Origin of the sequence: Staphylococcus nepalensis (genome assembly GCF_002442935.1) — a bacterium.
GTDB lineage: Bacteria > Bacillota > Bacilli > Staphylococcales > Staphylococcaceae > Staphylococcus > Staphylococcus nepalensis.
Window position 1 is genome coordinate 1787817 of the sequence record NZ_CP017466.1, and the last position, 230686, is coordinate 2018502.

Annotated in this window: 222 protein-coding genes, 1 tRNA gene, 7 pseudogenes and 1 riboswitch; of the genes and pseudogenes, 24 read left to right on the forward strand and 206 right to left on the reverse strand. The window is 33.3% G+C overall.

Annotated features, from left to right (window positions below; genetic code table 11):
• Positions 1-29 precede the first annotated feature (29 nt).
• The 14 genes from pgsA to rbfA all read right to left on the reverse strand — a co-directional run bounded on the left by pgsA (position 30) and on the right by rbfA (position 16045).
• Positions 30-608: a CDP-diacylglycerol--glycerol-3-phosphate 3-phosphatidyltransferase gene (gene pgsA, locus BJG89_RS08470; protein ID WP_096810038.1), complete on the reverse strand. Its 579-nt coding sequence runs from the start codon at positions 606-608 to the stop codon at positions 30-32.
• A gap of 48 nt (positions 609-656) precedes the next feature.
• Complete coding sequence (locus BJG89_RS08475) at positions 657-1049, reverse strand: helix-turn-helix domain-containing protein (RefSeq protein WP_096810040.1); 393 nt, start codon at positions 1047-1049, stop codon at positions 657-659.
• 30 nt (positions 1050-1079) lie between these two features.
• The gene (locus tag BJG89_RS08480; RefSeq protein ID WP_096810042.1) at positions 1080-1910 is read right to left on the reverse strand and encodes a DUF3388 domain-containing protein; all 831 of its coding nucleotides are present in this window, start codon (positions 1908-1910) and stop codon (positions 1080-1082) included.
• A 141-nt stretch (positions 1911-2051) separates the two neighbouring features.
• On the reverse strand, positions 2052-2756 hold the full coding sequence (gene ymfI, locus BJG89_RS08485) for an elongation factor P 5-aminopentanone reductase (RefSeq protein WP_096810044.1): 705 nt from the start codon (positions 2754-2756) through the stop codon (positions 2052-2054).
• Between the two features lie 3 nt (positions 2757-2759).
• Positions 2760-4046 (reverse strand): EF-P 5-aminopentanol modification-associated protein YfmH, encoded by a 1287-nt coding sequence (gene yfmH / locus BJG89_RS08490; RefSeq protein WP_096810046.1) that lies wholly within the window; start codon positions 4044-4046, stop codon positions 2760-2762.
• Entirely contained in the window at positions 4046-5335 is a 1290-nt protein-coding gene (gene yfmF / locus BJG89_RS08495) for an EF-P 5-aminopentanol modification-associated protein YfmF (RefSeq protein ID WP_096810048.1), read from the reverse strand. The genes yfmH and yfmF overlap by 1 nt, the downstream gene beginning before the upstream one ends.
• A gap of 10 nt (positions 5336-5345) precedes the next feature.
• The gene (locus BJG89_RS08500) at positions 5346-6059 is read right to left on the reverse strand and encodes a GntR family transcriptional regulator (RefSeq protein WP_096810050.1); all 714 of its coding nucleotides are present in this window, start codon (positions 6057-6059) and stop codon (positions 5346-5348) included.
• Between the two features lie 2 nt (positions 6060-6061).
• On the reverse strand, positions 6062-8509 hold the full coding sequence (locus BJG89_RS08505; RefSeq protein WP_371871913.1) for a DNA translocase FtsK: 2448 nt from the start codon (positions 8507-8509) through the stop codon (positions 6062-6064).
• Between the two features lie 485 nt (positions 8510-8994).
• Positions 8995-10668 carry a ribonuclease J2 gene (gene rnjB, locus BJG89_RS08510; RefSeq protein WP_096810051.1) on the reverse strand — a complete coding sequence of 558 codons (1674 nt, stop codon included), beginning with the start codon at positions 10666-10668 and terminating at the stop codon, positions 8995-8997.
• A 374-nt stretch (positions 10669-11042) separates the two neighbouring features.
• Positions 11043-13142: a polyribonucleotide nucleotidyltransferase gene (gene pnp / locus BJG89_RS08515; RefSeq protein WP_096810052.1), complete on the reverse strand. Its 2100-nt coding sequence runs from the start codon at positions 13140-13142 to the stop codon at positions 11043-11045.
• A 154-nt stretch (positions 13143-13296) separates the two neighbouring features.
• On the reverse strand, positions 13297-13566 hold the full coding sequence (rpsO, locus tag BJG89_RS08520) for a 30S ribosomal protein S15 (protein ID WP_096810053.1): 270 nt from the start codon (positions 13564-13566) through the stop codon (positions 13297-13299).
• Between the two features lie 105 nt (positions 13567-13671).
• Positions 13672-14643 carry a riboflavin biosynthesis protein RibF gene (gene ribF / locus BJG89_RS08525; protein WP_096810054.1) on the reverse strand — a complete coding sequence of 324 codons (972 nt, stop codon included), beginning with the start codon at positions 14641-14643 and terminating at the stop codon, positions 13672-13674.
• 13 nt (positions 14644-14656) lie between these two features.
• A complete protein-coding gene (gene truB, locus BJG89_RS08530) occupies positions 14657-15574 on the reverse strand; it encodes a tRNA pseudouridine(55) synthase TruB (protein WP_096810055.1) in 918 nt (305 codons plus the stop codon).
• 126 nt (positions 15575-15700) lie between these two features.
• Complete coding sequence (gene rbfA, locus BJG89_RS08535) at positions 15701-16045, reverse strand: 30S ribosome-binding factor RbfA (protein ID WP_096810056.1); 345 nt, start codon at positions 16043-16045, stop codon at positions 15701-15703.
• A gap of 672 nt (positions 16046-16717) precedes the next feature.
• Here rbfA and BJG89_RS08540 point away from each other — a divergent pair.
• Positions 16718-17590 carry an HTH domain-containing protein gene (locus BJG89_RS08540; RefSeq protein ID WP_096810057.1) on the forward strand — a complete coding sequence of 291 codons (873 nt, stop codon included), beginning with the start codon at positions 16718-16720 and terminating at the stop codon, positions 17588-17590.
• A gap of 73 nt (positions 17591-17663) precedes the next feature.
• Here BJG89_RS08540 and BJG89_RS08545 read toward each other — a convergent pair whose 3' ends face one another.
• The 26 genes from BJG89_RS08545 to ylqF all read right to left on the reverse strand — a co-directional run bounded on the left by BJG89_RS08545 (position 17664) and on the right by ylqF (position 49719).
• Positions 17664-18659 carry a hypothetical protein gene (locus tag BJG89_RS08545; protein ID WP_096810058.1) on the reverse strand — a complete coding sequence of 332 codons (996 nt, stop codon included), beginning with the start codon at positions 18657-18659 and terminating at the stop codon, positions 17664-17666.
• Between the two features lie 343 nt (positions 18660-19002).
• Complete coding sequence (gene infB, locus BJG89_RS08550; RefSeq protein ID WP_096810060.1) at positions 19003-21105, reverse strand: translation initiation factor IF-2; 2103 nt, start codon at positions 21103-21105, stop codon at positions 19003-19005.
• Positions 21106-21109: 4 nt separating this feature from the next.
• Positions 21110-21427, reverse strand: a complete 318-nt coding sequence (locus BJG89_RS08555) for a L7Ae/L30e/S12e/Gadd45 family ribosomal protein (RefSeq protein ID WP_096810062.1) — start codon at positions 21425-21427, stop codon at positions 21110-21112.
• Positions 21424-21708, reverse strand: coding sequence for an RNase P modulator RnpM (gene rnpM, locus BJG89_RS08560; protein ID WP_096810063.1), 285 nt, complete (start codon positions 21706-21708; stop codon positions 21424-21426). Before rnpM ends, BJG89_RS08555 begins: the two co-directional genes overlap by 4 nt.
• A 15-nt stretch (positions 21709-21723) precedes the next feature.
• Positions 21724-22944: a transcription termination factor NusA gene (gene nusA / locus BJG89_RS08565; protein ID WP_096810065.1), complete on the reverse strand. Its 1221-nt coding sequence runs from the start codon at positions 22942-22944 to the stop codon at positions 21724-21726.
• 23 nt (positions 22945-22967) lie between these two features.
• Positions 22968-23435, reverse strand: a complete 468-nt coding sequence (rimP, locus tag BJG89_RS08570; protein WP_096810067.1) for a ribosome maturation factor RimP — start codon at positions 23433-23435, stop codon at positions 22968-22970.
• A 211-nt stretch (positions 23436-23646) separates the two neighbouring features.
• Positions 23647-27957, reverse strand: coding sequence for a PolC-type DNA polymerase III (locus BJG89_RS08575; protein ID WP_096811222.1), 4311 nt, complete (start codon positions 27955-27957; stop codon positions 23647-23649).
• 425 nt (positions 27958-28382) lie between these two features.
• Positions 28383-30083 (reverse strand): proline--tRNA ligase, encoded by a 1701-nt coding sequence (locus BJG89_RS08580; RefSeq protein WP_096810069.1) that lies wholly within the window; start codon positions 30081-30083, stop codon positions 28383-28385.
• Positions 30084-30098: 15 nt separating this feature from the next.
• On the reverse strand, positions 30099-31385 hold the full coding sequence (gene rseP / locus BJG89_RS08585; RefSeq protein WP_096810071.1) for an RIP metalloprotease RseP: 1287 nt from the start codon (positions 31383-31385) through the stop codon (positions 30099-30101).
• A 302-nt stretch (positions 31386-31687) separates the two neighbouring features.
• Positions 31688-32464 (reverse strand): phosphatidate cytidylyltransferase, encoded by a 777-nt coding sequence (locus BJG89_RS08590; protein ID WP_096810073.1) that lies wholly within the window; start codon positions 32462-32464, stop codon positions 31688-31690.
• A gap of 17 nt (positions 32465-32481) precedes the next feature.
• On the reverse strand, positions 32482-33246 hold the full coding sequence (locus BJG89_RS08595) for an undecaprenyl pyrophosphate synthase (RefSeq protein ID WP_096810076.1): 765 nt from the start codon (positions 33244-33246) through the stop codon (positions 32482-32484).
• Between the two features lie 230 nt (positions 33247-33476).
• The gene (gene frr / locus BJG89_RS08600; protein ID WP_096810078.1) at positions 33477-34031 is read right to left on the reverse strand and encodes a ribosome recycling factor; all 555 of its coding nucleotides are present in this window, start codon (positions 34029-34031) and stop codon (positions 33477-33479) included.
• 17 nt (positions 34032-34048) lie between these two features.
• The gene (gene pyrH / locus BJG89_RS08605; protein ID WP_096810080.1) at positions 34049-34771 is read right to left on the reverse strand and encodes a UMP kinase; all 723 of its coding nucleotides are present in this window, start codon (positions 34769-34771) and stop codon (positions 34049-34051) included.
• A gap of 133 nt (positions 34772-34904) precedes the next feature.
• Complete coding sequence (tsf, locus tag BJG89_RS08610) at positions 34905-35783, reverse strand: translation elongation factor Ts (protein WP_096810082.1); 879 nt, start codon at positions 35781-35783, stop codon at positions 34905-34907.
• 93 nt (positions 35784-35876) lie between these two features.
• Entirely contained in the window at positions 35877-36668 is a 792-nt protein-coding gene (gene rpsB / locus BJG89_RS08615) for a 30S ribosomal protein S2 (RefSeq protein ID WP_096810084.1), read from the reverse strand.
• Between the two features lie 403 nt (positions 36669-37071).
• Positions 37072-37845, reverse strand: coding sequence for a GTP-sensing pleiotropic transcriptional regulator CodY (gene codY, locus BJG89_RS08620; RefSeq protein WP_096810087.1), 774 nt, complete (start codon positions 37843-37845; stop codon positions 37072-37074).
• A gap of 23 nt (positions 37846-37868) precedes the next feature.
• Entirely contained in the window at positions 37869-39278 is a 1410-nt protein-coding gene (hslU, locus tag BJG89_RS08625) for an ATP-dependent protease ATPase subunit HslU (protein WP_096810089.1), read from the reverse strand.
• A 121-nt stretch (positions 39279-39399) separates the two neighbouring features.
• The gene (gene hslV / locus BJG89_RS08630) at positions 39400-39942 is read right to left on the reverse strand and encodes an ATP-dependent protease subunit HslV (RefSeq protein WP_096810090.1); all 543 of its coding nucleotides are present in this window, start codon (positions 39940-39942) and stop codon (positions 39400-39402) included.
• A gap of 3 nt (positions 39943-39945) precedes the next feature.
• A complete protein-coding gene (gene xerC, locus BJG89_RS08635) occupies positions 39946-40836 on the reverse strand; it encodes a tyrosine recombinase XerC (RefSeq protein ID WP_096810092.1) in 891 nt (296 codons plus the stop codon).
• Between the two features lie 119 nt (positions 40837-40955).
• Positions 40956-42263: an FADH(2)-oxidizing methylenetetrahydrofolate--tRNA-(uracil(54)-C(5))-methyltransferase TrmFO gene (gene trmFO / locus BJG89_RS08640; protein ID WP_096810094.1), complete on the reverse strand. Its 1308-nt coding sequence runs from the start codon at positions 42261-42263 to the stop codon at positions 40956-40958.
• 155 nt (positions 42264-42418) lie between these two features.
• On the reverse strand, positions 42419-44485 hold the full coding sequence (topA, locus tag BJG89_RS08645) for a type I DNA topoisomerase (protein ID WP_096810096.1): 2067 nt from the start codon (positions 44483-44485) through the stop codon (positions 42419-42421).
• Positions 44486-44681: 196 nt separating this feature from the next.
• Positions 44682-45554 (reverse strand): DNA-processing protein DprA, encoded by an 873-nt coding sequence (gene dprA / locus BJG89_RS08650; protein WP_096810097.1) that lies wholly within the window; start codon positions 45552-45554, stop codon positions 44682-44684.
• Between the two features lie 320 nt (positions 45555-45874).
• The gene (gene sucD, locus BJG89_RS08655) at positions 45875-46783 is read right to left on the reverse strand and encodes a succinate--CoA ligase subunit alpha (protein WP_096810099.1); all 909 of its coding nucleotides are present in this window, start codon (positions 46781-46783) and stop codon (positions 45875-45877) included.
• Positions 46784-46804: 21 nt separating this feature from the next.
• Positions 46805-47971, reverse strand: a complete 1167-nt coding sequence (gene sucC / locus BJG89_RS08660; protein ID WP_096810101.1) for an ADP-forming succinate--CoA ligase subunit beta — start codon at positions 47969-47971, stop codon at positions 46805-46807.
• Positions 47972-48078: 107 nt separating this feature from the next.
• Positions 48079-48849 (reverse strand): ribonuclease HII, encoded by a 771-nt coding sequence (locus BJG89_RS08665; RefSeq protein ID WP_096810103.1) that lies wholly within the window; start codon positions 48847-48849, stop codon positions 48079-48081.
• Positions 48850-48858: 9 nt separating this feature from the next.
• On the reverse strand, positions 48859-49719 hold the full coding sequence (gene ylqF, locus BJG89_RS08670) for a ribosome biogenesis GTPase YlqF (protein ID WP_096810105.1): 861 nt from the start codon (positions 49717-49719) through the stop codon (positions 48859-48861).
• A 343-nt stretch (positions 49720-50062) separates the two neighbouring features.
• Here ylqF and BJG89_RS08675 point away from each other — a divergent pair, with 343 nt between their 5' ends.
• Both BJG89_RS08675 and BJG89_RS08680 read left to right on the forward strand, forming a co-directional pair.
• Positions 50063-52639, forward strand: coding sequence for a YfhO family protein (locus BJG89_RS08675; RefSeq protein ID WP_096810107.1), 2577 nt, complete (start codon positions 50063-50065; stop codon positions 52637-52639).
• 28 nt (positions 52640-52667) lie between these two features.
• A complete protein-coding gene (locus tag BJG89_RS08680) occupies positions 52668-55295 on the forward strand; it encodes a YfhO family protein (protein ID WP_096810109.1) in 2628 nt (875 codons plus the stop codon).
• A gap of 58 nt (positions 55296-55353) precedes the next feature.
• Here BJG89_RS08680 and rplS read toward each other — a convergent pair whose 3' ends face one another.
• The 4 genes from rplS to rpsP all read right to left on the reverse strand — a co-directional run bounded on the left by rplS (position 55354) and on the right by rpsP (position 57708).
• A complete protein-coding gene (gene rplS, locus BJG89_RS08685; RefSeq protein ID WP_019468465.1) occupies positions 55354-55704 on the reverse strand; it encodes a 50S ribosomal protein L19 in 351 nt (116 codons plus the stop codon).
• A 103-nt stretch (positions 55705-55807) separates the two neighbouring features.
• Positions 55808-56545: a tRNA (guanosine(37)-N1)-methyltransferase TrmD gene (gene trmD / locus BJG89_RS08690; protein WP_096810110.1), complete on the reverse strand. Its 738-nt coding sequence runs from the start codon at positions 56543-56545 to the stop codon at positions 55808-55810.
• Positions 56545-57051, reverse strand: a complete 507-nt coding sequence (rimM, locus tag BJG89_RS08695) for a ribosome maturation factor RimM (RefSeq protein ID WP_096810112.1) — start codon at positions 57049-57051, stop codon at positions 56545-56547. Before rimM ends, trmD begins: the two co-directional genes overlap by 1 nt.
• A 390-nt stretch (positions 57052-57441) precedes the next feature.
• A complete protein-coding gene (gene rpsP / locus BJG89_RS08700) occupies positions 57442-57708 on the reverse strand; it encodes a 30S ribosomal protein S16 (protein ID WP_096810115.1) in 267 nt (88 codons plus the stop codon).
• 200 nt (positions 57709-57908) lie between these two features.
• A riboswitch (TPP riboswitch) is annotated at positions 57909-58009 on the forward strand.
• A 107-nt stretch (positions 58010-58116) separates the two neighbouring features.
• On the opposite strand from rpsP, the gene BJG89_RS08705 reads away from it, so the two are divergent.
• From BJG89_RS08705 to BJG89_RS08715, 3 genes and pseudogenes are all read left to right on the forward strand, one after another.
• Positions 58117-58869, forward strand: a complete 753-nt coding sequence (locus tag BJG89_RS08705; RefSeq protein ID WP_096810116.1) for a 3-oxoacyl-ACP reductase — start codon at positions 58117-58119, stop codon at positions 58867-58869.
• 68 nt (positions 58870-58937) lie between these two features.
• Positions 58938-59667 (forward strand): annotated as a pseudogene (locus BJG89_RS08710) (LLM class flavin-dependent oxidoreductase); the annotation flags it as partial.
• A pseudogene (locus BJG89_RS08715) lies at positions 59665-60782 on the forward strand (transposase); the annotation flags it as partial. The pseudogenes BJG89_RS08710 and BJG89_RS08715, both read left to right, overlap by 3 nt.
• A 50-nt stretch (positions 60783-60832) precedes the next feature.
• Here BJG89_RS08715 and ffh read toward each other — a convergent pair.
• From ffh to fapR, 10 genes are all read right to left on the reverse strand, one after another.
• Positions 60833-62200: a signal recognition particle protein gene (ffh, locus tag BJG89_RS08720; protein WP_096810117.1), complete on the reverse strand. Its 1368-nt coding sequence runs from the start codon at positions 62198-62200 to the stop codon at positions 60833-60835.
• Between the two features lie 26 nt (positions 62201-62226).
• A complete protein-coding gene (locus BJG89_RS08725; protein ID WP_096810118.1) occupies positions 62227-62559 on the reverse strand; it encodes a putative DNA-binding protein in 333 nt (110 codons plus the stop codon).
• A complete protein-coding gene (ftsY, locus tag BJG89_RS08730) occupies positions 62546-63781 on the reverse strand; it encodes a signal recognition particle-docking protein FtsY (protein ID WP_096810120.1) in 1236 nt (411 codons plus the stop codon). The genes BJG89_RS08725 and ftsY overlap by 14 nt, the downstream gene beginning before the upstream one ends.
• The gene (gene smc, locus BJG89_RS08735) at positions 63778-67347 is read right to left on the reverse strand and encodes a chromosome segregation protein SMC (protein ID WP_096810121.1); all 3570 of its coding nucleotides are present in this window, start codon (positions 67345-67347) and stop codon (positions 63778-63780) included. Before smc ends, ftsY begins: the two co-directional genes overlap by 4 nt.
• Before the next feature lie 531 nt (positions 67348-67878).
• Complete coding sequence (gene rnc, locus BJG89_RS08740; protein WP_411756582.1) at positions 67879-68595, reverse strand: ribonuclease III; 717 nt, start codon at positions 68593-68595, stop codon at positions 67879-67881.
• Positions 68596-68905: 310 nt separating this feature from the next.
• Complete coding sequence (locus BJG89_RS08745; protein ID WP_019467939.1) at positions 68906-69139, reverse strand: acyl carrier protein; 234 nt, start codon at positions 69137-69139, stop codon at positions 68906-68908.
• A 240-nt stretch (positions 69140-69379) separates the two neighbouring features.
• Positions 69380-70117: a 3-oxoacyl-[acyl-carrier-protein] reductase gene (gene fabG, locus BJG89_RS08750; protein ID WP_096810124.1), complete on the reverse strand. Its 738-nt coding sequence runs from the start codon at positions 70115-70117 to the stop codon at positions 69380-69382.
• On the reverse strand, positions 70110-71036 hold the full coding sequence (gene fabD, locus BJG89_RS08755; protein ID WP_096810125.1) for an ACP S-malonyltransferase: 927 nt from the start codon (positions 71034-71036) through the stop codon (positions 70110-70112). The genes fabG and fabD overlap by 8 nt, the downstream gene beginning before the upstream one ends.
• Positions 71029-72015 (reverse strand): phosphate acyltransferase PlsX, encoded by a 987-nt coding sequence (plsX, locus tag BJG89_RS08760; RefSeq protein ID WP_096810126.1) that lies wholly within the window; start codon positions 72013-72015, stop codon positions 71029-71031. The genes fabD and plsX overlap by 8 nt, the downstream gene beginning before the upstream one ends.
• Positions 72008-72577 (reverse strand): transcription factor FapR, encoded by a 570-nt coding sequence (gene fapR / locus BJG89_RS08765; protein WP_096810127.1) that lies wholly within the window; start codon positions 72575-72577, stop codon positions 72008-72010. Before fapR ends, plsX begins: the two co-directional genes overlap by 8 nt.
• Before the next feature lie 300 nt (positions 72578-72877).
• Here fapR and BJG89_RS08770 point away from each other — a divergent pair, with 300 nt between their 5' ends.
• Entirely contained in the window at positions 72878-74437 is a 1560-nt protein-coding gene (locus BJG89_RS08770) for a M4 family metallopeptidase (RefSeq protein WP_096810128.1), read from the forward strand.
• A 103-nt stretch (positions 74438-74540) separates the two neighbouring features.
• On the opposite strand, the gene recG is transcribed toward BJG89_RS08770, so the two are convergent.
• From recG to BJG89_RS08800, 5 genes are all read right to left on the reverse strand, one after another.
• Positions 74541-76586: an ATP-dependent DNA helicase RecG gene (gene recG, locus BJG89_RS08775; protein ID WP_096810129.1), complete on the reverse strand. Its 2046-nt coding sequence runs from the start codon at positions 76584-76586 to the stop codon at positions 74541-74543.
• Between the two features lies 1 nt (position 76587).
• A complete protein-coding gene (sdaAA, locus tag BJG89_RS08780) occupies positions 76588-77457 on the reverse strand; it encodes an L-serine ammonia-lyase, iron-sulfur-dependent, subunit alpha (RefSeq protein WP_096810130.1) in 870 nt (289 codons plus the stop codon).
• Positions 77458-77470: 13 nt separating this feature from the next.
• Complete coding sequence (gene sdaAB / locus BJG89_RS08785) at positions 77471-78136, reverse strand: L-serine ammonia-lyase, iron-sulfur-dependent subunit beta (RefSeq protein ID WP_096810131.1); 666 nt, start codon at positions 78134-78136, stop codon at positions 77471-77473.
• A 366-nt stretch (positions 78137-78502) separates the two neighbouring features.
• Positions 78503-80161, reverse strand: a complete 1659-nt coding sequence (fakA, locus tag BJG89_RS08795) for a fatty acid kinase catalytic subunit FakA (protein WP_096810139.1) — start codon at positions 80159-80161, stop codon at positions 78503-78505.
• A gap of 14 nt (positions 80162-80175) precedes the next feature.
• Positions 80176-80547 (reverse strand): Asp23/Gls24 family envelope stress response protein, encoded by a 372-nt coding sequence (locus BJG89_RS08800; RefSeq protein WP_096810143.1) that lies wholly within the window; start codon positions 80545-80547, stop codon positions 80176-80178.
• A gap of 236 nt (positions 80548-80783) precedes the next feature.
• Here BJG89_RS08800 and rpmB point away from each other — a divergent pair, with 236 nt between their 5' ends.
• On the forward strand, positions 80784-80972 hold the full coding sequence (gene rpmB, locus BJG89_RS08805; protein WP_002483503.1) for a 50S ribosomal protein L28: 189 nt from the start codon (positions 80784-80786) through the stop codon (positions 80970-80972).
• A gap of 80 nt (positions 80973-81052) precedes the next feature.
• On the opposite strand, the gene BJG89_RS08810 is transcribed toward rpmB, so the two are convergent.
• The 71 genes from BJG89_RS08810 to BJG89_RS09150 all read right to left on the reverse strand — a co-directional run bounded on the left by BJG89_RS08810 (position 81053) and on the right by BJG89_RS09150 (position 138989).
• A complete protein-coding gene (locus BJG89_RS08810; protein ID WP_096810149.1) occupies positions 81053-81688 on the reverse strand; it encodes a thiamine diphosphokinase in 636 nt (211 codons plus the stop codon).
• A gap of 5 nt (positions 81689-81693) precedes the next feature.
• On the reverse strand, positions 81694-82338 hold the full coding sequence (gene rpe / locus BJG89_RS08815; protein ID WP_096810153.1) for a ribulose-phosphate 3-epimerase: 645 nt from the start codon (positions 82336-82338) through the stop codon (positions 81694-81696).
• Positions 82339-83214: a ribosome small subunit-dependent GTPase A gene (gene rsgA / locus BJG89_RS08820; RefSeq protein WP_096810160.1), complete on the reverse strand. Its 876-nt coding sequence runs from the start codon at positions 83212-83214 to the stop codon at positions 82339-82341.
• Between the two features lie 203 nt (positions 83215-83417).
• Positions 83418-85472 (reverse strand): Stk1 family PASTA domain-containing Ser/Thr kinase, encoded by a 2055-nt coding sequence (gene pknB, locus BJG89_RS08825; RefSeq protein ID WP_096810165.1) that lies wholly within the window; start codon positions 85470-85472, stop codon positions 83418-83420.
• The gene (locus tag BJG89_RS08830) at positions 85469-86212 is read right to left on the reverse strand and encodes a Stp1/IreP family PP2C-type Ser/Thr phosphatase (RefSeq protein ID WP_096810170.1); all 744 of its coding nucleotides are present in this window, start codon (positions 86210-86212) and stop codon (positions 85469-85471) included. Before BJG89_RS08830 ends, pknB begins: the two co-directional genes overlap by 4 nt.
• A gap of 4 nt (positions 86213-86216) precedes the next feature.
• The gene (gene rlmN, locus BJG89_RS08835; RefSeq protein WP_096810176.1) at positions 86217-87311 is read right to left on the reverse strand and encodes a dual-specificity RNA methyltransferase RlmN; all 1095 of its coding nucleotides are present in this window, start codon (positions 87309-87311) and stop codon (positions 86217-86219) included.
• 3 nt (positions 87312-87314) lie between these two features.
• The gene (gene rsmB / locus BJG89_RS08840; protein ID WP_229719049.1) at positions 87315-88622 is read right to left on the reverse strand and encodes a 16S rRNA (cytosine(967)-C(5))-methyltransferase RsmB; all 1308 of its coding nucleotides are present in this window, start codon (positions 88620-88622) and stop codon (positions 87315-87317) included.
• Between the two features lie 2 nt (positions 88623-88624).
• Entirely contained in the window at positions 88625-89557 is a 933-nt protein-coding gene (gene fmt, locus BJG89_RS08845) for a methionyl-tRNA formyltransferase (RefSeq protein ID WP_096810179.1), read from the reverse strand.
• Positions 89550-90038, reverse strand: coding sequence for a peptide deformylase (locus BJG89_RS08850; RefSeq protein ID WP_096810184.1), 489 nt, complete (start codon positions 90036-90038; stop codon positions 89550-89552). The genes fmt and BJG89_RS08850 overlap by 8 nt, the downstream gene beginning before the upstream one ends.
• 711 nt (positions 90039-90749) lie before the next feature.
• Entirely contained in the window at positions 90750-91439 is a 690-nt protein-coding gene (locus tag BJG89_RS08855) for a GNAT family N-acetyltransferase (RefSeq protein WP_096810190.1), read from the reverse strand.
• 221 nt (positions 91440-91660) lie between these two features.
• A complete protein-coding gene (locus tag BJG89_RS14475) occupies positions 91661-91804 on the reverse strand; it encodes a hypothetical protein (protein WP_157772548.1) in 144 nt (47 codons plus the stop codon).
• 164 nt (positions 91805-91968) lie between these two features.
• Complete coding sequence (locus BJG89_RS08860; protein ID WP_096810192.1) at positions 91969-93243, reverse strand: amidohydrolase; 1275 nt, start codon at positions 93241-93243, stop codon at positions 91969-91971.
• 12 nt (positions 93244-93255) lie between these two features.
• Positions 93256-94770, reverse strand: coding sequence for an AbgT family transporter (locus tag BJG89_RS08865; RefSeq protein WP_096810193.1), 1515 nt, complete (start codon positions 94768-94770; stop codon positions 93256-93258).
• Between the two features lie 61 nt (positions 94771-94831).
• Positions 94832-96274: a M20 family metallopeptidase gene (locus BJG89_RS08870; RefSeq protein WP_096810195.1), complete on the reverse strand. Its 1443-nt coding sequence runs from the start codon at positions 96272-96274 to the stop codon at positions 94832-94834.
• Between the two features lie 431 nt (positions 96275-96705).
• A complete protein-coding gene (locus BJG89_RS08875) occupies positions 96706-96903 on the reverse strand; it encodes a hypothetical protein (protein WP_096810197.1) in 198 nt (65 codons plus the stop codon).
• A 270-nt stretch (positions 96904-97173) separates the two neighbouring features.
• Positions 97174-97644 carry a GNAT family N-acetyltransferase gene (locus tag BJG89_RS08880; protein WP_096810200.1) on the reverse strand — a complete coding sequence of 157 codons (471 nt, stop codon included), beginning with the start codon at positions 97642-97644 and terminating at the stop codon, positions 97174-97176.
• 311 nt (positions 97645-97955) lie between these two features.
• Complete coding sequence (locus BJG89_RS08885; protein ID WP_096810201.1) at positions 97956-98147, reverse strand: hypothetical protein; 192 nt, start codon at positions 98145-98147, stop codon at positions 97956-97958.
• Positions 98148-98264: 117 nt separating this feature from the next.
• Positions 98265-98447, reverse strand: coding sequence for a CsbD family protein (locus BJG89_RS08890; protein WP_096810203.1), 183 nt, complete (start codon positions 98445-98447; stop codon positions 98265-98267).
• Between the two features lie 1294 nt (positions 98448-99741).
• On the reverse strand, positions 99742-100515 hold the full coding sequence (locus BJG89_RS08895) for an acetoin reductase (RefSeq protein WP_096811223.1): 774 nt from the start codon (positions 100513-100515) through the stop codon (positions 99742-99744).
• 741 nt (positions 100516-101256) lie between these two features.
• Complete coding sequence (locus BJG89_RS08900) at positions 101257-101508, reverse strand: hypothetical protein (RefSeq protein WP_096810205.1); 252 nt, start codon at positions 101506-101508, stop codon at positions 101257-101259.
• The gene (locus tag BJG89_RS08905; RefSeq protein ID WP_096810207.1) at positions 101480-101866 is read right to left on the reverse strand and encodes a hypothetical protein; all 387 of its coding nucleotides are present in this window, start codon (positions 101864-101866) and stop codon (positions 101480-101482) included. The genes BJG89_RS08900 and BJG89_RS08905 overlap by 29 nt, the downstream gene beginning before the upstream one ends.
• Positions 101867-101869: 3 nt before the next feature.
• The gene (locus tag BJG89_RS08910; protein ID WP_096810209.1) at positions 101870-102172 is read right to left on the reverse strand and encodes a hypothetical protein; all 303 of its coding nucleotides are present in this window, start codon (positions 102170-102172) and stop codon (positions 101870-101872) included.
• Between the two features lie 226 nt (positions 102173-102398).
• Complete coding sequence (locus tag BJG89_RS08915) at positions 102399-104009, reverse strand: BCCT family transporter (RefSeq protein WP_096810211.1); 1611 nt, start codon at positions 104007-104009, stop codon at positions 102399-102401.
• 960 nt (positions 104010-104969) lie between these two features.
• Positions 104970-106361, reverse strand: a complete 1392-nt coding sequence (locus BJG89_RS08920; protein WP_096810213.1) for an N-acetylmuramoyl-L-alanine amidase — start codon at positions 106359-106361, stop codon at positions 104970-104972.
• A gap of 11 nt (positions 106362-106372) precedes the next feature.
• Positions 106373-106684: a holin gene (locus tag BJG89_RS08925; protein WP_096810215.1), complete on the reverse strand. Its 312-nt coding sequence runs from the start codon at positions 106682-106684 to the stop codon at positions 106373-106375.
• 52 nt (positions 106685-106736) lie between these two features.
• A complete protein-coding gene (locus tag BJG89_RS08930) occupies positions 106737-107045 on the reverse strand; it encodes a DUF7365 family protein (RefSeq protein ID WP_157772549.1) in 309 nt (102 codons plus the stop codon).
• Between the two features lie 39 nt (positions 107046-107084).
• On the reverse strand, positions 107085-107498 hold the full coding sequence (locus BJG89_RS14810) for an XkdX family protein (RefSeq protein WP_232514168.1): 414 nt from the start codon (positions 107496-107498) through the stop codon (positions 107085-107087).
• A gap of 10 nt (positions 107499-107508) precedes the next feature.
• Positions 107509-108747 (reverse strand): BppU family phage baseplate upper protein, encoded by a 1239-nt coding sequence (locus BJG89_RS08940; protein ID WP_096810219.1) that lies wholly within the window; start codon positions 108745-108747, stop codon positions 107509-107511.
• A gap of 11 nt (positions 108748-108758) precedes the next feature.
• Positions 108759-110420 carry a phosphodiester glycosidase family protein gene (locus BJG89_RS08945; protein ID WP_096810222.1) on the reverse strand — a complete coding sequence of 554 codons (1662 nt, stop codon included), beginning with the start codon at positions 110418-110420 and terminating at the stop codon, positions 108759-108761.
• On the reverse strand, positions 110417-110779 hold the full coding sequence (locus BJG89_RS08950) for a hypothetical protein (RefSeq protein ID WP_096810223.1): 363 nt from the start codon (positions 110777-110779) through the stop codon (positions 110417-110419). The genes BJG89_RS08945 and BJG89_RS08950 overlap by 4 nt, the downstream gene beginning before the upstream one ends.
• Positions 110772-112361, reverse strand: coding sequence for a phage tail protein (locus BJG89_RS08955; protein WP_096810225.1), 1590 nt, complete (start codon positions 112359-112361; stop codon positions 110772-110774). Before BJG89_RS08955 ends, BJG89_RS08950 begins: the two co-directional genes overlap by 8 nt.
• A gap of 9 nt (positions 112362-112370) precedes the next feature.
• Positions 112371-113207 (reverse strand): phage tail domain-containing protein, encoded by an 837-nt coding sequence (locus BJG89_RS08960; protein WP_096810227.1) that lies wholly within the window; start codon positions 113205-113207, stop codon positions 112371-112373.
• A 2-nt stretch (positions 113208-113209) separates the two neighbouring features.
• Positions 113210-120190, reverse strand: coding sequence for a phage tail tape measure protein (locus BJG89_RS08965; protein WP_096810229.1), 6981 nt, complete (start codon positions 120188-120190; stop codon positions 113210-113212).
• Between the two features lie 22 nt (positions 120191-120212).
• Positions 120213-120377 carry a hypothetical protein gene (locus BJG89_RS14585; RefSeq protein ID WP_017722733.1) on the reverse strand — a complete coding sequence of 55 codons (165 nt, stop codon included), beginning with the start codon at positions 120375-120377 and terminating at the stop codon, positions 120213-120215.
• A 41-nt stretch (positions 120378-120418) separates the two neighbouring features.
• Positions 120419-120769, reverse strand: coding sequence for a phage tail assembly chaperone G (gene gpG / locus BJG89_RS08975; RefSeq protein WP_096810231.1), 351 nt, complete (start codon positions 120767-120769; stop codon positions 120419-120421).
• Positions 120770-120836: 67 nt separating this feature from the next.
• Positions 120837-121367: an Ig-like domain-containing protein gene (locus BJG89_RS08980; protein ID WP_096810232.1), complete on the reverse strand. Its 531-nt coding sequence runs from the start codon at positions 121365-121367 to the stop codon at positions 120837-120839.
• A 96-nt stretch (positions 121368-121463) separates the two neighbouring features.
• The gene (locus tag BJG89_RS08985; protein WP_096810234.1) at positions 121464-122093 is read right to left on the reverse strand and encodes a major tail protein; all 630 of its coding nucleotides are present in this window, start codon (positions 122091-122093) and stop codon (positions 121464-121466) included.
• Positions 122094-122125: 32 nt separating this feature from the next.
• Complete coding sequence (locus BJG89_RS08990) at positions 122126-122521, reverse strand: hypothetical protein (protein WP_065865682.1); 396 nt, start codon at positions 122519-122521, stop codon at positions 122126-122128.
• Positions 122518-122943: a hypothetical protein gene (locus BJG89_RS08995; RefSeq protein WP_046100246.1), complete on the reverse strand. Its 426-nt coding sequence runs from the start codon at positions 122941-122943 to the stop codon at positions 122518-122520. The genes BJG89_RS08990 and BJG89_RS08995 overlap by 4 nt, the downstream gene beginning before the upstream one ends.
• Entirely contained in the window at positions 122936-123091 is a 156-nt protein-coding gene (locus BJG89_RS14480; protein ID WP_157772550.1) for a hypothetical protein, read from the reverse strand. Before BJG89_RS14480 ends, BJG89_RS08995 begins: the two co-directional genes overlap by 8 nt.
• Entirely contained in the window at positions 123091-123270 is a 180-nt protein-coding gene (locus tag BJG89_RS09000) for a hypothetical protein (RefSeq protein WP_096810236.1), read from the reverse strand. The genes BJG89_RS14480 and BJG89_RS09000 overlap by 1 nt, the downstream gene beginning before the upstream one ends.
• A gap of 5 nt (positions 123271-123275) precedes the next feature.
• Positions 123276-123563, reverse strand: coding sequence for a head-tail connector protein (locus BJG89_RS09005; protein ID WP_046100244.1), 288 nt, complete (start codon positions 123561-123563; stop codon positions 123276-123278).
• Positions 123564-123635: 72 nt separating this feature from the next.
• Positions 123636-124802 carry a phage major capsid protein gene (locus tag BJG89_RS09010; protein ID WP_046100243.1) on the reverse strand — a complete coding sequence of 389 codons (1167 nt, stop codon included), beginning with the start codon at positions 124800-124802 and terminating at the stop codon, positions 123636-123638.
• Positions 124803-124814: 12 nt separating this feature from the next.
• Positions 124815-125582, reverse strand: coding sequence for a head maturation protease, ClpP-related (locus BJG89_RS09015; protein WP_046100242.1), 768 nt, complete (start codon positions 125580-125582; stop codon positions 124815-124817).
• Positions 125533-126804: a phage portal protein gene (locus tag BJG89_RS09020; RefSeq protein ID WP_096810238.1), complete on the reverse strand. Its 1272-nt coding sequence runs from the start codon at positions 126802-126804 to the stop codon at positions 125533-125535. The genes BJG89_RS09015 and BJG89_RS09020 overlap by 50 nt, the downstream gene beginning before the upstream one ends.
• Positions 126805-126807: 3 nt before the next feature.
• The gene (locus BJG89_RS09025; RefSeq protein ID WP_017722722.1) at positions 126808-128502 is read right to left on the reverse strand and encodes a terminase large subunit; all 1695 of its coding nucleotides are present in this window, start codon (positions 128500-128502) and stop codon (positions 126808-126810) included.
• Positions 128492-128800: a P27 family phage terminase small subunit gene (locus tag BJG89_RS09030; RefSeq protein ID WP_017722721.1), complete on the reverse strand. Its 309-nt coding sequence runs from the start codon at positions 128798-128800 to the stop codon at positions 128492-128494. Before BJG89_RS09030 ends, BJG89_RS09025 begins: the two co-directional genes overlap by 11 nt.
• Before the next feature lie 99 nt (positions 128801-128899).
• Positions 128900-129226 carry an HNH endonuclease gene (locus BJG89_RS09035; RefSeq protein ID WP_046100353.1) on the reverse strand — a complete coding sequence of 109 codons (327 nt, stop codon included), beginning with the start codon at positions 129224-129226 and terminating at the stop codon, positions 128900-128902.
• A gap of 557 nt (positions 129227-129783) precedes the next feature.
• Complete coding sequence (locus BJG89_RS09040) at positions 129784-130269, reverse strand: hypothetical protein (protein ID WP_096810240.1); 486 nt, start codon at positions 130267-130269, stop codon at positions 129784-129786.
• 321 nt (positions 130270-130590) lie between these two features.
• Positions 130591-130725, reverse strand: a complete 135-nt coding sequence (gene rinB, locus BJG89_RS09045; RefSeq protein ID WP_096810241.1) for a transcriptional activator RinB — start codon at positions 130723-130725, stop codon at positions 130591-130593.
• 233 nt (positions 130726-130958) lie between these two features.
• Positions 130959-131213 (reverse strand): DUF1381 domain-containing protein, encoded by a 255-nt coding sequence (locus BJG89_RS09055; protein ID WP_096810246.1) that lies wholly within the window; start codon positions 131211-131213, stop codon positions 130959-130961.
• Positions 131214-131447, reverse strand: a complete 234-nt coding sequence (locus BJG89_RS09060) for a hypothetical protein (RefSeq protein ID WP_096810248.1) — start codon at positions 131445-131447, stop codon at positions 131214-131216.
• A gap of 49 nt (positions 131448-131496) precedes the next feature.
• Positions 131497-131700 carry a hypothetical protein gene (locus tag BJG89_RS09065; RefSeq protein ID WP_096810249.1) on the reverse strand — a complete coding sequence of 68 codons (204 nt, stop codon included), beginning with the start codon at positions 131698-131700 and terminating at the stop codon, positions 131497-131499.
• Positions 131701-131736: 36 nt separating this feature from the next.
• Positions 131737-132213, reverse strand: a complete 477-nt coding sequence (locus tag BJG89_RS09070) for a dUTP diphosphatase (RefSeq protein ID WP_232514229.1) — start codon at positions 132211-132213, stop codon at positions 131737-131739.
• Positions 132214-132313: 100 nt separating this feature from the next.
• A complete protein-coding gene (locus BJG89_RS09075) occupies positions 132314-132544 on the reverse strand; it encodes a hypothetical protein (protein ID WP_096810254.1) in 231 nt (76 codons plus the stop codon).
• On the reverse strand, positions 132534-132677 hold the full coding sequence (locus BJG89_RS14485) for a hypothetical protein (protein ID WP_157772551.1): 144 nt from the start codon (positions 132675-132677) through the stop codon (positions 132534-132536). Before BJG89_RS14485 ends, BJG89_RS09075 begins: the two co-directional genes overlap by 11 nt.
• Positions 132678-132956, reverse strand: coding sequence for a hypothetical protein (locus tag BJG89_RS09080; RefSeq protein ID WP_096810256.1), 279 nt, complete (start codon positions 132954-132956; stop codon positions 132678-132680). It lies immediately after the preceding gene.
• A 6-nt stretch (positions 132957-132962) separates the two neighbouring features.
• Complete coding sequence (locus tag BJG89_RS09085; protein ID WP_096810259.1) at positions 132963-133343, reverse strand: YopX family protein; 381 nt, start codon at positions 133341-133343, stop codon at positions 132963-132965.
• A 92-nt stretch (positions 133344-133435) separates the two neighbouring features.
• Entirely contained in the window at positions 133436-133825 is a 390-nt protein-coding gene (locus BJG89_RS09090; RefSeq protein WP_096810261.1) for an SET domain-containing protein, read from the reverse strand.
• A complete protein-coding gene (locus BJG89_RS09095; RefSeq protein WP_096810263.1) occupies positions 133812-134018 on the reverse strand; it encodes a hypothetical protein in 207 nt (68 codons plus the stop codon). The genes BJG89_RS09090 and BJG89_RS09095 overlap by 14 nt, the downstream gene beginning before the upstream one ends.
• Entirely contained in the window at positions 134015-134320 is a 306-nt protein-coding gene (locus BJG89_RS09100) for a DUF1140 family protein (protein ID WP_046466073.1), read from the reverse strand. The genes BJG89_RS09095 and BJG89_RS09100 overlap by 4 nt, the downstream gene beginning before the upstream one ends.
• On the reverse strand, positions 134321-134863 hold the full coding sequence (locus BJG89_RS09105; RefSeq protein WP_232514169.1) for a DUF3310 domain-containing protein: 543 nt from the start codon (positions 134861-134863) through the stop codon (positions 134321-134323).
• The gene (locus BJG89_RS09110) at positions 134864-135211 is read right to left on the reverse strand and encodes an SA1788 family PVL leukocidin-associated protein (RefSeq protein ID WP_096810265.1); all 348 of its coding nucleotides are present in this window, start codon (positions 135209-135211) and stop codon (positions 134864-134866) included. It abuts the gene before it with no gap.
• 10 nt (positions 135212-135221) lie between these two features.
• Positions 135222-135419, reverse strand: a complete 198-nt coding sequence (locus tag BJG89_RS09115) for a hypothetical protein (RefSeq protein WP_096810267.1) — start codon at positions 135417-135419, stop codon at positions 135222-135224.
• A 4-nt stretch (positions 135420-135423) separates the two neighbouring features.
• Positions 135424-135828: a DUF1064 domain-containing protein gene (locus tag BJG89_RS09120; protein ID WP_096810269.1), complete on the reverse strand. Its 405-nt coding sequence runs from the start codon at positions 135826-135828 to the stop codon at positions 135424-135426.
• A gap of 11 nt (positions 135829-135839) precedes the next feature.
• Positions 135840-136052, reverse strand: a complete 213-nt coding sequence (locus BJG89_RS09125) for a hypothetical protein (protein WP_096810271.1) — start codon at positions 136050-136052, stop codon at positions 135840-135842.
• Positions 136053-136226 (reverse strand): hypothetical protein, encoded by a 174-nt coding sequence (locus tag BJG89_RS14590; protein ID WP_096810273.1) that lies wholly within the window; start codon positions 136224-136226, stop codon positions 136053-136055. It abuts the gene before it with no gap.
• Positions 136220-136993, reverse strand: a complete 774-nt coding sequence (locus BJG89_RS09135) for an ATP-binding protein (RefSeq protein WP_096810275.1) — start codon at positions 136991-136993, stop codon at positions 136220-136222. Before BJG89_RS09135 ends, BJG89_RS14590 begins: the two co-directional genes overlap by 7 nt.
• Positions 136994-137003: 10 nt before the next feature.
• Positions 137004-137759: a helix-turn-helix domain-containing protein gene (locus tag BJG89_RS09140; RefSeq protein ID WP_096810277.1), complete on the reverse strand. Its 756-nt coding sequence runs from the start codon at positions 137757-137759 to the stop codon at positions 137004-137006.
• Positions 137746-138423, reverse strand: a complete 678-nt coding sequence (locus BJG89_RS09145; RefSeq protein WP_096810279.1) for a putative HNHc nuclease — start codon at positions 138421-138423, stop codon at positions 137746-137748. The genes BJG89_RS09140 and BJG89_RS09145 overlap by 14 nt, the downstream gene beginning before the upstream one ends.
• A gap of 11 nt (positions 138424-138434) precedes the next feature.
• Complete coding sequence (locus BJG89_RS09150; protein ID WP_096810281.1) at positions 138435-138989, reverse strand: single-stranded DNA-binding protein; 555 nt, start codon at positions 138987-138989, stop codon at positions 138435-138437.
• Positions 138990-139066: 77 nt separating this feature from the next.
• Here BJG89_RS09150 and BJG89_RS14815 point away from each other — a divergent pair.
• Positions 139067-139447: pseudogene (locus BJG89_RS14815) on the forward strand (DUF2513 domain-containing protein).
• Here the strand turns inward: BJG89_RS14815 and BJG89_RS09165 are convergent.
• From BJG89_RS09165 to BJG89_RS09180, 5 genes are all read right to left on the reverse strand, one after another.
• On the reverse strand, positions 139434-139628 hold the full coding sequence (locus BJG89_RS09165; RefSeq protein WP_096810285.1) for a hypothetical protein: 195 nt from the start codon (positions 139626-139628) through the stop codon (positions 139434-139436). The pseudogene BJG89_RS14815 and the gene BJG89_RS09165 sit on opposite strands and share 14 nt — an antisense overlap.
• A 13-nt stretch (positions 139629-139641) precedes the next feature.
• On the reverse strand, positions 139642-140409 hold the full coding sequence (locus tag BJG89_RS09170; protein ID WP_096810287.1) for an ATP-binding protein: 768 nt from the start codon (positions 140407-140409) through the stop codon (positions 139642-139644).
• Positions 140402-140662 carry a DUF2483 family protein gene (locus tag BJG89_RS09175; RefSeq protein ID WP_096810289.1) on the reverse strand — a complete coding sequence of 87 codons (261 nt, stop codon included), beginning with the start codon at positions 140660-140662 and terminating at the stop codon, positions 140402-140404. The genes BJG89_RS09170 and BJG89_RS09175 overlap by 8 nt, the downstream gene beginning before the upstream one ends.
• A 61-nt stretch (positions 140663-140723) precedes the next feature.
• The gene (locus tag BJG89_RS14490; protein WP_157772552.1) at positions 140724-140900 is read right to left on the reverse strand and encodes a hypothetical protein; all 177 of its coding nucleotides are present in this window, start codon (positions 140898-140900) and stop codon (positions 140724-140726) included.
• Positions 140901-140912: 12 nt separating this feature from the next.
• On the reverse strand, positions 140913-141176 hold the full coding sequence (locus BJG89_RS09180) for a helix-turn-helix domain-containing protein (protein ID WP_096810291.1): 264 nt from the start codon (positions 141174-141176) through the stop codon (positions 140913-140915).
• 89 nt (positions 141177-141265) lie between these two features.
• Between BJG89_RS09180 and BJG89_RS09185 the strand changes: the two genes are divergently transcribed.
• A complete protein-coding gene (locus BJG89_RS09185; protein WP_096810293.1) occupies positions 141266-141577 on the forward strand; it encodes a hypothetical protein in 312 nt (103 codons plus the stop codon).
• Here BJG89_RS09185 and BJG89_RS09190 read toward each other — a convergent pair.
• The 3 genes from BJG89_RS09190 to BJG89_RS09200 are packed head-to-tail and all read right to left on the reverse strand — an operon-like array spanning position 141566 to position 142851.
• Positions 141566-141817, reverse strand: a complete 252-nt coding sequence (locus BJG89_RS09190) for a Thoeris anti-defense Tad2 family protein (protein ID WP_096810295.1) — start codon at positions 141815-141817, stop codon at positions 141566-141568. The two genes, BJG89_RS09185 and BJG89_RS09190, sit on opposite strands and share 12 nt — an antisense overlap.
• Before the next feature lie 11 nt (positions 141818-141828).
• Positions 141829-142590, reverse strand: coding sequence for a Rha family transcriptional regulator (locus BJG89_RS09195; protein WP_096810297.1), 762 nt, complete (start codon positions 142588-142590; stop codon positions 141829-141831).
• A gap of 12 nt (positions 142591-142602) precedes the next feature.
• Positions 142603-142851, reverse strand: a complete 249-nt coding sequence (locus BJG89_RS09200; RefSeq protein WP_096810299.1) for a DUF739 family protein — start codon at positions 142849-142851, stop codon at positions 142603-142605.
• Positions 142852-143015: 164 nt separating this feature from the next.
• Between BJG89_RS09200 and BJG89_RS09205 the strand changes: the two genes are divergently transcribed.
• The 5 genes and pseudogenes from BJG89_RS09205 (at position 143016) to BJG89_RS09225 (ending at position 148036) form a co-directional block, all read left to right on the forward strand.
• A complete protein-coding gene (locus BJG89_RS09205; RefSeq protein WP_096810301.1) occupies positions 143016-143762 on the forward strand; it encodes an XRE family transcriptional regulator in 747 nt (248 codons plus the stop codon).
• A gap of 277 nt (positions 143763-144039) precedes the next feature.
• Positions 144040-144819, forward strand: coding sequence for an Ltp family lipoprotein (locus tag BJG89_RS09210; protein ID WP_096810304.1), 780 nt, complete (start codon positions 144040-144042; stop codon positions 144817-144819).
• Between the two features lie 443 nt (positions 144820-145262).
• Positions 145263-145433, forward strand: coding sequence for a hypothetical protein (locus BJG89_RS14495; protein ID WP_157772553.1), 171 nt, complete (start codon positions 145263-145265; stop codon positions 145431-145433).
• Positions 145434-145615: 182 nt separating this feature from the next.
• Positions 145616-146563: a hypothetical protein gene (locus BJG89_RS09215; protein ID WP_096810306.1), complete on the forward strand. Its 948-nt coding sequence runs from the start codon at positions 145616-145618 to the stop codon at positions 146561-146563.
• Between the two features lie 268 nt (positions 146564-146831).
• Positions 146832-148036: pseudogene (locus tag BJG89_RS09225) on the forward strand (tyrosine-type recombinase/integrase).
• 89 nt (positions 148037-148125) lie between these two features.
• Here BJG89_RS09225 and priA read toward each other — a convergent pair.
• From priA to gmk, 4 genes are all read right to left on the reverse strand, one after another.
• Positions 148126-150534, reverse strand: a complete 2409-nt coding sequence (gene priA / locus BJG89_RS09230) for a primosomal protein N' (protein WP_096810308.1) — start codon at positions 150532-150534, stop codon at positions 148126-148128.
• Between the two features lies 1 nt (position 150535).
• On the reverse strand, positions 150536-151738 hold the full coding sequence (gene coaBC / locus BJG89_RS09235) for a bifunctional phosphopantothenoylcysteine decarboxylase/phosphopantothenate--cysteine ligase CoaBC (RefSeq protein ID WP_096810310.1): 1203 nt from the start codon (positions 151736-151738) through the stop codon (positions 150536-150538).
• A 386-nt stretch (positions 151739-152124) separates the two neighbouring features.
• Positions 152125-152325 (reverse strand): DNA-directed RNA polymerase subunit omega, encoded by a 201-nt coding sequence (rpoZ, locus tag BJG89_RS09240; protein ID WP_096810311.1) that lies wholly within the window; start codon positions 152323-152325, stop codon positions 152125-152127.
• Positions 152325-152948, reverse strand: a complete 624-nt coding sequence (gene gmk / locus BJG89_RS09245; protein WP_096810313.1) for a guanylate kinase — start codon at positions 152946-152948, stop codon at positions 152325-152327. The genes rpoZ and gmk overlap by 1 nt, the downstream gene beginning before the upstream one ends.
• 159 nt (positions 152949-153107) lie before the next feature.
• Here gmk and BJG89_RS09250 point away from each other — a divergent pair, with 159 nt between their 5' ends.
• Complete coding sequence (locus BJG89_RS09250; protein ID WP_096810315.1) at positions 153108-154808, forward strand: Rqc2 family fibronectin-binding protein; 1701 nt, start codon at positions 153108-153110, stop codon at positions 154806-154808.
• Between the two features lie 541 nt (positions 154809-155349).
• On the opposite strand, the gene BJG89_RS09255 is transcribed toward BJG89_RS09250, so the two are convergent.
• The 31 genes and pseudogenes from BJG89_RS09255 to bshC all read right to left on the reverse strand — a co-directional run bounded on the left by BJG89_RS09255 (position 155350) and on the right by bshC (position 190249).
• Positions 155350-155757, reverse strand: a complete 408-nt coding sequence (locus BJG89_RS09255) for a VOC family protein (RefSeq protein ID WP_096810316.1) — start codon at positions 155755-155757, stop codon at positions 155350-155352.
• A gap of 121 nt (positions 155758-155878) precedes the next feature.
• A complete protein-coding gene (locus BJG89_RS09260; RefSeq protein ID WP_096810317.1) occupies positions 155879-156733 on the reverse strand; it encodes a YitT family protein in 855 nt (284 codons plus the stop codon).
• 811 nt (positions 156734-157544) lie between these two features.
• Complete coding sequence (locus BJG89_RS09265) at positions 157545-157730, reverse strand: hypothetical protein (RefSeq protein WP_096810318.1); 186 nt, start codon at positions 157728-157730, stop codon at positions 157545-157547.
• Between the two features lie 22 nt (positions 157731-157752).
• Positions 157753-158364 (reverse strand): orotate phosphoribosyltransferase, encoded by a 612-nt coding sequence (gene pyrE, locus BJG89_RS09270; protein ID WP_096810319.1) that lies wholly within the window; start codon positions 158362-158364, stop codon positions 157753-157755.
• Positions 158357-159061 (reverse strand): orotidine-5'-phosphate decarboxylase, encoded by a 705-nt coding sequence (pyrF, locus tag BJG89_RS09275; RefSeq protein ID WP_096810320.1) that lies wholly within the window; start codon positions 159059-159061, stop codon positions 158357-158359. Before pyrF ends, pyrE begins: the two co-directional genes overlap by 8 nt.
• A gap of 101 nt (positions 159062-159162) precedes the next feature.
• The gene (gene carB, locus BJG89_RS09280; RefSeq protein ID WP_096810321.1) at positions 159163-162336 is read right to left on the reverse strand and encodes a carbamoyl-phosphate synthase large subunit; all 3174 of its coding nucleotides are present in this window, start codon (positions 162334-162336) and stop codon (positions 159163-159165) included.
• Positions 162329-163429 carry a carbamoyl phosphate synthase small subunit gene (locus tag BJG89_RS09285; protein ID WP_096810322.1) on the reverse strand — a complete coding sequence of 367 codons (1101 nt, stop codon included), beginning with the start codon at positions 163427-163429 and terminating at the stop codon, positions 162329-162331. Before BJG89_RS09285 ends, carB begins: the two co-directional genes overlap by 8 nt.
• A complete protein-coding gene (locus tag BJG89_RS09290; RefSeq protein WP_096810323.1) occupies positions 163429-164703 on the reverse strand; it encodes a dihydroorotase in 1275 nt (424 codons plus the stop codon). The genes BJG89_RS09285 and BJG89_RS09290 overlap by 1 nt, the downstream gene beginning before the upstream one ends.
• A complete protein-coding gene (locus BJG89_RS09295; protein ID WP_096810324.1) occupies positions 164687-165601 on the reverse strand; it encodes an aspartate carbamoyltransferase catalytic subunit in 915 nt (304 codons plus the stop codon). The genes BJG89_RS09290 and BJG89_RS09295 overlap by 17 nt, the downstream gene beginning before the upstream one ends.
• Before the next feature lie 31 nt (positions 165602-165632).
• Positions 165633-166940: a uracil-xanthine permease family protein gene (locus BJG89_RS09300; protein WP_096810325.1), complete on the reverse strand. Its 1308-nt coding sequence runs from the start codon at positions 166938-166940 to the stop codon at positions 165633-165635.
• 291 nt (positions 166941-167231) lie between these two features.
• Entirely contained in the window at positions 167232-167759 is a 528-nt protein-coding gene (gene pyrR / locus BJG89_RS09305; protein WP_096810326.1) for a bifunctional pyr operon transcriptional regulator/uracil phosphoribosyltransferase PyrR, read from the reverse strand.
• Between the two features lie 529 nt (positions 167760-168288).
• Positions 168289-169206: an RluA family pseudouridine synthase gene (locus BJG89_RS09310; RefSeq protein WP_096810327.1), complete on the reverse strand. Its 918-nt coding sequence runs from the start codon at positions 169204-169206 to the stop codon at positions 168289-168291.
• A 12-nt stretch (positions 169207-169218) separates the two neighbouring features.
• Positions 169219-169695: a signal peptidase II gene (gene lspA, locus BJG89_RS09315; RefSeq protein WP_096810328.1), complete on the reverse strand. Its 477-nt coding sequence runs from the start codon at positions 169693-169695 to the stop codon at positions 169219-169221.
• Positions 169696-169832: 137 nt separating this feature from the next.
• Complete coding sequence (locus BJG89_RS09320; RefSeq protein ID WP_096810329.1) at positions 169833-170627, reverse strand: VOC family protein; 795 nt, start codon at positions 170625-170627, stop codon at positions 169833-169835.
• Positions 170628-170961: 334 nt separating this feature from the next.
• On the reverse strand, positions 170962-173712 hold the full coding sequence (gene ileS, locus BJG89_RS09325) for an isoleucine--tRNA ligase (protein ID WP_096810330.1): 2751 nt from the start codon (positions 173710-173712) through the stop codon (positions 170962-170964).
• Between the two features lie 241 nt (positions 173713-173953).
• Entirely contained in the window at positions 173954-174583 is a 630-nt protein-coding gene (locus BJG89_RS09330; protein ID WP_096810331.1) for a DivIVA domain-containing protein, read from the reverse strand.
• 143 nt (positions 174584-174726) lie between these two features.
• On the reverse strand, positions 174727-175500 hold the full coding sequence (locus BJG89_RS09335) for a YlmH family RNA-binding protein (RefSeq protein WP_096810332.1): 774 nt from the start codon (positions 175498-175500) through the stop codon (positions 174727-174729).
• Positions 175501-175618: 118 nt separating this feature from the next.
• Positions 175619-175909, reverse strand: coding sequence for a YggT family protein (locus BJG89_RS09340; protein WP_096810333.1), 291 nt, complete (start codon positions 175907-175909; stop codon positions 175619-175621).
• A 12-nt stretch (positions 175910-175921) separates the two neighbouring features.
• Positions 175922-176515: a cell division protein SepF gene (locus BJG89_RS09345; RefSeq protein ID WP_096810334.1), complete on the reverse strand. Its 594-nt coding sequence runs from the start codon at positions 176513-176515 to the stop codon at positions 175922-175924.
• Between the two features lie 5 nt (positions 176516-176520).
• On the reverse strand, positions 176521-177195 hold the full coding sequence (locus BJG89_RS09350) for a YggS family pyridoxal phosphate-dependent enzyme (protein WP_096810335.1): 675 nt from the start codon (positions 177193-177195) through the stop codon (positions 176521-176523).
• A gap of 18 nt (positions 177196-177213) precedes the next feature.
• Complete coding sequence (gene pgeF, locus BJG89_RS09355; protein WP_096810336.1) at positions 177214-178002, reverse strand: peptidoglycan editing factor PgeF; 789 nt, start codon at positions 178000-178002, stop codon at positions 177214-177216.
• Between the two features lie 223 nt (positions 178003-178225).
• Positions 178226-179401, reverse strand: a complete 1176-nt coding sequence (ftsZ, locus tag BJG89_RS09360) for a cell division protein FtsZ (protein ID WP_096810337.1) — start codon at positions 179399-179401, stop codon at positions 178226-178228.
• 29 nt (positions 179402-179430) lie between these two features.
• A complete protein-coding gene (gene ftsA, locus BJG89_RS09365; RefSeq protein ID WP_096810338.1) occupies positions 179431-180837 on the reverse strand; it encodes a cell division protein FtsA in 1407 nt (468 codons plus the stop codon).
• A gap of 105 nt (positions 180838-180942) precedes the next feature.
• Positions 180943-181722, reverse strand: a pseudogene (locus BJG89_RS09370) (cell division protein FtsQ/DivIB); the annotation flags it as partial.
• 126 nt (positions 181723-181848) lie between these two features.
• Positions 181849-183198, reverse strand: a complete 1350-nt coding sequence (gene murD, locus BJG89_RS09375) for a UDP-N-acetylmuramoyl-L-alanine--D-glutamate ligase (RefSeq protein ID WP_096810340.1) — start codon at positions 183196-183198, stop codon at positions 181849-181851.
• A 1-nt stretch (position 183199) separates the two neighbouring features.
• Entirely contained in the window at positions 183200-184165 is a 966-nt protein-coding gene (gene mraY, locus BJG89_RS09380; RefSeq protein ID WP_096810341.1) for a phospho-N-acetylmuramoyl-pentapeptide-transferase, read from the reverse strand.
• A 206-nt stretch (positions 184166-184371) separates the two neighbouring features.
• Entirely contained in the window at positions 184372-186705 is a 2334-nt protein-coding gene (locus BJG89_RS09385) for a penicillin-binding protein (RefSeq protein ID WP_096810342.1), read from the reverse strand.
• Positions 186686-187090 carry a cell division protein FtsL gene (gene ftsL, locus BJG89_RS09390; protein WP_096810343.1) on the reverse strand — a complete coding sequence of 135 codons (405 nt, stop codon included), beginning with the start codon at positions 187088-187090 and terminating at the stop codon, positions 186686-186688. The genes BJG89_RS09385 and ftsL overlap by 20 nt, the downstream gene beginning before the upstream one ends.
• A gap of 14 nt (positions 187091-187104) precedes the next feature.
• On the reverse strand, positions 187105-188040 hold the full coding sequence (rsmH, locus tag BJG89_RS09395) for a 16S rRNA (cytosine(1402)-N(4))-methyltransferase RsmH (RefSeq protein WP_096810344.1): 936 nt from the start codon (positions 188038-188040) through the stop codon (positions 187105-187107).
• Positions 188041-188054: 14 nt separating this feature from the next.
• A complete protein-coding gene (mraZ, locus tag BJG89_RS09400) occupies positions 188055-188486 on the reverse strand; it encodes a division/cell wall cluster transcriptional repressor MraZ (protein ID WP_096810345.1) in 432 nt (143 codons plus the stop codon).
• A gap of 149 nt (positions 188487-188635) precedes the next feature.
• A complete protein-coding gene (gene bshC, locus BJG89_RS09405; protein WP_096810346.1) occupies positions 188636-190249 on the reverse strand; it encodes a bacillithiol biosynthesis cysteine-adding enzyme BshC in 1614 nt (537 codons plus the stop codon).
• Positions 190250-190533: 284 nt separating this feature from the next.
• On the opposite strand from bshC, the gene BJG89_RS09410 reads away from it, so the two are divergent.
• Entirely contained in the window at positions 190534-190974 is a 441-nt protein-coding gene (locus BJG89_RS09410; RefSeq protein ID WP_096810347.1) for an N-acetyltransferase, read from the forward strand.
• Positions 190975-191260: 286 nt separating this feature from the next.
• Here BJG89_RS09410 and BJG89_RS09415 read toward each other — a convergent pair whose 3' ends face one another.
• The 5 genes from BJG89_RS09415 to BJG89_RS09435 all read right to left on the reverse strand — a co-directional run bounded on the left by BJG89_RS09415 (position 191261) and on the right by BJG89_RS09435 (position 195939).
• The gene (locus tag BJG89_RS09415; RefSeq protein ID WP_096810348.1) at positions 191261-191947 is read right to left on the reverse strand and encodes a YjjG family noncanonical pyrimidine nucleotidase; all 687 of its coding nucleotides are present in this window, start codon (positions 191945-191947) and stop codon (positions 191261-191263) included.
• A gap of 159 nt (positions 191948-192106) precedes the next feature.
• Positions 192107-192241, reverse strand: coding sequence for a beta-class phenol-soluble modulin (locus tag BJG89_RS09420; protein WP_096810349.1), 135 nt, complete (start codon positions 192239-192241; stop codon positions 192107-192109).
• A 37-nt stretch (positions 192242-192278) separates the two neighbouring features.
• Positions 192279-192413: a beta-class phenol-soluble modulin gene (locus tag BJG89_RS09425; protein ID WP_096810350.1), complete on the reverse strand. Its 135-nt coding sequence runs from the start codon at positions 192411-192413 to the stop codon at positions 192279-192281.
• Between the two features lie 41 nt (positions 192414-192454).
• Positions 192455-192589: a beta-class phenol-soluble modulin gene (locus tag BJG89_RS09430; protein WP_096810351.1), complete on the reverse strand. Its 135-nt coding sequence runs from the start codon at positions 192587-192589 to the stop codon at positions 192455-192457.
• Positions 192590-194316: 1727 nt separating this feature from the next.
• A complete protein-coding gene (locus BJG89_RS09435; protein WP_096810352.1) occupies positions 194317-195939 on the reverse strand; it encodes a BCCT family transporter in 1623 nt (540 codons plus the stop codon).
• 271 nt (positions 195940-196210) lie between these two features.
• Here BJG89_RS09435 and BJG89_RS09440 point away from each other — a divergent pair, with 271 nt between their 5' ends.
• Both BJG89_RS09440 and BJG89_RS14820 read left to right on the forward strand, forming a co-directional pair.
• Positions 196211-196642 (forward strand): GNAT family N-acetyltransferase, encoded by a 432-nt coding sequence (locus tag BJG89_RS09440; RefSeq protein ID WP_108909411.1) that lies wholly within the window; start codon positions 196211-196213, stop codon positions 196640-196642.
• Between the two features lie 1229 nt (positions 196643-197871).
• Positions 197872-198039 (forward strand): annotated as a pseudogene (locus tag BJG89_RS14820) (transposase); the annotation flags it as partial.
• 228 nt (positions 198040-198267) lie between these two features.
• Here BJG89_RS14820 and BJG89_RS09445 read toward each other — a convergent pair.
• The 13 genes from BJG89_RS09445 to zapA all read right to left on the reverse strand — a co-directional run bounded on the left by BJG89_RS09445 (position 198268) and on the right by zapA (position 211694).
• Positions 198268-198341: transfer RNA gene (locus BJG89_RS09445), tRNA-Arg, on the reverse strand.
• Between the two features lie 239 nt (positions 198342-198580).
• Positions 198581-199090: a metallophosphoesterase family protein gene (locus BJG89_RS09450; protein ID WP_096810353.1), complete on the reverse strand. Its 510-nt coding sequence runs from the start codon at positions 199088-199090 to the stop codon at positions 198581-198583.
• Positions 199090-199671 (reverse strand): XTP/dITP diphosphatase, encoded by a 582-nt coding sequence (locus tag BJG89_RS09455; protein WP_096810354.1) that lies wholly within the window; start codon positions 199669-199671, stop codon positions 199090-199092. Before BJG89_RS09455 ends, BJG89_RS09450 begins: the two co-directional genes overlap by 1 nt.
• Positions 199672-199688: 17 nt before the next feature.
• Entirely contained in the window at positions 199689-200483 is a 795-nt protein-coding gene (gene racE / locus BJG89_RS09460) for a glutamate racemase (protein ID WP_096810355.1), read from the reverse strand.
• A 261-nt stretch (positions 200484-200744) separates the two neighbouring features.
• Positions 200745-201557: a succinate dehydrogenase iron-sulfur subunit gene (gene sdhB / locus BJG89_RS09465; RefSeq protein WP_096810356.1), complete on the reverse strand. Its 813-nt coding sequence runs from the start codon at positions 201555-201557 to the stop codon at positions 200745-200747.
• 2 nt (positions 201558-201559) lie between these two features.
• Positions 201560-203323: a succinate dehydrogenase flavoprotein subunit gene (gene sdhA / locus BJG89_RS09470; RefSeq protein WP_096810357.1), complete on the reverse strand. Its 1764-nt coding sequence runs from the start codon at positions 203321-203323 to the stop codon at positions 201560-201562.
• Positions 203324-203363: 40 nt separating this feature from the next.
• Positions 203364-203975 carry a succinate dehydrogenase cytochrome b558 subunit gene (locus tag BJG89_RS09475; protein WP_096810358.1) on the reverse strand — a complete coding sequence of 204 codons (612 nt, stop codon included), beginning with the start codon at positions 203973-203975 and terminating at the stop codon, positions 203364-203366.
• A gap of 337 nt (positions 203976-204312) precedes the next feature.
• Positions 204313-206097 carry an excinuclease ABC subunit UvrC gene (uvrC, locus tag BJG89_RS09480; RefSeq protein ID WP_096810359.1) on the reverse strand — a complete coding sequence of 595 codons (1785 nt, stop codon included), beginning with the start codon at positions 206095-206097 and terminating at the stop codon, positions 204313-204315.
• A 229-nt stretch (positions 206098-206326) separates the two neighbouring features.
• Complete coding sequence (gene trxA / locus BJG89_RS09485) at positions 206327-206641, reverse strand: thioredoxin (RefSeq protein WP_019469293.1); 315 nt, start codon at positions 206639-206641, stop codon at positions 206327-206329.
• Positions 206642-206723: 82 nt separating this feature from the next.
• Entirely contained in the window at positions 206724-209072 is a 2349-nt protein-coding gene (locus BJG89_RS09490; RefSeq protein ID WP_096810360.1) for an endonuclease MutS2, read from the reverse strand.
• Between the two features lie 9 nt (positions 209073-209081).
• Complete coding sequence (gene polX, locus BJG89_RS09495) at positions 209082-210794, reverse strand: DNA polymerase/3'-5' exonuclease PolX (RefSeq protein WP_096810361.1); 1713 nt, start codon at positions 210792-210794, stop codon at positions 209082-209084.
• Between the two features lie 112 nt (positions 210795-210906).
• Positions 210907-211428 (reverse strand): CvpA family protein, encoded by a 522-nt coding sequence (locus BJG89_RS09500; RefSeq protein ID WP_096810362.1) that lies wholly within the window; start codon positions 211426-211428, stop codon positions 210907-210909.
• Complete coding sequence (zapA, locus tag BJG89_RS09505) at positions 211428-211694, reverse strand: cell division protein ZapA (protein WP_096810363.1); 267 nt, start codon at positions 211692-211694, stop codon at positions 211428-211430. Before zapA ends, BJG89_RS09500 begins: the two co-directional genes overlap by 1 nt.
• Before the next feature lie 305 nt (positions 211695-211999).
• Here zapA and rnhC point away from each other — a divergent pair, with 305 nt between their 5' ends.
• On the forward strand, positions 212000-212938 hold the full coding sequence (rnhC, locus tag BJG89_RS09510; RefSeq protein ID WP_096810364.1) for a ribonuclease HIII: 939 nt from the start codon (positions 212000-212002) through the stop codon (positions 212936-212938).
• Between the two features lie 87 nt (positions 212939-213025).
• Here the strand turns inward: rnhC and pheT are convergent, their stop codons facing one another.
• From pheT to BJG89_RS09540, 6 genes are all read right to left on the reverse strand, one after another.
• Entirely contained in the window at positions 213026-215428 is a 2403-nt protein-coding gene (gene pheT, locus BJG89_RS09515) for a phenylalanine--tRNA ligase subunit beta (protein WP_096810365.1), read from the reverse strand.
• Positions 215428-216486 (reverse strand): phenylalanine--tRNA ligase subunit alpha, encoded by a 1059-nt coding sequence (pheS, locus tag BJG89_RS09520; RefSeq protein WP_096810366.1) that lies wholly within the window; start codon positions 216484-216486, stop codon positions 215428-215430. Before pheS ends, pheT begins: the two co-directional genes overlap by 1 nt.
• A 333-nt stretch (positions 216487-216819) precedes the next feature.
• On the reverse strand, positions 216820-217560 hold the full coding sequence (locus tag BJG89_RS09525) for a TrmH family RNA methyltransferase (RefSeq protein WP_096810367.1): 741 nt from the start codon (positions 217558-217560) through the stop codon (positions 216820-216822).
• A gap of 17 nt (positions 217561-217577) precedes the next feature.
• Complete coding sequence (locus BJG89_RS09530) at positions 217578-218555, reverse strand: M23 family metallopeptidase (RefSeq protein WP_096810368.1); 978 nt, start codon at positions 218553-218555, stop codon at positions 217578-217580.
• 126 nt (positions 218556-218681) lie between these two features.
• A complete protein-coding gene (gene rpmF / locus BJG89_RS09535) occupies positions 218682-218855 on the reverse strand; it encodes a 50S ribosomal protein L32 (protein WP_096810369.1) in 174 nt (57 codons plus the stop codon).
• Positions 218856-218935: 80 nt separating this feature from the next.
• Positions 218936-219472, reverse strand: a complete 537-nt coding sequence (locus tag BJG89_RS09540) for a YceD family protein (protein WP_096810370.1) — start codon at positions 219470-219472, stop codon at positions 218936-218938.
• A 126-nt stretch (positions 219473-219598) separates the two neighbouring features.
• Here BJG89_RS09540 and BJG89_RS09545 point away from each other — a divergent pair, with 126 nt between their 5' ends.
• Positions 219599-220732, forward strand: a complete 1134-nt coding sequence (locus BJG89_RS09545) for a nucleotidyltransferase (protein ID WP_096810371.1) — start codon at positions 219599-219601, stop codon at positions 220730-220732.
• A 256-nt stretch (positions 220733-220988) separates the two neighbouring features.
• Here the strand turns inward: BJG89_RS09545 and BJG89_RS09550 are convergent, their stop codons facing one another.
• The 3 genes from BJG89_RS09550 to rsmD all read right to left on the reverse strand — a co-directional run bounded on the left by BJG89_RS09550 (position 220989) and on the right by rsmD (position 222761).
• The gene (locus BJG89_RS09550) at positions 220989-221549 is read right to left on the reverse strand and encodes a MepB family protein (RefSeq protein WP_325051521.1); all 561 of its coding nucleotides are present in this window, start codon (positions 221547-221549) and stop codon (positions 220989-220991) included.
• Positions 221550-221731: 182 nt separating this feature from the next.
• Positions 221732-222217 (reverse strand): pantetheine-phosphate adenylyltransferase, encoded by a 486-nt coding sequence (gene coaD, locus BJG89_RS09555; protein WP_096810373.1) that lies wholly within the window; start codon positions 222215-222217, stop codon positions 221732-221734.
• Position 222218: 1 nt separating this feature from the next.
• Positions 222219-222761, reverse strand: coding sequence for a 16S rRNA (guanine(966)-N(2))-methyltransferase RsmD (gene rsmD / locus BJG89_RS09560; RefSeq protein WP_096810374.1), 543 nt, complete (start codon positions 222759-222761; stop codon positions 222219-222221).
• A gap of 67 nt (positions 222762-222828) precedes the next feature.
• On the opposite strand from rsmD, the gene BJG89_RS09565 reads away from it, so the two are divergent.
• A complete protein-coding gene (locus BJG89_RS09565) occupies positions 222829-223218 on the forward strand; it encodes a DUF7147 family protein (RefSeq protein ID WP_096810375.1) in 390 nt (129 codons plus the stop codon).
• Between the two features lie 93 nt (positions 223219-223311).
• Here BJG89_RS09565 and BJG89_RS09570 read toward each other — a convergent pair whose 3' ends face one another.
• Positions 223312-223563 (reverse strand): YlbG family protein, encoded by a 252-nt coding sequence (locus BJG89_RS09570; RefSeq protein WP_096810376.1) that lies wholly within the window; start codon positions 223561-223563, stop codon positions 223312-223314.
• Between the two features lie 128 nt (positions 223564-223691).
• Between BJG89_RS09570 and BJG89_RS09575 the strand changes: the two genes are divergently transcribed.
• Positions 223692-224609 (forward strand): lysophosphatidylglycerol phospholipase D, encoded by a 918-nt coding sequence (locus tag BJG89_RS09575; RefSeq protein WP_096810377.1) that lies wholly within the window; start codon positions 223692-223694, stop codon positions 224607-224609.
• Positions 224610-224688: 79 nt separating this feature from the next.
• Here the strand turns inward: BJG89_RS09575 and BJG89_RS09580 are convergent, their stop codons facing one another.
• The 4 genes from BJG89_RS09580 to cyoE form a co-directional block, all read right to left on the reverse strand.
• Positions 224689-225123: a YlbF/YmcA family competence regulator gene (locus BJG89_RS09580; protein ID WP_096810378.1), complete on the reverse strand. Its 435-nt coding sequence runs from the start codon at positions 225121-225123 to the stop codon at positions 224689-224691.
• Positions 225124-225134: 11 nt separating this feature from the next.
• Complete coding sequence (locus BJG89_RS09585; protein WP_096810379.1) at positions 225135-226184, reverse strand: CAP-associated domain-containing protein; 1050 nt, start codon at positions 226182-226184, stop codon at positions 225135-225137.
• A gap of 924 nt (positions 226185-227108) precedes the next feature.
• Entirely contained in the window at positions 227109-227570 is a 462-nt protein-coding gene (locus BJG89_RS09590) for a DUF420 domain-containing protein (RefSeq protein ID WP_096810380.1), read from the reverse strand.
• A 24-nt stretch (positions 227571-227594) separates the two neighbouring features.
• Positions 227595-228506 carry a heme o synthase gene (gene cyoE / locus BJG89_RS09595; RefSeq protein ID WP_096810381.1) on the reverse strand — a complete coding sequence of 304 codons (912 nt, stop codon included), beginning with the start codon at positions 228504-228506 and terminating at the stop codon, positions 227595-227597.
• Between the two features lie 286 nt (positions 228507-228792).
• Here cyoE and BJG89_RS09600 point away from each other — a divergent pair, with 286 nt between their 5' ends.
• Entirely contained in the window at positions 228793-229701 is a 909-nt protein-coding gene (locus BJG89_RS09600; protein WP_096810382.1) for a COX15/CtaA family protein, read from the forward strand.
• 252 nt (positions 229702-229953) lie between these two features.
• Here the strand turns inward: BJG89_RS09600 and BJG89_RS15050 are convergent.
• Positions 229954-230166 (reverse strand): annotated as a pseudogene (locus BJG89_RS15050) (IS5/IS1182 family transposase); the annotation flags it as partial.
• Positions 230167-230686 lie beyond the last annotated feature (520 nt).

Below are 230686 nucleotides of genomic sequence, written 5' to 3' on the forward strand. Positions count from 1 at the left end.
TTAAAATTCATTTTACAATTTAAATTACTTTATTTGGCTTTAAATACATCTCTACCTTTATAAAAATATTCAATCCCAGAAAGGATAGTGAAGAGCACACCAATGTATAACAGCACTTGTCCTATAGGGAAGCCAATCCAAGTGGCTAGTGGATCACCTAGCAAAATCCAAACAAGCGCTACCATTGTAACAGCTGTTTTTATTTTACCTAATTGCCCAGCTGCACTTACAAATCCTTGTTCAATTTGTAACAATCGTAAACCTGTTACTGCAAATTCGCGGGCAATAATGATAATAGCTACCCATGAATTTGTTAAGCCTATTTCTACAAGCGCAATAAGTGCGCTTGAGACTAATAACTTATCTGCTAAGGGGTCTAAAAATTTTCCCATATTTGTAACAAGCTGCCACTTTCTTGCTAAATAACCATCTGCAAAGTCACTTAATGACGCAATGATAAAGATAATACCACTAATTAACAATTCAATTCTTATTTCATATCCGCCAACAAATGTCACGTTACCAAAACCAAAATCTAATAACGCAAATAATAGAAATACTGGAATTAATATAACTCTAAAAACAGTTATCCAATTCGGTATATTCATATGTAGTGTCCTCATTTCTATATATAACTTAATACTGCGCTGCTGTTTTTACAAAAATAATACTGCTAATATCCATAGTATCGCAGTAATAATAATAACAAGACTTATAATAACTGCTAATTGTAAGGGTTCTTTATTTTTACTACGATACGTCGGCTGATTACCAGAAGAAAAAGCTTCCATCGTTTGTTTTAAATTATTGTCATGATTGGGAATTTCATCTCTGTGTGCATGAATAAGCTGTTCCGAATCAATATTCACAGCTTTTGCATATTTTCGTATGAATCCTTCAGCATAATCTGCATTTTTAAGTGAATCAAAATCATTATTTTCAATTAATGTTAATGTTTGGCGCTTTATTTCTGTTCGATTTTCTAATTCAGTTAACGTCATACCTAGTCTTTCACGACGCCCTTTTAAAGTTTGACCAACTAAACTCACGATGTTAGTCCTCCTCAGTATTATCCATCACTATTCAAAAAATCCAAAACCACCGCCAAAAACATCATCTCCGAAATCAAGGTTGTTTTTACTTTTTACAGTTTGTTTTTTCATTTCTTCATAATGGATTTCTTGATTTTTGTTTTCTCTTAATTCAATAATATAATCAAAATCGCTCATTTCATAATCACTAGTTTCTACAAATAAATCCGGGTGTTCTACTACTTTAATTGCCGGTAAACTCATCACTTCTTTAACTAACTCTTGATGTTTTTGGTTAGATTCTCTTCCTGTGACTGCACCATCAATGATATATACATGATCAGAGTCATATTCCCCTTTTATCAACGAGCTACGGACTGTTTGTTTAATTAAAGTGGAACTAATAAACAGCCAACGTTTGTGCGCACAAACACTACCTGCAACAATGGATTCTGTTTTACCAACTCTAGGCATACCTCTTATACCTATTAATTTATGCCCCTTTTCCTTAAATAGTTCTGCCATAAAATCTACTAATAAACCTAAATCTTCTCTTTCAAAACGAAACGTTTTTTTATCATCAGCATCTTGTTCTATGTATCTACCATGTCGTACTGCTAAACGGTCTCTCAATTCAGGCTTACGTAATTTAGTAATAGAGATATCATCAATTTCAGTAACAATATTTTCAAACCTGCTAACCTTTTCCAGATTATCAGATTTAATTAATAAACCTCTACGGCCTTCATCTATGCCATTAATCGTAACAATACTGATACCCATCATACCTAGCAAACTAGAAACATCACCTAATAAACCAGCTCTGTTCATTGTTATTTCATATTCTAGATACCATTCTTTTTTTGTAGCAACTGTCATGGAATACGCACCCCTTAGTTTATAAATAACAGCGATTGGTTTAAATTAATATCAATCAAGTTTATTACATTTAATGTATGATATTAATATTATATCATTGAATGTTTCATAGGTGGTTTATTTTTTCTATTATATTTAAATTTATAAATACCAAGCACCATTCACTTTTTGTACAGTGCCAGTAACGCTTTTAGCTAATGGATTACAAAGGTAACTACATGTATGTGCTACCTCTTCAGGTTGGATAAATCTTTGTTGAGGTAAATCTTGAGTTAACGTTTCAAGTTCGTCTTCTCCCCAAACTTTAAGCATATTACCACTTACAAAACCAGGCGCAACCGCATTCACAGTTATTGAAGTCATCGATAACTCTTGGCTTAACGCTTTTACAAAACCGATTTGAGCCGCTTTCATCGCTGAATATATTGTTTCCATGCTTGCACCTGTCTCTCCCCATATGGAGGAAATAACTATAATTCTACCATTGTGACTTTGTCTTAATTGATCTATAAAGTATCTACAAATCCTAATAAATTGTCGAACGTGTATTTGATAATGTTCGTCAATCATTGTATCTGTCATCTCTTGTAATTGGCCGTAAAGCGCAGTCCCACTTGCATATATAAGACAATCTAAGTTTTTAATAAAATTGAAATAGCTGTCAAAGTTAACTACTTGACGTAAATCACATTGTACAAATTGTACTGGGCTATATTCAAATTGGAATTTCAGTTGTTCAATATTTGCAGCGTTATAATGCACAATAACCTCATAACCATCCTCTAATAAACGATTAACAATCGCAGACCCTATCGATCCGGACCCACCTATGACTAATGCTTTCATTATTTATTTCATCTCCAAACGACTATCTACAACTTGAGATAAATTTAAGCATAATTTAGAAGTTTCATTTACGCTTTCTAATGTAATACTTTCGACGATATCTAATAAATCAAATAAACTAACGCCTTCAAAATAAAGTTTAGTATATTGATTAGCAATATATTCAGGAGAATTCAAACCGGATATAAACTCACCAATAAACTGCTTTTTCAATAAATTAAATGCTTCTTCATCTGTTAATTTGCCTTGTTTCTCTTCTAATTCATGCAATAATAATGCTTTTAATTTATCAGGATATTGGGTTGCGCTGGTGATTAACGAAAAACTGTATGTGGGTTCTAGTAAGAATTGATAACCGAATGTTTCGTCAATCAATTCGTCATTAAGTAAAGATTGATAAAAATCAGTTTCTTCACCAAAGAGCATTTCAAAGAATAAGCTCATTTCTAAATCTTTTTTAACAAACAGTTCGTCAGGCACATCCAATAACGGCTTGTTTTTAAAACCAAGCATGATTCTAGGTGATTGCAATTTCATCGTTTCAGATACTGCTGTTTCATTCACATTATCTTGTTCTATTAAAGGATCCCTTACTATTTGAGGCTGATTTATTTTATCTCTCTGCGCTTCGTGATCTACAACAACATTATAAATATGTTCCACATCAACATCACCTACCACAAATAAAACCATATTAGAAGGATGATAAAATGTTTCATAACATAAATACAAATCTTCTTTAGTTATCTCGTAAATGCTTTCTACACTGCCAGCAATATCAGTTCTAATCGGATGTGAATCATACATTGCTTTTAAAGTATTAAACATTAGTTTATAACCAGGTTGTTCTTGATACATTTTAATTTCTTCAGCAATAATACCTTTTTCTTTGTCTACTGTGTCTTTTGTAAAGTATGGGGTTTCAACCATTGTTAGTAAACGTTTAATATTACTTTCAATATGATCTGTCGCGCTAAATAAGTAACTTGTGCGGTCAAAACTAGTAAAAGCATTCACTTGGGCATTGTCTTCGGCAAAAGCTGTAAACAAGTCTTCTTCTTCATTTTCAAATAATTTATGTTCTAAGAAGTGCGCCACACCATCTGGGACTGTAACATAATCATCGCTTTCATGTGGCTTAAATTTGCGATCTAACGACCCAAATTGGGTGGTATAAGTAACAAATGTTTTCTGGAAATCTTTTTTAGGTATAATAAACATTTTCAAGCCATTATTTAACTCAGCTTCGTAGACTGTTTCATCGATTTGTTCATAATATGTACTTTGCATTAATCATTACCTCCTTTCGTTAACACATAGATTGTATTTAACTCTATATGTTTTGTTAAATCTATAATTTCTGCTTTAGTAACATTTTGAATACGTTTAATATAATCTGATTCTGACAAATCATTTTCTAGTAAAATATTATTATTCAATATTTCAATCATACGTTTAGGTCTGTCGTACGATTCTTGACGTTGTGACACAATGACCTTTTTAGCAAGTTCAAGTTTCTCTTCGTTAAATTGCCCTCGTTGAAATTTTTCAAATTCAGCAATAATTGTGTCTTTAGCCACCTCGTATTTATCAATAGAAACGCCACTAAGTACAAACATAAACCCGTTTTTTGCGTCAATTTGTGAATGTATAGAATAAGCTAAACTTTGCTTTTCACGTACTTCATTAAATAATACGGAAGATGGGTCGCCGCCAAACATTGTATTAAACACAACACTAGCAAAATACTGTCTGTCGCCAAATTGTACTGGTAGTTTAAACCCCATATTTAATTTAGCTTGGTCTACTTCATCTGTCTCAACAATTTCTTGCGGCACTTTATCCCTTTGTGGCACAGGCGTCGCATGTGATAATTTGAATTGGAAAGGTTTGATATCGAAATAAGATTTAATTTGTGATTTTACTTTTTGTTCTTCTACGTTACCAACAACATAAACAGCACAATAATCATTAAGTAACATAGATTGGTATGTATCGTATAAAGTTTCAGGTGTTATATCTGCTATGTATTCTACTTGCCCTGATGCAAGATGGCGATAAGGTTGCTCGTTAAACATAAGCTTTAAAAGATTTAAAAAAGATATTTGAGACTTATTATCTATCATTGCTTCTAATTTTTTAGTTAGCAACGCTTTTTCTTGAGCAACAAAATTATTATCAAAACTTTGGTTAGAAATTAACGGATTCCAAACAATTTCTTTTAACAAATTTAATCCCTTTTCAAATAATGGCGTTTGATCTGAAAGATAACGCTCGTTGACTAACTCTAATGTAATAGTGATTACATGTTTATCTTTGAATTTTGAGACAAAGCTATTAACATATGCGCCATATAATTCTGAGAGGTGACGATTAAAAGCCTTATCTGTTGGCCATTGTTGGGTAGCACGCACTAATAACTTACTTAGTATAGAGCGTGCTGTCATTGTTTTGCTATCTAATGGCGCCATAAATTTCAATGTAATCGTCGTTGTTTTGAATTTAGTAGTTGGTAGTACTTTAATATGCAAATCGTTTTGCTTTTGATTTATGTTCAAATTCTCATACCCCGCTTTCATAATTTTATTATTATATACTATTTCTAACCGTTTTAAACTTTACTAAACTACTTTTGAAATAATTAAAAGAATAAAGTATTGGTTGATCATCCATATCGTAGTGAATTAATTTCAAGAGCATAAGTCCCTCATGTGGTGAGGCGTCTAAAACATCTGAAATATGTGGTTCATAACTAATAGCTTCAATTTCTGTTTCCGCATATGCTACTTTTTTAGAAGCGTAAAATTCAATTGCATTTAATAAAGATTCATCACTATTTTGATATTGCGCACATGTTAAATCTGTCGCAGGCAGTTTATCTAAACAATAAACAACTGGCATTCGGTCAGCCATTCTAACGCGTTCAATGATTGTGACTTGTGCTTTGTCAGGTACATTTAACCTTTTTGCATCTAAAGATGTAGCTGGCTTTTCGTCTAAATTAAGATATTCTGTACTAGCACGATATCCTTGATTTTCAATCATCTTGCTAATACTTACTAACTCATCTAATGGGTAGAAGAATGGGTGTAGCGGTTTAACACTAGCCCCTTCTTCTAAATTATTTGATAATACTTGTTCGGTAATAAGTTCGTCGACTGCGTCATATACATCGTCTGTTTTCACATTTAACTTTCTTGCTATATATAGGTTGCTCGGCAAATGATCACCTGGTTTTAATGCGCCAGAATTTATTTCTTGAATCATCCATTCTTTTACTTTATAAACAGAAGTTAATTCCATATTTACACCTCATCACTATCTAAATCCACAAGTATTTGTCTAGGTTTACTCCCTTTTTGTGGTCCAATAATTTGATTATGTTCTAAATCATCCATCAATCTTGAAGCACGATTGTAACCTATTCTAAATTGTCTTTGTAGTAACGATGTACTTGCTTTTTGTTGTTCGATTACAAATAAATATGCTTCATCGTACAGTGCATCTTCACTCTTCATTTCAGACTTTTCAACTGGCGCATCTGGCTCCATTTCTTTCACATAATTTGCTTTTTGCTGCTCTACGACATAATTCACGATATCTTGAACTTCTTGGTCACTTAAAAATGCGCCTTGGACACGTGTTCTTGTCGAACCGCCATTAGCCACATATAACATATCACCTTTACCAAGTAATTTATCTGCACCGCCACTATCAATAATTGTTCTGGAATCCGTTTGAGAACTTACAGCAAATGCGATTCTCGATGGTATGTTATTTTTGATCAGACCGGTAATCACATCTACCGACGGGCGTTGTGTTGCAATAATCAAATGAATTCCTGCAGCACGTGCCATTTGAGTAATACGTTGTATTGCATTTTCCACTTCTTTACCTGCAACCATCATCAAATCAGCTAATTCATCTACTATGACTACAATATAAGGTAGTTCAGATTGTTTTTCATCTAATTCTTCATTTTGTTTTCTAATCGCTTCGTTATAACCTTCAATATTTCTTGTAGAAGAATGCTGAAATAAGTCATACCGTCTTTCCATTTCTGCTACTATTTTTTCTAAAGCTTGTGAAGCTTTATGAGGGTTAGTCACAACCGGTATGAGTAAGTGAGGAATGCCATTATATATGTTTAATTCCACCATTTTTGGATCAATTAACATAAGTTTAACCTCGTGTGGTTTAGCATTCAACAGAATGCTTGTGATGATACCATTAATACAAACGGATTTCCCGCTTCCTGTAGAACCTGCTACAAGTAAATGGGGCATTTTATTTAGCTCAACTGTAATAGGATCTCCTGAAATATCTCTACCTAACCCTACCTCTAATTTATTAGAAGCAGGGAATTTTTCATCTAAAACTTCTTTAAGTGAGACAAGCGATATCTTATCATTTGGAACTTCAATCCCTACCGCAGAACGACCTGGAATTGGAGCTTCTATACGTATGTCTTTGGCAGCTAAAGCTAAAGCAATATCGCTGTGCAAATTGACAATTTTACTCACTTTAACCCCTTGTGCAGGTTGTATTTCGTATTGCGTAACTGCAGGACCTATTTTGATTTGTGTGACTTTAGCATCTACACCAAAGTTTTTCAAAGTATTCTCTAGCAGTTGACCTTTCTTTTGTACTTCTGCTTTAGATGTTGTTTTTTGTTTAGCTGGTTGTTTTAACAAAGTTAATGGTGGAATCTTATAGGCTTCATTTTCAACTTCCCCTGCTTCAGATATAGAGTTTGAAGCGTCTTCGTCAAGCTGTGATTCTTCTTGATCTGATTCAATTGATGATGGCTTGGTTACGTTTTGACTTTGATGATCAATAGGCTTTTGAGCCACGTGATTATCTTGGTCGTACACACGCTTTATGCTCTTATTTTTTTGTGCTTGGTCTTGTTGTGTAGACTCATTTTCATTATCACTATGCCCATATATCGGAATGACTTGTTGTTCAGACGTAGCATTACTGATTTCAGGTAAATCACTCACATCTTTCACAGTATTTTGTGCTTGCATCTGTTTTTCTTGCTCAGCTTGTTTTTCTGCTTTTTTCTCAGCTTTAATACGTGCTTTAGCATCTTTTTTAATTTTATTTTCTTTACGGCGCTCTTTAAGCTGTTCAGAAGCATCTTGACTTTTAACTTTCATTTTTTCAAATGCCACTTTAGATACGTCTCTATGTCTATTTTTTGTTAATAAAATAAAACTAGAAACCATTAATAATAAAGTAACTATCATAACTCCAACAATAGAAATCAATGGTACAAGCAACGTTAATAAATAATGTCCTAGTAAGCCCCCGCCAAAATTAGGAAATATAGTTTGTTTATAAGCATTATAAACATAAGACAAAACTGGCTCTCTAAGTGATTGCGCTTTATGGCTAAAATAATACACTACTTGCGTAACAAGTAATAAGGCTATTTGCAAAACAAATGCACCTGTTGTCCGACGCGTTTTGGGCAACGCCTTGTAGTAAGTGATAAATACTGTAGCAATTAATATTAATATATATGTCAGATATCTACTTGTACCAAACAAATAATTAAAGAAACTATCTATCATTGTACCTATAATACCTAATTGGAAAATACCAAGAATGATAGCGATAAAAACTACAATTGCTATAATATATCTTAAAGGACTTTCGCCCTGTTTCTTTTTATTGTTTGTTGATTTTTTTCTAGTATTCGATGTTTTTTTCTTTGCTGTTGATCTCTTTTTGGTTTGTGCCAACATTCACACCTTCTTTTCAAATCTAATTTATATTTGTTTATAATTAAATCATTTTATGTATTGTAATCATAGAAACCAGACAGCAAACTCATTTTCAATAAAATTGATTTGTCCCTCTGGTAGTAATATCCAAGGAAAGCGCACACAAAATCGGGAACTTTTGCATAAAAACTATTAAACTTCATAGACAGATTAATAAACTAAAATACATGTATCCTGGTATTTTAAAGTATTTAACGCCCCTACATTTTCGCTTTAGCTATTTTTATTGGAACGAAATCACGCAGTCATTTTTAGAAACATATGATTACTGTTCTCTCATTTCATTACATACTTATAATAACATAAAAGAGGTAAGACATTATTCGCTCTAAGTCTATTTAAAGGTTGTATGTACATTATATCTAGATATAACATACATATAATCTACTTTTAAATATTTTTCCTTAAGCGTTTGTCTAAACCTCTTTGTTTTAGAATAGAAATTATTAAATTTCAGATATTACTGGGATAATCATTGGACGGCGTTTTGTATTTTCAAAAAGCAACTTGCTGATTTGGTCACGCATACTTTGTTTGATTTCTGACCATTCAATTCGTTTTTCTTGTAGGCCCAATTCAACAATTTCACGCACTTTCTCTTCTGCTTCACTTAATAAAGCTTCACTTTCTCTAACGTAGACAAAGCCTCGCGACTGAATTTCAGGCCCAGCAGCTATTCGACGATTTTTTGGATCTAAAGTTACAACTGCAATAAAGATGCCATCTTCTGCAAGTAAATGACGATCGCGTAATACAATATTACCTACATCACCTACGCCAATACCATCAATAAGCACATTCCCAGAGTTTACTTTTTCATTTAAAATCATTTCTTCCCCATCATAATTAACGACATCGCCTTTTTCAACTAGGAATATTTTTTCAGGTTGCACACCTGCTTCATTAGCCAACTTAGCATGCGCAATTTGCATTTTAAATTCTCCATTTACTGGGATGAAGTACTCTGGCTTCATGATATTTATCATCATTTTTAATTCTTCCATACACCCGTGACTAGAGGTATGGATTTTCTTGCTATTTGGAATGATTTCTGCGCCTGCTCTGACAAGTTCATTTAATGTATTACCTACAATAACTTCCATGTTAGCAGATGCAGTAATTGCTAAGAAGACGGAATCTCCCTCTTCTATATTCATGATTTTGTGTTTCTTTTGCGCCATTTGACTTAAAGCTTCAACTGGTTCTCCTTGCATACCGGTAGCGATAATAATAACTTCATTTTTAGGATAATTATCAACTTCATTAATTGGTATAAGTAAATCTTTAGATATATCGAAATAACCTAATTTTCTAGCAATATTAAATGAACTTTCTAATGAACGTCCTAAGAATGATACTTTTCTATTAAGTCTTTGTGCAATGTTTAAAACTTGTTGAATACGAATAAAGTTAGAAGCATAACATGAAACAATTAATCTACCTCTGACTTTTGTAAATGCATCATACATATGTGATTCAATCACGTTTTCTGGTGTATTATAGCCTGGTTTCTCAGCTTCTGTTGAGTCACTAATCAAAGCAAATACGCCATCTTCACCTATCTCCGTCATTTTTTTCAAATCAGGTGCATAATGTCCTTGTAAACTTTGGTCAAATTTAAATTCCCCTGTGTATACAATTGCACCGTATGATGTGTGTATACAAATGCCTAGGCTATCTGGGATGCTGTGTGTTGTATTAAAGAACGTGACATTCACGCCTTTAAAACGCATGATAGATTCATTATTAACTGTATAATATCTCACTTTTTTATTAATGTTACGGGCTTTCATATTTTCTTTAATTAATGCGATTGTTAACTTAGAACCATAAACTGGTGCGTCAACTTGTTCAAGCACATAAGTTACAGCCCCTATAGCATGCTCGTGCCCGTGCGTAAGAAAAATGCCTTTTAATCTATCCTTGTTTTCTATTACGTATTGAATATCAGGAATGACAATATCGACGCCCAGCATTTCATCTTCTGGGAACATCAATCCTGCATCTAACATAAACATTTCGTCGTCTACTTCAACGATATACATATTTTTCGCAATCTCTCCAACTCCTCCGAGCGGGATAATGCGAATATTTTTATTTTTTTTCTTAATTAAACTCAAAATGTTACCTCCTATTTAAATTACCCGTCCATATGTAAACTCATAGTTTATTATAAGTTAAAATAGGCCTTATGTACACTATTAAAGTAGCTACCCTATTTATCATAAATGATACAGGTTATTCGCTTTTATGATTGGGAAAGTAACTCACAATAACGCTAGATAGATTGGATTCAGTTTTTATGTAAATGATTTAGTATTTAAAACAGAATTGCATTACGGAATTGCATTGATAAAAAACACAACTGTAACTCATAAATAGTGGGAAATAAAAAAAGAAACCAGTTTTTCTGATTGGAACATTTTTACAATAGAATCTCGAAAATTCTATTGTAAGAAGTTCTCATCATTTTACTAGTCTCTACGCATACATGCTATTTAGATAACAATGCTTTATGTGAGGCATTTACTCTACCTTGTTTATCAATTTCTGTAACTTTAATTTTAAATGTGTCTCCTACTTTCAACACATCTTCTACTTTATTGATACGTTCATTCGCAATTTGAGAAATGTGTACAAGCGCATCTTTACCTGGGAATAGTTCAACGAAAGCACCATACTTTTCAATACGTTTTACTTTGCCATCGTATACTTCTCCCACTTCTGCTTCACGCGTAATTTCTTCAATGATACTGCGCGCTTTTTCAATTGCTTCTTTATCAACTGCACCAATAAATATTGTACCGTCTTGTTCAATATCTAATTTAACACCAGTTTCGTCAATAATTTCATTGATTTTTTTACCGCCAGGTCCAATAACATCTCTAATTTTTTCCGGTTTAATTGTCATTGTTACAACTTTTGGTGCGAAAGCACTTAATTCGCTACGTGGTGTATCAATCGTTTGAAGCATGTGATCTAATATATCTAGGCGACCTGCTCTAGCTTGCTCTAGCGCTTCTTTGATAATTTCTTTAGTTAACCCGTCAATTTTAATATCCATTTGAATAGCAGTAATACCTTCAGATGTACCTGCTACTTTAAAGTCCATATCGCCAAGCGCATCTTCCATACCTTGGATATCAGTCAATATAGTATAACTATCGTCTCGTGTAACTAATCCCATAGCGATACCAGCAACTGGTGCTTTAATTGGCACACCTGCATCCATTAACGCTAATGTTGAACCACAGATAGAAGCTTGAGAAGATGAACCATTTGATTCTAATACTTCACTTACAATTCTTACTGTATATGGAAAATCTTTAACATCTGGAATAATATGGCTTAACGCACGTTCTCCTAGTGCACCATGTCCAATTTCACGACGACCTGGTGAACGAACTGGACCTGTCTCGCCAACTGAGTAATTAGGGAAGTTGTAGTGATGCATAAAGCGTTTTTGCTCTTCTTCACCAAGTCCATCTAGGATTTGGTATTCACTCATTGAACCTAAAGTTAATACTGAAAGGGCTTGAGTTTGTCCTCTTGTAAACAACCCAGAACCATGTGTTCTTGGCAAAATACCAACTTCTGATTCTAAAGGCCGAATTTCGTCCGTTTTACGACCATCAGGTCTAATTTTCTCTTCTGCTATTAGACGTCTAACTTCTTCTTTAACTAAGTCATCTAAAATACTATAAACTTCTTTGATTAAATCTTCATTTTCGTCATCATTTTCATCAACGAATACTGCTGCAACTTTTTCCTTAAGTGCATCTAAATTGATATCACGTTGTTGTTTATCAAAAGTTAACACTGCATCTTTTAATCCATATGATGTTGTTAAATTCTTAACTTTTTCAACAAGTGTTTCGTCTTTTTCAACTGGAACAAACGCTTTTTTCTCTGGTTGAATATGATCAATAATTTCTTCTTGGAAGCTAACTAAACGCTGAATTTCTTGATGTCCAAAAAAGATAGCTTCAAGCATTTCATCTTCTGTGATTTCACTCGCACCAGCTTCTACCATATTTACAGCATCTTTATGACCTGCAACCTCTAAGTCAAGACGAGACACTTCTTTTTGTGCAACTGTAGGGTTAATCACGTATTCGCCATCAACGTAACCTACATTCACGCCTGCAATGGGCCCTTGGAAAGGAATATCAGAAACACTCAATGCCATTGATGAACCTATCATCGCTGCCATCTCAGGAGAACAATCTGGATCAGCGCTTAATACTGTATTCATAATTTGGACGTCATATCTATAACCTTTTGGGAAAAGCGGTCTGATTGGTCTATCAATCAAACGTGCTGTTAATGTAGCTTCGTCACTTGGACGTCCTTCACGTTTTTTAAAGCCACCTGGTATTTTACCTGCAGCATACATTTTTTCTTCATAGTTAACCATTAATGGGAAAAAGTCACCATCACGAGGTTCTTTTGAGGCGACAGCAGTTGATAACACGACTGTTTCACCATATCTAACAAGTACCGCACCGTTTGCTTGTTTTGCAAGCTGTCCCGTTTCAATCGTTAAAGATCTATTTGCCCATTCAGTTTTAAAAACTTTTTTCTCTTGAGACATTATGAATCTCCTCTCATTTATCTATTAGTCCTATCATATCATTTATCAATCATTATTTATATTAGTATATAACTTATTATATAGTTTCAAATATCAAATTATAAAAAAGGGAAAGACCCCAAAGGTTCTTTCCCCATTCATATACGTCTAAAGATTAACGACGAATACCTAATGATTTAATTAATTCACGGTAACGTTGAATATCTTTGCTACGTAAGTAGTTTAATAAGTGTCTACGACGACCTACCATTTTTAATAGTCCACGACGTGAATGGTGGTCTTTCGTATGTTCACGTAAGTGAGTGTTTAATGCAGTAATTTCTGCAGTTAACACAGCGATTTGTACTTCTGGAGAACCAGTGTCCGCTTCGTGTGTACGATATGCTTTAATTAATTCATTTTTACGTTCTTGTGAAATTGCCATAGTCAATTTCCTCCTTTTTATTTTTATGCGCCTTTATCTGAGCAGACCGTCGGAGTCTCGAACTGCCAAGGTAAAGGTGCCTTCAATGTGCGAAACACATTAGACTTAAATATTATATGATATTTCGTCGCCAAAATCAACAGAAAGTAAGTATTTCGCCTTTTCTTTATCTTTATTCATTTGTTCTACTAAAGGGTCAATACCATCAAATTTAACTTCTGGTCTTAAATAATGATGCCAATAAACAATGACGCGCTCACCATAAATATTTTCATGAAAATTAAACAAGTTAACTTCTATGACCACTTGAGCCTTAGAAGGGTCATGGAATGTTGGTTTCACACCAACATTTGCGACGCCACGATAAATTATTTCTTCAGCGCCTATTTTCATACTTACGGCATAGACGCCGTTTTTAGGTAACACGTAATCTCCACTGGGTTGTACATTTGCAGTTGGGAAACCAATTGTACGTCCGCGTTTCTCACCTTGTACAACTGTTCCTTTGATAAGATAGCGATAACCTAACTCATCATTTGCTTTTTGTAATTCTCCGCTTTTCAGCGCTTTTCTAATTTCAGTAGTAGATATTTTTTCTGATTTAATTTCTTGTTTACTCACGATAGTTGTATTAAATTCGGACATTTCACTTAATATGAGCATGTTACCTTTACCAAATTTACCAAAGGTGAAATCAAATCCTGCTATCACTTCTTTAACATGATTATTAATAATATAGTCTTGAATAAACTCTTCTGCGCTGACGTTTGCAAATTTAGAAGAAAAATTAATGACGATACAATAATCAATACCATAAGATTCTAAAATTTCTATTTTATCTTGAATAGGTGTTAAATAATCCGTTCGTTTAAGTTTAGGATTTAACACCACTGACGGATGGGGATCAAAAGTCATTACTGCTTTTTTTAAATCCGATTCTTGTGCTTTTTTTTCTAAAGTATCAAATACCTCTGCATGGCCTTTGTGCATGCCATCAAAGAAGCCAAAAGCCATTGCAACATCTTCTGAAATATATTGATCTTCTTGAATTGGATGAGTTACTTCAATTACTTTCATGCGTATTTCTCCTTTAGTTAAATACCTTCTTGGGTTTAATTTCATATGGTTTATCTGGATGTGGTGTATAAATGGCTAACGCCTTATTATCTTTCATGTCAAACATCACAACCACTGTATCAATTGGTTGCTCAAATTCATTTACATTAAATTTTTGACCGTTTAGAATCTGAAATTTTTGTTTTTCATTTGAAATGTCAATTCTTTTCAGACCTTTCAATCCATATTCTATAGGAAAAAGGCATGCTTGTAATGTTTCATGCTCATGTAGTGACTTGATGTCGTCGACCGCCAAACTTTCCTTAATATCAAAACCACCACTTTGTGTTCTAGTTAATTGAGACATGTGCGCCGGTAAGCCGAGTGCTTTCCCTATATCTGTTGCCAACGTTCTAATATAAGTTCCCTTTCCACATTCCACGTGGATATCAAATTGACAACCATGGTTTGTAAAACGTAAGTCAGATACCCGTTGAATATTATAAATTTTAACTTCTCTAGATGGTCTTTCTACTGTTTCATTATTTCTTGCATATTCATAAAGTTTTTTTCCCTTTACTTTTACTGAAGAATACATGGGCGGAATTTGAGTAATAATTCCTTTAAATTGATCTAAAGTATAATCCACTTGTTCAGATGACACCGCATTTTCCTTGATTATCTCTTTTTCTAAAATGTCACCAGTTTGGTCTTCTGTAGTGGTGCTGTACCCTAAATAGACAGTTGCAGCATAGTTTTTGCCCATTTCCATAATGTAGTCACTCACCTTAGTAGCTGACCCTATACAAATTGGCAACACGCCTGATACTTCTGGATCTAACGTACCAGTATGTCCTACTTTTTTTGTCTTCAAAATTTTTCTCAATTTAAATACAACATCGTGACTTGTTAAACCACGATCTTTGTAAACTGGCAATATACCATTATACATGCTTACGCCACCTTTAAACGTTCTTTTATATCATTCCTTATTTATATTAACACGTATTAACAAATAAATGGCCATAAAAAAGCTGAAACAACAACCTTAAAGGTTTCCTGTTTCAGCTTGCTTATATTAATCATTTTTGTGTAAATCTTGTATCATTCTTTCAATTTTATTTCCGTAATCGATTGATTCATCATACTCAAATTTGATTTCTGGAACAATTCTTAATCTCATTCTTGAACCAATTTCAGATTTTATAAAACCTTTTGCTTTTTCTAAACCTTTAAACGTATCTTCAATTTGTTTGTCATTTCCAAGTACAGTTAAATAAATTGTTGCAATAGATAAATCATTTGTTAATTGCACATCAGTAATGGTTAGAAAACCAATTCTTGGGTCTTTCACTTTATTGTTAACGATATCCATAACTTCTTGTTTCATTTGTTCGCCAACGCGTTCAGCTCTCATATTCATAAATTTCACCTCACATATATCATACTACATGTATACTTCCCTTACTAACAGATTATATGACAGTTTATTTCATACCGTCAAACAAATTTCATTCAATTTTTTATTCATGAAAATGACATAATGCCATAATTCCCTGTTCTATCCAAATATTTTATTTAATACATTTGTATAAGTGGCTAAAACAAAAACATATTTTTACTATTTTGTTAATCATAATCATTAAAGTATTCTAAAAACAGAATATTGCGATCTGAATCCATTGTATGACACATTAACTTAGGCTAGTTTTATAAAATGACAAAGCGTTTATGCCTCTCCCTGTAATTTAAGAATATGATATCAATTTATGCTTTATTTAAACTATATACTGTTAATGGTGTCAGTAATTTTAACATACTTCTTTATTACCTATCGGTTATTATACTTTATAACAACAGTTAGGCACAATTTATATTGCCAAACTGTATTTTAATGAAACATTATTACATTTTCAAGACAATACATATTTCTAAATCACTAATCAAGCACGTTATTTAAATTTTAAAATTTCTAAAATAATTATAATTATTTTTTATTCACTTAAAATTTTACACGTTATAGAAATGAAACATGTTATAATTTAAGCTAATTAGATATTTGACTGTCTATTAAATTAGTTAGGAGCGTGTATATTTGGATAAATCAGAGAGATTGCTTTATATTTATACTCGTTTGTTAAATGGAAAGAAATTGAGTAAAGAAGAACTAGCACAAAGCCTTAACGTTAACATTAGGTCAATACAAAGAGATTTCAGTGATATAAATAATTTTTTATACGAAGATCAAGAATGGGAAGGATTAAATGGCAGAATCGTTTACGAAAACAATATAGGTCGGCACCGTCTTAGAATTGACCGTTTTAAGTTTAAAAATCACAGAATCCTCAACTTACTGTTTAGAATGAAAAGTTTCACCCCTAATATTCATGAAGATACATATAATTTGATATTAGGATTAAATGCACATTCTAATTTAGCAGAAAAGCTACTGTCTAACACTTTATTAAATCAATTTCATATTAATCGTGAATTAACTGAATCAACCTTAATTTTGAAAATTCAACTCGCTATTGAAAATAATCAAATGATTTCAATCAACGATATAAATCACCAGACATTTAAAGTTATCCCAATCTATACACGATACTTCAATAAACATTTTTGGGTTACCTATTTATACAATGGCAACATCCACATCCATGATTTAACTTCCATCAATCACGTTTACCAGCATGACGAATCTTTTGATAATAGCGTTTTTATGAAAACCCCAACTGTCACTATAAACATTCACAATTCAATTTGGTCTGAAATAAAATCACAATTTATAATTATGACGGCAAATATAGACGACAATTATGTTAACGCTGAACTTATTATTTCAAAAAAAGAATGCTTCACCCTTGCACTTGAATTTCCTCAATTAATTACCTTATTAAAACCTTCGCAATATGTTGAAGACTTTAAAATTAAATTAAAATCGTTATTTAAAAACTATGATATCTAAAATAGCAAAAGGATGATTTTCATTTTTAAAAAACGAAAATCACCTTTTTCAAGTTGTACAAACTAATATTTAATCAATGAAGCAGTTCAGCTGGACGCTGAATCGCTTTTAGCTTTTGTATAAAATCAGAATTCCCTTGATCACGTTCTATTTTTTGTTGCTTATTCCAATTATAGTAATCCGTTTTACTCAATGTTTCTTTTTTTCTTAGCCGAGTAATATGTTCTTTATAACTTAACACATTGCAGACAGTAATATGCCTATTCTGTTTAGAAGAAAGTACGAATAAATTTTCTACAAGGTATTGATACAATTCGCTATCTGCGAAATTTTTAAATATGGATATAAACAATTCTTCTTCACTAACAATATAAATTCTTGGTTTTTCATCATTAATAATTTTTAACATAAGTTCAAAATTCATTTCTTGTGAGGGTAAATAATGGTTGGATGTTAAAAAATCTTTAGGTAATCCTGCTGTATGCCCTGTTTGATATGGGAAGAAATTCATTACCATTACTCTGTTAGGATTAATCCTAAATTGCTTTAGGATTGATCCATTGCTATATAAATATTTTTCAAACCAACAATGCCTATCCAAGTAGGGGAGAAATATTTTTTGACCATTCATTTTTAATTTACCTTGAATATCACTTAACACTCTGTTGCGATAACGTAATACTACTTCTACTGGTAAGTTCGGATCATTAATTTTAAAATCGTTTTCTGCTTGTTTTTTCAATATAACAATATCTGCTGATTCAGGATTACCAAAGTAAGGTCTAGCTATTGCAGGACTTATTTCTGCATTTTCTTGAACCACGCGTTGTCTGTTTTTATTAATTTTAACTTTTCCATTTGCGTAATCAACCATTTTTTTAAATCTTGGTATCTCACTGAAATTATCCCCAAAATGTTTTTTTAAATATGCTAAATCTTGTGGGTGCAAGAAAGCAGTTGTGTCATTATTTTTTACCATTTTATTTAAGGTATCTAAATCATAAATAGAGTTATATTGAGCCATGTATTCCTGCCAAAATTCATTGATTTCTTTTAAATATTCACTCATAACTTATAACCTCCTATTTATCTTAATTTTAATTAAGTACATAGACAACTAGTGTCTATGTTAAAGGTATTAAGCAATCTCACTATATTTTTTACACTCATTTACAATCATAAAAAGACGGGATTTAAATTTTAATTTTTGAACATTAAATTAGTGATTTGAGAAAATATTGAGTTAATCTCATTTTCAAAAACTGTATTATTAGCATATTATACCTCTTACCCACAAGATAACATATTCAACATAAAAAGACCGTAAGCTAATATAAATTTTTAGCTCACGGTAATTAATCATTTTATAATGAAACTTGTCTTAATTGATATAGCGTGTTTTTGTTTAATAATCATCTTTTAATTTCAACCATTTCAAAGGCTTCAATAATGTCGCCTTCTTTTAAGTCATTATATTTCTCAATTGTAATACCACATTCATAGCCTTGTGCTACTTCTTTAGCATCATCTTTGTAACGTTTTAATGTGTCAAGTTCGCCTTCAAATTGCACAATGCCATCACGAATAACACGTACGCCAGCGTTCCTAGTAATTTTACCATCTGTAACATAACTACCAGCAATGGTACCAACTTTTGATACTTTAAATGTTTGACGTACTTCCGCTTGTCCAATGATTTGCTCTTCGTATTCTGGGTCTAACAAGCCTTTCATTGCAGCTTCAATTTCTTCAATTACACTGTAAATTACACGATGTAATCTCATATCTACGCCTTCAGCTTCTGCTGCACGTTTTGCTCCAGAGTCAGGTCTCACATTAAAGCCGATAATAATACCGTTTGAAGCATTTGCTAATGTCACATCTGATTCGTTAATCGCACCAACTGCTGTGTGTATAATACGAACATTTACGCCCTCTACTTCAATTTTCATTAAGGACGCTGCAAGTGCTTCTACTGAACCTTGAACATCACCTTTAATAATTACGTTTAAATCTTTCATTTCGCCCTGTTTCATTTGCTCGAATAGGTTATCTAATGACACGCTCTTACTTTCTTGACGTTGTTGTAATACATTAGCTTCATGACGTGCTTCACCGATACGTCTTGCTTGTTTTTCGTCTTTAAATACAACAAAACGATCGCCTGCTTGAGGCACATCATGAATGCCTGTTATTTCAACCGGTGTAGAAGGGTTTGCTGATTTAATACGTTGCCCTAAATCGTTAACCATTGCACGGATTCTACCGTGAGTGTTACCAACAACTAATGCATCACCGACATGTAATGTACCATTTTGAACTAAAAGTGATGCAGAAGGTCCACGTGATTTATCTAATTCAGCTTCAATCACTGTTCCTACTGCTTTCTTACTTGGGTTAGCTTTTAATTCTTGCATTTCAGAAGTCAATACAATCATTTCTAGTAAATCTTCAATACCTTCACCACTTAATGCAGATAGTGGAACGAAAATTGTATCGCCGCCCCAATCTTCAGGTATTAAACCATACTCTGTTAATTCTTGCATAACACGGTCTGGGTTAGCAGTTGGTTTATCAACCTTATTAACCGCTACTATAGTTGGCACATTAGCTTCTTTAGCATGGTTAATGGCTTCGATTGTTTGTGGCATAACGCCGTCATCCGCCGCTACTACTAAAATTGTGATGTCTGTTACTTGTGCACCACGCGCACGCATCGTTGTAAAAGCTGCGTGTCCTGGTGTATCCAGGAATGTGATTTTCTTGCCATCATTTTCGATTTGATATGCACCAATGTGTTGAGTGATACCACCAGCTTCTGCTGCTGTTACCTTTGTATGACGAATAGAATCTAATAATGTTGTTTTACCGTGGTCAACGTGACCCATAATTGTAACAACTGCAGGTCTTTCTACTGCATCTTCGTCTTCTGTTTCGTCATCAAAGTAAATCGATAAATCTTCTTCATCGATTACAACTTCTTTTTCAATCTCTACACCATAATCACCAGCGATTAATTCCAAAGTTTCGTCATCTAATGATTGGTTAATATTTGCCATTATGCCTAATAAGAATAATTTTTTAATAATTTCTGATGAATCTACATTTATTTTTTCTGCAAGTTCTCCAACAGTTATACCTTCTTGATAAGTAATTTGTGAAGGTATTTCTTTTGGTTCTTCTTGTTTAGTTTGCTTATTCTTTTTATTATTTTTGTTGTTTTTATTATTCTTTTTATTGTTTTTATTATTTTGCTTTTGGTTATTACTAGTGTTGTCTTTTTTATTAGGTTTATTATTTGTCGTTTTTTGTTGGCTTTGACCTTGTTGTTGTGATTTCTCTGATTGTTTAGCTTGTTCAGGTTTATATACTTTATCTAATGCCTTAATTTGGTCGTCTTCTAACGTTTGCATGTGGCTCGTTACCTCAACGTCCATTTTCTTTAATTCATCTATAATATCTCTACTTTTTAATTTTAAATCTTTGGCGTATTCGTAAATTCTTTTTTTACTCATATAGTCACTCCTTACGATATTCATCAATCATTGACACTAGCTTTTTAGCAAAGCCTTGATCAGTGATTCCAATGTTTACTCGTTCTGCTTTACCTAAAGCTTGTCCTAATTCAGCTCTTGTTCCAAATATACGAAATGATATATGGTAACTTTCACATTTGTTCTGAAACATTTTTATTGTGTTTTCAGAAGCATCAGTTGCAATAATTACGAGCTTTAGTCTGTTTTTCTTTAAGTCATTTAAAATGACTGACTCACCTGTTTTAACTTTTCCAGCACGCATTGCTAAACCTAAAAAATTTACGATTTTCTCTAAGGTCATTTAGGTATCTCTTCACGATAAATAAGACGTATAATTTCTTTATACACTGGGTCTAATGTTTCAGCATCAACTTTAAAGTATTTTTCTAAAACACCTTGTTTTTGTGCTTCTTCTACTAATTTAACATCTTTTGATACATAAGCACCACGCCCTTGTTGTTTTCCAGTAGCATCAGCAAAAATTTTGCCTTCTTTATTAATAACAACTCGTATCATATCTTTTTTAGGATGCATTTCATTTGAAAGTATACATTTACGCATTGGAATCTTTTTCTTTTTCATAAAGCTCACTCCAAATTATTTTTCAGTGTCTTCTTCAGAAATTACATCAGCATCATCTTTTACTTCTGTTTCTGATTCAGCTGTTGTATCGAATGCTTCTGGATCAGCATTGTATGTTTTTAAATCATTATCTTCAGTTTCATCAGTGTTTTCGTTTTCCGCTATTTCTTCTGATTCCTCTGATGGATAAACACCTGCAGCTCTAGCGTCTGTTTCTGATTTAATATCAATTTTCCAACCAGTTAATTTAGCAGCTAAGCGCGCATTTTGGCCACGTTTGCCAATCGCTAATGATAACTGATAATCTGGCACAACTACAACAGTTGATTGATTTGCTTCATCAACAATAACTTGTAAAACTTGAGATGGACTTAACGCATTTTTCACGAATACTTTTGGATCTTCGTTCCATTGAACGATATCAATTTTTTCGCCACCGAGTTCTTCTACAACCGCTTCAACACGAGAACCTTTAGCACCTACACACGCACCCACAGCATCTATATCTGGGTTGTCAGAATGTACGCTGATTTTAGAACGATCGCCAGCCTCACGGGCAACAGATTTAACAATTACTGTGCCATCAAAAATTTCCGGGACTTCTTGTTCAAATAAGCGTTTTAATAATCCTGGATGACTGCGTGAAACATAAATTTGCGGCCCTTTTGTTGTTTGTTCTACTTTATTTACATATACTCTGATTCTTTCGTTAGGGATGTAACTATCATTAGGGCTTCTTTCAGCTTCAGACAATACTGCCTCTGTACGTCCTAAATTTACATAAACATAACGATGGTCAACTCTATCTATTAACCCATTAACAATATCGTCTTCTTTATCGATAAATTCATCGTATAATATTTCGCGCTCAGCGTCACGTAAACGTTGCATTACAGCTTGTTTAGCAGCTTGTGCACCTACGCGACCAAAATCATTAGGCGTTACATCTTCTTCATAAACATCGCCCACTTCATAAGCTGGATTTTTAACTAAAGCTGTGCTTAAGTCAATTTCTTCTCTATTATCCATCACTTCTTCTACAACTTGTTTACGCGCGATAACATGGAAAGTGCCTTCATCCATGTTTAATTCTACACGAACGCTTCTTGCACTATCGTAATTTTTTTTATAAGCAGTAATTAGTGCTGCTTCAATTGCATCAATTAAAACTTCTCTTGGAATCTTTTTTTCTTTTTCTAAATATTCTGTAGCTAATAATAATTCATTACTTGACACGGCTTATCATCCTCCTCATCACATTAAAGCATTACAGCATGACGTGCTTTAGCGATTTTATTTCTTGGAATTTCAACTTGCTTTGTTTTTGACTTTTCTTTAACTTCCATAGTAATCGTTTCACTTGTTACCTCTTTTAAAATACCTAACCACTCTTTCCCACCTTCAATTGGCGCATATAAAGAAACAAAAACGGGTTTTGAAACGGCATTTTGGAAATCTTTTTCTTTTTTTATAGGTCTTTCGGCACCTGGAGAAGCCACATCTAAGTAATACATTTCCTGAATAGGATCTTCTGCATCCATCATTTCACTGATTTTTTCAGATGCTAAGGCGCAATCATTTAAATCGACGCCACCTTCTTTATCAATAGATACTCTCAAGAAGCGATCCTTACCTTCTTTTGTGTATTCGACTTCTACTAATTCAAAATTTAAGTCGTCAAGGACGGGTTGAATGATTGATTCAACTTGCTCAGTTACTTTACTCATACTGACCTCCTTTTTTGGCAAATAGAAAAGAGCGGGTATAACGCCCACTCTTCCTGCCTGAGTCTAATTTTTTAAGCAACATTATTATACCATATGTTTATTTTCTATACAAACAACTATATCTTTTCACATATGGGATGATAGCTAAACATCACACGGCTTTCCTTTAAACTTGCATTTAATACTTAAATACCATTTATTACTTGCACTTTTACATATCAAATATAGATAATTGTGCTTTATCTGGTAAGTTTGGTAATGAACCTAGTTCATCTAAATATTCAATAACTTTTTGTGATAAACCAGCTTTTTTATTCAAATCTTCCTTAGATAAAAATGGACCTTCTTCACGTGCTTCAACAATTCTTTTCGCAACGTTTTCACCTAATCCAGGCACAGATATAAATGGTGGGATCAAACTATCATCTTCAATTATAAAATCAAACGCTTTACTTTTTTCTAAGCTGATTGGCTGCATACGGTAACCACGTTGAGCCATTTCATTCATGATTTCTAGTACAGTTAAAGTATCTTTTTCTTTTTTAGCTAAATCCATATAACGTGAATACATATCATTTACAGTGTTTCTGATGCCGTCTTTATCTTTAATCATTGATAATAAATCAAAATCAGATGCACGAACTGTAAAATAGCTAGCATAATAATAAAGTGGATAGTGCACTTTGAAATAAGCGATACGTACTGCCATTAGTACGTAAGCTGCAGCATGGGCTTTAGGGAACATGTATTTAATTTTTCTACATGAATCTAAATACCAATCTGGCACTTCATTCTCTACCATTGCTTCTACCATATCATCGGTAAGGCCTCTACCTTTACGAACAAACTCCATAGTCTTAAATGCTAATGAAGGCTCCAAGCCATTATACATTAAATAAACCATAATATCGTCACGACAACAAATTACACTCGATAAGTCACAAGTACCTGAACGAATTAAATCTTGCGCATTACCTAGCCACACATCTGTACCATGTGACAAACCAGAAATCCTAACTAATTCTGAAAAAGTCGTCGGTTTCGTATCTTCCAACATTTGTCGCACAAACCCTGTACCAAACTCAGGCACGCCAAAAGTGCCTGTTTTACATAAAATTTGTTCTGAGGTCACGCCTAATGGTTCTGGAGAACTAAAGATACCCATTGTTTCTTTATCATCAACAGGGATTGTTTTAGGATCGATACCAGATAAATCTTGTAACATACGAATCATCGTTGGGTCATCGTGACCTAAAATATCAAGTTTTAGGACATTATCATGTATTGAGTGGAAGTCAAAATGTGTTGTCATCCACGCAGATGATTGATCATCTGCTGGAAATTGAACGGGTGTAAAGTCGTAAATATCCATATAGTCTGGAACAACGATAATGCCCCCTGGATGCTGTCCAGTCGTACGTTTGACACCAGTACACCCTTTAACTAATCTATCTACTTCGGCTCCTCTTTTATGAATACCTTGGTCGTTTAAAAAGCCTTTTACAAAACCAAATGCTGTTTTTTCTGCCACTGTGCCTATCGTACCAGCACGGAAAACTTTATCTTCACCAAACAATATTTTTGTATAGTTATGCGCTTCAGGTTGATATTCACCACTAAAGTTTAAGTCAATATCAGGTACTTTATCACCTTTGAAGCCTAAGAATGTTTCGAATGGGATGTCTTGTCCTTCTTTAATTAAATCACAACCACATGTTCCACACTTTTTATCTGGTAAATCAAAACCAGAACCGACCGAACCATCATTGAAAAATTCACTTTGTTTACACTGTGGGCAAATATAGTGAGGCGGTAGTGGGTTAACTTCAGTAATTTCAGTCATCGTCGCTACAAAGCTTGAACCGACTGAACCACGGGAACCTACTAAATAACCATCGTCTAATGATTTTTTCACAAGTCTTTGTGATATTAAATAAATCACAGAGAAGCCATTCCCGATAATACTTTCTAATTCTTTTTCTAATCGGTCGATGACAATTTGAGGCAAGTCTTCACCGTATAAAGCTCTGGCGTTTGAATAACTCATCTCTCGAATTTCATCGTTGGCACCTTCCATACGTGGTGTATACAATTCATCTTTGATTGGCACAACACGTTCGATGCGGTCAGCTAACTCATTTGTATTTTTAATGACTAATTCATATGCTTTTTCTTCACCTAAGAAATGTAATTCATCTAACATTTCATCTGTGGTTCTAAAATGCGCCTCAGGTAATGTACTACGATTTAAAGGGTTACCAGGCTGGGATGCGATTAAAATTTTACGTGCAATAGCATCATGCTCATTTAAATAATGTGCATTACCCGTAGCAATCACCGGAATATTATTTGCGTCACCAGCTTGGATTAAACGGTCATATATTTCATGCAATGTTTTATTATCTCTAACCAGTTCTCTATCTATTAAGTCTTGGTACAATGCTGGTGGCTGAACTTCAATAAAATCATAATATTTAGCTATTCTCTCAACTTGTGACTGATCTTTTTGCATAACTGCGGTGAAAACTTCTCCTTCATCACATGCTGAGCCAACAAGAATACCTTCACGATACTCATCTAAAAGTGAACGTGGAATTCTTGGCGTTCTATAATAATATTTAACGAGCGATGCACTCACTATTTTAAATAAATTCTTGAGTCCCTGTTGGTTTTGAACGATAAGTGTTACATGGTTAGGGCGAGCTCGTTTATATGCATCTTCATTAGATAAAGAGGTGTTGATATCTTGATGATTAGAAACTTCTGCTTCTTCTAATTGTTTTAGCATTTTAATAAAAATGTAAGCTGTAGCTTCTGTATCATAAATCGCTCTATGGTGTTGTGTTAATTCTACACCATATTTTTTAGCTAAGAAGTTTAGGCCATGTTTACCATACTCTGTATTGATCGTTCTTGATAATTCCAACGTATCAATCACACCGTTAGTTGAGGCGCCTAGATCAGCTTTTTCATAACCTGTGTCGATAAAGCCCATATCAAATGAAGCATTATGGGCTACAAAGATGGCATCTCCAACCCATTCTTTAAATTCTGTGAGTACTGTTTCAATTTCAGGAGCATCTACTAACATATCATCAGAAATATGCGTTAAATTTTTAATTGTTTCAGATAATCGTTCATGTGGATTACTGAAACGTTCAAATTTATCAATGATTTCTCCCTCTTTCACTTTAACAGCTGCAAGTTCAATAATTTTATCGTATTGGTTAGATAAACCTGTTGTCTCAACGTCAAACACAACATATGTTGCAGTTTTTAAGTCTATATCCTGTGGCTTATAAGCGATAGGTACACCATCATCTACCAACATACCTTCCATGCCATAAATCATTTTAATACCATTTTTTTCTGCAGCAGCATGCGCATCTGGAAATGCTTGTACAACGTTATGATCAGTAACTGCTATAGCTTTATGACCCCATTTTGCAGCTTGATCTACATATGCACTTATATTAGGTATGCCGTCCATCTGGCTCATCGAAGAATGTAAATGGAATTCAACACGTTTTTCTTCAGCTTTATCTTGTTTAACTGCTTTCTTGATTTCTTCAATATCAGACATCATCATTACTAAGTCACGCACAAAAGAATCTTCTTCTATTCGACCTTGAGCGCGAACCCATTTACCTACACTTAAAGCTTTAAAATGCGCTAAATCGTCTTTGTTTTTTCTAGTAAACATTTTTAGCACTAAAGAATCTGTATAGTCTGTAACTTTCAACTCTACAATATGGCGTCCACTTTTTAGTTCTTTTAAGTTGATATCAAAGATAACACCTTCTACTGCAACTTTAAATTCTTCTTCTATGATGGATTCAATAGGTTTTACATTTTCTATTTGAATTGGTTTTCCAATTTGACATTTAGCGACAGTGCTTTCGTTATTATCTTGTTGTTTTGCTTTTTCAGCTTTCATTTTTTCTAATTTCTCTGTAGCTTCACGTGCGCTTTGCTCATCTTCTTGTTGAATATGAGCTTCGAGTGATGCTAAATCGTCACCGTTGGATGCATTATCTGTTTCAAATAATATTCTACTAATAGCAAATCCACATTGTTGAAAGGCTTTAATCAAACTGCCATTACAAGCTTTGTCAAAGTGATCACGTTCTATATCATTTTGACACATAACTTTGATGACATCTCCTGACATAATCAAACGTTTTTGTTTAAGTTGCCCTTTTACTTTTGGTGATAATTTAGTTTGATCAATACAGTGGCTAAAGTATTTCATTGCATATTCATCTTGATTCGCCTTATTCGTTATCGTGAAATTGCAATCTACTTTAGCTATTGTTTTAAATTCTTCAGTGATTGCATGTTTGAATAATAGATAATCTTCTATAGATAAAAAGTATGGAAATGTTATCTGAAATACCCAAGTTCGGTCGGTCGTTTTAACATCTACACGTGTTAATTCACTTTGTTCTAAAATTTCTGGGTCCAAATGGTCTGCAATTTTTATTTGGTCAGCTAGGATTTTAAATTTTTCCTGATTTGTCATTGACAAGACGATAACCACCTTACTAATAATTACACTACGTTTCCTGTTTTTAATATTCACTTTAAATATCAGCAAATATCGGCGTATGTATTTTTTACATTCTCTATAATATAACGGAAAAGATTGGATTTCTAATACTTAAACTTAAACTATATACCATTATAATAAATAATAACAAATGGGAGCGAGATTGAAATCAAAATTTCTAAATTGATTTCGTATTCCCGCCCCCCTGATTCGTTAGCCGTGTTCACAAATTTTTTGGCCAAAATTAACTTTAAATCAGTCAGTAATCACGTCATATTTTCATATATTTTTAATACATGAACGCCACGCCAGATATACTGGATGAATCATTGTTAGTTGTTTATTTATATGTCTATTTAGTGTAGTAACTTTTCCAATAAACATCATATATCTTTGTATTATAAATTCTTATATAATTCATTGACATAATGACTTAAATTATCTATTTGGACATCTTCACTTTCACCTGAATCCCGACGCTTAACTTCAACGACACCTTCAGCTGCGTTTTTACCGACAACTACTCGAATTGGTAAACCAATTAAATCTGCATCATTAAACTTAACACCTGCACGTTCTTTTCGGTCATCATAAAGCACATCATAATTCTCTTTTAATTGTGCGTACAATTGATCGCCTAATTCACGTTGCTCCTCTTTTTTAGGGTTGATTGTAATCAAATGTAAATCAAAAGGTGTCACAGATTTTGGCCAGATTATTCCATTGTCATCGTTATTTTGCTCTACAATAGCACTTAGCGTTCTAGAAATACCTACGCCATAACACCCCATTAATAATGGTTTGGCCTTGCCTTGGTTATCTAAAAATGTAGCGTTCATTGCTTCGGAATATTTAGTGCCAAGTTTAAATACTTGCCCAACTTCTATGCCTTCTGCAAAGTTAGCAACACCAGATCCGTCTGCTAGCTGTTCACCTTCTAAAATAAACCTAAAATCACCATAAGCATCTATTTCAAAATCGCGACCAACATTAGCGTTTAATAAATGGTAACCATCCTCATTTGCACCTACAACCATGTTATTTAAATCTTTTATAAAATGATCTGCATAGATTTTGATATCCTTGTCAAAAACTGGTCCAAGTGAACCTGGTGAAGCACCTAATAGATTTTTTATTTCATCTTCAGTAGCTAATTGAATATGATCTGTTTCAAAATATGCTTTTAATTTAACGTCATTAATTTCATGATGACCACGAACGAGTATCATAATAAATTCACCATCAACATTAAATACCATAGACTTGATAATCTCATCCAATGGTTTGTTTAAAAATGTGGCTAATTCTTGCGCAGTATGAACTTGAGGCGTTTCTATTTTTGTTAATTCAGCAATTTCAACATGTTTCTCATTTGGATGATAAATAACTTCTGCTTTTTCAATATTAGCAGCATAGTCACTATTTTCGCTGTATACGATTGTATCTTCACCAATTTCACTTAATGCCATAAACTCATGCGTATGGCTGCCACCAATTGCTCCAGAATCAGCAACCACCGGACGAGCGTTGATACCAACACGTTTAAATATACGCGCGTAAGCATTGTACATATCTTGATATGTTTCATCTAACGATGTCTCATCTGCATGAAATGAATAAGCGTCTTTCATGATAAATTCACGACCACGAAGTAAACCAAAACGTGGACGTTTTTCATCTCTATATTTAGATTGTATTTGGAATAATGTAAGTGGTAATTGTTTATATGATTTAAGTTCATCTCTTACAACAGAAGTCACAAGCTCTTCATGTGTTGGTCCAAGCGCGAATTCACGGCCATGACGATCTTGCAAACGCATTAATTCTGGGCCATATGCATCCCAACGACCTGATTCTTCCCATAGCTCTGCTTTTTGTAATGCTGGCATTAAAATTTCAACAGCATCGATGCGTTCCATTTCTTCTCTTACAATCGTTTCAATATGATTTAAAACCTTTGTAGCAAGTGGTAAATAACTATAAATTCCACTTGTGCTTTGTTTAATCAAACCTGCTTTTAACAGAAGTCGATGACTTAAAGCTTCAGCAGCAGCTGGTACTTCTTTCATCGTTGGTATAAATACTTTAGATTGTTTCATTTAAATGCTCTCCTTTTATAAGAAATAACGTTGAATATCATTCCATGTAACTAATACCATAACAATTAATACAAATACTGCACCTATAGCAATAATCGTAGTTTCAGCTTTTTTGTTAAGTGGTTTTCTGAAAATAGCTTCATAAATAACAAATAAGATACGACCGCCATCCAGTGCTGGAATTGGTAATAAGTTCATTAAACCTAAATTCACACTTAGTAATGCAGTCCAAGAAATTAAATTAATAATACCAGTCTTAACTACAGAGTCGACAGTGTGATAAATTCCAACTGGTCCATTGAGCATGTCGAAAGAGAATTGACCCGTAAAAATACTCGCAATCATACTTAAAATCGCAGTAAATATCAATTTTCCTGCTTCTAACGAACGCTCTACGCCCGACACAATCGGTTTAAATAACGTGTGTTCAGTTGTTGCAGTATAACCTAATAAATATTTGGTTTCTGAATGTGTTTTGGTAAGTTTTTGTTCTACCTTTTTAGGTTTCACTTGTAATGTTTCTGTTTTACCATCACGTTCTACTTTTATTTGCGTATTGTTGTTTTTTATCTGTGATACTGCATTATCAATATCAGATTTACTATCGATAGAATGATGATCGATTTTTACAATCTTGTCTCCCGATTGCAAACCTGCTTGAGCTGCTGGCGTATCTTTGGCTACTTCGTCAACTATATTCGTTGGCGTTCCTTGGTAATAAGCCAAGCCAATAAATAATACTAATGTAAGCAAGAAATTAAACAACGGACCCGCAAATAACGTCAAGAATTTTTGATAAGGTTTTTTGTGTGTAAATTGACGATTTCTTGGCGCAATTTGAATTAAGCTACCATTTTCTACAAAATAAGCTTTATTCGCTATATGGTAACGATGTCTTTCTTGATCATATGCCGTTACACCTTCAATAAATAAATCTTCTTTAAAATCACATTGTTTTACTTCAATTGCTTCGATTTGTTGAAATTTATGTTGGTCGTCTAGAATGATATGTGTAATCTCATCTTTATCATTTAGCTTTATTTTAACATGCATGCCCGGTTGAACGGGAGGTTCTTCCAATCCATCTCCTGCCATTCGTACGTAACCCCCAACAGGCAGCAAACGGATGGTATATAGCGTTTCATTTTTCCTGAAACTAAAAATTTTAGGCCCCATCCCAATTGCAAATTCTGGGCACATGATGCCAGCTCTTTTAGCAAAAAACATATGACCGTATTCATGAACTGTTACAAGAATACCGAAGACGATTATAAAAGAAATGATTGTCACTAGAAAACTCAAATTGATACACCTCATATTTTCCGAAAAATTGTTCCATTATTTGTAATTTATTATAATCTATAGAGCGATATATTACTTTTGATTATAAAATTATAACATAACAGTACTAACTGATACACATAACTTGAAACAGTATTAAGAAAATAATACTGCTTTTGTGACATAAATACTTTATATTATCTTTGTTTGTGAAAAGGAGTTAAAAAATCAAATCACTGATAATATAATCAGTATTTAATTTATTAACTCCTTGATTTTACGATTATACAATTTTAAAAGCACATCTTTTCTTGTAAAATCACTTAAATTAAGAAAATGTTTAAAAGTGGTAACACAAACATAAAACTATCGAAACGATCTAATATACCACCATGACCGGGTAAAATTCGGCCAGAATCTTTCACGCCAAAATGACGTTTAAAACCTGATTCTACTAAATCGCCTAACTGGCCAAACATGCTCAATACAACAGTACATAATAATAATAACCAAACCGTAATACCAAAATCCACAAAAATCATCATAATAAGTGGAACAATTAAACTACAAATAATGCCTCCTATAAAACCTTCAATGGTTTTATTAGGACTGATTACAGGCCATAATTTATGTTTGCCCATTAATCTACCGAAAATATAAGCACCAGTATCTGTAGACCAAACGATTAAGAAAGCTAATAGTATGTAATGTAATCCTTCAGATCTCGTTTCATAAAGATACATAAAGCCTATACCTACATAAGCGATAGACATAAGACAAAATGCGGCATCCATAAAGCTAAATCTATTCTTAGAAAGCACTGTATAACTTAATAAAATAAAACTCATTGCTATTAAAGATTTTAATTGAAAATCATTTACCCATGCTCCAGCTTCGTGTGGCAACATAATAATTAAAATACCTAATGCACTTATAATTCCTGGAATGGACAAAAACTTAATCATATTCATATTCAGCAATTCTTTAAGGCCAATAAACGCTAACAAATATGAAAACAACATTAAAATAAGGCCACCCTTTAACAATACAGGAAGAAAAACAATAAGTGCTATGATTGCTGTTAAAGTTCTAACTTTCATACTATTCTCCTAACCATTTATAATCCGCCAAAGCGTCTTTGCCGAGATTGATAAATTTTAATACAGTTTATTAATTCTTCTTTATCAAAATCTGGCCAAAATTTTTCATTGAAAATAAATTCACTGTAAGATACTTGCCAGATAAGAAAGTTACTAATTCGTTGTTCTCCTGAAGTTCTTATTAAAAGGTCTGGATCAGGATAACTATGTGTCATCAAATACTCGTTAATCATCTGTTCGGTTATTTGATCACTGGATGACCCCTCTGAAGATAATTTCTCATAAATTGATTTTACACTGTGAACAATTTCAGCACGTCCACCGTAATTAATTGCAAAAATTAATTTTAAACCAGTATTGGTTTTAGTCTTTTCTTTCGCTTTATCTATGGCCTCAAGCGTTGCTTTTGGCAATTCTTTTAAAAAACCAATTGTTTCAACTTTGACATTGTTTTCGATTAATTCTGGTAAAAACGTTTTTAAAAAGTTAACCGGTAAGTTCATGATATAATTGACTTCATTCTTAGGTCTCGTCCAATTTTCTGTTGAAAACGCGTAAAGTGTTAAGTACTTAATACCTAAATCACTAGCTTCTTTAGTTATTTTTTTAATTGTTTGCATACCTTGGTAATGGCCTTTGATTCTAGGCAATTTCCTTTGTTTAGCCCATCGACCATTACCGTCCATAATGATAGCAACATGGTTAGGTACATTATGTAAATCTATTTCACTATTAGATTCTATAGGCTGGTTTTTTTTCTTCTTGTTTAACTTTTTAAACATGGTATTTCCTCCGAGCGTTATCATCTCTGCTTATTATTAATAGGTTTTAAATGCAATTATCTACCATTTTATCATACTAGATAAGCGCAATGAATAAACAAATAAAAAAACTGTACCAAAGTCTGATTTGATACAGTTCAGATAAATTTATAATATGCTTCTTTTCAAATCTCAAGTATTAAAAAGTTTATGCCTACTGTTGATTTGAAGTCATATCATCATTACCATGTTTATACTGACATAATATCTTGTTCTTTTTCTTCTAATAATTTATCAATGTCTTTTATAGAATCGTCAGTTATTTTTTGAACTTCATTAGTTTGAGTTCTTAAGTCATCTTCAGTGATGTCACCGTTTTTTTCTTGCTTTTTAAGCTCATCATTTGAATCACGGCGCACATTCCTAACTGCAACTTTAGAATCTTCACCAATTTTTTTAACTTCTTTTACAAGTTCTTTACGGCGTTCTTCTGTTAAGGCAGGTATACTTATACGAATAATTTCGCCATCGTTGGATGGGTTGACGCCTAAGTTTGCTGCATTAATTGCTTTTTCAATATTACCAACAGATGATTTGTCATATGGAGAAATGACTAAAAGACGTGCTTCTGGCACACTGATACTAGCAAGTTGTTGAACTGGCGTAGGTGCACCATAATAATCTACTGTAACGCCATTTAGCAAGTTTGAATTTGCTCTACCCGCACTGATATTTGCTAGTTCTCTAGATAAACTGTCAATCGATTTTTTCATTTTTGTTTTCGTGTCATTAATTATGTCACTCATTTTCATACACCTCTAAATTATTTTGTAATTAATGTTCCTATTTTTTCACCCATAACAGCACGTTTAATATTACCTTCTTCTGTTATAGAAAATACATTTAATGGAATATTGTTATCCATACAGAACGAAGATGCTGTCGAGTCCATGACTTGTAAACCTTCTTGAAGCATTTGAATATGCGTTAAGTGTTCATATTTTACTGCGTTTTCGTCTACTTTAGGGTCTGCAGAATAAACGCCATCAACATTATTTTTACCCATTAAGATAACATCTGCTTCCACTTCAGCAGCACGTAAAGCAGCAGTAGTGTCAGTAGAGAAATATGGATTCCCTATTCCAGCTGCAAAAATGACAACCCGTTTTTTCTCTAGGTGTCTGATTGCGCGTCGACGAATGTATGGTTCTGCAACTTGTTTCATTTCGATGGATGTTAAAACACGTGTATCACAATCTAATTGCTCTAGGCTATCTTGTAGCGCTAAAGCATTCATAACAGTAGCCAACATGCCCATATAATCTGCAGTACCACGGTCCATACCGAGGTCACTACCCGTTTTACCTCTCCAAATATTACCTCCACCAACAATAACTGCAATCTCACAATCCATTTTTGCAACTTCAGCTACTTGTTGAGCAACACTTTTAATAATAATCGGGTTAATTCCAAATCCATCATCGCCTGCGAGCGCTTCACCACTTAATTTTAAAACGACACGTTTATATTTAGAAGTTTGAGCCATTGTCTTATCCTCTCTATTGTAAAAATATGTGTTTGATACAAGTAAAGAAGACACAGTAGGCCTTCCAATATAAAAGTAAATCTTTCATACGGCGCACAAAAGGTGTCTTCTTTCTTGTTCAAACTATGAAAAATTATTTCATTTGTCCTTTTACTTCGTCAGCAAAGTTTTCTTCACGTTTTTCCATACCTTCGCCTACTTCATAACGTACGAAGTCAACTAGTTTTCCACCTTTTGATTTCAAGAAAGCTTCAACTGTTTGGTCAGGATCTTTAACAAAGTTTTGGTCAACTGCACAAATTTCTTGTAAATATTTACGTAAACGGCCTTCAACCATTTTTTCAACAATTTTTTCTGGTTTACCTTCGTTTAATGCTTGTTGTTTTAAAACTTCTTTTTCATGAGCGATTTCATCTTCGTTAACTTGTTCTGATGAAACGTATTTAGGATTGATTGCAGCAATATGCATTGCAACATCTTTAGCAGCATCGCCATCCGTTGTACCTTCAACAACTGTTAACACGCCGATACGGCCACCCATGTGTAAATAAGAACCAAATGCATCATTGTCAGATTTTGTTCTCACAGCAAAACGACGGATACTTAATTTTTCACCGATTGTAGAGATTGCTTCTTTCATACGTTGGTCAACACTTTTACCGTCAGCTAATTCTGTTTCCAATAAAGCATCTACAGTTTCAACTTTAGTATCTAAAATTTGAATAGCAATTTCTTTGACTAACTCTTGGAAACCTTCGTTACGTGCTACGAAGTCAGTTTCAGAATTAATTTCTACAATTGCTGCTTCATTACCTCTTTCTTCAACGTGTACTAAACCTTCTGCCGCAATACGGTCAGCTTTTTTAGCTGCTTTTGCAATACCTTTTTCACGTAGGAAATCAATTGCTTTATCGATGTCACCGTCAGTTTCTGTTAACGCTTTTTTACAGTCCATCATGCCAGCGCCAGTTTTTTCACGTAATTCTTTTACAAGTTTAGCTGAAATTGCCATTTCGTATTCCTCCATTATTTAATAAATTTTATTATATTTATTTTAAAAAAAGGTGATAAGCTTAAATATCTTATCACCCATTTTACATTATTCTTAGTTTGATTCAACAGAAGTGTTTTCTTCAGTTGTTTCTGCTTCAGTAGCTTCTTCTTTTGATTCATTCAAATCAATATTTTGTTCTGCAGCTACTTCTTCATTTGATACACCTTGTTGACCTTCTAAGATTGCATCTGCCATTTTACCAGTTAATAATTTAACGGCACGGATAGCATCATCGTTTGCAGGGATAACATAATCGATTTCATCTGGATCACAGTTAGTATCCACAATACCAACGATTGGGATGTGTAATTTACGTGCTTCAGCAATTGCGTTGCGCTCTTTACGAGGGTCAACTACAAATAATGCTTGAGGCATAGATTTCATATCACGAATTCCGCCTAAGAATTTAATTAAACGGTCATATTCTTTTCTAAGTTCTACAACTTCTTTTTTAGGTAATACTTCGAATAAGCCATCTTCTTCCATTTTTTCAATTTCAGAAATACGATTAATACGTTTTGAAATTGTTTTATAGTTAGTTAAAATTCCACCTAACCATCTTTGGTTAACGTAGAATTGACCTGCACGTTCTGCTTCAGCTTTAACTGATTCTTGTGCTTGTTTTTTCGTACCAACGAATAAAACTTTTCCGCCATCTTCTGAAATTTGTTTCATGAAGTTGTACGCTTCTTCAACTTTTTTCACTGTTTTTTGTAAGTCGATAATATAGATACCATTTCTTTCAGTGAAAATGTATCTTTTCATTTTTGGGTTCCAACGGCGTGTTTGGTGACCGAAGTGAACGCCTGCTTCTAGTAATTGTTTCATTGAAATTACTGCCATAATTAAAATCCTCCTACTGGTTTTTTACCTCCACAAAAAGCTCATATAAACACGATAATTTAATATCGCACCCTTTATACTTCTGCTTTTCGTGTGCGTATTGGCTTTATAGCCGTGAATAAATATATCATACCTATACGTATAAAGCAATAGTTCAGTTTACAATTTCTCATTAATAAGCGGCTGAGCGGTTAGTTTATGTCTCAGCCACTTATTATGTTATGAATGAATGTCAAATAGACCTGATATGATGCTTACTCAACTCTTTGGGGGTAATTTTTAAAGACATCCTTTCTCGAAAAACTGACCCAAAAATGTCTCTTATACATAAACTTGGTTCATATCGCCTTTCAAGGAGCAAATTCAACATAAGCTTTGTCCCGAGCGCTCGCTTTGTGATGAATTATTTAATTCTTTCTAATTCATCTAAGAATTTTTCTTTTTTAACTTTAATGAATGTTCCTTTCATGCCTAATGAACGGGATTCAATAACGCCTGCACTTTCTAATTTACGCAAAGCATTTACAATAACAGAACGTGTAATCCCTACTCTGTCTGCTACTTTTGAAGCAATCAATAAACCTTCTTTACCGCCTAATTCTTCAAAAATGTGTTCAATTGCTTCGCTTTCTGAATAGGATAGTGAATTAATCGCCATATTTATTGCTGCTTTATCTCGCGCTTCTTGCTCAACTTCATTGTGTTTTTCACGTAATATTTCCATACCGATAACTGTAGCAGCGTATTCACCTAACACTAAGTCATTTTCAGAAAAATCATCTTGTACACGCCCAAGCACTAATGTCCCCAATCTTTCTCCACCACCTAATATTGGAAAGATTGTTGATTTACTATCTTTAAACACGTCTTTATTTTCAGGTGGGAATACTGATAAATCACTTTCTATGCCAATGTTAGATTGCGTTTCTTTTACATCCATCAATTTATCTGTATATTCAACAGGTATATGTCGGTTTTCTAACATTTGAATAATACGTTCATTTTTTAGAAGTTCATTTAAACTTGATCCTAAAATTTTCCCTTTTCTTGATACGATAAAAACATTCGTTACCGTTACGCTACTTATCGTTTGTGCTACGTCTTTAAAATCTACAGCAATACCTTTATGTTTTTGCAAAAGTGTATTTAATTCTCTAGTTTTCGATAATAAGCTCATATTCCTACTCCTTTTTATTTATATTATAAAATAAACGCACTTAAATCTTTGTTCGTTGAAATTGATTTCAACTTATCATCAACGTATTGAGGCGTGATATCAACTACTGCATGTGGCATACTTGGTGCTTCAAATGATAAATCTTCTAACATTTTTTCAAGTATTGTATGCAACCTACGTGCACCAATATTATCAGTATCTTGGTTAACTTGGAATGCAATTTCTGCTAAACGTTTAATTGCATCTTCTGTGAAATTAACCGTAACCTGTTCAGTTTGGAGCAATGCTTCATACTGTTTAACCAGTGATAGTTTAGGCTCTGTAAGGATTCTTACAAAGTCTTCTACAGAAAGACTTTCTAATTCAACACGAATTGGGAAACGGCCCTGTAATTCTGGAATTAAATCACTTGGTTTTGAGACATGGAAAGCCCCTGCACCAATGAATAGCATATGTTCAGTATTAACAGTACCATATTTAGTTTGGACCATGCTACCTTCAAGTATAGGTAAAATGTCTCTCTGTACACCTTGACGCGAAACATCTTGGCCTGAACTTTGATTATTAGTTGCGACTTTATCTATTTCGTCAATAAAGATAATTCCCATTTGTTCAGCTAATTCGATTGCTTCTTGGTTAGCAGTTTCTTGGTCGATAAGTTCATCCGCATATTCATCTGTCAATATATTACGTGCTGTTTTAACTGGAACTTCTCTTTCAACTTTTTTCTTAGGCATTAATTGGTTCATCATATCTTGCATTTGTTGATTTTGATTTGTTCCTAGCATACCTAAAGCGCCAGGGTCTTGTTCAACTTTTAACCTAACTTTCTCTTCTTCAAGCTCGCCATTTAATAATTGTTGTTTAATCTCAGAACGTTTTGTCTTGATTTCTTCAGTTGGAGTTTCTTCTTCTTCTTCATTATTTTGACCGAAATTGGGTATTGCTCCGCCAAAAAGAGATTCTAATGGATTACTACCATTGCTATTATTAGCCTTTTTCTTCATACTGGGAACTAAAAGTTTTACTAATTTTTCATTTGCTTTGGTTCTTGCTTCGTCTTTAACTAAAGCTTTTTTCTGATCTTTAACTAATCTGATAGCGATGTCAACTAAATCTCGAACCATGCTTTCCACATCACGGCCGACGTATCCTACTTCTGTAAACTTCGTGGCTTCAACTTTAATAAAAGGTGCGCCAACAACTTTAGCCATTCGTCTCGCAATCTCTGTTTTACCTACACCCGTTGGACCAATCATCAATATATTTTTAGGTGCAATTTCTTGTTTTGCTTCGTCTGACAATAAGCTTCGTCTATATCGATTTCTTAATGCTACTGCCACTTTGCGTTTTGCATCATCTTGACCGACAATGTATTCGTTAAGTTTTGAAACGATATCTTTTGGCGTTAATTTAATACCATTCGACTCCATAAGAAAAAAATACCTCCGTAACTATGAATTTCTCATTTTAAATTCCGTTATTTATTATACAATAATATTGTTGTTTACGCTCTTTTCTGCTTTATCACTTTTTACTTCAAAAATATTTTATTTAAAGTTCTTCCACGACAATTTGGTCATTAGTAAATACACATATGTCTGACGCAACTTTTAAACTTTCATAAGCCATTTCGCGTGCACTTAAATCAGTCGCGTGACGTTTTAATGCTCTACCAGCACTCAATGCGTAGTTACCGCCTGAACCAATTGCAATTAAATCATCATCTGGCGCAATAACTTCTCCAGTTCCACTAACAACAAGTATGGATTCTTTATCCATAACAATAAGCATCGCTTCTAGTTGTCTTAATTGCTTGTCGCCTCTCCATTCTTGTGCTAATTCAACTGCAGCTCTTTCTAAATTGCCGCTAAATTGTTGTAATTTTGTTTCGAATTTTTCAAATAATGTAAACGCGTCTGCAACACTACCTGCAAAGCCGGCTAATACTTTATCATTATATAAACGTCGCACTTTTCTAGCAGTTTGTTTCATAATTACTTGTTCTCCAAGCGTAACTTGACCATCACCAGCCATTGCTGAATGACCGTTATGTTGGACTGCAAAGATGGTCGTAGCATGAATAGATGTACTCATATACTAATTCTCCTTTTTTGCACGAGGATGTGCATTTAAATATACTTTTTTCAACTGTTCATTAGTAACATGTGTATAACGACCTGTAGTCGATAAATTAACATGGCCTAATAATGATTGCACGGTACGTAAATCCGCGCCTTGATTGAGCATATGTGTTGCAAATGTGTGTCTTAATTTATGTGGATGTATATCAGTCACGCCTGCTGTCCGTTTCACTACATCGTTCAACACATAACGAACGCCACGCTCAGTAATTGGCGCACCGTTCATATTGACTAGCAAATAATCGTGCTCATTCCCTTTTTTCGGGCTAAATGATTCTAAATAATGTTCAATACTTTGCTTACAAAACTCTCCAAATGGGATAAAACGTTCTTTGCCACCTTTACCTAAAACCTTAACACCTGGCAAGTTCATATCCAAATCTTGTTCTTTTATATTAACTAACTCTGAAACTCTAATGCCAGTTGCATATAAAAGTTCCAAAATCACACGATCTCTCAAACCTTTTTTTAGGTCTTTTTCTACTGTATGAAATAATGCTTCCATTTCTTCTTCATAGAAAAAATGTGGTAAATATTGTTCTTTCTTAGGATGTACTAATTGTATAAATGGATTTATGACGTTTTCGTCTTGAACCATCCAGTATTCGTAAAAACTTCTCAGCGTAGAAATTTTACGAGAAACTGATGTTCTTTTCAAGTTTTTTGAATATAAATAACTCAAGTAGTTTCTGGCATCTTTATATTCAAATGTTTTTAAGCTTAAATATTCTTGGTTTAAAAAGTCATTAAATTGCTCTAAATCATCATAGTATGATTTCAAAGTATGCTCTGAAAATTGACGTTCTACTTTAAGCATGTATAGATATGCTTGCTGGATTTCTTCCAATAAAAACCCCTCCATCAACATAAATTGTAGCATATCGATAGAGGGAACTGCGAAACATAACTATTAAATTGAGGAAAACTTTCTTAATTTTCTGAAACAACATAGATTAGTTATAAATTCTACAATGTTTGTTTATAATTATCTAAATATGTTAATGCTCTGTGAGCAAGTTGTTCATAACGGGCTTTTTTATCTTTAATTTTTTCGTCTAAAGATGGTAATAAACCAAAATTAGCATTCATTGGCTGGAAGTTTTTTTCGTTTTTCGCATGTGAAATATAATAAGCCATGCTGCCTAGCATCGTTTCTCTAGGAAAAATAACTTTCCCTTTATTTTCGATTTTATGAGCGACATTGATACCAGCGATTAAACCACTTGCAGCACTTTCTACGTAGCCTTCTACGCCAGTCATTTGACCAGCGAAATGAAGTTTTTCTCTTCCTTTTAATTCATAAGTTTCAGTTAAAACGTCTGGAGAATTGATAAAAGTATTTCTATGCATGACACCATATCTAACAATTTCAACATTTTCTAAGCCTGGGATTAGTTTGAGCACTTCTTTTTGAGCACCCCACTTCAAATGCGTTTGGAAACCTACTAAGTTATACAATGTTCCTGCTGCATCATCTTGCCGTAACTGCACAATTGCATACGGAAGTTCTCCAGTTCTAGGATTTTCCAACCCTACTGGTTTCATAGGTCCGAATAACAATGTTTTGCGCCCACGTGCTGCCATAACTTCAAAAGGCACACACCCTTCAAAATATTTTTCTTTTTCGAACTCATTTACTGGCGCTACTTCAGCTTCTAGCAATGCATCGTAGAATCGATTAAATTCATCTTCAGTCATTGGACAATTCAAATAAGCAGCTTCACCTTTATCATAACGAGATTTTAAATAAACTTTATCCATATCAATACTATCTTTTTCAACTATAGGCGCTGCTGCGTCATAAAAGTATAATTGGTCTTTACCAGTAACTTCTACAATTTCAGTCGCTAGTTGGTTAGTTGTTAATGGTCCAGTTGCAATAATAGTATAACCCTCTGGTATACTGTTTATTTCTTCATTGATTACAGTTATGTTAGGATGCTTTTTTAATGTGTCAGTAATGTAACCAGCAAAATCGTGTCGATCAACAGCTAACGCACCACCGGCTGGAACACGTGCTTTATCAGCTGCAGTAATGATGAGTGAACCCATGCGCCTCATTTCTTCTTTCAATACACCAACAGCATTAGTCAATGCGTTACCACGTAATGAATTAGAGCAGACTAGTTCGGCAAATTTATCTGTATGATGTGCTGGCGTTTGCTTCACCGGTCTCATTTCAATTAAATTCACCTTTATACCTCTTTGAGCTAATTGGTATGCCGCTTCTGAACCAGCTAGACCAGCCCCTATAACATTGACAATTTGAGACATTTATTTTCCCCCTATACACAAAAATAGCAACTACGATTTTTTATTATAATATTAATAACATACATCTACGTTATAAAATATGAATCGTAAGTTGCTAATAACTATTAAAAAATGAAATTGTTACACTTTTCTAATAATCAATTTATATATAATTGTTATTTTTGCTCTTCTTCTTTGTAATCACAATTTGAGCAAATAACCTGACTTTTACGCCCTTGTTTTTTTTCAACTAAGTAATGCTTACATTTTGGACAGTCACGGCCGATTGGTTTATCCCAAGTTACAAAGTCACATTCTGGATATTTAGAGCATCCGTAAAAAATACGATTCTTTTTAGATTTTCGTTCAACAACGTCGCCTTCTTTACATTTTGGGCATGTTACTCCGATTGTTTTAACGATAGCTTTTGTATTTCTACAATCAGGGAAATTGGAACATGCCATAAATTTTCCATATCGACCCATTTTTATAACCATAGGTGCACCACAAACTTCACAATCTTCACCGGCAGGTTCATCTTTAATTTCAATTTTTTCCATTTCTTCTTCTGCACGCTCTACATCTTGCTTAAAGCTGCTATAAAAATCAGAAATAACTTTCTTCCAAGCAATTTCTCCTTCGGCCACTTTATCTAATAGCGTTTCCATATTAACTGTAAAGTCTACATCGATAATTTCAGGGAAATATTCTTTAACTTGCTCATGTACAATTTCACCTAACTCAGTTGGTACAAAGCGTTTGCTTTCATTCTTAACATAATTTCTTTTTTGAATTGTATCAATAGTTGGTGCATAAGTAGATGGGCGACCGATTTTCATTTCTTCTAACGTTTTTACGAGTCTTGCTTCCGTATAACGTGGTGGGGGTTGAGTAAAATGTTGTGAAGGTTCAATTTGAGTTGCAGTTACCATTTCACCTTCATCGATATGAGGTAATTTATTTTCTTTACCTTCATCACTGTCATCTTTTGTCTCAACGTATAAAGTCATAAATCCTTTGAATTTAATTGTTTGGCCATTTGCACGGAATTTTAAATCGTTCTGTGTTAAATCTAATGCTACTGTGTCTAAAATAGCTGGAGCCATTTGACTTGCAACGAATCGCTCCCAAATAAGTTTATATAGTCTATGTTGATCTCTAGTCAAGTAACTTTTCATTTCATTAGGTGTACGTAAAGTACTTGATGGTCTAATAGCTTCGTGAGCATCTTGATCTCCTTGACCTTTGGCCTTGCGATTCGAAGTATAATTATCACCATAAGTTTCTTTAATATAATCCTTTGCTTCATTCTTAGCTTGATCAGAAATTCTTGTAGAATCCGTACGCATATATGTGATTAAACCAACCGTACCTTGTTTCTTCAAGTCAATACCTTCATACAGTTGTTGTGCAAGCATCATTGTTTTACGCGCTTTAAAGTTTAATTTTCTCGCCGCTTCTTGTTGCAGCGTCGAGGTCGTAAAAGGATTAGCAGGATAACGCGTCTTTTCTTTTTTAGTTACTTTCGTTACTTCAAATTGATCTCCATCTAACTGGGACGTTATTGTTTCAACATCGTTTTTGTTTGTTAATTTGTATGGTTTATTTTTGTAATGAAGGAATTTAGCATTGAATTTTGATTTTTTGTATCTAAATTCGCCCTCAATTTTCCAATATTCTTCTGGTTTGAAATTTCTAATTTCATTTTCTCTATCTATCACTAATCTCAAAGCGACTGATTGTACGCGACCAGCAGAAAGACCTTTTTTTACTTTTTTCCATAAAACAGGAGAAATATTATATCCAACTAAACGGTCTAATATTCTTCTTGCTTGTTGAGCATCAACAAGTTCCATCTCAATGCCTCTTGGATGTTTAAAACTTTCTTTCACAGCATCCTTTGTTATTTCATTAAATACTACTCTATTTTCAGTTGAATCTTCTAAGTCTAATATGTTTGCCAAATGCCAAGCAATTGCCTCACCTTCACGGTCAGGGTCACTTGCTAAGAATATTTTTTTAGCTTTCTTAGCATGTTTTTTTAATTCTTTAACAACAGGACCTTTGCCGCGTATAGTAATATATTTGGGTTCATAGTCATTTTCTACATCTACGCCCATTTGGCTTCTCGGCAAATCTCTTACATGCCCCATAGATGCGATAACTTTATATTTTTTACCTAAATATTTTTCAATGGTTTTAGCTTTTGCAGGCGATTCAACTATGACTAAATTTTCTGCCAAAGTAGTTACCCCCTTGCATTTCTAATTACAAAGATAAATGATAAACGGTCTATTTTGTTTTTGTCAATGTTTTTAATTTTAAATTTATTTAATCACAGGAATAATTAGGTTTAAAATTAAGAAAAGTCATCGTTTATTCACATGTTATCACTGGCTGTAAATTTGAGCTTTAACGCATGCAAATAACCACAGAGAATTAATGATAATCTTCTATGATATCTTTTGCAGATATTACGATTTTGGCGCCTTCTTGCGCACTAATTAAATTACCCATTGTCATTTTATTAAATATTGAACCTGATAAAACATACACTTCTCTATTTTGATCTAACGCACAATTTGTTGTTATAGATGTTCCACTATTGATTGTCGATTCTGTAATTAAAACACCTTTTGATAGACCACTAATAATTCTATTTCTTTCTGGAAAGTGATGTTTGAGTGGTTTTTGATATGGTAAGTATTCGCTAACGACTAATCCTTTTTGCTCCAGTTGCTTTCTGATAACGTATGTTGTCTTAGGATAATGGTTTAAGTGTCCAAATCCTAAAACTGCTATTGCAGGCATATGGTGCGCTAAAGCGTGTTGATGTGCTAATTTATCTGCGCCTTCTGCCAAGCCAGAAACAATTGTTAAATTTCTCTTTTTAAATGAAGGAAAAAGAATCCTTAAGGCCTCGTTTGTATAACTTGTAGCTTGCCTAGAACCAACAACCGCAAGACTTTGTTCATTTTGTGCCAATGATAGGTTTCCTTTATAAAAAAGTATAAAGGGAGGCTCAAATATTTCACGGAGTAAATTTGGATACGCAGTGTTTTTGATCCCGATGAATTTTACTTTCCACCTATCTAATTGTAATAAAATAGATTCGATATCATGCTTAATAAAATTATCATATATACTCATTTTTTTCGTTGATTTAATTTTAGTTAAATACGATTTCAACTTATACTGCTGTTCTCTCTTATTATAAGAGCCAAAATCACATTCATAATTAAATAATTGATGTATTTGTCTCGTTGTCATTCCTGCAAAGCGTAACTTTAAGTATAGATGATTAATGTCCATTTATCGCTCTCCTTTATAACCTTATTATAAAGTAAAACGGCATAAAAACGGGTTACAAATTAGATTCATTTAAACAAGAAATGTAATCTATTTTTAAAAAGTAATTTTATAATTAATCAAAACCATAACCCAAATGCCCAAATCAATCAATAAAATAGACCTATCCAAAATTAATTTCAGCTACAACGCATGCTGAATTATTTTTGGATAGGCCTATGTATTTTTTACACGTAAAAATAGGGTGAACAACCCCACTTGAAATAGCACAAACTCCAACATATGTTGGAATTTGTGCTGGTTTTAATTTGGTGCATTCATTATTACTGTTTGACAGTAAGTAACTGTTCATATATGCCTACTTCTTTAGCAGCTTCGATTAATGTTGTGCCAATTTCAGATGGTGTATCTGCAGTTTTCACGCCACAACTATTAAGCGTTTTGATTTTTTCTTCTGCAGTTCCTTTACCGCCTGAGACAATAGCACCTGCGTGGCCCATACGTTTTCCTGGAGGTGCAGTTTGACCACCTACGAAACCTACAACTGGTTTGTCCATATTATCTTTAATCCATTCAGCAGCTTCTTCTTCTGCTGTGCCACCAATTTCACCAATCATTACAACTGCTTTTGTTTCATCGTCTTCATTAAATTGCTTTAATACATCAATAAAATTCGTACCATTGACCGGGTCTCCGCCAATACCCACTGCTGTTGTTTGACCAATGCCTTCTTCTGTCAATTGGTGTACTGCTTCATAAGTCAATGTACCTGAGCGTGAAACTACGCCCACATGACCTTTTTTATGAATATAACCTGGCATGATACCAATTTTACATTCATCAGCAGTAATAACACCTGGACAGTTCGGCCCAATAACACGTGTTTTCTTACCTTCTGAATAACGTTTTACCTTAACCATATCAATTACTGGAATATGTTCAGTAATACAAATCGCTAAGTCTAATTCAGCTTCTATACATTCTAAAATAGCATCTGCTGCAAATGGCGCAGGTACATAGATTACCGAAACCGTTGCACCAGTTTCTTGTTTAGCTTCTTCAACTGTATTAAAAACAGGCACGCCTTCTACTACCTGTCCGCCTTTACCTGGAGTTACCCCTGCAACAATTTGTGTACCATATTCAAGCATTTGTTTTGTATGGAAAAGTGCAGTAGATCCTGTGATACCTTGTACAATTACTTTTGTATTTTTATCTATCATTACGCTCATCTTAGCGTTCCCATCCTTTCCTTACGCTTCTTTTACAAGTTTTACGATTTTTTGTGCGCCTTCTGCCATTGTTGCAGCTGGTTCAATTGCTAATCCAGATTCTTTAAGGATTTCTTTACCTCTTTCAACATTTGTACCTTCTAAACGTACAACAAGTGGTAGTGTAAGTTCTACTTCTTTAACTGCAGCAACAATGCCTTCTGCGATAATGTCACATTTCATTATGCCGCCGAAGATGTTTACAAAGATACCTTTTACATTTTTATCTCCTAAGATGATTTTAAATGCTTCAGTAACTTTTTCTTTAGTTGCGCCGCCCCCTACGTCAAGGAAGTTCGCTGGGTTTCCACCAAAGTGGTTGATTGTATCCATCGTTGCCATTGCTAAACCAGCACCATTCACCATACAACCAATGTCACCATCTAAAGCGATGTATGATAAATCATACTTAGAAGCTTCAATTTCTTTTGGATCTTCTTCTTCTAAATCGCGTAATTCTTGGATATCTTTATGTTTGAATAATGCATTATCATCAAAATTAAGTTTTGCGTCTAACGCAAGTACTTGACCGTCACCAGTTGTCACTAGTGGGTTAATTTCTACAATAGAACAATCTTTTTCTATAAATACATTATAAAGTGATACTAAAAATTTAGCTGCTTTATTGATGGATTCTTTAGGAATATTAATGTTGAAAGCAATTCTTCTTGCTTGATAAGGCGCTAAACCAACAACTGGATCAATCGTTTCTTTAAAGATTTTTTCAGGTGTCTCAGCAGCAACTTTTTCAATTTCAGTACCGCCTTCTTCTGAAGCCATCAATGTTACTCTGTCAGTTGCACGGTCAATTACAAATCCAACATAATATTCTTTTTGAATATCGCAGCCTTCTTCTATGTAAAGGCGTTTAATTTCTTTACCTTCTGGACCCGTTTGATGCGTCACTAAGGTTTTACCTAACAATTCCTTTGCATATGTTTCCACTTCAGAAAGTGATTTTGCAATTTTAACACCGCCTGCATTACCTCTACCCCCAGCGTGTATTTGTGCTTTTACAACATATACATTTGAATCTAATTCTTTTGCTTTTTCCACTGCTTCATCTGCAGTGAATGCTACGCGTCCTTCTGGGACAGCAACGCCCATTGAACGAAATATTGCTTTACCTTGATACTCGTGGATATTCATTCTCCATCCTCCTGTTTCTTAGGTTAAGTTCACCTTTAATTATAGGAAATGAAAGCGCTATTGTAAACTCATTTAAACTACTTATTTCAATTCTTTTAATTTTATGATTATTTATAAAGTGATTTAATTGGTTCAAAAGTTTTTCGGTGTTCATTTAAAATCCCATACTGCTTAATTCCATCTAAATGTTGTTGTGTTCCATATCCAACGTTTTTTTCAAAACCATATCCGGGGCTTTTTTGAGCAAGTTTAATCATGTAACGATCTCTATTCTCTTTAGCTAAAACACTTGCTGCAGCTATCGATACACTTTTAGCATCTCCTTTAATTAATGATGTCTGCGGTATATCAGTCTCTAATGTCATTGCATCAATAAGAAGATGCGTCGGTTTTACTGGTAGCCCGTCAATCGCCCGATTCATTGCTAATTTTGTAGCTTCATAAATATTAATTTGATCAATTTCTTCAACAGATGCATAACCAAAAGCATACGCGTACAAATCTTCTAGTAATTGACTTTCTAACATTTTACGTTTTTTTGATGAAAGTTGTTTTGAATCATTAAGACCGGTAAACTGATGACCGCTATTTAAAATAACGGCACATGCTACAACTGGCCCAGCAAGTGGTCCTCTACCAACTTCATCAATACCGCAAACAAAAGCATTGTTATCTTTTTCTAATATTTGTGTTTCATAATAAGACATTGCTTCATATTGCTTTACCAATTGTTGGGCTTTGTCTAATTGTTTAAGTCGAGTCGCTATCGCTTTTTGAACTCCTATACGTTTGTCCATAAAATATGCTTGTTGTTGAATTGCTTTAATAGACTGAAGTTGAGTTAAATGTGCTTTAATTTCTTTTATTGTCTGTTTCATATTCTAAGATTACACATCCATTTCTTTAATTACATCAAATGTGTAAGTGCCAATTTTAGCGTTTCTAACTTCATGAATAATTAAATCAATTACCGCTTCGTAATCCACTTCGTTCCCACTACGTAATAATCCCCTACGACGGCCGATAGCATCGAACCATTCAATGTTTTCCGCTTCTATAGCAACATCAACTTTATAGTGGTTTTTAAGCCCTTCATAGTCGTGTTCCTTTAAGAATTCTAAACCATAGATGGCAACTTCATCTAAATGAACAATACTATCTTTAATTGCACCCGTAATACTTAATTTTTTTCCTACTAATTGGTCTTCAAATTTAGGCCATAAAATCCCCGGCGTATCTAACAACTGAAGTGAATTACCGATTTTGATCCATTGTTGTTGCTTTGTTACTCCAGGTGTATTACCTGTTTTAGCAATAGATTTATGCGCTAATTTATTAATTAATGTAGATTTGCCTACATTTGGGATGCCGACAATCATAGCTCTAATTGCACGTGGTTTTAAACCCTTTTTCTTTTCACGTTCAAATTTTTCTTGTGTTGCTTTAATAGCAGCTTGCTCTACTAATTTCAAACCTTTACCATGCTTAGCGTCGATTGCAACTGGGTAATATCCTTTACACTTGAAATATGATTCCCATTTTTCTAATTCTTTTAAATTTGCCATATCTTTTTTATTTAAGATCACAACTCTTGGTTTTTGCTGTATGACTTCATCAATCATTGGATTACGTGAACTATAAGGAATACGAGCATCTACAAGTTCAAATACAACATCTACTTTTTTTAATTGTTCAGCAACTTCGCGTTTTGCTTTTGCCATGTGGCCTGGATACCATTGGATTACCATTTGCTTCACCTTTCTTATACTGTATTTTCAATATTTTAAAATTTATTCCTCTATTATTTGACCTTAAAATGATAACATGTTGCTCGATTAAAGATAAATAAAAATTTTGCTTTACTTTACGATGATAATCACTATTTTACAGTATTTTTTTTTTGTAAGCTCTAATTAATTAAATCATTGTATCATTAGAACTCAATTTACACCTTCAACGCGTTGTAATGATTTAAATGTATTTTTAAAATCACTATTATTTAATATAGATAAAATAATAGTAATTTTTATCAATCATTCAAAAAAATGGTTACAATAGAATTAAATTGACTTAAATTACAGGAGATTATTCATGAAAAGGATACTTATTTACATAATACTAAGCTTTATATTAGCAATCATTGGTCATGGATATGTTATTTACAGATTTATTAGTGATGGTATTTTATTTACTGGTCCTAATGATGGTATGGAGCAAATGGTACCTATTCAAATGTATTTATATGATAAATGGAGTCAAGGACAATGGTTTTACGCAACTGATTTCGGTTTAGGTGGAGATTTTTTCACTGACTTAAGTTATTATTTTTCAACAAATATCTTGTTTATATTAAACGTTTTATTTATCTTTGCGGTGGATTTATGCTTTCATTTAAATACACAAGATGTGATGTTTTGGATGACAAACGCAATTGTTATCTCAATCATTAAATCTAGTTTAGCTATGTTAGCAACATTTGGTTTTGTACGAAGAATAACTAATAATACAATTATTTCCTTACTGACTTCATACATTTTTGTCATATCACCTATTTATTTTAGGTTTACTGTATATTGGCCCTTTTTTAGTGATATTTTTATATTATTGCCTCTATTATTATGGTCTATTGAATTATATTTACAAAAAGGAAAAAAGGGTATATTTATTTTGATAGTAACCTTATCATTAATTAATAATTTTTATTTTGCTTATTATCAATTAGTAGTAGGTTTAATTTACTTTATAGCTAGATTGATTTTTAAACATAGACACGACGTAATCCCTAGGTTCAAAGCCATATATACATTATCTACGGCTGCGCTATTGTCTCTTGGATGTAGCCTTTTCTTTTTTTATCATGGAATACAAGCTTATTTAAATAATAGACGTATACCTTTTGATGGAAACGTAGACGCCTTTGAACCATTTAATCAAAATACCAACTTGTTTTACGATAATTATTTAATTGTCATTTTATATATAGTGATACAAGCTTTGTTATCATTTAAGCTTTATAAACATTTTTATTTTAAACTTTTTGCTATTTTTATGATTATGTCCATAGGTGCTCATTTTTTACCATTTGTCGACCAGTTATTTAACGGGTTTTCTGCGCCTCAAAAAAGATGGCATTATTTAATTGCTTTTAATGCTGCAATGCTCATGGGGTTATACGCAAAATATTTTAGTACATTAACTATCAAAAACTACATATTTTCTTCAATAGTAAGTTTAGGTTTTGTTTTTGTCAGTGCATGGGTCTATGATACATATGTATCCTGGCTATGGTTTACACCGATTGTCAGTTTAGTTGGTTTATTAGTATTATGCGTCAAAGCGTCCATTTATCGTAATAAATTATCTTATTTTTACTATATTGCCATAATGATTCTTGCAACATTAGTAGCGGATGTTTTTATACGAAATCAAATTTATTTTGAAGATCACGTTGAACGTGCAAATAATGATTATGTTAATGCAAGTCTTTTTAATACGCCATTACAACATCAATTAGTATCTCAAATGAACTATTCTAAATCAGAAGACGAACGTATCGATTGGCGTGTTAATGAGCAAGATAATACACCAATGTACCAATTTTTTAAAGGTACAAGTATATACTCAAGTATTTTTGACCATAACATTTTAGATTATTATTATGACGCGTTAAAAATCAATTTACAATCTGAATCTGTAAGCAGATATCAATCTACTAATGGTAGACAAAATATTAATAGTTTATTTTCAATTAAATATTTAATGTTAAAAGATTATCAAGATAACGTGCCTGCGTATTTTAAAAAAGTTGAAAGTAAAGGACAATACCAAATTTATGAAAATACTTTAAATTTACCTTCAGTCAAAGTAACCAACCATTTATATGATGCTCAAAAATTAAAGACGCCTATTGATAGAGAACATGCAATGTTAGATGGTGTCATTATCAATGATAAAGGGAAATCATACACTGATAATGCCAATAATCTTAAAAATAGTACTGATATATCATCCAAAAATATAGATTTTAGGGATAATAACCAGATTTATCTGCCTCAATCAAATGGCAGCATACAAATACACGTACCTAGTGATTTAAGAGAACGCTATACAGACTTTTATTTAACTTTGAAAATCAGACGCGGTCAACCCGATAGTAATTACACGATTAATATTAATAATTATGCCAATCAGCGTTTATATAATAATTCAACGTATAAAACTGGGGTCGAAACTCAATTATATAGGACGCAACCAGATGAAAATGGTAATATTAATATTACGCTTAGCCCAAATGGAAACTATCATTTTAAAATTCTAAGCCTTCATGGTGAAAACTATAATAAGCTTAAACGTGCGTTTAAGTTACAACAAAACAACCACTATAAAGATATTAAAAATGGCGTTAAGATGACATTAGCGCCGCATCAAAAAGGCATCGCGACGGTTAATATACCTTTTCGTGACAGTATGATAGCTTATGTAGATCATAAAAAGGTAAAACCTATAAAAGTCAATTATATGATGACAGGTATCCCTGTTTCAGAAAATGATAGCAACATAGTTATTAAATACCGCCCTAAATATTGGTTTACAATGATTACAATTTCAGCTATATGTATCGTAATAAGTGTTTTTTGGTGTTTAATCAAAAAATTTAAATTTAAATAAAGGAGTTTGTCTGAGATGAGGTATGACCATGTTTCATAGACTTTGGTCTCACAAATTAACAAGATTTTTATGTATTTTTTTAATGGGAATAGCAGTAGCATTATTAACTTTCACACCGCATATTTACCGCTATTTGACTCAGGGTATTGTCTTTAGCGGTAATGGCGATGGCTTTAGACAAATGATGCCTTTTCAAATGTATCTGTACGAACATGTTAGTCAATTCAAAAGTTTTTATGATCATTCTTTTGGTTTAGGTGGAGACTACATCAAAGATTTATCTTATTATTATGCGACCTCACCATTTGTGATGATAAACTTTTTATTTGTCTGGCTTACCGAGTCCGTATTTAACAGTAACCCTAGTAATATTACATATTGGGCAAGTAACCAATTAATTGTCGCTTTCTGTAAAGGCGTCGTTACTTTTATCCTAGCCTTTTATTTATTTAATTATATAAGACTTAAATATTACACATCTTTTTTAGGTGCAATGTTATACGCCGCATCAACAACCCTGGTTTATTTTAATTTTACTTGGTCGTATTATGGTGATTTATTTATATTTCTTCCACTATCCATATTAGCGATTGAAAGGTTCTATAAAGAAAAGAAAATAGGCTTGTTTATTTTTGCGATTGCCTTAACACTTTTTTCAAATTTTTACTTCAGTTATTATGAAGCTATCGTTATCTTTGCTTACTTTTTATATAGGTGTATATTCCCGCATGCTAAGGACATCGTTTCTAGAAAGCAACAACTATGGATGATTCCAACAGCCGTTTTATTGAGCACTTTAATTGGCATCTGGGGCTTTTATACAGGCGTTTCTTCTTTTTTAAATAATGATAGGGTGAGTAATCCTCATTTTGATTATGGCCTTATCACAGACTTTGCACGGCAAAAACATTTTTTTACAAATGGATTTTATATTACTGTTTCAATTATAGCAGTGGTTGCATTATTATCTTTTAAACTATACAAACATTACTATTATAGATTATTTGCGATTGCAACTTGGATCATGCTTCTGGGATCATTAACCCCGCTTTTCGATAGTATGTTCAACGGCTTTTCAACGCCAGAACGTCGTTGGGTTTATATTTTTGCACTTACCACAGCAGGCCTAATTGCATTATTTATTCAACATCTTTCAGAATTAACATTAAAATCATATATTTTAGCCTGTAGTCCTGTGTTGGTTATCATGTCGGTGATGCAATTCATCGTTAAAGAACAAGAAATGTCATGGATGCTGATATGTTTTATCCTAATGATACTTATTAGCGTTTTGCTTTATAAAAAATCTTTATTCAAATCAAAATGGCCGTATGTTGCCATTATATCGTTATTCATTATTCAACAAAGTTTTATTTTAGCAAATAATTATGTTAATAATATTCAAAAATACGAATCAACTATTTCTTCAATGCATGACTCAAAATATAAAAGCCCAGCGTTAGCAAAAAAAATAGAATCTATCAAAAAAGGTCATGATAATCCTCTCAGTAGAATTGATTATATGTCACAATATGGGTTGAATTCACCCATGCTTTATCATTTCAACGGTATCGCATTGTACTCTAGTATTTTTGATGGAGATATTTTAAATTATTATGATAAAACGTTACAAATCAATATGCATACAGATAAAAATAGTACATATCGCTTACTTTCCAATAGAGCGAACTTAATGGCACTTTGGGACGTAAATGACCGTATTCGTCGTCCAAAAGACATGAATATGCCTTATGGTTTCTCTAAACAAGATATTATCAAGCATTCTGATGAAGCATCATTTCTTCATTCAGTTAATAAAATCGACTATCCTAGTGCACATATAACTAAAAAAGTGTTTAACAAAAACGATCTCGACTCTCCTTTAGATAGAGAACAAGCTATGTTACAAGGTGTGGTATTTGAAAACAATAACAAAGCCACTATTAACCAAAATTTTACGCCAAACAAAAATTTATTAAACCAAGCTTCATCTAAATTGATTAACGCGCAGTATATCCAAAACAACAAACTAAATGTAACCAAAGACCAAGGTGGCATCAAATATCAACTACCCTCCTCTATAGCAAATCAATATAAGGATTTATATGTAGAAATGGATGTTGAATTGCTAACACCAGATAAAGCACATGATGTGGGCGTGAATGAGTACAATCAACAGCGAAACAAATTAACATATAAATACCGACGTTTCGTTACTCCCATTACAATGCGTGTTAAATCAACTGAGGATTTAAATATCAAATTATCTAAAGGTACTTATCGATTTAATATTAAAGGCATTTACGGTGAAAATTACAATACTTTAAACCAAGCACGTAAACAATTAAATTCTGTGAAAGTTTCACAAAACGCAAGCGGTTATAAGGTTGAAAAAAATAAAAATGACGAAGGTTATCTCGTATTACCAATGGCTTATAGAGATGGCATGAAGGCATATACAGATAATGGAAAAGATTTACCTGTTAAGCAAGGAAATGGAATTATGACTGTGATTCCAGTAGAACAGGGACATGAGACGATCAATCTTAAATATACGCCCCCTCATACATGGAAATTGATTATTATAAGTATTATTGGCATCATCTTAAGTTTCATATTTACAAAATGGCTTAACCCTCAAAAACAAAATAATTAATATAAAAAAGAAGCGATTCCTTTTAGGAATCGCTTCTTTTTTATAACTTTTATACTGATTAACGAATTTCTTTAATTCTAGCAGCTTTACCACGTAATTCACGTAAGTAGTATAATTTAGCACGACGTACTTTACCGCGACGTTTAACTTCGATTTTTTCAATTTTTGGAGTGTGTAATGGGAATGTACGTTCCACACCAACACCTGAAGAAATCTTACGTACTGTGAAAGTTTCTGAAATGCCTCCACCACGACGTTTGATAACTACACCTTCGAATACTTGGATACGTTCGCGTGTACCTTCAATAATACGTACGTGAACTCTTAAAGTGTCACCTGGACGGAATGAAGGTAAGTCTGTGCGTAATTGTGATTGTGTTACTGCTTCAATTAATTTGTGATTGCTCATTATTTTTTCTCTCCTTCAACCTATGTTCTTGCCTAGACAAATATATAGCAGCGGATCATAGTGATTTTCGTGTGTCGCACACTTAAATTATGTTAGCACATTGTCATTCATTTTTCAATTGCTTTTTATATCTTTCTATAATATCTTTATCTTTGTCTGTAAGTGGGTAATCTGCTAATAAATCTGGACGCTTTTCCCAAGTACGTATAATTTTTTGTTCATGACGCCATTGATCAATATTGGCGTGATTGCCTGATAATAATACTTCCGGAACATCCAAGTTTTTGTATAAACGCGGTCTTGTATATTGTGGAAATTCTAATAGGCCATCTTGAAACGAATCGTCTTCATGGGACTGTTGATTTCCTAAAACACCTGGTATTAATCTGACTATAGCGTCAGTCATTACCATTGCTGGTAGTTCCCCACCTGTTAATACATAATCTCCCATAGAAATTTCATCTGTCACAAGATGCTCACGTATACGCTCATCATACCCCTCATAATGTCCACAAATAAAAACTAAATGCTCTGCTTGACTCAGTTCTTGCGCAATTGCTTGGTTAAATGGCCGCCCTTGCGGACACATTAATATCACACGTGTGCTTTCTGTTTTTTCAATACTATTCATGGCATTAAAGATAGGTTCAGGTTTCAGTACCATGCCTTGACCACCGCCAAACGGATAGTCGTCTACTTGATTATGTTTATTTTCAGCAAAATTTCTAAAATCTACAGTATTAACTTGTAACATCTCTTTATCTTGCGCTCTTTTTAAAATTGAGTGATTTAATACGCCTTCAAACATTTGCGGAAACAATGTTAAATAATCAATTTTCATTATTCTAACAACCCTTCCATAGGCGTAATGTCGATGCGTCTACCTTCCACATCTATACGTTTAACAACATCTTCTATATAAGGAATAAGGTATTCTTTATCGCCTTTGACGACCCACACGTCGTTAGCACCTGTCTCAAAGATTTCTATTACTCTACCAATTGGCGTTTCTTTATCATCGAACACAGTACACCCGATGATATCTGAATAATAATACTCATGTTCGCCTAATTCGATTTCTTCATGGTCACGTTCTTGTAAAAGTGTTTCACCTTTTAAATATTCAATATCATTAATGTTGTTGATACCTTCAAAAGTAAGCATATGTAATCCTTTATGCATACGATAAGACGCGATTTTTAATTCTAATGCCGTTCCATTTTGACGTTCTATCATGACAGATTCACCAGGTTGAAAGCGTATATCAGTAAAATCTGAATGGGATTTCACTTTTACTTCGCCTTTTATACCATGTGTGTTAATAATTTTACCAATTTCAACTTTCATATATGTTCCTCCGATAATATCCGTGTATCAATTATTTTGATAATTGATTTCATCTTTACTATAACTTAAATTATTATAACATGAAATATTTGTATTATTATAAATCATTATAGTTGCTATGATATTAAAATATCGTTTCTACATCGTCAATATGCTTTTTAGACTATTTCAGTGTGAAAATGAAACAGAATAGCAATCCGATTTTTTCTAAAGTTTCATGATACTATCCTAGAAATTAACTAGAAGGCATCACTTGGGTTAGACAGATTACATGAACTAAAGCACATGGATAAGTAGTGCTTTATCAAATACTGCCAATATAATATTTAAGGCTGAGACACTTTTTCATGCCCCAGCCTTTACAAATTTTATATTTGTGAATAATAACGACTATTTTTGATCGTCAAATTTTTTCAAGATACCTTCTCTTGATAAAATGTTGTGTACAGTGTCTGTTGGTTTAGCACCGTTTTTTAACCATTTTAATGCTAATGCTTCATCAATTTTAACTTCTGGAGCATTCACATTATTTGGGTTATATGTTCCAATTTGTTCGATGTTACGACCATCACGTGGCGCACGAGCATCTGCTGCTACGATACGATAGAATGGATTTCTTTTTGAACCTAAACGTGTTAAACGTAATTTAACTGCCATTTATATTCTCTCCTTTAATTTTCATAGTTTTTATTTTCTACAAGAAATAATAATAACAGTAATTAACTACTTTGTAAAGAGTTTCTTCTTTACCAATATATATTTTTCTAATCATAGTATCCCTACACTTAAACTTTACCGGGTTGAAACAATATTGACATCAGGCTTGAAAAGATATACATTGAAAACAAATGAAATCATGCACGCAATAGGGGTGTTTTTTAAACTGAGATGAGATTTACTCAAACCCTTTGAACCTGATCTAGCCAAGACTAGCGAAGGAAAGTGTTAGAAAATAACGATGATATTTTAATATCTATAATCTTTCATCTATATCTTTTTAATACACAACTTCCCTAGTGAAGATTGTGTATTTTTTATTTAATATATTATTTTAGGAGTGAAATAATGCGTAAAACAATTCTAGTAACTGGTAGCAGTAGGGGCTTGGGCGCAACGATTGCAAAAACTTTAGCTGCTCAAGGCCACAATGTGATTATCAATTATGTTCAGAACGAAACTTTGGCAAAGCAATTGGTAAATGAAATCGGAAATGACCTTGCGCTTGCAATACAAGCAGATATCACTGACAGAGCACAAGTTGATCAGTTAATTGCGACAGCATCCACTCACTTTGGAAAAATAGATGCGGTTGTGAACAATGCACTAGTAGGGTTTAAGTTTGACCCTACCTCTCAAAAATCGTTTAAAGATTTATCTTGGACGGATTACCAACAACAAATTGATGGTACATTAAAAGGCGCTTTTAATGTCACGCAAAGTGTTATTCAACAATTTATCCAAAACAAATCAGGAACCATCCTATCAATTGGAACAAATTTATATCAAAACCCGGTCGTCCCCTATCATGAATACACGACAGCCAAGGCAGGCTTAATCGGTTTCACAAGAAATATCGCTGCCGAATTAGGTCAATATGGCATCAATGCTAATGTAGTTTCTGGCGGCTTATTAAAATCTACAGACGCCAGTGCAGTAACATCAGATGCAGTATTTGATTTAATTGCACAGACTACCCCATTACGTAAAGTTACATCTCCACAAGACGTTGCAAATATGGTTGCTTATTTAGTTACAGACCAGGCCAAAGGTATAACTGGTCAAAACTTTACCATTGACGGTGGCTTAACAATGAATTAAAAATAATTGAGGAATGGAGGTCGAAGTAATCAATGACACATACACGACATCTCAATATTGGTGTTTGAATTTATGGCTGTGGTCATCATCAAGCTGCTTGGCGTATGCCTGAGTCTAGCATTGGACGCATTAGTGATATAACATATTATCAATCATTAGGCCAAATAGCAGAACAAGGAGTATTTGATGATGTGTTTTTTGCAGATAACCAATCTTTCCCAGCTCAATCTGATAGTGATATGCCAGCATTTTGGTTTGATCCTTTAATGAATTTAGCAGCAATACCACAAGTTACTTAAAATATCGGATTAGTTGCTACTATTTCGAGTACTTTTTCTAATCCGTTTACCGTCGCAAGACAATTATTAAGCCTTGATTATATGAGTCATGAACGCGCAGGTTGGAGTTTAGTCACATCTATGTCAGATTTAGAAGCGGCTAATCACGGTATGTCCAGACTACCTGACCATCATGAGCGTTATAAAAAAGCAGATGAATTTGCATTCGTAACAAACCAATTATTAGAATCTTGCCATGTTTCAGATTTTTTGGGTAACAAGGAAAAAATATTTTAGTAAATAGTGATGGTATTAACGCTATAAATTATGAAGGACACTATTTCAATGTACAAGGCCCTTTAACTACGCCGAGTAGCCCACAAGGTAAACCTGTCGCAATGCAAGCTGGCGCTTCAGATTCTGGCATTGCTTTAGCTACTAAATATGCAGATGCTGTTTACGCTGTAGCATGGAATGCGAAACAGGCTACGATTTCAGAAAGAAGTTAAATTGTAAATTAACACAAGAAGAAATAGATTTAATTGGTACTCATTTGGATAAAGAAATCGAAGATTTAAATCATTACATTGAACATGAAAAATCTACTCGGTTAAGAAAGCAAACACGTCAAAAGCGAACTGAAATCAAAAGATATAAAAAGAAATTCGCTGCTTAGTCAGAACGAAAGTATAAATATAAAACACAAAAAGCCATACTCCAAGATAGAAATAGTTATTCTAAGACAGACCATGATGCGACTTTCATGAGAATGAAAGAAGACCATATGAAAAATGGACAACTTAAGCCAGGATATCATTTACAAATAGCGACAAATTCTCAATTTGTTTTATCATATGATGTGTATCAAAATCCGACAGACACAAGAACAATGATTCCTCTTTTAACTTTAATTAAAGAGACCTACGGTCATTTACCTGAATATATTGTAGCTGATGCTGGTTATGGTAGTGAACCTAATTATATAGCAATTATAGATGAATTTAATCGAACACCGCTCATAACTTATGGCATGTTTATTAAAAATAAAACTAACAAATATAAAAGTGACATTTTTAATACTCACAATTGGGAATATGATGAAATCAATGATGAATTTATTTGCCCGAATCATAAAAGACTTGGTTTTAAAAGATATGCCTATCGCCATGATAAATATGGGTTTAGGAGAGATTTTAAATTATATGAATGCGATGATTGTTCAGAATGTCCACTGAAGAACGATTGTATGAAATCAAATTCACAATCGAATAAAAAATAATGAGAAATTATAACTGGGAATATTTCAAAGCCCAGATCAATCAAAAGCTTTCGGAACCAGAAACAAAAGAAATCTACAATCAAAGAAAAATGGATGTAGAACCTGTTTTTGGATTTATGAAGGCTATTTTGGGTTTCACTCGAATGTCGGTTAGAGGCATAAATAAAGTCAAAAGAGAACTGGGCTTTGTATTAATGGCACTTAATATAAGAAAAGTAGTAGCTCAACGAGCTAACTATAATCAAAACAATAATGAAAAAGGCAATTTCTATATTATTTCAATAGAAATTGCCTTCTCTCTTGTCCAAGAACTTTATGTCCCGGCCTCAAATTTTTCTTTTAAGCGTAGGTATTGATATTCCATACGTATTCGTTTAATCCATTTGGTTGGTCTTTTAAGCAAACATTAAAATGGCAAGTTCATACCGTTAAGCATATTTTCCATTTGTTTACGTTTACCTTTTTTGCCTTTACCGCCACCAGAAAATTGTTTCATCATTTTCTTCATCTCATTAAATTGTTTCATTAGTCTATTGACTTCTTGGACAGTTCGACCAGAACCTTTAGCAATACGTTTTTTACGGGATACATTCAATGTTTCTGGATTGTTACGCTCATTCGGTGTCATAGATTGAATAATCGCTTTGATATGGTCAATTTGTTTTTCATCCATATTTAAATTGTTAACACCTTTCATCTTGTTCATACCAGGAATCATTTTCATAACATCATCTAACGGGCCAAGATTTTTCACTTGATCTAATTGTCCTAAGAAATCTTCTAATGTAAATGACGACGTACGCATTTTCTTTTCTAAATCTTTGGCTTTGTCTTCATCCACATCTTGCTGTGCTTTTTCAATTAAGCTTAACACATCACCCATACCTAATATACGTGATGCCATACGTTCTGGATGGAAGGGTTCTAAGCCATCTAATTTTTCACTCATACCAACAAATTTAATTGGTTTTTGTGTTACCGCTCTAATTGATAATGCAGCACCACCACGTGTATCGCCATCTAATTTAGTCAACGTAACACCTGAAACCTCTAACTGTTCATCAAAAGATTGAGCGACATTAACTGCATCTTGACCAGTCATAGCATCCACAACAAGCATAATCTCATCTGGTTGTGTAATCTCTTTAACATCACTTAATTCTTCCATCAATGCTTCATCCACATGTAAACGACCTGCAGTATCAATAATCACAAAGTCTAAATGTGCTTCTTTAGCATGTTTAATTGCATTTTCTACTATTTGTTGCGGTTTTACTTGATCTCCTTCGCTATAGACAGGAATATCAATTTGTTTACCTACAGTCTGTAACTGATCAATCGCAGCTGGACGGTAAATATCTGCTGCTACTAATAAAGGTTTTTTGTTATATTTTTTACGCATTAATAATGCTAATTTACCAGCGGTCGTTGTTTTACCTGCACCTTGTAAACCAACCATCATCACTACTGTTGGTGGTTTATTAGCCATCTGAATTGTAGCATTTTCGCCACCCATCAGTTGTGTTAATTCTTCTTGTACAATCTTAATAACTTGTTGCCCAGGTGTTAATGATTTCATTACATCTGAACCTAAAGCTCGTTCTGATACGGTTTTGACAAAATCTTTTACAACTTTAAAGTTAACATCGGCTTCAAGTAATGCCAGTCTGACTTCTCGCATCATCAATTTAATATCTGCTTCTGTCACTTTTCCTTTGCCTCGGATTTTTTGCATCGTCCCTTGAAGACGATCGGACAGTCCTTCAAATGCCATATCAATACCCTCCTTTATGTGTTCTATTATTCTAAATCTTCAAGTGATTGAAGATACTGTTTTATTTTTTCTGGATCATTAACGTATTGTTTCATTTGTTCATATATATTTTGACGTTTTTCAAAGTTTTGATAAAGGCCTAATTTAGCTTCATAATCTTCTACTAAATCACCAGTTCTTCTTATGTTATCATACACTGCTTGACGGCTCACATCAAATGTATCAGCAATCTCGCTTAAAGAATAATCTTGTAAATAAAATAGTTCTAGGTAATTACGTTGCTTATCCGTTAATAGTGCTTGATAAAAATCAAACAAATAATTCATACGTATTGTTTTAATTAAATCATTTTGGCTCATCTGTATGCCCTTCATTCTGTTCATTACTATTATCTGAATGATCCTCAGATTTATCTGAACTATCAACATTTTGTTCGATCATATCAGCAAATAATCCATATACATAACTTTCGGGGTTAAATGGTTGTAAATCATCTAATTTTTCACCTAAACCAACATACTTAACTGGTATTTTAAGTTCATTACGTATCGCTAATACAATACCACCTTTTGCAGTACCGTCTAATTTAGTCAACACAATACCAGTTACATTGGTAACTTCTTTGAATGATTTAGCTTGAGATAATGCATTTTGTCCAGTGGTTGCGTCTAAGCAAAGTAAAACTTCATGTGGTGCCTCAGGTACTGCTCGACCTATGACACGTTTGACTTTTTCTAATTCATTCATTAAATTAGATTTATTTTGTAAACGACCTGCAGTATCACAAATGAGAATATCCACACCTTTACTTTTAGCTGCATTAATTGCATCATACATAACAGCTGCTGGGTCGGAACCTTCTTTTTGGCTCATTACTTCGACGCCAACACGATCTCCCCAAATTTTGAGTTGTTCGATTGCTCCTGCTCTGAATGTATCACCAGCTGCAAGCATTACTTTTTTACCTTCAGCTTGGTAACGATGCGCTAATTTACCTATCGTTGTTGTTTTCCCAACACCATTAACGCCTACCATTAAAATAACATTTAATCCTTCGTTTTCAATGTTCATAATCTCTGAATGTTCATCATCTTGGTGATATATTTCAACGATTTTTTCCACAATAACTTCTCGTAAATCTTCTGTTTCAGAAATATTACGACGTTGCGCCTCTGTACGTAACTCTTCAACAAGTTCCATTACTGTATTAAACCCAACATCTGCAGTAATTAACATTTCTTCTAACGCTTCAAAAAAATCTTCATCTACTTTACGGTATCGTGCAATTAAATTATTTAATTGTTCTTGGAAATTCTCACGTGATTTTTCTAAACCAGCTCTAAATTTTGCTCCTAATTGTTGTGCTTCAATTTCTTCAAAATCTTCAATTGAGATTAAGCCGTCGTCATCAAAATCTGCTTCTTTTAATTTCTTGGGTTTTTTGTTTTTTTCTTGTGGTTCCTCTGATACTTGAGATTGTTCCACATCTAATTCGGATTGTTGCGCTTCGTTTAGCTCGTCCTGATTATGTTTTTCTGTAGAAGATGTAAATTTATCCTTTAATCGTTTGAAAAAGCTCATACTTGTTCCTCCTTCATGACCTCATCAATAGTGTTTAAATTGACACTTACTAATTTTGATACGCCTGATTCCTGCATCGTTACACCATATAAGCAATCAGAGAACTCCATCGTGCCTTTACGGTGCGTTATAACAATAAACTGAGTTTGACTCGACAATTCTTTTAAATATTGTGCATAACGTATCACATTGGCCTCATCTAACGCAGCTTCAACCTCATCTAAAATAACAAATGGCGCAGACCTTACCTTTAAAATTGCAAATAGCAAAGCAATCGCACTTAAAGCACGCTCACCGCCACTTAATAGCGATAAGTTTTGTAATTTTTTACCAGGAGGTTGTACGATAATATCTACACCTGCTGATAAATAATCATCATCTGTCAGACGTAATTCCGCCTGTCCACCACCGAATAATGATTTAAATACTTCTGAAAAATGGCTTTGTACTGCATGAAAGGTAGTTTTAAATCTATCTTTTACCTCTTTATCCATTTCTTCTATTAGCTGTTCTAAAGTTGCTTTAGCAGCTCTTAAATCTGCACGTTGGTCATTTAAGAATGTATAACGTTCATTAATTTCTTCAAACTGCTCAATTGCATTTAAATTTACAGGACCTAATTCTTCGATTGACATTTTAGTTAATTTAACTTTTTTACGCAACGATTCAATGTCTTCTTCTAAAGTGTATAATGTGCTTGCACGTTCATATGTCAGATGGTATTGCTCACTGAGATGATCAATCGCATGGTTAATTAATACATCTAAACGAGATTGCTCAGCTTTAATGTCTTGGTAACGATTTTCGATTGATAAAATATCTTGGTTTGCTTCTTGTAATTTCTGTTCTGTCACTTCGATTGTATCATTCAACGATTGTCTTTGTGATTTAACAGTTTCTAAATCTTCCGTTAATTGGTTCTTATCACTTTTACTTTGTTCAATGTTGTTTTGAATTGTTTTAAAAGCTTTTTCCCCGGTCATTTCATCTGAATTAAATAATTCAATCTGTTCTTTTAGTTTTTGCTTTTGATCTGTGAGTTGTGTCAGTTGATTATTTAATCTCTTTTCAGATTGTTTTTGAGCGCTTAATCTCTCTTTAATCACTGCTAAATCAGATTGTTTTTGATGTAATTTTTGTTGTATTTGCGTTGTGCTTTCTTTACCTTCTTTAGACAGTTTTGTATAAAGATGGATGTCGCCTTCTAATTTTTGCAATTGTTTTTTAATGATTGCTAACTGTTCTTTTTTTTCATTTAATGTTTGCTTACTCGTTTCGCTTTGGTAGCCATCATTTTTTTCAAATTCAAATTCTTCGTGTTCATTTTTTAAATGTGCTTCTTGTTTACGTAATCTATCCAGTTCTAAATCATACTCATGAGCACGCTGTTTTATGGCATTATAATGTTGACTTGTATCAAAATAAGTATTACTTAACGCCTCAGATTCTTCTTTAATAGCTTGAAATTGCTTTTCAAATGTAACAGTTTGTTGCTGGTAATCCTCTAATTGGGCACGCATAGTCGAAAGTTCATCTTTTTGAGATAGTATGCTCTTTGTTTTACGTTCGCCACCACCAGTCATTGAACCTCCGGGATTTACGATATCTCCTTCGAGCGTTACAATGCGTGTGCGATAACGAATTTGTCTCGCTAATTCATTGGCATTTTTTAAATTATCTACAATTATTGTATTACCAAGCAGGTTTTGAATAATATGTTTATAATCCGCTTCAACTTGTATCGCGTTTGATGCAATATTGATAAACCCAGTAGCGTTTTCCGTTATATTTAAAATATCATGTGCTACGTGACGTGGTTGAATAACATTTAATGGTAAAAATGTCGCTCTACCGAGTCCGTTCTGTTTTAAATATTGTATTGCTTGTCGGCCATCCTTTTCAGAATCTACAATAATATGTTGTAAAGAAGCACCAAGTGCCGTTTCGATTGCTTTAGTTAAATTGGATGGCACATTGATTATTTCTGCAACCGCACCTCGTATACCAGATAATTTATTGTTTTTAGCCTTCAATATATGTTTTACGCCATTAAAGAAATAACTATATTCTTCTTGTTGTGTTGCTAAACTATCAATACGTGATTTTAATTTCTCATTAAACCTATAAGCTTGGTGTAGCTTTTCTTCATGCTCGTTTTGTTGATTCTTTAGTCGTGTTAATTTCTTTTCATATTCGGTCAAATGATTTTCCGCTTTTTTTAAATCTTTATGCGCAATCATACTTTGTTGCTCTGTTTCGCTAATTTGATTTTGAATGCTTTTTAATTCTTTATATGCGTCTAATAGTCGAGAATCAAGTCGAGATTGCTTATTTTCATTTTCTTGAATTGTATGTTCTAAAAAGCGAATGTCATTATTAACATCTGATTGTTCTGATATAAGTTGGTAATACTCATCTTTAATTGCTTCTAATTTTTCGTCATGTTGTTCATCAGATACATAGAGTTGTGATTCATATTGTTGTATTTCTTCATTCAACGCTTTTTGTTTCTCTTTTAACTGCGTAAGTTGTTCTTTCGCATCTACTTGCTCTTGTTGGATATTTGTAATTTGAATCTCGAGGCTTTCTTGTTCTTCTTCAAAACGCGCGTTGGTTTGTGATTGATTTTTTTTACGTTCTTCCAACACATTTAATTGACCAGCAAATTTTTCGACTTCTTCTGTTGACTTAACGAGTTGGTAATTCAATGATTCTATTTTTTCATCTAATTGCTGTCGTTCAGATTTATATTTATTTAGTGCTTGTGTGTGTTGTACTTTTTCTGCATCTTTTGCAGCTTGTTGACTTTTCAAATGATTTAAATTTTCATCGAGCTCATGAATATTTTGGCTATATTGTTCAATATCATAAACCGTTACTAATACATCACTTTTTTCCATTTCATTAGATAAATGTTTGTATTCTTTTGCAATTGCCGCTTCCTCTCGTAAAGGTTCGACGCGACCTTCTAAATCATACAAAATATCTTCTACACGTGTAAGGTTATCTTCTGTTTGATCTAATTTTTGAACAGAATTAGCTTTTCTTTTTTTATATTTTAAAACACCCGCAGATTCTTCTAGTATTTGTCTTCTATCAATTGGCTTAGCATTGAGTATTTCATCAACCCGACCTTGAGATATAATACTAAATGCTTCTTTACCTAATCCTGAATCTAAAAATAGTTCGATAATGTCTTTGAGCCTTGCACGATCGTTATTTAAATAATATTCACTTTCTCCACTGCGGTATAAACGACGTGTCACAGCCAGTTCTTGTGTATCAACATTTAACTTACCTGAACTATTGTCTAATTTTAATCTTACTTCAGCAAAATTTTGAGCTTTTCTATGTTCAGCACCGGAAAAAATAATATCTTCCATTTTAGCACCACGTAGTGATTTAGCAGATTGTTCGCCTAACACCCACTTGATTGCATCCGTAATATTACTCTTACCACTACCATTAGGTCCTACTATTGCTGTGACGCCTTCATCAAACTGTACGTTGGTATGTTCAGCAAATGATTTAAAGCCAAAGGCATCAATTGATTTCAAATATACCATGCTATTCTCCTTTAAAGTGTTTCTTAGGTGCGGGATAGAAACTGGGGCTTATATATGCAAATATAAAATTAGTAATTGTGACTAGTTTGAAGCACTTTATATCAAACTTTAAAGTACTATTGTAAAAGAATGCCTTCTATAGCTATCCATCTTAAAGTTAACATCGTTTATGTGTATACTTAGAACTATGTAATACTCTTAGCTTAAGCGTTTTTCCTAGTCATCAATGCCTCAGGAAGACAACGAATTTTTTAAAAAGTTTAAATTTCTGTCTTAACCCCATCTACTCATCCTCGCATAATTAACGTGTCAATAAATTTGGTACAAATACGCTTAAATCTCAACATCTATTGTACAGTTATAATTTAATATTATATTCCAGTATTTATAACAAGTTCATTATGATTCGTCTTTTAGAAATACTTATACATTCGTTTATTTTTACTAATGTTTAATTAAATTTTATTTATCATATATTATGAAAGTTTGCATTAATGTTGTATAGTTCACACAATGCTTTACTATTTGTTATTATAATTCTTTATTTTTCAGAAGTTTATAAGCACTTTCTGCAGCTTGTTGTTCTGATTCTTTTTTCGTTTTGCCTTTGCCTAATGCTACAGGCTTGTTTTCTAAAATAACTTCAGAAGTAAATAAACGGTGATGTGCTGGTCCTTCCTCATTTACTAAACGATAAGTTACATCACCTTTATTTTGTCGATGCACAAACTCTTGGAACTGCGTTTTAAAATCAACGACGCCATCTAACTCATCTTCTTCTACAAATGGGAATATAACATTCTCTGCAAATTTCCACACCGACGTTAATCCTTGGTCTAAATATAGTGCACCTACAAATGCTTCAAAGGCATCTGATACAAGAGAGGGTCTTGTTCTGCCTCCTGTTTTTTCTTCCCCTTTACCCAATAAGATTAGGTCATGCAATTCAATTTTATTTGCGAATATTACAAGTGAGGGCTCACAAACAATTGTCGCACGCATTTTCGTTAAATTACCTTCAGGCAACTCTGGATATTTATCAAACAAATAGCGTGAAACCGTCAATTCTAATACCGCGTCTCCTAAAAACTCTAAACGTTCATTATGTTCTAATCGATTCATATTAAAATCATTAATGAAGCTCGAATGTGAAAAGGCTTGTTGGTATAAATCCACCTTATCAAAGGGTAAACCTAATTCTTGCATTTTTTTAGAAAATTTTTCTTGGAATGCTTTAACCATTTCCATTTTTTTATGATTCGCCAATACATTTCCTCCTCAGTCAATCTTAATTTTGATTGTACTTATGCATTTACATTTTACGTGAATTTATTATAAAACTAAAGGAAAAACTGTTAATGATGCGCTATTTTATCCATAAATAAAAAGCCCAACAGGTGTTATATTTTCTAGTAAGCAATTTTGCCTAAACTTCCTATGCTAACCTCTAAATCATACAGAAATAGGTGACAACGTTTCAAAAACAACAAATTTTTACTAAATTCTTTTTAAAATAAAAAATCTGAGCCGTAAAATCCACGACTCAGATATTTGCTCATTATTTTTCCATACTATTGATAAAGTTAACTGCATCACCAACAGTGTTGATTTTTTCTGCTTCTTCATCTGGAATTTCAGTACCAAATTCATCTTCTAATTCCATAACTAATTCAGCAATATCAAGTGAGTCAGCGCCCAAATCATCTTTAAATGAAGCATCTTGAGTTACTTTTTCAGCGTCAACACCTAAGCGGTCAACGATGATATCTTTTACTTTGTCGAAGTTTTCCACGTCGATTCACCTCCTTTAAAAAGTCTATAATAGACTTTTATATTTTCCCATGTTATCAATCGAAATACAAGTAGTATTTAATGAAATGGGGTTGTTATAAATATAATTTATTGAACCACAATTTTTTAGATGCTTTTCAATTAAAAATGAGTATTGAATGCATCATATACCTTAGAGCATGCCATACATTTTCAAGTCACTTCAAGTGATACAAAAATGATTTTCACGTCGTCTGGCATATTATTCCATAAACATGCCACCGTTAACGTGTATCGTTTGACCAGTGATATATTTCGCTTTATCTGATGCTAAAAATGACACAGTATTAGCGATATCTTTATCCTCTCCGAATCTTGATAATGGAATTTGTTCAAGCATTTGATCTTTAAGATCTTCACTTAACGCATCAGTCATATCAGATACGATAAATCCTGGCGCGACAGCATTCACTGTAATATTTCTTGAAGCAAGTTCTTTGGCTGCTGATTTTGTTAAGCCAATCACACCTGCTTTTGTCGCTACATAATTAGCTTGTCCAGGATTTCCTACTGCACCAACTACGCTGGATAAATTGATAATTGATCCGCTTTTTTGTCTTAACATTTGTGGCGTTACTTTTTGGATACAATTAAATACGCCTTTTAAATTAGTATCAATAACGTCATCCCATTCACTTTCTTTCATGCGCATTAATAAATTATCTCTTGTTATACCAGCATTATTAACAAGTACATCCACTGTACCAAACTGACTAACAACTTCTTTAATCATTGCTTTTACTTCATCACCATTTGCAACGTTAGCTTGAATCGCAAAACTTTCTACACCTTTTGCTTTGATTTCTTCTACCACAGCATCTGCTTTTGCTTTATTCCCAGCGTAATTAACAACAACATTGTAGCCTTCCTCAGCTAATTCAACTGCTATACTACGGCCGATACCTCTAGATGCTCCAGTTACTAATGCATTTTTAGTCATTTTCATTCCACCCTTTTACATCTTCTAATGTTTGAATTGAAGTAAGTTTTACATCTTTACTTAGCTTTTTAATTAAACCTGAAAGTACTTTACCAGGCCCAATTTCGATAAAATGATCAACGCCTTGGTCGATTAACCATTTTGTTGAATCTATAAATTGAACTGGAGAATACAATTGTTTAATCATATTATCTTTAATTGTTTTAGCATTCGTTTCACCTTTAGCGTTTACATTTTGAACGACTGGAAATGATGCATCACGCCATTCAAATTGTTCAATATAGTTGGCAAAGTCTGCTTCAATCACTTGCATCATTGATGAATGGAAAGGACCAGATACTGCTAAAGTCATCACGCGTTTAGCACCCATGGACTTCCCTTCAGCAGCAAGTTTATCTATCAATGTTTTATGGCCTGAAACAACAATTTGTCCAGGCGCATTTATATTCGCTGGTTCAATGATTTCATCATCTGTCGAAAGTTCTTTACAAATTTCATCCACCTCATTGTAGTCGAGACCCAACACAGCTGCCATACTACCTACACCATCTGGAAAAGCAGCTGCCATGAGTTGCCCACGTTTGCGAACAATTTTCACCGCATCTTCAAAATTCAATACACCACTTGCTACTAAGCTTGCATATTCTCCTAAGCTATGTCCCATCGTATAATCTACATCAACGTGCTCTAACGCGTTTAATAATGCTATACTGTGAGTTAATAAAGCAGGTTGTGTATTTTCAGTTTGGCCTAATTTGTCTTCAACATCTTCAAACATAGTTTCTAGAATATCAAAGTCCATTTGCGCTTGAGCTTCATTAAGAATAGACGTAGCTTTTTCATCATTGTTAAATAAGTCGTTAGCCATACCAACTTTTTGTGATCCTTGTCCTGGGAAAATAATTGCTGTTTTACCCATTTTCTGTCCCCACCGTTTCTCTCATTGTATTTACAATGTTTAATTCTCCAGCAACTTTAGCTTGACGAATCGCTGAATAAAATGCTTTTGCATTTGAACTACCATGCGCTTTCACGACAATACCATTTAACCCTAACAATACTGAACCGCCATACTCGGCATAATCCATTTTCGAAGTTAAATCATTCAAATCTTTACGCAACACAAGCGCTGCTAATTTGTTTTTAAAACTACTCAAAAGCGTAGATTTAAGCATTTTTCCTATAGATTTTGCTACACCTTCTAGATTTTTTAGAATCATATTTCCAGTATAACCATCTGTTACAACTACGTCTGCAGCATCATCCATTAATGCTTTAGCTTCAACATTTCCAGAAAAATGAAAACCTTGTTGTTCTTCCATTAAGTGATATGCTTTTTTAGTTAATGTATTTCCTTTTGCTGCTTCTGTACCAATATTAAGTAATGCAACAGAAGGTTGTTCAATATTTCGGATTTTTTGTGCATAAATATTACCTAATTGTGCATATTGTAATAAATGCTCTGCTTTTGCATCAGCATTTGCGCCTACATCCATAAATACGAAACCTTTACCTGAAACAGTTGGTAAAGTTAATACTAATGCTGGTCTTTCAACACCTTTTATTCTACCTACGATAAATAATCCAGCAGACATTAAAGCGCCCGTGTTTCCTGCTGAAACACAACCGTCCGCTTCACCAGATTTCACCGCTTCTGCCATACGCACCATTGAACTATCTTTTTTTCTTTTGATTGCTCTAACAGGTTCGTCTTCCATTGTTATCGCTTCTGTACAGTGACGCACTTCCACGCGTCCGTGGTTAATGTCACATTTATTTTGGTCACCGAATAATATTATTTCTAAATCTTTAAAATCTTTGACCGCTTTTTCAACAGCTTCAAGAACGATGCCAGGCGCATCATCGCCACCCATCATGTCGATAGCTATTTTAACCATTTTGTTCATCCTCACTTGTATAATACATTTTAAAAGTACCCTTAAATACCAAAGTATCTTTGACGTACGAACATACTTTTATCATGAAATATTTATCTGTTATTTCAACAGCCTTTGCTTCTGCACGTACTGTATCATTTAACTTAACTTGTTTTAAAAATGTAACGTTACTTTCTTTAGTTAACACAACTGGTTTATGTATAAGTGCCACACATAGTGAATTAGCTTGAGCAAATAATACATGCCCTCTAGCAATCTCATTTCTAGTAAATACTGAATCTTCATCAATATTAATAAGAGAGATCGCTTGATGATCTGGTTCTACGTTGATCACATCACCTATGATTTCACTTCCATCAATAGATCGAATACTTTCGTGATTTTTTCTAGCAACAGATTTAATTCTTTTTCTTAACTCGGGAATATTTAAGTATGTACGATCCAATCTAATTGTTTGAATACTGACCGAAAAAAGAATACTCAAATCAAGATCCGTAATAAAGGGGTTTTTTTCTATTTCTTTTTTAATTGCCTCACGACGTTCCTGTTTTTTTAACTTCATAGTATTCTATCTCCCTATTTTTAGTACCAAGTCTTAAACATTCCTAACATATCATAACACTTTCTATTTCAATTGCTCAACTAAAAACGTACTACTTTTTATCATTCTATTTACTCAATTCTCAGTTCTTTCATTTCAAGCTTTATTTTAATAATTTCAAAAATAACATACAAACCACAAAGTTTTTATGTTAAATTAAATAAAAATATAATGTTTAATTAAAAAAGATGTATTTTATATATTAAATAATTTCATTAGAAATAATTGATTATTCATTTTATAACAAAGGGGTTAAGAACAATGAAAAAAGCAATAACAAGCACGCTACTCTCTGCTACATTATTCACATCTACTTCGGCCTTTAGTTTTGCAAAAGAAACAAATAGTGTGGTGCCAGAACAATTGGAATCATCAGACTCAACACATATTTCTAACCATACTGATGTAGAAAATTACTTACAAAATAACGCCTCATCTATCATTAATCGAAACCAGAAAACTAAAAATGAATCAATCAATAAAAATGCGTTTAAACAATACAAAGTAATCAATAAAAACGTTGACACCACTGGCGCTTCACATTATGAGTTAAAACCAAAAATCAATAATATATTAGCGAACGATAGCACCATTAAAGTACATGTGAATCAACAAGGCAACGTCTCACTTATAAATGGGCATATCCATAGACAGCACATTGACATTAAAAACAAAGCTAACATATCACCATCCAAAGCTGAAAATTTAGCTTTTCAAGCAATTGGTAAACAAAAAAATGAAGTTAAAAATCTAAAAGGTTATAAAATTGTAACTCAAAATCAACTAGATATTAATAGTGAAAAAGGCAAATTGATACATAATATCGAATTAAATTATTTATCTCCTAAAGCCGCGCGTTGGAAGATACAAGTCGATGCGAGCACCGGAGAGATTATAAAAAAACAAAACCTAATAAAACATGCAACAGCAGAAGGTTCTGGCACAGGCGTTAATGGTGATAAAAAATCTCCACTTTACTTAAGCAATGACAACGGACAATATTCATTAAACGACACAAGCAAAGATACTCATATCGAAACCAAAACAGCGAATGAAACTACAGATCAGTTTTCACCAATCACCCATGATTCAAATAATTTTGACAAAGATATTCAACGCGCAGGCGTCGACGCACATTTTTATGCAAACGAAGTTTATGATTATTATTTAGACAAATACGATAGAGAAAGCTATGACAATAAAGGCGCAAATATTAACTCTGTCGTACATTATGATAAAAATTATAATAACGCTGCATGGACTGGACAATATATGATTTATGGCGATGGTGATGGTAAAACATTTAATCCACTATCAGGGGCTAAAGATATCGTAGGGCACGAATTAACACATGCCGTAACAGAAGAAACTGCTAATTTAGAGTACACAAATCAATCAGGCGCTTTAAATGAATCATTTTCAGACGTATTTGGCTATTTCATCGATCCAGATAACTGGCTAATGGGCGAAGATGTTTATACACCGAATCAAGATGGAGATGCTTTAAGAAGCTTACAAAATCCAGAAAAATATGATCAACCAGCACACATGAATCAATTTTATACTGGAACTGATGATAACGGGGGCGTACATATTAATAGTGGCATTCCAAATAAAGCTGCGTATCTTACAATCCAATCTATTGGCAAAGATAAAGCAGAACAAATTTACTACTTAGCATTAACGCAATATCTATCATCAAATGCTGAATTTACAGATGCAAAAATAGCATTAAAACAAGCTGCCAATGAACTATATGGCAAGAATGGTAACGAATCAAAAGCAATTGAACAAGCTTGGAATGATGTCGGCGTTAAATAACTGAATATATTTTCATTAAATAATAAACAGCAGTGTAGCACTTTTAAAGCGTTTCTACACTGCTGTTTGAAATATATGAACTTACTACATGCGCATTGAACGCTTAATCAAAACTCGTATATAGCAAATTATTCTCGACAAATGTTCTAAGTCGTTCATATTCAGGTTCAAAAAATGTACCTGACTGAATAAGTTCTGCTGCTTCATCTCTAGCTACTTCTAGCATTTTATAATCTTCTACTACATTCGCTACCAAGAAATCTGGCAACCCACTTTGTTTAACACCAAAGAAATCACCAGGACCTCTCATTTCTAAGTCACGCTCACTTAACTCAAAACCATCTGTAGTTTGTGTCATTATATTCATGCGTTCAATACCTGTTTCAGTCTTTGGTGAAGCAATTAATACACAATAACTTTGTTGTTCACTTCGTCCAACACGACCTCTTAACTGATGCAACGTTGATAACCCAAAACGATCTGCATCGTAGATCATCATAAATGTTGCATTTGGTACATTAACGCCAACTTCAACGACTGTAGTAGAAACTAAAATATCAATCTCATGATTACTAAACTGTTGCATCACATGATCTTTTTCTTCAGAAGTTAATTTACCATGAAGTAAGCCTACTTTATTTGAACCATAATAAGCTTGCATAGATTCAAATAATGCCACGACATTTTGTACGTCTTCCAAATGTTCGGAACTCTCTATTAAGGGGCATATCACATAAGCTTGTCTACCTTTGTGCAATTCAACGGTCATTTGGTGCAAGACACTTTCATACGCCTCATGCTTAGACCAAGACGTAATAATAGGTTTTCTTCCTTTCGGTAATTGCTTAATTGATGAAACATCCATTTCTCCAAATACAGAGATTGCTAAAGTTCTAGGAATAGGCGTTGCAGTCATAAATAATACGTTAGTCATAGCGCCTTTTTCTCTCAATAGTTGACGTTGGTTAACGCCAAATCGATGTTGTTCATCTGTAATTACAAGCCCAACGTTGTTAAATACAACATCGTCTTGTATTAACGCATGTGTCCCAATGATACAATCTATTTCATTGTTTTCGAGTTGTTCCAATAATAATTTCCTTTTTTTACCTTTAACTGAACCTGTTAATAAGGCAATGTTCATTCGATCACCAAATATTTCAGCTAAACTTTCAGCATGTTGCTCTGCAAGGATTTCAGTAGGTACCATCAATGCAGATTGATAACCAGCTGTTTTTAATGCATACATACAAATAGCAGCTACTACTGTTTTGCCTGAACCTACGTCCCCTTGTAAAAGCCGATGCATACGAAGCGGAGCTTTTAAATCTCTAAAGATTTCATTTACACTTTGTTTCTGGGCATCAGTCAATTCAAAAGGTAAATCTTCTATAAAATTTTTAACTAAATGAATATCATAATCAATTTCAATTGCTTCATCCGATGTTTTCTCGAGTCGATTTAACCATTGCATTCTTAATTCGAACATAAATAATTCTATAAACGCATATGTTCTTCTTGCCCTTAACAATGATTTCTTGTCAGGTGCCATATGCAATGTTTTAATTGTATCTTCAAGCGTTTCAAGTTTATATTTCTGTCTTAATGTTTTAGACAGCCACTCATGGATAGTCACATGATCTAACACTTGACGAATCATATCGCGAAGCGGTTTTTGTTTAATACCTTCTTTAATGCGGTAAACAGGTTCAAATTGCGCACCCTCTATGACTTGTTGGTTAAAGAACATTCGGTTCCCATTAATTTCTTGTTTGTTTCTATTCCATTTCCCTTTAATTGTAATCGTTTGATGTAGCTCAATTTTCTTTTTTAAATAAGGTTGATTGAAGAATACGCATTTTACAGCAATATTATTAACCATTAAATGGACAGTTAGCTTAGATTTGTTTCTACCAAAAAAAGCGACAGTAGGTGTGGAATAAACTTCCCCAACAACTGTCACCATCGCTTGATCTTCTGCCTCATTTAAGTCAACTACAGTATTATCTTCATAACGCGTTGGTAAATATAAGATTAAATCCTCTACTGTATAAATATTTAATTCATTTAATACCGATAAGCGTTTTGGACCTAAACCTTTTATTTCAGCTAAAGGAAATGGACTTTCTATTAAATTGACTTTTGACATTTTAATCACCAAATATTTCTTGTTTTAAACGCTGCCCTGTTGGTGTGCCTGCTAAGCCGCCACGCCCAGTTTCACGTAATGCAGAAGGCATTGTTTGACCAATCTTATACATTGCTTCAATAACTTCATCCGTAGGTATTCTAGAAGTTACACCTGCTAACGCCATATCTGCTGATACAATAGCATTAGACGCGCCAGCAGCATTTCTTTTAACACATGGTACTTCTACTAAACCTGCTACTGGATCACATACTAAACCTAGCATATTTTTCAAACAAATTGCAAAAGCTTCAGAAGATTGTTGAGGTGTGCCACCTGCTAGTTCAACAGTTGCACCTGCTGCCATGGCAGCTGCAGAACCCACTTCCGCCTGACAACCTCCAGCTGCGCCTGAAATAGAAGCATTATTTGCAACTACAAATCCAAAGGCGCCAGAGCTAAGTAAGAAGTTCAACATATCTTTACGTGTAGGCTCAAGACGGGGTTTTAATCCAAATAAAACACCTGGAACCACACCTGCAGAACCAGCCGTTGGTGTAGCACAAATTTTACCCATTGCAGCATTGACTTCATTTGTTGCCACTGCCTTACTAACAGCATCTAATAATGTAGGCCCTGCTAAAGATTTTCCTGTTTTTAAGTATGCTTTAATTAATACCGCATCCCCACCAGTTAAACCAGTCGTGGATGTTACACCTTCTAATCCTTCATCTAAAGCATTTTCCATCGTTTGTAAGTTTTTATCCATATGTGCATATATTTCATCTTCTGATAATCCTGTAACTTCCATTTCTTGCTCTAGCATCACTTCATAGATTTTTTTATTTTCTGCCTCACATTTTTCAATAAGCTCTTTCACGCTTTTAAACATTGATATCCCTCCATTAAGCGTCGCCCATGAGTGAGACTGTCACTACACCATCGACGTTTTTAATTTTTTCTATTATTTCATCATTTATAGCATCGTCTAATTCACAAGTCATCAAGGCTTGGTCACCTTTTTCTTTTCTTGAAACTTGCATACTCCCCACATTGATACTCGAATCACCTAATATATTAGCTACGCGACCAATCGTGCCAAATGTATCTTTATGGAATACTAAAAGTGCTGGGTAATTGCCACTAATTGCAATACTAAATCCATTAATCGCGACAACTTCTATTTTGCCACCACCGATAGATACGCCTTCTACAGAAATTTCTTTATCTCCATCTCGCATATTAATCATAGCAGTATTGGGATGAGAACGTTCTTCTGTCATTTCAATAAAATTAACTTTCATTCCAATGTCCTCAGCAGTTTCTATGCTTTTTTGGATTCGATCGTCATCTGTATCATAACCTAATAGACCACCAACAAGAGCAACATCGGTACCGTGGCCTTTATATGTTTCCATAAATGAACCATAAAGGTATATATCAACTTGTTTTGGTGTTTCATTGAATAAGTCTCTAGCCACTAATCCAATCCTAACTGCACCCGCTGTATGTGACGATGATGGACCAACCATTGTCGGTCCAATGATATCGAAAACTGTTTTATATTTCATAAATTATACCCCGCCCTTATTTTTAATTGTTCTAAAGTGTTGCGCTTACATTTTATGGCATCTATATTATTATAACAAGTTAACTTAACATAATAAACTAATTCTGGTTGTGCTGCTTTTAATTTAATATTACCCAAAATGGCACACCATTTTGAACAAAAATTATATATAAGTAAAGTTTCAAAATCATTTATCTTTACTAGCGAATTTTTCAAATGAAATGCACCGATTTATTATACACTTTTTTCAACAAGATAGGTTAAATATGACAACAATGTATTGCAAAAAGAAAAATATACGCAACTAGATATGATTATCTAATTACGTATATGGATTAAAATGTTATTTTTATCGACTCACTTAAAGCTATTCAACTGAAAACAGATATTGGTAAACGGGTTGATTACCTTGATGTTGGTCTATTTCTATATCAGGATATGTCGCTTCAATCCACGATTCAACGCTTGAAGTGATATCAGCATGCGCATCTTCTCCAACAATCATAGTGATAATTTCACTTTCATCCGTTATCATTTCTGCTAATAAGTTTTTAACTGTTTCAATCTGATCCTCATTACTTGTAATAATTTTATCTTCGACCAAGCCCATAAATGCATCTTTTTTAATCTCAACGCCGTCCACTTTTGTGTCTCTTACAGCATATGTAACAGAGCCTGACGTGACTACTTCTAATGATTCAATCATTCGCTTTTTATTGTTTGTCAACGTATCTGCTACATCAAAGTTAAATAGTGCAACAATACCTTGAGGTATCGATTTGGTTGGAATCACAACTGCTTCTGCTTCAACTATCGTCGCAGCTTGTTCACTTGCCATCATAATATTTTTATTATTTGGCAAGATAATTGCACGTTTACACTGAGATTGCTCAATTACTTTGACAATGTCTTCTGTAGATGGATTCATTGTCTGTCCGCCACTGATGATATGCGTAGCGCCCATCGATTTAAACAACTCTGATATACCTTCACCCATAGAAATAGCGATAACTGCAGTATCTACTGTTGTCATATCTTGATTTGAATCAACATTTTGTCCTTTTTGTTCTTTTTTAACAACTTCTCGGTGTTGTTCGCGCATATTTTCAACTTTTAATTTAATTAATTCACCATATTGTTGTCCGTAATTAAACACATCTCCAGGTTTTTCAGTATGTACGTGAACTTTTACAATTTCATCATCATTAATCACTAATAATGAATCACCGTATTGACTCATATCTTCTCTAAAAGTATTTTCATCAAAGAATTTTTTATTTTTACCAAAACGGACCATCATTTCTGTACAATATCCATAAATAATATCTTCCGTATTGATAACGCCATGGAAATCATGCGCTTCGTTCACTAAAGTATCTGTATCTAATTTTTGTGTTTCTGCACTTATTGTTTCTCCTTTTAAAGCTTTAAGAAAGCCTTCATATACTACTACTAACCCTTTACCACCACTATCTACTACACCAACTTCTTTTAATACTGGTAATAAATTAGGCGTATTTTCTAGAGAAATTTTAGCTTGCTCTATAATATAAGTCACTAATTCAATACAATCTTCTGTTTCTGGGGCTTTTTCTAGACCTGCATCTGCTGCATCTCTAGCCACTGTTAAGATTGTACCTTCTACTGGTTTCATAATTGCTTTATATGCTGTTTCAACGCCAGCCTTAAAACTGTCTGCTAGTTGTTGTGTATTAATTTCATTATACTCTTCTAAATTTTTACTGAATCCTCTAAATAACTGCGATAAAATAACACCAGAATTGCCTCTCGCTCCCATTAACAGACCTTTGGAGAATGTTTTGCCTAGTTCACCTATATGTTGTGACAAATTCTCTTCTACTGCTTCTCTACCAGATGTCATTGTTAAATTCATATTTGTCCCTGTATCTCCATCTGGTACTGGATATACATTTAATGAATCTACTAAATCTGCATGATTAGATAAATTTTGTGCCCCTTGAATTATCATTTCGGCAAATAATTTACCATTTATTTTGCTAACCATTACGTTATGTCCTCCTAGTTTTTCGTGCCATTATCCACTCGCACACCTTGTATAAATATATTAATTGAATTTATTTTTACTTTTAATGTTTGTTCTAATGTATATTTCACTGTTGACTGAACATTGCTTGCTACTTCTGATATTTTAGTACCATAACTGACAATAATATACATATCAACATCTAACACGCCATTTTCTTCTCTGACAACAATGCCTTTTGCATAATTTTCATAGCCTAATATTTCAGCAATGCCATCTCTCACTTGTTGTCTAGAAGCCATACCAACAATGCCATAACATTCTACTGCTTTACTACCAACCACTGAAGCTATTACTTCGTTCGAAATATCAATACTACCATAATCATTTGTGATTTCTAATGTCATTTTATTGGGCCTCCTAGTTTATGGTTCTTATTTTAGCTTTGATACTTATCGTTTTTAAATTTAAAAAACACAATATTTATCCACAGTTTAGAATTATACCATAAAATGAGTGTAACAAAAGCATAAGCATTGTAAAGAAATTTTTTTCATTTTATTGCCATATCCTTTTATATGTGGTACATTATTCAGGTATGTAGTAGATACGTGTATTTATATTTATTAAAGGAGGTACTTTCATGGGCAAACAATGTTTCGTAACAGGTCGTAAAGCTTCAACTGGAAACAATCGTTCACACGCTTTAAATTCTTCGAAAAGAAGATGGAATGCTAACCTTCAAAAAGTTAGAATTCTTGTAGACGGAAAACCTAAAAAAGTTTGGGTTTCTGCACGTGCTTTAAAATCTGGTAAAGTAACTAGAGTTTAATAAATATAATGCACGAAAAAGACCAATCCTTATGTGGAGGATTGGTCTTTTTTTATTTCTTTAAAATGACTTTTTTCATATTAATCTTTACTTTTTATCATTAGCACACTACCCTTAGTAATTGATACAATCCCTTGTGCCTTAATCAGCTCATTAGATATGGTTAAGGTTGATCCTAATTGTAGGGACGCATGCTTCAATTCATATTTAAAGTTGGTTAATGAAATCATTGTAGGATACATTATAGGTATAAATGATATATACGGGTAATTAATATCTCGTTCAATATGATGCTCACCTGTAGATAAATATGAAATTTCATTTTGGTGATCGATTATTTTAATGGTAATTTGTTGTTGTGCATAGGCTGGTTTTTCTAGTATTTGTAAAGCGCCCATAAAATGATCTAAACGGCCGCCTGTTGCACCATATATATCAATCTCATTATAACCACAATCAATTGCTTGGCCGATACCTAGCGCTAAATCAGTATCGTCTTTTTCAGAAGCGTAAGGATTAATCGTGAGCTTATCTGATAAATAAGCTTTTTCCTCTTTCGTGATTGAATCAAAATCGCCAACTGCAAATGTTGGTATAATACCTGATTCGATTAAATTTAATGCACCTCGGTCAATACCTATCCAATCTTCGTCTTCTTTTTTTTGTAAAATATTTTTGGGCAAATTTCGTTTACCACATAATAAATTGACTTTCATCGATTTCAACCTTTCAATATCTGAGTCGCTGATTGATAATCATCTTGTTTGAAGAAATAGGAACCTGCAACCAGCATTGTTGCGCCATGTTCTATTACAGATTTAACGGTTTCATCATTAATACCACCGTCTACTTCGACCTCAAATGTTAAATCAAGTTCTTTTTTGATGTTCGAAAGTTGATCAAGTTTGTCTAAGCTTTCTTGAATAAACGATTGTCCTCCAAAACCAGGGTTAACTGTCATTACGAGTACATAATCTACCATTTTCAACACAGGCGCAATGGACTCTACGGGCGTACCTGGATTAATCACTACGCCCGCTTGCACATTTGCATTTTTTATTTGTTGAATTACTCTATGAATATGCGGTGTCGCTTCAACATGTACAGAAATCATATCTGCGCCCTGCTCTGCAAAAAGTTCTACATATTTTTCTGGTTCTTCTATCATTAAATGTACATCTATTGGCAAACGCGTACCTTTTCTTACAGCTTCTAATATAGGTAAACCAATTGAAATATTTGGAACAAATTGTCCATCCATCACGTCAAAGTGCACGCCATCCACGCCCGCTTTTTCTAAAGCTTTTAATTCTTCTTGTAGCTGTAAAAAATTTGCTGATAATAATGAAGGATATAATTTTGCCACTTAATATCTTTCCTTTCTATTTGAAATTTCATTGAAAATTTGTAAATAATGTTCATATCTAAACTGCGCTATATTACCATTTTCTAATTCATGCTTCACATTACATTTGGGTTCATTGATATGATTACAATCTCTAAATTTACATTGTTCACCATATGTATTGATTTCCATAAAATAATGTTTTACTTCTTCTTTTTGAATATGATTAAAATCTAATGCACTAAATCCTGGCGTATCGGCTATATAGCCATTGTTTCGTTCAAATAATTCTACATGTCTTGTCGTGTGTTTACCTCTATTTAAAGCTTTAGATATATGTTGTGTTTCGATATTCAAATTTGGGAAGTATTTGTTTAATAATGTTGATTTCCCAACGCCTGATTGACCGCTTAATACAGCAAGACCGTCGCCCCATTGTGTAAAAACTTGATTAATATCCTCATCAATGCTAATAAATTGTGTTTTGTATCCCATATCTTCATATACTTTTAATAATTCTAAAATATTATCTTCCATTTTAGCTGATGTGATATCTCGCTTCGTTACTAAAATACGTGGTCTCATATGATAAGAATGAGCAATAACTAAAAACCTATCTAATAACTGAGTCGAAAAATCAGGCTCTACTGCACTCACCACTAATATGAGATGGTCTACATTACTGACTGGTGGTCTTTTCAATTCATTCTTTCGTTCATGAATATGTTGGATATAACCTTCTGTTATATTTTCAACATCGAAATCTACTACATCACCAACAATAGGAGAGATTTTATTTTTTCTAAATAAACCACGTGGTTTGGTATCGTACATTTCTCCACTGACGTCTACGCGGTAAACGCCACTTAACGATTTTATGATGCGTCCTGTTTTCACTTAGGCACCCCTTCTTTTTTAAGCTTTACTTTTTATATTATATCAAAGGCCTTTTAATTTAAATACGATTTAAGACTAATTCAGTTAAAAATTAAAATTTCAAATAAATAACAAAGCACTATTTCTACACAGTATCAGTAGAAATAGTGCTCTGTTTTTGTTGGTTAATATGCTAAATCTTTTTGCTCACATGTTTCAATTCACTAAAAATCGTAAGGGATATCTTTATCTGCAACGACTTTACCATCCACACGGATCGTATAACCCGCCGTTTCACCTTCTTCGATTGTCATAGGAATAGTGACTGTCTTGTCATCTTTTATTTTGAAACTTTGCGCAGCTGACGTCCCTTCATCATCTTTATCACGTACATATACCTTTACTTCTTGACTCTCATCATCATCACCAGTATATGACACTTGGTATGTTTCTGTATATTCCTTGGTTTCTTTTTTCTCATCCTTATCAGAATCTGATGAGTCATCATCTTCTTTTTTCTCTGAATCTTTGTCCTCTTTTTTCTCTTTGGATTCAGGCTTGCCTGTAGAAACTACAAATTCTATAGTAGATCCTTCGTCAACTTCTTTATCTTTCGGTGATTGGCTAATTACGCTATCCTTATCGACCGATTTGTCTGAACGTTTTTCTACAGTCACTACTTTAAACCCTTTTGATTCTAATTCAGATTTAGCAGTTTTAAATGATTTGTCCTCATAGTCATCTACATATATCTGTTTTATACCTAGTGATTCTGTCAATTTAATATTGCTATTACTGATTTTCACTCTTTCGCCTGGTGAGATATTTTGTGTTTCAATTAAACCTTTTGACACATTTTGTTTGGTATAAGATTGATCGACTTGTGCGTCATCGATTCCTAAATCTTTTAATTTATCTAACGCTTCTGATTTAGGTAATCCATATAAATTAGGCATTTCTGCTGTTTTAGGGCCTTTAGATAAAACAATATCAACTTTGCTGTTTTGTTCTAAACGTTCACCTTTACCTGGCGTTGTTTTAATAATTTTATTTTCAGGATATTTATCACTATATTCACGTGACGTTTTACCTAAATCTAATTTATTTTCTTTTAGAATGCCTTCTGCTTCTTTTTCAGTTTTGCCTATCAAATTGGGAGTTTCTAAATATTTATTACCAAACATGCCCATAGCCATAAATCCAAAAAGCCCAAATAAAAGTAACACAATGATCAAACCATAGAAAAACTTTTTCTTTTTAGACCTCTTTTTAGGAGGTACTGCATATAATTGCTCTTCATTCGTTTGAAAATATTGTTGGTTAACAATTGGAATTTGCATTGTTTGGTGCATATTTTTCGATTTATCTTCTTCGCGTGATTGGTTGGCAATTTCTGCTTTATTAATAGGCACAGTTTTAGTATCCGCATCCACAGAATAGTATCTTGCTTCATTCATGCGTTCTTGTGATAACACCGTTGATAAATCTTCTAGCATTTCTTTAACAGATTGATAACGTTCTGCTTTATTTTTTTCTGTAGCTTTAAGTACGACATTACTTAACGATTGTGGTACTTCTGGTCGTTTATCTGTAACGTTAGGCATAGGATCTTGAATATGCTTTATGGCAATACTTACAGCCGTCTCACCAGAGAATGGGGGATGACCTACAAGCATTTCATATAAGACAACACCTATGGAATAGATATCAGTGCCATTATCTGTAGAGTCACCACGAGCTTGTTCTGGAGAAAGATATTGAACAGTACCTAAAACATGGTTAGTTTGCGTCATTGTTGTTTCACTCAAAGCTTTTGCAATACCGAAGTCTAATATTTTTAACGTTTGATCACTATTTATCAATATGTTTTGAGGTTTTATATCACGATGTACAATCTTTGTATCATGCGCATGTTTTATTCCCTCTATAATTTGTTCCGTAAAATTGATAACAGTTTGGATATCTAAAGGACGATGTTGTTGAATATATTCAGACAAAGTGGGGCCTTCTATACATTCCATGACTAAGAAGAAATATTCATCATTTTCAGTAACATCAAAAACGTTCACTATATTTTTATGTGAAAGTTGTGTTAAATTATGAACTTCACGCTCAAAACGTTTAATCGTTTCTTCTTTCTCACCAGAAGGTATTCTAATCGCTTTAATTGCTACCTTTCGATTCAAAATGGTGTCATCAGCTAAATACACTATACTCATGCCACCGCCGCCAAGTTTTTTAATCACTTTATAACGTTCACTTATTAGTTTTCCAATCATACCTTATCTCCTTCGATTTCTGCTAAAACAATGCTCACATTATCATTTGTATCTTGAGACAATGCCAATTCAATAAGATTTTGACCATGTGTTTCTAAATCTGTTTCTTGCATTAATGCTTCTTGTATCATGTGGTTTCTTACAAAATCTGTCAGTCCATCTGAATTCAGAAGTAGAAAATCATAAAAATTCGTTTTTTTAACAAAAATATCTGGTGTAACAACTTTATCCGTTCCCATCACTTTTGTAATAATATTTCTTTGAGGATGGTTAAATGCTTCTTCAGCACTAATTTGACCTAACATAACTAAATGATTGACGAAAGAATGATCATTTGTAACTTGTTCAATCTCTCTGCTATTTACTAAATAGCCTCTTGAATCGCCTATATTAGCTACAACAACATATTCATCAAATACAAGTGCACACACACAAGTCGTCCCCATACCTTGATATTCAACATTTTCCGTTGACATTTCGTACAGTTCGCGGTTAATAGCTTTTAATGTAGTTCTTAGCCAGTCTTCAGCTTGTTTAGGTTCAATTAAATTTTCCTCTTCAAAACGACGTTGCAATTCGTTCGTCACAAATTGACTAGCTACTTCTCCTGCTAAATGGCCACCCATACCATCACAGAGTACAAGTAATTGTTGTTCTGTTTGGTTATAGAACACACCACCTGCATCTTCGTTCTTATCACGATATTGACCTGTGTTAGTAAAAAATTGTGCTTTTAGCATACTATTACCTCGTTTCTACTTTTCGTTCCTTAGCTCTTAATTGACCGCATGCTGCATCAATGTCAGCACCTTGTTCTCTTCTTATTGTGGCGTTGATGCCTAATCGATTTAATTCTTTTTCAAATTTAAAAATATCTTCTTTTGGTGTCTTAACGTAATTTCTTTCTGGTACATGGTTTACAGGGATTAAATTGACATGACAGTTTAGTTTTTGAATCAAGTGTGCTAACTCTCTTGCATGCTCAACTTGATCATTGACGCCTCCAAATAATCCATATTCAAATGTAATACGTCTATTCGTTTTTTCCTGATAATAAGTAATAGCTTCCATTAATTTTTCAACATTATAAGCTCTATTTATAGGCATTAATCTAGAACGAATTTCATCGTTTGCACCATGTAAGCTGACTGCAAAATTAATCTGGATATCCTCATCAGCAAAATCATAAATTCTTGGTATGATACCAGAAGTTGACACTGTGATATGGCGTGCACCAATATTTAAACCGTTATCATTATTTACGATTTTTAAGAAATCCATCATTTCATCATAATTTTCAAATGGCTCTCCAATCCCCATAATAACGATTTGTGATACACGTTCCCCAGTTTCGTCTAATGCTTTCTGAACGGTGAGTACTTGAGATACGATTTCTCCAGCTTCTAAATTACGCTTTAAACCACCTAATGTAGAAGCACAAAATGTACAACCAATACGACAGCCAACCTGAGTCGTGACACATACAGAGTTACCGTACTCATGTCTCATTAGTACGGTTTCAATAGTATAACCGTCTTGTAATTCAAATAAAAATTTGATTGTTCCGTCTCGACTCTCTTGCTTAACTACTGTTGTCATAGCTGTCATTGCAAAGTTATCTGCCAATAATACTCTTAACGCTTTAGATAAGTTTGTCATTTCATCAATGCTATTCACTCGTTTTTCATATAACCATTCAAAAATTTGCTTAGCTCTAAATTTTTGTTGGCCGTGCACTTTTAACCAATTTTCCATTTCATCATATCTAAGTGAATAAATTGATTGCTTTTCGAAATCAGGAAGGAATTTATTTTTCTTCTTCTTTTCTGTAGTAATCATCGTCTATTGTTCCTTTCTTTTTATCCTAGTAATAAAAAAGCCATCAGAGTTAAAGTGCTGCGGCAGTACTTGTAAAGTTTTTACCTTTTCTCCACTGATTGGATGTTCAAATAGGTCAAATTCAAAATCTTTATTTTCTTTTAAAAATGTATAAATAACATTTTCATTTTCTAACTGTTCAATGGTACACGTAGAATAAACTAATGTGCCCCCTGGGCGTAAACTTTCTTTAACATTATTCAATATCTCTAATTGCATATTTACTAATGATTGAATACTTTGCTGACTCTGTTCATATTTTATTTCTGGCTTGTGTCTCAATACACCTAAGCCACTACATGGTGCATCCACTAAAATCTTATCATACACTTTATCATATTTTTGGGTTGCATCGTGATCAAAAGCAGAAATGTTAGATAATCGTAATTTTCGAATATTAAAATCAATTAAATCTATTTTGTGCTCATGAATATCAGTAGCGTCTACGTGTCCACTCCCATGAAGTGTTTCTGCTATATGGCAAGCTTTTCCACCTGGTGCACTACAAGCATCTAATACTAAATCTCCTTCTTGAAGATTCATGATTTCTGCTACAAACATAGAACTTTTATCTTGAATAGATACTAAGCCATCTTTAAACATTCGAGACTCAATAATCGGTTTCCCACTAATATGTAAACAAACCGTAATATCTTCGTCTTGCGTCACCGTATAACCATCATTTTCTAAACGCTGTATTGCTTCTTCAACTGTAATTCTAGTTAAGTTCACTCTAACTGTAGTAGTAACTTTAGTTAAAAACGATTGAGCAATTGCTTCTGTTTTATCAATACCGAAGTGTGTCGTCCAATGGTCAACGAGCCATTTAGGCAAACTATATTGAACGGCAATGCGTTTCTTTTCATCTTTAATTTCACTAAAATCAGGTAACTCACTGCGCATTAAATTCCTTAAAATGCCATTCACTACATTCCCGTTATGTGGACCACCTTTAAACTTTGCAATGTTAACAGCTTCATTGATAATCGCATGCTGAGGTACTTTATCTAAATAAACATATTGATAAATACTCATCCACAATAGCTGTCTAACCCATCCTTTAAGTTTTGTCCGTAGAAATGGTTTCAACAGATAATCAAGTGTATATTTTCTTTTTAAAGTACCATATACAAGCTCGGTAAATAAATTTTTATCTGCTCTGTTTAATTCATTATTTGATAATACTTCATTGATAATAATATTACTATACGCTTTATCATCGATAATATCTTGTAGTGTTTCAAAAGCTAATAATCTAACATTTGTTTCAATTGTCATGACAATACCTTCCCAACGAGCGTGCCTTGCACACCACTTAAATAATTAGCTGTAAGCATTCTTTTTTTACCTGCAACTTGAATATCCGTTAATGCGATTGCATCATTTGAACCAGTAGCAACGATGATAGCCTTCTTAGTCGTTTCTATAATTGTGCCAGGTTCACCATTTTTATCTTTTTCAATGCGAGAAGCATATATTTTTAAATTTTCACCATCCATGATTGTATGTGCAACTGGCCATGGCGATAAGCCTCTAATTTGATTGTAAATTGCTTCTGCAGACATTGACCAATCAATTTTTTCATCTTCACGACGTATATTGGAAGCAAATGTCGCTTCATCATCATTTTGGGCAATACTATCATTTGTGCCATTAATGATGGAAGGTAGTGTTTCTTTTAATAAATCCGCACCTAAAAAACTAAGTTTATCATGCATAGAGCCAACGTCATCTTGCACTTCAATATCAATTGCTTGTTGGGAAATGATGTTCCCAGCATCTAATTTTTTAACCATATACATAATAGAAATACCAGTTTGTTTTTCACCATCAATGATAGCTTGGTGTATTGGCGCACCGCCTCTATATTTTGGTAATAGTGATGCATGAACGTTGATTGCACCTAATTTTGGTGATTGTAATAATGACTCTGGCAGTAATTGACCAAACGCTGCAGTAACGATTAAATCAGCATTTAATCCAATTAATTCTTCCAATTCTTGAGATTGTGATAATTTTTCTGGTTGATAAACCGGAATTGCATGTTCAACTGCCACTTGCTTTACGGGCGGCGGTGTCAATTTGCGTTTTCTACCAACTGGTCGATCTGGTTGTGTAACCACTGCTATCACATTATGTTCAGCGATTAGCATTTCTAATACTTTTGTTGAAAATTCTGGTGTTCCCATAAAAATAATTTTACTCATAATCGAAATACGCCTCCATTTCTACCTCATTCAAAATTTTATTGGCACGTGCTGTAAATAGCTTACCTTCAAAATGGTCAATCATGTGCAATATCATGCGCGCAATATCATCATATGCAGTCATTTCTACTTCATTTCCATTTTTGTCATTACTTTTTATTACAATCATTTCACTTCTTTTTACTTCACCAAACACGCCGGGTAAAGAAACAGAGCCTTCTAAGTCAGTTACTGTTTTATCCGATTCACTTATTATTCTAGGATTGATAAGTTGTAATAAACCGTCTGCTTCCATATCTATAATAGCTACTTTTTGAGAAATACCTATTTGAGGTGCACATATTGCAGATGCTTCTACTTCATACAGAGTATCTTCTAAATCAAGTAATAATTGTGCTAAACTTTCATCAAACAATGACACATCGGGTATCTTTTTTTGTAATATTGGGTTTTTTCCCGAAACAAGTTGCTTTATTGTCATTTAATTAACTCCTCATAAAAATTCATCACATCATTATAACTTATTTTAGTTGAATTTGCATCAAGCTTCGTTAAAATAACAGTTGCGTTAAAAACATATTTTTATAAAATGAGTTCGTTGCGCTGGCCCTCAAGGATGACTAGAAAAAATAATATAAATGATATGGGACTTGCACAAGAACTAATAAGGCTAAGTGAATTACATGAGTAAACTCATGTATAAAACCCTGGGACTTAAATATCCATCCTCAAAATAAAGGACTCATCTGTATTAAAATGGAGGAGTCCTTTTTATATAAAAATCTCACGATTTTAACCGTGCATGCATACCTGGGCGTGGTTCGTGCCTGTAGTCTCTCACTCATACTATTCCCCAAGCGTGAGCACGTTGAAAATCTTTACAAAATATGTGTTTTAGCACAAAAAAATAAGGCCCTTTCGTATAATTTAATAAACACTACTAAACTAAATTAACGAGGTGCCTTATGTATAAAGATTATAATATGCCTCAACTTACACTACCAATGGCATTTTTCATAAACGATAGCATTGAAATCATGTGGCTTTCGCAAAATCTGCCTCTTTCTTATAAAACGATTAATCGTTTTCGAATTCAGAGCTGAGACGTTATTTACGTTTCATTCTCTTTTTAACACTATAAAAATAACCGTAGGCGTTTTACACAAAACAAGCCCTCGGTTAATTAAATGGATCATAGTGATAATTTATTAATTTGTATGCCAAACTCGTCATAGTTAAATGGATCCAACCAATTTTCAAATTTCATTCTATACTCGGACCATTCACTCGCTAACATGGAAAGCCAACACGTATCCCTACTTCGCTTTTTATAAATAGTATGGTTTCTAAATATCCCTTCATATTTAAAGCCAAGCCGTTTTGCCGCTTTAATAGAAGCTTCATTCAGCGCATCACATTTCCATTCGTATCTTCTATAACCTAAAGTGCCAAAAATATAATTTGCTAACAAATAATGTACTTCTGTCGCAACGCACGTTTGCTTCATTTTATTAGCATAATGTATATGGCCAACTTCAATAGAAGCATTTTTCTCGTTAATTCTAAGTAGAGATAACATACCAACTACATCTTGGTCACTACGATTAATGATAGCAAAAAAATACGGATCTTTCATTTGTATTTTAGCATGAATATAAGATTCAAAAGCCTCATAGTTTTGGGGTTGTTCATCAGGTAAATAGGTCCAATTAGGTGCATCTTCGTTTGCCTTAAAGTGATGATATAACCGTTTAATATGGTGTGAAGATAACTTTTCTAATCTACAATATTTCCCTTCTAATACATCAATTGTTGGTGCTTTTGGTAATTCAAACTCTTTTAAATCTTCTCCAATAGGTTGATTAAATTCATTAACTCTCATTTTTGTACACCCCACTAAGCATATTTAAATTATTAAAAGTATAACATTTATGAGGAGCAGTAGGATTATAAAATATTAAAGGCAATCGCGATTACTAAAATGAAATATTTTAAGCTAATAAACATAAAAAGTTATAATAACTTCAAAGTCATAAAGGGCGCCGCTTATAATACATCTGACTACCGCTATAAACTCATATTAAAAAGGTTTTATTACGTTCATTATTCTATATTAGACAAAATCGATTTCAATAAACCAGGAAATTGTTGTTCTAATTCTTTAGATTGAAGCTGACTTAATCGCTTTGTTCCTTTTATAAATAAGTGGTATACAGACTGATGCATTACACATTGAAGCTGAGACATTATATTTTGGCCTCAACTCCTTTCTGATTCAACTATTTATCATGATACGTTAATAAGTTACATCTTACTTATTAACAGCATTAGCTATTTCACTATGCATTAAACATTTCATTCTCTTTTAAATCCAAAACAATACCCTAATTTCTTGATATATTTACGATTTTTCACCCATTAAAATGCTTTGCTATTGTATATAAAACATCAATACCATTAAAAATATCTTGTTCGACAATATCAAATTGAGGGTGGTGGTGGTTGAATTGATGATCTGAACCTACATTTAAATAAAGTCCTTCGTTTCCTAGCTCTTGCACTCTTTCAATAAAATAAGTTGCATCTTCGCTGCCGGAAGGGGTGGTTTCATCTTTAGTAATATTCAACTCACTCATTACATTTGAAATTAATTGATATACCGTTTCTTTTAATTTTTTTGAAGGTAGAATACTTGGCGCTTCCCCCACTTTATTTTGAACGATGTTAACGTTAAACATATTTTCAATACCTTTAATGATATCGGTCACACGGTCGTTCATAAATTGGTTAACTTCGTTATTCATACCTCTTACTTCAATTTCAAGTTTCACTTCATCCGCAATAATATTTCTACTCGAACCCCCATTAATTTTACCCACATTAATTCGAGAGTCACCTTTTTCATGTCTTTGAATCGCATATAATTGTTGAATAAGTGTTGCTGCTGCCAATATCGAATTGCTACCATCTTGTGGGTTAGCACCTGCATGACTTGATTCACCATATATAAATAAATCATATTTCGTCGAAGCCATAAATCCTTCTATCGATGTAATAATCTCATTGGATTTTCCATTTAGACCAATGTGCGTCGCAAAGAAGTGATCAACATCATCTACAACGCCTTTTTTTACCATAGAAAGGGCCCCACGCACACCTTCTTCAGCAGGTTGAAATATAAGTTTAATACGGCCCTTGTTTAAATGATTCAAATTTATTAATTGCGCTAAACCAATACCCATGGTCATATGAGCATCATGGCCACAAGCATGCATAAACCCTTCATGCTTTGAAATAAAATTTGCTTTATATGGCTGATGATGATTAGAATCACTTTCTTTAATGGGGAGAGCATCGATATCAAACCGGAATGCCAGCGTTGGTCCTGGTTCTTCAAATTCTTTTGTCGCAACAATACCAGTTAAACCATCTTTAAATTTTTCAATTGTAAAATGATTTTGTTCTAAAAACGCAATGTGTTCATTCAATACGGTGTCATTTGGTCTTCCCATCATATATTGAGTATCCATCACTGCTTCACCTATCTCCAAATCAAAATTTAATGATTTTAATATATGATATAATTCATTTGCTGTATTGATTTCCAAAAAACCTGGTTCAGGCAAAGCGTGTAATTTCCTTCTTAATTGACTTAAATATAATCTTTGATGATCGTCTAATAACATTCAATCACTCCTTTATTTCAATTCTCTTGTAACGCCGGGCCCTACTGGTAAACCAGTTATATAGAAAAACGCGACTAAAACAATCCATGTGGTTAAAAATGATACAGTGTAAGGTATCATTAATGATATTAATGTACCAACACCTGCTTTTTTATCATATTTATTTAAAAACGATAATATGACAACAAAATAAGGATTTAGTGGTGTGACAGTCGCAATAGAAGAATCAGCCACTCTATACGCTACTTGCGTGAAACCGGGATGTATACCAAGCTGCATAAACATCGGAACAAAAACTGGCGCTTCTAATGCCCACTTTGCTGAGCCAGAAGTGATTAAAAAACCAAGAAAAGCAGTAAATATAATATACATAATAATTAATGGAAATCCCGTTAAATTAATACTTTTTAGAAACTCTGCACCATTAACAGCAATCCAAGTAGCCATATTAGACCATTGGAAAAAGCTAATAAATTGAGCTGCAGCAAATGCTAAAACAATATAACCCGATAAGTCTCGAACAGCATCTGTCATATATTTACCAATATCATGTGTAGTATTAATTTTTCTATCAACAATACCAAAGGTAATACCTAATATTAAAAACAGGACTAAAATAATGGGGACGATACCATCTATAAATGGCGAATTTATGATTGAACCATCGTCGCCCCGAAGCGGGCTGTTGGGTATAAATAATGTAATAATGATTGCTAATATATAAATTGAAGCAGCAATCAATGCACTAATCAACGCTTTTTTAGCAGTTGGAGATGATTCATCTACTTCCAAATCTTCGACTTTTTTATTATATTTACCTAACCGTGGTTCAATGATTTTAGTCGTTACCAACCCACCGACAACCGTGAGCGCAAACGTAGATACAATGTTAAAATACCAATTTGATACTGGTGAAACACTCATACTTGCGTCAATAATCGATGCCGCTTCTGTACTAATACCTGATAATAGCGCATCTGTTCCTACCACTAATAAATTTGCAGTAAAACCCGCTCCTGCTGCGCCAAATCCAGCTGCAAGCCCTGCAATTGGATGTCTACCAAGTTTATAAAATACAATTGCAGCTAATGGAGGGACTAAAATCATTGCTGCATCTGATGCAATATTTCCCATAATTCCAACAAATACGACAACATATGTCACTAATGAAGAAGGAGCTTTTGTAATTGTTTTCCTAATTACGTATTCTAATAGTCCTACCTTTTCTGCTAAGCCTACGCCTAACATCATAGCGATAACAATTCCTAAAGGTGCAAATCCAGTGAAGTTTGTTATTGTATTTTTCAACATGTATTGTAAACCATCGCCTGAAAATAAATTTTTAACTTCTAACGTTTTTTCACTACCTGGTGGTTTCACAGTTGCACCGAACATATTAAAAATAAAGGATAGTATAACTACTATGACTGCTAAATATATGAATAGAAAAAATGGATGCGGTAATTTATTTCCTAAATATTCTACTTTATTTAAAAATTTACTTTGCTTTTTCACTTTCTCTGCCATTCAAATTCCCCCTTTTTTGTCAGAATATTCTGAAATACATCACTATATTTCAATGATTAAACTATAACGTCGACGGTTGGACGTGATCTGGTATAGGGTTTTTATAAGGATGTTTTTCTAATTTTTCCTTATGTTCTTTTTGAATAGATTTTAAAAGATTTTCATCTTTTAAAATATGCAAAGCCGTATTAGCCATAATCCTTGCAGCCCGAAACATCCCTTTAAATGCATAGGTAGATGTCCCTTGCGAAACCATTTGCCAAGTATGTAAGGGTGTTCCCATTGCTTCAGTAGTACATGTACATTGAGCTGTTGGTGCGACCCAACTCACGTCCGCTACATCAGTAGAGCCCATCATCGGTTTATCAGAAATAACGTAATCGTTAACGATACGACTTAGTCTTTGGTGGTCTAATTTATTACTGTCGCTTATAACCCCGAAACTTTGCAACATATTTTGCGCATTATCTTTTTCTGCTTGTGTTAAAGATTGCCAAATGTTTTCAGCAAAATTTAATTCATTTTCAGAATATACAATTTCTGATTCTTCTTCTTTTAAATAGTGGTACATAATTTCTTCCATTTTTCTATTAGGAGAATAATCAGAACATGCTTTATCAATTTCTATTTCACACTCAGTACCTGTCATTAAGGCTGCACCTTGAGCAATATTTTTCACTCTTTCTAACAATTCATTGGCCCCTTTTAAATTTTCAGCACGAATCAAATATAAAACTTCAGCGTTAGCTTGAACTACATTAGGCGAAATGCCACCTGTATTTGTCACAGCATAGTGTATACGATTAGTATCAGGCATATGCTCTCTTAAATAATTTACACCAACATTCATTAATTCAACAGCATCTAACGCGCTTCTTCCCAATTCTGGTGAATTTGCTGCATGTGAACTGATACCTTTAAATCGAAAATAAATTTGAAAATTAGCTAGTGATTTGTTGCTCATGATGGCATTGGCTGGTGAAGGGTGCCAGCAAAAAGCATAATCTAATGAATCAAATACACCTTCTCTAGACATAAATGTTTTACCAGAGCCGCCTTCTTCACCCGGACAACCATAATAAATGACAGTACCTGGCAAGTTATGCGACTTTAGGTACGCTTTGGTTGCAATAGCGGCCCCTAATGAACCTACACCGAGTAAATTATGACCACAGCCATGACCGTTGGTTTGTCCATCAATAGATTGTTCTTCACCAATAAGCGGTTTTTGACTTAAACCCGATAAAGCGTCAAACTCACCTAAAAAACCAATAACTGGTTTTCCATTACCATATTCTCCTTTAAAAGCAGTTTGAATGCCACCTAAATTTTGTTCAATTGCAAACCCTTCTGCTTCAAGAACCTCTAACAATTTCCCTGAAGATAAATACTCCTCAAACCGAGTTTCTGGATGTGACCATATGTATTCACTAGTTTTTGTTAACGTTGATTCTTTTTCTAAAATAATATTATTAACAAACTTTTGATGATTTGTATTATTCATAAAACCACTCCCTTTTATAAATTAATAATATGTTATCATTATAATTTATAAATAGAAAGCGTTTTCAAATATGATTTATGTCATTATCTTATAGTTTAACTAAAAATAAGGGGGGCGGGATAAAAATGAAAATACATAACAACGCTTGCTTTTCACTTTGTATTTCTTAACCTCAATCTACTTTAAAATCTATTATAATAACGTAAGTTGCTCCAATTAAAAAATGAAAAAGACGAGACAGAAATCAGTTTTTGTTAAAAGATTTCGCCATCTCGTCTACGTATCGTTGGCTAGAAATAAATGGTTTTGTTATAAATACACACTATGTCATTCGTCAACGCTCAATGTTATATAAGTCTGGAAAACGGTTGATATACCTCAGACTATTTTACATACCTTTAAAAATTAGAGGGGGGACTTGAATTTGATGCTTAACCAAGTAAGTCTTCTGATGTTGTATTAAAAAATTCTGTTAAAATTTTAACATCATGTTCTGATAACTTGGCTTGCTTGCTTTCTACACGTGCGATTAATTCAGTGCTTAAACCAGTGTTATAAATAGATGTTAAGCGATTCACTAATTCATCTACGCTTAAACCAATTGCTTCTCTATTACTTATTAAACTCATATCAAGACCTCCAACCCGTTTGTATTCACACTGTAAAATGATGATTCATTATGCTTTTATAATCATATGGAACCACATTACATATACGATTATCTATGCTGCCATTTTATATTGAGCTACTTAGTATTCAATATAACTGTATTATCTATTAAAAGCAAACACAAATTAATTCCATAATTGAAATATTTTATATTTTTATAAAAACGGTGTAAATACTTTTTGTTATAAGTTGTAATAAGTCATTTTTGTAATCATAATCAAAAATGGATTTTAAAATTGATTTACTTCACTATTTTCTAATTCAATTGTCATTGAAGATGCGTTTTTAATAAAACCGATTTTTGAATATAATGGCGCTGCTTGGCTAGAAGCTTTTAAATTTACTACACTTATATTTTCTTCTTTACATTTCGTAAGCAATTGATCTAGTACATGTTTCCCTAAACCTAATCCTCTATATGATTTAATCGTGTATACATTAGTAATGTATCCCTCAACACCAGTATAATTATCATAAGCTGGTGGGATTTGTTGAAATACAACTGCTCCTGTTGATACAATTTGTTCATTCTCTATTAAAAAAACTTGATAAATATTATTTTGCTCAAAAACATTTTCAAAATATGCTCTCATATTATCATCAATATTTTCAGTTGCTGGCATACCTTGATCTAGTAATTGTTCTTTTCTTAATTTAATAATTGTTTCTATGTCTTTTTGATTTGCAATACTCATCTCCATATCTATTACTCCTTTATAAAAAAATATGAGCAAATAAATTTACTACATATAAAAGCTATATTCAACCATTAAATTTCAAGTTTAATAAATAAAAGAATGGAGTAATCAACCCAATTAAAATTTTGTATTAAAACAAACTTAATTTAAAATAGCCATATGCTTTATAAATATATATTTATAAAGCCATTTAATATTTCACAAGCAGGCGTTTTAAGCATAGGGCAAACCTTTTATTTTTATCTCAATGAACCTAAATCATAGATAGGGTAAAGCATTTAGACATATCTAAATTAAAATTTTATCTTAAACGTTCAATAGAAGGGTATTGTATTACTTGCTTTTTGAATATCTTTCGTATAAAAATATTGCTTACCTTTACCAGTGAAGGCAGGCATTAATATCAAATTCGCTTTTGCGTTGTATAACCATTCTGGGTTGACACCAGAATTTAAAATTTCTTGAAATTCTTGAAATTCTTTATTCCAATCCAAATTTACTTTCATTATATCACCTCGATTCCCATCACGGAACACTTGTTCTTTTTTTAAAATTTAAAAAACAGAGCAAACGCTAAAATATTTACTCTGTTTATGACATATACATATTAAAATTTTCACAAATTATTTTTTAACTTTATCGACTAAATCGTTAAATTTATCTTTGGCGTTTTCTGCCGCTTCTTTCACTTTACCAGAAGTTTTATCTTCTTTACCTTCTTGTTCTAATTTTTCATTACCAACTACATTACCTGCTGTTTCTTTAAGGTTGCCTTTAACTTGTTCAAATTTACTTTCATCTGCCATGTTTCATTACCTTCTAAAAAATAATTTTGTAAACAAGATTAATTAAAATCTACCACATAAATATATAATCTAAACATAAAACAATCCAATTTCACACAATTGACAAAATTCATAAAATAAATGTACGCATATTATATTGAGTTCGTCTATACTTCGTTTCAGTTTTTATATACATATTTATATCCTTAACATTATCTTTTACTTCTTTAAAAAAGGGTTAGTTATCATATTATTATCAAATGGACAAACTGCTAACTAAGAAGTAAAAGCATAGTTAGTAAAACAGTCTATCCTTTTGTTTACCCTTAATTAAATTTTAACAACCTTAGAAACCCTTGAAAATACTGTGTTTGAACTACTTACACCGCTAAATTACATCATCATTTGAGAATTATTATGCTATTTTTACAGGTTTCTATTATTTTACAAAAAGACTGTTATATCAATATTTTCAGAGTATATTAGTGGTTATAAGTTCCATAGGTTTTTATTAATTTATAAATAATCTGCCCTTTTTTTGCCCTTAAAAATACCCACCTTAATTGGTGGGTTTATTTATGTAAAAAAATAACCACCCAGTGACATGTGTGGGTGGTTTGCGTGGGAACATTCTCAAAAGAGTTGTTCCAATAAATCATTATGTATCACAACCACTACTACACTTTATATTCGCGACTATAAAATATAGCTTATACGGTTGCGTGCCATATTTGCAGTTTCTATCTAACTGCCAAAGTCATAGTCTTATACTACCTTCAGACAAGAAGCAAGCCCACTATGGCGGGGTGAATTGTAGATACTGGACTGGAAGAAGTCACCAGTCGGGACCGATTGTTACGATACATGGTATCTCTGATGTATCTATACCTACATTATACCATAAAAAATAGGGCAAGCACATACGTGCCTACCCTAGTATAATAACGTGTTGCCAAGAAATCATAGTAATCACTTATTAACCATAGTTATAACGTAGAAAAGACAGACCCGAAAGTCCGTCTGATCCATTGTATGGTTAATAATGATCGTGCCTATAATATACAATAAAAAAGCGCCTCGCAAAGAGACGCTGAATATATTTTAAGGCCAATCACAGTGGATTGCGTGGCTTTAAAGCCTATTTATAATTTAACATATTTTTCCGTTTAATCAAATAAAAAAAGAGCAGACACGGGACAATGTGACTGCTTCTTTTTAGTAAGGTATACTTGCGTTGGTTAGCAATAGTATATTGCTTAAAATATTTATATCATAAAAAAGACAACTCGTAAAGATGCGTCAAATATAGTTCATGTTATCTATATACTAACCCACCATCAGTAAGAATAGACTGACCTGTAATATAACCAGAACCTTCTGAAGCTAAGAAAGATACTAAATTAGCTACGTCTCTTGGTTCTTGATATCTTCCTAATTTTATTGCAGAAGAAAATTCTTCGAATGCATCTCCAGGCTCCATATCATCGTTATATTTAACCATTTCTTCGTCGATACGATCCCACATCTTCGTTTTAGCAACGCCAGGACAATATGCATTAACTGTAATACCATCTTGAGCTAATTCTTTAGCCGCAGTCTGTGTAAAAGAACGAACCGCATGTTTAGTAGCTGAATATGTTCCTAACATTTCATAAGATTCATGCCCAGCAATACTACATGCATTTATAATTTTACCACCTCTATTTTGTTTTTTAAATTGCTCTGCTGCGGCCTGCGTCCCAAACACTGTACCATAAACATTTACATTAAAAAGTTTACTAAGCTGTTCTTCATCTATTTCTAAAAATGGAGAAACAGCATCTACTCCAGCGTTATTAACAAAAACGTCTATCTGACCAAACTCCGTAACTGCAAACTGTACTAATTCTTTTTGTTCTTTTTTTACCGAAACATCACTTTTGAATGCGGCAACATTAAAACCGTTGTTCTTAAATTCTTTTTCTGTTTCTAAAAGGAGTTCTTCATTAAGATCTTGTATTATTAAATTAAAACCATCATTTGCCAGTCTTTCTGCTATTCCTTTACCTAAACCACCTGCAGAACCCGTAATAACAGCTGTTTTATTCATCATAAATCATCCTCCAATATTATAATTTTTTAACTAACTTTATAATATCATATATAGTCTTTTTCATCTAAGAAAGCGCTTGTAATCTGTAACATCCTAGTTTGTAAACATAAAATTTTAAATAAAATCGGTGATTAAGCTCATATTGAATTGGCAGGTCTGTCTTAACTCCTTTATATCTTTTCTTTGAATTTCACTAAATTCAGTTTAATTTAGATTTCTTTTTTTCTTATAATAAATTATACTTAATCCTAACATAAATTCAGACAACCAAGGAGAGTGTATATGAATTACAAAAGTGAAATTAAAAAATAGGTTGGAATAAAAAAGAAGTTGCTAATAGAGTGGAAAGTTTAATCGAAGAAGAAATAATAGATACAAAAGATGAATTAACTGACGATGTATCGACAGTTATTGAAAAAGAAGACAACAACCCTGTACTTAATGAATTTTTAAATAAATAAAAACAGTCTGAGGAAAACAGACTGTTAAAAATATATCATTAAACATGTGGCAAAATGTACTAGTTTATACTAGCCAAAATTAGTATATAACAAAGACTTAATTCTGAAAAATTTATGTCAATTTTACTGACATGAAATAACCACCCAGTGACATGTTTAGGTAGTTTAATAGGTAATAATCATTATCATTTTATAATATGTACATGTGAATATATTATAACACAAAAAACACCCACTAGTTGAGTGAGTGTTTTCAAACATTTATTTTAAAAAGCCATTATATATACTTCTTCAGATTTGGCACACTTATCATTTTACTTATTTGCGTTAAATCTTGATAAGATAAGTCCAAAATAACATATCTAAATGTAATATAAGGGCGAGTATCATCATAGACCCTATATACACCAAGACTTAATTCTTCACTGGTTATATCACTATCAGAATCACTTGAAGCATCTAGGAAATTTATATACATCGCGTCTAATTGCTTATCCACGTCAATCTTTATTCTTCTTTCTGCGATCATAAATTTTGGCCTCCTTTTTACGTTCGGATTCTTTTAATTGTGTCTTACTAGTTTCAAGTATAGTAACTATGTCCATATGATTTGAATTATCTTCAGCTATAATATTATAAATCTTTGGATTTCCTTCTTCTTTAATATTACCATAAGAAGAATATTTCCACCTAACATTAGGCCCTATACTTTCTTGTGAGAAAATATAATCTGGGTCAGATACTAAATTTTCAAAAAAATCTTCATTGCCCTTAAAATGTTTTCTTTCTTCGTGTTCATTCATTACATGAAATTCCCAAGTAGTTTTCTTTAATCGCACTTCTCTATTAAGTGGATCAGTAGTACTAAAAATATAATCGTCGTTCATTAGTTACTCATCCTCAGGAGTTCTTAAAAAGTTAATTTCACTTTCAGGTAATTTACCAAAAGCACTTTCATATTTAGCAACAATGTCGCTTGTAGTATCAGCTAAATGTTTTAACGTAGCAGGACTTACCATGATGTTTAACTCTTTTTCTATTCCACGAGGTGAATTCGACCTCATAATTAAAACTCCATCATTTTTTCCTGCCATAACTTCTATAGAATTAATATATACTGTTTCTTCATCAAAAATTGTTACATCTTCTTGTTCTTCTTTATCTGTTTCTGAATAGTAATTTTCGTATGCCATTTATATACCCCTTTAAAAATATTTTTAACAATATATAAAACATTTTAATATTCCTTGGATACGAACGTATAGGCGAACATAAAAAAAAGACAGCCGAATTAACGGCTGCCTTTATTATAAGGAAGTTCCCTATTAAGGAAACAAAACAATAATATCAAATTTTATTAAGTATAACAATTATTAATTTATTCAATCTTCCTTAGGAACAGAAACTATATAGTTATAATTACGAATTTCTAGATGTCTTTCTTCTTTCAATAATCTCTTCTTCATAACTTTGTTTTATATAACTTTCCATACGTTTTTGGTTAGGTCTTAAAGTAAGCCCTAAAAACTTACGTTCTTGGTTAGCATCTTTATAGAAACTGACCATCATAACTAGAATAATAACAGAGAACGGTAAGGCAGTCATAATCGCCATATTTTGAAGGGCGTTTAAACCATTATCTCCACCTGAGAATAATAGAATAAACGCTATCAACGCTTGTGCAATACCCCAGATAACCTTAACCATTACTGACGGATTCAATGAACCATATGTAGTCTGCATTCCCAAAACAAATGTTGCCGAATCTGCAGATGTAATAAAGAATGTTGCTATTAATAGTAATGTTACAATTGATAGTAAAAATCCAAGTGGTATTTCATTAAATACACCAAACAAAGCTGTTTCTGGTGGCATATCTATAATTTTCGGGTGGTCTTTTGCTGTTTCGATACCCAATACACCGAATGCTGCAAACCATACTAAACTTACAAGTACTGGAGCTAACATAACCCCTGAAACAAATTCTCTAATTGAACGCCCTTTAGATACACGTGCGATAAATATACCAACAAATGGACTCCAACTAATCCACCATGCTAATTGGAAGAATGTCCATGAATTCAACCATTCGTTTTTTTGTGGATCTAATGGTGCTGTATCAAACATATTAAATAGTAAAGTATTTAAATATTCACCAGTAGAACTTGTTAACATGTTTAAAATTAGAACTGTTGGCCCTACGATGAAAACAAACAATAAGATAATCCCTGCTAATCCAATATTCGCATTACTTAAATATTGAATACCACGACTTAAGCCTGACCATGCGCTCGCTAAGAACAATATTGTAACAATAATGATAATAATACCTTGTGTTAGGATATTGTTTGGGATATCAAATAAATAGTTTAGACCGCCTGCGATTTGCATAGCGCCTAAACCTAGAGATACTGCTACACCACCAATCGTAGCGAAGACAGATATCACGTCAATAACCGTTCCAAGTGGACCGTCAATTTTATTCCCGAAAACTGGACGTAGTGTTTTAGAAATTAATGCTGGTTCATTTTTTCTAAATTGGAAATAAGCCAACGCTAGAGCAACTACGGCATAAACTGCCCATGCATGAAAGCCCCATTGCATGAACGCTCCTCTTAAAGCTTCTTTAAAAGCATGTGATGTTTGTGGATCTCCTGTTGGCGGTGAAGCGAAATGACTGATAGGTTCAGCTGCTCCCCAGAAAACTAAACCAATACCCATGCCAGCACTAAATAGCATTGCAAACCATGAAATAGTGTTGAATTCTGGTTTATCCCCAGGCTTACCTAATTTCAATTTACCAATTGGGCTAAATATTAAGAAAACACAGAAAAATATCATGACAGCAACAATAACCATATAATACCAACCAAAATATTCAGTTATCCAACCGGTGATATTATTCCCAATATTATTGAATTGATTAGGAAATATAGCCCCTAAAAGTACTACAATTGTGATAATTATAATACTAAAGGTAAAAACTGGCGATAATCTCTTACCACTATAGTTAGATTCGTTTTTATTCATAATTTTACCTCCCTTGAATTCAATATTATGCATAGTAACAAAGTTTTCCAAAAATTACAACTTCAGTTTAAAAAGTGAATAAAATGAATATAAAAATAGTAACAAATAAGATTATCCAACACTACGTTTTATTCAAACAGGTTTAAGTATAAAATAAAAATTACAATTATCTATGTAGAATACTTTAGAAATACAAATGCACTGGAGAGTAACAAAAAAGACACCTCATAAAGAGGTGCCCATCTTTTTTGATATAAAAACGTATCTCGAAAGAGAGTACAGTTTAAATCTAACATATCATGTCCATTCAATACTACCCTAGTTTTTCTCATTTTAGTTTTCTGTTGCTTATCTTTAGTTATATATGACACAATAATAAACATCCATAAAGCAATAAGAAAGATAATTGTATATATTTATTAGTTTATATATCAAACAATATCTGAGACTTATCAGACAAAAAAAGAAGCAATCATAAATAGTTATCTCAAAAAGAGCGAAAACTGTAATAAAAAAAAAAGACAGCCGAATTAACGACTGCCTATACACAATAAGGAAGTTTCTCTGTCTAAGAAACTAACGAAACTATATCATACAAACATAAAAAATAACCACCCAGTGACATGTGTGGGTGGTTTGCGTGGGAACATTCTCAAAAGAGTTGTTCCAATAAATCATTATGTATCACAACCACTACTACACTTTATATTCGCGACTATAAAATATAACTTATACGGTTGCGTGCCATATTTGCAGTTTCTATCTAACTGCCAAAGTCATAGTCTTATACTACCTTCAGACAAGAAGCAAGCCCACTATGGCGGGATGAATTGTAGATACTGGACTGGAAGAAGTCACCAGTCGGGACCGATTGTTACGATACATGGTATCTCTCATGTATCTATACCTACATTATACCATAAAAAATAGGGCAAGCACATACGTGCCTACCCTTGTATATTAGCTAAAATCTCCCCATGCATCACCGACACGTTGACCTTGTCCATTACTGTAACCTATAGGCATGTAGACTCTATCTCCACTACTTACCGTCCACGCAAGCCAAATGTAGCCGTCATAGTCATATACTTCATCATAGTTGATAGATTGATCATAATGTAATTGACCTGCTATAGGCCAACCCGCCCAAGGTCCATAATATCTTGTGTAGATAAAACTTTCATTACCTTTGGAATCTGTAGCCTTACATGTAAATGTAGCTTGTTCAGGTTTCCATAAGATACCGTGAGCATTTCTGCGCCATTTATTACCAACATTCTCACTTTTAGACTGTACAGGCGTTTTCTTATCTTCTTCATTTGGGATAGTTACGGTATCAGGTATGTTGTTAGGTTCTCCGATAATAAGTGTTGGGTTGTCGTAATATTTCTTAATTTCTTTAATGAAATAATTCTGCATTTCTCGTTGTTTGGCTTTGCTCGGTGCGCCTTGCTTAATCGGGTCGAAATCAACATGCAATGCCATACTTCTGTGAGGGCATGCTGTTGCAACAAATTGATTGTGCAGTTTGACCGTTTTTGTATTCGGCTCAATGCCATAATACAACATGTCAATGGCTGCTTGTTTGAATGTTGCCTGCTCGTTCATCATGAAATCTTTATTACTTGCACTCATTGACTCTTCTACTTCATAGCCTAAATAATGACCGTTGCCGTATGTGTCTGCGACATGCCACGCAACACGGTAAGTGTCAATGGCACGCCAAATCGTGAAACGATCAATATAGTAATGTGCCATGCCTGCCTCATAGCGTGCTACAGATGCGTTGCTTAAAGCATTATAATCTTGTACTGCTGTTCGGCTACCTGCTGTATTGTGAATAACTACACCGTCAATAGAGCCCACACGTTTATTCATTGTGTAGTTAATGTTGTCATTGATGACTTGTAGTTTTGTTGACTCAGTTGTTACACCTTGCTCTGCGTCCTCATAAGGCGGACGAATGACACCCCAAAACTCATCATAGTTATGGTTTTGAACAAATGCTGCAGGGCTGCCCTGATCTGATGCGTTATACCAATTTTGGTCAATGCTATCATAATAATGCTCGTTAGCAGCAACGATGATATTCGTATGCCCATATTCGCCACTATCTATAATACCTATATCGCCTTGTTGAGGGACAAAGTCATCTGTGTTCTTAATACGTTGAAACCCTTCAGGCAGTTTCTGTGTGCTTAAATCAATCGCGTTTCCTGTTGGGTGCCAATCAAAATGTTGTTTACAAAAAGCGATAATTTCGTCCATACATTGCGCGCCATGCGCACCGTCTTCGTCTATTGACTTGCCTATTTGCTTAACTGCCCAATTTACAGCGTCTTGTTTTTTCATACTCTAACCTCCTATTTCTTAGGGGCTTTAGATTCACTGCCCGCACCTAATTTATTTACGTTTTTGCCTTCACGGTTTTTGAATGTTTCCCAAATACCAGTTGCCATTAAGCCACTAATCAAACCAGCCAATAAGCGACCACCAATAGACAATTCTGAAACTATTTCAGGAATGAAGTTTGTGACACCGCCAATAACTACACCGACAAACACACCTGCAACAGGTAGCCAATTTTTAGGTACTACATTCAATTTCTTTAACACTTGTACTAATGCTATTGTGATTACTGAAATCACACCTGCAAATGCGATAATTTGTTCCATTTATAATTCCTCCTAATTAATATAAAAAGGCCGTCACTGCTCTGTGACGACCTTACTTTTTAGTTAATTGATTATTTTGATGTGTATAAAATCGGTCTTCGAATTTATCAAAACGACTATTCAAACTATCAATCTTTGAACTAACTTCTAAGATAACCTTTGTATCTTCACGTTGTTGTTTTTGTTCTTCTTTGATATCTTTTAATGAAGCATTATGATCTTCAACCTCTGATTCTATACGTGTAATTCTATTTTCATTATATTTTTTATCTTTACCTACTTTTGTAAACAGCCCCACTACAGTTACTGTTAGTGGTAAAACAGTAAAGATAATCCAATAAGTTAGTTCGCTTTCATTCAACATTGAACCTCCCACTTTCTATAAAATAAAACCACAAGCCTAAGCCTGTGGTTGTTCTGGATATTTCTCGCCGGTTATTTTTTCGTATTGTTCTTCCGTTATACAATTTTCTTCAGTATAAAAAATCACATCTTCTTTTGTATAACAATTTTTTTCATAATAACGTTTTATAGTATCAAAGTCAGGAGCATTATTTTCTTCATCAGTTAAATAAAGTTTCTTTATGATACTCGCAACATCCATTTCAATATCACTCGGTTTATATGGGTCAGGTGGATTATTCTTTTCGTATTCTTCTTTTGATGTTCCAATCCACTTTTCCCCATCGAAGTAATAAGGTTCGTATATACCTGTTGGAGGAGGTACTTCAGTCCAGTCACCCTCTGGCCATTCTTCATCATCGTTGAACAATAAATAAGTAGTTCCGTCATAATAGTTGTATATTACTTTCATAATATCCCTCCTAAATTAGATAATAATTAATTTTACCATCAGCATAAGTCGTTGTATTTTTAACATATACTGCAATTTCTCCAGTTACACCGATTTGTAAACTTAAAGGTTCGTTGTCGCTTCCACGTCCACCTACACTAAAGGTTTTTTTTGGAGCGATATTATTTGATAAAACACCTACTACATTTCTGCCCACTGCAAATGGCCCTTTAACATTTATAAATAACTCTATTTCAATCAAACCATTACCGTGTGAAATAGTTCTATAAACACTCCACTTCACTGTATCAGTCACATTGCTAAAACCATTCTTAAATGTAATATCTGTGAAAGGCGTCACACTAACACGATTATTTGCTATATCGCTATCAACTCTTGATATGAGATTGTCTGTATATACTTTAGCGTTAGATTCAGCGTTTTTCGATTTTTGCTCTATAGATGTACTTATTTCTGTGTTAGCATTTTCTAATTGTTCATCAGTATAACTTTTGCTTAAATTTAAACTTTCATTAATATCATTATTGATAGTTTTTTTGTCATTGTTATAGTCATTTAATTTAACTGCTTGATTGTTTTCGATAATCTCTATTGCGTTATTCGCTACATTGTCGACATCTGTAATCGCACCATTAAATTCACTTAAAACATTCGCTCTTTTAGTTTCAATTTGTTCTAAAGTTTCATCAAACGATTTATTAACTTCTTGTTTTTTATTATCTAACTGTGATAACCCATCATTGATAACTCGTAAAAGCGATTCTTCTGCTAAACTAATTTTACCTTCTAACTCTTGTAGTTGTTTACGCAATTGAACAACATTACCAACTTGTATGACTACTTCGTTAGGTTCGAGTGTTTCAATACCACTATCTAATATAGCAATTGTAAAATCACATACATAAACCCTATCCTCTGAACCTTTCCTTTCAATGGTCACAACAACTTTTACATCTCCTGTTTTTTCTAATTGTTCATCTGTGAGAGTGTATTCAATTGTTCCTGTGAATGGATCAACAATATTCATTTCTTGATTAATATATTTCGATTTATCGGCAAAAAATAAACTTATCATTGGACAAACATTGGGTTCTCCTAACAATAAGTTTCCATTTTCTCTATTAACTTGTAACCTTATAACAGATGTATTATTATCTGCACTATAATACGCTAGAATACCTTTACCTATAGTTGATTCTTTAGGTAGTATATTTGCCTTTAAACGTCCGATTTTTTCTAAGTTATTCATATCTTATCCTCCTAAACATTAGATATCCAGTCTTGCCAAGCATCATCTTGCTTTAACCTTCTTTTTTGTTTTTGGTTACTTAAAGGCGTTGCTATTGCCATACCACTGTGATTATCTGTTGTCATGTAAAGAACATAACACCCTGTATCCTCTGATTTATAAGGATTATCTGACGCATCTTTATCCATGTAATACCAACCACTATAAGTAATTTCAGTTATTTTATTTATATTTTTAGTTACATGATATGAATTACCAAGACGTTGACCATTAAACCATACGTCGTTTTTATCGACTTGAAATAACGGCACATTACCAACTTCTAAAGGATATGGTTTATAGCTAATAATCTCATCATTCATTGTTAATTTACCTAAATACTTATCTTCTCCGTTTTCTTTCCTTCTAATTTCAATACCATATTGATCAAACGGTGCATTTTGATATAATCTAATATGACCTAAGTTCATATCTCTCATATAAAGCACTGCACTTTCAAGGTTAGACAATTCTTTTCTTACATAGCCTACCTGTTTCATCACACTATATAAATGTTTATCACTTTCTGAAATAACTTCCTTAGATACGTATAAGAAATCTGGCACACTACGTTCAGCCGTCAATGAACTGTCGTTAGGTCTATTAATCATAGTTCCATTTACTACCGATGAAGTAGAACCTCCACCATCAAGCACATAAGCATTCGTGATGTCGTTATAATTGGCACTTAATATTTCGTAACAGTCATCAATAGATAAACCTCTGTGTTTTACATTTCTTCCTTCGGAACTTAAGAAAACATAATCGCCATTTTCACGTTGAGCAATAACTTGTCTAGGGTGGAATGTTTTTGAATCAGCATGTTGATGATAAATATCTGGTCTGTGTTCTTTATTAAGTATGATTGGATAAAACGCTGTAATAGAGTTTACTATCCCATCTTCTAACATTGTGGTAGCGCTTGTACCATTAGGGTATATTTTCATCGTTCCATCTTCTTTAAACCCTAAATGCCATCGATATGATCTATCGGTATAACTATCACTTTGATATATCTTACCGTCTTTAATTTGATTACCAATTAGATTGAAGTTAGATGTATTGAATACACTACCGTTGAAAACTGCACTTGCGTAATTTCTATCACTAAATGTTCGGGCAGTTTCTCTGTTTCCATCACCAAATTTTTCAGCAGCAAAACCATGTTTTAATTTTAATTTATTCCCTTGATTGTCATATGTCGGAACGTCCATCAAATAGTATTCCGTGTCTGTATCTCCAACTCTGTAGTGTAACTTTTGAAAATCTATATTAGGTACAAATGAAGTTGTGTTATATACATCGTTGAAATCACTCAACAAACGTTCTGATAGTAATTCGTGACTTTCACCTTCTCTGTCGACTCTTGCGTCAATAACTTCTTTTTGACCATATTCATCTGAACCCACTACCAAGTTGCTCGTACGACCACTATTGTAATTCAATTGCTTTTCTACATTTGTTTCATTATGTTTTATTTGTTTTGAATTATGAGCAGCAAATTCATTAGTACGGTGTTTTCTATCTTCAATATCTTTATTATATATTTTATTTTCTAATCTATTAAAGTTTTCTACCAACATACTTCTAAATGCTTGACCGATTTGTATAGGCAAGTCTTTTTTTAATTTCATTCACCACTACCTCCTTCATTTGTGCTTGAGCCTTTTAATTGTTCTATTTCATCTTGTAAATTTTTAACAGTCACTTCTAAACTTCCAGTTTTAGTTTTAAGTGTTTCAATAGTGTTTTTAGATGTTCCAATATTTGTATTTAATTCTGAAATTTTCGTTTTTGAATCTTCTAAAGAATTCCTTAAATTTGTATTTTCTTCTGAAACTCTATTAACTTCTTTTTGAAGATTAAAAATAACAGTAGATAAATCTTCATCTTCATTAAAATTTAAACCTTGTACCGCTTGTATATGAGTAGCTGCATAATAAGGCTCTCCATTTTCATCTAATGGATATTTAATTTCTGTTGGTTCATTCATCTATTAACACGCTCCCTATTGAATCAGATGCTAATCTAGGCATAGTAAAAGACGACCCACCAAGTGAACCGCCTTTAACTAAATTATTCATTTTTTTAATATTCCTACTGATACCTTGTTGTATTTTAATTATATCTGTTGGTGAGTTACTAAAATCGACTTCTATTGGTTCGTTTACTAACGGATGCGAAGCAGTGAGTTTAACAACTTTTAAATCTAAGTTATATCCAAGTGGTTGATGTATAAACCTTATGGTGTTGTTTTCTTTAATATCATCATGACCAATATAATGTTTTTCTTCAACGGAACCTAAGTAGTTAGTTGATACCTCGACAGTTGGTTGATCGTTGAGTTCGGCTTTTATTTTCTTAAGTAGTTCATCTTCGTCTAATGCATTATCATCAAACACTGTAGGAGCTTCTGCAAAACCAAACGCGCCCATGTTAGGTGAAGGCCATTCTGCATAAGCATGATACATGTCAGTACCTTTCAATACTGCTGTGATGTTTAATACTGTTGATTTCTCTGTACCGACATACATACAAGGTTTTGAGTTTTTATAATCAATACCAGGTTTAGCACCTCTAAATACTGCTTTGAATGTGTGTTTACCTCTTGATAAATTTCTCGAGATAACTATTTTCTCACTCGTGGCTGTTTTACTATAACATTCATATCGTCCAACCAATTCATCGTCTAAATAAACATCAAGCAAACCACCTTTAGCCATTTTCTTCAACGTCCATTCAAGTCTTTCATTGCCATGTTTACATTCAAATGTTTTTGTGTAACTTGCTCCAACTACTTCTGTTCTCCAAGTACCATCTTTGATGAAAGTACCCGAGTAACTTATATCTTTAGGTTTAACTGGATTGTAATTGTTTGTTTCAGCTTTTGTTTTCTTTTTACCATAGCCTTGAATATAAGTTTTAACATCCGTACTAGTAACTGTAGCTTGTACTTCACTTGAATTATATTTGTAGATCAATGGTATATCTGCCATTTCATAAAACGCTTCTTCATCATAGATATAAATTTTCTTATTGTCGGCAAAATAAATATAATTAAATAATTCTGCGCCTTCAGTTATGAACTCCATGCCATTCTTGTTACCTAATTCATCAATAGATACACGGTTAGTAAATTTACCTTTTATTTCATAAGTGAATCCAAGTTTATTACCTCTGAAACCAAATTCAAGATATTGTTCAAGTGTCATTGTGGGCTTGTTATCTTCATCTGTAGTTTCATCACTGTTCATTTCTTCATTTTCTAAATCTTTTTGAATATAATGGTTTTGAAACTCCATAAAAATATGTTTAGCAGTCACATCGTTAGATACAACTGCGCCATCATATTTAATAGAAGTCGATTTGATAACATATTCTTGACCTTCCCAAACTATCAACATTTCATTAAGCAAAGCATCGAATAAATCGGAATTTGAATAGGTTTTATAAATAGTGAAGTCAATTGAGCGTTCGTTATTCTTTTCATAATTAAGTTTCCAAGAACCGAAGTCATAATCTACAAGTATTTCTCCAAACGTACCCTTTTTATTCTTTAATACCATATCTTTCAATATCTTCACCTACCTATATATAAATGGGAATATCCATCGAGTCTGAACATTACCGATATTTTCTCCTGTTATTTCGATGTCATTGAAACCTTTATCCAACGTTAGCCATTGCCAATTTGTATCGATACCTACACGTTTGTTATTAATGAAAGGGTGGACACCATTTATAACCAATTGTTGATTTTTCTTGATACCTTTTTTATATTCAAATACATCTCCAGTGGTTTTATTATTAAGTTTAAAGCCTTTAGGTGCATCAATATTAACTAGTAATTTAAATTGATGTCTTAATAATGGGTTGATTGTATCTGATGAACCATTGTAAATTTTAAAAGCTGTTGTATTATGTGTGTATTTAATTTCATTATCTGATAAAACGCCACCTTCAAATTGCCAATCTCCACTAGATAAACTAAATTCACTTGTGTCTTTTAATGATTCTGAATAGCCATCTTTGACACTAAAAGTCATTTCAAAACGAGCTGTCGAAAAATCTGCATAGTCTGGGTTTATGTCTGGATTATTAACTTTATACTTTATGCCTGGATTGTCAGACGTTACGATATAATAAGGTGTTCTTTTGTAAAATATACTTCTAAGTTTTTGTTCCATTAAATTAATATCTATTTCATCGATACCATCAAAACCAAACTTAACCACTAAATTAAAAGGAGCAAATGAAGCTACACCTGGTAGCTCACCATCTACTCCTTTCATAGTTATACTGTCTTCGACTGATACAGGGTAAGAGGCTTTAGCATCAAGAAAAATAAAGTTATTTATATACTCATTGATATCCTTTGTTCCATTTTCATCAATAATTTTTAACCATCTGCCGTCTATCATCATTAACCTCCTTGATTAAAGCTAGCCATTCTCATATCTTCTCCTAAAATTTGAGAAAGGATATTCGCTGCATCTTTAGGTGAACCTTGTTTTTGATTACTTAACAGTTTGATAATTGTCTGTGTAAGTTTATTATTTTGATCATTCACTCTTACCAGCTGACTTAGCATTTTCTCAATTGTTGAATTGTCATTGTTTACTGTCACGTTCGCAGAGCCATTATCCATGCCAATCGCTGTCATTGCTTTTTCCATCAAGCCAACCGCACGATTACGTTTAGATTTATGAAGTGGAATGATAGCTTCTGCTCTATTTTTTTCACCAACCTCAGCGATTTGATGTTTAGTTACAATACCACCATTAGCGTAAGGACCACCTACACCAATTTGTTTTAGCATTCTTCCACCATATGTCTCTTTAGCATATCGCATACCTGCAATTAAGTTATCAAGTCCGTTGAATATATTTCCATGTCCACTTAACTTAAATGCGTTAAATGTACCAGGTTTAACTTGAACTAACCCTTTAGGATTACCTTCTGAACTGCCAGGTCCTACTGCTTTTGGATTGCCAGTTGATTCAGTGTTGATTTGTCTTAACCAAGCATTTGCATATGTTGATGTTTGTGGCAGACCTGCTAGACCTAATGCTTTCATTACTTCTGGTTTCCATGCTTGAACTGCTTTTGGTCCTGAATTCTTACCGCCTTTACTCTCTAATGACTCTAACCACTGCTTAGGATTGATAGCTGTATCGTTTCCAGAGTGATCACCTTTGTTTAATTGGAAGTGTAAGTGAGCTCCATTTACAAAGTTACCTGTATCACCTGATTTACCGATGACATCACCAGCACTTACTTTTTGACCTTGTTTAGCCATCTGTTCAGATAAATGCATGTACCAATTCCATAAGTTCTTACCAACCTGAACTTCAATCGATTTACCGCCACCGTAATCGTTCCAAACTTTAGAAACTTTACCGTCAGCGACAGCTTTTACTGGTGTTCCTATAGGCATACCAAAATCTATACCATAGTGGCGACCACCATTAAACATAAGCCCACCAGTGTAATGTCCAAATGTTTGCAAGATATTATCCCATGGCAACCAACTAGCATCACCATTGCCACCTTTAGCTTCTGTAAACCAGTCTTTCACTTTGTCTACTAATGAAGATTTCAAGTTTTTATAAGCAGCTTTAACTAAATTAACGGTAGCGTTATCGCCACCGCCGAAGTTGATGCCTATACTATCCATAACTTTATTCACTAATTTACCCGGATGTTTAACATATTTCCAAACATCACCGATTTTTTCACCAAGCCAAGATGCGCTATCTTTCATTTTATCTCCAACAGTTTCCATTGCATCTGCTGTTTTATCTTTGATGCCATGAGCTGTTTTAGATGCTTTATCTTTAAAACCACCAGATACATCTTTGATGCTATCAGCTATTTGTTCATATGTTTTTTTCTTCTTACTACTTTTAGAGAAACGAGGTATTTTAGTTCCTGTACCCGTTGATAAGCGTTTAGGTATTATGCCTTGTTCTTGAAGTTTGTGCGTATGCCTAGCGTTAATAACACCGTCACCTTTGCCTAATCCAACAATCGTATTTTTACCTTGTGGCGCATCAATTGAACCATCCTTACGTTGAATGAGCTCTTGTGTCCGTCCGCCCGGTCCATTACCTGGTCCTTTATCGTTAACCATTGCAACCGTAGGTTGTCTTAACCCACCATTTGAATCCGTAGAGAGCGTTGAACCGTCATAAGTACCTGTAGCTAAATGAGGTATTTTTTTTATAAGTTCGTTTTTACCCGTAATGGCTTTTGATATCTTATTAACGCCGCCAATCATACCATTCAAACCATCTACAGCTTTATTGGCAACTGTTTTACCTAAATCGCCTGCGGCTTTACCCATATCGGCACCAATGTCTTTAATCCATTGTAGCGTATCGCCCAGCCATTTTTTGAAGCCTTTATAAACAGATTCTGCTTTCTTCCAACCTTCACCAGCAATATTACCGAAACTTGTTTTAGCTTTACCCCACATGTTACTTACATTAGTTTTAACAGAACTATAAGCTTGACCGAAATATTTGCTTGTGCCTTTCCACGTAGATTTCGATTTATCCCAAGCTGTACTCGCGGTATCGGTAAATTTACCTTTTGCTTGATTATAAACACCTGTGACCTTAGTTTTAGCTTTTTCATAAGTTTCACCAAACCATTTTTTCGTACCGTCGTATGCTGATTTGGATTTATCCCACACTTTACCTGCAGCGTCTGTAAATTTATCACGCGTTTTAGTATAAACACCTGTTACTTTATCTTTCGCTGAATTGTAAGTATCTCCAAACCATTTAGATGTATTTTTCCAAATACCTTTTGTTTTATCGGTCGCAGTACCTTTAGCTTCTTCGAGTTTGTCACGGGTTGATGTCTTCACATTTTCCCAGGTATCAGATACACCTTTCGTCACTTTGCCCCAAATATTACCTGCTGTATCCCAAGCTGAATTCCAACCATTTTTGAATGATTGTTGAATATTTTGACCTTTTTCACTAAACCAACCCTTGGTATTTTCCCAACTTTCACCGAGTTTGTTAGTAATCGATGACCATAGATTACCGCCAGTTTCAAGCGCATTATTCCATCCTGATTTAATATTCGACCAAATATGACCGCCTTTTTGAGAGAACCACGTTTTAGTTTCCTCCCACTTTTCACCGAGCCAACTTGTCAATGAAGACCAGAGATTGCCTCCAATTTCAAGCGCGTCATTCCAACCTGTTTTAATATTAGACCAGATATGATGACCTTTTTGAGAAAACCATTCTTTCGTATCTTCCCATTTTTCGCCAAGCCAACCTGTTAAATAAGACCAGAGATTACCGCCCGTCTCTAAAGCATTGTTCCAGCCAGTTTTAATATTAGACCAGATGTGGCCGCCTTTTTCTGAGAACCATTCTTTCGTACTTTCCCACTTCTCAGATAACCAACCTGTTAAGGATTGCCACAAATCACCGCCGGTTTCAATCGCTGTATTCCAACCATTTTTCAAACTTGACCAGATATTGCTGCCTTTTTCAACAAACCAACCAGAAACATTTTCATAAGTCTCACCTAACCAGCCAGTTAAAGAGTTCCAAAGATCTCCGCCAGCTTCTATAGCAATATTCCAACCTTCTTTAAGGGCATCCCAGAATTCTTGACCTTGTTCAGAGAACCAACCAGTGATAGTATCAAAACCACTCTTAATATCTTCGCCAGCTTCAGAAATATTTTCTTTCCAAGAAGAAACGGCATCGCCAATATCTTCACCTATCGCTTTAAATGGGGAAGCAATCCATTCACCGATGTTCTCAAACCAACCATTAACAAGCTCTTTCCAATCCGTTTCTGTAAAGAAATCTTCAACTTTGCCCCAACCTTTTTTGAAAGCTCCAATAATTTCATCGGTTTGATCGCCTATCCAAGTGCCAATTCCAGAAGCTTGTGAACCTACATCTTGCCAAAAACTATTCCAATCATCTTTTATAAAATTTTTCGTTTTTTTATACCATTTTTCAGAATTAGAATAAACATGACCACTAGATAAATCTATGTCATCCGCTATATCTTTATTGTTCTTTTTAACTGATTTACGTATGTCACCAGTTTTGCCTTCAGCAGTATCTATCGCTTCATCATAAGCATCTTCGATTTCTCTAACTCGCTTATCGTGTTCTTTTTGATCAATTTCGCCGTAAGCAAGTAAATCATCAGCTTGAACAACATCATCTTCACGTTGTTTTTTAGCTTCTTTTTTAGCTTTTTTCTCTGCTTTGACTGCATCTTTAATAGCCTCACTTGCTTGTTGTGTATCAATAGCACCTGTGTTAGCGTTCATTCTTGATAAAATAGCTTGTTGCTCTTTTTGTCCTTTCGCAATACTTTCGGTTGTGATACGATTACGTTCATCCAATTTAGCTTTTAGGTCTTTTTCTTCTTGAGCTGTAAGTTTCCCGTCGTTAAATTGTTTTAGTTCTAATTCTTCGATTTCTTGGTTTAGCTCTTCAAGTCGTTTAATTTTTTCATCAGATGCCTCTTGATTTTTTTGAATCATATCTTGTTTTTCTTGGGCAGTAAACGCTTCACTGTTTTCAAGCATATCATTCAATTCATCGGATACTTTTTTATTACGTTTTTGAATTTGCTTTAAGGCTTCTTCTCCACCTTTTCGAACTGAAGTTTCAAGTTTTTCACGCATATCATCTGTGATTTTGCCATGATTTAGTTTGATATCTGATAAAACACGCGTTGTATCTTCTGAATACTTAACATATTTATCTAAAGCATTTTTAGTTTCTTTAGAAACGCCTTTACCTAAAACTTTAGTTGTATCGGTTGCTTTATCTGAGGCTGTACCAACTTTATCCATGAATTTTTTAAAGCCATCGCCAGCTTTTTTTAATAAATCGTCATCGTCTAAGTCTTTATAGCCTTGTTTCATTTCATCAAAGAAAGTTTCTTTGATTTTACTTCCTGTTTTCGAGAACCAACCACCTAAGTTTTTAAGTTGATCAATAGCGCCGCCACCAAACGTTTTGATGACATCAAATAAACCATCAACACCCTTTTTAAACCAGTCAACATTATTGTATGCTTTAATAAAGGCGCCACCTAATAACGTAACACCTGTAATAATCCAGCCAATTGGACCGCCCAAAATTTTAATACCATTACCTAAAACTTTACTCGCTTGACCTAATAAACTAACTTTTCCAGCTGCTTTACCTGTTGATTTACCGAAACGTCCAAATAAACCTGCAGAACCTTTAGCACTCTTACCTGACGCAGTAATTGCGCCTGCATTCGCTTTAGTTGCTCCTGCATTAATTGCAGCTTCTGCAGAGTTTTCAGCCATACGTCGATTAAGTTGTGCGTAACCACCAGCTGCTGCTTGAACCGCTCTTAATAATAGGCCTACACCTAAAGTTACGGGACCAATCGCGGCAGCTACGCCTGCAATAGCTACACCTGCTACTTTTGCACCTTTAGGTAAATCATTTAAGAAATCAACCGTTGATTTCAAACCGCCAACCATACCCGATAAAGCAGGTTGAATAGTTTCAAAAACAGATAACCCAAGCTCTTCGGCAGCTGATTTTAATTCTCTTAAACTACCACCTAAGCCTTTTTCCATTGTGTCGCCCATTTTCTTAGCCGAGCCTTCACTGTTATCAATAGATTTAGATAGTTTGTCATAGTCTTCTTGAGAAGCATTAATAACAGCCAATGCACCACTCATTGCTTCTTTACCAAATATTGTACTTGCAGTTGCAGCTTGTTGGTCCTTAGATAAACCACCCATTTTATCTCTCAATTGATCCATAACGTCACGCATTGGCAACATTTCACCTTTGCTATCTGTTATAGATATACCGAGTTCATCCATCTTGTCTTTCATGCCTGCCGTTGGTTTTGATAGGTTTGTAAACATCGTACGCAATGCTGTACCAGCTTTTTGCCCTTTGATACCCGCATTACTCATCAACCCAATAGCTGTTGAAGTATCTTCGATACTATAACCTAATGCGCCAGCTACAGGGGCAGCGTATTTAAAGCCTTCACCCATCATTTGAACATTAGTATTCGCATTTGCACTAGCTGACGCTAAGACATCCGCAAAACGGCCACTATCTTTAGCTTCAAGCCCAAATGCTGTTAATCCATCAGTAACAATATCAGAAACAGTACCTAATTCTTCACCTGATGCAGCAGCTAAATCCATAATCCCAGGCAAACCACTCATCATATCTTGCGATTTCCAACCAGCCATAGCCATGTAGTTCATAGCTTCAGCACTATCACTCGCACTGAATTTAGTAGTCGCACCCATTTCACGGGCTTTCGCTTTCAACGCGTCTAAATCTTTACCTGTAGCGCCAGAGATGGCTTGTACCTTACGCATGCCATCGTCAAATTCAACGCCAAGTTTACCTGCGTAGCCCATAGCGCCAGCAATCGGTGTTGTCACATACATAGACATATTACGTCCTACTGAACGCATATTTTGAGACATCTTGCCATACTTCTCTGACATTTTGTCTAAATGGTCTGCTTGTTTTGTATATGAGCTATTAGCAATCATTTGTTGTTTGTTCATTTGCTTTAGCTCTTGTTCAGCTTTATCAATACTTTTTTGCAAACCATTCATTGAAGCTTTTTCATTATTAACAGCTTTTTCGGCTTTCGCTAAGTCTTTTGGATAATCTTTGATTGTTTTAGAAAGTTTGTCATATTCTTTTTCTGCAGTTTTAACTGCGTCATTTGATTGTTGGTAAGAAGCTTTAACCTTTTTATTTTCTTCTGTAATGCTTTTATTAGATTGGGTTAACTTCTTAACATTTGCAGTTTCTTCTTTGTGGCTAGCAATTAATTTTTGATGGACTTCACGTTGTTGTTTGGTCGCATTAGAAGCTTGTTTAATTTGTTCAGTAGAGGCTTTGCCTGATTCTTTTAAACGTCTTTCTGCAGAACGTAAGTCATCGAGTTTTGTTTTAGCTTTGGCCTTTTCAGCACTTAATACAGATTGTTTCATTTTAGCGTTATCTAATTCCTTATTAGATTTTTTCATCTCTTGATTAGATTTACGCATCGCTTCATCTTGCTTCTTATGTGCTTCGGCAAGCTCTTTAACTTTTTGTTCTTGTTGTTTAATACTATTCGTTGCTTTTTCATAAGAACTTTTAACGTTATTTAAATTGGTTTTAGCTTGATCATACATTTTCTTTTGGACTTTCATTTTATTGTTAAGTCCTTCAATACGTGTTTGATACTTCTGTACAGATTTCTCAGCTTTGCCGAAACTAGACATATTCGCTTTCACTTCAGAACTCAATACGCCCATTTGACGTTTAAGACCTTTCATGCCTTCTTCAACGCCCGTATTATCCATGGTGTTCTTTATCGCGTAGCCTTCAATATTTTCCAATTATATGTACCTCCCTTCTTACCTATCCACCGAATAGTTTGATTAAGTCTTTACCTTTAATAACTTCTTGTTCTTTTTTAGATTTAGTTTTTTGTTTATCTTTTTTATCATCTTCATTTAAAATCGATAACAGTTGAAAATACGGTTGTGCCTTAACTTCTGTTAAAGTCCAACCGTAATGCATCATACAGAACCTTTGTAAGTCCTTAATGTTTGATAAAATTTCGCTTATTGAGAGTGTTCTTCTGTCTTTCCCTCTTGGCTTGCTTCATCTTCTGAATTTGTTTCGTCTTCGCCGCTGATTTCTCGAAATATTTCACCTAACACATAAGAATATGCTTTTGTACCCATATTATTTAAAATGTCTTCTTCTGTTAAACCTTGTTTTTCAAACAAACTAACTAAGTAATCACGTTCCATTTTTCTCACTTTTTTCATATCTGGTTTTTCTTTATTCACTTCTTTTTCTCGACTTTCCATCCATTCATAAAAACGTTCTGCTTCGCCCATCGTGATAACGTCTTTTGAATAGCTTTCTACTTTACCTGTTTCTTGGTTTTTAATTTCAAATTTGATCATGTTATTGTCTCCTTAAAGTTAATTATTTTTGTATACAAAAATAGGCGACCGAAGTCGCCTTGCTTATTTATTCTGCTGATACATCTGCATCGTTTTCATTTGCTTCTACTTCTACATTATCGGGTTCTTCTGGCGTAGGTTCTTCTTCAGTTTCAACAGTGACAGCACATGTTGCTTTTTTATTACCATCCTCAGTAGTAACTTCAATGTTAGCTGTACCGTCTGCAATCGCTGTAATTGTACCGTCTTCATTTACTGTAGCTACATCTCTATTGGATGATGCATAAGCTACACCTTTATTAGTCGCAGTCGATGGCGCAACCGTTGGTTGAATGGTTGCTGTATCTCCGATATTTAGCGTTAAACTTTCTTTATCAAGGGAAACCCCTGTGACTTTAATTGGATTCGTTTTAAATCCTGGCACATCTGTTTTGTCAGATTCACCGTTATCGTTACTAAAAGCAGCTTGATGCGTGCCTGCTTCATATGCTGTATCTGCGTCCAGACCTTCAATCGTAACGTTAGCTTTACCATCTTCACCACGTTCAGCACTTGCGACTACTTCATCATTTTTATAAATCTTTAAAATGTCTGCCATTTAAAAGCCTCCTAGTAATTTAATTTAAAAAGCCCCTATTCTGCAGAAATAACAGCCGATTTACTTTTAGCTGTTATCGCTACATTTTGGGGTGCCTTAGGGTGTTTCTACTGCTTCGTTATCATTTGAATTGTCATTGTCTGGCATTTCGCCTTCTCCAACATTTTCGTAACCAGGGAATACACTTTGGAACAATTCATCTGACCCTTCTTTACCAACATGATAACCATAAGTACGTGATTCGCCATTAATAGTACGTGCGATCCAATCACCTGTAAGTTGTTGTGGTTCTGGTTCTTCTGCTTCTTTTGGCGTTGTCTTCCATTCAATAGATTCAAGACTCATTGTTCCTTTAGTTAACGCAAGATATACAGGTTCGCCTGATAATAAATCTTCTGACTCGCCAATTAACGCAACATAAGGCGCACGTGTTTTCTCACCAACCCATGAAGTCCCATTTTCATCTGAATCACGACCTAAAACGGCATCTAAATCTTTATCTGGTACATTAAATACATCCAGTTCTGACTGAACTTCGCCTGTTCCTTGTTTCTTAGACCATACCGTCTTATTTGAAGCACGCATTTCAACTTTTTCAGGGGCTAATCCTGAAATGTTAAGATTGACCGTACCACCTTTTGCATCTTTCCATGTCATTAATTTCTTAATTTTTTCATCTTCATCAAAAATACCTACGTGTACTTTTTCAAATCCTACTACTGCCATAATTTTTCCTCCTTGAATTAAAAAGAACGCATCTATTCGACACGTTCACCTTTGTAATATTGGTATTTAGGTATGCCACGATATCTTCGTGACATCACATACCTTTGTGTTGCTTTAAAATAGTCATCTAATTGTGATGATGCTTGATTTAAATTTTCATTTGATAGTAAATAACGAATCCGTTTCGTTATATCTATCGTTTGTTGATGATTATAAGATTCAACATCGACTTGAAAAAAATAAGTTTCCGATAGATATTTATCAGAAACATATGTGCTTGGACGATCTAATATCGGGGTTAAAACGACAAACGCATCACTCGTATCATCCACTTCTGTTACTTCGTAATAATAAATGCGGTTGTTTACTTCTGATGCGAGTATAGGGTCGTTAATAATGATATTCGTAATATATTTGAGTATATTCACTTTTTGTTCAACTCTCTTCGAATGATGCCACGGTATTTGGTTTGTGATGCATCTAATGTTTTGGCAATGACACCGTAACCTTGAGGTGTATACTTTTTACCATTACGTGTATAGCCATGTTCATTAAGATGAATGATATTTTTTCTTTCCTTAGGACCTTCCCAATGAATCATAATCCGTCTTTGACCAGCAACCGTTTCAGGATTCCCTCGCTTCATTTCTTGAATGGTCGCGCCTGTATCTCTAAAATCTTCAAATTGATATTTGAGTTCTTCTTTTAAAAAGTCAGATGCTTCAATTAATGCTTTATCATTCTTTACTTGCATTGCTTTTTGACCAAATTTTGCTTCCATCTTTTTCATTAACTCTTTTTCGCCTTTAAGCTTTACATCATATATACCATTGATTTTAGGTTTACTCATTTTCAGCCACCACCACCGTAATATAGCCTGCTTTCGGCTTATCAAATCGAATATCATATATGTTAAATAGTTGCGTTTCAAAGCGATAATCCTTCACTTTGATTGTATGTTGATACTTTGGGATAAATTGTCGTTGAGCGTCTCTCATTATAATGTAAAACCTTGGGTTTTACCGTTTGTCGTTAGAACTTGTCTGTCTTTAATAGAATTATCATATTTTTCAACTTTACAACTATAAACCTCTTTTTCTTCTAAATCATCTGGGTAAGGGCCAGTTTTAACCATGTCATAAAAAGTTAAGTACGTATTAAAGTTTTTAAATTGCACTTAAATCACCAAACTTTCAACTTAAGAATAAATGATTGTAAGGTTCTGTCATTAAATCCTTTATTTTCACGTTCATACTCAACAAAGCCACGAGTCTCATAATCACGCGAAACAATATAATTAATCGCTTGGCAATATAAAGGATATGCCTCATCACTATGATAGTACTGAGGCACACCACTTAAACTTAATTCAGACTTAGCACTTAGAATCATATCTTCTAACGTATCATTTTCGATATCATAATCTATGTTTAACCATCTTTTGATGCGTAATAATTCATTTTGATTCAACAAAACCACCCCTATTCAGCAGAAATAGAGACGGATTTTGCTCTCGTCTCTACTTCTACCTTTTGGGGCTTGTTAGGGTGTATTCGTGTCTTCAGAACCACCATCAACTTTAGCGATACGGAACGCACTGTCTAATGTACGTTGTTGATCATACCAAGCAGTTAAAACGAATAGATATTCGCCTTTTTTTACATCTTTATCTGTATCAAACGTTGTACCATTGTAGTTAATACCAAAGTAATTGAAATCTCCTATTACTGGTTTAACTGCTGCATCAGTAAATACAATTGGTTTACCAAATATTTTTTCAGCAGGAGCGTCAAAGAAATTAGTAGTACCGTTAGATAAAATATCAATAATTTTAATATAATCTGCATATCTCATATAAATCACTGAATTATCACGATAATCTTCATGTAAATCAGCTAAGGCATTAATGATAGCTTTATACATATTTGAACCAGCCACTTCTTTTACACTTCCATTATAAAATGACATATGTTCAATTCCAGGTTTAGGACTAGCAGCAAAAGCGTCTCTACGTTCTTTATCGGCTAATCCTGAACGTAAAGCATTCTCTACCCAACTAACTAATTCAACATCTGAACCATGAATTACAGTATCAGAAACTGCAGCAAATACTTTAAATTTGTATGTTTCGAATTTAACTGTGTCACCTTTTAGTTCCATTTCTTTAGCTGTTTCTGTATCTGTAATAAAATCATCGTCATCCAGTGTGTATGAGATACGAGGAATTTCTAATCCCTTAATATTTGTTAGACGTGCTTTTTCTCGCAACTGATTTCGAGCGAAAGGTTCTGAAACTAACTCTTTTGATAATGTAGTAGGTAAGAATTTGTCTCCACCTGTATCATTATCAGTTGGTAACGCATGCAATAAACGTTGTGCTTGTTCAGAAGGTTTACTGTATTCTTTTGGATTTAAGGCATGACGGTAAAATTCAGCTTTCGCTTTAATAATTTGATTTTCTTCATTTAATGACTGATATGCGTTTGTTTTATCTTTGAATTTACTTTGTTCTTTTTGTTCAATCTCTTTTACTTGAGATTCTACGATATCGTAACGTTGTTGTAATCCTGCTTTTTCTTCTTTTAATTGATTAACACTTTCCATATCAACATTCGGATTACTTGCCTTTTGACTTAATTCGTTATTTTTATCTTTTAGTTGTTCACCAATCATACCTAATGATTGTTTAAGTTCATATAATGTAGTCATATGTTATTCCTCCTAGAAATTGTATATTGTTTTTAAACTTTTACATTCTTTAATGATTTGTTCCCTTGCTTCTTTTTCCTCTGGTGACATAGTGTTTTTAGGCGTTTCAACCGTTTCTTTAATACTTTCAACATTAGTTATTTTGTCCACGTCTTTTTCTATATTTTCAGGAACGTGTTTAAATGTTTGATATATATCATTCGAAATACTAGCAGCTATTTCGCTAGCGCCTAATATTTCATCCGCTAAACCCTTTTCTAATGCTTCATCTGCCGTTAACCATGTTTCGGCTTCAAGCATTTGTTTTAACTCATTTTCTGATAAATTGGTTGCTTTATCTAAATAGGCGCTGTTACTAGATTGATCTGTTTTATCCAATAATTCAGCTGTCTCTCTTAAATCTTTCGAATTACCAATTGTCATAACCCATGAATTATGAATCATCATCAAACTGTTTTTGTGCATAAAAATAGTGTCACCGCTCATTGCGATAACACTTGCAATTGATGCTGCTAAGGCATCTACATATATATTCACTTTTGCTTTATGCATTTTTAACATGTTGTAAATCGCATGTCCTTCAAACACGTTTCCACCAGCTGAGTTAATATGAACATCTATTTCTGAAACATTATCTAATTGATCTAACTCTTTTTTGAAATCAACGGCTGTTACATCTGTGTCATCCCATTTATTAGATACAATATCCCCATAAATGTATATTTCACCTTTATTCTCCGCCTTTTTCTTCATCTGAAAGTAAGTTTTTTTCTTGTTCATTACTGTCACCTCCTTTCAATGTGTGTCTTTGTTCTGGCGGTGTATCAATCGGATATAAATCTCCACTAATTAACGGAGTATCGCCACCTTCAACAGGGGGTAAATCTTCCCATAATCGAATGTCATTAACAGTATAATAGCCACTACGCACAGCTTTAAAGTAAACTTCTGCTTGTGTTTTACTATCTGCACGTAAGAACGATTTAACATTAAATTTGAAGTAATACCCCATAGTCCGTCTATATTTAGTTAATAATTTTCGGTTAAATTCTTCTTCATACTGCTTAATAATTGGCAGTAATGTGTGTTGTAAATAGTAACGGTCAAGCTCTTCATTTGAGTTAAATGTCATTGCATTATTTGCATTCAAAAAAACCGATGGTATTTGAAACACATTTGCAATACGTTCGCGTGTTAAATTTTCTGTAGCTACAATGTCCTCAGATACATATTTTTTATCTAGTGGGTCAATTTCAACGCCTGGTTCTTGAAATAAAACGCCACCATTTTCTTCATAAAAATCTTTGAAGTTTTGAACGACTGATTTTCTCTTGTCATCTGATACATTCGTACCATATTTAAGCACAAAGGATTCTGGTTTCTCCATCTCTTTTAAATTAAAATTTCGAATAGCATTGTCAAAATCAGTAGTATTCTTTAAGACATCTACTGGGCTAATTCCTTGTACCATATTCGAACCAACAATGTGTTTGAAATGCATCATGTCTGTATTGTGGACAATTAATTTATTATCTGTTGCTGCGTGAATACTGTAATAAATGTCTTTCGATGTACTCTCAATTAATATTTCAACGACATCCGGATTGATTAAATAAAGCTTGTTAGGTTGATGATATATATCACGTTCAATTAATACATATGCATTTCCTTTTTCATTACGACACGTTTCAATTTGATTAATAAAGTCAAAACTACTAATTGAGCCATTAGGACTATCTGTAATAAGTAATGAAATGTCATTGGTAACTACTTCATAATTTTTATAGAGCTTTATAGGTATACTCGCCATTGAATTCGATAATTTAGTGATAGCTGCAAATATTGTTTCGTTAGTTTCTAAAGTGTTGCTGATAACACCCCAAAAGTTTTTATTACGCCAGGGTGAAAAATCATAAAGTTTTTCCTTACTTTGATCTACCCAATTATCTATCAATTTTTGTTTAACTTTACTAATTATATTTTGTTTAGCGATTGTCTTCACCTCCTAACTCAGTAGTTCTTTCATACTAATAAACTCAATATTGCCATTACCTGCGTCTGTAACCACTTTATTCATAATGTCAGTGTAAGTATTTAATAACGCTGCAAAACCATCAATTTTACGATAGCGATTTTGTTTCGTTGGTAACCAATTATCATTACGATCTTTAGTTAATTGAACATTATTGATATACCAGCGCATCATTGGGTTATTATTAAAAATAACTTTGCCATCTAAAAACAACTCATTTAGGTCTTTTAAAGCTGGACTTAAAGTAATCGCGCCTTGTCTTGTTTCTTCTGTTTCAAAACCATAATTTTTTAATTCTTGATTGAGTTTAAAAGCATTCGCACGGTCATACGTTATTTTTTCCACAGGATAATATTGATTCATTTCTGTAATCCAATCATAAACTTGTTGGTAATCAACATATTGTCCGGGTGTTATTGTTAAATAACCTTCCTCTTGCCATTCTCTAAAGGGTATTTTTTCATTGGCGTATTTAACGCGCTCTTCTGGTACCCATGAATGTGAAATAACCGCTATATTACCATCATCTAAGGCAAAAGTAGCGCAAGCCGCAGTGAAATCTTGTGTTTCAGATAAATCATAACCAATCGTACAAGGTTTCCCTTTGAGTTCTTCTAAATCAATGACTTTATTATTTTTCTTAAGTGTTTCATAGTCTAAGAAACTCATTTCATCATCGTTCGCAAATATATTAAAGCGTTTCGTTATAAAATCCCCACGTTCCGCTGGAACGCGCTTCGCTTTTTCCCAATCCTCTTTCATCGTTTCTAAATCAATTGATACACCCAAATTGGGATTTGCTTTCGCCCAATTTTCTGGATTATCTAAATCATCTTCTTTATCTAAAGAAGCTAAGAAATAAAAAGTACGTTCATCTTCAACCACACCATTTAAAGTATCTTCACCAGCACCAACCATATCAACTAAAGGACCATCTAACTGATAACCCGCCGTTGTAATATAAACTAGTAAAGGCTGCTTTCTTGATTGTCGAGAGTTTTTTATAACAGAAATTAATTTATAATCTTTGTATTCATGGATTTCATCAAACACGCCAATATGTGTATTTAAACCATCTAACTTCTCACTATCTGCTGCTTGGGGTTCAATTTTCGAATTTGTTTTATCGTAATATATGGCATCTCTTCTTGGTCTGAAATTTTTATTTAATTTAGGCGAAGCTTTTATCATCTTGGTTGATTCATCAAATAATAATCGAGCTTGTTTCATACCATTAGCTAGTAGAACAACATCTGCCCCAGGTTCGCCATCTTCTGAAGCACCATAAGTTGTTAAACCTGATATCAAAGTCGTTTTACCATTTTTACGCCCAACAAAAACGACGCCTTCTTTAAAGCGTCGTAAACGTGTTTCTTTATCTACCCAACCAAACAAAGAACCAATAATAAAATGTTGCCATGGTTGTAATATGAGTTGTCCGTATTCGCCTTTAGAAGGTTTACAGAACTTTTCAATAAACCTTATAGGTTTATGTCCTTTTTCTTCATCAAATTCCCACCGATGATTGTCATTTTTGAGGTAGTTTAAATGCCTTTGGCATTCTTTTCTAACGTATTCATTCGCCGTAATATTACCTCTAACGACTTGTTGCGCATACCATGTGGTGAGCAATTTAGGTGAAGGTTTATTCAATACTTTAATAGTCACCAAAACCGTCCTCCTCTGATTCAACTATTTTTTCTCTTTGTGCTGCAGTTAATCCTAATGACTTTAATAAATTATTTAGCGTTTGAACCGTTTTCGTTAATTCAATACTTAATGGGTTTTTAACTAAATTCGTAGCGCCTGCTTTATTCGTATGTTCATACATAAGCTGAGATTCTTCGAGTTCATCTCTTAATCGACAATAAAATTTATAAGTCTCTAAATAGAGATCTATTAAGATATCATCTGAAGTTTGATAACCATCGATATAACTGACTAATTGCTTTTTTGTTAATTCCAACCTTTACCCCCCCTTTCATGAAAAGTTATTTGCGTTGCGAACGACGAAACTGTCCGCGGTCTCTTTATTTCTTTTTCTCAAAACAAAAACCAGGGGGCATCAAAGTTTTATCGTTCGCACTTTTCTTTCTACATTTTCTGTTGTAAAAACTTTTTCTTCATCTTTTGCATGAATTCTATTGTGACACTTCGAACAAACGCACATGAGATTATCTAAATCTAGCGCTTTTTGAAAATCACTTTTAACATAAATCATATGATGAACTAAGTCAGCATCTGTATATCTATGTTTTCTTAAACACATTTGACACAAATGATTGTCTCTTTCTAATGCCATGTGTCTCAATGTATGCCAGTCTTTAGACTTATATAACCTCTTGGTTTCCTTTGTTAGTTCATCACTATCTATTAATCCTTTGTTGTATATATACTTGCCATACCATTCATGTATCACTTGCATAACGTGTTGCTTATTGTGTCTATCACTAATGCTTAGTCTTCGCTTGCATTCATCTAATGATGTATCCATTCGTTTGTACTGAGTATTAAAGTGTGTATCTACCTCACTCATTAACTTATATGAAAGGAATGTAGTAACGATATATAACACACCGTTATCTGATTGCTTAGCATGATCAATCATCTTATCTCTCATACTCATAACTAATGTATGTGCATTATCATTGTGTTGTTGATACTTTGTGCTAGTCATTGCATGTGTGAGTGCGTCATAGTCAAACACTAAATCATACTCAGTCATAGCATTACGAACATATGTAGTCTTGCCACTCATTGGTGCTCCATACACTACTACAATCTTCATCCCTTCACTTCCTTGTTCTATACGCATAAAGAAAGACACACCACTCAATGTGATGTGTCTCGATATAATATAGTATTGATTATTTATAATTGTTAGTACCATTTGTATTCTAGCATTATCGCTATAAATATATTATATAAAATACTAATGATGATTACTAATTAGTGTTGATAGCGTTGATTGTGTTTATCCTGTTGATTGTGTTTATCCTGTTGATTGTGCTTATCCTGTTGATTGTGTTTATTGTGTTTATCTTGCTCATTAAGATACACATTCACGATATCTGTCATACGACTTTCAAAGTTTGTTCTACCTATATTCATTATCTTCTTAATTTCTGTAGGTCTCTTTCCTTTCTTAATTTCATAAAGTATATTTAGATTCTTATCATTGTCTATATGATGTTCGTATTTATCAATAAAGCTTACTACTTCAAGATGCTTATACAATATTCTATAGATTACATCATTACGTGTCACGATATCTAATACTTTATCGCTCGTTCCACCTTGAGCTTTAGGCATAGTAGACTCAACACCATACTGAGCAGTAGAGTTACTATCTAACTCATAACCTTCTTCAAGTAGTACATTCTTTCTCCAATGATATTCATATATCATTTCCTCTATTTGTTCTGCAGTATACATGACTTACCTCCAGTTACTGTTTAACTAATCTATTTATTACATCTTATATTTCAGCCATTGCTATTAATTCCTTCATAGTCATATAACACCCTTTATCGTATTGATAATATAGAAGTGATATATAAGCAGGAACAATTGGCTGTGAATTTATTAGTACATTAATCATTACATACACCTACTTCTTATTAATATATGCCTGAATATAATTCTTCAAGTGTGCCTTCTCATATCTAAGTTTAGATATCACATCACTTTGTATGCAGTTAGCTATGATAGATACAATTAACATGATTGCTAATGTAATTGCTATTATCCAGAACATTACTTACTCACCTCATAATCCCTCGGCACATCCACCATATCGTTTGCTTGTTTCCTAACAATGATCTCGTATGTGATTGCTTTACTTAGTTCGTATAGAAATATAATTAATAATGGTTTGAGTATGTGTTTCATATTACCGACTCCCCAATCCTAAAATGTCTGCTCTAATTTTCTTAACCTTGAACCCATAAGTATCGGCTAACTCTTTAGCATGTTTGTAACTATCGAACAATTCAGCTCTTTCGGTTTCCAGTGTGGTCGTTACAGACCTTTCCGTATGATTATCACCATATACCACTACTTCTTCCATAAACATTCTGTTCTCATTGTTAACAACTACATAATAGTATTTACCTATTTCCAAATTACTCACTGCCCTTTCTTAATATATCCACATATGTTCCATCACAGTTATGACATAAGAAGGAAATGTATTTTTCATAATCAGTATTCCAACTTTCACATCTAGGACATTGCTTCTTATCCTTCACTCTCTCCTTAGCTTCTTCTGCACTCTCTGCATCCACCACAATAAACGTTTCATTCTCCTTAGCCTTAGTTGCATCCAGGAACACTTCATCTGTTGTGTGGTGTATTTTGCGTACTAGGTATTGGGTCATTTATTTCAATCTCCAATAATATTTAATTAAGATATATGTGCGTTTTAAATTTGTTTTCACGTTTCTTATAAGCCAAGGTTTTATAGGTAATACATTCATGTTCAGATTCATTGCGTAAGTCATTTTGCCTTCTTCGTTTTGGTTATTATTTATATTCAATCCGTACTTAGTAATAATTAGATCATTTTGAAAATTAATTACTAATTCCTGTTTATTTGTTCTTATTCTAGTCATCCACACTCACTCCTTGCCTAAGATTATTCGTACACGTTCAAGTATGTCTTTAATATTTCTTTTTAAATTTCAAAGTCACTACGTTTCTAAAATGTTCGTTCCTCGTATGTGTATCTGATAATTTAAAATTCGTAATTGTTTCAATAACCTCATAATTTACATGATTTAAATTAGAGATGTGAATATTGGTTTCATTTTTACCTTCAAACAATCTTTTTAATATTTTTATAGTAGGCTGTTCAAATTCATTCATTTACCTAGCACCTCTTTAACTTTTTGTAGTATGTCTTTAGTATCCTGTACTTCCGAATCCTTTATCTCCTCTTGTTGTTTCATTACTAAACTCCTTAACTGGTTCTAACTCTGGTGTCCATATTGGCACGATGACTAACTGTGCTAGTCGGTCGCCTTTGTTGATTTGGTATGTTCGAAGTTTGTATTTCTTATCACTCTTTAAATCTAGAACTCCTTTACCTTCAACATTAAAGTACGCCTCGGTTTTCTTTCTTTTTTTAATTGGTATAAAGTCATTCTTAATATTAATCTTCATATGACCTTGAAAGCCTGCATCAATCTTTCCTGTTTCAACTACAAGATGTGTCTTGCTACTCACACCACTTCTGCTTGTAAGTAATCCCACATAGCCTTTAGGTATATTCACTGCTAGATCAGTAGCAACTAATGCTTTCTGTTGTGGTTCAAGTATCACTGTTTCAGCTGCATATATGTCATAACCAGCGTCTGTATCATGATGACGTTCTGGCATTGTTGCGTTGTCGCTTAGTAGTTTGATTTGTAGTGATTGGGTATTTTCATATCCCTGTAAGATAGCGTAGTTGTCTTTTCCTAATTTTGTATTTTTTGGTTCAATCATTTTGTTTGTCCTCCAAATCGTTTAGTAAGTTGCTGAATTCGTTTGTGCCGTCTAGTTTGTCCATATCTTCTAATACTGGAGCTAAACTGATTTGCGCACCCTCTAAAATTTTATAAAATCCCATATTCTTATTTATGCGTTTCTGTCCTTCATAGTTTGCATAAGATTCCAACATCTCCACCTTCAACGTCTGCCAAGCGTCTTTATACTCTCTATCTTTCATCGTCTACACCTTCTCCTTTTACCGCTTTCTCATACGCCTCATTACTAAGTGGTATCGCTTGTATACTACTGTCTTTTGTTATCTGTAATTCAGTGGCTGGTTGTGTAACTGTTAGTTCTATTTCATCTTTCATCTACTTAACCCCTAACTGATCTAACTTACTTCGATACTCTCTATACATCGAACTGCCTTGATGCAGTGATAATTTATAATCTATGAGTTTTCTAAACTGTTTCAGTAATGCGAGTTGTTCTGCGTTCTCTCGTTCCAACCGTTTGTTATTCGCACGCAAGACGATTAAGTCATCTACACAGTGCTGATAAGCTTTTTTGTATTGGTTAAGTTCGTTCATTACTTGTCTATATTCATTTTCAGACATTGATACTCTATCTCTTTTAAATTCTATTCTCACTCGCCATCACTCCTCTAGTAAATATGGGTGTTCAAATTGATTACCTATAATTTCTAATTTTCCTAATACATTTTCAAAACCTTCAAAGTAGCCATAACATACTAATCCGAAACATCCGTGTTCGAACTTAACTGTTGATAACCCTTCTGTATAGCAATCGATTATATCCCCCTCAAATATCTCCACACCGTTCTTGTCTTTAAGTCCTGTGGACATCATTACAACTCTATCTATCGAACCATCATTGTTAACAAGGGCTAAGTCTTCCATGTGGTCAAACCTAATTAGGAATGCGTCGTCGGAATCTTCCCTCGTTCCGTAACTCATACCTTTACCTGGCATAATGTCTTCTCTTTCTGCATCCCATTCTCTAAATTTCGGTATCATCTACCATCACTCCTCTACTCACCTTTAGTCATAACCATAAAGCATATAATGAATATGATAATCACAGTCCCACTTGATACTATGTCTACCATCTACTCCACCAGCTTTCCGTCACGCCAGATTAGTATTAGTCTTAAATCATCACCCATTGTGTATGCAGACTTTAAGTTAGTTTTATCTAAATAATTCAAGCTTTTATCGTTAGTTATATGAGTTACACCATTTTTATAGATAGTTAGCATTTCATCTATCACTGTATCTTCCGTAATTTCTTCCTCGACTTCAACTTTGAAAGTGTCGTCATTAGATATAGATTGACTTGTTCTAACTCCATAACCATCGACTGAAAATTGCACATAAGGACTATATTCATCATGTTCTTTTGTTAAAAATAACTTTCCTTTTACCAAATTTGGATTATTAAATCCCCACTCAATCAACTGTGGTAAGTTCATCGTTTTTTTCTGCTTAATCTTTACCATTCTTAATCCCCTCCATTACTTTCTTGTTATGTTCCTTGTCCTCTGGTAACACTGCCATGACAATGCTACGTGGATTAATCGAGTATAAGAATCCTTTAACTCCCCAATCTCTTAGTAACTTTGCCATTTCGACAGTATTTTTGCCTTTAGTATCAATTTTGTATTTAGTTTTGATAGTGTCCGATAGGATCATGATAATTTATATTTCTCCATTACAATGTCGTACTTCTCAATAAATTTATATCTGTCTTGGTGTAACTTCTCACTCCACTGTGTATATTCATCCATTGCTTTAAGTTGTTCAATTAATCCTTTTATTTCTCTCTGCGTCTGTTCAGCGGCAGCCACTGCTTTCCAGTATCTACTTGTACCAACTTCTGCCTCATAACTTGTGTTACTATATTTCAAGAATTGTTTATATGTTCTATCAGCTCTTTGAAATAATGATTTAACAATCAAGTCAGAATTTTTTAGTAGTATGTCGTTAGGTGTCATTTACTTCACATCCCAATTCTCAAAGGCACGCTCGATATACCATTTAGCTTTTTCCACATCTTCTTTACCATTCTTGTGCGGACTGCGTGCAAGATACTTAATAGCATTGCCAATGTGATAAGCTACGTTTGGATTGTAATGTTGCGTGACTTGTTCTATAAAATCAATCACTTCTATATCACCGTAGTTATAATGTGATGGGTGATTTACTGTGTCTTTACGCTTACGTTGTTGCACGTCGTTGGATTGGCTGTGAGATATAATTTCTTCATTTGGGCCAACTGTTGAATTACTGTAACTATATATCTTACCTGGATTAGGCGTGCTCACGCTCTCCGTCTTACTCTCTATATAGTCACTCCACAAATCAAAGTAGTTATTATAAGAAATGATATATATGTCATCAGTTGCTGTTTTAATGCAGGCATAATCTAAAGATCTTGCTAATACTCTCCCCACTACCGTCATTCCTTCGCTATACTCACTCTTGCCTAAGTCATACACAATGACGTAATCATTTATATTCAAGTCTCTTATCTTCATTTAACGCACCGCCTTAGGAAATGCATCGTATTTCATTAAATCAGATACATATTTACAACGTGGATGTACTTGTGGTGTTCCGTCGTATAACCAAGGATGCTCGTCTCTATGTTTCGCTTTCTTTATTTGTGCATTCTTCATTTTTGAATTTTTTAATTGTTCAAGTCTTTGTATGTCTCTATATTCACTTAAGCGAACGTGTTTGGCTGCTTTACAAGCTTCATGTAACGTCCAACCATAAAGCAATCTTTTACTTACATAGTTTTTACTTAAACCATTCTCGTTCATACACTTAAGGTTTTCACCCATAATGTGATATGTTTTGCCTTTAACAAGTAGTGTTTCCATTTATTCCACCTCAAAATCCTCTATCTGTTATTTCTACTTCGTTAATGTCTTTGAATAAGTCTGTGTCTGTATACTCGTCTAAATTAGTCAACATATGACTCGACATTCTATGTTCTATATCTTCATCTGGTTCATCTACATACGCAGGAAATGTATACTGCCTTTCATATTCGATTGTGTACTTAATTTTGAATGTTTCTTCTCTCATGCAATCACCTCTTAGCTTTCTTGCGTTCACTTCTTACCTTTTTCAATTCTTCGTATGTTATCCATGTTTGACCCGTATATTTAGGTGCTTCACATACCCATATCAACGGTATGTCTGGATATTTATATCTAAAGTGTTTCGCTTTATATCTAGCAACATCTGTTGGCATACCTTTAACGTCTATGACTTCCACCAGTTTGCCTTTATGCCACAATGCAAAATCAGCGACATATTCTGTTTTACGTTGTTTACCATTCTTAGGAATTAACTCATATCTAGGTTGCAGTTCGATATAATCTATTAACCCATGTTCTTTTTGTCGTTCTAAATGCTGGTAATATCTACATTCAACTTTGCTGTCGAACACGATACCTTTATATTCAACTTTCTTCGCATTATATTTACTCATGCTGTTCACTCCTACATGTAATCAAATATGCTTGTTTGATTTGCACGTTCTAATCGGAATGTGCGCTTGATTGCTTCTAATCTCTCGTCACTTACAATGTATTCATCTATATCGAAATGCTTATGCAATCCAAATACACGGTTTCTATTATTATCTAATGGGATAACATCAATAGTTACATTACTGTTGCTTTGTTTTAGTCTATATTCTGTACTTAATCCCATTTAACACACCTCACGAATAGCGTCTGTTGTAGCACGTTTTGCTTTCTCTGCGAACAATAATTCATCTAACATTGTTTCGTCTCCGTGCGCACCATCTATGAACTTCTGTGCGTACATATCACTTAAATTAGGCGCTTCTAAAAAGTCTTTTACATATTGAATTGTTTTTACCATGCGTCTCTCTCCCTGTAGTCATCACCAAGTACTCTCACTTGGCGTGAATTATGTTTCATACGTGAATTGATACGTTGCCAATTCATATTTTGATTTAACTCTTTATCACTAAAGTTGGTAGTGAAAATGTTGTTTTTACCTACTCTGTTATCAACTATGCTAAATAGTTTATTTAATGTATGTTCTGTGTTCTCAACACCTATATCGTCTAATACAAGCAAGTCTATGCTGCTAAGTAATTTGACTAACTCGTCTGTCGTTTCATCTGCATTTTTATTGTAAGTAGCTTTGATACGATCCATTAACATTGGTATGTGCATAAATGCTACAGAATAACCTTGTGCCTTAATTGCTTTCGCTATAGCATAGGCTAGATGCGATTTACCAGTACCGTATGAGCCTTGCATGATTAATGACTTAGGTTTATCTATAGAAAACGTTTTGACGTACTCTATAGCTGTTTGTTTAGCATCTGTTTGTGATTGGTTCTGTGGTTGATAATTATTCACTGTGACTTCTTGTAATGAGTAATTAACATTAGATTGATTAAATATACTATTGATTGCTTTCTGCTTACGTCTTTTCTCTGCTTCTTTGCCTGCTGCAATCATGCTACACTCGCAACCATCACGGTATTCATAACCACTACTGAATGTGTGCAGATCATATCTGTTACCACACTTTTCACAATACAGTCCTTTCTCTACATCGTTAGCTTCATATTGCTTAAGTGTTTCCGTTATTTTAGGGCTTAACATTTTTTTCATTTAATCACTCCTAATCCCAATAACTAGGGTCGTACTTCATACGTTCTAGTTGGTCTTGTCCTGTAGGTTGTGTTTCCTCTGTAAAGTCATTCATATAGCTTTCTTGGCTCAAAAATGTTTTAGGGTACTTTTGATACTGTTTATTAGTTATAGTCTTTAGATACTCTCTAGTACCGTCCATGATGGTTTCATAACCATCTTGTTTAAGCGCTGATTTAAATAAGCTAAATGCTTTTTTCTTATCTAGCTTTTTATCATAAAGTTTCCACCATTCCTCAAAACGTTCACGCGTAACGTCAGTTGCGCTAGTATTACTATCATTATTAGTATTGTTATTATTAGTTAAATCATTATTAGTTCTATTATTATTAGTAGTGACGGATTCTCCGTTAACGGTTTTTCCGACGTTGGATTCTCCGATGTTGGATTTTCCGTCGTCGGATTTTCCTAGGTAGGAATTTCCGTTCTGGATAGGATGCTCGTAAACTAAGTATTCGTATCCATTAAGATGTCCTTTGTCATTACGTTTCCTAGTTCTTGCTACGTAACCTACTTCTTCTAACTCCTTAATACCGGATTTCAAACTATCTTTGCCGTCTCTAGTATGCTTAAGTATTTCAGACTCATATATTTGCCAGTCATCTGGTCTACTTAATAAATAAAGCAAGATTCCTTTCGCTTTAAATGTAAGATTATTATCATGGATAAAGTTTTTATGGACAGTTACAAAATTTCCACTTTCTTTTATCGCTCTAAATGTCGCCATGTTTCTCACCTCTCAACATCTTATTTAGTTTTTCGTCTACATCCACCCAACTATCTTGTAAGTGGTATTTACGATTAAATGTGTTCATGCCTATTTGGTGTTGCTCAGAATGGTGGTATCTACATAAGTCTAATACTTTATTATTTGTATGATTTATCTTGTTTCTATTTCGTCCACTACCTACGGTTTGATAATGTGCTAAATCACTACCAGGCTTGCCACATATCACACAATTACGGTTGACTGTCGCCCAGTACAACATTGCTTTATCACTTTGCAATAGTTCGCTTGTTTCAACTCTCATAGGTATTTGATGGTGAAACATGAACGCTATGATTAATTCGATTAATTCACTGGCTATTTTCTTACTACAATTTCTTAAACTTATCCGTTCATATCCGTTTGTCATAGCTAATTCTGATTGGAATAGCTGCCTTGAAGCTTCTACTGGTTCGCCCCAATGCAATTCAATATCTCTACACAATGCGAATATCTTTTTTCGTTGGTCAGTAGAAATTAATTTATTATCTGGTACAGTCACATCTGCATATACTATACAACTGTTATCTATTAATTCTGTATGGGTATTTTCTAATTCAACACCAGTGGCAACGACGGAGTAAGTACCGTCGTTATCCATTTGGTATCTTGTAATTTGTTGCATTTAATCACGTCCTAGAAAGGTAAATCATCATCACTAATATCTATAGGTCCGTTAGCATTTGCGAAAGGATTAGATTCACTATTTAACGATTCTTTTTGGTTGTTCGTACCATTTTCTTCAGACTTCATTTTTTCGTCTTTTGGAATTGGTTTATTAACAATCTCATCACCTTGTTTATAAGGTTTAATATAAGAAAAGTCTGTAAAATATTTACCTTCATTTTCATTAAATTTCCACTTCAGTACTAAATGGCAAAATTTGTTAACTAATTCTTCAGTGTCAAAATCTAAGCTTGGTAAGTTTAATTTAATACCTAAACGTGTTAATAACTCTATGAGTTGTTTTTCTTGGAAATCATATTTATATGGTGGTACGAACTGATTGTGTTTATATTGTTTACCTTCGTCATTTTCAAATACGATTGTGAAATATCTGTTTTCTCTATCATTTAATTCTATTTTTTTAACTTTTACAGTGAACTCCCCAGCTTGAAAACCTGTTGTGCCGTTATAAAATTTTTCTTGATTAGTTTCTTTCGTGAATTGTGTTTGACCTGTGATTTTCATAATTGAATTGCTCCTTTTTGTTTAAAATATTTATTGATACAATTTATTTAGTTTGTTTTAGAAAGGGGTGAAACTTAATGAAATTAAATTTTGAGTGCGTTCGTGACTTACTTCTTGAGATAGAAGAAATAAAAACTTATAAAAAGGATTTACGTATATCTGATTTACATAACTTAGCCGTTAATGAAAAGTATTCTTACGAAGACATTGAATACTCATTACTCAAGTTAAAACAAGCCGATTTTTTGAAAGTTGCTGTAACAGAACGGAGTAATTCCCTTTCAGTAGTTTAAGTTGGAAATATTACTTGGTCTGGTCATGAATTTTTAGATAACGTTAGAGATAATGAAACTTGGTCGAAAGTTAAAGATATTGCAAGTAAGGGCACTAATATATCGATAACTCTTATGAGCAAATTAGCATTTCAATACCTAGCAAAAAAATTCAGTCTAATTTAAATTCAAATCCATCAACTAAGGCATAAAAGTTATTTTTAAGAGTTAAGTTTTCTTCTAACATTCCGTTAATCAAATAACTTTGCGACATTAATTCGTAGCCTTCGTTAAATTGAAAATCTATTGGTCGTCTATTACTTTCTTCATCGTAGTAGTAATAGATGACTTTTTTATTATTATTCATATTTACCTCTCCTTTAGTTTCCGTTTCTAATTGCTTCTACTACGTCGTTAATACTTGGATTTATAAATCTTTTATTAGTTATAGTTATGTTTGGTGAATGTCTAATTTTCGTTTCAAATGTTTCTGAAGGTTCTGCGTTTAATACATACTGATATTTCTTTTCTCCACCTTCTTCATAGTTTTCTATTAACATTCTTGCTAATACATCACTTTGAGAAAGCACTGCCTTACGTATCTGATCTTGTGCTTCTAATGTGACAATCGGATTGATTATTGCCCCGTCATCGTTTTTCTCTTTGTTAATACCTTCGTGTCCAGATACCGCAAAATGAAATTGATATTGTTCTTGAAACTTAGCAACTAATCTATACATACTTACAATACGTTTAGCTGCTTCGCCCCAATCATTAAATGTTGGCTTTCTACTTGAACCTTTCATTACATCATCCATAGTCATATCACGTAGTTTTTGTAACGTTTCAATTACGACTACATCTATGTGTTTGCCATTAGCTCTCAAAGCTTCTATGACCTGTGGTAATGATTTAATAATGTAAATAAAGTGTTGGTAATTTCTTATTGATACAACTGCACCATCTTCTGACACTGTGGTTCCGTCTTCATTAATATCTAACACAAGCGCATTTTTATCTTTTGTAAGAAATGTCGTTTTGCCTGTCCCGAACTTTCCGTAGATAGCAAATTTATAGAATTTATTAGCATTCTTTTCGCTTATATCTTGAATATGCAATTTACTAAGAATATCTTGTTCTTCAGTCATCTTGTACCTCCTTCAATTGATCTACACTGTATGTTTTATAATATTTTTTTGTCACTGTAGTTTCTGTTTCAATAAGATGTTCATCCCATTGAATGTTTATTTCTTCTAATCCTGTTAAACGCCTAGCATTTCTTCGCTGAATGTTGTAAGTAGCATCTTCTGGATGATTAGGCTTATTTGTTATATATCTACGTTTTCCGTCTTGCTCTTTGACTAGATAGGCTACTTCTTTTGTTTCATATTCTTCCGCCATTTGACGAAACACCTCTATTCCGTGTATATTAAAGTTGTATATTTTGTAAATCGTTTGACTGTTAGCAACTTCCCTTGCTTTCAGTCTTTTTTATTGTGTTAAGGAACCAGTCCCAACACAGATATGATAAGAAACTTAGTAATACTGATAACGTAATGCCTAAGAAAAACTCTTGTACTGCTAAAGCAACAACTAATGTGATGACTGGCATTGTTAATATTGTTAAAAACATCCTCATGCTTATCTCTCCTTATAAATGTTTTTTATGTCTTGTTTTCAAAAATTCAATAAACTTCTCAATGTCGATTAAGCACATAGTTGCTGAATAACTAATGTATAAATCTTTAATCCCTTTATCGTCCTTTTTATAGTCATTTAAGATGTTGTAAGTTGTGGCTTGGCTAAAATCAAAAAGTTTATGAATATTTGTAGCTCTTGCATATAAAGGTTTAACGAATACTTCATTACCTGTTAAAGTATTTTCTGATGTTGGTGGCGTTATTATTTTTGGCATTGTCTATCTCTCCTTTTAAAATTTACTATTCGGTCGTGCAATAATGTTTGGTACAATTAATTTATCCGTGTGCAAAGGGGGTGTTAGTCTTGGAAAATAATATAAAACTTTTTATCATTAAACTGTTCTTCGTTTACTATGACGAACATAATTTAAACGAAAAAATTGATAATAGGTTTTTGAATAGTTCTGATGTATATAACAACCATTTCAAACTTTATAAAGAATCAGACTTCTACAAATCATTAGAAACATTAAGTTCAGAAGAGAATAATTTGATAGTTCCATTTGTAGCAAGTAACAAAATCATACAATTTAAGTTAAGTGATGAATTACTTTACTACTATCAAAATATTACTATTGATACATTTGAAAATTTCCGAAAAACATTAAGTGAATAAGGTTTTTAAAAATTTGCGTGTTTTATTTGAATGTATCGACCAATCATTAGCCAGCAAGTCTTCTGCCATTGGTTGCCATAATGGTATGAAGTCTTTGTTTTGATTGGAAACTGTTATATATCCAAATTCATTTGTTGGCAGTAATCGAACAGCAACGCTAAAGTCATCTGCCTCCCATGCTTCTCTATAAATAGGCTTTCCTTTTTCCATAGCTAACTTAGTTGCTTCTTGAATGTTCATTCCGTTTCCTCCTATATTTCGAATTGGCTAATATCTACACCGTATTTGATTGCCATGTTCTTAATTACTGAGATATAAATTTCAATTAATCTTGGTTCATCATTAATTACATCTAATTTAGATAATTTGTTAATTTGTGATTTAGTGGCACCTTTAGATAACATTTTCGCTCTACGATTATTTAATCGCTGATCTAACTTGCAACGCCCTTTTTCTTCTAATAATTTGTATGCTTCTGTACGAATTGATTTATGTTTATCTCCTCCACCTAAGTGTTGAGCAATTGCACCCAAAATTTTGTTAGTGTCGTTTCTCCAATTCTTTGTTTCAATACCAACAATATTACGAATGCCTGTAACTTCCGTTTCAATACGTTTGTTGAATTGTTCTTGTTCTTTTTGAACACTAAACATCATTTCAAGTGCTTGCATTGGTGTTTGAGGTACTTGATATTGTTGTTTAAGCTCTTCTTCCATTTCATTAAATTTATTAATATAAGCCATTTTGAAATCGTTATGGCCTTGAATGTTGAACATGTATAAAGTGAAACCGTCTTTAGTTAAAAGGTATTCTTTATAACTTCTATTTTGTCCTGACACCTTGTAAGAGTTTGGTATAATTAGAGAGCTCACATTTGAGCTTTCTACAACTTGTTCCAAATCTCTAAGCACGTTTTTATGAGTTCTTCCTAATTCATTTGCTACAGTCCTACTTGAAACCACCGGTCCAAGTTCTGAATTGTTTTCGATATTGATCGTTAATAAGTCTTGCATTTAATTACCTCCTTAAATTTTTTGTACGGTTTTCTGTACATTATCATCAAAAAAATATTTCCCTAATTTTGTTGGTGGAATTTCTAATATCTCTGATATTCTTTTTATTTCCCATTGAGTGAACATTCCTTTACCATTCAATTTTTGATTTAACGATGTACGTGACATAGGAATTTTGTTTGCCAAACTATTTTGAGAATATCTATAGTCTTTCATTTTTTCATATAATAAACGATAACTAAACGTATATAACTCATCCATAAAGTCGCCTCCAATCTTGTTCGGTTTTCTGTACATTTCTAATTAAATCATCTTTGTTAGAATTCGTCAACAATAAAAATACAGTTTTATGTACAAAAATCGTTAAAAATCATTGATAATTGCCTTAGTTAATAGTAGTATGATTATAGGAGGTGTTCAGAAATATGAACAGTTTTAAGGATAGATTAAAATTTGCAATGCAAAATAAAAACTTAAATCAATCTGAGCTATCAAAATTAACTGGTATAGGAAGAAATTCAATCAGCGATTATTTAAAAGGTAAATATGAAGCTAAGCAAGATAAAATATATATATTAGCAAAGTATTTGAATGTTAATGAAGCATGGCTTATGGGATATGACGTTTCAAAAGAACGTGTGTCTGACGAACAAAGAGACGTAACTAAACCCACTCTAACTCAAATAAATGAAGTCTCGAGTAAATTAGAAGAAAAAAGGCAAAAACGCGTTTTAGCATACGCAAAACATCATTACTCAGTACAACAACAAGGCGAGAATATTATTTATCTACAATCTTATAAAGATTCTAAGACTGAAGAAGTAACTGTAAATGGTTACGTGTCAGCAGGCACCGGTGAAACTTTAGTAGATGATATAAAGTTTATAGTTAACTACCCTGCCGGTGTTGTTCCGCCTCACGATTTTGCTTTACAAATTAATGGTGATTCTATGGAACCACTTTTTGAACACAAAGAAATTATATTTGTAGAAGAAAATACAAGTATTAATAGCGGGCAATTAGGTGTATTCGTTGTAGATGGAGAAGCATATGTTAAAAAGGTATTTATATACCAAGATCACATAAGGTTAGTCTCTTTAAACCCTAAATATGGAGATATGAATTTTTATGGGGATTCTGATGTAAGATTTGCAGGCAGAGTTATCCTCTAATTTTTTAACTATAAATTTACAAAATTAACAAAAAATACTATATCGAAACAATACACGTGTCTTTGTACACGTGTGCAATTAAATATATTGTTCAGGATAAAAGTATATGTGAATTAAATAAATAAACTACATTTTTAATAATATGTATATCATTCTGAATATTGTGTAAAATGTTAAAAAAGATTTTTCTATACCTACTACAATTCATAATATATTTTATGTACACTAATAATTAATATGTTTTTATAACATAAATATATTATTAGGAGAATTTATAATGAATAATGATTTTAAAACTTTCGATAGTATGGAAAACTCAACTAAAAAACCAAAATGGTACGAACGAAGTTTATTAGTTATTTTAGCACTTATATTTATTTACCCTGTGGGTTTAGCTTTAATGTGGGGATTCAAAAAGTGGAAATTATGGATAAGAGTTGTGATTACTTGCTTATTTGTAATAGTTTATTTGAGTAGTCTTGGAAATAACGATGGGGAGAAAGTTAATAACTCCTCCAATCAAAAAAACCAGGCCAATAACGATTTAAAGAAAGAATTAAAGAATGTAAACGCAGAAAATAAGGACTTAAAAAAAGAAATTAAAGAACTTGAAAATAATAATGATAAAGAAGATAAAAAAGATGAATCTTCTAAAAAGACAAGTGTACAAAATGATGTCAATAAAGGATCGGAAATAGAAAAAGATACAAAAGAACCTGCAGCTAAACAAGATACGAACGAAAATAAACCAAACCGCGAAGCAAAAGCTGCATTAGGTTCAGCTAAAACATATGCTGATACAATGCACATGTCTAAAGATGCTATTTACGACCAATTAACTTCTTCAGCAGGTGACAAATATCCAGAAGATGCGGCACAATACGCTGTCGATAATCTAGAAGCAGATTATAATGAGAACGCTTTGAAATCTGCTGAAAATTATTTAGACATGATGGATATGTCTGACGATGAAATTTACTCTCAACTTACTTCAGATGCTGGTGATAAATTCACTCCTGATGAAGCTAAATACGCTGTCGATCATCTAGAAGATTAATAATTTATATTTATAAAGGAAGTTAACTATCAAAACCAAAGATAAAATAGCTTTAACAATTTGTTTCTTAGTTATAGTTTTAGCTATATTAATATGAAAAACACTCTTAGTAATTAGGGAGGGCGTTAATGAAGAGAAGCGATAAGATAACTTTGTTAGTACTTTTGATTTTGGGAATCATTTTAATAACGGGAATTATAAAACAATAAAGCAATTAATTTACACAAAATAATCATATGGATAGTTTTGCTCTCGTCGTTATAGTTTTAGCTTTAATAACTTAAATTAAGGAGAATTAATATGGGAAAATTTAAAAATTATTTTATTGTAGGAGCTATTGCTATCCTACTTTATAGACTTATTAAGTCCGAAATTGATGAAGACATTGATAGTATTGAATTAGAAGAAGGTTAAAGCATTTACAAATTTGAAGGAAGGATATTTTGGAAATAATTAAAACTGCATCAAATGATAGTATAGTTACTTATACAGTTAAAACAGTTAGTGGCAAAGAATTTGTACATAGTGTTCAAACTTCCACGCCATATCGTATGATTAAAAAGGAATTGAAAGAACTTGCATTCAAATTAGATAGATTAGAACAAAGTGATTAAATAAAAAAGCACCCCATAGGGTGCTTTAAGGAGATTGAGGCCCAAGTAATGGGCTTTCTATAAACATAATACCACGTCGTCTATAGAATAAACATGGGCAGTCATCTCTGCCCTATATATTTTTATTTTTTTATAGTTAAAATTTAACCACTTATAATCAAGAAAATTAAGGAGCATGTATAATGGAAAATACTAATTCTAATGAAATAGCTAATACTTACTTGAATAGCTTTTTAAAAGGTTATAGAAACGTCGTAAATAATAGATTTGTTTATCAATATGAAAACACCCCTGAAGCTTTTCCTTTTATGAAAAAGGATAATTATATATTATCTGTTATTTTATTAAACGACAGTTTTTTTGAATATCCTAAAGTAATAGTTATCTCGAATCAAAATAATATGGATTTTGAATATGATTATAGTGACGAAAATAGAGAAGAGTTATCTCGAGACTTCATTAATTATATACGGAGAAGCGAGGAATATGTGTTAGATACTTTAAATATAATCGACAAAACAAATAATTTATATTTCATAGAAAAGCTCTATGGTAAAGGTTCATATCCTTTCGATAAAATCAAAGAATATAAAATAGAAAATTTTGAAAATGCAGGAAGAAAAAGAGCTGAATATGATTACGGTAATTTCATAGAATCATCTCAAACAAGAATGAAAAATAAAGATCATAAGGAAGTTTCGCCTTTTAATCATTTAGACTTAGAAAATATGAAAACTTTAGTACAAGATGATACTTTTTCATATCAGATAAATCAAGGCTTGGAAGCATATAAGAGAGAATTATATTTACCTGCTGCCGCTACATTTGCAGTTGCAATAGAAACTTTCCTTATAAAATTAAAAAAAGCAAATAATATCAAACATAAAGATTCTGATTCTACTATGTACAATCAATTATTAGAAGATTTAAAACAAGAAGGCAAAGTTAATTATAGGACTAAAAAGAGGGTTGAAGTTGCATATAGTATGAGAAATATTATTAACCATTCACAAATTGGAGCTGTAGCAAAAGCAGATTGTGATTTTTTATTAAACACACTTAAAGATATTGTAGAGAGTAATCAAAAAATATTAATCACCTACAATGAATCAGTTGATGAGAGTGAATAAATATGTTTCATCGTAATTAGTCTTTATTTTAGCCATTATTGACTCGTAAACTTCTTTTTTCACAATTTGTTCATCATCATATATATCAAATTCATTAGTGTAATTTTTTACAGATTCTTTAATGTATGCTATTTCTTTATCAGTAAAGTTTATATACATTATTTCACCCACTTTTTATTTAATTATAACATATACCTATAGAATAATCACTTTCCCATAGTTTTTTTCTATGGGTATATATTTTTATCTTTTTTAGGAGGAATGCTCAATGTGGAACGAAAAATTTAAAGATAAAACAGGCAAGACTAAATACCGTTACTACGAGAAGTATAAAGACCCGTATACAAATAAATGGCGTAGAGTTAGCGTTGTAATGAACAAAGACACTAAAACTTCACAGAAAGAAGCTATGTTTCAATTAGACGCTAAAATAGACGCTAAGCTAGCTGATAATTACAATAATAAATTAGATAGATTAACCATTCATGATTTATTAGATGAATGGTTTGCATACCATAAAAAAACATCAGGCCTAAAACTCACTACTTTAAATAATTTAGAAGTAAGAATTAGAAATATTAAAAAATATCTAGATAAGACTGTACTTTTAATAAAACTGGATTCAAAATTTGCTCAAAATCTTATAAATAAACTTTCTGAAAATTTTTCAGAAAATCAAATAAGACGTCAATTAAATGATCTAAAAAGAGCTTTAAATTACGCAACAAAATATTACAGTTATACAAACAAACATATTTTAGACGATATTGACATACCTAAAAAAGCTAAAACGCTTGAAGATATAGAAAAAGAAGAACAAAAAATGTATAACTATTTAGAAATGGAACAAGTCATACAAATACGCGATTTCATATTAAACAAAAAACACTCAGATAAAAGATTGAATTTTTTAGTTGCTAGCATAATAGAATTGCAAGCATTAACAGGCATGAGAATTGGAGAACTTCAAGCATTACAAGAAAACGATATAGATTTAAAAAATAGAATGGTTCATATTAATGGGACGATACATTGGCTTAAATATGAAAATGGGTATGGTTATAAAGATACCACAAAAACAAAAGGTTCTAAAAGACAAATTGCAATAAATCAACGTTCTATAAATATTTTAAAGAAAGTTATATTAGAAAACAAAAAACTATCGCAATGGAATGATAGTTATATAAATCGAGGATTCCTATTTACAACAAGAACTGGCAACCCCATGTATACCCATAAAATTAATAAACAGTTAGCAGATGCTGCAGAATCATTAAAAATAGGCAAAAAAGTCACATCACATACTTTTAGACACACACATATTAGTTTATTAGTTGAAATGAATGTTTCGTTAAAAGCAATTATGAAAAGAGTTGGTCATACAGACGAAAAAACCACTATTCAAATATACACTCATGTAACAGAAAAATGGACAAACAGTTAACTGAGAAATTAGAAAACATCCCAAGTTAAACTATCTGCCCTTTTTCTGCCCTTAGTTAATTTTTAACAACCTAGCAAACTCTTATAAACACTGCAATTAAGCCACTTACAATAACATTCTACATCATCATTTGAGGGTTGATATCTATCTTAAGTGATAATTTATCTTTTAAATATTGATCATGATAATAGTCATCTAAATATGTTAATGCTTCATGTAAAGCAGGTTCGCTTTTATATTTAATTAGTATTTGGAAACGATATTCATTGTTAATCCGCGATAGTGCCGCCGGAGATGGACCTAATACTAACGCTTTATCTGTTAAATGTTGTAACAGAATTTTATGGATGTGCTTAGATGCTTCCATAACTTTCTTCATATCTTTGTGGGCAATCGTAAAATTAATTAAAAAGAAGTATGGCGGATACTTACCTAATTTTCTGTAATTCATCTCTTTTTCAAAAAATGATGTGTAGTCGTTATCTTGAACATCTTTGATTGCATAATGCTCTGGGTTGTAAGTTTGAATGATGACTTCACCTTCTTTTTCATGACGACCCGCACGCCCTGAAACTTGTGTTAATAATTGATACGTACGTTCACTTGCTCTGAAATCTGGCAAGTTTAACATAGTATCTGCGTTTAACACTCCGACTAATGTAATATTAGGAAAATCCAATCCTTTAGCAATCATTTGTGTGCCTAATAAAATATCGCCTTTACCTGAACCAAAGTCATCTAACAATCGTTCATGCGCCCCTTTTCTAGAAGTCGTATCCACATCCATACGAATAATCTTGGCTGTTTCAAAATTTTCTTGTAACAACTCTTCCACTCTTTGCGTCCCAGTACCGACTTGTCTAATATGTTCACTTTCACAGTTTGGACATTTATTAGGTGGAACTTCTTGATGACCACAATAATGACATTTTAATTGGTCAGTCGATTTATGGTAAGTTAACGAAATATCACAATTAGGACATTGAGGGACATGACCACAATCACGACACAGCATAAATGAAGCATAGCCACGTCTATTTAAAAATAAAACAACTTGTTCTTTTTTATCTAATCTATCTTGAATCGCACTACGCAACCCTTCTGAGAACATAGAACGATTGCCTGAAGTGAGCTCTGCTCTCATATCTACAATTTTAACTTCTGGTAAGGCTTGTTGATTCACTCTATTTGGTAACGATAAAAGTTCATAAACACCTTTATCTGCACGAGCAAATGATTCTAAACTAGGCGTCGCACTACCTAAAATTAATGGACACTGATGATATTGACTTCGCCATTGCGCGATGTCTCTAGCATGATACCTTGGATAATCCTCTTGTTTATATGAAGATTCGTGCTCTTCGTCAATGATAATCATGCCTAAATCTTTAAATGGTGCAAATACACTTGAACGCGCGCCAACGCTCACGCTTGCTTTACCATCTCTAATTTTTTGCCATTCATCATAACGTTCACCCTTGGATAAACCTGAATGTAAAACAGCTACTTCATCACCGAATCTACGTTTAAATCTTAATACCATTTGTGGTGTGAGTGCAATTTCAGGTACTAACATCATTGCTTGCCTACCTTGCTTTAGTACGGTTTCGATTGTTTGTAAATAGACTTCTGTCTTTCCAGAACCAGTCACGCCATGTAATAAAAATGTCCGTTGTTCTTTTTTGTTAATTGTATCTATGATTGTTTCATACGCTTGTTGTTGTTCATTAGTCAGTGATTGTTTCTCATCTTGCTCAAACACACGTGTCGCAAAGGGATCGCGTTCTATAGTAGTGTCATATTTTTCAATAAAGCCTTTCCGTGATAACGTATCTATACTCGACTTTGAAAAACCCATTTCTTCTAATTGTTTTAATAACACGACATGGTGATTTTCATCCATTAAATAGGCATATAGCTCATATTGTTTTTTAGACTTTTCTAAAGAACCTAATACCATATCGTAATCGAAACCTTCAACAATATGCACAGCACGTTGTTTCTTTTTATTTAAAGATTGAGATAATAGTGTTTTTTCAGTAATTGCTCCTTGCTTTAAAAATGGCGCAATAGTTGTTAGATCTTCATTTTTTTGAGCTTCTTTATATGCATAATGACCTTCAGCATTGAATCGTTGCAACAATGTATTGGGTATATCTGTAGCGTCTTTAATAGCAAATACCTTGGTATATTTAGCTTTGATAGCGCTTGGAAGCATAACCTCTAACATTGAAATTCGTTTTGTAACAAAATACGTATGATACCAGTCTGTCAGTTCAATTAATTCTTTCGTCAATTCTGGTTTGATATCTTGAATTTCTTTAACTTCTTTTAATTTTGATATGTCCATACTCGCATCTGATTGATCTGTTATATTCATTACATAGCCTTGAATTGTTCTTGGCCCAAAAGGGACAATCACGCGCATACCAATATCTATCATCGATTGGAATGTTTGTGGAATGATATAATCAAACGTAAAATCAACACTTTTAGAAGGTATATCCACAATTACTTTTGCTATCATTTTATTGCCACCTTGTTTCTAAACTGTCCAATATATGCTCCGCTAATATGACTTTCTTATGTTTCCCTAATTCTACCGCCTTGCCGTTTTTATAATACATTGTATAAGCGTTATCATCTGAACTAAACCCAATCGTTCGATCTCCGACATTATTGGCTATGATGACATCGACATTTTTACTTTTTAATTTTTTTTGAGCATATGTTTCAATATTTTGAGTTTCTGCTGCAAAACCAACTAAAAATTGTTTATGCTTATTTTCTCCAAGATATTTTAAAATATCGGGCGTTCTTTTAAATGTTACCGTTAAGTCCCCTGCTTGTTTTTTTAGTTTATGATCTAACATTTCAGCTGGCGCATAATCAGATACTGCTGCAGATTTAAATACAATATCCGTACTATCAAATCGTAATTTAACCGCTTCAAACATTTGTTGAGCACTTTCTATTGGTATAAGCTCTACATTTTTAGGAGCGTCTAGATGTGTTGGACCGGATATAAGTGTAACTTTAGCGCCTCTTTTTGATAATGATTCTGCTAAAGCATAGCCCATTTTACCTGAAGAACGATTGGATAAATAGCGAACTGGGTCTAATTCTTCAATAGTCGGACCAGCTGTTACTATCGCATGGACGCCCTTAAATTTACTATTTCTTTTATTCGGTAGATCATTATTAAAATATTGGTTTAATCTTTCTAAGATCTGCAATGGTTCTTCCATTCTTCCTTTAGCTACATAACCACAAGCTAAGAAGCCTTCGCCAGGTTCTAAGAAATAATAACCATCAGCACTTAAAGTAGCTAAATTATGTTGTGTTCTTTTATTTTCATACATATGAACATTCATTGCTGGTGCAATAAATTTAGGCGTCTCTGTAGCTAGTATGGTAGATGTCACCATATCATCTGCGATGCCGTTTGCTAATTTTGCTATTGTATTGGCAGTTGCAGGTGCCACGACAATAGCGTCTGCCCAATCTCCTAGAGCCACATGTTGAATTTCCTCAGGGTTTTGTTCTATAAAAGTATTTGTATAAACAGGATTTCTTCCTATAGCTTGAAAAGCTAAAGGCGTTACAAATTCTTGTGCGTGATCTGTTAACATAACTCTGACATCATAATCAGCTTGTGTTAATTTACTTGTTAAATCTATTGCTTTATATGCAGCGATACCACCAGTTACAGCAAGTAATATATTTTTCATCGTAGTTCTCCTCCAAATAATTTATGTCTTCCCATCACTATCTTAAAATGATTTCGAACAATTAAATATATTCAATCATCAACCTATCTAAATAAATATTTGGTATTAATTTATTATAGCTAGGATAACTAAGCTTTTATCAATATGATTTATAGTTTCTCTAACAAATATATAAATCATTCTATTTAAAGAATGAGGTACTCGTATTGAGTAAAAATATGATTACTGTTTATTATACACAAATTAATATACAAATTAAAAAAGCACACCTCAATGATGTGCTGAACCTTAAAGCCAGATTTTTAGTGAGACTTTAAGATACACATAGTTTACTCGGTGTACTTTTCAAAATTTCAATTTTTTATTGATCATTTGCTTAGAATATTTTATTTTGTTTTTTCAGGATAAACTTCGCCGCCAGCAATTTCTTCTAAGGCTTTGCCTACTGCTTTTTTAGAACTATATCTATTTAGTAATGCACTACTTGGATGTTCGTCTAATTCACGCGCACGTTTTGCAGCTGTAGTTGCAATTAAATATTTTGATGTAATTTTAGATGTTAAATCATTTAATGGTGGATATAACATTATTTTTTTGCCTCCAATATCATTTTTCTATATTTTGCTTCAATACGTTCTCTTTTCAAATGCTCAGCTTCGACAATGGATTGAATACGTTGTTTAGCTAATTCTACTTCGTCATTAACCACAACATAATCATATAAGTTCATCATTTCAACTTCTTTACGTGCTTCGAGTACACGGCTTTGAATTTTTTCATCTGACTCTGTGCCACGCCCTACTAAGCGTTCACGTAAATGGTCTAAACTTGGCGGAGCTAGAAAAATAAATAATGCGTCAGGGAATTTTTTGCGCACTTGTTTGGCACCCTCTACTTCAATTTCTAAAAACACGTCATGCCCTTGATCCATAGTATCCTTTACGTATTGCACCGGCGTCCCATAGTAATTACCCACATATTCTGCATATTCTATAAATTGGTCTTGTTTAATTAATTCTTCAAACTCTGCTTTTGTTTTGAAAAAGTAATCTATACCATCGACTTCGCCTTCACGTATACCACGTGTCGTCATCGAGATAGAATATTTATATGATGTGGTTGGGTCATCAAATATTTTCTTTCTAACTGTCCCTTTACCTACTCCAGAAGGTCCAGAAAGTACAATCAACAAACCTTTCTCATTATCCATGACTTACTACCTCTCTAAGCTATTCTTCTATTATTAGACTATGATACCATAAGGAACGTTTAATTGTATAGCATACGTTCATACAATCTTTGTTCATGACCAAATCATTTCATCATGTTACAATATGTTGAATGATTAAAAATAAGGTGGCTGATAGTAATGGCATACGATGGTTTATTTACACGAAAAATGATAGAATCTCTACAATTTCTCGTTGACGGAAGAATCCACAAAATCAATCAACCAGAAAACGATACGATTATTATTGTAGTGCGTCAAAATCGTCAAAATCATCAACTTCTACTCTCTATCCATCCTAGTTTTGCTAGAATGCATCTCACAAATAAAAAATATGATAATCCTTTTGAACCACCAATGTTTGCACGTGTTTTTCGTAAACATTTAGAAGGTGGTTTTATTAAAGCAATTAGACAAATTGGTAATGATAGACGCGTAGAACTAGATGTTCAGAGTAAAGATGAAATTGGTGATACGATTCACCGTACCATTATTTTAGAAATTATGGGTAAACATAGTAATTTAATTTTAGTAGACGAACAGCGGAAGATTATTGAAGGGTTTAAACACTTAACACCTAATACAAACCAATACCGTACAGTAATGCCTGGTTTCCAATATGATGCTCCGCCGACTCAGAATAAAATGAACCCTTATGATACAACGGGTGCTGAAGTTTTAAAATATATAGATTTTAACAGCGGCAAAATAGCAAAACAATTACTCAATCATTTTGAAGGTTTCAGTCCTTTAATAACGAATGAAATGGTTAATCGCAGACAATTTATGACAACAGAAACCTTACCAGAAGCATTTGATAGTGTGATGGGTGAAACGAAAGAAACACCTACACCTGTTTTTCATAAAAATCATGAGACAGGAAAAGAAGATTTCTATTTTATGAACTTAGAACAGTTTTATGACGATGTTGTAATATATGAATCTTTACATGATTTATTAGACAGATATTATGATGCTAGAGGCGAAAGAGAACGTGTCAAACAACGTGCCAACGACTTGGTTAAATTTGTACAACAACAATTGCATAAGTACCAAAACAAATTAAGCAAATTAATCGATGAGCAAGAAGGCACCAAAGATAAAGAAATGCAACAACTTTTTGGGGAATTAATCACTGCTAATATTTATAGAATCAAACAAGGTGATAAATTTTTAACAACAATCAATTATTATAATGGTGAAGAAGTTACAATTCCATTAGATACAACAAAATCCCCAGCGACAAACGCTCAAAATTATTATAAAAAATACAATAAACTAAAAACAAGAGAACACGAATTGGCACGTCAAATTGATTTAACCAAAGAGAATATCACTTATTTTGAAAATATAGAACAACAACTTACTCATATTTCAGTTGATGATATTGAGGATATAAGAGAAGAACTTGCTGAACAAGGTTATATGAAACAACATAAACAAAATAAGAAGAAAAAGAAACCGACAATCCAGCTACAAACATATATATCTACAGATGGAGATACTATTCTTGTCGGTAAAAACAATAAGCAAAATGATTATTTAACTAATAAAAAAGCAAGTAAAAACCATCTCTGGTTTCACACTAAAGATATCCCTGGATCTCATGTAGTTATCTTGAACGATAACCCGAGTGAAAACTCGATTAAAGAAGCGGCAATGTTATCCGGTTACTTTTCAAAAGCAGGTGATTCAGGCCAAATACCAGTAGACTATACTCAAATCAGACACGTTCATAAACCTTCTGGGGCTAAGCCAGGATTTGTTACTTACGACAATCAAAAAACGCTTTACGCGACTCCCGATTACGACCATATTCAAAAAATGAAAATTAAATCATGATAATGAACGTATGGCGAACTTCTATTTTTTATAAAGCGTTATTTAACCTAGTTGATAAAAGTTGACTACACAAACAAACATTGGGATTTTTTGAAACCGTTCCTTCACCCCCCTCTGTTATATTTAAGGTTTAACTGTTATTTATATTCATATCTTTCTATAGTGAGTAGTTAGTTCTAATGCTTAAAATTAACAACGACAAAAAGAAACCGAGACAAACCTATCTCTGGATAAAAACAAACGTCAATTTCTATCATTTCAATAGAAATTGACGTTTTCTTTACTTTTTTAAACTTTTCCAAGGCCTTAACACATTATTTTCTTTACATTCAGTACATTAGTCAAACCAAGTATTTTGGTTGCAACACACCTGCAGGGATAGCATGTACCTTGAATCTACAGGATCTGGACAGAATAGCGGCAACGGGATAAAGCAATACAAAATATCAATATAATATGAGCCCCTAAAAAATTGCTTAATTTTGAAATTTTTTAGGGGCGCTATCGTGGAATTCACACCTCAACCTCTGTTTACTTTACGTTACTTTTTATCGGGTAATGCAAGTTGAAAATTCACACCGTATTTATCTATAATCCATGTAAATTCTCTAAATGGCGGCATCTCGGTTCTGGGCATTAGAATTGCGCCACCACTTTTTAACTTACTAAATAACCGTTCCATTTCTAATGGGCTATCTACTGTAACGTATAATGACATTGCTGGATTCATATCAATATCAACACCATTCATGTTATCAATTGCCATAAAGACTTGATCTTTTAATCGAAAAATAGCGTGTTGCACTGCCCCAGTCGGTTCCTCATCATTTTCATCATATTTTACCATTGCTAATATTTCGGCATCTTCAAACGCTTCTATATATAAATTAATTGCTTCTTCTGCTTGACCATTAAACATTAGAAACGTCGTTATTTTTGGAACTACCATGTACTTGCCTCCTTAAAACATCTTAATTATAGAATAAAACAAATTCACTCAAAAATCGAACTAATGCAATTTTAAAATTCAATAACATATCAAATTTAAATAACTATAGGTTTACTTTTAATTAAGATAAATTCATAAATCCATTACCTAAAACATCTCTCACATCATGAATAACTAAAAATGCATTTTCATCTTCTTCATTGATTAGTTTTTTAACTCTAGTCACTTGAGATTGTGGCACAACGACGTAGAGCATACTCGTTTCATTTTTACCGTAACCGCCTTTACCTCTTAACAATGTTGACCCTCTACCAGTAAAACGATTGATTTTATCACTGATTATTTCATTTTTACTTGAAATGACAGTAACTGCCTTTTTAGGGTTAAATCCTTCAATGATAAAGGAAGTTGCACGTTCTGTTATAAAAATCATAATAATGGTAAATAATACATTCTCTAATGGTAATACAAATAAAAATGATAAAACGACTAATCCATCTAAGACAAAAATACCTTGTGATGTTTTGATATCAAAATATTTATTCAACATTTTAGCAATTACAGATGTACCACCTATGACACCACCAGCCGCAATGACTAAACCGATGCCTACACCTACTAATACCCCGCCAAACGAAGCATTTATGACAAAATTATCAATACCTGTCTTAAAATTTTCCGTTAAATCTAAAAAGATAGAGATAGCCGTATTCGCAATAAAGGTATAAACAGCTGTTCTAGTACTTAAAAACCGCCATCCGATAATAATAACTAATGTGTTAATAATCAAAGAAGAAATTGCTGGTGAAAAGCCAAAAGCATATTTAAGCGCTAACGCTATACCCACCGTGCCACCGTCACCTAAATTAGATTCTAATATAAACGAATTAACTGCAATCGCACTAATGAAAGCACCAATCAAACAGATAATCACATTTTTAGTATGATCTTTAAATAATTGTTTTGCTAATCTCATATCATTTCCCCTTACATAAAAAATATAAAATAAAGGAAGCAGGTTAGAAATATAAAAATTAAATATCATTTTCCTACACCCACTTCACAAACTCATTTATTTTTTATTATTCGTGTTTATTTCAATCAACCAAGTGATATTGTATTTTAGATTTACTTTCAATAAGACACATTGCACAGCAATTGCATATCATGCTTATAACAACAAATTATTTTACTTTTAAACAATTATAGTTAAAATAAATATAAATAACATTGGAGGTATTTCATGTCTTTTTATATTATTCCGCTTCTTATTGCAGCTTTAGTTTTGATTATCGGTTTTATTATTATAAAAATTATGATTCGTTGATGTATTAACTATAGCATATTGCATTTTTTATTTTTTGAAAACTTTTCAAACGCATCAACCAAAAAAGTTAACAAGGTTTATATATGATTAAAAAAATAATAGAGACGTTTTAATTAAATTTTGATTTCTTTATTGCGCTTGCTTAATTTTGACACTACTGAACCATTCATTTAAAAATGAGTTAGATTATGTCACCCACAAGTTGCATTTTCTACTCAATTGCACGATACGCTATCATAACCCCTCGTCGAGAATTAATTTCTAGAAGGTATAGTGATTTTAAATGCTTGTTATAAAACTTTTCATTACAGACACCTATATGATGTTTGAGGCCGAGGCATAATTATGCCCCGGCCTCAGTTCTATTTTGAGCATGGGCCATTACTGCCCAGCCTTCCATAGGATAAAAACATATATCGTCATTTCAAGTTTAATTACACGCAATCACAAGGTAATCATACTATTTGATATGACCTTTTTGCTTAATGTTTGATTTTGATTTTTTATAAATATCTGATTCAGTAGTATTTAATAACCCTTTATTTTCATCTTCTGAAGTTGATTGATGTCTATAATCTTCTGATTTTTTAAGAAACTTATTTAAATGCGCAAAATGATTATATGCTACATTTGGGTCTTCTGTCATAACATCCCCTCCATTTAATATATTATGACAAGTTATCTCTCCAATCAACTAATGTACTAATATCATTTTCAGAAATTTCTCCATTTTCCCTAGCTACTTCAATAAGTTCATTATAATCGCTTAAAGTATAAAATGGTATATTGACTTGTTCAAATAAGGTTTCAGCTTTTTTTAAACCATATGTAAAAATCGCCACGACGCCCAATACATTTGCGCCTGCAGCTTTTAAAGCATCCACTGCAGTGATTGAAGATCCACCGGTTGAAATTAGATCTTCTACAACTACCACATTTTTATCGTGACTTATTGCGCCTTCGATTTGATTTTGTTTTCCGTGACTTTTACTTTTTGATCTAACATAGTTCATTGGTAAGTCCATTACTTCAGATACATAAGCTGCATGCGGTATACCAGCTGTTGCTGTACCAGATACAATATCTACATTTTCAAAATGAGACTCAATTAAATCACGCAAACCATCTCTAATATGTCGGCGTACAGTTGGATAACCTAACGTCACTCGATTATCACAATAAATAGGCGATTTAATACCTGAACTCCACGTAAATGGATTGTTAGGAGACAATGATACTGCCTCTATGTCTAATAATGATTTTGCAATTGTTTTAGTCATGTGATTTAAACCAACTTTCTTTAATATTTTGGTAACTCGTCACCGGCGTTTGACTCTTAGTAATTGGACGTCCGACAACAATATGGGTAGAACCTAAGGCACTCGCTTTTTCTGGTGTAGTGATTCTGTGTTGGTCATCTGATGTAGCATTTTCTGGCCTAATGCCTGGTGTGACTTTTAAGAAATCATCTCCTAATTCACGCGTTAACAATTCAGCTTCAAGTGGCGAGCATACAACGCCATCTAGACCCGCTGACTTAGCCAAATTGGCATAATTAAGTACCGCTTCATCTATTGTACTTTGAATATTTTGTTCATTGTTCAACATGGCTTCGGTAGTGGATGTTAATTGTGTGACAGCCACAATTTTCGTATGTTGATTATATTTTCTAATGCCTTCTAAAGCACGTTTCATCATTTCTGAACCACCTGCTGCATGCACATTGACCAAATCAACATCTAATTTACTTAAACCTTCCATTGCTTTACTTACTGTATTGGGAATATCATGTAATTTTAAATCTAGAAAAATGCGATGCCCCCGTTCCTTAATAGATGCTATTAAGGAAGGTCCAGTTTGATAAAATAGTTCCATGCCTACTTTAACGAATAAAGGTTCATCAAATTGATCTAAAAACTGTTCAACCGTTTCTATAGAATCAAAATCTAAAGCAATGATAGGTAAATTATTTTGCATATCTAACGCCTCGCACTTCCTTTTTTTATATCATGTGCCAAAGCCGAGTTTAAGATATTAATAATATCAACGCTCGAGCCCTTAGCTTATAAATGATTTATTTACATATTTTTCATTGTAAAAGTCATACTTTCTATTACACTGGTCAAAGCTTCTGCTGTGTCTAGTGATGTTAAACAAGGCACACCATTTTCTACTGAAGCACGTCTGATTTGGAAACCATCGCGCTCAACCGCTTTACCTTTTGTCATGGTATTAATCACAATTTGTACATTGTTATTTTGAATTTGAGTTAACAAATCATTCTCTCCACCGATTTTACCAACAGTTTCAGCGTTAATATGATAATCTTGTAATGTTTTAGCTGTACCTTCTGTGGCTAATACGTTGTAACCAACTTCTTTCAAACGAGCAGCAACATTTACAATTTCGTTTTTATCTTTATCACTGACAGTCATCAATACAGTACCACAATCTTTAACTTCCATACCGCTTGCTGTTAGCCCTTTATATAACGCTTTTTCCATAGTTTGGTCTTTGCCCATTACTTCTCCAGTTGACTTCATTTCAGGCCCTAATGTGACATCAACATTTTTCAATTTATTAAAGCTAAATACCGGCACTTTAACAAAGACACCTTCAGCATAGGGTTGGATACCTTCTTTATAACCAAGCGAAGCTAAGTTTGTACCTATAATTGCTTTCATAGCCAACTGCGCCATTTGTATATTTGTAATTTTACTTAAAAATGGTACTGTACGACTCGCACGTGGATTAACTTCTAAGACATATACACCATCATGTGCAATAACAAATTGAATATTAATTAACCCAACAATATTTAATCCTTTAGCTAATCGAATCGTAAAGTCTTCCAATGTTGTGATTTCTGCTTGTGTCAACGATTGAGGTGGGTAAACTGCTATCGAATCACCTGAATGTACACCAGCTCGCTCTATATGTTCCATTATGCCAGGGATAATCACTGTCTCGCCATCTGATATAGCGTCTACTTCGATTTCTTTTCCTGTGAGGTACCGATCTACTAATACGGGATGATCTGGACTGGCTTTAACTGCTTGATTCATATAGTTTTCTAATTCTGTATCACTATTCACGATTTCCATCGCGCGCCCACCTAATACATAAGATGGTCTAACCACCACTGGATAACCAATGTGTCTCGCATTTTCCAGTGCTTCTCCAGGCGATGTTGTTGTCTTACCATTCGGTTGTGGTACACCAATTGTATGCAACAATGCTTCAAATTCTTTACGGTCTTCAGCTCTGTTTAAATCTTCTAATGATGTCCCAAGGATGTTAACTTGATGTTTTGCAAGTTTATCTGCTAAATTGATTGCTGTTTGACCGCCAAATTGAACGACTACCCCTTTAGGTTGTTCTAAATCAATAATATTCATTACGTCTTCTTCTGTTAAAGGTTCGAAGTACAATTTATCTGAAATGGAAAAATCTGTAGATACAGTTTCAGGGTTATTATTGACGATAATTGCTTCATAACCAGCTTGTTGAATCGCCCATACAGCATGTACCGTTGCATAATCAAATTCAACACCTTGGCCAATTCTGATTGGTCCTGAACCTAAAACTAATATTTTCTCTTTGTCAGTTATTATAGATTCATTTTCTGTTTCATACGTACCATAATAATAAGGTGTCGCTGACTCAAATTCTGCTGCGCACGTATCTACCATTTTATAGACAGGGGTTATGCTATATTGTTTTCTTAATTCATAAACTTCTGGTTCTGTCATATCAAAACGGTGTGCGATGACGCGATCACTAAATCCATAACGCTTAGCAAATGCTAAGTAGTCAACATCGCCTTTATGCGCTTTTAAACCGTGTTCGATTTGGATAATGTGTAAAAACTTATTTAAAAAGAAATAATCAATCTTAGTCAATTCATGTATCTCTTCTAATGTTGTGCCACGACGTATCGCTTCGCCTATAAAGAATAGCCGTTCATCATCTTGGTCTTTAATACGTGATTTGATATATTCTAAATCATAAGATGCACCATTGGGCAAACCTAAGTGATGGACACCGTATTCTAGCGAACGAATCGCTTTTAATAATGATTCTTCATACGTTCTACCAATGGCCATCACTTCACCAGTTGCTTTCATTTGCGTCCCTAAAACACGCTCGCCCTTTTCAAATTTATCAAATGGAAAACGTGGAATTTTAGTAACAACATAATCTAACGCAGGTTCAAATGCTGCATATGATGTTTTGGTAATAGGGTTTAACATTTCATCTAATGATAAACCAACAGCAATTTTTGCAGCTAGCTTAGCAATGGGATAACCTGTCGCTTTAGAAGCTAAAGCTGATGAACGGGAAACACGCGGGTTCACTTCTATGATGTAATACTTCATCGAGTGTGGATCTAATGCCAGTTGTACATTACAACCACCTTCAATGCCTAAAGCACGTATTACTTTTAATGAGACATCTCGCAACATTTGGTATTCAACATCTGACAGCGTTTGGCTTGGTGCGACCACGATTGAATCACCAGTATGTATACCCACCGGATCGATATTTTCCATATTACATACAACCATTGCATTACCATTTTTGTCACGCATCACTTCATATTCAATTTCTTTGAAACCAGCAATAGATTTTTCAATTAAACATTGTGTCGCAGGGCTATAATGTAAGCCATTTGAAACGACTTCTTTAAATTCTTCATCGTTATAACAAATACCTCCGCCTGTGCCCCCCATAGTAAACGCAGGTCTAACAATTAACGGGTAACCTACTGCTTCTTTAAATTGGAATGCTTGCGCTAATGTATTGACAATATCACTTTCTGGTACAGGCACATCCAAATCATTCATCAAGTTTCTAAATAATTCTCTATCTTCTGCTTGTTGAATGGACTCTAATTTAGTACCTAATAATTGAACATGGTTGTCTTCTAAAACACCACTCTCATGTAATTCTATAGCCATATTGAGCCCAGTTTGTCCCCCTAGTGTAGGTAGTAACGCGTCTGGCTGTTCTTTACGAATAATACGTGTGATAAAATCATGCGTTAATGGCTCAATATAAACTTTGTCCGCAATTTCATTGTCTGTCATAATTGTAGCTGGATTTGAGTTCACTAAGATAACACGATAACCTTCCTCGCGTAATGCTAAACAAGCTTGCGTACCTGCGTAGTCAAATTCTGCTGCTTGACCGATGATAATAGGCCCTGATCCAATAACTAAAATTGTCTTTATATCGTTACGTTTAGGCATTTGTCAAAAACTCCTTCGTTTTAAAATGATGCATCATTTCAATAAACTCATCAAACAAATAATTGGAATCGGTCGGTCCTGGCGCGGCTTCGGGATGATATTGTACTGAAAATGCCGGCAACGATTTATGTTTCAAACCTTCAATAGTGCCATCATTAATTGCAATATGTGTTATCTCTAACTCTGTGTTTACCAATGAATCTTTATCGATTGCATAGCCATGATTTTGGCTCGTTAATGCCACTTTGCCACTCTTTAAATCTTTGACTGGGTGATTGGCCCCTCTATGTCCAAATTTCATTTTAAAAGCGCTCGCTCCCTGAGAAAGTGCAAATATTTGGTGACCTAAGCAGATGCCGAAGAAAGGCATTTTTCCTAAAATGCCTTTCAGCATTTCAATTGCCACCTCTATTGCTTCAGGGTTCCCTGGTCCGTTAGATAACATAATGCCATCCGGCGACATTCTAATGATTTCTTCGGCTGTTGTATTATAAGGTACAACTATCACATTGCAACCTCGTGAATTAAGCTCTCTAACAATGTTTTGTTTCTTTCCAAAATCTACAAGCACAACGCTCAAATCATAACCAGTTGATACATATGGCGTTTTAGTAGAGACTGCTTTCACTTCGTCTCTTGGTAATTCTATCACTTTCAAATCCTCTGTCAGCCTTTGTATATCTTCCTTATTATCAGTAAACGTTGCTTTTAAAACGCCATAGTTTCTAATTTTACGGGTAATACTACGCGTATCTACACCTGAAATTCCGGGTATTTCATATTCTATTAATACATCGTTTAATGTTTTTTGCTTACGAAAATGACTTGGATAATCACATGCTTCTTTAACGACTACACCGTTTAATGTTGGTATTAATGATTCAAAATCATCTCTATTAATACCATAATTTCCTATTAAAGGGTACGTGAATGTAATAATTTGTCCAGTATAGGAAGGATCTGAAATTGTTTCTTGATAGCCTGTCATAGCTGTATTAAACACAATCTCACCTTTTGTTAATTTATTTGACCCTAATGCGTAACCTTCATAATATGAACCGTCTTCTAGAACTAAATAGCGTTTTTGCAACATTACTTTTCCTCCTTAAATTTAACTTCCCCTTCTACTATTGTTAATATAGGAGTTCCATATACTTTCTCACCTATAAAAGGTGTGTTTTTGCCTTTAGAAGCGAAGTCTTCTGCTTTAATTTCTCTTTCTTCATCTAAATTAATGACAGTGAGGTCAGCTAAACCACCTTCTTCTAAAGTGCCATATGGTAAACCAAACGTCTTGGATGGTTTAATTGTTAAATAGTCAACAAGTTGTTGTAATGACCAATTACCATTTTTCACAAAATGTGTATATAATAATGGAAATGCAGTTTCGCTACCTACGATACCAAATGGTGCTTTAGTCATTGGTTGTGCTTTTTCTGCTTCTGCATGTGGTGCGTGGTCTGTCGCAATACAATCTATTGTTCCATCTAATAACCCTTCAATTAACGCTGCTTTGTCTTCTTGGCTTCTTAATGGTGGATTCATTTTATAAATTGCATCGTCTCCTGGCACATCATCTTCTGTTAGTAATAAATGGTGTGGTGTAACTTCAGCAGTAACATGAATACCTGCTTTTTTAGCATCCCTAATCGTTCTGACACTTTCTTTAGTTGATACATGACACACATGGTAATGCGCGCCAGCTGCTTCTGCTAATAATACATCTCTCGCAATTTGTACTGCTTCACATATATTAGGAATACCAGGTATACCCAATGCTTTACTTCGCTCTCCTTCATGCATAGCGCCGCCATATATCAAGCTGTTATCTTCACAATGTGCAACAACCGCCTTATTCACTTTAGCTGCTTGTTGCATTGCTTCATACATCATATTAGCTTGTTGTACACCTACTCCATCATCTGTAAATGCGAACGTATTTTGATCTGCTAACGCTTTAAAATCAACATGTGATTCGCCAGCTTGTCTTACAGTAATAGCACTGTAAGGCAAGACTCTTACCTGTGCATTTTTTTCAATTAATTGATTTAAATGTTCTAAATTCTCTACAGAATCAGGTACAGGACGTGTGTTAGGCATTGGGCATATAGTAGTAAAACCCCCTCTTGCTGCTGCTTTAGTACCGGTAACAATGGTTTCTTTATGTTCTCCGCCTGGCTCTCTTAAATGAACGTGTACATCAACCAGGCCAGGGGATACAAATTGTCCATGTACATCAATGATTTCGATATTATTGTCTACCTCAATTTGTGGTGCAATTTTCTTGATGTATTTACCTTCAATTAATATAGAGGCTGATTTAAGTTCACCCTCTTGTAGTATTTTTGTATTAGTTAGCAATTTCATTTAATTTTGCCCCTTTCGCTTGTAAAATGTATTCAATAACAGCCATACGCGTGTACATACCGTTTTCCATTTGTTTAAATATACGTGACTTATCTGCTTCAACCAAGCAATCGTCAATTTCTACACCGCGATTGACAGGTGCAGGGTGCATGACGATGGCTGAGGATTTTAAGCGATTATAGCGTTGCTTAGTCAATCCGTAATTTTGATGGTAGTTTTGGTTTTCAAAATCAGCTACCTCACCATCATCATGTCTTTCATGTTGCACTCTTAACAACATGACAATGTCTATATCTTCAATTTTTTGATCAATATCTACATATGGTGCTTCTAAAGTTTCGTCTCTCCATGTTTCAGGGCTTGAGAACATTACATTTGCACCAAGCGCAGTCAAGCTTTGATAATTACTTCTTGCTACACGAGAATTTTTAATGTCTCCGCATATCAATACATTTAAACCTTTAAAAGTTTTATATTCTTCGTAAATTGTCATGAGATCTAATAAACTTTGTGTTGGGTGTTGGCCACTCCCATCACCTGCATTGATAATCGGCAAGTTCAGTGAATTTAATTCATTATAGTATGTGGTATTTGAATGTCTAATTACAAGAACATCTGCACCGACCTGTTCTAGCGTTTTACATGTATCATATAAACTTTCACCTTTTTGAACAGAAGAAGTGCTCGTCTCAAAATCAATTAACTTCAATCCTAATTTTTGTTCTGCTACTAAGAAACTACTTTTTGTTCGTGTTGAATTTTCGAAAAATAAATTTGCTACGAACTTATCTTCATATCTATGTGGCTTAAAGTTACCACTTTTAATACCGCTCGCGATTTCTATTAGTTCATAAATCTCATTTGTAGTTAGATGTTCCATTGATAGTAAATTATCCATTTTTCCAGCCTCCTAATAATGAAATACTTGTTTATTTAATCGTTGCAGATGCTTTGGGTAAAATTAAATTTAATATGATACCTGCTAATGCTGCTAAGGCCATACCTTCGATTTCTAAGTTGATACCTACGCCATTTAAGTTAAAGACCAAATTACCTATCCCGATAACCAATATGACTGATGCAATAACAAGGTTTCGGTTACTTGCAAAATCTACTTCACTTTCTACTAACATCCTCAAACCACTTGCTGCAATGATACCGAAAAGTAATATTGATACGCCTCCCATAACAGGTGTTGGTATAGACGAAACGAGCGCTGTAAATTTTCCAACAAAACCGAGGATAATTGCTATCACTGCAGCCCCTCCAATTACGTATATACTATAAATCTTTGTGATTGCTAAAACACCAATATTTTCACCGTAAGTAGTACTCGGAGGGCCACCTATGATACTTGCAAACATCGTTGACACACCGTCACCAATAATCGATTTATCTAATCCAGGATCTTTAAAGAAATTTCGTCCTACTATTTTATTAATAACCATTTGATGTCCAATATGTTCACTTACAGTTACAAAAACAATCGGTATTAAGACAAGTATCAATCCAAGATGTATCGACGGTGTATAATCTTTAAATGGCAAATATACTTCTGGAAATTGTAACCATTTCGCTTCAGCTACGGGCTTAAAATTAACAAGTCCCATAAATATCGATACCACATATCCCGTTATGATTCCTATCAATACCGGTATCAAAGACAAGAAACCTTTAAAGTAACCTTGGACAATAATAGTAACAAACAAAGTAATCATCGCTACCACTAAATAACTTAAGTTATAACCTTTCATCTCTCCAGAGTTTTCAAACATAGCCATATTAACTGCGGTTGGTGCAAGACTCAAGCCAATGACCATAATTACTGGTCCTACTACAACTGGTGGCAACAAGTGCATAAGCCACCCCGTCCCACTTAATCTAATTGCTAACCCTATAAGCACATACATAACGCCGCTCATAAATAATGCCATTAACATGTCTCCAAGGCTATGCGAATTCAAACCAGTAATAATCGGTGTGATAAACGCAAAGCTTGATCCTAAATAGGCTGGTATTTTCGCTTTTGTAATCAAAATATATAGTAAGGTTCCTATACCAGATGCTAATAATGCAGAAGATATAGGTAATCCTGTTAAAAACGGTACTAATACTGTTGAACCGAACATTGCAAATAAGTGCTGTGTACTTAAAAATGCCCATTGTCCTAATTTAGGTCGTTCTCGTACATCTAATACTGGTTCGGCTGTTCGTTCGAATATTGTTTCGTTCTCCATGTTTTTACGCTTCCTCTCATAAAAAAATCTCTTTACATTATATTCATGTAAAGAGACTAAAAAGTATCTACCCTCTGCCTTGAACTAAAGTACCTCACACTTCAAACTACTTAAGTAGTTTGTCATATGCGTATACTTAAACATCCAATCAAATGGTATGAAGAGAATGTTATAGCGTGTGCTTTATCGCTATAATATCTCATGTGGTTAATTATTTTATTTCACTATCATAGATTACCACACGATTCCCTCCCTTTTTCAGTCTCTCGTACTGAATTAAAAGGTTTTAAATTATTCAATTACTACTGCATTTCGGCTATCAATTTCACTAAGAAAAACCGAAACAGCTTCTTCTCTAGCAGTAGGGATATTTTTCCCAACAAAATCTGCGCGTATAGGCAATTCTCTATGCCCTCGATCAATAAGCGTGGCAAGCCCAATCTTTTTAGGTCTCGCGTACTGCAATATTGCATCTAATGAGGCTCTTACTGTACGTCCTGTGTATAAAACATCATCAACAATGATCACGACTTGATTTGTAAGGCTGACGTCGATTTTGTATGTTTTTTCGTTTGCCTGTTCTGTCGTTTGCTCAAGATCATCTCTAAATTGAGTGACGTCAATCGTACCAGTTGGCACGGTTATCTCCTCAATTTGTTCAATTTTTTGCTGTATACGATGTGCTAGAAACGCACCTCTTGTTTTAATACCTAGTAAAATCAAATGATCAGTACCTTTATTATATTCTAAAATTTCATGAGCGATACGTGTAATTGTTCTTTGAATGGCTGATTCATCCATGATAACGCGTTCTGACATTTTTAGGCACCTACCTTAATCTTAATAATATAAAAAACCTCATATCTTTAGAAGACATGAGGTTAACTAATAAAATATTACAAACAAAGTATCAAGAGACGTATCTGTGCGTTTAGATGATTTCTCCTGCATAACATGGTGTCAATCTACTGTTATGCTTTTATCGTGTTATTTCGTAGACTACGAGAATTTTTAGCAATTAACTTACTAAAATTTTTGTTTGTATATTCTATTTTCATTACATGCCTTCGAAGCCTCTCTGGACTTTCATTTAAAGACGTTCGTTCTTTATTAAACTGTCACTATATTATCACGAATCACCTATCGTTGCAAGCACTATTCGAAGATGCACCTTCTTTTTGTTAATTTAAATATTTAATTATATTAAAAAAACTTTAAGCGGGCCATATATGGACTGCTTTGTCGTTAACCAAATAGCATAACTATAGTAAAAACCCCTCACTATTCATTTAGTAAGGGGTCGATTCATCATTTCCAAATCCGAGAGGACAGAAATCTTATTTTTAATTTAATTATCTGATTTTCGTATATCATTTAATAACTGTTCAAAATCATCTGGTAATGGCGCACTTTTTTCTATATATGCCTGTGTCACAGGATGCTCAAAACCAATTACTGCAGCATGCAATGCTTGACCACCAATGTCTAGTGTTTTCTTCTGACCGTATTTTGGATCGCCGACTAAAGGGTAGCCAATATATTTCATATGCACACGAATTTGGTGTGTACGACCAGTTTCTAATTGACATTCGATTAAAGTGTAATTGTTAAAATGTTCGAGAATATTAAAATGCGTAATTGCGTCTTTGCCATCGTCCACGACTGCCATAGATTGACGATCGTTTTTATTTCTACCAATCGGTGCGTCCACAGTACCATAATCGTGTGGAATATTACCGTGAACTAATGCAATGTATTTACGCGTCACTGATTTATCTACCAATTGCTCTACTAATCCGCGATGTGCCACATCATTTTTAGCTACCATTAATAAGCCAGATGTATCTTTATCAATACGATGCACGATACCTGGGCGTATCTCCCCATTAATACCTGATAAATTTTGCATTTGATACATTAAACCGTTGACTAATGTATTCGTATAATGCCCTGCTGAAGGGTGAACAACCATACCTTTAGGTTTATAAACAACCGCTACATCATTGTCTTCATAATATATGTCAAGATTTAAATTTTCTGGTTTAATATCTGCTTCGACTACTTCTTTTTCAGTGACTACAATGCGGTCATTTAATTTTGTTTTATAATTAGATTTAATTACTTTATCATTAACTTTAACAAGCCCCTCTTTAATCCAATCTTGCATTTGGGTCCGTGACCATTCATTGTTAAATTCGGGCAACACTTTATCAATACGTTGTCCTGCGTTAACAGCGTCTTCTATTTTAAACTCATGCATCTCCATACATTACCTCTCCTATTCTTCTGTTTTCATATCTTTCAATAAAGCGATTATAATCAATAATACGCCTATAGTTAAACTGGAATCAGCTACGTTAAATATTGGAAAATTATAACTAAATATATAAGTATCTACGAAGTCTACAACTTCACCATTTAATACACGATCAATAAAGTTGCCTAGAGCGCCAGCAAACAATAAGCTTATAGCAACTTGCATTAATAAATTATGTTTCGCTTCTTTTATATAAAAAACAATAAGCACGATAAGTATGACTACAGTTATAATATAGAAAAATGCCATTTTACCACTTAAAATGCCCCACGCTGCGCCACTATTTCTATGTGAGGTGATGTTCAAAAAATTAGGAATAAGTTCAAATGAATCACCAATTTGCATTGTTTTAGTAATGATGTATTTTGTGATTTGGTCTAATATTAATATAACGATTGTTATAAATAAAGAAATACCAATATAGTACTGACGTTTCATGTCTGTACCTCCTATTTATTCTACGTGCGATCGCTTTTGATAACAACTCTCATTATATCCTAATCAAACTTATAAAAAAAGTTACAGTTTCAATAATGTTCTAACTTTTTAAAATCGTTCTTGTGCTATTTTTCATTTTAAAGCACAGAATAATAATTAAATCTAAATTGAATACCATCAGGTCCAGTTAATAATGTATGTGTCGTTTCTGGAAAATGAAAATCTACGCAAGCTAAGCCATATGTTCTGTTATTTTCTATTCTTTTTATGCTTGATAACCAATTATTAACTACAAGATGCTGATGATATCCATTTGAAGCTAAATAAACAGCACTATTCGTTTCTTCAGATGATGGTTCTAAACCAAAATAGTTTTTATAATATTGTTTGACTCTGTTGAGTCGAACCGTTTTTAAATTAATATAACCTATGATGCTTTTATCAGGAATACCTTGCCATTTATCATCTGATACATGTGTTAATAATTTAGGTACATTTAATGGCTTGGTTTCTAAAATTGCCTTTTCATTTTCAATAGACCAATCTTCAATCGGATTATCTACATAAAACTCCAAGCCATTCCCTTCAGTATCTTCCAAATATAATGAAGTTGAAATGTCGTGTTCTCCACCATTGATTGGTATTTTATATTCACTCAATTGTACAAGTAAGTCAGCTAAATCTGTTTTAGATGGTAATTTAATGGCTAAATGAAATAAACCAGCTTCTGAAATTAATGGTTCTCTGCCCATATCAATCTGGTTTAATGTTACAAAATGATTGAGATTACCAATTTCATATTGCATGGTAGAATATGACTCATTGACTACATTCAGTCCAATGATATCACCATAAAATTTCTTCATTTCTTCTTTATCTCTTACATTTAATAAGATGCCATTTACAAAATGTGCACTTTCGTTATGGAACATATTTAACACCTTTCTAATTGCTTATTGTTTCTATTATATACGAATCACTAGATTAAAAATTTTAATTTGCTCACTTAAAATAAAATTTTTCAGTTTAGATAAATTTTTAGTTAAATGCTTATATAAGCGAAAAAGAGAGTCTGAAACATAAGAAATGTCTCAGACTCATCTTTGTTATTAGCAATAGTTGTTTGGTATGAAAATAAGCTTATATCAAGCTATATTTTTTTCAAGGCATCTATGCTAGGAACATATCGAAACCTTTTTAAACACTGCGTTTTCTATCCTATTCCTCATTTCACATATTATAAAATAAATGTTATTTGAATAACACTTAAACAAGTGTTTTAACTACTGCTTGGCAACGTGGACATAGATTATCTAACTCGCCTACAGCGCCTAATGCTTCACTATAATTCCAACAACGTTCACATTTTTCACCATGTGCATGTTCAATACGGATATCTCCATATGGATATGATTCGCCATTTTCAACTTTATCTACTACTTCTGCTTGAGAAGTAATAAACAATTGCTGTAAGTCAGAAAATTGTTGTAAGAATGATGTAGCATCAAATTGATCGTTATTGCCGATAATGACTTTTGCTTCTAATGATTTTCCAATGACTTTCTCATTACGCGCAACTTCTAAAGCACGATTCACATCATCACGTAATTTCATAAATGTATTCCATTTTTCCATAAATTCGGTGTCTACTTCTACGCGTTCTGGCATACGGCTTAAATGAACACTTTCTTCCTCAACGTGTGGAATATGAGACCATACTTCTTCAGATGTATGCGCTAAAATAGGCGCTAATAATTTCGTCATATCTACTACGATTTGGTATAACACCGTTTGCATACTACGACGTTTATGTGCATTTTGCGCTTCGATATATAAAATATCTTTACCATAATCTAAATAGAAATTACTTAGTTCAACATTGATAAAGTTTTGTAATTCTTGATAAATATCTAAATAATCATAGTTATCATAGTTGTCTAATGTATGAGCAGTAAATTCGCGTAATCTATTTAATAAATATTTATCTACTTCTAATAAATCTGCTTCAGCTATTGCATCCGTTACTGGATTATAATCATTTAAGTTACCTAACATAAATCGTAATGTATTTCTAACTTTACGATATACGTCAGACGTTTGTTTTAAGATTTCATCCGAAATACGAACATCTGATAAATAATCAACACTACTTACCCAAAGACGTGCGATATCTGCACCTTTTTGTTTCACAATTTGGTCAGGCACAATAACATTACCTAATGACTTACTCATTTTTTTACCTTCCCCATCCATAACAAATCCGTGAGAAAGTAACATTTTGTATGGTGAAATGCCTCTTGTTGCAACAGAAGTTGTAATTGAAGAGTTAAACCAACCGCGATATTGGTCACTACCTTCGAGATATAAATCTGCAGGATAAGATAGTTCAGGACGTTCTTCTAATACACCGCGATGTGACGAACCTGAGTCAAACCAAACATCCATGATATCTGTCTCTTTCGTAAATTCACCATTAGGGCTACTTGGATGTGTAAATCCTTCAGGTAATAAATCTTTTGCATCGCGTTCAAACCAGACGTTTGAACCATGTTCTTGGAATAAATCTGCAACATGATTAACTGTTTCTTTAGTCATAATGATGTCGCCATTTTCTGCGTAAAATACCGGTAATGGCACGCCCCAAACACGTTGACGTGAAATGACCCATTCACCACGATCTCTTACCATGTTGTAAATACGCGTTCTGCCCCAATCAACTTTAAAGTGCGTATTTTCGATTGCATCTAAGATATCTTGACGTACTTTATCAATAGACGCAAACCATTGTGGCGTTGCACGGAAGATTACAGGTTTTTTAGTACGCCAATCATGAGGATAACTATGTGTCATAAATTCTAATTTTAATAATGAACCGTTCTCTTTTAAGAGATCCGTAATTTCTTTATTCGCTTTATCATAGAACATACCTTCAAATTGTCCGGCTTCTTCAGTAAATACGCCTTTGTCATCCACAGGACTAATAACTGGTAGATTATATTTTTGTCCAACAACAAAGTCATCTTCCCCGTGGCCAGGCGCTGTATGAACACATCCTGTACCAGCATCTGTTGTAACGTGTTGTCCGTTTATCACTAGTGAAACTCGATCAACAAATGGATGTTGCGTTTCAACGTATTCTAGTTCTTTCCCTGTGAATTCTCTTTCTAATACAATGGCATCTTCATCCCACTCTAACGCTTCAGCAACACTAGCTACTAAATCTCTGCCGATAATGTATTTTTCACCATTTACGTTATATTGACCATAAGCTAAATCTGGATGCACTGTGATTGCTACATTGGATGGTAATGTCCATGGTGTTGTAGTCCAGATTACAAATTTTGCATCTTCATCTACAATACCTTTGCCATCTTTAACATCAAATGCCACGTAGATAGAGGGTGAACGCTTATCTTGATATTCAATTTCTGCTTCTGCTAGTGAAGATTCACTGGATGGTGACCAATAAACTGGCTTTTTACCTTTATAAATAAGACCTTTGTCCGCCATTTCACCAAATAAACGAATTTGAGCAGCCTCATATTCAGGTTTTAATGTGATATATGGATTCACAAAATCACCTTTAACGCCAAGTCGTTTAAAATCTTTTTTCTGATTTTCAATTTGTTCTAATGCGAACGCTTCACATTTTCTTCTGAATTCAGCAATTGACAACTCTTTACGTTTAACACCCTTTTTAGTAAGTGCTTGCTCAATTGGTAGACCATGTGTATCCCAACCTGGAACGTAAGGTGTATAGAATCCTTGCATTGTTTTATAACGCGTAATAAAATCTTTTAGTATTTTATTTAGCGCATGCCCCATGTGTAAACTTCCATTCGCGTATGGTGGACCATCATGTAAAATATAATGTGCGTTACCTTTATTTTGTTCTAGTGCTTTTTGATAAATATTTTGAGCATCCCATTCTTCTTGGATTTTTGGTTCTTTATTTGGTAAACCTCCACGCATTGGGAACTCCGTTTTTGGCATTAATAACGTATCTTTATAATCCATTTCCTACACTCCTTATGACAATATTCTGGCTAAATTTATTTTTAACAATAAAAAGAACTCTAAGTTCAATTAACAGGGACGATATTCACCGCGTTACCACCCAGATTAACTCAACTTAGAGTTCTCTCATTGCTTATATTTGGTTAAAACACCAGTGATATAAAAAACAAACATATATTAGGCTCACACTATCCCTAACTCGCTTTGATATATTGACTGTTTCTTACGCGTCTGCTGTTCATTATTTATTCTCTTTATCATTTGATGTTTCATCAGCTGTTGCTTGCGCATCTGCCTCTGCTGTACTATCGGCTTCTGCTCTTGCTTTCATAGCTTTTTCTTCATCAGTTAATTCATTTTCGTTTAAATGGTTAATATTTTCTTGAGTTACTTGTTCAGAATCAAGATCATAATTTAATAAATAATCCCAATCGTCATTTTTGAGTAAATCTAATTGCGCTTCTACTAACATGCGAAAACGGGATCTGAATATTTTTGATTGACGTTTCATATCCTCTGTTTGGAAAGAAAGACGACGTGCCTTTTCAACTGCATCATTGACAATGCGATCAGCTTCACTCTTAGCTTTAGCAATTGTTGCGTCAGCTTCTTTGTTTGCTGCTTCTTTTGTTTCTTCTCCAGCTTGTTTTGCTTGAATTAAAGCATCACTCACAGATTGATGTACATCTTTATAAGATTGAATATTCGTTTCTTTATCTTCGATTACTTTTTCTAATTGTGCTTTATCTTCTTTTAAACGTTCAATTTCATTGCTAAGTTGTTCTAAATAACTTTCAACTTCAGTTGGTTCCAAACCCGTTTTCACACGTGTAAATGTTTTGTTTTTTATTTCACTTGGTGTAAAAGCCATGCGCCCGTGTCCTCCTTCTATAATACACTATTTTAGTATTTCATTAAATATAATAAACAAAATTTCAATTTTTATACATTCGGTTTCATGTTTTTCATTTGTTATTCATTAGATAATTTCATTTTACGTTCTATAAGTATAACTTATTTAAATAAAGTTTTGTAGGAAATACGAATTTTATCTTTTTTTGTTTTTCCACCAATATCGGTAATCATTGCTCGCCCATACCCTTGAACAGATAATAAATCGCCTTGATCTAATTGAAAATCAACTGAATCAATAATGGTATGATTGACTTTGACACGCTTTTTCTCTATTAACTGTTTACCAATAGAACGAGATTTACGAATAATTTCTTTTAATACAACATCTAATCGCAAACCGCTCACAGTCGTATCAAATGAGCGCCAATGCTCTTTTGATTGTATCATATTTTTTACAAGTATAGCATTTAGTTTGACTGTAGCGCCTTTGATTTTATTTAATTCTAACATAATATAAGATTCCAACTGTTTTGTCAAAGTAAATTGTATACGATCATCTATCAAAATATCACCTAGTTGGTCTCTTTCAATACCTAACGACATAATAGTACCTAATATATGTTGATGCTGTAGCGTAACAAATTTTTGAGGATAATCGATTTCAAATAAACTAATCTCAAAATCTTCAGCTTCTGGTCGGAAATATTCTGGTGCGATAATAGCTCTTTGCCTCTCTGCAAAAGGCCCACCGTAAAAAGTAACTTCTAAATCTTGAAAAGTGCCGACAATCACATTGAGAATATATTGTCCGCGTGGATCTAAAAAAGATGTTAAAACAGGAGCATATTGTTCATTTGCTTGCTTAGACTTATCTATAAGTTGATCTATTAATTCATGTTCTTCTTTTCTAAAATGTTGATAAATATCGATGATACTTCACCCCAAATATAATATAAAGCACCTCGCGTTTTTAACGTTAGGTGCTTGGCATTCATTTTATACATTAGTTTTCATAAAACGCTTATGTTTCAATAGTCATTTATAGAAGAGATTACGCTAAAGAATTGATTATAAAGTTAAAAATATTTGCCAATCCCATTCTAAATAAAACTAAAACAACAATCGCCACAATGGATGAAATATCAATCATGCCAATTGGCGGGATAATCTTACGGAAAGGTTCTAAAAACGGTTCATATATTTTTGTTAAAAATTGACCGAATTTATTTTCACGTGCACCCGGTAGCCATGACATAAAGAAATATACAATCATTCCATAATAATAGATTTGAACCAAGAATAAAATAAATTGAAATATATTTGCTAATAAACTTAAATCCATTATTATTTACCTCTATTCGCCTTGGTATTCCATATTTTCAATCTGGTCTGTGATACTTCCTGCAACTTCAACATTATCTGGCGTACATAAGAATATATCAGAGCCAACACGTTGAATATCTCCACCAATTGCATAAACAGTACCACTTAGAAAATCAATAATTCTTTTTGCAGACACTTTATCAATACGTTGCAAGTTTACTAAAGTTGCTCTGCGATTTTTTAATTCATCTGCAATATCTTGTGTATCTGAAAAGACACGTGGTTCAAATAAACACATTTTAGAACTTTCTTGGGCAAAGTCATAATTGTTTTGATCTTGATTATTCATGTTCACCACGTTCCTAGTATTATTTTTAGGTGCACTGTTATTCATCTGATACTTCCTTTCACCCGTTGATTGTTGTAATCTTGTTGGTTGTTTTTTGGGCACGGACTGTAATCGTTGTCTTTCTGTATTATCAGTTTGTTGGTTATTATAATTTGTCTGAGACTGTGCTTGTTGTTTATTTTGTTGATGATTCTGTTCTTCTTCTGGTGGCGCTTTTAAATCGTCATCTTCTTCTTCAACTACGAAAAAACCACTAAATAAATCTTTTAAAGCCACGGGGCTCACTCCTCTTTTCCTACAAGTTTAGTCCCAATTCTCACAAATGACGCACCTTCTTCAGCTGCTAAATGGAAGTCGTTACTCATCCCCATCGAGAGCTCAGTACACGGCGCATAATTTAAATTGAGCGCTTTAATTTCATCTCTTTTTGCTCTTAATAATTTAAATAATTTTTTAATATACGGCGCATCATCCGTAAATGGTGCCATTGTCATAAGACCAATTACTTCTATATTTTCAAATTGCTCTAAACGCTTGATAAATGTCTCAACTTCATCTAAAGCAATACCTTGTTTAGACGTTTCTCCGGAAACGTTCACTTGCACAAAACATTTCACTTTATGTTCTGCTCTTTTATTAATTTCTTTAGCTAATTTCAGACGATCTAATGCATGGAAATAATCTATCTCGTTGATGACATCTTTTACTTTTCTTGTTTGTAATGAACCGATGAAATGCATGGTAACATCGTCTGGTAAAGCTGATTTTTTTTGTTGAAAACCTTCTAAACGGTTTTCACCAAACTGTCTAATTCCTGCATTATAAGCATCCTTAGCTCGCTCTATTGTAACATACTTTGTCACTGCTATCACGTCTGGCAATGTTGAAATATTACCTTTTTTACAATGCATTTCTAACTGCTCATTAATCTGTTTTAAACTTTGTTGTACGTCCAATTTCTACACACCTCTTTGTTATTGACCAATATAAGCTAACATACGACCTGTATCGCCTTTTTCAACTCTATATGAAAAGAATAAAGATAAATCTTCTGATGTCGCATAATTTGTAATATAAATATTATCTTTTGGAACACCGACATGCTCTAATAACATAGCATTTGCTTTTTTCAAATCAATGCCATGACGATTTTTACCTCTTGTCTCTATATACTGATGGATATCAATCGGTAAATCCTCAAACTGATGCTTGATATCATCATTAATTTCATAAGAATTAGAGGTCGCTGGCCCAACAACAACTTTCAAATCATTTAAATCAAACGGTATATGTTTCACCATTTGATTAACAATTTGTCCAACTGTGCCTTTCCAACCTGCATGCGCTAAACCTATATATTGATGTTTTTCACTGTAAAAATAAATAGGTACACAATCTGCATAGCACATTGTAAGTAAAACGTCTTTTTCAAAGGTATAAAAACCATCTACGCCATGTAACTCATGAGTAAGACAGTCGATGTTGGCGCCTCTGTCTTCTTGATTAACTTCAACCACTCGATTTTCATGTGTTTGAATCGGGAAAACCCATTTCTCTCTTGGAAATTGAATTATAGAAGCTAATAATTCTTGATGTTTTGTAATGTTATCTTGATTATCGTCAATATATCTTGCCATATTGAATGCATTTCTTGGATAATCGCTTAATCCGTCTTCTCTTGTTGTTATACCCAATTTCACATGATTTAATTGTTCATCGTCATATTTGAGTATATGACGATCTTTGATAAATTTATCTTGCATGTTATAAACCTCCAGCTGTTCCAACACTTACTTCATTTGGGCGACTTTAAAAGTTTAAAATAGCATTTCCCCCAATGATATATATCGCTTAAATAATATGACAATCTTTTAATTCAAAAAAGTCATCAGATCTTTGGACCTGATGACATCTTTATATTTTATGTTGTCTAAATAAATATTAATAATTATGAAAAACTAACAAGAAGAAGAAGTCAATCTATTATTAACGTCTAGTTCTTCTAGAACGTCTCTCTTCTCTGTTTCTGATAAAGCTAGGAATATCATCTTCATTTGTAGTATGTGTTCTGCTTTCATTTGCATTATCTGCTGGTTGAGAAGCGCTTGATGAACTTGACGCATATGTGTCTTCTTTTCCAGAAGTATTTCCAGATGTTGCGCTGCTACCAAATCCAGTATTTGAAGCTTTGCGACCTTGAGATGAAGGTTTATCTTCAAAGCCTGTAGCAATTACAGTTACTACAATTTCATCTTGTAATTCTGGGTTAATTACAGTACCGAAGATCATGTTAACATCTTCATCAGCCGCATCTTGAACAATATCTGCTGCTTCTTGTGCCTCGAATAATGATAGTGATTCTCCACCAGTAATATTCATTAACACGCCTTGCGCACCAACGATAGAAGTTTCTAGTAATGGTGAAGAAATGGCTTTTTTAGCAGCTTCTACAGCACGGTTTTCTCCTGAAGAAACACCGATACCCATTAGAGCAGAACCTTGGTTAGACATAATTGTTTTAACGTCTGCAAAGTCAAGGTTAACTTCACCTGAAACTGCGATAAGGTCTGAAATACCTTGCACACCTTGACGTAAAACATTATCTGCTTCTTTAAATGCTTCCATCATTGGTGTAGATTTATCAACAATATCTAATAAACGGTCATTAGGGATGACGATTAATGTATCTACTGCAGCTTTCATTGATTCTACGCCAGCAGCAGCTTGCGTTTGACGTTTGCGACCTTCGAAACCGAACGGACGCGTCACAACACCAACTGTTAACGCTCCCATTTCTTTTGCAATTTTTGCTACAACCGGCGCTGCACCTGTACCAGTACCGCCACCCATTCCAGCTGTTACGAATACCATGTCAGCACCTTGAATGGCATCTTCGATTTGTTCGCGGGATTCTTCTGCAGCTTTTTTACCAATATCAGGGTTTGCACCAGCACCTAAACCACGTGTTAACTTTTCACCAATTTGGATTTTAGACTCAGCTTTAGATAAGTTTAAAGCTTGTCCATCCGTATTGATTGAAATAAATTCAACATTATTCATACCATGGTCAATCATTCGGTTAACAGCGTTATTTCCGCCGCCCCCTACACCGATGACTTTTAACGTCGCTAAATGATTAAATCCTTGTTCAAATTCTAACATTTAAATTTCCTCCTAGTTTTAGTGGCCAATCAATCGAATAGAGATTTCATAAGTTTTTTGAACTTACCTTCTTCTTTGTCTTGAGGTTTACGATCTTCGTCTTGTTCAACATTGACTTCTTCTTCGTATGCCTCAGACGCTTCTGGTTCTTCTAAATCAGAAGTTGATGTATGTGGCTCTTCTTGTTTGTTTGATTTCTTTTTGAACCAATCAAATCCGCTTGACTTCGTACTATTTTCTCGATCATTTGATTCGATGACTTCTTCTTCGAATTCTTCACTGTCATGATTATTAATTGTAACATAATCTAGTAATTCGTCGAAAGTAATGCTACTAGAAATCGTTGAAATCGCTGAAGAGAACTCAGGTTTTCTGATACCCATTTGAGATGGAGTATGAATTCTCACTTTTTCACTCACCATATCTTGTAACAATTCCTTAACACCTAATAAATTAGCTGAACCACCAGTTACAACAAAACCGCCATTCACTTTCGTTAACCCTAATTCTTGTAACACATCAAAGACATTAAAGAATATTTCTTCAACACGTGCTTCGATTATATCTGCCAAATCTTTTTGAGTGAATTGTGCTTCTTCTTCACTATTTACTTGATCAACTGTGAATACATCATGGTCAGATGCTGATTCAAAGAAAGCATGCCCGTATTGATGTTTGATTTTTTCAGCTGTTTCATATGATGTATTTAAGCCTTTCGCTATATCTTCTGTTATATCTCTTCCAGCCATTTCTATAGCATCAGCATCAACAAGCTCTCCTCGCTCATAAAATGCCAATTGTGTTACATCTTCGCCAATATCAATCACACATGCGCCAAGTTCTTTTTCAGTTGCTGAAAGAACTGAGCCATAGTTATATGCATCAGAATAAACATCTAATACATCTACACCACAAGATTCTACACATTTAATCATATTTATTAAGATTGATTTTTGAATCGCAATGACACCAGCTTCGACTTTCAAACTATGTCTTGCAATCAGTTCTTTAGGATCTGATACTTCATTATCTCCATCTACTATAAATTTAATTGGGAAAGTGTTTATAATTTCTGTTTCAGGCACGTCATTTTTTTCACGAATACCTTCAAGCACACTTTCAATATGTGTACCGTCAAGTTCTGTATCTTCATAAAATTCTATTTCATTTGATTCATCAAATACTTCAGTTCCTATGATAGGAAGTTTTAAAAATACTTCTTTCACATCGACACCTGAAGCAATAGAGGCTTTTTTAATTGTGTCTTTGACCGCTTGTTTTGCAATATCAAAGTCATCAATGAGACCGTTTTTAATCCCACTTGTGTAGGTCTGTCCTGTACCTATCACATTTATTCCATTGTGAAATTTCTCGCCTACTATCGCTTTAACGCTTGACGAACCGATATCTATACTTACATAATAATGCTCTTCCATAGATAGGCACCTCCTGACAATAACTTATTCATGTTCACACTATTAACAGTTTACAATACGTTTTGATGCTTGTGAACTATAAACACATGTATTTGTCTAAATTTTTTAATTATTTTTGTCTGATTCTTTATTAATCTTATTTAATGCACTTTGTAACTCATCTTTTGCCTTATCTTCTTCTGAATTTCCTTTATCTACATTTTGATCACTTGTTGATTTAGTCGTACTTCCTCCACTATACGGTATGAAAGATGCTCCTACTGACAAATCGATATAACCTGATTTTTTTAATTTGCCTGATTCATCGCGTTCTAGTGATTGTGACATTTGTGGGTAATACTTCATTTTATTTGCGATTGTGTTTAGATTCCCTACTATCTGAATTTCATCTGTTGTAAATAACTTAATTTGGTTTTGCAAATTTTCTTGTGGGTCATATTTTACTTCTGCAATCATACCTCTTACATTTGCAGACATTTTTGCGAGTTCTTGAATAATTTTATCTTTTTTCTCTTTTTTAAACCCTTCTAAAACCGGTCCATCATCTGTCACATTGCCATCTTCGTAATTTTCTAATTCTGTACCATCTTCAAGTATGGGCACGTATTTATCTTTCTTTTTGGTCAAGGCAACAATTTGATTCTCAGTCACTTTGACATTCAATTTATTTGGTAGTTGCTTAGTAACTTCTGCGTCCTTAATCAATTCATTTTTCTTTAAGTTTTTTATCGCTTTTGAAGTACTATAAGTATACATTCTAGAATCGTCTTTAACGTTAATTGCTTTTTCAATTGAAGTTTGAGATACATTATCATTTCCTTCAATTTTCACTGAATTAATTTTACTTAATGGAGTGAACATATAAATAAGAATGAGCAGTATCACAAACAACAATAAACCAAACACTGAATATTGAATTTGTTTTTGTTTTTTGCGACGTTTTGCTCGCTTCTCTTTTAAATATTCAGAGTCAAATTCACTTACTTTATCTGACATATATTTTCACGCCCTTTAAAGTGAAGGTAAGTGCGCTTGAAAACGTTTAATAAATCGATTTCCGCGCTCTTCAAACGTATTATATTGATCCCAACTTGCACAAGCTGGCGATAATAATACAACGTCATTAGGTTCAATAACCGATTGTACTCTATCGACTGCATCTTCTACATCTGTTGCTTTTATTACATATTTCCCTTGGTTTTCACCTAATTTCACAAATTTATCTTGTGTTTCTCCAAAGGTAACCAACACTCTGACGTTGTTCATGTATGGAATTAATTCATCAAATCCATTGCCTCTATCCAAACCGCCACACAACCAAATAATAGGTTGTTCGAATGAATTTAACGCAAACTGTGTGGCTAATGTATTAGTAGCCTTGGAATCGTTATAATATTTATTTGTTTTATTTGACCCTACATATTGCAGCCTATGTTCAATTCCTGAGAATGTTGTCAAGCTTTCAATGATTGCTCTTACAGAAACACCGGCTAATAAAGCGGCTAATACAGCAGCTAAAATATTCTCTAAATTATGTTCTCCAGGTAATACTAAATCATCTTTATGAATGAGGCGAAAACCTTTAAAGGTAATATAACCTTCTTTCACATAAATGCCATCAACCTCTTGGTGGGTCGAAAAATAATATGCTTTAGCTCTTAATGATTCGGATTCAATAAGGTGTCGCTGATGATAATTACATATTAAATAATCATTTTCTGTTTGATTTTTGTATATTTGTTTTTTCGCATTTTGATAATTTTCTAAGGTTTCATGATAGTCTAAATGGGCAGAATAAATATTCGTTATAATAGAAATATGTGGCTTATATTGGTCAATACCTAATAACTGAAACGAAGATAATTCTGTTATTAGATAATCATTTGCTTTTACTTCTTGCGCAACTTTTGAAGCGACATAACCAATGTTTCCTGATAATTTACCAGTTATCCTACTTTTTTTAAACATATCTCCAATTAGTGACGTCACCGTTGTTTTTCCGTTTGTACCTGTGACTCCTATGATTGGCGCTTCAGAAACTAAGTAACTCAATTCTACCTCAGTAAGTATTTTCAACCCTCTGTGTTGCGCCTCTTGGATCAGAGGCACAGTGTAAGGTATGCCGGGGTTTTTGAAAATTAACGGCTCGTTATCAAGTAAAGATAATGGGTGTTGACCACCAACTACTTTGACACCCATATTTTCCAAATCAATTGCATGTGCATCTTGACTTAAGTCTTTACCATCGTTAACGACGACGTTGGCCCCCAGTCCCTGTAATAACTTAGCAGCTTCATAACCACTTTTCGCTAACCCGATTACTAATACATTTTCATCTTCTAAACCTGTATATTTCAGCAATTTAATTCACTCCAATCCATAAACCAATAAGACCTGAAATAATACCAACTGTCCAAAATACAGTAACCACTTTTCTTTCGTTCCAACCTACGAGTTCAAAATGATGATGTAACGGTGACATTTTGAAAATTCGTTTGCCTGTAAGTTTATATGATGTAACTTGAATCATCACTGATAGTGTTTCAGCTACAAATACAAAACCAATAAATATAAGAGATAATTCTTGATTTAACATAATTGAAATTGTAGCGAATATCCCACCAAGCGCTAGACTACCTGTGTCCCCCATGAATACTTTTGCAGGGTTCAGGTTAAACGGTAAGAAACCTAGCAATGCAAAAATCATAATGACACAGAATAAACCAATAGAAGTAGCACCTTGAATATAAGCCATTAACGCATACATAATAAATCCAATGATAGAAAGACCCGTTGATAGCCCATCTAATCCATCTGTTAAATTAACCGCATTTGAAAAACCTACTTGCCAAAATACTATGAAAATGACATATGCAATAGAAAGCGGAATTTCTACATCAGTAAATGGAATATGAATTCCAGTTGAAAAATCCGTTAAATTAAACACTTGGCTTAATATAAAGAAAACAACTGCAATAGCAATTTGTGCAAGGAACTTTTGTTTACTAGTTAAACCTTGGTTGTTCTTCTTAACAACGATGATATAGTCATCAATAAAACCGATTAAACCAAAACCAATAGTTACAAATAACAATAATATTATTGGATTTGCATTATCCATAAAGATAATAGCTAATATAGAAGTGATGATAATACTTAATAAAAAAGTCAATCCTCCCATAGTTGGTGTACCCGTTTTTTTCATATGACTTTGAGGACCTTCTTCTCTAATACTTTGTCCAAATTTCATTCTTTTAAGTGTTGGTATCAAAACAGGGACTAATATAAATGTTATTAGTAATGCAATGATTGCTAGTAAATAAACCATATTATGCTCCTTTAAATATTAAATTGGATTAATTTCGTTAATGCTTAGTGCAGCTTATATATTATGTAACGAGATAGCAGTATTATCGGTTAAACAGACGCACAATACCACTGTTATTACCGATAACCTATCATACTACCTCGTGCTAATTTCAAATTAAATATTTTAACATGTTTTTTAATTGAAGTCAGACATCAAGAAAGTACTTATTCATTTTGACTGTCACTACTTGCATCAGAAGTTTTTGAATCATCACTGGATTTGTCTTCTGATTTATCTTTTGATTCATTCTTATCATCTTTGTTCGAATCGTCTTTATCATCATCTTCAGAGTCATTGTTGGATGACGAGCTTGAAGACTCACCATTGACTTTTTCGGCAGTGAAGGTTACTTCAATCTTATCGTTTTTGCTAACTTTTTGACCTTTTGCTTCTGATTGTTCTGAAACAAAACCACTACCTTTAGTTGTGATTTTTGTATTAGTTAATGTCTCAAATGCAAGTACTTCTTCTTTCGTCCAACCAGTCATGTCTGGCATAGTGATATCTCCATCAGTTAATAGTAAGACTTTGCTGTTTGGCAGTACTTCTTTATCTGATGTTACAGATTGTTTTACAACCTTATCACCACTTCCAATCACAATTGGTTCAAGTGACTTACTATTCATCTTGTCTTGTGCTTTTTGGGTTTCCTGACCTTGTACATCTGGTACTTTACTATATTTAACATCAGAGCCATCTTTTGAATCCTTTTCCCCTACATTTAAATATTTTAAAGTATTTTCCATAATTGGGTTGAAAGCCTTACTTACACCCATTTCATATGCTTCTTGATCATTTTTTTGAGCTAAACTCATGCCCGCATAAACAATGACTTCAGGGTCATCTTTAGGCGCATCACCAATAAAACTTACAAAGTATGGATTTTCACCTTCAACATAACCACCATTGTCAGAATCCGCCACTTGTGCTGTACCTGTTTTACCAGCAACATCATAACCATCTATTTGATAGTTTTTAGCGTGGCTATCTTCACTATTAACTACTTTATCTAATTCAGTTCGCACTTTCTTAGCTGTATCTTTTGTAATAGGTTTTCCTGCGTATTCCTTCTTACCTTTATAAAAAGTATCTTTAGTAACAGGATTACTTACGCTGTCAACGAACCACGGTTGAAGCATATTCCCATCATTATGAAAAGCTGACTGTGCACGTAACATTTGTACTGGTGTTACTGTTGTAGACTGACCAAATGCAGAGGTTTTTTGCTGTGCTTCATTATCCCAAGCAATATCACCAGTTGCTTCACCATCAAACATACTATTTGTAGATTTACCAAAGCCGAATTTTTCATACCATTCTTTCATCTTATCTGAACCAACTAAATCTTGTAAGTGCATCATAAGTGTGTTGGATGAATATGTGAAACCAAGTGACATTGAAATTTCACCCCAACCTACTTTGTTCCAGTCAGATATTTTAGACCCCATAACTTCTCGAGGTTCGGCTGTATATTTTTTTTCTGGTTTAAATTTACCTTCTTGGATTGCTGCTGCTAAACCATAAGATTTAAATGTTGAACCAGGTTCATACGTATTTTGATATAAATCGTTAGCCCATTTTTTACCAAAGTCTTTACCTGTTTCTGGGTTAAATGTTGGTCTTTGACTGAACGCAAGTATTTCACCAGTCTTAGCATCCATCACGACAGCAAATAAATCTTTCGGTTTATAGTGCTCAACCATGCCATCAAGTGCTTCTTCTACGAACACTTGTATATTGGAATCAAGTGTTAAATGAACATCATCTCCACGTTTAGGCATTTTTTCTTTTTTAGTATTCGGGGCAATATAACCCCAAATATCATGAATATAAGATAAGGCACCTTTTTGACCCGAAAGATAACTATCAAAGATTTTCTCAACACCTAACGCACCTTTTAATTCTCCACTGTCAGGGTCTTTTTGAGCGATACCTAGTAAATGTGATGCAAAGTTTCCATTAGGATAAAATCTTTCAGTCTCTGGATATAACATCACACCAGGAAGATTCATTTTCTCAATTTTTTCTTTTTCTTGGTACGTTAAATCTGTACCTTTTTGACCAAATTCAACCTGAAATGCTTTTTTGTTATTTAATTTTTCTTCAATATCTTTGGCCGACATATCTATAACAGTAGCAAGTTTTTTAGCGGTTGCTTTTTTATCCTTTACGTGTTTAGGTTTGTCGCTACCTTCACTTGCTTTTTTATCTACTACAGCGACTACTTTATACCTTTCAACATCTTCAGCTAAAACTTTGCCGTTCCTATCATAAATCTTTCCTCTTTCTGGTTGTTGTTGACTATTTACTAAGTACTTTTCATTTGCTTTCATAATTAAATCTTCACCAGAAGAGTGTCCTGTCAACATAATATATGAATATCTTAAAACCAACGTAAAAAAGAGCAGTCCAAATCCAAGGATGAGTAGGACTGCCCCTATTTTACTTTTTTTGATTGAAAATTTTGGCTTTTTTAATTTAATTCTTCGCTTCGCCATTATTACGCACTACCTTTACATTATCGTTCTTAAGGCTCATTCCATCATTTTTTGCCTTTTCGTAAATGCGTTCATATGAGGAGTTCTTTTTAATTTCAGATTCTATTGCACTGTTTTCACTTGATTGTTTTTCAATTTTTGTATCTAAATCTGCAATTTTTTCTCGAGTTTCATACGCATCCATTTTTAAAGATAGCATATAAATACTTATTAAAGCAATTACTGTTATAAGTCCTATGTATAACATCTTTTCAAACTTAGTTAGCTTAACAATTACTTTACGCTTGACTGTCTTGGGATGTCTCTCTGGGCGGGTCGATGGTTGTGATTCTGGAATATGCTGCTCCGCTCCATTATATGGTTGGTATATCTTCTCTACTGCCACTCAATATTCACTCCTCATTTTAATATTTCTACTACGCGTAACTTCGCACTACGTGCTCGGTTATTTTCTTCTAAATCTTCATCTGTAGCTATAATCGGTTTTCGATTAACACGTTTCAATTTAGGTGTATAAGCCTCCGGTATGATAGGCAGCCCTCTTGGGACTTCTGGGCCTTTTTCATATTCTTGAAACATTTGCTTACAAAGTCGATCTTCTAATGAATGGAAGGTAATAACAGAGATTCTTCCATCTACGTTAACTAAATCAATTGCTTGTTCTAAAGAATCTTCAAAAGCAGATAACTCATCGTTAACTGCGATTCTAATTGCTTGAAAAACCCTTTTCGCAGGGTGCCCACCTTTTCTTCTTGCTTTAGCTGGAATACCTTCTTTGACAATATCTACAAGTTCTAATGTTGTTTCGATAGGCTTTTGCGCTCTGTTTTGTTCAATGCGTCTTGCAATTTGTTTCGAAAATTTTTCTTCTCCATAACGATGGAAAATTCTAACTAATTTTTCGAACGGCCACTCATTTATCACTTCATAAGCTGATAATGGTTGAGATTGGTCCATACGCATATCCAATTTGGCATCATTATGATAACTAAATCCTCTTTCAGGTACATCCAATTGGGGGCTAGACACACCTAGGTCATAATAAATGCCATCTACTTTTTCAATATTTAAATCATCTAAAATTTCAGTTAATTTTCTAAAGTTGTTATGGACGAAAGTAACTTTATGTATGTGGTCTTTCAATACTTCTTTCGCATTTTCAATCGCTGTTGTATCTTGGTCAATTGCGATCAGTCTACCTTCGTCACCGAGTTGATTTAATAAATAGAGTGCATGTCCTGCTCCACCTAAAGTACAGTCGACATATATGCCATCTTCTTCAATATTTAACTCATCGATAGTTTCTTTTAGCATTACGCTGACATGATGAAACAATTTAACGCCTCCATTTAAAATTCAAAATCAATTAAGTCTTCAGCAATATCTTCAAAACTGTCTTCTGATTCATCATAAAAATCGTTCCAAGTTTCTCTATCCCAAATTTCAATACGATTTGAGACACCTATTACTGTACATTCCTTATTTAAGTTGGCATATTTCCGCAGATTTTGTGGAATATTAATACGCCCTTGTTTATCCAGTTCTACTTCAACAGCACCTGAAAAGAACATACGCATAAACTTACGCGCGTCTTTCTTAGTCATCGGTAAAGTCTTCATCTTCTCTTCAATTACTTGCCATTCTTCCAAAGTGTAACCAAATAAACATTTATCAAGGCCTCGGGTGATTATAAATCGTTCATTCAAGTCATAACGAAACTTGGAAGGAACTATCATACGTCCCTTTGTATCCAATTGATGCTCATATTCACCCATGAACATTTATAATCACCTCACCTTCTCATATATATAATTTACCACATCTCACCACTATCCTCCACTAATTATACAATTTTCACCAAAATTTCTTGAATTATAGAAAAAAACACCCGATTCATCTAGTTGATGAATCGGGTATTCCCCTTGTCGCTCTAAGGCTTAATTAATATATGATCAAATGTGTAAGAAAGTGGTGGATAGGTGGAGGGACTGAACACATCTATCCCAAAATCGTTCATAATTTGAAGTGGATTCCAAATTCTTTCTTGGAGCCCACCCATAGGATGGAGAGTCTCACTGAGTTCTTCAAAGTGTTTCATGCTAATATCATTTTCTCTCTCAACATTTAATAGGTATCTCTTCAGTAAATAATCAAATTGGTTTTGATGAATCTCATTATTTTTACTCAATAGCACTTCGTTATCGTGATTTCCTTTTACTTCTGTTTGAAGAGACTGATATATAGACTTTTGCTGTTCACTCAACGATTTAATTTGGTCAATAAATGATTGAGAAGCTTGCGCCCTTATAAATTTATCTTTATCTTCAGTAACGCCCTTTTTAATAATATTATTTTTATCCAAATGGTATTGATCTAACAACTTTTCAATTCTAGTGTTTAAATAAGTGATTCTTAAACGTGGTAATACGATAGGCATAGAAACTTCTAATATTCGAAAGGCTTCACTCAATTCAGTCCAATACTTAATTTCACTTGGTCCGCCGACAAACGCTACTGTGTTAAATAGCCATTCTTCCATGATTGGCCTAGTAACCACATTATTTGAAAATCTTTCAGGTTCTTTTTCAACTATATCGAGCACTGCTTGTTTCGATAACACCTTCTCCGATTTATTTAAATAGAATTGACCATCTTTAACAGTCAGCAACTGTCTCATGTTATCTTCGTGGATAAACAAATGTACATTTGTATCAGTTTGGATCATTTGCTCCAAACCGCTATCAATCGTTTGAGCTTGTGTTTGTCTGAATGCGTCGTCCACATCTTGGTGATTTTCTATCATTTTTTTGAAAAGTGGCTGTTCTAACTGACGCAACGCTTTATAATCAGCGTCAATCAACAACACACCATAAGCCTTAAAAACTTCATGCAATAACGCTTTAAACATATCCGTCCAACCATCATAGTTATCGATGATATTTCTACACATGTTTAATAATTGCTTAGAAGATGATGTTTCTTTTAATTCTTTAAAAAACTGATTCAACGCTTTATGTAATTCTGCTTTGTCTGGCGTGTACTTTGAGACACTAGATTCTGGTGGCGTCATAGTACTATACTTAATTTTTTGTAACTTCGCCTTTTGTTCATTAAATACATAAGTATGATTGATTTCTTCAAAATCGTGATCTTCACCAGCAATCCAAAACACGGGCACGACGTGTGTATCATAATCATTTGATAATTTTTCACTTAATGTAATGATTGAGAATATTTTATGAAATGTGTATAAAGGACCTCCAAACAAACCAGCTTGTTGTCCACCAATCACAACTTTCGCACCGTCACTAAGCGCTTTTAAATTTTCAACTTGTTGATTATCTAATGATAAATCACTCATATAGCGTTCAATAATATCAGCAAGCGCTGTTTCTCTACCATTACTTTCTGAAAATAATCTTTCTTCATAATGCTTTTTATCCATTGCATCAAAGTGGTAATATTTAGCTAAAGTGGAATCACTATTTTTTATTTTTGATATAAATTGATCTTTTTCATTAAGTTTCGTTGTTATACAATCCATTCGTAATTCTCCTTATGTTACTCTATTCCTATTTAGTATAAAGTTTATATTCAACGTTGACAATTTTACGGCTTATAATATTAATAAAATTCAAGTTATTTTGCTATTAATAGTAGATATTGTTCGAAGTTATTGTTCATGTAACAAAAATAATTTTACTTTGCGTAACAGACGATAACAATTTGATTTTAATAATAAACAAAATGTTTTAAGCATTCATTTTTGTGAAATATCTATTAAAATAAGGTATAATAATAAGTAATAACGCAAAGGGGGAAGCTACAGTGAGTAATGTAAAACGTCTTGATATTAATTATAAAACAGATGAATTATTCGAAGATTTCAGAAACTTCGGAAATGAAGATTTATATTTAGTAGATGAGCTGCGTGGAGAAATGATTGATGCTAGTTCAGACTCACCATTTTATGGTATATACGTTGGCGACAGGTTAGGCGCACGTATGGCTTTATACCGTAAAGGGGAAGTCGAAGAAGTATATTTCTCTGATTTTGATGACTATAACGTACTATGGAAATTAGAAGTATTACGCGATTTCCAAGGACGCGGTTATGGTAAGGCACTTTTAGATTTTGCTAAGGAACAAGGCCAGCCTATTAAAGTAATTGCACGTAACCAATCAAAAGACTTCTTTATTAAACAAGGATTCAAAGATATTGAATTACAAAATAAAGACGGCCATGATGTACTGATTTGGACACCATAGCCATGCTGTATAACATAAATAAAATATAACAACATATATAAATTTAAAGTAACACGTTAAAAGTTATTAACCGCTTAAATGGATTATTTCAATCTTTGGGAGGTTAAGTAAACCTAAATAAAAAATATGACAAAAATCGCAATTTTATAAAATGATTTATCGTCACACTCAGACTATGGTGACTAAAAAAGGAAGTAAACGTTAAAGCACATCTCCAGGTTTAGTTATCCATAGTCTATTTATTTTTATTTTTGAAGCTTAGGGTATCATTGATATCTCAGCTTTTTTATTTTGTCAGTTTCAATAATTGATCGAGCGAATCAATTGTGAAATCAGGATTGATATCAGTTTCATTCAACTTATTTCTTGGATTAAACCAACACGTTTTAATATTAGCGTTGATGCCACCTAATATATCTGATGTGATCGAGTCACCCACAATCATTGCACACTCTCTTTTTTCTTCACCAATCTCATTAAACACGAAATCAAAGAATTCTGGCATTGGTTTTTGATAACCTGTTTGTTCTGAAACAAATACACCTTTGAACCAGTTACCTAGTTCAGTTCTTCCTATTCTCCTTTCTTGTGTTTCTAAAACGCCGTTTGTAACAATATACATATCATGTGTGTCTTTAAGGGCTTTAAGCGTTTCTACAGTATTCATAAAATACTTTATTGGTGCACTTGCGAGTTCATCTCTAAAAATCACATCCGCTTCTTGGCCATTAACGTTAATGTGATGTAAACCAAAATACGCTTCAAAGCGTTTGCTTAACACTTCTTCCTTAGTTAATCGATTTTGTTGAAAAGCTTCCCAATGAGCTTGATTAACAGACATGAATTTTTTCAAATCATTAGAATCCGTATGTAAGTTATATTTTTTTGTTAACGCGTGAAATGCATAACCTTCTGCATCATGAAAATCGACAATAGTATCATCAAAATCAATAAGTAAACAATTGTTTTTCATTTTATCCCTGCTTCCCGTATTTCAAATTCTTTGTTTAATTACTTATTACCAAATCTTCAATATAATAATAGAATTCGATTACATCTTACCATAATTAGACAAGCACAAACAAAAAAGGCCAAGGTTATTACCCTGGCCAGTCCATATGAGTGATTAAATTTAAAATCCGAATAATTTACTTACTAAACCTACTCCATTTTCTACGATGCTTACAATACTTGTACCTAATTTTGCACCATCTCCTGCGATACCTGCTTGTACTGTTTCTTTAATTGCGTTAAATAAACCTTCCATTTAAAATCTCTCCTTTAATTTTTCCAAAATCTATATATTAAAATCCGAATAATTTACCTACTAAGCCTACTCCGCTCGATACAATGTCAACAATGCTTGATCCTAATTCTGAACCATTACCTGATTTTGCTGCTTGTACTGTATTTGCGATTGCTTCTGCTAATTTAGCCATGATTGAGCTCCCCTTTATATTTATAATTTTTTATGTTAAAACTAGAATCCAAATAATTTACTTACTAAACCTACGCCATTTTCTACGATGCTTACAATACTTGTACCTAATTTTGCACCATCTCCCGCAATACCTGCTTGTACTGTTTCTTTAATTGCGCTAAATAAACCTTCCATTATAAACACTCCTTACTTAAGATACATGCTTATGACTGATTATTATGTTTTAAACGATATTGTTATTTTTTGAATTAAGTATCGTTTGTTATCTATACTATAGAACAATTAATAATCTCATTGGGTTTTTATTCATACTTCGTTGAAAAGAAGTAATAACTGTATTTAATTATATTTTTCGAGACAGTTTTGACTGCCTAATTGAATTTTTCGCAATTCAATTTTGTAAAATCATTATCCTTATTATTAATCATTTTCACTACTTTTAACTTTATTTTATGTAAAAACTGATTGTATTCAATCTCAATTGAAGATATTAAATACGCGTACGAACGATATAGAAAATGATTTTATCCCTTTTGAAAACCAATTATTAAAAATATATAAACTAGCACTTGATTCACAAATAAACTAATAATACTATAATGCTTATAAATTAATCAGAAATATAAATAATAATCCAAATGTACGAGCTGCTATTTATAAAAAACAATTTACAAGATAGCTATGACACATTAATTAATAAAGGTAAATTTGTGATTGCTATTTTGGCTCAAACTTATAGTGTTAAAATACAGGTACACAAACTACATAATCAAATGACGTTATATGTATCCACGTATTGGATCCCCGCCAAATTATATTTGTAAGCGTTTTCTCACACTAAAATAATAGTTAATACTTATACAAAAATGATTTGGTTGCTGGAGACGAAGATGGGTGGGTTGCTCAGCGGCAAAGTTAAAATAGGCTTTTATACGAGAAGTTTCAAAGATAAATTGTTTAATAAAAAATTAAACGCCCAAAATTCAAATTAAAATTTCATAAAAAGGCGCCACTTCAAACTGAAGTAGCGCTTGCGCAAATTAATCATCGAATCAAGTGACCTTATAGTTATTTAATATATACCACTTATCACTAGAGTAAAACATATATTTTAAATCTACATAACATATTTATAGCTTGAATACTATGCAATTTAAATTATGAACTATAAATAATTAATCATCTATGCTATGACTCTTATATTATATTTCCTGTGTATTTATTTTAATTTACTCACTTCATTTTATAATAAAACACTGCTAAATCAGCAGCAATAGTATGTCAAAACAGCAGACTTTTTAGTTAGTATCCTTGATTTATTGATTAACCAAAATATTTTAATATATGGTATACAAGTATCAGTCACAAAAATATATCTGTAACAACTGGCGCCCAGTAATTTTATTAAACTTAGCTTAGAAGAAAGAAACAAAAAAGCCATTGGTATAATTAACAGCGCATAAATATAGAAATCTGTATTCTAAAAATTCTATGCAATTATTTATAAAAAGCCTCAAAATAACAAGAAGTATATTAAATCAATTTTCGGGACGTGTACCTTCTTGGTTAAAATTTGTAAAATACAAAAACATAATTTTAAACAAAGTAAAAAGAACACATATTTTTAAATTCTATGCACCGGCTTACTGGGGCTATAAACCATAGTTCATCCTCAAATATACAAATATACGACACATTTGAGTGATAAATAAGATTTTTTACATACAAAATAAAATAAGCAGCCGAATTAACGACTGCCTTTATTTCATATTATAAAGAAATGCTCATATCAAGAAAACAAACCAATAATACCAAGTTATATTAGCATAACAATCTATTAATTTGTTCAATTATCCTTAGGGATGTAAATAATACGCCTATTTATTATAGAAAGATAGTTATTATTCTGAATTCCTAGTTGCTTTTCTTCTTTCAATAATTTCTTCTTCGTAGCCTTCTTGGTTCCTTTTCAAATAACTTTCCATACGTTTTTTGTTAGGTTGTAAAGTCAACCCTAAAAACTTCCGTTCCTTGTTAGCATCTTTATAGAAGGATATCATCATCAGTATAATTATAACTGAGAAAGGCAATGCAGTCATAATCGCCATATTTTGTAATGCGCTCAATCCATTGTTTCCACCTGAAAAGAGTAATACAAACGCAATTAAGGCTTGGGCTAAGCCCCAAATAATTTTTATTGTCACTGATGGATTTAATGATCCAAACGTAGTTTGCATACCTAAAACAAATGTCGCTGAATCAGCTGATGTGACGAAAAACGTAACAATCAATATTAATGTAATAATTGATAGTACAAATCCTAATGGTACTGCATCAAAAACACCAAACAGCGCTGTTTCAGAAGGCATATCAAATATTTTCGGATGACTTTTAGCTGTTTCAATACCAAGTACACCAAAAGCAGAAAACCAAACTATACTCACTAACACTGGCGCTAATAAGACACCTGAAACAAATTCTCTTATTGAACGTCCTTTAGATACACGCGCTATAAATATACCTACAAAGGGACTCCAACTAATCCACCATGCTAATTGGAAAAATGTCCATTGTGACATCCACTGATGTTTTTGACCATTTAATGGCGCTGTATCAAACATATTATATAAGAACGTGTTTAAATATTCTCCAGTTGAAGTAGTTAACATATTTAAAATCAAAACGGTAGGTCCAATAATCAATACAATGATAAGTATTATTCCTGCAAGTCCAATATTTATGTTACTAATATATTGCATCCCCTTATTCAAGCCTGACCATGCGCTGCTAAGAAATAAGAATGTCACTATGACAATTACAATACCTTGCGTAGTAATATTGTTGGGAATATCAAATAAATAACTAAGTCCCCCTGATATTTGTAAAGCACCTAAACCTAATGAAACAGCTACACCGCCTATAGTTGCAAATACTGCAATCACATCAACAACTGTTCCTATTGGTCCCTCTACTTTATTACCAAAAATAGGTCGTAAAGTTCTCGAAATGAGACCAGGTTCATTTTTTCTATATTGAGAATAAGCTAAAGCGAGTGCTACTATACCGTACACGCCCCATGCATGGAAACCCCACTGCATAAATGAACCTCTTAAAGCTTCAGTATAAGCATGTGTTGTTTTAGGATCGCCTGTAGCTGGGTTAGCAAAATGACTGATCGGTTCTGCTGCACCATAAAAAACAAGCCCAATACCCATACCTGCACTAAATAACATTGCAAACCACGAGATAGTATTAAAAGCTGGTTTATCTCCTGGTTTTCCTAATTTTAATTTTCCAATCGGGCTAAAAATTAAAAATATACAGAAAAATATCATTACTGCTACTATAATCATGTAATACCAACCAAAATATTCAGTTATCCAAGATGTAATACTTGATCCAACTTTATTAAATTGGTTAGGAAATATTGCGCCTAGTATCACAAAAACTGCAGTTATAATTATACTAAAAATAAAAACTGCAGATAGTTTTCTATTATTTAAATTTGGATTTTTTTGTTCCAAATTTATGAACCTCCTTTAAACTTAACGGTAAAAAACGACAAACCCCATAATACATTAAATTTACTTCCAAAAAAATACCAACGCTTTATAAAATAGGGATTTATAACAAAAAAGATACCCCGAAAAAAGGCCCCCATTTATTTTTATTAAAACGTATTTCGAAAGCGCGTGCGATTTAACACTTTCTTACCTTGATTTATGGGTTTGCTTATTAAGTTAATTTTATTATAATGAATATCAAAATAAAAAGTAAAAACAAGGAGCCAGAAATATGCATTTATCCAAAATAAAACTTCAGGAAAAAGATTATCCAAAAGCATTAGAAATATGGGAAAAATGTGTAATTGCAACACATGACTTTTTAAAAGAAAAAGATATTTTGGAATTAAAAAATGAAATTCCAACTTATTTCAAATATGTAAAAGCTTATTTATGGTTCAATGATAAAGAAGCAATTGGTTTTTCAGGCACAAACGAAAAAAACTTAGAAATGCTTTTTATAGATCCTAAATATTTTAGAAATGGGTATGGAACAGAAATACTTCAATATCTCATTCAAGAAAACAAAGTACATTACGTTGACGTCAACAAAGACAATCATAACGCTGTAAAATTTTATGCCAAAAATGGATTTAAAAAATATAAAGAATCTCAAAAAGACGGTCAAGGTAGAAACTATCCTATTTTACATCTTAAATTATAATTTTTCACTTATTAACAATAGGCTCTGACCCCTCTTAATTTAGTAGTTTATTCTAATAATTTTAGTTTTATTTTTGATTTTACTCTCTAATGTAATGTTAGTTAATTCTATCTTTTCTAATCTTGTCAAAGCACCTAACTTTTTGAAAATTCGTATGTTTTCTTTTTAATCTCTTCTTAACTTTCCCCATTACATCTGATAGTTCATCATATAATATTCCATTATTTTTTAATTTAGTAACATTTTCACTTTGAATATTTATCGAGACATAATAAAGTCCTGTTATATCAACGTTTTATTTAACGATATATAATGGGGGAGAGCCATACACTCTCCTGAGAAGGATTTAGCAAATAGCTTTATAGTCTTTGTGAATGTGTTTTTGTAGCCGTATTGTGTCCATTATTTTTACGAACATTAATCGGTAGATTTATTTTATCTCCACAGTATCTTTTAAATTAATCTAGTTTTATATGTAATAATTTTTTGCACACTAAAACATCCCCTAATTATTAATAAAAGCGGGATACTTAAAAAATAATAAACAGAAGATATGGTAATCTGATTAAGTGTAAATAATATTTGGAGATGTAATTGTAGTATCCCCTGCCATTTTTTCTCAAACTTAAAGGTTAAAAAATCAATAAACAGAAATAAAAAATATACTTTTTTAGAAATATCTATACTATTACAAAAGATAGCGGAACCTAAAGTAATAGCAGGGATTTAGAGGTGTCGTTTAGGATATTATCAATTAATGATTCAATAATAATGTTCTACTTACTTTACAATTAAACTTAAAAAACAATAACTTTTTATACAAATTTTTATTGAACGTAAAAGTGATACTTAAAAATTAAAAAAGGCCCCAATTAAGAGGACCTCAGGATTATAAGGAGTTGCGTTCTCCTCCACGCCAAAGGGCATGTAAGAGAAGAAACTCATTATTTCCTTAACGCCCTAAGGCGTGTACCCTAAGTTTAACTTATTAAATTTAATAAGTAAATTAAAAATAGTAATTTGAGATTTATTCATATTACTCTCTATTTTATCTCCATAATATCTTTTAAATTAACTTTACGTAACACAGTTTGTTCATATAAGTATAGTAATTGTTCATAGCTATCTACTTTGTGAATGTGCCCTTATATATTAGGGTCCTTTTCGCTACAGGTTATGCAAAAATTGGCGAATGCCATTAAAATTATCAATTATCATTAAAATACCCTAATATGAGCAATTCTCCAATAGAAGGTATCAATAATAAAGTTAAACTTATTAAATGAATATCGTTTGGATATAAAAATCATGATAATTTGCGTAATCGTATCTTACTAACTTCACGGCTTTATACTTCTTCAATCAAAAAAGAGATTAAGCAACCTAATGTTGCCTAATCTCAAAAATGGTATCAGTCCTCTTTGACAAAGAGTCTAAAAAATTAGGAAATGCAAATATGTCGTGACCATATTTGTGGCCACGCATACAAATTTTGTAACCACCATGTGACCAAAAATTATAAAACATATAAAAATATAATTTTAGACAAAATAAAAAGAACGCTGACATATCAACGTTCTTGGTTAAGTATATGTTATAGAATTTTGTGTAATTCTATGCATTAGTGTCCTGGGAGGGATTCGAACCCCCGACCGATGGCTTAGAAGGCCATTGCTCTATCCAACTGAGCTACCAGGACATCATTCTTTTGAACACAAGAATTATTATATCTAACTTATGCCAATAAAGCAATACTCTGGCCATTAAAAATAAATATGATTTTTCACTATTGTAAACTTTTTATCATATTATTGCCATTTTATTTTTTATCAAATTATTTTTCGAAAACGCGTCATTAAACTTTCAAATACAGAAACAAGGAAGCGTTACTAAAATGAAAGATGTCACCATTTTATAAGCACACTCCCTCTTATCTAATTAAATTGTAAAATTTTCGCTATTAATAATTTTATGGTCTCGATTGCGGAAATTTAACGTTGCAGATTGATTTGTTTCATCAATTAACAATTCTGCATAAGTTTCTTCTATATCGCTTCGAGATTGTGAAATGCTCCCAGGATTTATAACATGCACGCCGCTAATGACTTCATGTTTAGCTACATGTGTATGGCCATAAAATGCAAATTGGCAATCTGAAGCTTTTGCTTGTTGGGCTATATTCATTCTTGTGCGATTAACACTGTATAAATGGCCGTGCGTTAAAAATGCTTTTATTCCACGTATATCAATAGTCTGTTCATTTGGAAATTCTGGATAAAAATCAGTGTTTCCTTTTACTTTATAGAAATGACTCAATTCACTATCGTCATATGCAAGTTCAGAATCTCCTAAATGTATTGCAACATCTATATCATCATGCTGATTAATGACATTGAATAAAATACCTTGTTCTGTATGATTATCACTAACAATTACCCATTTCGTCATTATTGATCACCTTCTAGATATTGTTGTAGTTGTTCTATAGCTCTCCCTCTATGACTAATTGCACCTTTTTCTTCAGCTGTTAATTGTGCCATCGTTTTATTTTTATCTTCAACATAAAAGACTGGATCATAACCAAAACCATATTCACCAATTTTGTCTAAAGTAATTTCACCTTGTACTGTCCCTTTAAATTGAACCGTTTCTTCGCCAGGCGCACTCATACTAATGACACAAACAAACTGTGCGCTGCGATCAGTTTCATCGCCTAATTTAGTTAATAATTTTTCAATATTGGCGTTATCATCTTTGGCTTCACCTGCATATCGTGCTGAATAAATGCCAGGTTCGCCATTTAAAGCAAAAACTTGTAAACCACTGTCATCAGCGATCACACGTTTATTCAACGCTTTAGCAGCAGCTTCAGATTTTAATTTTGCATTTGCTTCAAAGGTATCGCCTGTTTCTTCAACATCAAAACCTTCAATAATTTCTGAAATGCCTATGACGTTATATTCAGGAAAAATAACTCTAAAATCATTTATTTTCCCTTTATTATTTGATGCAATAACAATATCTTCCATTTTGTTTTCTCCTCACTTTAAACTTCGATTTTTTCAACTGTTGTTTTCATATTTAACCATTCTTCAATAATACGTTCGATATGTTCAGTTTCTCCGGTAGCAAAAAATCTATGTTTAGGTTGGCTTTTATAGCCAGCATGTTCATTGCTAAAAGTTAATAATGCGCTTACTTCTCTAGCAGTTTCTAAACCTGAAGAAATAACAATTTTTTCTCCCCCAAAATAATCGTTTATTGGTTGATACAACAATGGGTAATGTGTGCAGCCTAAAATAACAGTATCTGCTTTACTATTTCTCCATTGTTTTAATGTTTGATGAATCACTATGCTAGTAATTGTCGGATCTTTATACCTCATTTGTTCAACAAGAGGCACAAAACCTGGACAAGCTACGCCTGACACTTCTACATTCGGATTTATCTTCTTAATATGGTGTCTATAAGCCTCCGATTTAATAGTACCTTCTGTTCCTAAAATTAAAACATTTTGATTTTTAGTAGTCATAATTGCTGTTCTAGCGCCTGGCTCAATGACGCCAATAACAGGTATAGCAAATAAGCTCTGCAGATGTTTCAAAGCTACTGCTGTTGCGGTATTACACGCAATAACTAACATTTTAATATCAAAAGCCATTAGTTTTTCAGCTAATTCAGTTGTGAATTGTCTAACTTCTGAACCTTCTCTAGGTCCATAGGGACATCGTTTAATATCTCCTAAATAGTAGATTGTTTCATTTGGCAATTGGCGCATAATTTCTTTTGCTACTGTTAAGCCACCAACGCCAGAGTCAATGACTCCAATTGGTTTCTCCATATTTTGTTCATCCTTACATGTTTACTTGTCTTTTATTGTAGCACAGCCACGTTTTCAAAATCATTTTACAAGACCTAAAATATAATAAATATATCGCTTAAAAACATAATAAATAGCTATGTTTCAGAATAAATGAGCCATTAGATAAAGCAGTTTTTAAACACTTGAATAACCGCTTTTTCACACAGACACCCACTACCACAATATAGAAAAGCCTGAGATATTTATATCCCAGACTCTTTGTTAATTTATAATATTTAATTAATTTACTTGATGATCTGAACCAAAGAATGATTTAAACATGTGGAAAGAAGTTTCTCTGTTTAATGCTGCTATAGATGTCGTTAGTGGAATACCTTTTGGACATGCATTAACACAGTTTTGAGAGTTACCACATTCTTGTAAGCCACCTACGCCCATCAACGCATTTAAACGCTCATCCTTAGTCATTGAGCCTGTTGGGTGTAAGTTAAATAATCTAACTTGTGAAATGGCTTGTGCGCCTATAAAATCATTATCTCTTGTAACGTTTGGACAAACTTCTAAACACACACCACACGTCATACATTTTGATAACTCATATGCAGTTTGTCGTTTTTTCTCAGGCATACGTGGTCCAGGACCAAGGTCATACGTACCGTCAATCGGCACCCATGCTTTCATACGTTTCAAGTTATCAAACATTCTACTACGATCAACTTGCAAGTCACGGATAACTGGGAAGGTGCTCATTGGCTCTAATTTAATTGGTTGTTCTAATTGGTCAATGATTGCCGTACAAGATTGTCTTGATTTACCATTGATAACCATCGAACAAGCGCCACAGACTTCTTCTAAACAGTTCATATCCCAAATGACAGGTGTTGTTTTTTCACCCTTGCTATTAATTGGGTTACGTCTAATTTCCATTAAACAAGCGATGACATTTAAATTCTCTTTATAAGGTATTTCAAATTCTTCCTCATAAGGATTTGATTCTGCGTCATCTTGACGTTTAATAATTAATTTAATCGTTTTTTGGCTTTGTTGTTCGTCTTGTGCTTGCGCTTCATTTACTTCTTTAGTATCTGCCATAATTATTTACCTCCTTTAGCACTACTTGTATAGTCACGTTTACGAGGTGGGATTAAACTTACATCGACTGGTTCGTATGTAAATTTAGGCGCTTCTGTTTTTCCTTGATATGATGCTAAAGTTGTTTTCAACCATTCTTCGTCGTTTCTCTCAGGGAATTCTGGTTTGTAATGTGCCCCACGAGACTCATTTCGGTTATAAGCACCGATTGTGATAACACGTGCTAGAACTAACATATTCCATAATTGACGTGTGAAGAATACTGCTTGGTTACTCCATGTTTGCGTATCTTCAATGTCAATATTTTGATAGCGCTCCATCAATTCTACGATTTTCTTGTCTGTTTCTAATAGTGATTTATTTTCTCGTACAACCGTTACATTTGCTGTCATTACTTCACCAAGTTCTCTATGAAGTTTATACGCGTTTTCTGTACCGTTCATTTTTAATAGATTATCGAATTTTTCTTGCTCTTCTTTGACACGTTTTTCATAAATGCTATCATCTAAATCTGTATAAGAATTTTCAATATTTGAGATATATTTGATCGCGTTCGGTCCTGCAACTGTACCGCCATAGATTGCCGATAACAATGAGTTAGCACCTAAACGATTACCGCCGTGTTGTGAAAAATCACATTCACCAGCTGCAAATAAGCCTTTAATATTCGTCATTTGGTCATAGTCTACGTATAGGCCACCCATTGAATAGTGTACCGCTGGGAAGATTTTCATTGGTACTTTACGTGGATCATCACCAGTGAATTTTTCATAAATTTCAATGATACCACCTAATTTTACATCTAATTCATGTGGGTCTTTATGTGAAAGGTCTAGATATACCATGTTTTCACCGTTAATACCTAGTTTTTGGTTTACACATACATCAAAGATTTCACGCGTTGCAATATCACGCGGTACTAAGTTACCGTAATCCGGGTATTTTTCTTCTAAGAAATACCATGGTTTACCATCCTTATATGTCCAAATTCGACCACCTTCACCACGGGCAGATTCACTCATTAATCGTAATTTATCGTCTCCAGGGATAGCTGTTGGATGAATTTGAATGAATTCTCCATTCGCATACATCGCTCCTTGTTGGTATACGATTGAAGCTGCAGAGCCTGTATTAATCATTGAATTCGTTGTTTTACCAAAAATAATGCCAGGGCCACCAGTTGCCATGATAACCGCATCTGATCCAAAAGATTGAATTTCTGCGCTAGTCATATCTTGTGCTACAATCCCTCTAGCCATGTTGTCATCATCTTTGACAATGCCTAAGAATTCCCAACCTTCATATTTTGTTACTAAACCATCTACTTCGAAACTACGAACTTGTTCATCTAGGGCATACATTAATTGTTGTCCAGTTGTCGCTCCAGCATAAGCTGTTCTATGATACATCGTACCACCAAAACGTCGGAAATCTAAAAGTCCTTCACTTGTTCTATTAAACATTACGCCCATACGGTCCAGTAAATGAATAATTTTAGGCGCTTCTTCTGCCATTGCTTTTACGGGTGGCTGGTTAGCTAAGAAATCGCCACCATAAACTGTGTCATCAAAGTGGACCGCAGGTGAGTCACCTTCACCTTTCGTATTTACCGCTCCGTTTATACCGCCTTGGGCACATACAGAGTGTGAACGTTTAACAGGAACTAATGAGAACAAGTCTACATGAGCGCCTTGTTCCGCTGCTTTAATTGTTGCCATCAGACCGGCAAGTCCTCCACCGACAACAATAATTTTTTTCTCTGCCATAAATAGTCACTCCCCTAAATATATCTGAAACATTTTTAAATTATACGAACGCAAGAATAGCACTTAATCCAATATATGAAACTACGATAAATACAATAAGTGATACCCATGTAAAAATTTGTTGTGATCTTTTTGATTGTAAAACGCCCCAAGTTACTAAGAACGACCATAAGCCATTAGCAAAGTGGAATGTTACAGCTAGTAAACAGATGATATAGAAAATTAACCAACCTGTATTTGATACAATGTCATGTACCATATCAAAATTCACTTCATCACCTAATGCACGTTGAATACGTGTTTGCCACAAATGAATCGCAACAAAAACAAACGTAATAACACCTGTGACACGCTGTAATAAGAACATCCAATTTCTAAATTGGGAATAATGTCCTACGTTTTCCTTTGCCGTAAAGGCAATATGTACACCATATACCGCATGATAAAAAATTGGAATATAAATAAAGATAAACTCCAATGCAATCAAAAATGGCAGTGATTCCATAAATCCAGCTGCTTTGTTAAACGCCTCAACACCTTTCGTTGCTTGGTGGTTAACGAGCAAATGGATTAATAAGAATCCGCCTATCGGTATCACGCCTAGTAAAGAATGTAAGCGTCTTAAATAGAATTGATTTTTCGAGTATGCCAAAAGGAAGTCCCCCCTGTGAAACAATTAATTTTTTGGTATCTTTCATTAAAGTAAAGAAGCGATGACACTTATCAACTAAAACTAAGCTACAACATTTTATAATATCGCTTTATATTTATAGCAATGTAAAGTGCAACATACTTTTGTTAAACATTGAAGTATTACCCCTAGTTGGTTTTGACAGTTGTTTAACAACTTAGATTTAAGTGATAATTTTTCTCAATTAGAAAACGCTTCCATATACTTTTAAAAAAAGAATCCCTGTTATTTGCTATTGTAACACTAATTAGTAAGATTTTGGGCATGAGAATGATTCTCATCCCCTAATCTTTTTTTCTTACTTGTTGTATAACGCCTGATGAAGATTCTCAGCAACATTTTGAGGTAACCCCGCTGATTTTAATTCTTCAACGCTTGCTTCTTTCATTTTCTTGATTGAACCGAAAGTACGCAATAATTTTGTTTTTCTTTTAGAACCGATACCGTCTACAGTATCCAATACTGATTGTAAACCTGTCTTCTGACGTGTTTGTCTGTGAAATGTAATTGCGAATCTATGAACTTCATCTTGAATTCTTTGTAATAAGTAAAAAGCTTGGCTATTCTTTTTCAGAGGAACCACTTCCGCACTTTCCCCGTATAAAATTTCTGATGTTTGATGCTTATCATTTTTACGTAAGCCAGCTACTGGAATGTCTAGTCCTAATTCATTTTCAAGTACATCAATGACGCCGGTCATGTGACCTTTACCACCATCTACAATAATTAAATCAGGTAAAGGTGAGCCTTCATTCAGCACCCGCGTATAACGTCTTCTCACAACTTCTCTCATAGATTTATAATCATCTGGACCATCTACTGTTTTAATCTTATATTTGCGGTAGCCTTTTTTATTAGGTTTGCCATCAATAAATGAAACCATGGCTGAAACAGGATGCACGCCTTGAATATTTGAATTATCAAAAGCTTCAATTCGTATGGGCGTCTGTATACCCATGCAATCTCCCAACTCTTCAATCGCTTTAACTGTACGTGACTCATCTTTAGCAATTAATTCAAATTTATTATCTAATGTCACTTCTGCATTATGATTGGCTAAGTCTATCAATTCTTTTTTCTTACCTTTAATTGGCTGCACAATTTTAGTGTCGACCACTGATTGAATAATTTCTTTATTTAAATTTTTAGGGATATGCACTTCTTTAGGTAATATATGTTGGTTCAAGTCATAAAATTGACCTATAAAGGTATAAAATTCTTCTTCTTCTGTTTGTTGCAAAGGAATCATTGTAGCGTCTCGTTTAATCATGTTTCCTTGCCTAATGAAGAACACTTGAACACACATCCAGCCTTTTGAAACAGTGTAACCAAAAACATCTCTAATAGTATTATCAGAAGTTGTAATTTTTTGTTTTTTAGTTAAATTATGAATGTGTTGAATCAAATCTCTATATTCTTTCGCTCTTTCAAAATCTAGTGCTTCACTTGCTTCGCCCATTTTTTGTTCTAAATTATTCAGTATAGTCTTATCTTCTCCATTTAAAAAATCAGAAATTTCTTTTGTCATTTCAGCGTATTTATTTAAATCTACTGGATAGACACACGGCCCTAAGCACTGCCCAATATGGTAATATAAGCACAATTTATCTGGCATTTTATCACATTTCCTAAATGGATAAATTCTATCGAGTAGTTTTTTCGTTTCTTGAGCCGAATACGCATTAGGGTACGGTCCAAAATATTTTCCAGTCCCCTTTTTTACCGTGCGTGTCACAAGAAGCCGAGGATATTTTTCTTTTGTAATTTTGATAAAGGGATAACTTTTATCGTCTTTTAATAAAATGTTATACCTAGGTTGATATTGTTTAATCAAGTTAAGTTCTAACAATAAAGATTCAGTCTCACTTGATGTTACAATAAATTCAAAATTTCTAATTTCTGAAACGAGCCTTGTTGTTTTAGCATCATGTGCACCAGTAAAATAAGACCTTAATCTGTTTCTTAACTTTTTTGCCTTACCTACATATATAATTTGATCATTGCGATCTTTCATTAAATAACAGCCTGGTTCAGTAGGTACTACAGTCAATTTTTGCTTAATATCTTCTTGATATGCTTCCATTTCATTTTCCTCCTTTCTATCAAATTTCTATATTCTTTATTGAAAAGTAAATGTATATATATAAACTTACACTGAAAATAAGTTGTACTTCATTTTTATCCTTCTTTGTAAGATTAAAATGCTAATTGTTATTATAAAACATTATTTATAATTAAACCAAAGTATTCGTTTTATTTACAAATTTAAAAGCTGAGACATTAAATTAATTAATGTCCCAGCTTGGTTGTTTCTATAAGTGTTTTTCGATTACTTCTGCTAAGTTTTCTTTAGGTTGGAAACCTACAACTTTATCAACAGGTTCTCCATCTTTAAATAAGATTAAAGTTGGGATACTCATTACTTCAAATTTAGCAGCTGTTGATGGATTTTCATCTACATCAAGTTTTAAAATATTAGCTTTTCCATCATAATCACCAGCTAATTCTTCTAATACTGGAGCAATCATCTTACATGGTCCACACCAAGTTGCCCAAAAATCTACTAAATTGACACCTGATTGAATATTTTCATCAAAGTTTGAATCTGTTACTTTTACGATTGCCATAACTGCCAATCCTCCTTAAATTATCAAATGATGAAGAAATTATAACAGAGTTTTTATAATTCTGCATATCTCTTGCTCACATTTATTTTAATTCTACAACGGTCACGCCAAATCCGCCTTCACTTGGCATACCGTTCCTATATGATGACACATTTTTATGTCGTTTTAAATGTTTTTGCACACCTTTTTGCAATGCGCCTGTTCCTTTACCGTGAATAATGTAAACTTGCTCATAGTTACTCAACACAGCTTGGTCTAAATATTGATCAACTGCGACCATCGCTTCATCATAACGATAACCGCGTAAATCCAGTTCCATCTTTATGCTTTGGCGATTTTCACGCTTAACCATTTTAGTAGGCGTTTCTTTCGTTTTTTTCGTTTTTTCTAAGTCACTGATTGGCAGCTTCATTTTAATAATACCCATTTGGACGACTGCTTCATTTTCGTCCAATAATTCTAAAATCTCGCCTTTTTGCCCATAACTTAGCACTTTCACTTCATCGCCGACTTTAATTTCATCCCATTTTTTCTTTTGTATATTTTGTTTTAATGATTTCGCTTCATACTGATCGTCAAGCTGTTTCTTTTTATTAATGAGTTCATGCTCTTTTACATCTGCACCTTTTTTGTCTCTAAGTTCACGTAATTCTTTAATAATATCCTCAGCTTCTTTAGTTGCAGCTTTCACCCGTTGATTTGCTTTTTCTTTAGCTTCGCTCATTAATTGTTTCTCATGATTTTGATACTGTTCGTATTGTTTCTCAAGATTATCATGTGTCTCTTGTGCTTCACGTAGCAATCTATCTAATTCAATACGTTGTTCATCTACACGTTTAGAATTTTTTTCTAATGACGCGATCATTTCATTTATTTCTTGTTCGTCTTGACCAATCATTGATTTCGCTTTTTGAATTACTTTCATATTTAAGCCTAATTTTTTAGAAATGTCAAAAGCATTTGAACGCCCTGGCACGCCCATTAACAATTTATACGTCGGGCTCAATGTATTAATGTCAAATTCAACACTCGCATTCATCACACCAGTTCTGTTATAACTGTAAGCTTTAAGTTCAGGATAGTGTGTAGTTGCCATGACGAGAGAACCAATGTCATGTACATAATCTAAAATACTCATTGCTAATGCAGCACCTTCACTAGGATCTGTGCCAGCGCCAAGTTCATCAAATAAAATCAAACTGTGCTTAGTTGTATTTTGTAATATTTCAACAATATTTTTCATATGAGAAGAAAATGTTGATAGTGATTGTTCAATAGATTGTTCATCCCCGATATCACAATAAACATTCTCGAAGATGCTCAGTTTACTGCCATCTAATGTAGGAATCAGCATACCGGATTGTGCCATAAGAATAATGAGTCCTAGTGTTTTAAGTGTTACGGTTTTACCACCTGTATTCGGCCCAGTAATAATCACCGTTTCAATATCTTCTGCGAATTCTATCGTATTCGCTACAACTGTATCTTGATCTAATAAAGGATGGAATGCTTTTGGTAGATAAACTGTGCGTTCACTTGTAAATTCAGGCTTTGTGCCTTTGAACGAACGTGCATAACGTGCTTTAGCAGTTAAAAAATCTATCTGGCCCATTATAGATTCTGAAATTAAGCATGCATCTGCTTCTGCAGCCACATAGCCGGTTAGTTCAGTTAAAATACGTTCACTTTCTACTGCTTCATCATTGCGTAGTCGGCTAATTTGGTTATTCATTTCAACAATAGAAGATGGTTCAATATAAAGTGTTTGACCGGATGCGGATTGGTCATGCACAATGCCGTTAAAATCTTGACGGTATTCAGCTTTGACTGGAATAACGTTACGTTCATTACGAACTGTGATAATAGCATCAGACAATTTTTTCTGATTCGCTTGGCTCTTAACAATTTCATCTAAATTTTGTTTTATACGTTGCGTTGTTCCAGATATTTTACTGCGAATACCTTGTAATTCATAACTTGCATTGTCAAATAGATCATTTGCATCACATTTTTGGTGAATATTTTGATATAAACCTGAAAGTACAGGTAATTGTTCCATTCTATCGTGGAGGATAGTATAATTCACTTCCTCTTCTTCTTCCAACAAGTTATTATAAAATGTTTTATATTGGTTTTGAATTTGTATTAAGCGTTTAATTGCATTGAGCTCTTTAACACTTAATACGCCACCAATTGTTGCTCTATGGATGAGTGCAGATACCGCTGATAGACCACTCAAACTCGGCAATCTATATTTATTATAAATTTGAGCAATTTCATCTGTTTCATTAATTTGAAATTCTACAGTTTCTATATCAGTTGCTGGCACCATTCCAACTACTTTTTCTTTACCTAAATCACTCATTGTTTCTTTTTCAACGAGTGATTTAATTTTATCGAATTCTAAGACATTTAATGATTTCTGTCTCATATAATCCCTCTATTTCTTCAATTTAATATTGTTTTCGATAAACGCTTTAAAAGCCTCTCGATCCATCGTATTAATTACGCTATCTTTTTTAACAAATCCTTTTTGTGCAGTAGCCACACCATATTTCATAAATTCTAAATGATCGACATGATGCGCATCTGTGTTAATCGTCAATTTAACGTTTGGATGCTTTTTAACTATTTCCGCGTTTAAATCTAAGCGTTTTGGATTTGCATTGATTTCTAAAATCGTATTTGTTTCTTCAGCAATTTTACATAATTTATCAATATCTGGTTCATATCCTGGTCGTTTACCTATAATACGTCCTGTAGGGTGCGCAATATGTCTTATATAGGGATTCCGACATGCTTGTTCCAATCTATACATAATTTCATCTTGCGATTGATTAAAACTTTGATGTATTGCTGCAATAACGTAATCTAATTGTGCTAAGATTTCATCACTATAGTCTAATTGACCATTAGGTAATATGTCCATTTCAATGCCTGAATATATATCAATTTCATCGTATTTTTTATTTAAAGCTTTAATCGCTTCATTCTGGCGTAATAAACGTTCTACAGAGAGACCGTTTGCCACTTTTAAACTTTGAGAGTGATCAGTAATAACCATAAATTGATAACCTTTAGCAATATTTGCTTCAATCATATCTTCAATGCTAAAAGCACCATCACTATATGTTGTATGCATATGAATATCACCGTTGATATCATTTAAAGTGACAATGTTAGATAAATCTTTATCAAACTCGCTTCCATCTTCACGTATCGCTGGTTCGATCCAATTCACACCAAAGTGTTCATAGATTTCTTTTTCACTATGGTATTGGAGTAATGAACCATCGGCTTTTTCTATACCATATTCACTTACTTTTTCATCTTGTTCTTTTGCTAATTGGCGGATGCGAATATTATGATCTTTCGAACCAGTGAAATGCTGTAGCGTATGATAAAACGCTGAAGGTTCAATCAATCGGAAATCTACACCTATCGTTTCATCATCATAGGCTAATTCTAATGAAACTTTTGTAGAACCAACTGCAATTTCTTTCACCTTGTTTGGAATGTTCAATAATGCTTGCTGTACTTCCGTTGGTTGTTTTGTACTTATAATATAATCTAAATCTTTACTCACTTCTTTAAAGCGACGAAAGCTGCCTGCAACTTCGTATTTTTCTATGGCTTCAACTGTCGCTAAATAGTCGTCAATGTCTATATTTAAACCTCTCATTTGATCAATAGGATAATGTTCTTTTTTCGCGCCCAATGCTTTCACTGCTTCAAGTATATTCTGTTCCGTTTTCTTAGCGAAACCATTTAGTTCACTTACTTTTCCTTCTTCGCATGCTTGTTGCAAAGCTTCTTTTCCATCTATATTAAGTTCTTTATATAGTTTAGCTATTTTCTTACTACCAAGTCCTTGAATTTTTAGTAAAGGTATAAGTCCTTCTGGCACTTCTTCTTGTAAAGCTGCTAATGTTGTCGAATGACCGTTTACAAGGTATTCATTGATCACTTCACCAACACCTTTACCAATTCCTTTTAATTCAGTGACATCTTCAATTTGATCCAAAGGGCGTTCGTCGATTTCTAAACTCTGAGCTGCTTTTCTATAAGCTGAAACTTTAAAAGTATTTTCACCTTTGATTTCCATATATACAGCTATTTTTTCTAATAATTGAACAATTTCTTTTTTTGTCATTAAGTTTCACTCCATAAAAAAAGACCAAGACAACATACCCTAGTTATTTCGGTATATCAGTTATGTCTTGACCTCCTAGTTTTTAAAATCACTGTATTCCACACGAATATATTTAAAGTTGTGTGATAAAAGTTGAGATAAACGGAATATGTAATAATATGTATTCTGTTATGATTGAATAAGATAGTTGTTGTTGGATTAAGCCATTAGGATATATGGCTATACCATATAACAAAATAGCACTAATAATTGACGATGAAATCAAACTCAATACCATTCCAGATACCCTGCTTATCATATTCGGCCAGCTTTGTTGAACAATGTTATCAAATAGTACAACAACACCATAACATATAGCTTTCGTAAGGGTTGCAATAATTACAAAAGCAACCACGTGCTCAAATCGTTGCTGCAGATTAGCGAATTGAAATGCAAAATCCAAATCATAAGCGCGCGTTTTAGAATAAGGTACAAATAGTTCTAAGCGTTGTGCAACATGCCTATAATAACGTTGAGCTAACCATAAAGCAAACATTGTAGTGCCTAAATGTAAAGTTGTTAACCAAAGCCCTCTTCTAAATCCAATCATACCAATATATATGAAGAGAAGAACAACTAGTATATCAATTATCATTAGTCTTCACTATTTTTTAACTGGTTTATTTCTTGTCGCAAACGTTCATTTTCCTCTTCTACTTGCACTTTTTCATGCATAATATTAACAGCGGTAAGGATTGCTTTTCTTGTAGTATCTAGTCCAGCACTCTTACTCGCAAGTTCTTTGAGTCTTTCATCTACTAAGTGTGCTACATAACGGATATGCTCTGGATTATCCTCTCCTACGATTGTATAATGTTGATCATTGATAGTTACGTTAATCCGGTTTTTAAACTCACCCATATAATAACTCCTGACTTTAAAAATATATATTTCCAATCTTGCTGTTATATACCTTTATTTATATTTATATGTTCGTAATTTATAATATTTATCACGAACTATTATACACGACAAAATATTTTTTTGTAAGAGGTGTGATTTGTTATATTTGAATTATTTAATAATTACATATATTTAACTTTAACACCTTTTAATTCAAGCTATATTGCTACTTATAACATAAAACATTCAAATATTAAAAATTATGATATGATATGCATTGTCTCATTTTAAAATAAGTAATATGAACAAAGCGAGGTCACTCAATGACGAATGTAGTACATAAATTAACAAATCAAGAAATCCAAGAATTAATGACTAAAATACGTTTTGATACATCTAATCTTTCACAAGGTATGAAAGCACGTACAAAATATCAAAATACTTCCATCACGATCTATAATTCAAATAAGATAATGTTTCAAGGGAAAAACGCAGAAGCTGTAGCCAATACTTTACTACCATCTAAATCTACGGCTACTCAAAATAATACAAAAACCTCCAAAATCAAACAAGCTAAGCAACACATATATTATAACCAATTTCAATGTATAGGGAGCGATGAAGCAGGTAGTGGTGATTATTTTGGTCCCCTTACGGTATGCGCCGCCTATGTATCTAATAAGCATACGCAAATCTTAAAAACGCTTGGCGTAGATGATTCCAAACGGCTTACTGATTCAAAAATTGTTGAGCTTGCTGAACAGATTATAACGTTTATTCCGCACTCTTTACTAACAATGTATAATGAAAAATACAATGAAAAGCAAAAGTCTGGTTGGTCTCAGGTTAAAATGAAAGCTGTTTTACATAATGAAGCGATTAAGAATGTCGTTGATAAAATCGATCAAGAAGAATTTGACTACATCGTTATCGATCAGTTTGCAGAGCCCGGTGTTTATAAAAGGTATGCACTTAGTCAAATGCCTTTCGAAAATAAGACGAAATTTGAAACTAAGGGTGAATCAAAATCAATTGCAATTGCAGCAGCCAGTATTATTTCTCGTTATGCATTTGTAAAAAATATGGACCATTTATCAAAAAATGCAAAAACTGATTTACCTAAAGGAGCTAGTAATAAAGTAGATTTAGCAGCAGCAAAAATCATTGAAAAAAATGGCATTGACTATTTAGATACAATCACGAAAAAACATTTTGCTAATAGAAATAAAGCTATCAATTTAGTAAACCAAAAACATCGCTGAATTTGCACTTAAAACAGTTATGCTTAATACATAAATTAAAACCTTGAACTGTAGGCTAATAAAGCTACAATTCAAGGTTTATTTTTATTATCTGATTGTCGCGCCTTCTGCTTGTAAAGCTTCTAAAATACGGTTATGCACTCCGTTCACTTTATCATCCGTAAGCGTTTGGTGCATATCTAAATATGCTAGACGAATAGCAATTGATTTTTCATCTTCTGCAACATGTTCACCTTCGTATACATCAAATACTTCAGCATGTTGTAAAATATCTCCGCCATAATTTTGAATGATTTTTACAATTTCAGCGGATGGCGTTGCTCGATTAATTACCAGTGCAATATCTCTTGATACGCCTGGGAATCTTGGAATTGGTTCATAATTAATATAACCTACAGATACTGACATTAATTTATCATAATTCAACTCAAAAACGTAAGTACGTTTTAAATCATAGTTATTTTCAGTTTGTGGATGTAATTCTCCAACAAAACCAACTATTTCCTCATTTAATTTAACCCATGCCGTTCTGCCTGGATGTAAACCATCTATTTCGCCGGCTTCATATTCAAATTGAATATCTAATATTTCTGCAATACGATCGACAATACCTTTGGTTACAAAGAAATCTATTTCTTCTTTTTTATTTTGCCATGTATTTACAGTATAGTCCCCTGTTAAAATACCACTCAAATATTCAACCTCATCTGGTAATTGATTCTCTTCATTGCCAAAGAATACACGCCCTAACTCGTACAATGCTACATGATGATTACTACGTGCAACATTGTAAGATACATCATCAATTAGATGCGGGATTAAACTTTGTCTTAAAGTAGAGTGTGCTTCGCTCATAGGCATCAACAATGATATCGTTGAACGGTCTTGCAAAGCAAAATCAGTTGCGCGTGTTTTATCGACAAGGGAATAATTAATCGCTTGGTTTAATCCAGCGCCTTCTAGCGTCGCTTTAACAACACGTGTTTTTGCTTGTCTATCCGTTAATGTGCCCGGTGTGACTTGTTTAAATACAGGCAATGTTGATGGTATTTCGTCGTAACCATAAATACGTGCAATTTCTTCTATAAGGTCTTCTTTAATGGTAATATCTTTACGGCGCGACGGCACCATAACAGTAAGTGAATTACCTTCCCTAGTCGTCTCGAAGCCTAATCGAACAAAGACAGCTTCAATCTCTTCTGCTGATAAGTTAAAACCAATTGTTTCGTTAACATTTTCCACAGTAATATTCACTGGTGTAACAAATTGGCCTAGTTGGCCTTCAGCAACGCGGCCTTGAAGCACTGTTCCCTCTGCGTATTGCTGTAATAAATAACAAGCTCTATCGACAGCTTCGTCTACAAATTCAGTTGCAATACCTTTTTCAAAACGACTTGAAGCTTCGCTCCTTAAATTCAAGCGTCTTGATGTATGTCTGATTGAAACTGAATCAAAAATGGCACCCTCTATAACAACATTTGTTGTACTTTCGGTTACTTCTGAGAAGTCTCCACCCATAACGCCGCCAATAGCAATTGGTGTATCCCCGTTAGTAATGACAATATCGCTATCTTTTAAGGCTCTTTCTTGATTGTCTAATGTAGTCATTTTTTCGCCTGTTGTCGCTTGACGAACTTCGATATGTTTAGATCTGATTTGGTCTTGGTCAAACATATGAAGTGGTTGACCATATTCTAATAACACATAGTTTGAAATATCTACAACATTATTAATCGGGCGAATACCTGCTTTAATCAATCTCATTTGTATCCATTCAGGTGAGGGTTGTATTTTCACATCGTTCACTATTCTAGCACTATAATATGGTACTTTATCTTTATTTTGAACACTAATACGCATTTCATCAGTAGCTTGTTTTGTAGATTCTTGACTTTGTGTCTCTGGTCTAATCATTGGTACATTATAAAGCGCTGCTGTTTCATAAGCCGTACCCACCATACTTAAAGCATCTGCTCTATTTGGCGTTAAATCAAACTCCATGACCTGATCATCTAAGTATAAAGCTTTCAATGCATTTGTACCTGGTTTGATATCTGATGTAAAATTATAGATACCTTCTTCAAATTGTTTAGGCACAAGGTTACTTGAAATACCAATTTCTTGTAATGAACAAATCATGCCTTCAGAACGTTCACCACGTAGTTTCGCTCTCTTTATTTTTACACCGCCAGGTAAACGTCCACCTACAGTAGCTACAATGACTGTTTGTCCAGCATCAACATTAGGTGCACCACAAACAATTTGTACTGGTTCTGCTTCACCAATATCAACTTGACATAAACTGAGTTTATCAGCATCTGGATGAGGTGCTTTCGTTTGGATATGCCCTACCACTAAATTTTTAATATCTTTTGTATAATCAATAATATCATCAACTTCGATACCTGTGCGCGTAATTCTTTCTGCAAGCACATTGACAGGTTGATTAATTTCTACAAATGTCTCTAACCATTCTTTTGAAATAAACATTATGCTTCACCTCTATCTTCTACTGCTTTAAATTGATTTAAGAAACGGACATCATTCGTATAGAAATGGCGGATATCTTCAATGCCATATTTTAACATTGCGATTCTATCTGGCCCCATACCAAAAGCAAACCCTGTATATTTAGAGGCATCGAATCCAGCCATTTCAAGCACGTTAGGATGTACCATTCCAGCACCTAGAATTTCAATCCAACCTGTATGTTTGCACACATTACAACCTTCACCTTTACACTTAAAGCAAGATACGTCGACTTCGACTGAAGGTTCTGTAAAAGGGAAATAACTTGGACGGAGTCTAATTTCTCTGTCTTCGCCAAATAATTGTTTAGCCAACAATTCTAAAGTCCCTTTTAAATCGCTCATTTGAATATTTTCATCTACCACAAGACCTTCAATTTGAGTAAATTGATGACTGTGTGTTGCGTCGTCAGAATCTCGTCGATAAACTTTACCAGGGCATAATATTTTAACTGGTCCTTGTCCATTTCGTTGTTCCATTGTTCTCGCTTGTACGGGTGACGTATGCGTTCTCATTAAAATATCCTCTGTAATATAAAAACTATCTTGCATGTCTCTAGCTGGATGTGATTTAGGCAGGTTTAACGCCTCAAAGTTATAATAGTCTTTTTCAACTTCAAATCCGTCTACAATTTCATAACCTAAACCTAAGAATAAATCTTCAATTTCTTCAATTGTTCTAGTTAAAGGATGCTTAGCGCCTATTGAAATTTTTCTACTAGGTAACGTAACATCAATTTTTTCATTTTTTAATTGTTGTTCTAGTTTTTCGTTGGCTAAAATTTCACGTCGTGATTCAATTTCTCCTTCGATTGCTTGTCTCACTTCGTTTACTTTTTGACCATACGCTGGTTTTTCTTCATTAGACAATTCTTTCATGTGTTTCATCAAACCAGTGACAGAACCTTTTTTTCCTAAATATTTAACTTTAACATCTTGTAACTCTTTTTCATTTTGAGCTTCATTTATGTCTACTAATGCTTGTTGTTTAATCTCAGACATTGCTTCTGTTTGAGTCATAATTTTGCCTCCTATTTAAAATGTATACTGTAAAACAATAGATAATCGCATATAAAAAAAGCTTTCATCCCCTGAAACTGGGACGAAAGCTTTCCGTGGTACCACCCAAATTTATGCATACGCATACACTTGTTGTCATTGATAACGGAAATGATTTCCGACTTAAATTTCTTTAAGTAACCAAAAAGGTGAAAAAAACTAATAGCAGCGGATTATCTTTCAGTCTTTGGATAATCTCCCTTAGACAACTGGGTTAAATTAGTTTACGTCTTTTTATTGGTTAATATTTTTAATCAGTATTAAATCTATTATATACGAAACCTAACTAAAGGGTCAACCTTTCAAATGGTACAACAATATACTGCCGGCTATAGCGACATTTAAGCTTTCCGCTTTGCCATAAATAGGAATGTTTAAATTTTGTGTTGTTTGATCTAATAACTCAGGGTTGACCCCTTCTCCTTCATTTCCTAACAGTAACGCAAACTTTTCTTGACTTGTAATTTGATTAAAAGCAACTGCATTTTCAAGTGCAGTACCATATACATTCCCATTAAATTTACGGATAAATGTGCTTAAATCCTCAGTGACAATTGGGAGATGGAATACACTGCCTTGACTCGCCCGTAATACTTTATCTTGATACGGGTCTGCTGTCCCTTTTTCTAAAACGATTAAATCGATACCTGCAGCGTCTGCAGTACGTATCAAAGTCCCCATATTTCCTGGATCTTGAATACGATCTATTAATAACACTTGTTGTGCTCCTGTAACATCAATATGTGCTTTTTCTATAATTGCGAAAAATCCTTGTGGTGTGACTGTACCGGAAAGTGCTTCCGCTACTTTTATATTTATTTCATATACTTCTTCAACATAATTCACCAAATTATCATCTAATCTTTCAATATCAACAGCAAATAATTGTAATATTTTTAAATGACTTTTATACGCTTCTTCAATGAGGTGTGCACCTTCAATTAACACCTGACCTGTTTTATCTCTTTCACGTTTCTTTTTTAATTTATTTGCACTTTTAATTTTATTGTTTTGTGCAGAAGTTATCATTTCCATACTATAGCCTCTTCATTTTAATTTTTAAAGATATGAATCATATTTGAACTTAATTTCTTAAATTTAGTAGCAAAATTGAACTTATTTTTTAATATCATATTATCATCAGTATAACTTACTATATCACCTTTTTCAGGCGAAGTACCATTGATTAACTTAATTTTGTAAGTTTTAGCGAATTGAGTATTACATTGGTTCATAATCTGAAAATGTACATGTGGTTCCATTGCGTTACCCGAATTACCAATTCTAGCAATAAATTGCCCTCTCGTAACACAATCTCCAACGTTAACTTTAAATGAATGTGGTTTAATATGCGCAATCATACTATATTCATTATTTGCATGTTTCATAATAACGTAGTTACCTTCGGGATGTTTCATGTTATTTTCTCCTGGCGTTGCATCTGGTATACCATCTATGATTTTGACGACAATGCCGTCAGCAGGAGCAACAATAATTTGGTTGTAACTATAGTAACTTTCACATAAATTAGGATTACCGTGGTAGCTACGATTTGCCTTTGTTAAAACCAAATCAAGTGCATAGCGTTGGTTTTTGTATGGATAATGATGATTGAGCAATTCATTTTCACCACCAGCGTATACAAACCAAGCATTTTGAACAGGAATCGTATAATAACATTTTGATTTTTTAATTCCTTTTATATTTTTAATTCCTTTTATATTTTTAATTCCTTTTATATTTTTAATTGGGGTAAGAACAAAACCAATTATTTCATTATATTTATTTAGCGTTACGCTAATACCGGTGGCCATCTTTTCGTCAAACCATATGTATTCCTCTCTATAATTGAGTTGAATATGTTTAAATAATTTATTTTTATATCTAATTGCGTTATACGATTTCAACAATTTTTTTAACTCATCATAAGAAGAAACTTCTTGAAAATAATCACTAAAATGCTCATATAACCAATCAATTTCATTGTTTTCAATTTTTGCCAGAATCATTTGAGCATTTATTTGCGTCAACAGTCACACAACCTATCAATTGAATATAGTGTCTATAAGTATTAAAAAAATCGCTCAAAAATTATCATGTGAATAATTAATGAACGATTAATTTTCGGCTATCAATAAGCCCATAAATAAATGAAATTATTTAGATACTACTTCTTCACCTTTGTATGAACCACAGTTCTTACAAACGCGGTGGTTTAATTTGTACTCACCACAATTTGGGCATTCTGTCATACCAGGTACTGACATTTTGAAATGCGTACGACGTTTATTTTTTCTAGTTTTTGACGTTCTTCTTTTTGGTACTGCCATGATATATCCTCCTTATATACATACACTAATAATTGTTTTCAGACTCAATAACCTATTATACTATAAATTATTTAAATCCGCTATTGCTCTTCGTCATATAATTGTTGTAGTTTTTGAAGCCTAGGATCGATTTGCTTAGTTTCTTCTTCAGCAAGCTCAACCGCTTCTTCTTCGTCAATAACTTCCCAACCATTACCTTCACGTAACATCTGATCGCTATCATTAGCAAAAGCACGCATTGGCTTTTCTACAATAACAAGTTCTTCAGCAATATCTTTTAGATTAATCATGCCGTCTGAAGCATCATGATAATGCTCATCATTTTCTTCGTCATCACTTAAATACTCATAACCTTCTAAATCAAAAATTTCTTGTGATTTAATATCGATAGGCACTTCAACTGGCACTAATGTACGTGCGCACGCCATCGTATACGTTCCAGTAATATGCATGTCTGCAATGACTTCATTTGATTTGACAGTTAGCTCACCTTCAACATCAATATCAGATAGATCTATTAAATCTAATGATTTTACTAAATGATCAAAATTCACCGTTTGATTGAACTCAAATGGTTTATCTTGGAATTTTCTTAATTGTGTTATTGACCATTTCATATGGCTTCACCTCTAACAAGCACAAAATTTATTTTAACTTTATAGACAAAAGTTGTCAAGATTTTTTCTTAACACGGTTTAATCTGATACAATATCTATAATGAGTTCTGAAAGGGAGAATTGCAAATGAAAAGCGTTGCACTAATCACTGAATATAATCCTTTCCACAATGGTCACTTATACCATGCCCAGACATCAAAGTCAATAACCGACTCTGAAGTCTCTATTGCGATTATGAGTGGTAACTTTGTAATGAGGGGACAACCAGCTATATATAATAAATTTATTCGCACACAGATGGCGTTAAACGTTGTAGATTTAGTAATTGAATTACCTGCCCTTGCTGCACTATCAGCTGGCCAATATTTTGCAACGTCAGCTGTTCAAATTGCAGATTATGTTGATGCAGATCACTTATCTTTTGGAAGCGAATCAGGAGACATAGATTCATTTAATGCGTTTTTACGAGATATCAATCAAGTTGAACAATCTTCCCTGTTTCTTAAAAAGATAAAAGAAGGTAAGAGTTATCCTAGGATATTAAGTGAACTTGTAAATGATAATACGCTGTTATCTTCCCCAAATAATACTTTAGGCATTTCTTACATGCGCGCAATTCAAAAGATTGCACCTCATATTAAAGCTTGGACAATTTCAAGAGAAAACAGCCATCATCATGATCAAGATATCTCAAATTTAAATTTTGCTAGTGGTACGTCAATTCGTAATGCAATACAAGCATATGACGAACAATGGAAACATGTCGTCCCTCATTCAATACACCATCTTTATCAAGAACCACACACATCTGTTGACGATACATTTCCATATATTAAATATGCGATTTTAAGTCATACCGCAGGCTCCTTAAAAAACATCTATACCATGAGCGAGGGCCTAGAAAATCGAATATTAGAAAAAATTAAACATGCCACATCATTTGAACATTTGATGTCATTAATAAAAACAAAACGTTATACATATACGCATATCCAGCGCTTATTAATGAATATCTTACTCAATTTTCAAAAACAACATCAATTCGATACCATTTCTGCTGTCCGCGTTTTAGGCATGTCTCAAAAAGGACAACACTATTTAAAATACTTAAAACAAAAATTTCCAAATCGTAATTATATAACGCAAATAAACCAACAAAATGCGCGTTTATTTGAACAAGAAATACATACTACTGAAATTTATAATTTGCTTTCTCATCGACCAGAAACAGATTTCAACACCCCAGTGATACGTATTTAAAATTAAGCTAACAACACTATGAAACGATTAAGTGTTCATACGTTCGTCGTTTTTTTTAATATATTATAAAAAAAGGAGATTTTATATAAAAACCAGAACAAGAGAGATGTCACATTTTCGGAAACAATTCCATATCTCCGAAATACTAATAACTTAAAAACACAATATATCAAGCGCTTACATTAAATGTCGTCTTTATAGAAATTGATATAAATACACGTTTTGGTTTAATCGAAGATATTGCTAATGTCAACAATTATTCTAAATATTTATTTACGTTTTGTGCCTTTATTTCTTGTTCACTTAATCCATCAGATAAGTCAATAAAATATTGACTTTGCCATTTTTGGGTTAACGTTGCAGCCTTATTTAAATTAGTTTCCCAATCTGGATATACACGAAAGGCCATTTTACCTATAGAATAATCAGTACGAATAATACTTTTTTTCGCAAGGATCTCTTTCGAAAAAATAAATTGTCCTTTTTGATTTCCATCTAATATATTAACGATTAATTTATCTTTCATTTCATAAAAATCGAAAGGTTCGTTTTCATATTCGCTATTTTTATGCCAGACTGCCACAAAATAACCGCTTTTTTTTGGTGTTTTTTTAGCCATTCTACTTTTAAATGAAACGCGGTTAAATATAAAGTTAAAGCTTTCATAGCTTTGATTCCATTCTTCTAATTCTACCTCATCTAGAGAAAGTCGAGGTAGAATTTCACTTATCTTTTTAAATATGAAATACGAATTATAATTCGAAATGATATTGTTCGTAATAGTTCGTCTCCCCCTTGTTTTACGGTTACGCCAAATTGCGTGTTTCTATATCAAAGTATAAGGAACAAAGCCAAATTACCATGTTACGCGTCACATTTCATTATACTCCAGACATTAATATTTTGTTTCAAAAGCTAATTTACAAATGCTTTCTATAAAATGATTATTAGACAGACTATATTTAAAGCTGAGACATACTTTTACGCCCCAGCTTTTCATTATTTTTTGAATTTTTTATTTAATGCTTTTTCGACATGTTCTGGTACAAAGTCTGAAACATTAGCTTTATATGCAGCCACTTCTTTTACCACACTAGAACTAATAAAGGAATAGTTTGTACTTGTCATCATATACATTGTTTCTACGTTACTGTTTAGTTTTTTATTCATCGAAGTAAGTCTTAATTCATACTCAAAGTCACTTACAGCTCGCAACCCTCTGATAATAGTTTGAGCACCGATTTCATCACAAAAATCAACCAGCAAACCGTTAAAATGATGTACAGTAACATTATTTAAATGCTTCACTGATTCTTCAATCAATTCGATACGTTCATCAATTGAAAAAGTTCCTGATTTATTACTGTTTTTCAAAACGCAAATGTGCAACTCATCAAAACGATCCGCGCTTCTATCAATAATATCAATATGACCATATGTAATTGGATCAAAACTTCCTGGAATGACTGCTTTAGTTGTAGACATTTTAATCTCCTTTTTCTAATAACAAAGTGTCTGTTAATCCATAATGATATCTTTTTATCATATGAAATGATTTTGTATCAATCTTTTCTTTATGATTGAACTCACAAACGATAATACCATTTTCTTTCAATAAGTTAAACTTTGCAATTCCATCTAATGCTTCATCAATCAAACCTTTTTCATAAGGGGGATCTAAAAAAATAACATCAAATTGGATTTCTCTTTTTGAAAGTGCTTTAAGAGCCCGATCAGCATTATTTTTATATACTTCTGCTTGATTGGAAATTTTTAAATTTTGAAGATTAGATTTTATAATTTTTATAGCCTTGAAATTTTGGTCTACGAAAATCATTTTTTCCATACCGCGAGACAATGCTTCAATACCCAAAGCACCGCTTCCAGCATATAAATCTAAACCGACGCCAGAGACCTCGTGCAAACTATTAAAAATGCCTTCTTTAACTTTATCCATAGTAGGCCTTGTATTACGTCCTTCTAAACTTTCTAAGGGTTTACTTTTATGAATTCCAGAAATCACTCTCATTTTACAAACACTTCCATTCTAGATTTTATTTTTATATAATACATATTGCATGATAAGGAGGAGCAAGATGAAACAATCATTTATAAAATTAGGTGAAGGTCTTACAGATTTATTTGAATTTATAACACTTATTGAATATAACCATACACGGATAGATTATATTGTCTATTTTCATACCCCTACTTTTGATAAAAAATTATCTTCAGTCGCTATTATTATGAAACCAACGAGCGACAAACATTTTCAAGCTATGTATATTATGGTAAATGCATTAAAATATCCATATCCTGAGCCTAACAAAAAGTTCAATATGATTAACAAACAAGCAGCACAATTTAATCTTGAGATAAAAGAAATTGATGTACAACCACCTGAAAGATTTCACTCTCATAGTATTTATTTCAATTATTTAATCAGTGTATTAAGAATAGAAAGATGGATTCCTCCACTAGAATAATAGTAAACAAAACAAAGTCACCTTACTGGTTCTTAAACCTATTGTGACTTTGTTTTGTTTATAAAATAATTCAATTAATTTAATAACTTATTCTTATGTAAATTCATGTTGTTCTTTTGGGTATTCTTTTTTTAAATACTTATAAGGAGAGCCAACAATATTTTTAACATATTTTAATTTCATTAGTTTGTCTACAATACTATCAGCTTCTTCTTCATTTATATACATAATAACATAACGTTGTTGTTTATTTGTACTTACAATATGGCCAAATTTTCTAATTTGGCGTTCATGTTTCATATGTTTTAAATATATGATTAAACTTGTTCTAGATACAATATCCATATTATCACTCCATCTATTAGCCACTTTATAATATCACGACTAATTCAATTAATAAATAACAATTATTTTGAAGTAAAGCTAACATTTGCTATATTACTTAATATACTTAAACCAAGGAGGATTTGCGCATGACAACATTTAATAAATTAATTAAAGGTGCGTTTTTAGCTACAGTTGGTTTAGTCGGCAGTGCTATTTTCGTTTCTAAATATAAAGGTATGCCAAATAATCAGGCAGTCCCTTCCTTCTTCTCTAAACCGGCGCCTTATATATTTGCGCATCGTGGTGGCATGGCAGTTATGCCAGAACATACCAAACTTGCATTTGATAACGCGATTAACCATAAAATTGATGGATTTGAAATTGATGTTAGATTAACCAAAGATCAACAACTGATCGTTTTTCATGATGCAGAAATTGATCGTACTACAAATGGTTCAGGAAAAGTAGCAGAACATACTTTAGATGAGTTAAAACAATTGGATGCTGGTTACCATTTTACAGATGTGAATGGTTTAAAGCCCTATCGTAATCATTTAAGTGCCAAGGTCTTAACATTTGATGAGTTGCTAAAATCATATCCAAACTCACTCGTCAATGTAGACCTTAAAGATATGCCACAAAGTAGCGAAGGCAAGCTTGTACCTCACATCATTTATGACATAATTGTTAGAAATAATGCGCAAAATCGTGTTTTAGTTACTAGTTTTCATAGTGAACAAGTGAAACGTTTTAAAAAAGGAAGTAACGACACAATTGCTATAGGTGCAAGCCAAAATGAAGTTGCTGAAGGTTTCTTAAAATTCAGTTTAGGTCTTGGTAATATGTTCCAACCACAAGCCCATACCTTCCAAATGCCAGTCACATTCAAAGGTATCAAATTGACTTCTCCTAAATTTATTAGCTGGTTAAATGAACGAAATATTGTACCTGGATATTATGGCATAAACAATTTAGATTTAATGAATGATTTAATCGTAAACGGCGCTCACACTTTAGTCACTGACAGACCGGATTTAGCAGAACGTTTTAAAAACACATACTAAAATAAATTATATAAAAGCTGGGTTACCTGTTTGGTTTCCCAGCTTTTATCGTCATTAATAGATACACAATGTCTTACGTTTACAAAGAACAGCTACAAGAACCACCTGTAGCACAACCACTCGCATCTTTTTGGAAAAACGGATTTCCTGTTTCAATTTTTACATTTTCAGATACTGCATACGCAATTTTAACGATGACTTCATCAATTAAATCTTGTAACGCTACTTCTTTTTGTTTATAGTCCATAACGACTGGCAACATTTCATAAGCACGTTTACGTTTACGTGTTTCTAACATAACTTTTTGATAGTCCGGATGATATTTCCCAAACCTCATAATTTCATCGTATGCTTCTTTTGATTTTAAAAAAGCTTGGTATAGTAAATGAGCCTCATCATTTTCCATTAAATACTTCTCAGCTAATTTGAATGCTTGATATAAACGTGAGTCAAGTATTTTATCACTTAAACTCTCGATATCATCAAGTACAGTCAATGTTTCTTCTGTTATCATAGTGACACTCCTTACTTATCTTCAATGAAAATAATCGTATAGTAACCATTAGATACTTCGCCGCCCATTTCATTGTATTTGGAATTTAACATTCGCGATCTATGAATATCTGAGTTTAACCAACTGTGAATTAATGTTGGCACTTCATTGAAATCATAACCAACATTTTGACTTGTCGAAACGAAAGATATATTTTGTTCATCAAGTTTCTGTTTTAATGCTTCTTCTGTAAATTCTACACTATCAGTGTCGATTGCTTCGTACAAGTTATATGAAGCAATATGTGCTAAATCATTATTAACTTTTAAAGTTTTTGCATCTTTTAATGCTCTCATTTCATTTGTTATTTCATATAATGTCATCAATTGATTAGCATTTTGTTCATAAGGTATTTCTTTATAATTATTTTTCACTTTTTTATCTTCTTTTGCAGTGATCATTTGGTATGGTTTAAACGCCATTAATGCCTCACTATCTAAATAGCGTACACCGACAATTTCATTGTCTTGTTGGTCAATATAGATTTGAGCATAAACGTCATTAAATTTGATAAGCGTCTGTGTTTTCATATCTGCATCAGAAAGCTCTAATTCATATGCTTTGCCATCTACTTTGATTGTTGGTTCTGGATTTATACTGAATTTTTCAAATACATTAGAAGCTTTATCTCCAATTTCCACTGGATTAACGCTAGCGTTTTTACCAGTTGCATAAACAGATTTTATTTTGTTTTTTCTAGTCGTCACCAGATAATATTGATCTTTTTGTTTAAATACGTAGTTTTTAAAACCTTTTTTATATGAATAAACCCTATCTGCTTGTCCATATTTGTCAGTTAAACTATGTAAATCTTGTCCCACCCATGTACCTACACCTTTTTCAAGTTTTGGATTTTCACTTGTCGTTTTTTGCTTTTGAAAATCTTTATTTTGAGTTGTTTTTGGCGTGTCCTTATTCGGATTTTCCAAAACATCAAATTTTAAACGCGGTGAGTAAAATAAATAAATTATAAAACAAATTAATAACAATACACCAATAACTTTAATTATTAGTTTTTTCATCGCTCATCCACCTATAGTATTCTTTGGTTCATTGTACATGTTTATGATTGATTCAAGCAAGGCATCTCCATAAATTTCTCCTTTTGTAACAATCTTTTTACAATGAATTGAACCAACTTTCAATATTTAGGTATTAAATGATACACAACCAAATCTTGGGTATAGTGCTCACTAAGGAGCGATGCATATATCAATGACTCGTATATATGGGGCAAAAATTAACTTAAAAAACATTTCAGTAGGTGTTCCTATTATTTTAGCTTGCTTTGATCATTTAATTGGGTAAAATAATACTATAGTTATTACTGAACATAACTTAACAATGATGACTAAACCAGGTTGGATTATTGTTATTGGGCTATATTCAGGCTATAAGGGCAGTGAATTACTTTATCAAGGTAATTCCTTATGGTTTATTAGGTATCGATGACTCTTTAACTGCTAACGTTTAAAACGGTATTTATCTTAAGGGGTTATTGACACTCATTATTTCTGTTTTGTATGAAGGATTACTATCCTTTAATCCGTCTTACCAACACCTTTTATGAGAATAAAATATTAACTAAATTGAAACTGACGCCTTAAGTTAATGTTCAAATAAAATCTCATAACCTAAAAAAAGCCGAGACATCAATGATGTCTCGGCCACAAATATGGTATATACAATAAAGAACTAGTAATACTTATCCAAGTATTTAACTCGTGTAATAATTTTAATGCTAATGAGACTTATATATAATCTCGTGCCAGATAACCTTTTAGCCTAAGCTCTGCACTTTTAACCATACTTGTATTTATCAGAGTAGGATAACAAAATTATTCTAGAAAAGTATGATTTCTATCCTGTCCCCTCTTATTATGAGTATGGATGACTAAGTCCAAACTCTTTTATTCCCGAATAACTAACGCTTAATATAGTATGCTTTATAACCCAAAAGTTGCTTTAAGTAACGACGTTGTTTCTCCGCCTGGATATAAAACGTAAAGTAGCATATATACCGCTACACCAGTGATTGCGGTGAAAAACCAAATAATTGATGCAATTGGTCCTACAAATCTATGAATTTTAAATTTCTCTTTGAAAGCAGTTATAATTTGTACAAGACCCAAGATACCACCAATTGTGGCCAAATTAATATGGAAGATTAAAAAGATTGTATAATAAATCTTAATAGAATCTGGACCACCAAAAGCAGTATTCCCAATAAATATTGTTCTTGAAGCATAGATAATAAAGAACGCAAGGGCAAAAAAAGCTGCCGTTAACATCACTTTTTTATGGCTTTCGATTTTTCTCTTCCAAATTTTACGCCATCCTATTGCAACAAGGATCGCACTAATAACTATAAAACTTGTGCTGATTGTAGGTAAGATTGGTAAATTCATACATTCCATCCTTATTTTTATTTATTAGAACATTTTTATTAACGAGACAACAACAACGAGTACAAAAAATACTACTAAATAATTTAAAGAGTAGATAAACATTTTTGTAGCCCATTTTGTTTGGTCTGAATCTTTTTTAAAGCTTGTTAAACCTAAATATAGCCAACCAAGATTCAATAGTGAGGCCAATATAATAAATGTTGTACCAAGATTACTTAATAATAATGGTAATGGCAATAAAAATACGAGCCAAATAAACATACTGACTCTTGTCCGTTTAAACCCTTTAACAGAAGGAAGCATTGGAATATGAGCCATACTATATTCATCTTTACGCTTAATCGCTAAAGCATAGAAATGTATCGGTTGCCAACAGAAAATAACTAAAAATAATGCAACTGCGACCATGCTAATATTACCTTCTATTGCTGTCCAACCAATTAATGGCGGAACGGCACCAGGGAAACTCCCGATTACTGTGTTCCAAACCGTATGGCGCTTAGACCAAATGGAATAAAATGATACATATCCAACAATACCTAGTAATCCAATTACGCCTGATGGCACATTTAAAGCAAATAAAAATGCTTCCCCTACGAGCATCATTCCAAAACTAAGTAATAATAAATTTCTATTTGAAATTCTTTCGTTCACCGTTGGTCTTTGTTGTTTGCTTGGCATGATACTGTCAATATCTTGATCATAGTAATTATTTAAAGCGCAAGCGCCCCCCATAATTAACGTCGAGCCTACCAACATCATTAAAATCTGTGGTATTGACGAGAGGAAGGAATGATTTGCCAACACAATTGCAAGCCATGAACCAGCAAAAGCTGGTATTAAATTACCTTGAACTAGCCCCATTTTAATAATTTGTTGTAACTCTTTAAAAGTTACACGGCTAGAATTATGCGACAAAGTTTGTTCTTTGTTCATAATTTCCCTCCTAATTTTTCCATATAATACAATGATATATCAATTTATGGTCATTGACTACATTTATATAAAGTTATTTGTGACACTTTATCGACATTCACAAATAGTCATTTTTGTGACACAATTAGAAGTGCATTTCTTGTTATAATGATAATTAAGTTTTATTTAAAAAGAAAGAAATCAATTTCAAGAGATTATGAATAATAGTGAAATATTGTGCTTAACTTTCACTTCAACTCTATTCCATCTCTTATTTGAGTTTTATTTATATGTGGGGGGTTAATTCTTGTTTAACAAAAAAAACCTTAAATGGTTATCTGTGTTAGCAGCCATAATTATGGCATTTGTACAACTCGGAGGAGCTTTAGTAACCAAAACTGGTTCAGCAGATGGTTGTGGTTCAGACTGGCCATTATGTCATGGCGCTTTCTTACCACAAAATTTACCTATACAAACGATAATTGAACTAAGCCATCGCGCTGTATCTGGATTATCTTTAATTATTGTTTTATGGCTAGTAATCGTAGCTTGGAAACACCTCGGTTACATCAAGGAAGTTAAACCTTTATGTATCATCAGTGTTGGTTTCTTACTCATACAAGCACTTGTTGGTGCAGCTGCGGTAATGTGGCAACAAAATGCTTATGTTCTTGCATTACATTTTGGTATTTCATTAATTTCGTTCTCTTCAGTATTTGTCTTAACTTTAATCATCTTTGAAGTAGACCATAAATATGAAGCTGATGAATTATTTATTCGTAAGCCTCTAAGAATTTATACATGGATAATGGCTGTCATTGTTTATCTAACAATTTATACTGGTGCCTTAGTTAGACATAAAGAAGCAAGTTTAGCTTATGGACAATGGCCTCTACCGTTTAATGATTTAATACCTCATAATGTGCAAGATTGGGTAAACTTTACGCACCGAGGCATGGCTTTAATTGCGTTTATATGGATATTAATTACATTTATTCATGCAATTAATAATTATAAAGAGAATCGTACCATTCGATTCGGTTATACTGCTGCCTTTATTTTAATTATTTTACAAGTAATTACAGGAGCTTTATCTATTATTACTGAAGTCAATTTATTGGTTGCTTTACTACATGCTTTATTTATCACACTATTGTTTGGCTTGATTGCATACTTTATTGTATTGATGTTACGAACAATTCGAAGTGCTAAATAAATGAAACGAATAACCTTAAATAAGTGTTGAAGACATAGGTAACTCCAACTAGAAACAAACGTCAATTTCTATTGAAATCATATAGAAATTGACGTTTTCTTTGTTTTTGTGTAATTTTGCATCTCGTTGAGCTCTTATTTTTCTCATATCCAGCGCTACTAAGATAAAACTAAATTTTCGTTTAACCTTATTCGTTTTTAATCCAGTTTTCATAAATTAAATTTTTCATGAACAATTGCCGTATGCATATCATTTAAAATTTCTCTTAAATTCATATTTATCTTCTCGATTTACATAACTTTTAAAGTCGACTCTTTTGTGTTTTAGATAAATAAATTTATCGTATTTCAAATTCTGTGTATTGAAAAGATTACTTTTATATTTTTTAACCTTACCTTTAAGAAACAAAAAATAATATGTAATGAAAGACATGCTATTAAAATGATCTATGATTGACGCCATATATCATGATTAGTGATTGATACTTGAGTTCAATTAGTAGCGAAAGTTGAGTCATGTTATCATCTCAGATATAATACGCCCCGTTAATTTAGTTTAGTGAGGTTTATTGAATTATATGAAAGTGTCTTATTTTTAGTAAAAACTTATGATAATGATATTAGTCTAAAACATAGTATTGATTGTGACACGCTGTAGGAATAGCATGCGTATTGAGCATTTAGTCTCAATATTCATTGATTTATTCAACATACAAACGCCACTACTGTATAATCTATATAATATGCTATTTTTTAAAAATAACAGTAGTTTCGCCTGATTTTTGTGAGAAAGTACTAAGCAAAGACTATAAGATAATACATTACCCGCGAAAAAGTGCGCATAAAAAACTGTCAACAAAGTCAAAGGCTTTGTTGACAGTATGAAGCGTTCCAATTAAGTCACTCATTAACTATAAATCAGTATTTTCTAATTATAAAAATAAATGATGTCTATGCAAGGAATGCAACGAGTATATGCTTGATTT

Excerpts from the sequence above, each read along its gene's own strand:
- pgsA (WP_096810038.1), bottom strand. The coding sequence starts at position 608 with ATGAATATACCGAATTGGATAACTGTTTTTAGAGTTATATTAATTCCA.
- BJG89_RS08480 (WP_096810042.1), bottom strand. The coding sequence starts at position 1,910 with ATGACAGTTGCTACAAAAAAAGAATGGTATCTAGAATATGAAATAACA.
- ymfI (WP_096810044.1), bottom strand. The coding sequence starts at position 2,756 with ATGAAAGCATTAGTCATAGGTGGGTCCGGATCGATAGGGTCTGCGATT.
- yfmH (WP_096810046.1), bottom strand. The coding sequence starts at position 4,046 with ATGCAAAGTACATATTATGAACAAATCGATGAAACAGTCTACGAAGCT.
- yfmF (WP_096810048.1), bottom strand. The coding sequence starts at position 5,335 with ATGAAAGCGGGGTATGAGAATTTGAACATAAATCAAAAGCAAAACGAT.
- BJG89_RS08500 (WP_096810050.1), bottom strand. The coding sequence starts at position 6,059 with ATGGAATTAACTTCTGTTTATAAAGTAAAAGAATGGATGATTCAAGAA.
- BJG89_RS08505 (WP_371871913.1), bottom strand. The coding sequence starts at position 8,509 with ATGTTGGCACAAACCAAAAAGAGATCAACAGCAAAGAAAAAAACATCG.
- pnp (WP_096810052.1), bottom strand. The coding sequence starts at position 13,142 with ATGTCTCAAGAGAAAAAAGTTTTTAAAACTGAATGGGCAAATAGATCT.
- rpsO (WP_096810053.1), bottom strand. The coding sequence starts at position 13,566 with ATGGCAATTTCACAAGAACGTAAAAATGAATTAATTAAAGCATATCGT.
- ribF (WP_096810054.1), bottom strand. The coding sequence starts at position 14,643 with ATGAAAGTAATTGAAGTAACTCATCCAATTCAAGAAGATCAATATATT.
- truB (WP_096810055.1), bottom strand. The coding sequence starts at position 15,574 with ATGTATAATGGTATATTGCCAGTTTACAAAGATCGTGGTTTAACAAGT.
- rbfA (WP_096810056.1), bottom strand. The coding sequence starts at position 16,045 with ATGAATATGAGAGCTGAACGCGTTGGCGAACAAATGAAACAAGAAGTT.
- BJG89_RS08545 (WP_096810058.1), bottom strand. The coding sequence starts at position 18,659 with ATGAGTGAATATTTAAAAGAAATCAATGAATTTTGGCAGGAATACATG.
- infB (WP_096810060.1), bottom strand. The coding sequence starts at position 21,105 with ATGAGTAAAAAAAGAATTTACGAATACGCCAAAGATTTAAAATTAAAA.
- BJG89_RS08555 (WP_096810062.1), bottom strand. The coding sequence starts at position 21,427 with ATGACCTTAGAGAAAATCGTAAATTTTTTAGGTTTAGCAATGCGTGCT.
- rnpM (WP_096810063.1), bottom strand. The coding sequence starts at position 21,708 with ATGAAAAAGAAAAAGATTCCAATGCGTAAATGTATACTTTCAAATGAA.
- rimP (WP_096810067.1), bottom strand. The coding sequence starts at position 23,435 with ATGAGTAAAGTAACTGAGCAAGTTGAATCAATCATTCAACCCGTCCTT.
- BJG89_RS08575 (WP_096811222.1), bottom strand. The coding sequence starts at position 27,957 with ATGACAAATCAGGAAAAATTTAAAATCCTAGCTGACCAAATAAAAATT.
- BJG89_RS08580 (WP_096810069.1), bottom strand. The coding sequence starts at position 30,083 with ATGAAACAATCTAAAGTATTTATACCAACGATGAAAGAAGTACCAGCT.
- BJG89_RS08590 (WP_096810073.1), bottom strand. The coding sequence starts at position 32,464 with ATGAAAGTTAGAACTTTAACAGCAATCATAGCACTTATTGTTTTTCTT.
- BJG89_RS08595 (WP_096810076.1), bottom strand. The coding sequence starts at position 33,246 with ATGTTTAAAAAGTTAAACAAGAAGAAAAAAAACCAGCCTATAGAATCT.
- frr (WP_096810078.1), bottom strand. The coding sequence starts at position 34,031 with ATGAGTGACATAATTAATGACACGAAAACAAAAATGAAAAAATCGATT.
- pyrH (WP_096810080.1), bottom strand. The coding sequence starts at position 34,771 with ATGGCTCAAACTTCTAAATATAAACGTGTCGTTTTAAAATTAAGTGGT.
- tsf (WP_096810082.1), bottom strand. The coding sequence starts at position 35,783 with ATGGCAATTTCAGCTAAACTTGTAAAAGAATTACGTGAAAAAACTGGC.
- rpsB (WP_096810084.1), bottom strand. The coding sequence starts at position 36,668 with ATGGCAGTAATTTCAATGAAACAATTACTAGAAGCAGGCGTTCACTTC.
- codY (WP_096810087.1), bottom strand. The coding sequence starts at position 37,845 with ATGAGCTTATTATCGAAAACTAGAGAATTAAATACACTTTTGCAAAAA.
- hslU (WP_096810089.1), bottom strand. The coding sequence starts at position 39,278 with ATGGAGTCGAATGGTATTAAATTAACGCCAAAAGATATCGTTTCAAAA.
- hslV (WP_096810090.1), bottom strand. The coding sequence starts at position 39,942 with ATGAGTACATCTATTCATGCTACGACCATCTTTGCAGTCCAACATAAC.
- trmFO (WP_096810094.1), bottom strand. The coding sequence starts at position 42,263 with ATGTCTCAAATTGTCAATGTTATAGGGGCTGGTCTAGCTGGTTCAGAA.
- dprA (WP_096810097.1), bottom strand. The coding sequence starts at position 45,554 with ATGGACATTAATCATCTATACTTAAAGTTACGCTTTGCAGGAATGACA.
- sucD (WP_096810099.1), bottom strand. The coding sequence starts at position 46,783 with ATGAGCGTAATGATAGATAAAAATACAAAAGTAATTGTACAAGGTATC.
- sucC (WP_096810101.1), bottom strand. The coding sequence starts at position 47,971 with ATGAATATCCACGAGTATCAAGGTAAAGCAATATTTCGTTCAATGGGC.
- BJG89_RS08665 (WP_096810103.1), bottom strand. The coding sequence starts at position 48,849 with ATGAAACAGACAATAAAAGAAATTAAAGCACATTTAACTCAACTTCAG.
- ylqF (WP_096810105.1), bottom strand. The coding sequence starts at position 49,719 with ATGGTAATCCAATGGTATCCAGGCCACATGGCAAAAGCAAAACGCGAA.
- BJG89_RS08675 (WP_096810107.1), top strand. The coding sequence starts at position 50,063 with ATGAAAAGGATACTTATTTACATAATACTAAGCTTTATATTAGCAATC.
- BJG89_RS08680 (WP_096810109.1), top strand. The coding sequence starts at position 52,668 with ATGTTTCATAGACTTTGGTCTCACAAATTAACAAGATTTTTATGTATT.
- rplS (WP_019468465.1), bottom strand. The coding sequence starts at position 55,704 with ATGAGCAATCACAAATTAATTGAAGCAGTAACACAATCACAATTACGC.
- trmD (WP_096810110.1), bottom strand. The coding sequence starts at position 56,545 with ATGAAAATTGATTATTTAACATTGTTTCCGCAAATGTTTGAAGGCGTA.
- rimM (WP_096810112.1), bottom strand. The coding sequence starts at position 57,051 with ATGAAAGTTGAAATTGGTAAAATTATTAACACACATGGTATAAAAGGC.
- rpsP (WP_096810115.1), bottom strand. The coding sequence starts at position 57,708 with ATGGCAGTTAAATTACGTTTAACACGTTTAGGTTCAAAAAGAAATCCA.
- BJG89_RS08705 (WP_096810116.1), top strand. The coding sequence starts at position 58,117 with ATGCGTAAAACAATTCTAGTAACTGGTAGCAGTAGGGGCTTGGGCGCA.
- ffh (WP_096810117.1), bottom strand. The coding sequence starts at position 62,200 with ATGGCATTTGAAGGACTGTCCGATCGTCTTCAAGGGACGATGCAAAAA.
- BJG89_RS08725 (WP_096810118.1), bottom strand. The coding sequence starts at position 62,559 with ATGAGCCAAAATGATTTAATTAAAACAATACGTATGAATTATTTGTTT.
- ftsY (WP_096810120.1), bottom strand. The coding sequence starts at position 63,781 with ATGAGCTTTTTCAAACGATTAAAGGATAAATTTACATCTTCTACAGAA.
- smc (WP_096810121.1), bottom strand. The coding sequence starts at position 67,347 with ATGGTATATTTGAAATCAATTGATGCCTTTGGCTTTAAATCATTTGCT.
- rnc (WP_411756582.1), bottom strand. The coding sequence starts at position 68,595 with ATGGAAATGGTTAAAGCATTCCAAGAAAAATTTTCTAAAAAAATGCAA.
- fabG (WP_096810124.1), bottom strand. The coding sequence starts at position 70,117 with ATGACTAAAAATGCATTAGTAACTGGAGCATCTAGAGGTATCGGCCGT.
- fabD (WP_096810125.1), bottom strand. The coding sequence starts at position 71,036 with ATGGGTAAAACAGCAATTATTTTCCCAGGACAAGGATCACAAAAAGTT.
- plsX (WP_096810126.1), bottom strand. The coding sequence starts at position 72,015 with ATGGTTAAAATAGCTATCGACATGATGGGTGGCGATGATGCGCCTGGC.
- fapR (WP_096810127.1), bottom strand. The coding sequence starts at position 72,577 with ATGAAGTTAAAAAAACAGGAACGTCGTGAGGCAATTAAAAAAGAAATA.
- BJG89_RS08770 (WP_096810128.1), top strand. The coding sequence starts at position 72,878 with ATGAAAAAAGCAATAACAAGCACGCTACTCTCTGCTACATTATTCACA.
- recG (WP_096810129.1), bottom strand. The coding sequence starts at position 76,586 with ATGTCAAAAGTCAATTTAATAGAAAGTCCATTTCCTTTAGCTGAAATA.
- sdaAA (WP_096810130.1), bottom strand. The coding sequence starts at position 77,457 with ATGTTTAAAAGCGTGAAAGAGCTTATTGAAAAATGTGAGGCAGAAAAT.
- sdaAB (WP_096810131.1), bottom strand. The coding sequence starts at position 78,136 with ATGAAATATAAAACAGTTTTCGATATCATTGGACCGACAATGGTTGGT.
- fakA (WP_096810139.1), bottom strand. The coding sequence starts at position 80,161 with ATGGTTAGCAAAATAAATGGTAAATTATTTGCCGAAATGATAATTCAA.
- BJG89_RS08800 (WP_096810143.1), bottom strand. The coding sequence starts at position 80,547 with ATGACATTAGAAATCACAAATGATTATGGTAGTATTGATATTTCGAAC.
- rpmB (WP_002483503.1), top strand. The coding sequence starts at position 80,784 with ATGGGCAAACAATGTTTCGTAACAGGTCGTAAAGCTTCAACTGGAAAC.
- BJG89_RS08810 (WP_096810149.1), bottom strand. The coding sequence starts at position 81,688 with ATGAAAGTCAATTTATTATGTGGTAAACGAAATTTGCCCAAAAATATT.
- pknB (WP_096810165.1), bottom strand. The coding sequence starts at position 85,472 with ATGATTGGAAAACTAATAAGTGAACGTTATAAAGTGATTAAAAAACTT.
- BJG89_RS08830 (WP_096810170.1), bottom strand. The coding sequence starts at position 86,212 with ATGCTAAAAGCACAATTTTTTACTAACACAGGTCAATATCGTGATAAG.
- rlmN (WP_096810176.1), bottom strand. The coding sequence starts at position 87,311 with ATGATTACTACAGAAAAGAAGAAGAAAAATAAATTCCTTCCTGATTTC.
- fmt (WP_096810179.1), bottom strand. The coding sequence starts at position 89,557 with ATGAGTAAAATTATTTTTATGGGAACACCAGAATTTTCAACAAAAGTA.
- BJG89_RS08850 (WP_096810184.1), bottom strand. The coding sequence starts at position 90,038 with ATGACAATAAAGCAACTTGTTTCGGGAAAAAACCCAATATTACAAAAA.
- BJG89_RS08855 (WP_096810190.1), bottom strand. The coding sequence starts at position 91,439 with ATGAGAGTTAATGAATTTAATCAACCTATTGGAGAAGATTTAAAAGAG.
- BJG89_RS14475 (WP_157772548.1), bottom strand. The coding sequence starts at position 91,804 with ATGTCTCAGCTTCAATGTGTAATGCATCAGTCTGTATACCACTTATTT.
- BJG89_RS08860 (WP_096810192.1), bottom strand. The coding sequence starts at position 93,243 with ATGTTATTAGACGATCATCAAAGATTATATTTAAGTCAATTAAGAAGG.
- BJG89_RS08865 (WP_096810193.1), bottom strand. The coding sequence starts at position 94,770 with ATGGCAGAGAAAGTGAAAAAGCAAAGTAAATTTTTAAATAAAGTAGAA.
- BJG89_RS08870 (WP_096810195.1), bottom strand. The coding sequence starts at position 96,274 with ATGAATAATACAAATCATCAAAAGTTTGTTAATAATATTATTTTAGAA.
- BJG89_RS08875 (WP_096810197.1), bottom strand. The coding sequence starts at position 96,903 with ATGAGTTTAATAAGTAATAGAGAAGCAATTGGTTTAAGCGTAGATGAA.
- BJG89_RS08880 (WP_096810200.1), bottom strand. The coding sequence starts at position 97,644 with ATGGAGATGAGTATTGCAAATCAAAAAGACATAGAAACAATTATTAAA.
- BJG89_RS08885 (WP_096810201.1), bottom strand. The coding sequence starts at position 98,147 with ATGAAAGTAAATTTGGATTGGAATAAAGAATTTCAAGAATTTCAAGAA.
- BJG89_RS08890 (WP_096810203.1), bottom strand. The coding sequence starts at position 98,447 with ATGGCAGATGAAAGTAAATTTGAACAAGTTAAAGGCAACCTTAAAGAA.
- BJG89_RS08895 (WP_096811223.1), bottom strand. The coding sequence starts at position 100,515 with ATGAATAAAACAGCTGTTATTACGGGTTCTGCAGGTGGTTTAGGTAAA.
- BJG89_RS08900 (WP_096810205.1), bottom strand. The coding sequence starts at position 101,508 with ATGATCGCAGAAAGAAGAATAAAGATTGACGTGGATAAGCAATTAGAC.
- BJG89_RS08905 (WP_096810207.1), bottom strand. The coding sequence starts at position 101,866 with ATGAACGACGATTATATTTTTAGTACTACTGATCCACTTAATAGAGAA.
- BJG89_RS08910 (WP_096810209.1), bottom strand. The coding sequence starts at position 102,172 with ATGGCATACGAAAATTACTATTCAGAAACAGATAAAGAAGAACAAGAA.
- BJG89_RS08915 (WP_096810211.1), bottom strand. The coding sequence starts at position 104,009 with ATGAATAAAAACGAATCTAACTATAGTGGTAAGAGATTATCGCCAGTT.
- BJG89_RS08920 (WP_096810213.1), bottom strand. The coding sequence starts at position 106,361 with ATGAAAAAACAAGACGCTGTAAATTGGGCAGTTAAGCAAATAGGCAAG.
- BJG89_RS08925 (WP_096810215.1), bottom strand. The coding sequence starts at position 106,684 with ATGGAACAAATTATCGCATTTGCAGGTGTGATTTCAGTAATCACAATA.
- BJG89_RS14810 (WP_232514168.1), bottom strand. The coding sequence starts at position 107,498 with ATGAAAGTAATATACAACTATTATGACGGAACTACTTATTTATTGTTC.
- BJG89_RS08940 (WP_096810219.1), bottom strand. The coding sequence starts at position 108,747 with ATGAATAACTTAGAAAAAATCGGACGTTTAAAGGCAAATATACTACCT.
- BJG89_RS08945 (WP_096810222.1), bottom strand. The coding sequence starts at position 110,420 with ATGAAATTAAAAAAAGACTTGCCTATACAAATCGGTCAAGCATTTAGA.
- BJG89_RS08950 (WP_096810223.1), bottom strand. The coding sequence starts at position 110,779 with ATGAATGAACCAACAGAAATTAAATATCCATTAGATGAAAATGGAGAG.
- BJG89_RS08960 (WP_096810227.1), bottom strand. The coding sequence starts at position 113,207 with ATGATAGACGGCAGATGGTTAAAAATTATTGATGAAAATGGAACAAAG.
- BJG89_RS14585 (WP_017722733.1), bottom strand. The coding sequence starts at position 120,377 with ATGATGCATTACGGTTGGACTTTAACAGAAGTTAAGGCACAACCGTAT.
- gpG (WP_096810231.1), bottom strand. The coding sequence starts at position 120,769 with ATGATCAAATTTGAAATTAAAAACCAAGAAACAGGTAAAGTAGAAAGC.
- BJG89_RS08980 (WP_096810232.1), bottom strand. The coding sequence starts at position 121,367 with ATGGCAGACATTTTAAAGATTTATAAAAATGATGAAGTAGTCGCAAGT.
- BJG89_RS08985 (WP_096810234.1), bottom strand. The coding sequence starts at position 122,093 with ATGGCAGTAGTAGGATTTGAAAAAGTACACGTAGGTATTTTTGATGAA.
- BJG89_RS08995 (WP_046100246.1), bottom strand. The coding sequence starts at position 122,943 with ATGAGTAAACCTAAAATCAATGGTATATATGATGTAAAGCTTAAAGGC.
- BJG89_RS14480 (WP_157772550.1), bottom strand. The coding sequence starts at position 123,091 with ATGAGAGACGCTCAACGACAATTTATCCCAAAGTATCAACATACAATC.
- BJG89_RS09010 (WP_046100243.1), bottom strand. The coding sequence starts at position 124,802 with ATGACTACATTATATGAACTTAAACAATCATTAGGTATGATTGGTGAA.
- BJG89_RS09015 (WP_046100242.1), bottom strand. The coding sequence starts at position 125,582 with ATGAACAAGAAAAAAACTTACTTTCAGATGAAGAAAAAGGCGGAGAAT.
- BJG89_RS09040 (WP_096810240.1), bottom strand. The coding sequence starts at position 130,269 with ATGTATACTGCAGAACAAATAGAGGAAATGATATATGAATATCATTGG.
- rinB (WP_096810241.1), bottom strand. The coding sequence starts at position 130,725 with ATGAAACACATACTCAAACCATTATTAATTATATTTCTATACGAACTA.
- BJG89_RS09055 (WP_096810246.1), bottom strand. The coding sequence starts at position 131,213 with ATGACCCAATACCTAGTACGCAAAATACACCACACAACAGATGAAGTG.
- BJG89_RS09060 (WP_096810248.1), bottom strand. The coding sequence starts at position 131,447 with ATGACTAGAATAAGAACAAATAAACAGGAATTAGTAATTAATTTTCAA.
- BJG89_RS09065 (WP_096810249.1), bottom strand. The coding sequence starts at position 131,700 with ATGAATGAATTTGAACAGCCTACTATAAAAATATTAAAAAGATTGTTT.
- BJG89_RS09070 (WP_232514229.1), bottom strand. The coding sequence starts at position 132,213 with ATGCCAGAACGTCATCATGATACAGACGCTGGTTATGACATATATGCA.
- BJG89_RS09075 (WP_096810254.1), bottom strand. The coding sequence starts at position 132,544 with ATGAAAGATAGAGAGTATAAAGACGCTTGGCAGACGTTGAAGGTGGAG.
- BJG89_RS14485 (WP_157772551.1), bottom strand. The coding sequence starts at position 132,677 with ATGAAAGATGAAATAGAACTAACAGTTACACAACCAGCCACTGAATTA.
- BJG89_RS09085 (WP_096810259.1), bottom strand. The coding sequence starts at position 133,343 with ATGATACCGAAATTTAGAGAATGGGATGCAGAAAGAGAAGACATTATG.
- BJG89_RS09090 (WP_096810261.1), bottom strand. The coding sequence starts at position 133,825 with ATGGTAAAGATTAAGCAGAAAAAAACGATGAACTTACCACAGTTGATT.
- BJG89_RS09095 (WP_096810263.1), bottom strand. The coding sequence starts at position 134,018 with ATGATCCTATCGGACACTATCAAAACTAAATACAAAATTGATACTAAA.
- BJG89_RS09100 (WP_046466073.1), bottom strand. The coding sequence starts at position 134,320 with ATGACACCTAACGACATACTACTAAAAAATTCTGACTTGATTGTTAAA.
- BJG89_RS09105 (WP_232514169.1), bottom strand. The coding sequence starts at position 134,863 with ATGAAGATAAGAGACTTGAATATAAATGATTACGTCATTGTGTATGAC.
- BJG89_RS09110 (WP_096810265.1), bottom strand. The coding sequence starts at position 135,211 with ATGGAAACACTACTTGTTAAAGGCAAAACATATCACATTATGGGTGAA.
- BJG89_RS09115 (WP_096810267.1), bottom strand. The coding sequence starts at position 135,419 with ATGAGAGAAGAAACATTCAAAATTAAGTACACAATCGAATATGAAAGG.
- BJG89_RS09120 (WP_096810269.1), bottom strand. The coding sequence starts at position 135,828 with ATGAGTAAATATAATGCGAAGAAAGTTGAATATAAAGGTATCGTGTTC.
- BJG89_RS09125 (WP_096810271.1), bottom strand. The coding sequence starts at position 136,052 with ATGGGATTAAGTACAGAATATAGACTAAAACAAAGCAACAGTAATGTA.
- BJG89_RS14590 (WP_096810273.1), bottom strand. The coding sequence starts at position 136,226 with ATGGTAAAAACAATTCAATATGTAAAAGACTTTTTAGAAGCGCCTAAT.
- BJG89_RS09135 (WP_096810275.1), bottom strand. The coding sequence starts at position 136,993 with ATGAAAAAAATGTTAAGCCCTAAAATAACGGAAACACTTAAGCAATAT.
- BJG89_RS09140 (WP_096810277.1), bottom strand. The coding sequence starts at position 137,759 with ATGGCGACATTTAGAGCGATAAAAGAAAGTGGAAATTTTGTAACTGTC.
- BJG89_RS09145 (WP_096810279.1), bottom strand. The coding sequence starts at position 138,423 with ATGCAACAAATTACAAGATACCAAATGGATAACGACGGTACTTACTCC.
- BJG89_RS09150 (WP_096810281.1), bottom strand. The coding sequence starts at position 138,989 with ATGAAAATCACAGGTCAAACACAATTCACGAAAGAAACTAATCAAGAA.
- BJG89_RS09165 (WP_096810285.1), bottom strand. The coding sequence starts at position 139,628 with ATGAATAATAATAAAAAAGTCATCTATTACTACTACGATGAAGAAAGT.
- BJG89_RS09170 (WP_096810287.1), bottom strand. The coding sequence starts at position 140,409 with ATGACTGAAGAACAAGATATTCTTAGTAAATTGCATATTCAAGATATA.
- BJG89_RS09175 (WP_096810289.1), bottom strand. The coding sequence starts at position 140,662 with ATGGCGGAAGAATATGAAACAAAAGAAGTAGCCTATCTAGTCAAAGAG.
- BJG89_RS14490 (WP_157772552.1), bottom strand. The coding sequence starts at position 140,900 with ATGAGGATGTTTTTAACAATATTAACAATGCCAGTCATCACATTAGTT.
- BJG89_RS09180 (WP_096810291.1), bottom strand. The coding sequence starts at position 141,176 with ATGCCAAAAATAATAACGCCACCAACATCAGAAAATACTTTAACAGGT.
- BJG89_RS09190 (WP_096810295.1), bottom strand. The coding sequence starts at position 141,817 with ATGAACATTCAAGAAGCAACTAAGTTAGCTATGGAAAAAGGAAAGCCT.
- BJG89_RS09195 (WP_096810297.1), bottom strand. The coding sequence starts at position 142,590 with ATGCAAGACTTATTAACGATCAATATCGAAAACAATTCAGAACTTGGA.
- BJG89_RS09200 (WP_096810299.1), bottom strand. The coding sequence starts at position 142,851 with ATGGATGAGTTATATACGTTTAGTTATCGTTTATTATATGAAAAAATG.
- BJG89_RS09205 (WP_096810301.1), top strand. The coding sequence starts at position 143,016 with ATGAACAGTTTTAAGGATAGATTAAAATTTGCAATGCAAAATAAAAAC.
- BJG89_RS09210 (WP_096810304.1), top strand. The coding sequence starts at position 144,040 with ATGAATAATGATTTTAAAACTTTCGATAGTATGGAAAACTCAACTAAA.
- BJG89_RS09215 (WP_096810306.1), top strand. The coding sequence starts at position 145,616 with ATGGAAAATACTAATTCTAATGAAATAGCTAATACTTACTTGAATAGC.
- priA (WP_096810308.1), bottom strand. The coding sequence starts at position 150,534 with ATGATAGCAAAAGTAATTGTGGATATACCTTCTAAAAGTGTTGATTTT.
- coaBC (WP_096810310.1), bottom strand. The coding sequence starts at position 151,738 with ATGAAAAATATATTACTTGCTGTAACTGGTGGTATCGCTGCATATAAA.
- rpoZ (WP_096810311.1), bottom strand. The coding sequence starts at position 152,325 with ATGTTATATCCACCATTAAATGATTTAACATCTAAAATTACATCAAAA.
- gmk (WP_096810313.1), bottom strand. The coding sequence starts at position 152,948 with ATGGATAATGAGAAAGGTTTGTTGATTGTACTTTCTGGACCTTCTGGA.
- BJG89_RS09250 (WP_096810315.1), top strand. The coding sequence starts at position 153,108 with ATGGCATACGATGGTTTATTTACACGAAAAATGATAGAATCTCTACAA.
- BJG89_RS09255 (WP_096810316.1), bottom strand. The coding sequence starts at position 155,757 with ATGGTAGTTCCAAAAATAACGACGTTTCTAATGTTTAATGGTCAAGCA.
- BJG89_RS09260 (WP_096810317.1), bottom strand. The coding sequence starts at position 156,733 with ATGAGATTAGCAAAACAATTATTTAAAGATCATACTAAAAATGTGATT.
- BJG89_RS09265 (WP_096810318.1), bottom strand. The coding sequence starts at position 157,730 with ATGACAGAAGACCCAAATGTAGCATATAATCATTTTGCGCATTTAAAT.
- pyrE (WP_096810319.1), bottom strand. The coding sequence starts at position 158,364 with ATGACTAAAACAATTGCAAAATCATTATTAGACATAGAGGCAGTATCA.
- pyrF (WP_096810320.1), bottom strand. The coding sequence starts at position 159,061 with ATGCAAAATAATTTACCTATCATTGCTTTAGATTTTGATTCTATAGAA.
- carB (WP_096810321.1), bottom strand. The coding sequence starts at position 162,336 with ATGCCTAAACGTAACGATATAAAGACAATTTTAGTTATTGGATCAGGG.
- BJG89_RS09285 (WP_096810322.1), bottom strand. The coding sequence starts at position 163,429 with ATGTTGCAAAAACGCTATTTAGTTCTAGAAGACGGTTCATATTATGAA.
- BJG89_RS09290 (WP_096810323.1), bottom strand. The coding sequence starts at position 164,703 with ATGAAATTGCTAACTAATACAAAAATACTACAAGAGGGTGAACTTAAA.
- BJG89_RS09295 (WP_096810324.1), bottom strand. The coding sequence starts at position 165,601 with ATGGATAATTTACTATCAATGGAACATCTAACTACAAATGAGATTTAT.
- BJG89_RS09300 (WP_096810325.1), bottom strand. The coding sequence starts at position 166,940 with ATGGAGAACGAAACAATATTCGAACGAACAGCCGAACCAGTATTAGAT.
- pyrR (WP_096810326.1), bottom strand. The coding sequence starts at position 167,759 with ATGTCAGAACGCGTTATCATGGATGAATCAGCCATTCAAAGAACAATT.
- BJG89_RS09310 (WP_096810327.1), bottom strand. The coding sequence starts at position 169,206 with ATGGAGATGCATGAGTTTAAAATAGAAGACGCTGTTAACGCAGGACAA.
- lspA (WP_096810328.1), bottom strand. The coding sequence starts at position 169,695 with ATGAAACGTCAGTACTATATTGGTATTTCTTTATTTATAACAATCGTT.
- BJG89_RS09320 (WP_096810329.1), bottom strand. The coding sequence starts at position 170,627 with ATGTTCCATAACGAAAGTGCACATTTTGTAAATGGCATCTTATTAAAT.
- ileS (WP_096810330.1), bottom strand. The coding sequence starts at position 173,712 with ATGGATTATAAAGATACGTTATTAATGCCAAAAACGGAGTTCCCAATG.
- BJG89_RS09330 (WP_096810331.1), bottom strand. The coding sequence starts at position 174,583 with ATGGCTTTTACACCAAGTGAAATAAAAAACAAAACATTTACACGTGTG.
- BJG89_RS09340 (WP_096810333.1), bottom strand. The coding sequence starts at position 175,909 with ATGGATTTAAGTTTATTAGCAAATATATTTCAATTTATTTTATTCTTG.
- pgeF (WP_096810336.1), bottom strand. The coding sequence starts at position 178,002 with ATGCAAGATAAATTTATCAAAGATCGTCATATACTCAAATATGACGAT.
- ftsZ (WP_096810337.1), bottom strand. The coding sequence starts at position 179,401 with ATGTTAGAATTTGAACAAGGATTTAATCATTTAGCGACGTTAAAAGTC.
- ftsA (WP_096810338.1), bottom strand. The coding sequence starts at position 180,837 with ATGGAAGAGCATTATTATGTAAGTATAGATATCGGTTCGTCAAGCGTT.
- mraY (WP_096810341.1), bottom strand. The coding sequence starts at position 184,165 with ATGGTTTATTTACTAGCAATCATTGCATTACTAATAACATTTATATTA.
- BJG89_RS09385 (WP_096810342.1), bottom strand. The coding sequence starts at position 186,705 with ATGGCGAAGCGAAGAATTAAATTAAAAAAGCCAAAATTTTCAATCAAA.
- mraZ (WP_096810345.1), bottom strand. The coding sequence starts at position 188,486 with ATGTTCATGGGTGAATATGAGCATCAATTGGATACAAAGGGACGTATG.
- bshC (WP_096810346.1), bottom strand. The coding sequence starts at position 190,249 with ATGGATTGTATAACAACGAAACTTAATGAAAAAGATCAATTTATATCA.
- BJG89_RS09415 (WP_096810348.1), bottom strand. The coding sequence starts at position 191,947 with ATGAAAAACAATTGTTTACTTATTGATTTTGATGATACTATTGTCGAT.
- BJG89_RS09420 (WP_096810349.1), bottom strand. The coding sequence starts at position 192,241 with ATGGAAGGTTTATTTAACGCAATTAAAGAAACAGTACAAGCAGGTATC.
- BJG89_RS09425 (WP_096810350.1), bottom strand. The coding sequence starts at position 192,413 with ATGGCTAAATTAGCAGAAGCAATCGCAAATACAGTACAAGCAGCAAAA.
- BJG89_RS09430 (WP_096810351.1), bottom strand. The coding sequence starts at position 192,589 with ATGGAAGGTTTATTTAGCGCAATTAAAGAAACAGTACAAGCAGGTATT.
- BJG89_RS09440 (WP_108909411.1), top strand. The coding sequence starts at position 196,211 with ATGCATTTATCCAAAATAAAACTTCAGGAAAAAGATTATCCAAAAGCA.
- BJG89_RS09450 (WP_096810353.1), bottom strand. The coding sequence starts at position 199,090 with ATGACGAAATGGGTAATTGTTAGTGATAATCATACAGAACAAGGTATT.
- BJG89_RS09455 (WP_096810354.1), bottom strand. The coding sequence starts at position 199,671 with ATGGAAGATATTGTTATTGCATCAAATAATAAAGGGAAAATAAATGAT.
- racE (WP_096810355.1), bottom strand. The coding sequence starts at position 200,483 with ATGGAGAAACCAATTGGAGTCATTGACTCTGGCGTTGGTGGCTTAACA.
- sdhB (WP_096810356.1), bottom strand. The coding sequence starts at position 201,557 with ATGGCAGATACTAAAGAAGTAAATGAAGCGCAAGCACAAGACGAACAA.
- sdhA (WP_096810357.1), bottom strand. The coding sequence starts at position 203,323 with ATGGCAGAGAAAAAAATTATTGTTGTCGGTGGAGGACTTGCCGGTCTG.
- uvrC (WP_096810359.1), bottom strand. The coding sequence starts at position 206,097 with ATGGAAGCATATCAAGAAGATATTAAGCAAAAATTGACTGTAGTACCT.
- trxA (WP_019469293.1), bottom strand. The coding sequence starts at position 206,641 with ATGGCAATCGTAAAAGTAACAGATTCAAACTTTGATGAAAATATTCAA.
- BJG89_RS09490 (WP_096810360.1), bottom strand. The coding sequence starts at position 209,072 with ATGAGACAGAAATCATTAAATGTCTTAGAATTCGATAAAATTAAATCA.
- polX (WP_096810361.1), bottom strand. The coding sequence starts at position 210,794 with ATGACAAAAAAAGAAATTGTTCAATTATTAGAAAAAATAGCTGTATAT.
- BJG89_RS09500 (WP_096810362.1), bottom strand. The coding sequence starts at position 211,428 with ATGATAATTGATATACTAGTTGTTCTTCTCTTCATATATATTGGTATG.
- zapA (WP_096810363.1), bottom strand. The coding sequence starts at position 211,694 with ATGGGTGAGTTTAAAAACCGGATTAACGTAACTATCAATGATCAACAT.
- rnhC (WP_096810364.1), top strand. The coding sequence starts at position 212,000 with ATGACGAATGTAGTACATAAATTAACAAATCAAGAAATCCAAGAATTA.
- pheT (WP_096810365.1), bottom strand. The coding sequence starts at position 215,428 with ATGTTTATTTCAAAAGAATGGTTAGAGACATTTGTAGAAATTAATCAA.
- pheS (WP_096810366.1), bottom strand. The coding sequence starts at position 216,486 with ATGACTCAAACAGAAGCAATGTCTGAGATTAAACAACAAGCATTAGTA.
- BJG89_RS09525 (WP_096810367.1), bottom strand. The coding sequence starts at position 217,560 with ATGGAAATGATAACTTCTGCACAAAACAATAAAATTAAAAGTGCAAAT.
- rpmF (WP_096810369.1), bottom strand. The coding sequence starts at position 218,855 with ATGGCAGTACCAAAAAGAAGAACGTCAAAAACTAGAAAAAATAAACGT.
- BJG89_RS09540 (WP_096810370.1), bottom strand. The coding sequence starts at position 219,472 with ATGAAATGGTCAATAACACAATTAAGAAAATTCCAAGATAAACCATTT.
- BJG89_RS09545 (WP_096810371.1), top strand. The coding sequence starts at position 219,599 with ATGAAAAGCGTTGCACTAATCACTGAATATAATCCTTTCCACAATGGT.
- coaD (WP_096810373.1), bottom strand. The coding sequence starts at position 222,217 with ATGTCTACAACTAAAGCAGTCATTCCAGGAAGTTTTGATCCAATTACA.
- rsmD (WP_096810374.1), bottom strand. The coding sequence starts at position 222,761 with ATGAGAGTGATTTCTGGAATTCATAAAAGTAAACCCTTAGAAAGTTTA.
- BJG89_RS09565 (WP_096810375.1), top strand. The coding sequence starts at position 222,829 with ATGAAACAATCATTTATAAAATTAGGTGAAGGTCTTACAGATTTATTT.
- BJG89_RS09570 (WP_096810376.1), bottom strand. The coding sequence starts at position 223,563 with ATGGATATTGTATCTAGAACAAGTTTAATCATATATTTAAAACATATG.
- BJG89_RS09575 (WP_096810377.1), top strand. The coding sequence starts at position 223,692 with ATGACAACATTTAATAAATTAATTAAAGGTGCGTTTTTAGCTACAGTT.
- BJG89_RS09580 (WP_096810378.1), bottom strand. The coding sequence starts at position 225,123 with ATGATAACAGAAGAAACATTGACTGTACTTGATGATATCGAGAGTTTA.
- BJG89_RS09585 (WP_096810379.1), bottom strand. The coding sequence starts at position 226,184 with ATGAAAAAACTAATAATTAAAGTTATTGGTGTATTGTTATTAATTTGT.
- BJG89_RS09590 (WP_096810380.1), bottom strand. The coding sequence starts at position 227,570 with ATGAATTTACCAATCTTACCTACAATCAGCACAAGTTTTATAGTTATT.
- cyoE (WP_096810381.1), bottom strand. The coding sequence starts at position 228,506 with ATGAACAAAGAACAAACTTTGTCGCATAATTCTAGCCGTGTAACTTTT.